This window comes from Acinetobacter sp. YH12208 (assembly GCF_013418055.1).
GTDB lineage: Bacteria > Pseudomonadota > Gammaproteobacteria > Pseudomonadales > Moraxellaceae > Acinetobacter > Acinetobacter pseudolwoffii.
In genome coordinates this window covers 173,015-403,700 of record NZ_VPCT01000001.1, presented here as the reverse complement: position 1 = coordinate 403,700, position 230,686 = coordinate 173,015, and the positions used below count along the sequence as shown (strand labels likewise).

202 protein-coding genes, 18 tRNA genes, 1 other RNA gene and 8 pseudogenes (1 of these 229 only partly in view) are annotated in these 230,686 nt (G+C 43.6%); 104 read left to right on the top strand and 125 right to left on the bottom strand.

Going from position 1 to position 230,686, the window contains the following annotated elements; all coding sequences use genetic code 11:
• Window positions 1–9: 9 nt before the first annotated feature.
• The 3 genes from hemL to FTU95_RS01885 form a co-directional block, all read right to left on the bottom strand.
• A complete protein-coding gene (gene hemL, locus FTU95_RS01895; protein ID WP_180077355.1) occupies window positions 10–1,311 on the bottom strand; it encodes a glutamate-1-semialdehyde 2,1-aminomutase in 1,302 nt (433 codons plus the stop codon).
• A gap of 38 nt (window positions 1,312–1,349) precedes the next feature.
• Window positions 1,350–1,970: a thiamine phosphate synthase gene (thiE, locus tag FTU95_RS01890; RefSeq protein WP_179999552.1), complete on the bottom strand. Its 621-nt coding sequence runs from the start codon at window positions 1,968–1,970 to the stop codon at window positions 1,350–1,352.
• Window positions 1,971–2,766: 796 nt separating this feature from the next.
• The gene (locus FTU95_RS01885) at window positions 2,767–3,150 is read right to left on the bottom strand and encodes a DUF962 domain-containing protein (RefSeq protein WP_180077353.1); all 384 of its coding nucleotides are present in this window, start codon (window positions 3,148–3,150) and stop codon (window positions 2,767–2,769) included.
• A 335-nt stretch (window positions 3,151–3,485) separates the two neighbouring features.
• On the opposite strand from FTU95_RS01885, the gene FTU95_RS01880 reads away from it, so the two are divergent.
• The gene (locus FTU95_RS01880; RefSeq protein ID WP_180077351.1) at window positions 3,486–4,943 is read left to right on the top strand and encodes a CYTH domain-containing protein; all 1,458 of its coding nucleotides are present in this window, start codon (window positions 3,486–3,488) and stop codon (window positions 4,941–4,943) included.
• A 130-nt stretch (window positions 4,944–5,073) separates the two neighbouring features.
• Window positions 5,074–6,528: a CYTH and CHAD domain-containing protein gene (locus tag FTU95_RS01875; RefSeq protein WP_180077349.1), complete on the top strand. Its 1,455-nt coding sequence runs from the start codon at window positions 5,074–5,076 to the stop codon at window positions 6,526–6,528.
• A 7-nt stretch (window positions 6,529–6,535) separates the two neighbouring features.
• Here FTU95_RS01875 and FTU95_RS01870 read toward each other — a convergent pair whose 3' ends face one another.
• Window positions 6,536–7,168: a hypothetical protein gene (locus FTU95_RS01870; protein ID WP_100329818.1), complete on the bottom strand. Its 633-nt coding sequence runs from the start codon at window positions 7,166–7,168 to the stop codon at window positions 6,536–6,538.
• 112 nt (window positions 7,169–7,280) lie between these two features.
• Between FTU95_RS01870 and FTU95_RS01865 the strand changes: the two genes are divergently transcribed.
• Window positions 7,281–7,682 (top strand): DUF3144 domain-containing protein, encoded by a 402-nt coding sequence (locus tag FTU95_RS01865; protein WP_005096603.1) that lies wholly within the window; start codon window positions 7,281–7,283, stop codon window positions 7,680–7,682.
• Window positions 7,683–7,799: 117 nt separating this feature from the next.
• On the top strand, window positions 7,800–8,864 hold the full coding sequence (locus tag FTU95_RS01860; protein ID WP_180077347.1) for an amidohydrolase: 1,065 nt from the start codon (window positions 7,800–7,802) through the stop codon (window positions 8,862–8,864).
• A gap of 373 nt (window positions 8,865–9,237) precedes the next feature.
• On the opposite strand, the gene FTU95_RS01855 is transcribed toward FTU95_RS01860, so the two are convergent.
• Window positions 9,238–12,009: a pitrilysin family protein gene (locus FTU95_RS01855; protein WP_180077345.1), complete on the bottom strand. Its 2,772-nt coding sequence runs from the start codon at window positions 12,007–12,009 to the stop codon at window positions 9,238–9,240.
• Window positions 12,010–12,151: 142 nt separating this feature from the next.
• The gene (locus tag FTU95_RS01850; protein WP_005096600.1) at window positions 12,152–12,973 is read right to left on the bottom strand and encodes a PhzF family phenazine biosynthesis protein; all 822 of its coding nucleotides are present in this window, start codon (window positions 12,971–12,973) and stop codon (window positions 12,152–12,154) included.
• Between the two features lie 153 nt (window positions 12,974–13,126).
• Between FTU95_RS01850 and FTU95_RS14965 the strand changes: the two are divergent.
• Together FTU95_RS14965 and gloB are read left to right on the top strand one after the other, a co-directional pair.
• Window positions 13,127–13,470: pseudogene (locus FTU95_RS14965) on the top strand (flavin reductase); the annotation flags it as partial.
• A gap of 115 nt (window positions 13,471–13,585) precedes the next feature.
• On the top strand, window positions 13,586–14,320 hold the full coding sequence (gloB, locus tag FTU95_RS01845; RefSeq protein WP_005096598.1) for a hydroxyacylglutathione hydrolase: 735 nt from the start codon (window positions 13,586–13,588) through the stop codon (window positions 14,318–14,320).
• Between the two features lie 15 nt (window positions 14,321–14,335).
• On the opposite strand, the gene FTU95_RS01840 is transcribed toward gloB, so the two are convergent.
• The gene (locus tag FTU95_RS01840; RefSeq protein ID WP_074383176.1) at window positions 14,336–14,608 is read right to left on the bottom strand and encodes a hypothetical protein; all 273 of its coding nucleotides are present in this window, start codon (window positions 14,606–14,608) and stop codon (window positions 14,336–14,338) included.
• Window positions 14,609–15,045: 437 nt separating this feature from the next.
• Between FTU95_RS01840 and FTU95_RS01835 the strand changes: the two genes are divergently transcribed.
• Window positions 15,046–15,249, top strand: a complete 204-nt coding sequence (locus tag FTU95_RS01835; protein WP_005096596.1) for a hypothetical protein — start codon at window positions 15,046–15,048, stop codon at window positions 15,247–15,249.
• 159 nt (window positions 15,250–15,408) lie between these two features.
• Here the strand turns inward: FTU95_RS01835 and FTU95_RS01830 are convergent.
• The 9 genes from FTU95_RS01830 to FTU95_RS01790 all read right to left on the bottom strand — a co-directional run bounded on the left by FTU95_RS01830 (window position 15,409) and on the right by FTU95_RS01790 (window position 19,359).
• Window positions 15,409–15,493: transfer RNA gene (locus FTU95_RS01830), tRNA-Leu, on the bottom strand.
• 37 nt (window positions 15,494–15,530) lie between these two features.
• Window positions 15,531–15,604 (bottom strand) — tRNA-Trp (locus FTU95_RS01825).
• Window positions 15,605–15,637: 33 nt separating this feature from the next.
• A tRNA-Leu gene (locus FTU95_RS01820) sits at window positions 15,638–15,722 on the bottom strand.
• A gap of 405 nt (window positions 15,723–16,127) precedes the next feature.
• Window positions 16,128–16,213 (bottom strand) — tRNA-Leu (locus tag FTU95_RS01815).
• Between the two features lie 402 nt (window positions 16,214–16,615).
• Window positions 16,616–16,700, bottom strand: a tRNA-Leu gene (locus FTU95_RS01810).
• Window positions 16,701–16,737: 37 nt separating this feature from the next.
• A tRNA-Trp gene (locus tag FTU95_RS01805) sits at window positions 16,738–16,811 on the bottom strand.
• Between the two features lie 33 nt (window positions 16,812–16,844).
• Window positions 16,845–16,929: transfer RNA gene (locus tag FTU95_RS01800), tRNA-Leu, on the bottom strand.
• Between the two features lie 107 nt (window positions 16,930–17,036).
• The gene (locus FTU95_RS01795) at window positions 17,037–17,861 is read right to left on the bottom strand and encodes a protein kinase (protein WP_100329776.1); all 825 of its coding nucleotides are present in this window, start codon (window positions 17,859–17,861) and stop codon (window positions 17,037–17,039) included.
• Entirely contained in the window at window positions 17,848–19,359 is a 1,512-nt protein-coding gene (locus FTU95_RS01790) for a DUF3336 domain-containing protein (protein WP_180077343.1), read from the bottom strand. The genes FTU95_RS01795 and FTU95_RS01790 overlap by 14 nt, the downstream gene beginning before the upstream one ends.
• Window positions 19,360–19,547: 188 nt before the next feature.
• Between FTU95_RS01790 and FTU95_RS01785 the strand changes: the two genes are divergently transcribed.
• Window positions 19,548–20,420 (top strand): ATP-binding protein, encoded by an 873-nt coding sequence (locus FTU95_RS01785; RefSeq protein WP_180077341.1) that lies wholly within the window; start codon window positions 19,548–19,550, stop codon window positions 20,418–20,420.
• 61 nt (window positions 20,421–20,481) lie between these two features.
• Here FTU95_RS01785 and FTU95_RS01780 read toward each other — a convergent pair whose 3' ends face one another.
• Window positions 20,482–21,528: a hypothetical protein gene (locus FTU95_RS01780; RefSeq protein WP_180077339.1), complete on the bottom strand. Its 1,047-nt coding sequence runs from the start codon at window positions 21,526–21,528 to the stop codon at window positions 20,482–20,484.
• A 544-nt stretch (window positions 21,529–22,072) separates the two neighbouring features.
• Between FTU95_RS01780 and FTU95_RS01775 the strand changes: the two genes are divergently transcribed.
• Complete coding sequence (locus FTU95_RS01775) at window positions 22,073–22,318, top strand: EexN family lipoprotein (RefSeq protein ID WP_180072088.1); 246 nt, start codon at window positions 22,073–22,075, stop codon at window positions 22,316–22,318.
• Between the two features lie 147 nt (window positions 22,319–22,465).
• Here the strand turns inward: FTU95_RS01775 and FTU95_RS01770 are convergent, their stop codons facing one another.
• Window positions 22,466–23,404, bottom strand: a complete 939-nt coding sequence (locus FTU95_RS01770; protein ID WP_180072089.1) for a sensor domain-containing diguanylate cyclase — start codon at window positions 23,402–23,404, stop codon at window positions 22,466–22,468.
• A gap of 200 nt (window positions 23,405–23,604) precedes the next feature.
• Window positions 23,605–24,621, bottom strand: coding sequence for a tRNA (adenosine(37)-N6)-threonylcarbamoyltransferase complex transferase subunit TsaD (gene tsaD, locus FTU95_RS01765; protein ID WP_005171546.1), 1,017 nt, complete (start codon window positions 24,619–24,621; stop codon window positions 23,605–23,607).
• A 146-nt stretch (window positions 24,622–24,767) separates the two neighbouring features.
• On the opposite strand from tsaD, the gene rpsU reads away from it, so the two are divergent.
• A complete protein-coding gene (gene rpsU, locus FTU95_RS01760) occupies window positions 24,768–24,983 on the top strand; it encodes a 30S ribosomal protein S21 (protein WP_001136722.1) in 216 nt (71 codons plus the stop codon).
• 33 nt (window positions 24,984–25,016) lie between these two features.
• Window positions 25,017–25,463 carry a GatB/YqeY domain-containing protein gene (locus FTU95_RS01755; protein ID WP_180077337.1) on the top strand — a complete coding sequence of 149 codons (447 nt, stop codon included), beginning with the start codon at window positions 25,017–25,019 and terminating at the stop codon, window positions 25,461–25,463.
• Window positions 25,464–25,533: 70 nt separating this feature from the next.
• Here the strand turns inward: FTU95_RS01755 and FTU95_RS01750 are convergent, their stop codons facing one another.
• From FTU95_RS01750 to FTU95_RS01690, 13 genes are all read right to left on the bottom strand, one after another.
• Complete coding sequence (locus FTU95_RS01750) at window positions 25,534–25,893, bottom strand: hypothetical protein (protein ID WP_004729945.1); 360 nt, start codon at window positions 25,891–25,893, stop codon at window positions 25,534–25,536.
• A gap of 109 nt (window positions 25,894–26,002) precedes the next feature.
• Complete coding sequence (locus tag FTU95_RS01745; protein WP_218944592.1) at window positions 26,003–27,445, bottom strand: M48 family metalloprotease; 1,443 nt, start codon at window positions 27,443–27,445, stop codon at window positions 26,003–26,005.
• Window positions 27,446–27,531: 86 nt separating this feature from the next.
• On the bottom strand, window positions 27,532–28,500 hold the full coding sequence (locus FTU95_RS01740) for a D-glycerate dehydrogenase (protein WP_005096586.1): 969 nt from the start codon (window positions 28,498–28,500) through the stop codon (window positions 27,532–27,534).
• A gap of 21 nt (window positions 28,501–28,521) precedes the next feature.
• Window positions 28,522–29,163 (bottom strand): hypothetical protein, encoded by a 642-nt coding sequence (locus FTU95_RS01735; RefSeq protein WP_100329781.1) that lies wholly within the window; start codon window positions 29,161–29,163, stop codon window positions 28,522–28,524.
• 205 nt (window positions 29,164–29,368) lie between these two features.
• Entirely contained in the window at window positions 29,369–31,258 is a 1,890-nt protein-coding gene (locus FTU95_RS01730) for a M48 family metalloprotease (RefSeq protein ID WP_100329782.1), read from the bottom strand.
• Window positions 31,259–31,348: 90 nt separating this feature from the next.
• A complete protein-coding gene (purF, locus tag FTU95_RS01725) occupies window positions 31,349–32,884 on the bottom strand; it encodes an amidophosphoribosyltransferase (protein ID WP_005096582.1) in 1,536 nt (511 codons plus the stop codon).
• 24 nt (window positions 32,885–32,908) lie between these two features.
• A complete protein-coding gene (locus tag FTU95_RS01720) occupies window positions 32,909–33,490 on the bottom strand; it encodes a CvpA family protein (protein ID WP_005096581.1) in 582 nt (193 codons plus the stop codon).
• A 5-nt stretch (window positions 33,491–33,495) separates the two neighbouring features.
• Window positions 33,496–34,497, bottom strand: coding sequence for a quinone-dependent dihydroorotate dehydrogenase (locus tag FTU95_RS01715; protein WP_159137930.1), 1,002 nt, complete (start codon window positions 34,495–34,497; stop codon window positions 33,496–33,498).
• Between the two features lie 90 nt (window positions 34,498–34,587).
• Entirely contained in the window at window positions 34,588–35,067 is a 480-nt protein-coding gene (gene gspM / locus FTU95_RS01710) for a type II secretion system protein GspM (protein WP_100329785.1), read from the bottom strand.
• Window positions 35,067–36,206, bottom strand: coding sequence for a type II secretion system protein GspL (gene gspL, locus FTU95_RS01705; protein ID WP_100329786.1), 1,140 nt, complete (start codon window positions 36,204–36,206; stop codon window positions 35,067–35,069). Before gspL ends, gspM begins: the two co-directional genes overlap by 1 nt.
• Before the next feature lie 29 nt (window positions 36,207–36,235).
• Window positions 36,236–36,691, bottom strand: a complete 456-nt coding sequence (gene sixA, locus FTU95_RS01700) for a phosphohistidine phosphatase SixA (RefSeq protein ID WP_180077335.1) — start codon at window positions 36,689–36,691, stop codon at window positions 36,236–36,238.
• A gap of 78 nt (window positions 36,692–36,769) precedes the next feature.
• Window positions 36,770–37,843: an NAD(P)H-dependent glycerol-3-phosphate dehydrogenase gene (locus FTU95_RS01695; RefSeq protein WP_074382969.1), complete on the bottom strand. Its 1,074-nt coding sequence runs from the start codon at window positions 37,841–37,843 to the stop codon at window positions 36,770–36,772.
• A 33-nt stretch (window positions 37,844–37,876) separates the two neighbouring features.
• Entirely contained in the window at window positions 37,877–38,458 is a 582-nt protein-coding gene (locus FTU95_RS01690) for a nitroreductase family protein (RefSeq protein ID WP_005096574.1), read from the bottom strand.
• A gap of 264 nt (window positions 38,459–38,722) precedes the next feature.
• Here FTU95_RS01690 and FTU95_RS01685 point away from each other — a divergent pair, with 264 nt between their 5' ends.
• The gene (locus tag FTU95_RS01685; RefSeq protein WP_005171568.1) at window positions 38,723–39,100 is read left to right on the top strand and encodes a hypothetical protein; all 378 of its coding nucleotides are present in this window, start codon (window positions 38,723–38,725) and stop codon (window positions 39,098–39,100) included.
• A gap of 59 nt (window positions 39,101–39,159) precedes the next feature.
• Here the strand turns inward: FTU95_RS01685 and rhlB are convergent, their stop codons facing one another.
• Together rhlB and FTU95_RS01675 are read right to left on the bottom strand one after the other, a co-directional pair.
• The gene (gene rhlB, locus FTU95_RS01680) at window positions 39,160–40,311 is read right to left on the bottom strand and encodes an ATP-dependent RNA helicase RhlB (protein ID WP_005096570.1); all 1,152 of its coding nucleotides are present in this window, start codon (window positions 40,309–40,311) and stop codon (window positions 39,160–39,162) included.
• Window positions 40,312–40,412: 101 nt separating this feature from the next.
• Entirely contained in the window at window positions 40,413–40,628 is a 216-nt protein-coding gene (locus FTU95_RS01675; protein WP_004280099.1) for a cold-shock protein, read from the bottom strand.
• A gap of 385 nt (window positions 40,629–41,013) precedes the next feature.
• Between FTU95_RS01675 and FTU95_RS01670 the strand changes: the two genes are divergently transcribed.
• From FTU95_RS01670 to FTU95_RS01650, 5 genes are all read left to right on the top strand, one after another.
• Entirely contained in the window at window positions 41,014–41,247 is a 234-nt protein-coding gene (locus FTU95_RS01670; RefSeq protein WP_227523618.1) for a sulfurtransferase TusA family protein, read from the top strand.
• A 136-nt stretch (window positions 41,248–41,383) separates the two neighbouring features.
• Window positions 41,384–42,253, top strand: a complete 870-nt coding sequence (gene rpoH / locus FTU95_RS01665) for an RNA polymerase sigma factor RpoH (protein ID WP_005096567.1) — start codon at window positions 41,384–41,386, stop codon at window positions 42,251–42,253.
• 119 nt (window positions 42,254–42,372) lie between these two features.
• Complete coding sequence (locus tag FTU95_RS01660; RefSeq protein ID WP_005096565.1) at window positions 42,373–42,738, top strand: DUF423 domain-containing protein; 366 nt, start codon at window positions 42,373–42,375, stop codon at window positions 42,736–42,738.
• A gap of 35 nt (window positions 42,739–42,773) precedes the next feature.
• Window positions 42,774–42,971, top strand: a complete 198-nt coding sequence (gene thiS / locus FTU95_RS01655; protein ID WP_100329788.1) for a sulfur carrier protein ThiS — start codon at window positions 42,774–42,776, stop codon at window positions 42,969–42,971.
• Window positions 42,972–42,985: 14 nt separating this feature from the next.
• Window positions 42,986–43,768, top strand: coding sequence for a thiazole synthase (locus FTU95_RS01650; RefSeq protein ID WP_100329789.1), 783 nt, complete (start codon window positions 42,986–42,988; stop codon window positions 43,766–43,768).
• A 64-nt stretch (window positions 43,769–43,832) separates the two neighbouring features.
• Here FTU95_RS01650 and FTU95_RS01645 read toward each other — a convergent pair whose 3' ends face one another.
• The 3 genes from FTU95_RS01645 to FTU95_RS01635 form a co-directional block, all read right to left on the bottom strand.
• Complete coding sequence (locus FTU95_RS01645) at window positions 43,833–44,339, bottom strand: YiiX/YebB-like N1pC/P60 family cysteine hydrolase (protein ID WP_157797502.1); 507 nt, start codon at window positions 44,337–44,339, stop codon at window positions 43,833–43,835.
• A gap of 97 nt (window positions 44,340–44,436) precedes the next feature.
• The gene (locus tag FTU95_RS01640) at window positions 44,437–44,847 is read right to left on the bottom strand and encodes a DUF4878 domain-containing protein (RefSeq protein WP_100329791.1); all 411 of its coding nucleotides are present in this window, start codon (window positions 44,845–44,847) and stop codon (window positions 44,437–44,439) included.
• Window positions 44,848–44,920: 73 nt separating this feature from the next.
• On the bottom strand, window positions 44,921–45,532 hold the full coding sequence (locus FTU95_RS01635; protein ID WP_005171574.1) for a glutathione binding-like protein: 612 nt from the start codon (window positions 45,530–45,532) through the stop codon (window positions 44,921–44,923).
• Window positions 45,533–45,747: 215 nt separating this feature from the next.
• Between FTU95_RS01635 and FTU95_RS01630 the strand changes: the two genes are divergently transcribed.
• On the top strand, window positions 45,748–47,193 hold the full coding sequence (locus FTU95_RS01630) for a SulP family inorganic anion transporter (RefSeq protein ID WP_180077333.1): 1,446 nt from the start codon (window positions 45,748–45,750) through the stop codon (window positions 47,191–47,193).
• Between the two features lie 151 nt (window positions 47,194–47,344).
• Window positions 47,345–48,061, top strand: coding sequence for a tRNA (guanosine(46)-N7)-methyltransferase TrmB (trmB, locus tag FTU95_RS01625; RefSeq protein ID WP_100355085.1), 717 nt, complete (start codon window positions 47,345–47,347; stop codon window positions 48,059–48,061).
• Window positions 48,062–48,153: 92 nt separating this feature from the next.
• On the opposite strand, the gene FTU95_RS01620 is transcribed toward trmB, so the two are convergent.
• The 5 genes from FTU95_RS01620 to FTU95_RS01600 all read right to left on the bottom strand — a co-directional run bounded on the left by FTU95_RS01620 (window position 48,154) and on the right by FTU95_RS01600 (window position 53,333).
• Entirely contained in the window at window positions 48,154–48,930 is a 777-nt protein-coding gene (locus FTU95_RS01620; protein WP_180077463.1) for a Rossmann-like and DUF2520 domain-containing protein, read from the bottom strand.
• 82 nt (window positions 48,931–49,012) lie between these two features.
• Window positions 49,013–49,810, bottom strand: a complete 798-nt coding sequence (locus FTU95_RS01615; protein WP_005096553.1) for a thioesterase family protein — start codon at window positions 49,808–49,810, stop codon at window positions 49,013–49,015.
• Between the two features lie 63 nt (window positions 49,811–49,873).
• Window positions 49,874–50,545 (bottom strand): class I SAM-dependent methyltransferase, encoded by a 672-nt coding sequence (locus tag FTU95_RS01610; protein ID WP_180077331.1) that lies wholly within the window; start codon window positions 50,543–50,545, stop codon window positions 49,874–49,876.
• A 367-nt stretch (window positions 50,546–50,912) separates the two neighbouring features.
• Window positions 50,913–52,601, bottom strand: a complete 1,689-nt coding sequence (locus tag FTU95_RS01605; protein WP_180077329.1) for an AMP-binding protein — start codon at window positions 52,599–52,601, stop codon at window positions 50,913–50,915.
• A 96-nt stretch (window positions 52,602–52,697) separates the two neighbouring features.
• Window positions 52,698–53,333 (bottom strand): TetR/AcrR family transcriptional regulator, encoded by a 636-nt coding sequence (locus FTU95_RS01600; protein WP_035337915.1) that lies wholly within the window; start codon window positions 53,331–53,333, stop codon window positions 52,698–52,700.
• A 147-nt stretch (window positions 53,334–53,480) separates the two neighbouring features.
• On the opposite strand from FTU95_RS01600, the gene FTU95_RS01595 reads away from it, so the two are divergent.
• From FTU95_RS01595 to FTU95_RS01560, 8 genes and pseudogenes are all read left to right on the top strand, one after another.
• Window positions 53,481–54,653 carry an isovaleryl-CoA dehydrogenase gene (locus FTU95_RS01595; RefSeq protein WP_005096545.1) on the top strand — a complete coding sequence of 391 codons (1,173 nt, stop codon included), beginning with the start codon at window positions 53,481–53,483 and terminating at the stop codon, window positions 54,651–54,653.
• Between the two features lie 35 nt (window positions 54,654–54,688).
• The gene (locus FTU95_RS01590; RefSeq protein ID WP_100535526.1) at window positions 54,689–56,290 is read left to right on the top strand and encodes a carboxyl transferase domain-containing protein; all 1,602 of its coding nucleotides are present in this window, start codon (window positions 54,689–54,691) and stop codon (window positions 56,288–56,290) included.
• A gap of 12 nt (window positions 56,291–56,302) precedes the next feature.
• Window positions 56,303–57,097 (top strand): enoyl-CoA hydratase/isomerase family protein, encoded by a 795-nt coding sequence (locus FTU95_RS01585; RefSeq protein ID WP_180077327.1) that lies wholly within the window; start codon window positions 56,303–56,305, stop codon window positions 57,095–57,097.
• A 19-nt stretch (window positions 57,098–57,116) separates the two neighbouring features.
• On the top strand, window positions 57,117–59,111 hold the full coding sequence (locus tag FTU95_RS01580) for an acetyl/propionyl/methylcrotonyl-CoA carboxylase subunit alpha (RefSeq protein WP_180077325.1): 1,995 nt from the start codon (window positions 57,117–57,119) through the stop codon (window positions 59,109–59,111).
• Window positions 59,108–60,010, top strand: coding sequence for a hydroxymethylglutaryl-CoA lyase (locus FTU95_RS01575; RefSeq protein WP_180077323.1), 903 nt, complete (start codon window positions 59,108–59,110; stop codon window positions 60,008–60,010). The genes FTU95_RS01580 and FTU95_RS01575 overlap by 4 nt, the downstream gene beginning before the upstream one ends.
• 93 nt (window positions 60,011–60,103) lie before the next feature.
• Window positions 60,104–60,808 (top strand): CoA transferase subunit A, encoded by a 705-nt coding sequence (locus FTU95_RS01570; RefSeq protein ID WP_180077321.1) that lies wholly within the window; start codon window positions 60,104–60,106, stop codon window positions 60,806–60,808.
• A gap of 2 nt (window positions 60,809–60,810) precedes the next feature.
• On the top strand, window positions 60,811–61,449 hold the full coding sequence (locus tag FTU95_RS01565) for a CoA transferase subunit B (RefSeq protein WP_180077319.1): 639 nt from the start codon (window positions 60,811–60,813) through the stop codon (window positions 61,447–61,449).
• A gap of 96 nt (window positions 61,450–61,545) precedes the next feature.
• Window positions 61,546–62,957 (top strand): annotated as a pseudogene (locus FTU95_RS01560) (short-chain fatty acid transporter).
• Between the two features lie 55 nt (window positions 62,958–63,012).
• Here FTU95_RS01560 and FTU95_RS01555 read toward each other — a convergent pair.
• From FTU95_RS01555 to FTU95_RS01540, 4 genes are all read right to left on the bottom strand, one after another.
• The gene (locus tag FTU95_RS01555) at window positions 63,013–64,497 is read right to left on the bottom strand and encodes an OmpA family protein (protein WP_180077317.1); all 1,485 of its coding nucleotides are present in this window, start codon (window positions 64,495–64,497) and stop codon (window positions 63,013–63,015) included.
• 192 nt (window positions 64,498–64,689) lie between these two features.
• Entirely contained in the window at window positions 64,690–65,925 is a 1,236-nt protein-coding gene (locus tag FTU95_RS01550; RefSeq protein ID WP_180077315.1) for a dihydroorotase, read from the bottom strand.
• Between the two features lie 10 nt (window positions 65,926–65,935).
• Complete coding sequence (locus tag FTU95_RS01545; RefSeq protein WP_100355094.1) at window positions 65,936–66,952, bottom strand: aspartate carbamoyltransferase catalytic subunit; 1,017 nt, start codon at window positions 66,950–66,952, stop codon at window positions 65,936–65,938.
• A 222-nt stretch (window positions 66,953–67,174) separates the two neighbouring features.
• Complete coding sequence (locus FTU95_RS01540; RefSeq protein WP_159137940.1) at window positions 67,175–67,519, bottom strand: hypothetical protein; 345 nt, start codon at window positions 67,517–67,519, stop codon at window positions 67,175–67,177.
• A 232-nt stretch (window positions 67,520–67,751) separates the two neighbouring features.
• Here FTU95_RS01540 and rlmKL point away from each other — a divergent pair, with 232 nt between their 5' ends.
• Window positions 67,752–69,956: a bifunctional 23S rRNA (guanine(2069)-N(7))-methyltransferase RlmK/23S rRNA (guanine(2445)-N(2))-methyltransferase RlmL gene (gene rlmKL, locus FTU95_RS01535; RefSeq protein WP_005096529.1), complete on the top strand. Its 2,205-nt coding sequence runs from the start codon at window positions 67,752–67,754 to the stop codon at window positions 69,954–69,956.
• 90 nt (window positions 69,957–70,046) lie between these two features.
• Here the strand turns inward: rlmKL and FTU95_RS01530 are convergent, their stop codons facing one another.
• The 4 genes from FTU95_RS01530 to crp all read right to left on the bottom strand — a co-directional run bounded on the left by FTU95_RS01530 (window position 70,047) and on the right by crp (window position 76,665).
• Complete coding sequence (locus tag FTU95_RS01530; protein WP_180077313.1) at window positions 70,047–71,330, bottom strand: DUF945 family protein; 1,284 nt, start codon at window positions 71,328–71,330, stop codon at window positions 70,047–70,049.
• 228 nt (window positions 71,331–71,558) lie between these two features.
• Window positions 71,559–74,138: an ATP-dependent chaperone ClpB gene (gene clpB, locus FTU95_RS01525; protein ID WP_180077311.1), complete on the bottom strand. Its 2,580-nt coding sequence runs from the start codon at window positions 74,136–74,138 to the stop codon at window positions 71,559–71,561.
• Window positions 74,139–74,716: 578 nt separating this feature from the next.
• The gene (locus tag FTU95_RS01520) at window positions 74,717–75,766 is read right to left on the bottom strand and encodes an NADP(H)-dependent aldo-keto reductase (RefSeq protein ID WP_180050001.1); all 1,050 of its coding nucleotides are present in this window, start codon (window positions 75,764–75,766) and stop codon (window positions 74,717–74,719) included.
• A 191-nt stretch (window positions 75,767–75,957) separates the two neighbouring features.
• Window positions 75,958–76,665 carry a cAMP-activated global transcriptional regulator CRP gene (gene crp, locus FTU95_RS01515; RefSeq protein WP_005171629.1) on the bottom strand — a complete coding sequence of 236 codons (708 nt, stop codon included), beginning with the start codon at window positions 76,663–76,665 and terminating at the stop codon, window positions 75,958–75,960.
• A 147-nt stretch (window positions 76,666–76,812) separates the two neighbouring features.
• On the opposite strand from crp, the gene FTU95_RS01510 reads away from it, so the two are divergent.
• On the top strand, window positions 76,813–77,235 hold the full coding sequence (locus FTU95_RS01510; RefSeq protein ID WP_005171632.1) for an OsmC family protein: 423 nt from the start codon (window positions 76,813–76,815) through the stop codon (window positions 77,233–77,235).
• A gap of 88 nt (window positions 77,236–77,323) precedes the next feature.
• Here the strand turns inward: FTU95_RS01510 and FTU95_RS01505 are convergent, their stop codons facing one another.
• From FTU95_RS01505 to efp, 8 genes are all read right to left on the bottom strand, one after another.
• Entirely contained in the window at window positions 77,324–78,361 is a 1,038-nt protein-coding gene (locus tag FTU95_RS01505; protein ID WP_100329807.1) for a metallophosphoesterase, read from the bottom strand.
• Between the two features lie 328 nt (window positions 78,362–78,689).
• Window positions 78,690–78,766 (bottom strand) — tRNA-Val (locus FTU95_RS01500).
• 47 nt (window positions 78,767–78,813) lie between these two features.
• Window positions 78,814–80,805, bottom strand: coding sequence for a DUF3488 and transglutaminase-like domain-containing protein (locus FTU95_RS01495; protein WP_180077309.1), 1,992 nt, complete (start codon window positions 80,803–80,805; stop codon window positions 78,814–78,816).
• A 13-nt stretch (window positions 80,806–80,818) separates the two neighbouring features.
• Window positions 80,819–81,724 (bottom strand): DUF58 domain-containing protein, encoded by a 906-nt coding sequence (locus FTU95_RS01490; RefSeq protein ID WP_005171639.1) that lies wholly within the window; start codon window positions 81,722–81,724, stop codon window positions 80,819–80,821.
• Window positions 81,725–81,736: 12 nt separating this feature from the next.
• Window positions 81,737–82,699, bottom strand: coding sequence for a MoxR family ATPase (locus FTU95_RS01485; RefSeq protein WP_005096506.1), 963 nt, complete (start codon window positions 82,697–82,699; stop codon window positions 81,737–81,739).
• 431 nt (window positions 82,700–83,130) lie between these two features.
• Window positions 83,131–83,433 carry a YbdD/YjiX family protein gene (locus FTU95_RS01480; protein WP_005096505.1) on the bottom strand — a complete coding sequence of 101 codons (303 nt, stop codon included), beginning with the start codon at window positions 83,431–83,433 and terminating at the stop codon, window positions 83,131–83,133.
• Between the two features lie 10 nt (window positions 83,434–83,443).
• The gene (locus FTU95_RS01475) at window positions 83,444–85,543 is read right to left on the bottom strand and encodes a carbon starvation CstA family protein (protein WP_005171642.1); all 2,100 of its coding nucleotides are present in this window, start codon (window positions 85,541–85,543) and stop codon (window positions 83,444–83,446) included.
• 171 nt (window positions 85,544–85,714) lie between these two features.
• Window positions 85,715–86,284 carry an elongation factor P gene (efp, locus tag FTU95_RS01470; RefSeq protein WP_005171644.1) on the bottom strand — a complete coding sequence of 190 codons (570 nt, stop codon included), beginning with the start codon at window positions 86,282–86,284 and terminating at the stop codon, window positions 85,715–85,717.
• Between the two features lie 381 nt (window positions 86,285–86,665).
• On the opposite strand from efp, the gene epmB reads away from it, so the two are divergent.
• From epmB to FTU95_RS01455, 3 genes are read left to right on the top strand one after another with little or no spacing between them, the layout of a single operon-like run.
• Window positions 86,666–87,688, top strand: a complete 1,023-nt coding sequence (gene epmB / locus FTU95_RS01465; RefSeq protein ID WP_180077307.1) for an EF-P beta-lysylation protein EpmB — start codon at window positions 86,666–86,668, stop codon at window positions 87,686–87,688.
• A 9-nt stretch (window positions 87,689–87,697) separates the two neighbouring features.
• On the top strand, window positions 87,698–89,443 hold the full coding sequence (locus FTU95_RS01460) for a hypothetical protein (protein ID WP_005096498.1): 1,746 nt from the start codon (window positions 87,698–87,700) through the stop codon (window positions 89,441–89,443).
• The gene (locus FTU95_RS01455; RefSeq protein WP_005171650.1) at window positions 89,425–91,590 is read left to right on the top strand and encodes an EAL domain-containing protein; all 2,166 of its coding nucleotides are present in this window, start codon (window positions 89,425–89,427) and stop codon (window positions 91,588–91,590) included. The genes FTU95_RS01460 and FTU95_RS01455 overlap by 19 nt, the downstream gene beginning before the upstream one ends.
• Window positions 91,591–91,674: 84 nt before the next feature.
• Here the strand turns inward: FTU95_RS01455 and rpmE are convergent, their stop codons facing one another.
• From rpmE to FTU95_RS01435, 4 genes are all read right to left on the bottom strand, one after another.
• Window positions 91,675–91,899 carry a 50S ribosomal protein L31 gene (rpmE, locus tag FTU95_RS01450; protein WP_005096496.1) on the bottom strand — a complete coding sequence of 75 codons (225 nt, stop codon included), beginning with the start codon at window positions 91,897–91,899 and terminating at the stop codon, window positions 91,675–91,677.
• Window positions 91,900–92,094: 195 nt separating this feature from the next.
• The gene (locus FTU95_RS01445) at window positions 92,095–93,075 is read right to left on the bottom strand and encodes a bile acid:sodium symporter family protein (RefSeq protein WP_180077305.1); all 981 of its coding nucleotides are present in this window, start codon (window positions 93,073–93,075) and stop codon (window positions 92,095–92,097) included.
• A gap of 144 nt (window positions 93,076–93,219) precedes the next feature.
• A complete protein-coding gene (gene gloA, locus FTU95_RS01440; protein ID WP_004279741.1) occupies window positions 93,220–93,621 on the bottom strand; it encodes a lactoylglutathione lyase in 402 nt (133 codons plus the stop codon).
• Window position 93,622: 1 nt separating this feature from the next.
• A complete protein-coding gene (locus tag FTU95_RS01435; protein WP_180077303.1) occupies window positions 93,623–95,788 on the bottom strand; it encodes an MFS transporter in 2,166 nt (721 codons plus the stop codon).
• Between the two features lie 197 nt (window positions 95,789–95,985).
• On the opposite strand from FTU95_RS01435, the gene FTU95_RS01430 reads away from it, so the two are divergent.
• Window positions 95,986–98,613, top strand: coding sequence for a Lon protease family protein (locus FTU95_RS01430; RefSeq protein WP_100329816.1), 2,628 nt, complete (start codon window positions 95,986–95,988; stop codon window positions 98,611–98,613).
• 94 nt (window positions 98,614–98,707) lie between these two features.
• Here the strand turns inward: FTU95_RS01430 and grxD are convergent, their stop codons facing one another.
• The gene (gene grxD / locus FTU95_RS01425; RefSeq protein WP_004279738.1) at window positions 98,708–99,049 is read right to left on the bottom strand and encodes a Grx4 family monothiol glutaredoxin; all 342 of its coding nucleotides are present in this window, start codon (window positions 99,047–99,049) and stop codon (window positions 98,708–98,710) included.
• A gap of 160 nt (window positions 99,050–99,209) precedes the next feature.
• Here grxD and FTU95_RS01420 point away from each other — a divergent pair, with 160 nt between their 5' ends.
• On the top strand, window positions 99,210–100,421 hold the full coding sequence (locus FTU95_RS01420; RefSeq protein ID WP_005171669.1) for an aspartate aminotransferase family protein: 1,212 nt from the start codon (window positions 99,210–99,212) through the stop codon (window positions 100,419–100,421).
• A 57-nt stretch (window positions 100,422–100,478) separates the two neighbouring features.
• On the opposite strand, the gene FTU95_RS01415 is transcribed toward FTU95_RS01420, so the two are convergent.
• From FTU95_RS01415 to surE, 3 genes are all read right to left on the bottom strand, one after another.
• Window positions 100,479–101,408 (bottom strand): LysR family transcriptional regulator, encoded by a 930-nt coding sequence (locus FTU95_RS01415; protein ID WP_005096486.1) that lies wholly within the window; start codon window positions 101,406–101,408, stop codon window positions 100,479–100,481.
• Window positions 101,409–101,499: 91 nt separating this feature from the next.
• Window positions 101,500–102,330 carry a peptidoglycan DD-metalloendopeptidase family protein gene (locus FTU95_RS01410; protein WP_005171673.1) on the bottom strand — a complete coding sequence of 277 codons (831 nt, stop codon included), beginning with the start codon at window positions 102,328–102,330 and terminating at the stop codon, window positions 101,500–101,502.
• A 95-nt stretch (window positions 102,331–102,425) separates the two neighbouring features.
• Window positions 102,426–103,214: a 5'/3'-nucleotidase SurE gene (gene surE, locus FTU95_RS01405; RefSeq protein ID WP_005096484.1), complete on the bottom strand. Its 789-nt coding sequence runs from the start codon at window positions 103,212–103,214 to the stop codon at window positions 102,426–102,428.
• Between the two features lie 111 nt (window positions 103,215–103,325).
• On the opposite strand from surE, the gene FTU95_RS01400 reads away from it, so the two are divergent.
• The 11 genes and pseudogenes from FTU95_RS01400 (at window position 103,326) to FTU95_RS01350 (ending at window position 112,432) form a co-directional block, all read left to right on the top strand.
• A complete protein-coding gene (locus FTU95_RS01400) occupies window positions 103,326–103,697 on the top strand; it encodes an MCR_0457 family protein (protein WP_005096482.1) in 372 nt (123 codons plus the stop codon).
• A gap of 162 nt (window positions 103,698–103,859) precedes the next feature.
• Window positions 103,860–104,240, top strand: coding sequence for an MCR_0457 family protein (locus tag FTU95_RS01395; RefSeq protein ID WP_005096480.1), 381 nt, complete (start codon window positions 103,860–103,862; stop codon window positions 104,238–104,240).
• Window positions 104,241–104,368: 128 nt separating this feature from the next.
• On the top strand, window positions 104,369–105,517 hold the full coding sequence (dacC, locus tag FTU95_RS01390; RefSeq protein ID WP_005096478.1) for a D-alanyl-D-alanine carboxypeptidase PBP5/6: 1,149 nt from the start codon (window positions 104,369–104,371) through the stop codon (window positions 105,515–105,517).
• A 111-nt stretch (window positions 105,518–105,628) separates the two neighbouring features.
• Window positions 105,629–106,159, top strand: a complete 531-nt coding sequence (locus tag FTU95_RS01385; protein WP_005096476.1) for a gamma carbonic anhydrase family protein — start codon at window positions 105,629–105,631, stop codon at window positions 106,157–106,159.
• 586 nt (window positions 106,160–106,745) lie between these two features.
• Window positions 106,746–107,177: pseudogene (locus FTU95_RS01380) on the top strand (transposase); the annotation flags it as partial.
• Window positions 107,178–107,286: 109 nt separating this feature from the next.
• Window positions 107,287–107,576: pseudogene (locus FTU95_RS01375) on the top strand (transposase); the annotation flags it as partial.
• A gap of 307 nt (window positions 107,577–107,883) precedes the next feature.
• Window positions 107,884–108,369, top strand: coding sequence for an NUDIX hydrolase (locus tag FTU95_RS01370; protein WP_100328733.1), 486 nt, complete (start codon window positions 107,884–107,886; stop codon window positions 108,367–108,369).
• 4 nt (window positions 108,370–108,373) lie between these two features.
• Window positions 108,374–109,513: a tRNA 2-thiouridine(34) synthase MnmA gene (gene mnmA / locus FTU95_RS01365; protein WP_180077301.1), complete on the top strand. Its 1,140-nt coding sequence runs from the start codon at window positions 108,374–108,376 to the stop codon at window positions 109,511–109,513.
• A 7-nt stretch (window positions 109,514–109,520) separates the two neighbouring features.
• Complete coding sequence (gene hflD, locus FTU95_RS01360) at window positions 109,521–110,252, top strand: high frequency lysogenization protein HflD (protein ID WP_005096468.1); 732 nt, start codon at window positions 109,521–109,523, stop codon at window positions 110,250–110,252.
• Window positions 110,253–110,306: 54 nt separating this feature from the next.
• A complete protein-coding gene (gene purB, locus FTU95_RS01355; RefSeq protein ID WP_180077299.1) occupies window positions 110,307–111,695 on the top strand; it encodes an adenylosuccinate lyase in 1,389 nt (462 codons plus the stop codon).
• 89 nt (window positions 111,696–111,784) lie between these two features.
• Entirely contained in the window at window positions 111,785–112,432 is a 648-nt protein-coding gene (locus FTU95_RS01350) for a DUF2238 domain-containing protein (protein WP_180077297.1), read from the top strand.
• A 65-nt stretch (window positions 112,433–112,497) separates the two neighbouring features.
• On the opposite strand, the gene FTU95_RS01345 is transcribed toward FTU95_RS01350, so the two are convergent.
• The 9 genes from FTU95_RS01345 to FTU95_RS01305 all read right to left on the bottom strand — a co-directional run bounded on the left by FTU95_RS01345 (window position 112,498) and on the right by FTU95_RS01305 (window position 122,623).
• The gene (locus tag FTU95_RS01345; RefSeq protein ID WP_180072123.1) at window positions 112,498–112,737 is read right to left on the bottom strand and encodes a hypothetical protein; all 240 of its coding nucleotides are present in this window, start codon (window positions 112,735–112,737) and stop codon (window positions 112,498–112,500) included.
• 57 nt (window positions 112,738–112,794) lie between these two features.
• Entirely contained in the window at window positions 112,795–113,226 is a 432-nt protein-coding gene (locus FTU95_RS01340; RefSeq protein ID WP_153566484.1) for a hypothetical protein, read from the bottom strand.
• A gap of 109 nt (window positions 113,227–113,335) precedes the next feature.
• Window positions 113,336–114,298, bottom strand: coding sequence for a protease SohB (gene sohB / locus FTU95_RS01335; RefSeq protein ID WP_004730096.1), 963 nt, complete (start codon window positions 114,296–114,298; stop codon window positions 113,336–113,338).
• 150 nt (window positions 114,299–114,448) lie between these two features.
• A complete protein-coding gene (pstB, locus tag FTU95_RS01330) occupies window positions 114,449–115,363 on the bottom strand; it encodes a phosphate ABC transporter ATP-binding protein PstB (RefSeq protein WP_005171697.1) in 915 nt (304 codons plus the stop codon).
• A gap of 13 nt (window positions 115,364–115,376) precedes the next feature.
• Window positions 115,377–116,768: a phosphate ABC transporter permease PstA gene (gene pstA / locus FTU95_RS01325; RefSeq protein WP_005096458.1), complete on the bottom strand. Its 1,392-nt coding sequence runs from the start codon at window positions 116,766–116,768 to the stop codon at window positions 115,377–115,379.
• Window positions 116,768–118,147: a phosphate ABC transporter permease subunit PstC gene (pstC, locus tag FTU95_RS01320; RefSeq protein WP_180077295.1), complete on the bottom strand. Its 1,380-nt coding sequence runs from the start codon at window positions 118,145–118,147 to the stop codon at window positions 116,768–116,770. Before pstC ends, pstA begins: the two co-directional genes overlap by 1 nt.
• Window positions 118,148–118,251: 104 nt before the next feature.
• Window positions 118,252–119,283 (bottom strand): substrate-binding domain-containing protein, encoded by a 1,032-nt coding sequence (locus tag FTU95_RS01315; protein ID WP_159515939.1) that lies wholly within the window; start codon window positions 119,281–119,283, stop codon window positions 118,252–118,254.
• A gap of 430 nt (window positions 119,284–119,713) precedes the next feature.
• Window positions 119,714–121,246 (bottom strand): aspartate aminotransferase family protein, encoded by a 1,533-nt coding sequence (locus FTU95_RS01310; protein WP_159515940.1) that lies wholly within the window; start codon window positions 121,244–121,246, stop codon window positions 119,714–119,716.
• Window positions 121,247–121,249: 3 nt separating this feature from the next.
• A complete protein-coding gene (locus FTU95_RS01305) occupies window positions 121,250–122,623 on the bottom strand; it encodes a diaminobutyrate--2-oxoglutarate transaminase (protein WP_005096454.1) in 1,374 nt (457 codons plus the stop codon).
• A 476-nt stretch (window positions 122,624–123,099) separates the two neighbouring features.
• Here FTU95_RS01305 and FTU95_RS01300 point away from each other — a divergent pair, with 476 nt between their 5' ends.
• On the top strand, window positions 123,100–123,804 hold the full coding sequence (locus FTU95_RS01300; RefSeq protein WP_005096452.1) for an SIMPL domain-containing protein: 705 nt from the start codon (window positions 123,100–123,102) through the stop codon (window positions 123,802–123,804).
• Between the two features lie 164 nt (window positions 123,805–123,968).
• Window positions 123,969–124,565 carry a phosphatase PAP2 family protein gene (locus FTU95_RS01295; RefSeq protein WP_005171704.1) on the top strand — a complete coding sequence of 199 codons (597 nt, stop codon included), beginning with the start codon at window positions 123,969–123,971 and terminating at the stop codon, window positions 124,563–124,565.
• Window positions 124,566–124,639: 74 nt separating this feature from the next.
• Here the strand turns inward: FTU95_RS01295 and proB are convergent, their stop codons facing one another.
• Both proB and cgtA read right to left on the bottom strand, forming a co-directional pair.
• Entirely contained in the window at window positions 124,640–125,773 is a 1,134-nt protein-coding gene (gene proB, locus FTU95_RS01290; RefSeq protein WP_074383013.1) for a glutamate 5-kinase, read from the bottom strand.
• A 27-nt stretch (window positions 125,774–125,800) separates the two neighbouring features.
• Window positions 125,801–127,018, bottom strand: coding sequence for an Obg family GTPase CgtA (gene cgtA, locus FTU95_RS01285; RefSeq protein ID WP_180000441.1), 1,218 nt, complete (start codon window positions 127,016–127,018; stop codon window positions 125,801–125,803).
• Window positions 127,019–127,283: 265 nt separating this feature from the next.
• Between cgtA and FTU95_RS01280 the strand changes: the two genes are divergently transcribed.
• A complete protein-coding gene (locus tag FTU95_RS01280) occupies window positions 127,284–128,477 on the top strand; it encodes an MFS transporter (protein ID WP_074383014.1) in 1,194 nt (397 codons plus the stop codon).
• A 122-nt stretch (window positions 128,478–128,599) separates the two neighbouring features.
• Here the strand turns inward: FTU95_RS01280 and FTU95_RS01275 are convergent, their stop codons facing one another.
• The 7 genes from FTU95_RS01275 to uvrB all read right to left on the bottom strand — a co-directional run bounded on the left by FTU95_RS01275 (window position 128,600) and on the right by uvrB (window position 135,266).
• On the bottom strand, window positions 128,600–128,806 hold the full coding sequence (locus FTU95_RS01275; RefSeq protein WP_180077293.1) for a hypothetical protein: 207 nt from the start codon (window positions 128,804–128,806) through the stop codon (window positions 128,600–128,602).
• 120 nt (window positions 128,807–128,926) lie between these two features.
• Complete coding sequence (locus FTU95_RS01270) at window positions 128,927–129,115, bottom strand: hypothetical protein (protein ID WP_228730814.1); 189 nt, start codon at window positions 129,113–129,115, stop codon at window positions 128,927–128,929.
• Window positions 129,116–129,144: 29 nt separating this feature from the next.
• A complete protein-coding gene (locus FTU95_RS01265; protein ID WP_005171768.1) occupies window positions 129,145–129,519 on the bottom strand; it encodes a helix-turn-helix domain-containing protein in 375 nt (124 codons plus the stop codon).
• Between the two features lie 187 nt (window positions 129,520–129,706).
• Window positions 129,707–131,164 carry a glyceraldehyde-3-phosphate dehydrogenase gene (locus FTU95_RS01260; RefSeq protein ID WP_005096443.1) on the bottom strand — a complete coding sequence of 486 codons (1,458 nt, stop codon included), beginning with the start codon at window positions 131,162–131,164 and terminating at the stop codon, window positions 129,707–129,709.
• Between the two features lie 251 nt (window positions 131,165–131,415).
• On the bottom strand, window positions 131,416–132,348 hold the full coding sequence (rarD, locus tag FTU95_RS01255; protein WP_180077291.1) for an EamA family transporter RarD: 933 nt from the start codon (window positions 132,346–132,348) through the stop codon (window positions 131,416–131,418).
• A 163-nt stretch (window positions 132,349–132,511) separates the two neighbouring features.
• Complete coding sequence (locus FTU95_RS01250) at window positions 132,512–133,099, bottom strand: lipocalin family protein (protein ID WP_180077289.1); 588 nt, start codon at window positions 133,097–133,099, stop codon at window positions 132,512–132,514.
• A gap of 145 nt (window positions 133,100–133,244) precedes the next feature.
• Complete coding sequence (gene uvrB, locus FTU95_RS01245; protein ID WP_005096439.1) at window positions 133,245–135,266, bottom strand: excinuclease ABC subunit UvrB; 2,022 nt, start codon at window positions 135,264–135,266, stop codon at window positions 133,245–133,247.
• Between the two features lie 233 nt (window positions 135,267–135,499).
• On the opposite strand from uvrB, the gene FTU95_RS01240 reads away from it, so the two are divergent.
• On the top strand, window positions 135,500–136,288 hold the full coding sequence (locus tag FTU95_RS01240; RefSeq protein WP_005171774.1) for a hypothetical protein: 789 nt from the start codon (window positions 135,500–135,502) through the stop codon (window positions 136,286–136,288).
• A 302-nt stretch (window positions 136,289–136,590) separates the two neighbouring features.
• On the opposite strand, the gene FTU95_RS01235 is transcribed toward FTU95_RS01240, so the two are convergent.
• Window positions 136,591–136,770, bottom strand: a complete 180-nt coding sequence (locus tag FTU95_RS01235) for a hypothetical protein (protein ID WP_004646507.1) — start codon at window positions 136,768–136,770, stop codon at window positions 136,591–136,593.
• Window positions 136,771–137,217: 447 nt separating this feature from the next.
• Between FTU95_RS01235 and FTU95_RS01230 the strand changes: the two genes are divergently transcribed.
• From FTU95_RS01230 to FTU95_RS01220, 5 genes and pseudogenes are all read left to right on the top strand, one after another.
• Window positions 137,218–138,270, top strand: a complete 1,053-nt coding sequence (locus FTU95_RS01230; protein WP_159138013.1) for an OmpW family protein — start codon at window positions 137,218–137,220, stop codon at window positions 138,268–138,270.
• A 154-nt stretch (window positions 138,271–138,424) separates the two neighbouring features.
• Window positions 138,425–139,639 (top strand): MFS transporter, encoded by a 1,215-nt coding sequence (locus tag FTU95_RS01225; protein WP_159515947.1) that lies wholly within the window; start codon window positions 138,425–138,427, stop codon window positions 139,637–139,639.
• On the top strand, window positions 139,632–139,766 hold the full coding sequence (locus tag FTU95_RS14960; protein ID WP_005096435.1) for a hypothetical protein: 135 nt from the start codon (window positions 139,632–139,634) through the stop codon (window positions 139,764–139,766). Before FTU95_RS01225 ends, FTU95_RS14960 begins: the two co-directional genes overlap by 8 nt.
• 163 nt (window positions 139,767–139,929) lie before the next feature.
• Window positions 139,930–140,025: pseudogene (locus FTU95_RS14955) on the top strand (TauD/TfdA family dioxygenase); the annotation flags it as partial.
• A 300-nt stretch (window positions 140,026–140,325) separates the two neighbouring features.
• The gene (locus tag FTU95_RS01220) at window positions 140,326–140,655 is read left to right on the top strand and encodes a four-helix bundle copper-binding protein (protein ID WP_180077287.1); all 330 of its coding nucleotides are present in this window, start codon (window positions 140,326–140,328) and stop codon (window positions 140,653–140,655) included.
• Window positions 140,656–140,793: 138 nt separating this feature from the next.
• Here the strand turns inward: FTU95_RS01220 and sthA are convergent, their stop codons facing one another.
• A complete protein-coding gene (gene sthA / locus FTU95_RS01215; RefSeq protein ID WP_005096431.1) occupies window positions 140,794–142,209 on the bottom strand; it encodes a Si-specific NAD(P)(+) transhydrogenase in 1,416 nt (471 codons plus the stop codon).
• Window positions 142,210–142,422: 213 nt separating this feature from the next.
• Between sthA and lipA the strand changes: the two genes are divergently transcribed.
• The 3 genes from lipA (at window position 142,423) to FTU95_RS01200 (ending at window position 147,217) form a co-directional block, all read left to right on the top strand.
• Entirely contained in the window at window positions 142,423–143,436 is a 1,014-nt protein-coding gene (gene lipA, locus FTU95_RS01210; protein WP_180077285.1) for a lipoyl synthase, read from the top strand.
• A 717-nt stretch (window positions 143,437–144,153) separates the two neighbouring features.
• Window positions 144,154–146,658: an acyl-CoA dehydrogenase gene (locus FTU95_RS01205; protein ID WP_180077282.1), complete on the top strand. Its 2,505-nt coding sequence runs from the start codon at window positions 144,154–144,156 to the stop codon at window positions 146,656–146,658.
• 169 nt (window positions 146,659–146,827) lie between these two features.
• On the top strand, window positions 146,828–147,217 hold the full coding sequence (locus tag FTU95_RS01200) for a carboxymuconolactone decarboxylase family protein (RefSeq protein WP_100357211.1): 390 nt from the start codon (window positions 146,828–146,830) through the stop codon (window positions 147,215–147,217).
• A gap of 341 nt (window positions 147,218–147,558) precedes the next feature.
• On the opposite strand, the gene FTU95_RS01195 is transcribed toward FTU95_RS01200, so the two are convergent.
• Together FTU95_RS01195 and FTU95_RS01190 are read right to left on the bottom strand one after the other, a co-directional pair.
• The gene (locus FTU95_RS01195; protein ID WP_005096427.1) at window positions 147,559–147,816 is read right to left on the bottom strand and encodes a hypothetical protein; all 258 of its coding nucleotides are present in this window, start codon (window positions 147,814–147,816) and stop codon (window positions 147,559–147,561) included.
• Between the two features lie 137 nt (window positions 147,817–147,953).
• Entirely contained in the window at window positions 147,954–149,135 is a 1,182-nt protein-coding gene (locus tag FTU95_RS01190; protein WP_005096426.1) for a trypsin-like peptidase domain-containing protein, read from the bottom strand.
• A gap of 170 nt (window positions 149,136–149,305) precedes the next feature.
• Between FTU95_RS01190 and FTU95_RS01185 the strand changes: the two genes are divergently transcribed.
• From FTU95_RS01185 to FTU95_RS01155, 7 genes are all read left to right on the top strand, one after another.
• Window positions 149,306–150,064, top strand: coding sequence for a Nif3-like dinuclear metal center hexameric protein (locus FTU95_RS01185; RefSeq protein ID WP_180077280.1), 759 nt, complete (start codon window positions 149,306–149,308; stop codon window positions 150,062–150,064).
• Between the two features lie 153 nt (window positions 150,065–150,217).
• The gene (locus FTU95_RS01180; protein ID WP_005096423.1) at window positions 150,218–150,844 is read left to right on the top strand and encodes a superoxide dismutase; all 627 of its coding nucleotides are present in this window, start codon (window positions 150,218–150,220) and stop codon (window positions 150,842–150,844) included.
• Window positions 150,845–150,991: 147 nt separating this feature from the next.
• Window positions 150,992–151,067 (top strand) — tRNA-Asn (locus FTU95_RS01175).
• 5 nt (window positions 151,068–151,072) lie between these two features.
• Window positions 151,073–151,148 (top strand) — tRNA-Asn (locus FTU95_RS01170).
• 293 nt (window positions 151,149–151,441) lie between these two features.
• Window positions 151,442–151,517: transfer RNA gene (locus FTU95_RS01165), tRNA-Asn, on the top strand.
• Window positions 151,518–151,523: 6 nt separating this feature from the next.
• A tRNA-Asn gene (locus tag FTU95_RS01160) sits at window positions 151,524–151,599 on the top strand.
• A gap of 63 nt (window positions 151,600–151,662) precedes the next feature.
• Entirely contained in the window at window positions 151,663–152,106 is a 444-nt protein-coding gene (locus tag FTU95_RS01155) for a DUF2726 domain-containing protein (RefSeq protein ID WP_005096422.1), read from the top strand.
• 1 nt (window position 152,107) lies between these two features.
• On the opposite strand, the gene FTU95_RS01150 is transcribed toward FTU95_RS01155, so the two are convergent.
• From FTU95_RS01150 to glnA, 6 genes are all read right to left on the bottom strand, one after another.
• Window positions 152,108–152,365: a hypothetical protein gene (locus tag FTU95_RS01150; protein WP_005096421.1), complete on the bottom strand. Its 258-nt coding sequence runs from the start codon at window positions 152,363–152,365 to the stop codon at window positions 152,108–152,110.
• A 132-nt stretch (window positions 152,366–152,497) separates the two neighbouring features.
• Window positions 152,498–153,703 (bottom strand): S9 family peptidase, encoded by a 1,206-nt coding sequence (locus FTU95_RS01145; RefSeq protein ID WP_180077278.1) that lies wholly within the window; start codon window positions 153,701–153,703, stop codon window positions 152,498–152,500.
• Between the two features lie 112 nt (window positions 153,704–153,815).
• The gene (gene ubiA, locus FTU95_RS01140) at window positions 153,816–154,694 is read right to left on the bottom strand and encodes a 4-hydroxybenzoate octaprenyltransferase (RefSeq protein WP_005096418.1); all 879 of its coding nucleotides are present in this window, start codon (window positions 154,692–154,694) and stop codon (window positions 153,816–153,818) included.
• Between the two features lie 6 nt (window positions 154,695–154,700).
• Complete coding sequence (locus FTU95_RS01135) at window positions 154,701–155,168, bottom strand: chorismate lyase (protein WP_159515955.1); 468 nt, start codon at window positions 155,166–155,168, stop codon at window positions 154,701–154,703.
• A 35-nt stretch (window positions 155,169–155,203) separates the two neighbouring features.
• Window positions 155,204–155,482 (bottom strand): hypothetical protein, encoded by a 279-nt coding sequence (locus FTU95_RS01130; RefSeq protein ID WP_074383029.1) that lies wholly within the window; start codon window positions 155,480–155,482, stop codon window positions 155,204–155,206.
• Between the two features lie 95 nt (window positions 155,483–155,577).
• Window positions 155,578–156,993 carry a type I glutamate--ammonia ligase gene (gene glnA / locus FTU95_RS01125; protein WP_171063330.1) on the bottom strand — a complete coding sequence of 472 codons (1,416 nt, stop codon included), beginning with the start codon at window positions 156,991–156,993 and terminating at the stop codon, window positions 155,578–155,580.
• Window positions 156,994–157,802: 809 nt separating this feature from the next.
• Here glnA and FTU95_RS01120 point away from each other — a divergent pair.
• The 7 genes from FTU95_RS01120 (at window position 157,803) to FTU95_RS01090 (ending at window position 163,204) form a co-directional block, all read left to right on the top strand.
• Complete coding sequence (locus tag FTU95_RS01120; RefSeq protein WP_005096412.1) at window positions 157,803–158,387, top strand: aminodeoxychorismate/anthranilate synthase component II; 585 nt, start codon at window positions 157,803–157,805, stop codon at window positions 158,385–158,387.
• Window positions 158,388–158,396: 9 nt separating this feature from the next.
• A complete protein-coding gene (gene trpD / locus FTU95_RS01115; protein ID WP_180077275.1) occupies window positions 158,397–159,443 on the top strand; it encodes an anthranilate phosphoribosyltransferase in 1,047 nt (348 codons plus the stop codon).
• A 20-nt stretch (window positions 159,444–159,463) separates the two neighbouring features.
• Window positions 159,464–160,270: an indole-3-glycerol phosphate synthase TrpC gene (gene trpC / locus FTU95_RS01110; protein WP_180039442.1), complete on the top strand. Its 807-nt coding sequence runs from the start codon at window positions 159,464–159,466 to the stop codon at window positions 160,268–160,270.
• 197 nt (window positions 160,271–160,467) lie between these two features.
• Window positions 160,468–161,151 carry a Smr/MutS family protein gene (locus FTU95_RS01105; protein WP_180039444.1) on the top strand — a complete coding sequence of 228 codons (684 nt, stop codon included), beginning with the start codon at window positions 160,468–160,470 and terminating at the stop codon, window positions 161,149–161,151.
• A 93-nt stretch (window positions 161,152–161,244) separates the two neighbouring features.
• Window positions 161,245–161,793 (top strand): GTP cyclohydrolase I FolE, encoded by a 549-nt coding sequence (folE, locus tag FTU95_RS01100; protein ID WP_005096407.1) that lies wholly within the window; start codon window positions 161,245–161,247, stop codon window positions 161,791–161,793.
• 283 nt (window positions 161,794–162,076) lie between these two features.
• The gene (locus tag FTU95_RS01095; protein WP_005096405.1) at window positions 162,077–162,514 is read left to right on the top strand and encodes a hypothetical protein; all 438 of its coding nucleotides are present in this window, start codon (window positions 162,077–162,079) and stop codon (window positions 162,512–162,514) included.
• 129 nt (window positions 162,515–162,643) lie between these two features.
• A complete protein-coding gene (locus FTU95_RS01090; protein ID WP_005096404.1) occupies window positions 162,644–163,204 on the top strand; it encodes a DUF4385 domain-containing protein in 561 nt (186 codons plus the stop codon).
• Window positions 163,205–163,223: 19 nt separating this feature from the next.
• On the opposite strand, the gene FTU95_RS01085 is transcribed toward FTU95_RS01090, so the two are convergent.
• The 5 genes from FTU95_RS01085 to hemE form a co-directional block, all read right to left on the bottom strand.
• Window positions 163,224–164,612, bottom strand: coding sequence for a diguanylate cyclase (locus tag FTU95_RS01085; protein WP_005096402.1), 1,389 nt, complete (start codon window positions 164,610–164,612; stop codon window positions 163,224–163,226).
• 185 nt (window positions 164,613–164,797) lie between these two features.
• Window positions 164,798–166,684 carry a DUF4105 domain-containing protein gene (locus FTU95_RS01080; RefSeq protein WP_180077273.1) on the bottom strand — a complete coding sequence of 629 codons (1,887 nt, stop codon included), beginning with the start codon at window positions 166,682–166,684 and terminating at the stop codon, window positions 164,798–164,800.
• A 78-nt stretch (window positions 166,685–166,762) separates the two neighbouring features.
• Complete coding sequence (locus FTU95_RS01075; protein ID WP_005096400.1) at window positions 166,763–167,233, bottom strand: DUF3015 family protein; 471 nt, start codon at window positions 167,231–167,233, stop codon at window positions 166,763–166,765.
• A gap of 146 nt (window positions 167,234–167,379) precedes the next feature.
• Window positions 167,380–168,180, bottom strand: a complete 801-nt coding sequence (locus tag FTU95_RS01070; protein ID WP_005096399.1) for a DUF817 family protein — start codon at window positions 168,178–168,180, stop codon at window positions 167,380–167,382.
• Window positions 168,181–168,190: 10 nt separating this feature from the next.
• On the bottom strand, window positions 168,191–169,261 hold the full coding sequence (gene hemE / locus FTU95_RS01065; RefSeq protein ID WP_005096398.1) for a uroporphyrinogen decarboxylase: 1,071 nt from the start codon (window positions 169,259–169,261) through the stop codon (window positions 168,191–168,193).
• 206 nt (window positions 169,262–169,467) lie between these two features.
• Here hemE and FTU95_RS01060 point away from each other — a divergent pair, with 206 nt between their 5' ends.
• The 3 genes from FTU95_RS01060 to FTU95_RS01050 all read left to right on the top strand — a co-directional run bounded on the left by FTU95_RS01060 (window position 169,468) and on the right by FTU95_RS01050 (window position 172,869).
• A complete protein-coding gene (locus FTU95_RS01060; protein WP_005171817.1) occupies window positions 169,468–170,688 on the top strand; it encodes a L,D-transpeptidase family protein in 1,221 nt (406 codons plus the stop codon).
• 209 nt (window positions 170,689–170,897) lie between these two features.
• A complete protein-coding gene (locus FTU95_RS01055) occupies window positions 170,898–171,596 on the top strand; it encodes a pirin-like bicupin family protein (RefSeq protein ID WP_180077271.1) in 699 nt (232 codons plus the stop codon).
• Window positions 171,597–171,897: 301 nt separating this feature from the next.
• Window positions 171,898–172,869 carry a class I SAM-dependent methyltransferase gene (locus tag FTU95_RS01050; protein WP_005096395.1) on the top strand — a complete coding sequence of 324 codons (972 nt, stop codon included), beginning with the start codon at window positions 171,898–171,900 and terminating at the stop codon, window positions 172,867–172,869.
• A 130-nt stretch (window positions 172,870–172,999) separates the two neighbouring features.
• Here FTU95_RS01050 and FTU95_RS01045 read toward each other — a convergent pair.
• The 3 genes from FTU95_RS01045 to FTU95_RS01035 form a co-directional block, all read right to left on the bottom strand.
• Window positions 173,000–173,089: transfer RNA gene (locus FTU95_RS01045), tRNA-Ser, on the bottom strand.
• Between the two features lie 87 nt (window positions 173,090–173,176).
• Window positions 173,177–175,213 carry an NADPH-dependent 2,4-dienoyl-CoA reductase gene (locus FTU95_RS01040; RefSeq protein WP_005096393.1) on the bottom strand — a complete coding sequence of 679 codons (2,037 nt, stop codon included), beginning with the start codon at window positions 175,211–175,213 and terminating at the stop codon, window positions 173,177–173,179.
• Between the two features lie 140 nt (window positions 175,214–175,353).
• A complete protein-coding gene (locus tag FTU95_RS01035; protein ID WP_100534377.1) occupies window positions 175,354–175,707 on the bottom strand; it encodes a hypothetical protein in 354 nt (117 codons plus the stop codon).
• A 248-nt stretch (window positions 175,708–175,955) separates the two neighbouring features.
• Between FTU95_RS01035 and argG the strand changes: the two genes are divergently transcribed.
• The gene (gene argG / locus FTU95_RS01030) at window positions 175,956–177,296 is read left to right on the top strand and encodes an argininosuccinate synthase (protein WP_100328771.1); all 1,341 of its coding nucleotides are present in this window, start codon (window positions 175,956–175,958) and stop codon (window positions 177,294–177,296) included.
• Between the two features lie 65 nt (window positions 177,297–177,361).
• On the opposite strand, the gene FTU95_RS01025 is transcribed toward argG, so the two are convergent.
• Window positions 177,362–178,642 (bottom strand): diguanylate cyclase, encoded by a 1,281-nt coding sequence (locus tag FTU95_RS01025; protein ID WP_180077269.1) that lies wholly within the window; start codon window positions 178,640–178,642, stop codon window positions 177,362–177,364.
• 151 nt (window positions 178,643–178,793) lie between these two features.
• Between FTU95_RS01025 and pyrC the strand changes: the two genes are divergently transcribed.
• The 12 genes and pseudogenes from pyrC (at window position 178,794) to FTU95_RS00965 (ending at window position 188,432) form a co-directional block, all read left to right on the top strand.
• Complete coding sequence (gene pyrC, locus FTU95_RS01020) at window positions 178,794–179,828, top strand: dihydroorotase (RefSeq protein WP_180077267.1); 1,035 nt, start codon at window positions 178,794–178,796, stop codon at window positions 179,826–179,828.
• Window positions 179,813–180,472 (top strand): ribonuclease T, encoded by a 660-nt coding sequence (gene rnt, locus FTU95_RS01015; RefSeq protein ID WP_180077265.1) that lies wholly within the window; start codon window positions 179,813–179,815, stop codon window positions 180,470–180,472. The genes pyrC and rnt overlap by 16 nt, the downstream gene beginning before the upstream one ends.
• A gap of 20 nt (window positions 180,473–180,492) precedes the next feature.
• Window positions 180,493–180,568 (top strand) — tRNA-Glu (locus FTU95_RS01010).
• Between the two features lie 163 nt (window positions 180,569–180,731).
• Window positions 180,732–183,260, top strand: coding sequence for a TonB-dependent siderophore receptor (locus FTU95_RS01005; protein ID WP_180077263.1), 2,529 nt, complete (start codon window positions 180,732–180,734; stop codon window positions 183,258–183,260).
• 80 nt (window positions 183,261–183,340) lie between these two features.
• Entirely contained in the window at window positions 183,341–183,490 is a 150-nt protein-coding gene (locus FTU95_RS01000) for a hypothetical protein (protein WP_167381251.1), read from the top strand.
• A gap of 209 nt (window positions 183,491–183,699) precedes the next feature.
• A tRNA-Glu gene (locus tag FTU95_RS00995) sits at window positions 183,700–183,775 on the top strand.
• 112 nt (window positions 183,776–183,887) lie between these two features.
• Window positions 183,888–185,300 carry an amino acid permease gene (locus FTU95_RS00990; protein WP_005096383.1) on the top strand — a complete coding sequence of 471 codons (1,413 nt, stop codon included), beginning with the start codon at window positions 183,888–183,890 and terminating at the stop codon, window positions 185,298–185,300.
• A gap of 81 nt (window positions 185,301–185,381) precedes the next feature.
• Window positions 185,382–186,287: an alpha/beta fold hydrolase gene (locus tag FTU95_RS00985; RefSeq protein ID WP_180077261.1), complete on the top strand. Its 906-nt coding sequence runs from the start codon at window positions 185,382–185,384 to the stop codon at window positions 186,285–186,287.
• Window positions 186,288–186,418: 131 nt separating this feature from the next.
• Window positions 186,419–186,494 (top strand) — tRNA-Glu (locus FTU95_RS00980).
• Window positions 186,495–186,518: 24 nt separating this feature from the next.
• A tRNA-Glu gene (locus FTU95_RS00975) sits at window positions 186,519–186,594 on the top strand.
• Between the two features lie 46 nt (window positions 186,595–186,640).
• A tRNA-Glu gene (locus tag FTU95_RS00970) sits at window positions 186,641–186,716 on the top strand.
• A 293-nt stretch (window positions 186,717–187,009) separates the two neighbouring features.
• Window positions 187,010–188,432, top strand: a pseudogene (locus tag FTU95_RS00965) (iron-containing redox enzyme family protein).
• A gap of 63 nt (window positions 188,433–188,495) precedes the next feature.
• Here the strand turns inward: FTU95_RS00965 and FTU95_RS00960 are convergent.
• From FTU95_RS00960 to FTU95_RS00940, 5 genes are all read right to left on the bottom strand, one after another.
• On the bottom strand, window positions 188,496–189,740 hold the full coding sequence (locus tag FTU95_RS00960) for an NADH:flavin oxidoreductase/NADH oxidase family protein (RefSeq protein WP_180077259.1): 1,245 nt from the start codon (window positions 189,738–189,740) through the stop codon (window positions 188,496–188,498).
• 129 nt (window positions 189,741–189,869) lie between these two features.
• Window positions 189,870–190,880: an ABC transporter permease gene (locus tag FTU95_RS00955; RefSeq protein WP_180077257.1), complete on the bottom strand. Its 1,011-nt coding sequence runs from the start codon at window positions 190,878–190,880 to the stop codon at window positions 189,870–189,872.
• Window positions 190,880–191,926, bottom strand: coding sequence for an ABC transporter permease subunit (locus FTU95_RS00950; RefSeq protein ID WP_180077255.1), 1,047 nt, complete (start codon window positions 191,924–191,926; stop codon window positions 190,880–190,882). The genes FTU95_RS00955 and FTU95_RS00950 overlap by 1 nt, the downstream gene beginning before the upstream one ends.
• Before the next feature lie 24 nt (window positions 191,927–191,950).
• On the bottom strand, window positions 191,951–193,753 hold the full coding sequence (locus tag FTU95_RS00945) for an extracellular solute-binding protein (RefSeq protein WP_180077253.1): 1,803 nt from the start codon (window positions 193,751–193,753) through the stop codon (window positions 191,951–191,953).
• 40 nt (window positions 193,754–193,793) lie between these two features.
• Window positions 193,794–197,027, bottom strand: a complete 3,234-nt coding sequence (locus FTU95_RS00940; RefSeq protein ID WP_180077251.1) for a LysM peptidoglycan-binding domain-containing protein — start codon at window positions 197,025–197,027, stop codon at window positions 193,794–193,796.
• Between the two features lie 208 nt (window positions 197,028–197,235).
• Here FTU95_RS00940 and rnhA point away from each other — a divergent pair.
• The 4 genes and pseudogenes from rnhA to nudC form a co-directional block, all read left to right on the top strand.
• Window positions 197,236–197,763, top strand: a pseudogene (rnhA, locus tag FTU95_RS15130) (ribonuclease HI); the annotation flags it as partial.
• 114 nt (window positions 197,764–197,877) lie between these two features.
• Window positions 197,878–198,618, top strand: a pseudogene (gene dnaQ, locus FTU95_RS15125) (DNA polymerase III subunit epsilon); the annotation flags it as partial.
• A gap of 126 nt (window positions 198,619–198,744) precedes the next feature.
• Window positions 198,745–200,388, top strand: a complete 1,644-nt coding sequence (locus FTU95_RS00930; RefSeq protein WP_180077247.1) for a chemotaxis protein — start codon at window positions 198,745–198,747, stop codon at window positions 200,386–200,388.
• Window positions 200,388–201,164: an NAD(+) diphosphatase gene (nudC, locus tag FTU95_RS00925; protein WP_100328782.1), complete on the top strand. Its 777-nt coding sequence runs from the start codon at window positions 200,388–200,390 to the stop codon at window positions 201,162–201,164. Before FTU95_RS00930 ends, nudC begins: the two co-directional genes overlap by 1 nt.
• Before the next feature lie 103 nt (window positions 201,165–201,267).
• Here the strand turns inward: nudC and FTU95_RS00920 are convergent, their stop codons facing one another.
• The 4 genes from FTU95_RS00920 to FTU95_RS00905 form a co-directional block, all read right to left on the bottom strand.
• Window positions 201,268–202,155, bottom strand: a complete 888-nt coding sequence (locus tag FTU95_RS00920; RefSeq protein ID WP_180077245.1) for an alpha/beta hydrolase — start codon at window positions 202,153–202,155, stop codon at window positions 201,268–201,270.
• Window positions 202,145–202,831: a BON domain-containing protein gene (locus FTU95_RS00915; protein WP_005096366.1), complete on the bottom strand. Its 687-nt coding sequence runs from the start codon at window positions 202,829–202,831 to the stop codon at window positions 202,145–202,147. The genes FTU95_RS00920 and FTU95_RS00915 overlap by 11 nt, the downstream gene beginning before the upstream one ends.
• A 133-nt stretch (window positions 202,832–202,964) precedes the next feature.
• Entirely contained in the window at window positions 202,965–203,378 is a 414-nt protein-coding gene (locus FTU95_RS00910) for a YraN family protein (protein ID WP_005096365.1), read from the bottom strand.
• A 15-nt stretch (window positions 203,379–203,393) separates the two neighbouring features.
• Window positions 203,394–204,353 (bottom strand): penicillin-binding protein activator, encoded by a 960-nt coding sequence (locus FTU95_RS00905; protein ID WP_005096363.1) that lies wholly within the window; start codon window positions 204,351–204,353, stop codon window positions 203,394–203,396.
• Window positions 204,354–204,363: 10 nt separating this feature from the next.
• Between FTU95_RS00905 and rsmI the strand changes: the two genes are divergently transcribed.
• Window positions 204,364–205,206, top strand: coding sequence for a 16S rRNA (cytidine(1402)-2'-O)-methyltransferase (rsmI, locus tag FTU95_RS00900; RefSeq protein WP_005096362.1), 843 nt, complete (start codon window positions 204,364–204,366; stop codon window positions 205,204–205,206).
• Between the two features lie 87 nt (window positions 205,207–205,293).
• On the opposite strand, the gene FTU95_RS00895 is transcribed toward rsmI, so the two are convergent.
• The 7 genes from FTU95_RS00895 to FTU95_RS00865 form a co-directional block, all read right to left on the bottom strand.
• A complete protein-coding gene (locus FTU95_RS00895; protein ID WP_005171865.1) occupies window positions 205,294–205,548 on the bottom strand; it encodes a hypothetical protein in 255 nt (84 codons plus the stop codon).
• 175 nt (window positions 205,549–205,723) lie between these two features.
• Window positions 205,724–206,971: an FAD-dependent monooxygenase gene (locus tag FTU95_RS00890; protein ID WP_180077243.1), complete on the bottom strand. Its 1,248-nt coding sequence runs from the start codon at window positions 206,969–206,971 to the stop codon at window positions 205,724–205,726.
• Window positions 206,968–208,176, bottom strand: a complete 1,209-nt coding sequence (ubiH, locus tag FTU95_RS00885) for a 2-octaprenyl-6-methoxyphenyl hydroxylase (protein WP_180077241.1) — start codon at window positions 208,174–208,176, stop codon at window positions 206,968–206,970. Before ubiH ends, FTU95_RS00890 begins: the two co-directional genes overlap by 4 nt.
• Window positions 208,177–208,293: 117 nt before the next feature.
• On the bottom strand, window positions 208,294–209,199 hold the full coding sequence (yddG, locus tag FTU95_RS00880; RefSeq protein WP_074383056.1) for an aromatic amino acid DMT transporter YddG: 906 nt from the start codon (window positions 209,197–209,199) through the stop codon (window positions 208,294–208,296).
• Between the two features lie 478 nt (window positions 209,200–209,677).
• Window positions 209,678–209,917, bottom strand: coding sequence for a DUF378 domain-containing protein (locus FTU95_RS00875; RefSeq protein ID WP_005096354.1), 240 nt, complete (start codon window positions 209,915–209,917; stop codon window positions 209,678–209,680).
• Window positions 209,918–210,209: 292 nt separating this feature from the next.
• Entirely contained in the window at window positions 210,210–211,544 is a 1,335-nt protein-coding gene (pepP, locus tag FTU95_RS00870) for a Xaa-Pro aminopeptidase (protein WP_180077239.1), read from the bottom strand.
• Between the two features lie 128 nt (window positions 211,545–211,672).
• Window positions 211,673–212,305: a UPF0149 family protein gene (locus FTU95_RS00865; RefSeq protein WP_005096352.1), complete on the bottom strand. Its 633-nt coding sequence runs from the start codon at window positions 212,303–212,305 to the stop codon at window positions 211,673–211,675.
• A gap of 64 nt (window positions 212,306–212,369) precedes the next feature.
• Here FTU95_RS00865 and FTU95_RS00860 point away from each other — a divergent pair, with 64 nt between their 5' ends.
• The 7 genes from FTU95_RS00860 (at window position 212,370) to FTU95_RS00830 (ending at window position 220,364) form a co-directional block, all read left to right on the top strand.
• Window positions 212,370–212,927, top strand: a complete 558-nt coding sequence (locus tag FTU95_RS00860; protein WP_100328787.1) for a hypothetical protein — start codon at window positions 212,370–212,372, stop codon at window positions 212,925–212,927.
• Window positions 212,924–213,211, top strand: a complete 288-nt coding sequence (locus FTU95_RS00855) for a cell division protein ZapA (RefSeq protein WP_004279505.1) — start codon at window positions 212,924–212,926, stop codon at window positions 213,209–213,211. The genes FTU95_RS00860 and FTU95_RS00855 overlap by 4 nt, the downstream gene beginning before the upstream one ends.
• A gap of 97 nt (window positions 213,212–213,308) precedes the next feature.
• A non-coding RNA gene (gene ssrS, locus FTU95_RS00850) (6S RNA) lies at window positions 213,309–213,489 on the top strand.
• A 469-nt stretch (window positions 213,490–213,958) separates the two neighbouring features.
• Entirely contained in the window at window positions 213,959–216,058 is a 2,100-nt protein-coding gene (gene ppk1 / locus FTU95_RS00845; RefSeq protein ID WP_180077461.1) for a polyphosphate kinase 1, read from the top strand.
• 611 nt (window positions 216,059–216,669) lie between these two features.
• Window positions 216,670–218,361 (top strand): phosphoethanolamine transferase, encoded by a 1,692-nt coding sequence (locus tag FTU95_RS00840; protein WP_035337408.1) that lies wholly within the window; start codon window positions 216,670–216,672, stop codon window positions 218,359–218,361.
• Window positions 218,362–218,363: 2 nt separating this feature from the next.
• The gene (locus FTU95_RS00835) at window positions 218,364–219,041 is read left to right on the top strand and encodes a DNA-binding response regulator PmrA (RefSeq protein WP_005093611.1); all 678 of its coding nucleotides are present in this window, start codon (window positions 218,364–218,366) and stop codon (window positions 219,039–219,041) included.
• Window positions 219,042–220,364: an ATP-binding protein gene (locus FTU95_RS00830; protein ID WP_005093613.1), complete on the top strand. Its 1,323-nt coding sequence runs from the start codon at window positions 219,042–219,044 to the stop codon at window positions 220,362–220,364. It begins immediately after the preceding gene.
• On the opposite strand, the gene FTU95_RS00825 is transcribed toward FTU95_RS00830, so the two are convergent.
• From FTU95_RS00825 to FTU95_RS00805, 5 genes are all read right to left on the bottom strand, one after another.
• Complete coding sequence (locus FTU95_RS00825) at window positions 220,331–221,041, bottom strand: phosphatase PAP2 family protein (RefSeq protein ID WP_180077459.1); 711 nt, start codon at window positions 221,039–221,041, stop codon at window positions 220,331–220,333. The two genes, FTU95_RS00830 and FTU95_RS00825, sit on opposite strands and share 34 nt — an antisense overlap.
• 30 nt (window positions 221,042–221,071) lie before the next feature.
• Window positions 221,072–221,443: a diacylglycerol kinase gene (locus FTU95_RS00820; protein ID WP_005093618.1), complete on the bottom strand. Its 372-nt coding sequence runs from the start codon at window positions 221,441–221,443 to the stop codon at window positions 221,072–221,074.
• A gap of 142 nt (window positions 221,444–221,585) precedes the next feature.
• Window positions 221,586–221,747, bottom strand: coding sequence for a YqaE/Pmp3 family membrane protein (locus tag FTU95_RS00815; RefSeq protein ID WP_180077457.1), 162 nt, complete (start codon window positions 221,745–221,747; stop codon window positions 221,586–221,588).
• Window positions 221,748–222,103: 356 nt separating this feature from the next.
• Entirely contained in the window at window positions 222,104–223,399 is a 1,296-nt protein-coding gene (locus FTU95_RS00810) for a sorbosone dehydrogenase family protein (RefSeq protein WP_257220088.1), read from the bottom strand.
• 499 nt (window positions 223,400–223,898) lie between these two features.
• A complete protein-coding gene (locus FTU95_RS00805) occupies window positions 223,899–224,381 on the bottom strand; it encodes a VOC family protein (protein ID WP_171063357.1) in 483 nt (160 codons plus the stop codon).
• A 419-nt stretch (window positions 224,382–224,800) separates the two neighbouring features.
• Between FTU95_RS00805 and FTU95_RS00800 the strand changes: the two genes are divergently transcribed.
• Window positions 224,801–225,382 (top strand): 5-formyltetrahydrofolate cyclo-ligase, encoded by a 582-nt coding sequence (locus tag FTU95_RS00800; RefSeq protein WP_005171883.1) that lies wholly within the window; start codon window positions 224,801–224,803, stop codon window positions 225,380–225,382.
• A 146-nt stretch (window positions 225,383–225,528) separates the two neighbouring features.
• Window positions 225,529–227,955 carry an endopeptidase La gene (gene lon / locus FTU95_RS00795; protein WP_100328791.1) on the top strand — a complete coding sequence of 809 codons (2,427 nt, stop codon included), beginning with the start codon at window positions 225,529–225,531 and terminating at the stop codon, window positions 227,953–227,955.
• A 60-nt stretch (window positions 227,956–228,015) separates the two neighbouring features.
• Here the strand turns inward: lon and FTU95_RS00790 are convergent, their stop codons facing one another.
• Window positions 228,016–228,963 carry a M28 family peptidase gene (locus FTU95_RS00790; RefSeq protein WP_180077235.1) on the bottom strand — a complete coding sequence of 316 codons (948 nt, stop codon included), beginning with the start codon at window positions 228,961–228,963 and terminating at the stop codon, window positions 228,016–228,018.
• Window positions 228,964–229,114: 151 nt separating this feature from the next.
• Between FTU95_RS00790 and rlmH the strand changes: the two genes are divergently transcribed.
• The 3 genes from rlmH to FTU95_RS00775 all read left to right on the top strand — a co-directional run.
• The gene (gene rlmH / locus FTU95_RS00785) at window positions 229,115–229,597 is read left to right on the top strand and encodes a 23S rRNA (pseudouridine(1915)-N(3))-methyltransferase RlmH (protein WP_005096341.1); all 483 of its coding nucleotides are present in this window, start codon (window positions 229,115–229,117) and stop codon (window positions 229,595–229,597) included.
• A gap of 110 nt (window positions 229,598–229,707) precedes the next feature.
• Entirely contained in the window at window positions 229,708–230,484 is a 777-nt protein-coding gene (locus tag FTU95_RS00780; RefSeq protein ID WP_005096339.1) for a class III extradiol ring-cleavage dioxygenase, read from the top strand.
• 132 nt (window positions 230,485–230,616) lie between these two features.
• Window positions 230,617–230,686 carry the start of an META and DUF4377 domain-containing protein gene (locus FTU95_RS00775; protein ID WP_218944588.1) on the top strand. 704 nt of this gene lie beyond the right edge of the window, so the window shows 70 of its 774 coding nt (coding positions 1–70); the start codon lies at window positions 230,617–230,619; its stop codon lies beyond the right edge, outside the window.

Genomic DNA, 230,686 nt, shown 5'->3' with positions numbered 1-230,686 from the left:
AATTAAAATTTAAGCGTTCATCTCAGCAAAAGTCTCGATCGCAGCCTGAATGGTAAATTCAATATCTTCATCGCTGTGTGCAGCCGAGAAGAAGCCAGCTTCGAATGCAGAAGGTGCTAAATTCACCCCCCGATTCAACATGCCATGGAAAAATTTACGAAAAGCATCGATATCACATTTCAACATCGAATCAAAGCTGGTGATGTCTTCCTGATCGGTGAAGTACAGACCAAACATCCCACCGACCTGTTGGGTTTTAAAGGGTACGCCTGCCTCGTCTGCTGCTGCTTGTAAACCTGCAAGAAGTTTTGACAACTGCGCAGATAGGTTTTCATAGAAACCTTCAGCACGAAGATGCTTGAACATCTCAATCCCGGCACGCATTGCCAATGGATTACCCGACAATGTTCCTGCTTGATACACTTTACCCAGTGGCGCAATGCATTCCATCACTTCACGTTTACCGCCAAAGGCACCGACTGGCAGACCTGCACCAATAATTTTACCCAATGTGGTTAAATCCGGAGTTACGCCATAATGTGCCTGCGCACCGCCTAAGCCAACACGGAAACCGGTCATCACTTCATCGATGATAAAGACTGAACCATGCTCATTACAAACATCACGAATCGCTTGCAGAAAACCGTCAATTGGTTTCACCAGATTCATGTTGCCAGCTACAGGCTCCACAATCACGCCGGCAATTTCAGCACCAAACTTGGCAAAGCATTCTTTTAAAGTCGCAATGTCATTGTATGGAAGCGTGATGGTATGCTTGGCAAAATCAGCTGGAACACCCGCAGACGTTGCTTCGCCCTCACCTTTAGTTAACAAGCCCGAACCTGCTTTTACAAGAAGCGAGTCTGAGTGACCGTGATAACAGCCTTCAAATTTTACAATCTTGTCACGGCCGGTATAACCGCGCGCTAAACGAATCGCTGTCATGGTGGCTTCCGTGCCCGAGTTGGTCATACGTACCAATTCAATCGACGGCATGATCTCGCAAATAATATCGGCAAGCGTGGTTTCATGAACTGTTGGCGCACCAAAACTTAAACCATCTACTGCGGCCTGTTGAACGGCTTGAATAATTGCAGGATGGGCGTGACCCAGAATCATCGGTCCCCATGAACCGACATAGTCCACATAACGTTTTCCGTCTACATCATACAAATATGCGCCTTGGGCTTTTTCGATAAAGACCGGTGTACCACCGACGCCGTTAAATGCGCGTACAGGTGAGTTGACGCCACCCGGAATATGTTTATTGGCTTGTTTGAACAATTGTTCTTGCTTTGGAGATAAGCTCATGAAGGCACTCGACTCAAAATTAAATCAATCAAAAAATTTTATGCTGTAGCTTGAAAAAGCGCAGACCATTCATCTAAACGTTCAGGAATGGCATTCATCGGTAAGCCCAATATATCACTAATCACGGCGCAATAATCCGCACCTGACTCAATGACTTCTTTGGAATTTTCAACCGTTAAACCGCCAATGGCACATAAAGGCACGTTCAATTTCTCTTTGGCCAGTTTTAAGGTTTCCAAGCCAATATTACCGGCTTCAGGTTTACTGTCGGTGGCATAGATGGCACCAAATGCCACATAGTTTGCACCATCGGCAATGGCCCGTTCAGCCAGCTCAAGCGAGTTATTACAGCTACGACCAATCAAGACATTTTTCGGCAAGCGTGCAACTGCCTCGACAATAGACCCGTCATCCTGACCCAAATGCACACCCACCCCGTATTTAACGGCCATTTCAAGATCATCATTAATCACAAAAAGCACACCATATTCAGCACACATGGCTTTCATATACTCGATTTCGTAAATTTGATCTTGTTTGGCGACTTTTTTACGGCGATATTGCAATACTGCAATGCCGCCATTGGCCATTGCGCCTTCCAGTTTTGCCAATAAAAGTTCTACGGGATCATCATTGGTAATTAAATATAAACCGCGCATCTTGCTCGCCACTTGCTAGGATGGCTCTATTATAGGCATAACTCGGTTTAATTGCCGCAGTCCTGCTGTTTCCGCGACCGGGTAGCAACAGATTTGCAGTTTTTTAGCGCAATTTTCCAGTTAAATCTAAAATATCACCATTTTCAGGGATATACCGACTATAAAATATGGGTTTTAATCGCTTTATAACAAAAATAATAAAGTGTTAATGCTTACGCCCTCCGACAAACGCTTTTAGGATTTTGCAGATAACTTGGTGGAGAAGTTGCAAAATTCTAAGAGCGGTTTTTTTTGCCTTTAAATTTTCAATATTGTTAAGCCTCTTTAAGATTAAACTCAAAAAGATTAAAAAATACCCAATTTCAGGGATGGCCCAATTAGCGCGAAAAGACTTAAATAGCGTTAGACACAGAAAATAACCAGAAGAATAAATACCTGTGTTGGTGACACCCGATCCTTTCTAGTTTTGAATAATACGTTTGTGGGGAGACGTTTCAAAGCTAGAAAGGATCATTTTCTTTATGTATGATCCGCATGACTTGTTCTATGAATATTTACGCAATAATGGCAACGAAGTCAGTAAATTTATTTAAAAAATAGAGATATAAAAAAAGCCCGGAGAAGGTCGCTCCAGGCTTGGAAAACTGTTTTATTCAGTAAACTATAACTTTTGATCAAATTCCATCAAACTGAATAAGCAATAACACAATTAATAGAATAATAAATGGCGACTTGCAAGTCTTTTATCGAAAGATCATGTTCCCTAGCCACACAATCCGATGAAAGTTACCTGAGTTTAACTTGAAATCTTATCGTATTTGCGATCAAGCAGACTGAGACGACCACGCAGGACATCCGCAAACATACGCCAGTCTGAAATAAAGCTATACACCGGCTGTTTAAAACTGGCCGGTTTATTGCGTTCAAAGATAAAATGGCCAATCCAGGCACAGGCATAACCCGAAAGCAAACCATAAGCAAAATATCGTGGTTTGCCTTGACGAATGGCTTGAGTAAAACAATATAGGCCCATACTGCTACCTGCGACATGTAAACGGCGACTGACCATATGCCGGTGTTCGGTCAAATAAAAGCGGTAAAACTCATGATAATTGCCAATCGGCATCTGGGGTTGATGCGCGATCACATGGGTATTCTCTGGCTGTACTTGTACATTCATTTCTCATCGTCCTGATGTTTTCTTTTACCTTAGCGTATATTTTGGCCAATTAACAGTCTCTTGATTTGCTCGAATATTCTTAGATATTTTCCAAGCAAAGCCGCAATTCCTCTCGCTTTGCAACCCTATTAACAGCTCAAAGCCAATATTTAAATTCCTGTTCAATATTTTTATATGCAGGTCAAGTCTTACATGCATTTTGATTTTGGTTACAATCTGCCACGCATACATCTAAAAATATAATTGCGGCGATTGCCCGCCGAATTTTCAGCATCTCATTAAAGCGAAAAATATCAGTACATGCTGGCGTGTACTAAACAGATAGGAAAATCATTATGGTTGAAGTTGAACTCAAGTTCCAGATTCCTGCGGCACGACGCACTGCGCTGCTCAAGGCACTTGATCCGAAAAAGTCTCAACAGATCCAGCTTCAAGCCAAATATTATGATACTGCCGACCGTCAACTGGCCCAGCACGGGGTAGCACTACGTCAGCGTCTGGAAGGTACACGCTGGGTGCAAACCCTGAAAGCTGCCGGTAAAAGCCATATTGAACGCTTTGAACATAATCATGATCTGGGGGAATTAACTGAATCTCCTGAACTGGATTTAAGTATTTATACCCAGTCCTCAGAAGCACAGGCGATTCTGAGCCATGCGCTCGGCAATCAGTCTGATCAGCTACAACTGCAATTCGAAACCGATATTGCCCGCACCTTGCGTGTAATTGAATACCAAGACACACAAATCGAAGTCAGTCTGGATATTGGGCAGATCCGTACCCGAGATGCTGAACAAGAGGTACATGAAGTCGAGTTTGAGCTAAAAAGTGGGTTGATACACAATTTATTGGCGTTCAGTTTTGAATGGGTCAAGAAATATCAGCTCTGGCTCGATGTACGCAGCAAGGCAGAAATCGGTAATTTATTGGCCACCTCACAACGCGTGAGCCCGGCCACCTTCGCCAAAGAGTTCCAGATCAGTAAAAAAGACAGCGCTGGTAAAACCCTATGCAGTCTGATTGCGCAGCAGATGCAACATTTATTGCCAAATATCGCCGCGATTTCAGCTCAGGTTGCACAGCAGGAACATATTCAGCAGGCTCAACTGGCACTGGATCAGCTATATCTCACTTTGCTGCTGTTTAAAGACTGGCATCCGCAGCTTTCGGACAAATGGGCACATCAAATGGCTGCCTTTAAGCAGCAGTTCGAGCATTTACAACATTTGCAGCATATGCAAAACAGCTTGGCCAGCTTCCTGCAAAATCCGACCACTGCGGAAAATCTGAGTAAAGATATTCTGTATGCTCAGGAAAAACTGGGCAATCTAGTCAAATCAACGCAAAATGTGCATCATTATCTGGAGTTATTGACTTTTAGTTTAACTGAAGATGAACATGCTGCTCTGGATTTAAAAACTGCTGCACAAACCACGCTGCAACAACAGTATAAAGTGCTGCAAGAACAGATGAACCAGACTGAAATTAACAATTTTGAAAGTCTGGATCAATTAGCAAGCCGGATTCAGGAACTCAAATTCAGCTTCCCGATTTTAACCACAATCTATGACGTCAAAAACTTGCAGAAGTACAGCAAAGCGCTGAATGATGCACAACTTGCAGCCGGTGAATATCAAACCTTGGCCTCTTCGGCAGTGTATATTCAGCAAACTGAACTGGAAGCGAGTGACTGGTTTGTATTAGGCTGGCTGACTGCTAAACAGGAAGTCTATGCCCAGAAACTGCTTGAGGCGACAGAACAGTTCCTGGTGAGCCGTAAATTCCTCAAATAAATATCTTTAAGAACATTTCAAAGCACGCTCCCTCTACGGCGTGCTTTTTTTGTTGCAGAAGCACATCACACTGTGGCTAATCTTTGAGCTATATTGATCTGTATAACCTACATCGAGAAGGAATGACCCGATGGCAGAAATAGAGCTTAAATTCCAGATTCCGTCACAGTCACGTGCACAATTTGAACAGGACTTCCAGAAGCTTCAGCCGACTCGGCATCGTTTATGTGCGCGTTACTTCGATACTGAAGCACAACAACTCCAACAACATCAAATCGCCTTGCGACAACGTCTAGAAGACCAGCAATGGGTACAAACCCTGAAATCACCTACTGAGCAGCAATTTGAACGTTTTGAACTTGAACATACATTAAAAAGCCCACCTGAAAGCTGTGATTTTCAGTTATATCGCAAACACAAACCGGCAAAAAAGATTCTGAAACAGGCGCTTGGCGATTTGGATATACCGCTTATTCTGCAATTTGAAACAGATGTCGCGCGTTATGTGCTGACCGAAACACATCAAAATAGCCAGATTGAGATTGCCTTTGATGTAGGGGAAATTCGCCATAAGGATCAAGCCATTGATATTTATGAAGTCGAATTTGAGCTTAAATCCGGTCAATTGAATGAGTTAATTGATTTCATTCAGCCTTGGGTACAACATTATGCTTTATGGCTAGATACCCGGAGCAAATCGGAACGCGGTTATGCCCTATTACAGGGTGAAGAAAGTCTGCCTGTGCAGCATCAGCTGCCATTAGAACTTGAGCAGAAAGATCAGATTGCTACTATTTTAAAGAAAATCGTAGCCAACTGTCTGGCTCATCTTTTTCCGAATGCAACTGCGATTGCCGCTAATCATTATAACAGCGATCATGTGCATCAGGTACGTGTCGCGATCCGGCGCTTACGCAGTGCCTTTAAAATTTTTCAGTCCGTGACCGAGCATGTGCAGCCTGAATGGCAGGAACAGCTGCGGGACATTTTCCAGCAACTCGGTTCTACCCGAGATCGCGATGCCCTTGCAGAAAGTCTGATTCCGCAACTGGAAAAAGCCGGCTCACCCTTATTAAAATTACCACCACATCGACAAAAACAGCCAGATATTAGCGCGCTGTTCAGACATTCAGCTACAGTGGACTTGATACTGCAACTACTCAGCTTTAGTCAGGAAAAAACGCATAGCAAAGCCAAATCTTCGCATAAAATTTTGTGTAAAGGTTTGAGCAAGTTACATCAGCAAATTTGTCAGGATGCCGAAAACTATCAGGAACTGGATATTGAATCGCGGCATCGCACGCGTAAACGGGTGAAACGCTTGCGCTATAACGTAGAATTTTTACAGAGCTTATTTCCTGAAAAGGATGTAAAAACTTATCTGAAAGCCCTAAAACCCTTACAGGAAAGCTTGGGGCATTATAACGACCTGTTTGTGGCAGACGAACTGTTTAGACCGTATGTCAAGCAAAATAGCAAAGCCTGGTTTGTGCTAGGCTGGCTGACTGCTGAACAAGAACGTTTATCTGCCGAGGCAGCTGTTCGCTTACAACAGTTTGCTGAAAATACCAAACCCTTCTGGTAAAACCGGGCTAGCGATATTTACCAAACACTTTCCAGGTATTATTATCGGCCAGAGGGTCATTATAACTATCACTGCGTTGCTTACGTGGTTTATCACGGGCATCGATCAGTTCAAAATGTGGCTCGACACTCAGCACGATACCATTCACATAAAAACGGGTGCGTGTATATTCACTTTGACCATGCTGAAACACATAAGTACGTAAGTCTACAAATTCGCGGTGTGCCACCAAAGCCGCGGTATCGTCACTGTCGAGCCAGTGTCGCATGGCTGCAACCTGCTCAGGTTCAAACTGCCCGCATTTTTCAATCAGGCTGGCCACCCCACGGAAAGTTTTAGATTCTTTGGCCCGGGTTTTATTTAGCCTGATGCGGTCAACATGAAAATAAAACAGCGGCAAGTTTAAATGACTGGGAAGATGGATAGCATCCAGGGTTTCATCGTCCATGAAAGGTTGAAACAGATCCTGCGCCCTTTCAATCAGACCAAGCCACTGGGTGTAATATTCTTCGACCTGCGATTTGGTTCCATAATAAATCGGCAGACCTTCGACATTGGCCAGATTTGCCGGTGGCCAGATATTCTGGCGCAATAAGGCAATATCACTTTTCAGACTTTGTACTGCAATCGCATCCTGCATGGCATTCACTTTTATATGCTTAGGCTATTTTTAGATTAAGGCAAAGGTTTAGTTTCTGCAAGGCTTTGCCTATAATTAGCCATTAAGATTTTATGATGGTCAGGAAAAATTCATGGTTCAAAAGATTGAAGCAACCGATGTAACCGAAGAAGAAGCGTTAAATGCGGCATTCTTTGAACGTGCTGATGAATTTATTCAACAAGCCAACGAGTTTTGTCGTGTAGAAAAAGGCTCGCAGGAAAAACCGAGTGATAAGCGCGGTCAAGTCAGTGCAGCCATGTTATTTGGTACTGCCCGTTTCAATACCTGGGTGGCAGCGAATAACTTTAAAGATGGCAACGAAATGCGCGATGCCAAAGATCAGGTGATGTCTTATATTATGCAGCAATTCCAAATGATGCTGGAAGATAACTATGATGAATACTGTGAACAGTTCGAAAACTATTTGCGTTTCCGTCACAATGAAGAGTTTCATGCCAACAAGCATAACCATGATCACAAGCACGATCATTGATTAAAATACGAAAAGCCCCTCGGGGCTTTTTTATTTGCTGTAATTTATCATCTTGACTTCGAACTGATTTTAGCCCCATATAAATTGAATAATAAATACACTAAAACAAGACATCCTATGCAGCAGCTTCCCTTTCCCATCATTGACCCACATATTCACCAATGGGATCCGTACAACACCCCACACGCAGCAGCATTTGCCGTAAAACTGTTTGGCAAATATCCTAAATTACTGGACAAAATGGTGCGGCTGCTCAAACCTAAAGATGTGATTGAGACCATTGGCCTGACCGAGCATCTGACCGCCCCTTATCTGCCTGCGAACTACAACAAAGATCTAGGGCATTATGAAGTCGAACAAATTGTGCATGTTGAAGCCAGCTGGCATGATCAGAAAGGTACAGGCGTGGTGGATGAAACCCGTTTTGTGGCCGGACTTCCTTTTGATCAGCATAATATCCAGCTCGGTGGCATTGTCGCTACGGCGGATCCGCGGCAGAAAAACTTTAAACAGTTGATTGAATTGCATCGCGAAGCTTCTCCCAAATTTCGCGGGATTCGTAAAATGGCTGCGGTACATCCAGACAAAGGGATTCATGCCTGGACCGATGAGCCACATCTCTACCGTAATAAAAACTTCCTGAAAGGATTTGAAGAACTGGCCAAGCAAGACTTAAGTTTTGATGCCTGGGTCTATTCGAGCCAGATTGCGGATGTGACTGCACTGGCCAAAGCCTTTCCTAAAACACCCATCGCACTAGATCACCTCGGTACGCCTGCCGGCTTATTTGGCAAGGTGGGCAAAGCTACAGGCAAGACTGAACAAGAACGCGCCCAGATATTTTCAAGTTGGCAAGATCAACTGGCTGAACTGTCCGAGTGCAAAAATGTATCGACTAAAATGTCTGGCCTGTTTATGCCCGTTTTAGGTCATGATTTTCATCAGCAGAAACGGCTGGCAACTAAACAGGAATTATTGGAACATGCAGCTCCCCTGATTCAGCATGCCTTAGATTGCTTTGGTTCTGAACGCCTGATGTTTGCTTCCAACTTTCCAATGGACAGTGTCAGCAGCTCACTCGTGAATATCATTGATGCTTTTAGCGATATTGTGCAGGACTATGATGAAAACGCGTTAAAGCCAGTTTTTTATGAGAATGCGAAAGCATTTTATAAATTATAAGAAGCGTCTGGATTTTTAAAGAAAGAAGAAAAATACATATGTTCTGGAAGGAAATAATCACGAGTCCTGGGTCAGATAGGCTTTTCTATACTTGCTGAGCAATCTTTTCTAGTTTAATCCCATCATATTATTACCAACATATTATTCACTTCGCTTTTAAGAAAGATATCGCTGTTGGAGCAATATTAGTATCAGTTGGGATTTTCCTGTTTCTTTTTGCCACTTTCTGGTGGAGCTTACCCAATGCTGTGCTATCTGGCGTTTTAGGTGGAATCCTGTTTACCAGAAAAGCGACTTAAATTAGAGCTTCTAATAACAATGAGAAGTAAAAAGTCCCCCTATTAGAGGAGGACTTTTTTAATTTAGATCAATTCTATGATTTTTTGATTTCTTTCCCATATTGATCGGCCATCACTTCAACCAACTGATCCAGCTTGATGTATTTTTTAATCACGGCATCAATGTCGGCTTTCGTCAGTTGGGCAATCGCCTGATCACGTTTTTCACGGTAAATCAGCTTACGATCTTTTTCCAGTTGAGGAACCAACATACTGTGAATACGGCGATCATCTTCCAGTGCATTGACACGTTTTTTCAGAATGCTGGCTTTGGCCGCTTCCACTTCCTGTTCAGTTACGCCACGTGTTAGCAGCTCATTGAGTACCTGATGCACCGTTTGAGAAACCTGTGCAGATTTACCTGCGGTATAATTGGCACCCAGTGCCAAAGCACCTGAATCGGCCCATTCATTAAACTGAACATGGGCACTAAAACCGTAGACCAGCGCATTTTTTTCACGTAATTCCTGAGCCAAACGGGAAGACAGTTGAGAGTCACCCAGAATATGACGGAAGACTTGTAAAGCAGGTACATCTGCATGGTCTGCCCCCACCGGGAAGGTTAGCAATGCCTGATAACTACCGAACTCACGTTGTTCAGACAAGGCATGAATTTTTTGGGCTGGATAGCTTCGATATTCTGATTTCAGGCGTTCATAAGGCTGTGCCGCTTTCCAGTCCGCGAAACTATTTTTCAGCATTTTCTGTATAGATTTTGGCTGAAATTCCCCAGTCACTGCAATGTGTGCATGATGCGTTTTAAAGAATTGCTGATACAAAGCGACCACTTGCTCACGAGTGGCTGCTTTAAACTGCCTGGTGGCCAGTTCAGGTTCAAAATGGAAACGAATGTCACCGGGTTGATACACTTCAATGGTTCGCGCCATAGTCAGGCTCGACACTGTATCTGGCTCGGTATAAGGACGATCCAGACTGGATAAGGTCTGACCCTTGATCAAGTCAAACTGGCTTTGCTCAAATGCAGGTTTTTTCAGTACATCAACCACATATTGGAAAAACTCTGCAAACTTCTCTTTTTTGGCACTGATCTGTATGTTCAGGCCATTACTCGATGGGCTGGCAGTCGCTGAACCGCCTACTTCGATAATTTTGTCAGCAATCTGCTGCAAGCTCTGGCTTTCCGATGAGCGCAGCATTAAATACGCGGTCAGATCCAGAATCTCGCCTTTATTCATCAGGCTTTGCGCAGTCCCAAAATCCAGAGAAATTGTGGCATACACCTTGTCATCGCGAATATTGGTTGGGAATAGCGCGTATTTAATGCCATTTTTTAACTTACCACGCTGAATCTGCTTGTCCTTGGCAGATAAATACTGCTTGGATTGCGCTACATACTGCTTCACTTCCGCCTGATAAACACTGACATCCTTTAAAGGCTCTTCTGTCTCAGCCTGTTGGTCCAGTGTTTTTTTCGGTGCTTCCGTCTGTGTCACTTCCTGCGCTTTTTTCTGATCTTCCGGTGTTGGCAGGATATTGCCAGAAATACGATATTCAGGTTTTAGAAAGCCTTTATAGACCTGATTAACCTGACTCACATTCAGGTTTTCAATCGCATTCAGATCTTTAAAATACTGGCTCCAGTCACCCGAATAAGCCACGGCATAATCACTTAAACTTGAACCTAAAGCAGTCGCGCTATTTTTAATATTATCAGCCTGATTGCGGGTCAGATTTTTAACTCGGTTTAATTCGGCCTCGGTAAATGGCTGGCTTTGCTCTACGCCTTGAATCAAACTTTGTTCCACAGTTTTTGGCTGATGATTGGGTGCATAGATCGCGCCCATAAACACCAGATTAAAGTCTTTATCTAACCAGGTGCTAGATTGCACCATGGTCGACTTTCCACTTTCCACCATGCTCTGATATAAATGCCCGCTCGGTTGCAAGGTATAGAGCGTCGGTGAAACAGCCAAAGCAGTCTTGATCTTTTCATCCGGGCCATTCAGGTAAATATTGAATTTGGCCAGATCACTGCCCTTTTGCACAGTAAATTCACGCTGTTGAATCTGCTCAGGTTTTAAAGCCGGAACTTTCACTTGCGCCGGTACACTTCGCGATTGAATCGGACTGAAATGGCTATCAATCTGCTTTAATACTTCTGCCTTATCAAACTTGCCTGAAATCACCATAAAGGCATTATTCGGTGCATACCAGCTCCGGTAAAACTGGTTCAATTCCTGCATATTGATGGATTGCAGCTCATTCAGATCACCAATCGGTAAACGGCCCAAATACTGATTGCCATAAGCCGACTTAAACACCTGATCCATGAGTACTGAAAATGGCTGATCCAGACGAATTTCGCGTTCGCGCTTTACAATATCAATTTCGGTCGGTACATATTTTTCCTGAAGAACCAGCTGATCCATACGCTCAGCTTCAAGAAAAATCACTTCACTGAGCGCCGTTTTTTCAGGACGAATGACATTGGTATATTTGGTTGAATAATAATCGGTACTGGCATTGGTCATTAAGGTATATTGATCGAGCCGACGCTGAAATTCATCACCTTTGACATTTTTAGTGCCTTTAAAAGCCAAGTGTTCCAGCAGATGCGCCAGACCACCTTTTCCTTTAGGATCATTCAGTGAACCGGTCAAATACACCGTATTCATAAAAATTTTATTTTCTTTATCATTCGGTGCCAGGATAATTCGTAAACCATTATCAAGACGATATTCCTCCACATTCTGTTCAGTTTTCACCAAAACAGGTTGTGCAAAACTCAGCGCACTACAACCCGACAACAAAATCGCCAAGCTTAAATTCTTATAACGTACCAACATTATTCATCCAGATTTTCAATGTAAATTTTTATTCGCGCTCATTTTAGAGAATGATTCTTATTCTGAATAGTCTTTTCTAAATTGAATCATTAAAATAACATGCCGCCTTGCCTGACGACATGCATATCTATGTAATCAGAGATTAAAGATAAAGTTCAGCCTGCATATATAATTTGCCATAACCCGAAATTTCAATTCGTTCCTGATCTTGCAAGGCACAATAAAGTACACCACCGCGCGCTGATGCCTGATAAGCGACCAGTTCATTTTTACCCAGTTTGTCTGCCCAAAGTGGCGCAATTCCGGTGTGAATAGACCCTGTGACCGGGTCTTCATTGATTCCGTTACTCGGTGCAAAATAACGTGAAATACAATCATATTGTGTATCTTGCGAGGTAATCGCGACATCTAAAAAGCTATTCTGAGCAGTAATCGCGGTACGCTTGCCATTTAATTGTTTTAATAATTCAAAATCAGGTGATTCATCTAGCACATCCTGTACTGACTCATATTCGACAATATAACCTTGTGCATTCAGATAAACCTGCTTAAACGGTTTGCTCAATGCCTGTCTTAAGGCTTCAGGATATTCTGTGACGGCTACTGCGCGGCGAATTGGAAAGTTCATTCTGATCTTGCCATCTGTATCCTGATCAACCACAAAGATCCCCAGATCTTTCACATGAAACTGGATCGTTTTTGCCGTACCAAATTGATTGAATAATACAAAGCTGCTGGCCAAGGTTGCATGACCACAAAAATCCACCTCCTTGGTCGGGGTAAACCAGCGAATAGCATAATTTTCTGCATCAATTATTTTCACAAAAGCTGTTTCAGACAGATTATTTTCCAAGGCGATATTTTGCATCAGTTCATCTTCGAGCCAGTCCTCCAGCACAATCACCGCAGCTGGATTTCCTTTAAACAGTTCCGTGGTAAACGCATCGACCTGGTACATTTTCATTTTCTGAAGTCCTCAATATCACAATCTCTAGTTTAAAAGCTTTTTTGCAAGAGTGAACTTGAATATGCTAATAATCTAACTAATCTAGCCACTTAAATACACCAATATAGTGAATGATGCGGTATGACCAACCCCCATCTTCAAAGTATTCTCCTAGAAAAATCCTATCGGCTAGGTAGGCTGAGCCTACATGATGTACCTGAAAAATTGGCACCATCTGGCCTAAGGTTATTTAAATTCTCTGGTTTTGATATTTCTCTGGGCAAGGCTGTGCTGCATGGATACTCTGCGAGCTGATTCCCGGGCCGCATAACCAGCAAATGCATGATCTGTTTATTGGCAAGATGATTGCTGCCTATGCCGATGATCAGATCTTCCGCGACAGTCACTGACATTATCATGTAGTGAGTGAAGAATGGAAAAGTACTCATCATGTGACTGGTGGACAATTTTATAGCATTGGCAAGGCGGTAAGCGTTGATGATTCGGACGTATAATTTTTTAAATGGGACATAAACAAAAATTATCCCGGATGAGCAGATAATATCTGCAAGCCCAGAGCATCTGAAATTATGCTACTTTATTCTCAATCTTCATTTGGTCTAATGCGCTATGATGCCTTTTAAAATTCACTGTATTGATGTCCAGAACTCGCTGCAAAATTATATCTGGTTGCTGGAACATACGGCTTCTCATCAGGTCGCAGTCATTGACCCGACCGAAGCAGGATTGGTGCAAGATTATTGTGCCGAACACGGTTTAATCTTAAGTCAAATCTGGTTAACGCACTGGCATAAAGACCATATTGGCGGTGTGCCCGGCTTAATTCAGGGACAAAATCTGCCTGTTTATGGCCCGCGTGCAGAACTCAGTAAAATTCCGTTTATCACGCATCCACTTGAGCATGAAGAACAGTTCAGCTTTCATGGGGCAGATGTTCAAGTGATCGCAGTACCAGGCCATACATTAGGCCATATCGTTTACTTCATTGATGCGATTGATGTGCTGTTCTGTGGCGATACTTTATTTGCCATGGGCTGTGGCCGGGTTTTTGAAGGTACTTATTCACAGATGTATCATTCACTGTCACGTCTGGCAGCCTTACCGCCGCGTACGCAGGTCTATTGCACACATGAATACACCCTCTCGAATGCCCAGTTTGCCAAACATGTCGAACCGGACAATCAGGCAATTCTGGAACGCTTCGAGCATATCGAACGCTTGCGTATGTTAGGCCAGTGCACGCTGCCAAGCAGCATTGAAGATGAATTACAAACCAATCCTTTCCTGCGTGCGGATAGTGTGGAAGAGTTTCAGCGCTTGAGAACCCTGAAGGATCAGTTCTAGAGTTAAAGATCCATATTAAAGAATCTGGTGACTTTGCGCATAAGCATCCAGTTCGTCTTGAGTGACGACACGCACTGCCTGCATTTCGTCAACACGTACCAGCAGCAAACCAGCTAAGGCCGGTTGATAACGACGTGCACTACCAAACGGCGTATAGGCTACTTTCGATTGCACTGTAAAATTCAACCAGTCCTCATGTCCCAGCATCACAGCAACCGGATCTAAGCCCTGTTGCTGCATCCATTCAATTTTCTGATTCACATTGTGTTCAATCGTCAGCTCAGTCATGGCAATCGTATTTAATTCAAGAATTACATTTTTGATAGTATAGGGCATGCATCTCAAACGATAGCTCAGAAAACCAGCAGCTGCTAATGATCCGATTAAATAATCAATGCAAGCTTAATATGCCGATGCTTCGGCATTCCCTTATTCTTACATTTTATGGCGTTGATAAAGTTCAAATTTAGATCAATAGCAAAATAAGCCTTTGAAATTAAAGTATAATTAAGTTTATTTACATGCTATAAAAACTTAATATTTAGTTACAACCTATTCAATATGATAAAAATCATTTACTTAAGTCATAAACTGCTTCTTTAGCGAGCATACGATGTTCACTAAACATTCAAATTAGATTAAATTAATTAAATATGGGAATTTGCCCTTTAAAACAAAATTTCTCACCCTTATTTAAGATAGAACAATGATGAAGGAGTGATCTCGTGAAAAAAGTGGTTAAAGCTAAAAATCTGATTGCATTTCGACTATGGTTAGAAAAATTAGGATATTCCGTACGCACCCTGGCTGATGATCGTGGTTTCAGTTTCAGTTTCAAAAAAGAATACGGTCTGGTCACCTGTGATCTGGCCGGCAATGCACTCGCGATCCAGCTGGGTGAGGAATTTGAAGATCATTTAAAAGCCTGATGCAGGTTATTTTCAATCAAAAAAATAAATAAATTATTCCACTGATTCAGCAACTCTATTCTCCAATCTTTAGCCCGTTTCGACGGGCTTTTCTTTTTATCTTGATTAAATAAATTTCAGGCAATAAAAAAGCAAGGCATCAGCCTTGCTTTAATATGATGGTGGGGACGGAGAGACTCGAACTCTCACACCTCGCGGCGCTGGAACCTAAATCCAGTGCGTCTACCAATTTCGCCACGTCCCCATCAGGGTACCAACTTAGCGTTGGATTTTTCAAACTTTGGCAGAGGATCAAGGACTCGAACCTTGACGAACGGTTTTGGAGACCGTCATGCTACCATTACACCAATCCTCTACTCGGCCAGTTTACTCAATTGCTCAAGTAAATTGGTGGGGACGGAGAGACTCGAACTCTCACACCTCGCGGCGCTGGAACCTAAATCCAGTGCGTCTACCAATTTCGCCACGTCCCCAATGGCTGTGTATATTATAGAGATAGACCGTCATTGACAAGCGATTTTACAAGCAATCACATTCTATTCCGCTAGAAATTAAACAGTTAATTATATTTTTTTACTTTTGATAAAATTTATCAAGACAATTTGACTTTTTGAAGACGAAACCACAAATTCAGTATTTTAAAAGGTCTGAGCTTTATTTTGTGTCATAAAAACCAAAATGTATAAAAAACAAACTACAGATCAAGCCTTATATTTTATGGCCTCGGCATTCAAAATAATGCAACCATGCTTTTTATATAACTTCCGTCACACACGTTCTATCAAGCAAAATAAGGATTTAAGAATAAGATCAATGAAAATTGCTGTATAAAATTTCAGGCAATAAAAAAGCAAGGCATTAGCCTTGCTTCAATATAATGGTGGGGATAGAGAGACTCGAACTCTCACGCCCAGAAGGCGCTGCGACCTGAACACAGTGCGTCTACCAATTCCGCCATATCCCCATGGCTGTGTATATTATAGCGATCAGACCCGATTCACAAGCAATTCTGTAGCAGGAAAATACTTTTATATCAAAATTTAAGCAATTAATTCAGTATTGCGTAAATACTGACCTATTTGCACTGTTGTCGCCTAGTTTCATCGAGACAGATCAGATCAATACGCACCACAGGAGAATCACATATTCAAATTTAGACTTTAGCTGACTTGGATAATATCAATTATTGCATCTAATAAAACAAAGTTTCCTGAAGCTCTGCCCTTTCCTGAGCATTGACCCGTTTTCTAACGCTCTTCAACAGACTAAACCTATGCGTAAAAGACAGCAAAATTTTACAGCTTAAAAAATCTGGTATAAATTTCAGGCAATAAAAAAGCAAGGCATCAGCCTTGCTTTAATATGATGGTGGGGACGGAGAGACTCGAACTCTCACACCTCGCGGCGCTGGAACCTAAATCCAGTGCGTCTACCAATTTCGCCACGTCCCCATCAGGGTACCAACTTAGCGTTGGATTTTTCAAACTTTGGCAGAGGATCAAGGACTCGAACCTTGACGAACGGTTTTGGAGACCGTCATGCTACCATTACACCAATCCTCTACTCGGCCAGTTTACTCAATTGCTCAAGTAAATTGGTGGGGACGGAGAGACTCGAACTCTCACACCTCGCGGCGCTGGAACCTAAATCCAGTGCGTCTACCAATTTCGCCACGTCCCCAATGGCTGTGTATATTATAGAGATCATTTCCAGCTGACAAGCCGTTTATAAGAAAAAAACACTCGTTTGATTAAATAAGAAACAATCCCGATTTTATTGTATTTTTCTCATTCGATTTCAGTCACTAAGTAGTGTTTAACCGCTTTAAAATCTGCCAACCGATGCTGTTTTTGCTTGCCTAGCATCAACGCTAACAACTTTTCAAAAATCTGAATTTGTTCAGGCAACTCAACTTTTAGGCGCTGACAATGTAAAAACGCCCAATCCAGATAGTCAGTTGCCTGCAAGCGCTGTCCACTCAGCCATTCATAAAAAATCACGCCCAAAGCATAAACTTCGCTCTGCAAGCTTTTGGCTTTTCCTTGGAATAATTCCGGTGCCATATAACGTGGTGTCGCATTAAGCTTATGAACTTCAAGCTGATCCAGAGGCTGGACGTGTTCAAAATCAAGTAGACATACCCTACCCTGATCATCAACAAAATGCTCCCGCTTTAAATCCGCATGCAAATAACCCAGCTGTTGCAGGCAGATTAAAGGTTCTACCGCTTGCAGCAAATGTTGTCGAATCTGCGTTACAGAAAGTTGATCTGGCATGATCTGAAAATGTGCTGGTGCATCGACCAGAATCAAAGCCTGTTCAAATTGTTCATGTTGAATGGTGAATGGCTGTTGAATAATTTGATGGGGAAGGAAAAAGTTCAGATCACTCGAACGGCTATGCGTTTGATAAAAATTCAGCTCCTGCTGCCAGCCCAGCTCTGCATGCGGAGATGATATTGAGCTGTCAGATTTAGTCGACACTTGAGTTTTTAGCCAGAATGCGGGCTGACCCGCAGCATAATACAGGCGTCGGCCAAAACCCAGACTGCGGGTTTTGGTTCTTGGTTGAAAATCGAAAGTATCAAGATGATCTAAATTAAGTGGTTGCAATATATTCAGGCTTTGGATCAGCAGTATATTGATAATTTAGCAGCTCCAGACAATGCTGAATAGTTTTCCCCACCCGTTCCTGAGTCTCGATTAAGGAAATTTTTGGCCAAGTGGCCCGTTCGCCTTCGCGCTGCAAGATTTTAAAGAGATAGGGCCGTGGATTTTGCAGCATATAGCTATAGTGGCGCAGGCTATATTTACCGACAATATTCACATCGCCATAATAACGCTGATCGACCACCCCATAGCCGTGATCGAGTATACGGCGTACAGGTGGCAAGCTTCCGGCATGTTCCCGGGCAAAATCCATCATTCCTTTGGTAATCACCGCACCCTGACGGCGTACAATCCGTTGTGGCCAGCTTAAGGTACCTTTGCGGAAACGTGCAACATCATCTTGCATAAATGGCACGATATGCGGATTGACCTGGCTGGCAATGGTGTAATTGATATTGTATAACCGGGCCATTTTTTCCTGCGGGAAATCACTGCGTACACTGCCATCGACCCAACGTGTTGCTCCCATATAAGGGGTATATTCACCATCATAACGCTTACTGGTCAGGCGTACTGGCGGAAACAGAATAGGGACTGCACAAGAGGCCAATACCGCACTCCAGACCAGCACATCCGGAGAAGTATAGGCATTTAAAATACGGGCATCCTGCGCCGAATCATAGGGGGCAACAGCAATATTGATATGCAGACCTGAGGTTTTGAGTGCTTCTTCAAAGGTCAGATCGCCTAAATTTTCGACCAGAAATTTTTTCAGGTATTTGACATCTGCCAGACCTCCATTGCCTTTCAGCAATTCACCCATGGTTCGGAAATGAAAAGCCTCATGAAAAAAATTATGCCCCTTCAAAAGATCGACATACTGCGAGGGTTTGGATACACCCAACATTGCCGTCATGATGGCACCTGCACTAGAACCTGACATGACCTTTGGCAATAAATCCTGCTCCATCAAAGCCTTACAAACGCCGGCATGAAACAGACCCAAGGTCGAGCCACCGGAAAACATCAGGGCCGGCTGACCATAGGCACGCTGACAGCCTTTAAAAAATTCAATTTTTTCTTCAATATTTAAACAGCTACAGTCTGTTGAAGCGATATGTGCCAGCCCCTGACTAACCTGCTCCACATAATCTTCAATAATTCTTTTGGTGCCGACATAGGCTTCGGTGAACAATAAAGGATGGGCAATATTGGCGATATCGTAGCTTAGACCTTCGCGCAGAATATACATCAGGTCGTGGGTACGTTTCTGTTGTCTATAGCGTCTTAATTTACCCAAACGATGCGCAATAACTTCTGCATCAAAATAGGGAGAACTATTGTCGAATTTCCATTCTTGCGCCCCGGATTCTTCATCTATTTTTAGCGCAATATATTTCCATTCCTCATAGGACTCAGCTTGTTGCAGCTGCTGCTTGAGTTTTTTAATACGATAGGCCTGATGTGGATTAATGTCCTGAGTAAAATCTTTAAACAGCATCTGCCTTCTTCCCTATATTGTATTTTTCATTCATCTTGCACTGCGTAGAAAATATGCACCGATCTGTTCATAACAACAATAGCGAAAATTCTCTGCTTTAAGCAAATTATCACACTTTTCAGGCTTTGACTGTGAATTTTAGGGTGATAGTATCCTAGACATAATTTTAAATCTGTAATGCTGAGATCATGGCGAAAATTGAGTTACCTGACAATATCTTGAATACCCTTTCGACTGTTCTGCTGCAACTTCAGCAAAGCCTGCCCGAGCTGAAACATGCTCCTGATTTTTCTGCACATGCCTATAAATGGCAACAGGGTGAACTCAAGCCCATTCATCAGCTTAGACAGATGGAACTGGCCGATTTAAAAGGGATTGAGCGACAAAAAGAAAAAGTCATTCAGAATACTTTGCAGTTCTTAAATGGGTTGCCTGCCAATGATGTCTTGTTGACTGGTTCGCGTGGCACCGGTAAATCCTCTATCGTTCGTGCCCTGCTGACCGAATACGCAGCGCAAGGTTTACGCCTGATTGAGATTGAACGCGATGACTTGTCAGAACTTCCGGAAATTCAAAAACTGATTGTAGACCGCCCTGAAAAGTTTATTGTCTATTGCGATGATCTGGCCTTTAACGCAGAAGATGAAAATTATCGCAGTTTAAAAAGTGTATTAGATGGTTCATTGCAATCGGGTTCGAGTAATTTTGTGATTTATGCAACCAGTAACCGCCGCCATTTACTGCCAGAATTTATGCATGAAAATACGCCTGTCACCCGGGTCGATGTTCCGCAATATACTGAGCTACATCCTCAGGAAGCAATTGAAGAGAAGATTTCGCTATCTGACCGTTTCGGCTTATGGCTGTCTTTTTATCCAATGGATCAGAATTTATATCTGGAAATTGTAGAGCATTATCTTAAAAAGGCTGAGATGGAATTGACCCCGGAAACCCGAGCCGAAGCCTTGCGCTGGTGTCAGGCACGCGGTCAACGTTCGGGACGTGCCGCGTATCAGTTTTCCAAGCACTGGGTTGGGTCGCAGCAGTTAAACTCTTTGTAAATTATTACTACTCAAAAAATAAAAAGCTCCGCCAGTACAGAGCTTTTTACTCACCTCAATCTTAGTTTTTATCACCAATAATCGTAGACCAGAACAAGTCATCAATCTCGCTACCATTAAAATAAACGGTGGCCTTTAACGATTCAGGCTGATTCTGTTTCACTTCAATCACCTGATCATAACGGTCAGTAATTTTCAGTACACCCTCTTTTGGCAAATGCTTATAATTATTTAATACAGTTTCATCCATCTTGAATGGTGTGGTGGTATCAAAGTCAAAACTGTAACGATAATCTGCCAGAGCAGGCTGACCGATAATCGTGCCACGACTGCTTAAGGTACGGATACCTTTGCTCTCACGACCATAATCATCGACTAGGCTATAACGATAATTTCTTACCTGCAAATACTCCTTACTCTTGCTGTTAAATTCCGCACCCGAAGCGCCGGCCTGATCCGTCTCTGCTATACGCTGAAATTCTAATTGATCGATTTGATAAAACTCGGATTGCCCTAATGCATCTTTACTTTTACGATGCACAATCGTGCCAGAAATCAGATAATCATCCTTGAGATTAAAATCTACATTTGAGCCATAGCGGACATTGGTGAAAGTTAAAGTGGTAGTGTCGCCATTTACGGTCTGAGTGATGCTCGAACCTTTACGATAGGTTTTATCCAGAACCACACAATTGTCTTTATTGTCTTTTAATTTCAGCGTCTTAACCGCACTATTGGTATTTACTTCCGAACAGATCAGATTTGGATATTTAATACTGTTTATACCCAGATTATAGATCTTGATGATACGGCCAGTGCGGCCATAGGGATAATCTCCAAATACCTCACCAATCATGTGACCCAAGGCAACGTTATAGTCGGTATCATTACTGCTATTTCCAGAAATTTTATCGCGAATTTTATCTAAGATTTTCTGATTTTCAAAAGGGATAAACTCTTTTGAAAGTTCAGGGGAAATGCTTTCCTTAGGAACATTTGGAGGCGTGGTCACTGCAGCACGATCTGAATCACTGCCGCTTGCGCCGCCACAGGCACTAAGTAAACCCGAGACAACAGCGAATCCGAATAGAGAAATCGGCTTTTTCATAAAATTTATTCCCTAAATTTCTATGCATTTTTATTTGATTATTACTAAAGATTAACCATCTCAAAAGTGAACAGCCAAACGCTATAACTGCCGATTGATATTTTTTCTTGGCACTGCTTCTGTTTGGCACGTTTCATCATTCATTAAAGGAACTGTTATTTCTGTAAATTTAATGTAAATATTAAATGACATAGATCATGAAAAAATGAGCGGCTAGCCTGCTGTTCTTGCTGATCAGTCTTAGGCTTGAGTAATTTTTTAGTCGAATAAATAAGAAACATTATCTGTAATAAAATGCATCATATTTGTAAACTAAGCGTTAAAATCAGCTCTATATGGCAAACCATTAAAATGTATCATCCTCCTAGAAAAGCGATTTTCCGAAAAAAGTAATTGTGTTGTTAAATATATAAAAAAACAATGTATTACAATTATTTAAATATACTTAAAAAGCTAGACTTTAGTGTAAAGGATTGTTTTTTTTAAGCAACTTTTACTTTAGACTAGCTTTTCATTTTTTATATTTAAATTAACGGTTTAGGCAATGAAAATCCAAACAACATTATTAATCACTTGCGTAATAACACTAATGACAGCATGCAGCCAAGTTAAGACACAAGAATATTATGCTGAACATCTTGAAGAAGCACAAAAAGTCGTACAAAAGTGTGAGATTGAAGCCCGCAAAAACAAAGAACTAAAAGATAAGTTTGTAGAAAACTGTACCAATGCCAGCATGGCAGTCATGAATGGCATGCTTAACAATTTAAGCCAAGGCCTATTCAAATAAATACTTATAGCCTAACAACAAAGAGAACAATAATTTTGATGTTGGGCTATTTATATAGCCATAAATGGCTGTGTTTTTATTACTCTATTTAACCCGTTTACAATCTAAAAAATAATTTTACCCATTATATTTCAATATCTTGAAAAATTATGTTGCTTTATTCAGACGTTTATACTCAAACATATTCCTATCCGCTTGTGCGAGTGCTTCAAATAAACCATGCGCTGGATGGCGCATTGCCATACCAATTGCTGCTCCGATGTTTGCCGTGCTAAACGCTTCGATCAAACGTTCAAGCAGACTCACATTACTAGACTCATCATTTTCAATGCTCAGAATTACGAACTCATCTCCACCCAGACGGGCGATAATATCATTAATCCGTACATTTTCCCGGAGCACCTGAGCCGCTTTCTGAAGCAGCTTATCCCCTTCATCATGCCCTAGGCTGTCATTAACTTTTTTGAGGTCATTCAGGTCAATAAATAATACAGCAGCAGGATGACCATACCGTTTGCAGCGCTCTTCTTCTGCCCGTAACAGTTTTTTCCAGGCACGCCGGTTATATAATCCAGTTAACTCATCTTTACTGGCTTCTTCCTGCAATAATTCATGTTGTCTGATCTGCTCGCTTTGACGCAGTTCCGCCTGCAAAATCGAACTCAGTAGTTGACCAAATAACTCGACCATTCCCATATCCTGAAGAATCGCTTCGGATTTGATTTCCGGATCAATCGCACACAGTGTTCCAAACAGACTACCATCTTCATTGATTAAAGGCTGACCAATATAAGCCTTGATACTCACCTGCTGGTTAATCGGTGCAGTCGCATAAAGCGGAATATCTTCAGAACGAGGGGCAATTTTAGGTGCTTTACCTGCCACCATATGAGAACAGAAAGAGTCGGCCCATTGAAAAACCTGTCCAGCTTGTACATTGTAGCCATGATCTTCACTTTGCAGCACAATCCAGTCCTTAGCTTCTACTCGGGTGATCATCCATAAATTAAAGCCAAAATGCTGATGCAGAAACTGTAATACTGCCTGCCCAGCATCCTGAAAACTTTTAAAATTTATATTCTCCATCCGAAGTAACCCCTGTCCACATTTGCCAAAATATGAGTAATATAAAATTGGAAGTATTAAACTATTTTTCTGTATTTAATAGCGTGTATTTATCTTATAACAGCTATAAAAATAAATATTCACAACACATCGTTTCATAAGTTTTCATTAAAGAATTAATAATAAAAAAGAGGCCTAAGCCTCTTTCTGTCAAGCTGAATTTATACTTCCGCAGGATTGGTTAATTCCGTCATTGGCCAACGTGGTGTCGTCGTCACCGCCAAGCCATCCTGTTGCCCTGCTTTTAAACGCTGATAACCGGCAAAGGCAATCATCGCGCCATTATCAGTACAGAGTGCCGGTTCTGCATAATAAACAGTCGCTTTAATTTTGGCTAAATCTGCTTCTAAACGCTCACGTAAGCGTTTGTTGGCACTGACACCACCGGCAATCACTAAACGCTTCAAGCCCGTCTGTTTCAATGCTTTAACTGACTTTTTCACCAAGGTATCGACAATGGCTTCCTGAAAACTTGCTGCAATATCTGCATCACGGTTTTCATCACCCAGTTTTTTCATTTGTACAGATACAGCAGTTTTTAAACCGCTAAATGAGAATTCCAGCCCTTGATGGAGCATTGGACGTGGGAAAGCAAAAGCAGCAGGATTGCCTTGTTCAGCCAGTTTGGAAATGTTTGGCCCACCTGGATAGGGCAGACCCATCATTTTCGCCACTTTATCGAATGCTTCTCCGGCTGCATCATCAATCGATTCACCCAGCAATTCATACTGGCCAATGCCATAGGCTGCCATCAGTTGTGAATGCCCACCAGAGACCAACAGCGCCACAAATGGAAATTCTGGCGCTGTTTCAGACAACAATGGTGCGAGCATATGCCCCTCCATATGATGAACACCAATTGCCGGTTTGTTCAATGCAAAGGCCAAAGTTCGACCAAACAACGCACCTGTCATTAATGCGCCCATTAAACCTGGCCCACGTGTATAGGCAATGGCATCAATTTCCGATTTTTTGACGTCAGTTTGCTCCAATAATTCATTCATTAATGGAATCAGTTTACGCACATGATCACGTGACGCCAGCTCTGGAACCACACCGCCATATTCTGCATGCAGTTTAATCTGGCTATAAAGCACCTGCCCGCGTAAACCCAACTCGCTGTCATACAGCGCAAGTCCTGTTTCATCACACGACGTTTCCAAGCCTAAAACGATCATTAAACTGCCTATAACCTGTATCAATTCTATTGCAGTCACTATTATATGCTTGTGGTATGAGATGTAAATGAGTAAAATACTGACCTTCACTTGTGATCACAGGCATTCGGCCTGCGATCTTATCCATAACTTTATGAGGATTCTTCATGCCACAAGTTAAATTGAAAGAAGGCGAACCAGTAGACGTAGCTATCCGTCGTTTCAAACGTTCATGCGAAAAAGCGGGTGTTCTAGCTGACGTACGTAAGCGTGAATTCTACGAGAAACCAACTCAAGAACGTAAGCGCAAAAAAGCTGCTGCTGTTAAACGCTACCAAAAGAAATTGGCACGTGAATCAGTACGTACGACTCGCCTTTACTAAGATTAATTTGTGATTGACTGCCTGGATTAAATAATGACGACTTTAAAAGACCACATCACGGATGTTTTGAAAGCAACAATGCGTGCAAAAGAAATGTCCAAGCTGACGGTCATACGTGGTCTACAGGCGGCAATTAAGCAAATAGAAGTCGATGAGCGCAAAGAACTTGACGACGCTCAAGTTCTTGCGGTCATTGAAAAACAAATTAAACAACGTAAAGAATCGATCAAGGCCTTTGATGGTGCTGGTCGAGAAGATTTAGCTAGTAAGGAACAAGCCGAGGTTGAGGTGTTATCTCAATTTCTACCAGAAGCTATGACTGAGGAAGAACTTGATTCCATCATTGCGCAAACGATCGCAGCGCAAGAAGCTACTAGCATGAAAGATATGGGTAAGGTGATGAATTCTCTGCGTCCGCTCATAGCCGGGCGCGCCGATCCTGCACAAGTTTCAGCTAAAATTAAAGCGAAACTTGCTTAATCCCACTTCTCTAATATTCGATCTTTAACGTTGAACTGACTTTTTATAAAAGACAGTTCTTAACGTATTCTTATTGCAAATAACAGTCAACCTGATAACGTTTCAGCAATTGCATCTCTTTTGAAGATTTCACTTCTATAATCACATCCTGTTTAGTTATCTTCTGAAACTGACGATCCAGATAAGCACGATTTTGGTCAGCCGCCTGATATAAGCGATCGGCATAACGTTGCACAATACTACAAAAATGTGAATTCTGTGCTGCGCTAAAACCTTGTTGCTGCGGATTCAAACCACCCAAGAATTGACGCGATTCCTTTTTATAGTCAGTATTAATACGCTCTACCGCATCTACATACTCAACAGCACTCGCAGCAAATACCGCATAATTCCACCCCAATAGACAGATGCCCAATAATATTTTCTTCATAGCATGCTTCAGATTTAATCGCACTGATCATTAAAAAAAGATTGTAGCCCGATTCAGTATATCCTGACCATATCATCCTGATATAAAAAGCTTAAAACCTGACTAAGGCTTAAATTTTATATTGACGTGCCTGCTGCATCTGTTTCAGGCGTTGGTTAATGGTTGCAGATAAAGATTGATTATTTTTCGCTGTACGCTGTGCATGTAATAATGACTTGATGGCAGTTTCCTCATAACCGGACCAGTATTCTACTTCTGCACGATAACGCAGCACATTGGCGGCCTTGATTGCCGATGCAGGCTCTGCATTGGTCGCCAGTTGCATCAGTCGCCAGCCGCTCACATCGCGGGAATTGGCATTCAAAAATTTTTGTACAATCTGTTTAGCTTGATCTGGTTGCTGGGCACGAATCAAGACTTCTGCATATTTATAATTGAGCGCGCGGTTTTCCGGCATGATTCGCGCTGCTGAAGCCACACTTTTCAGCGCTGCATTCAACTGGTTCTGACCTAAGTAAATATCAGTCTGAAACAAGACCAATAAAGGATGCATCTGGTTATGCTTTTTCGCCTGATCTAAAGCAGCCTGTGCGGCCTGAAAATCACTTTGCTGTATCTGGTAGGCAGCCAAAGCAAGCTGACCGGCAAAATTATTCTGCCGATTCATCAAACTGAGCTGCTCCTCACTGGTCTGGCGAGACAGCACCCTGCTATACCATTTGATAATCTCAAAGTCCTGATCATTCAGCTTAGGTTTGACCGCAGGCAGCTGATTGGCACGCAAACGTGCTTCACTCATACGCTCAGTCGTCAGTGGATGGGTGAACCAGAAATCCGGCAGGAAGCTTAAGCGACTGGTCGAGCGATGCATGACTTCGAAGAAGTCAGCCATACTATGCGGGTTATAGCCCGAACGATACATATATTGCATGCCAATTCGGTCTGCTTCACGCTCCTGATTACGACTATAAGTCAGCTGTTTATCCATCAACGCGGCTTGCGAACCCATCATCACCGCAGCACCCGCATCACCATCCGCCTGAGAGGCCACCAACGCCCCGACCAAAATTCCGGCCAATGCCAGCAAACCCTGCCCTTTAAAAGCATCTTGAGAGCGACTGTAATGACGTTGTGTGACATGTGCAATTTCATGCGCCATCACCCCCGCCACTTCATCCATATTTCGGGCTGAATTGATTAAACCAGCATTAAGAGCAAACAGCCCTCCCGGCACAGCAAAAGCATTAATTTGTGGATCATTAATCACCAGTAAACCAATGGGCTGTTGTAACTGAGTCTGACTGAGAATATGAGAAAATACCGACAGCAGCTGGTCTTCCAGCCATGGATTCTGCATGACTGGCATTTGCTTATGCACTTCGCGATAGACTTTTTCACCGATCATTCTTTCTTTTTGCTGATCGAGTAAACCCACGCCTGTACCAATATCAGGCACAGAAAAGTGTGCAGTCGCTTGATTAAAATCATGGCTAGAGCTATGCCCTGTCACCATGCACATCGTTAAGCCACACGCCAACGCCAATCGTTTCAATGAAAAATCTCTAAATCTATTGTTCTAAGCTGCCTTGAATATAGCATTGAAAAATGGGCATATACGCAAGAAAATGTTATTTAATATTATTGAAACTCAGGATTAACCACATAGCGTGGCACTCGCCCTTCTAAAGCATCCACCAGATTCTGATAGGCCAATTCGGCCATTTTTTTACGGGTTGCAGCCGTCGCAGAACCCACATGTGGCAATGTAACCACATTGTCCAACTGAAATAATTCAGATTCTTTTAAAGGTTCTTTCTGATAGACATCGAGACCGGCAGCAAAAATCTGCTTGGCTTTTAAAGCGTCAATTAAAGCCTGCTCATCAATGACTGAGCCACGTGAAATATTCACCAATACCGCATGTGGTTGCATTTTTTCCAACTCAGCCGCTGCAATCAGCGCTTTAGAATCAGCATTTAAGTCAACCGCAATAACGACAAAGTCGGAACGCTGTAATAGTTCATCTAAGTCAGAATACTGTGCATTCAGGCCTTGGGCCAATTCTGGTTTTTCACGGCGATTATGGTACAGAATATTCATATTGAAACCATAAAAACCACGACGTGCAACTGCAGCTCCAATATGACCCAGACCGATAATACCTAAAGTTTTTCCAAAAATATCCAGACCAAATTGTGCTTCACCGACAGTACGCTGCCATTGTCCTTGTTTGGTCCAGTGATCCAGATAAGCCACTTTACGTGCCGCAGACATCAACAATGTAAAAGCCAGATCTGCCGTGGTTTCAGTCAGTACATGCGGGGTATGGCTGAGATAGATATTTTTTTCATTTAAATAATCAAGTTCATAGTTGTCATAACCGACACTGACACTAGAAATGACTTTAAGCCGGGTGGCAGTCGCCAGATTGTCACGATTCAGCAATCGACCTGCACCAATCATGCCATCGGCATCCTGAACCTCCTGCAAAAGCTGCCGGTTCACATCGCCTAACTTGGGTTGTATATAAGCGACATCATAATGTTGTTCAAGTTTATTTTGAATATCAGCATCGATCTGACTAAATACAACCACTTTTTGTTTCATATTTTTTATTCCAAACTCATATTATTTCAAGCTGGCAGACCTATTTTGCATAAACTGCCATAAACGTTTTTTCAGAATTGGCTGATCTAGCATTTCCTGTAAAGAAGCCAACTGGATTATTTTACTATTTGAAATATAAGGTACAGTTCCCAAAAAAATAATATTTTTCTCGGCACTCATCCCATCGAGAAAACCCTGAATATAAGAGTCCACACCGCGCCCATCCTGAACATTGGCCCAAGGAAATGGCCAGTTCAGCTCACAAAACTCGCTGACCACTGCACGCTGGATATTCGTCCATAAATTCTGGGTTTCTTCAGTCATTGCAGTCGCATCAATCACAATACTGCAATGGGCCAGACTTAAAATCTGCAAACTAAATGGCAGAATTTGTATGATTTCACGCTGTTCCTGAACCAGTACTGGCGTGGGCACTGATACCACAGGCATGACTTCAGCTTCGGGCTGAATAACCGGCTCAGGAATTGATAGATCTGTAAATACCTCGGGCTGCTTGGACTGAGGCAAGACAATGTCACTGTGAAATTCTGGTGCAGCCTGATCACGCCAGATCGAGACCTGATGTGGCTGACATGCGCTGTCCCTAGGAATCCAGAGATCAATTCCTAATGTTGCCAGTATGTCACGCTGATGCCCTATCATCTTTTCATCATCACCAATTTCAGGCTGAACATTTTAGCCGGATTGCCTCTACTTTGCCGAACTTTTTCCGCTTTTCTTTTTTATCCTGATGGATTCTAATACAAAGTCGATCTGCCTGCTAAAAACTGTACTTTTAATACTCAATTAAATCACTACCTCTGTTATAACAGATGCAGTTTCAAACTGTGAATTGTTGTCTTCTTTTTTACATAATGGTTAAACTGTTTTTCTTCAACATTTGTTGAATAATCTGCTCTGCCTCAAAACCCAAGCGCCAATAAAGCAGTTCCATCACATCCAGTTCGTCCTGAGTCACAATACGGTCGCTCCACAAACAGGCTTCTGCGATACCCAAAATCCCGAGACGTTCACGCAGTAAAAGTCCCGCAATATCATTCAGAATTTCCGCCAGATCAATCGGCTCATCAGAAATTTCATTGTATAAGTCCAATTCTCGAGCCGACAAAATCCGGTTTAAAATGCGTTCGCGAACCTCAAGCTGGTTTCCGCTATTAATCTGCTGCACATGCAACAAGGCATCAATCAGACGCACAATCTGGGGCTTAACTTCATCCAAAGCTGTTGGAATATGTGCGGGCAATAGATTCAGTTCATATTTGACACATTCCAGCAATAAGGCATCGAGCAAGCCAATTTCACCATCTTCCTGAATAATTCGTGCCAGTTTCATCAAAAACTGACGTGCAACTGTGGTGGGCATCCCGCCAATATTCTTACAAGCTTGCTGGAAAATCGAAATATGCACCCGCCCATCCAGATTCAGCAGTGAATCTACAATGGCGCGGCTCACCTCAGCCTCAGTCGGAATAAATTCACGATATTGACGAATCATCAAAATGGCAACCATGACTTCACGCGAGCCGGTCGCCGTCTGCAATGCACGTTCAAGCAACTCCGGACGCGGCATACTCAGCCGCAGCTCTGGATTCAGTGGCTTGATCGCATCTTTAATTGCAAAGCTGATTGGAGATAGACGCAACAACGGCAGAGGCTGTGGCGAACTCCAGCTCATCGCAGTCTCGGGCACCACTTCTTCCAGAGAACGAAATAAACTGAATAAAGGCTGATTCTTGAGTTTCTTCAAGTTCTCGAGCTGCAAATCCTGAATCAGGGCAGGATTTAATTCATAAATTCGTTGATTAATATTTGGGTGAATATTCAACCAGTTTTGCGGACTCAAGGAATTGGCAAAACACATATGGGAAATGGATTCGGCATATTCACTATAGATTTGCGAACCGGAATGATGCACATGAATTCTGAGTAAAGTCTGGATATTGGCATCATTTTGAATCAGGCGGCGAGTTTTCTGGTCATTCTTAAAAGTGCGTCCACCCAGTGAAATATATTTAATAAAGCGTGTGATCAATACCCCCAAACTGCCAATCAGCCAGATTACTGCGCCAATTGCGACATAAAAGGTTTCAAACTTATTTTCACGTCGAATACCAGTTCGATAGAAACCAGATTTGGCAATTTTGCTGCCCCACTGGCTAAAGGTGGTTAAACTGCTATACAAAATTTTTAAGCGGGTATTTTCCGCAGTTTCACCCGACAGAATTTTATTAAATTCGTGACTGAGTAAACCATACAGCTCGACTTTATCCAGAGTTTGTACCGCACCCCAAGTCAGAATAATCGCGGTATCTCGCGGGCTAAAACCCGCCGTCAGCGTATTAACTCCAACTTCATCGGGCAGTACATACACCGCCGGAGGTTCAATTAAAAAGGTATCGGCCAGCTGCTGGGTAATTTGCAGTGCCACACTTTCCTCAGGAATACTTTCCATCGGGCTGAGACGGCGCGCACCCATCTGTTTTGCCAGCGAATAACCGCCATTCCGGAAAAGATAAAATTCATAGATGACCGAGATCATCATGGCACATAACAGCAAAGCAATCAGATAAGGACTGAGCATATGCCAGAAAATAGACTGGGTAGAATCAACATAAAAAACGAATAGACCAACAACGGTATTGATAATAAAAATAGTTAACAGCACAGCAATCAAGCAGAAGCTTACAGGCAATACGATATTCTTGTTTTTTATAAAATCATATCCTACGTTGCGCAATGTAGAACCCTAGTTAAGATTATTTTCAATGGGTTCATCATAAAACAAAAAAGCGGGAAATTCCCGCTTTTTCATGATGATTTTAAGCGCTTAGACTTCACGTACGCCAGTTAAATCCACAGAAGCTGCATCGATATTCACATCGATGTAATTCCCTTCTTTCATGGCACTGTCACTACGTTTTTGCTGTAGATCATCCAGATACTGCGCATCAATACCACCCGCGACATAAACGCCGTCAAATACCGAACAGTCAAAATCTTTCAGATCTGGCACTTTGGTGGTTCGAACTGCATCTTTTAAATCTTCCAGATCCTGGAACACCAAACGGTCTGCACCAATAATTTCACGAATTTCTTCGACGCTACGATCTGAGGCAATTAGCTCTGATTTTGCCGGCATATCGATACCGTACACGTTTGGATATTTCACCATCGGTGCTGCGGAAGCAAAGAAGACTTTTTTCGCACCAGAATCACGTGCCATCTGGATAATTTCATTACAGGTCGTACCACGCACAATCGAGTCATCGACCAATAGTACGTTTTTACCCTTAAATTCAAGCTCAACCGGGTTCAGTTTTTGACGTACCGATTTTTTACGTAGTTGCTGACCTGGCATAATAAAAGTACGACCGATATAACGGTTTTTCATGAAACCTTCACGGAATTTCACACCCAGCATATTGGCAAGTTCCAATGCAGAAGTACGTGAAGTATCCGGAATCGGAATCACCACATCGATATCATGCTCTTCACCCCACTCGCGCAGAATTTTTTGCGCCAGCTTCTCACCCATTTTCAGACGTGCTTTATACACCGAGATTCCATCAATAATGGCATCCGGACGGGCAAAATACACATATTCAAAAATACATGGACGATATTCAGGATTGCTCGCACATTGCTTGGTAAAGAAATTACCTTGTAAATCGATAAATACCGCTTCACCTGGCTGAATATCACGCTCAACTTTGAAGCCCAGCGCAGTAATCGCAACCGATTCAGAAGCTATGATATATTCCATGCCCTGTTCAGTTTCACGTGAACCGTAAATCAGTGGACGGATACCATTCGGATCACGGAAGCCCACCAGACCTTGTCCGGTAATCATTGCTACCACACCATAAGCGCCTTTACAACGCTCATGCACACGTGTTACCGCATGGAAAATATCTTCCGAAGTCGGCACCAATTTGCCATGTTTTTGCAATTCATGCGCTAGCACGTTTAGCAGCACTTCTGAATCAGAATCCGTGTTCATATGACGCAAGTCAGTTTTGAACAGGTCATCGTGAATTTCTTCGGCATTGGTCAAATTACCGTTATGCGCCAAGGTAATTCCATACGGCGAGTTCACATAAAATGGCTGTGCTTCTGCACTGCTCGATGAACCGGCTGTTGGATAACGCACATGACCAATCCCGTAATTTCCTTTCAAGGCACGCATATGACGGGTATGAAATACATCACGCACCATGCCATTGTCTTTGCGCAGGAATAAACGCCCTTCATCACATGTCACGATCCCAGCTGCATCTTGTCCACGATGTTGTAACATCGTTAATGCATCAAACAACATTTGGTTAACGGGTGATTTACCAGCTATACCAACTACTCCACACATAGCAACCTCGCAGACAAGCTAGGATTAATAAAAAGGATTATTTGTAGACTCATCTGCAGCTCCAGATTTGGACGATGTTTCAGATGATACAGCTGAAGGTTTCGATGTCCCTTCAGGCTTGATATGTTGTAGTGCGCCATTCGCGGCGTCTTTCGACATTTGAGTCGCCCAAGGCGCATAAGGCAATAAGGCTTGAATAAACTTGGACTGTTTCCAGTGCGGTGAGCTTTCTACCCATGGGCCAATGCCTTGCATGGTAATCAGTACAATCAGCAAGCCTTTCAGGCTACCAAAGACACCACCTGCCAGACGGTTAAGCGGACCCAGTTTAAGACTCTTTAAAATACGGTTTAAAAGCGCAGTGACGATCCAGGTCAGAACCACAATTAACAGGACGATAAAGGCGAAGGCTGCTATCTTTTGTACGACTGGATCTGTACTCAGAGCAACCATAGACGGCGCAAGTAGCGTTGAATATTTTGCCGCAACAATCAGGGCAAAGATCCATCCCACTAAGTTCGCAAAGGCTTTAATAAATCCTTGACGCAAACCGTTGAGCCCTCCAATGAGCAAGATAATCAGCAGAAAGATATCAATGGCATTCATAGGATTTAAAGTGCGTCTACACAATCTTTTACAAGTTCAGGTCCAGTATAGATGAGGCCACTATAAACTTGTACAAGGCTGGCACCTGCCTGTTTCTTGGCAACAGCATCTGCGCCTGAAAGAATACCACCCACACCAATCAAGGGAATTTGTCCTTTTAACACCTGAGCAAATGCAGCCAGACATGCGGTACTTTTCTCAAAGACTGGCGCGCCAGATAGACCACCTGCCTCCTCTGCATGCGCCAGACCTTCCACCCCTTCACGTGACAGTGTGGTATTGGTCACGATCAGACCATCAATCTTGAATTGCAGTAACTGCTTGGCAATAAAGGCAATATCGGTTTCGTCCAGATCAGGCGCTACTTTAAGGACCAAAGGTACATAATGCTGGTATTCCTGCGCCAATTCAAGCTGACGGTTTTTCAATGTTTCAAGCAGTTCGGTCAGTGCATCACCACTTTGTAAACTGCGCAGATTTTTGGTATTGGGAGAAGAAATATTGACGGTAATGTAAGACGCATAATTATAGACTTTTTCTAAACAGATAAGGTAATCATCTACTGCTTTTTCTACCGGAGTATCAGCGTTTTTACCGATATTGATGCCGAGAATGCCTTTAAATTTGGCAGCTTTGACATTTTCCACCAGCTGATCTACACCCTCATTATTAAAACCCATACGGTTAATAATAGCTTTGGCCTGCGGCAGACGGAACAAACGCGGATGAGGGTTGCCGGCTTGCGGTCGCGGCGTAATGGTACCAATTTCAATAAAACCAAAACCTTGACCAGCAAGGGCATCAATATAAGCACCATTTTTGTCTAAACCTGCCGCAAGCCCTACTGGATTGGGAAATTCGATTCCCATACAGGTTACAGGTTTTGCAGTAACATTTTGACGCATCAAGCCCATTTTATGGGATGATTTTAATAGTGATAGTGTCAGCTCATGTGCACGCTCTGGTGCTAAAGAAAACAACAAAGGGCGGGCTAGAGAATACAACATATCTAGAAAAGTCTACTGCTTTTTAAGTCGGCATATTATAGGCATAGGCTGACAAAAAAACCATGCTTTGCAAATCTTTATTTTTACCGTTTATTGCACGGTCGCGGTTAATTTAATCTGTCCTGCTTCATTATTTAGTTCCATTTTCTCAACACTTAGACCCATTTGTGCCAGTTGAGTCAGGAAGTTTGCCAAAACTGCATAATTTTCATGCATGACCGCCAATTGAATTTTTCCATCTATTTGCTGGGATGCAACCGAAAGACCTTGTTGCTGTGCCACCCGCTGTACTTTCTCTGCGGCATCCAGCTGCATGTCTCCAGCAGGTTTTATGGTGACTGCATTACTTTGCATCCAGACAATGGTATCTTTCAGCTGATTTAAACGTTTCTGCTGGGTGTCTGCTGCCTGATGCATATACCAGAGTGCTGAACTGACCGCAGCCACAACTACAAAAATAGTGGTAAAAATCACCAATACCCGTTCACGTGCCGAGAGACTGTCCAGATAATCACTCATTTTTTCAAAAGACTGATCCATGCGATTTTGTAGCGCTTCGATGGCTTTCATTATTGCACCCTCACCAGCCCAATGGCACCTGTTCCGCTGGCCTGAATATTCCCCAGCTCCACTTTAAAGCCTTGCTGACCCAATTGCTTGGTCAATGCATTTAGCGTATCTGATGAATTGGCCTTGAGCTCCATACTCAACACAGACGCATCATAATTGATCCGTTGTGCCACAATCTGGTTCTGCATCAAGACTGGTCCAATCCGACTAATCAGCTGTAATGCCTGTGTATCGGCGATCTGGCTTTGACGCAACTGCCCTTCAAACTGGCTTTTGATATTCTGCTCAGTGACCGGATAATTTTGCCCAAACCAGTACTTGAACTGATCAACGGCCTGTGCAGCGGTCTGATTTGCCACTTTTTTATATTGATACCAGCGCACCGCATCATAACTAAACTGTAAGACTAATATGCCCAGAAATACAGCTGCACATGCTTTCCAGTAACCGGAAATGGCACCTTCAGATTTAGCTTTGGGCAATACATTAAACGCATGTTGTTTGGGTTTTTTCAATACAGGAAGGACATACTGAAAAGATTCTAACTGCTCCTGTGTGACCAGTGCTTCTAGGCTACTTAACTGATCCTGATTCAGATTACTAACTTTATAATGCAAATCTTTGGGCTGATAATCCAGATACAGACTCAGATCATCCAGCGACTGGCCGATATATTCTGCCTCTCGTACCAACAAGCGCCCACCAATTTGGGTAATCACCCGCTGATTGGCTTCAGGAACTGGCAGTACCAAAAAGTCTGGCAGCAAAGCCGCCAGCTTGACGGGAATCAGGTTGAGAGAATACTGCAAGGTCTCGAGGGTCGAATTCGCAATCCCCATAATACTGACCTGATCAGGCTGCTGAAAATGATGCAGCACTTTCATGGCATCGACGGGCAGCACCACATATTCTTCAAGCAGATACTTGATGCCCTCATTGCCCATTTTTTTATATTGGCTCTTGGGCAAAGTCTGCTGCAAAATTTGCACATGACGGCTCGGGAAAAACACTACTGCTTCTTCGCCATGATGAGCCTGGATCTCCTGAATCAACTGCTCAAGTGTTTCCGCAGTATTCCAGAATTCCCCAGTTGACCATTGCCAAACCCCATTGGCCTCAGGCATCCATAAATACAACATCGATTGTGTACTACCGTTTTAATTGGTTTTTATAATGTAGGAATAAAACTTTTAACTGTTGTCGACAAACCCGCGGCAATGACTGGCTGCGCATAGATACGTGCTTCTGCCAATGCATAGGGATGAAAAGACTCCGCCAGCAAAATAGAAGAAATGTGCGCCACCACATTCATATGACACACCACGGCAATCGATTCATAAGGCAGTTGCGACAACCATTCAACCGCGACCTTGGCATCATCATCGGGTTTAATCGCATTACAGATCACCACCGGCACATCTTGAAAATACTGCTGCAGATGGGCCAGGGTTTCCTGCGCACGCAATAAGGGACTGACCACAAATACTTCAGGTTTAATCATATTTTTTAAGAACTGTGCAGTTTGCTCAGCCTGCTGATGACCACGCTCCGTCAATGGACGCTTGCTATCATTGCCATTGACTGGTGCAGCAGCCTCACCATGTCGCACTAAAGTCAGTTGCATTGGGTTTCCTTATTTTCTTTTGCCTGCATGATAACTGGCCAATATGACAATTCACATACAGTCCCTTTGTGTTATAGATCAGACTTGATGATGTGGCAAGACAAATTCCACATCACTGCGATGACCGTTTTTCATCAATGACAATGCAATGCTGAGTGGTGGTGCACCTTCAAAAATCACATCATACAAGGCAGAAGTAATTGGCATATAGACATCCAGTTCTTCGGAACGCGCCTTGACCTGTACGATGGTATTGATCCCTTCTGCAGTTTGACCCAGTTCAGTAGTAGCCTGCTCCAAAGTCTTGCCTTTGCCCAAGGCAAAACCAACCTGATAATTACGACTCAGCGGACTGCTACAAGTCGCAAATAAATCACCCACACCGGAAAGCCCGAGGAAAGTCAGCGGATTCGCGCCCAATTTTACCGCAAAACGGCTCATTTCGGCCAGTGCACGGGTCAGGATCATACTCTTGGTATTTTCACCCACGTTATACGCGGCTGCCATCCCCATCGCGACGGCATAGATATTTTTCAAGGCACCACCGAGTTCTACACCATGTACATCATCACTGGCAAAAACACGGAACAAGGCACTATGTAAGGCTTGCTGTACGGCATAACGTACCAGCTCAGATTCGCTGGCAATCACGGTTCCTGCCGGCTGACCTGCCACAATTTCCTTGGCGAGATTCGGCCCGGACAACACTCCATAAGGCACTTCTGGCAATACTTCCCGAATAATATCACTCATGAAGCTAAAAGTTTTGGCTTCAATCCCTTTGGTGAGTGAAATCACGGCTTGTGAGGTGATAAAAGGCTTGATTTGTTGCAGGACATCCCGAAAAGAATGACTTGGAATCGCGACTAAAATAATATCACGATCACGCACAGCCAGTTCCAGATCCGACACAGCCAGTAAGTTTTCTTCCAGCTGGAAATCGGGCAAATAACGTTTATTGATATGCGTGGCATTGATATCTGCCGCAACAGCTTCATCACGAATCCAGATCATGGTATTACAACCATTACGCACTGCGGTATTGGCCATTGCGGTACCAAAACTGCCCCCACCCAACACGGTGACTCTTAAAGCGGTCTTATGATCGACTGCAACCGGCTCGACCAGTGCTGAAAAATTTAATTCTGACATGTTATTTTTTAATACCCTGTTATACCGTGCAAATTAACCGTTCTGATTCCAATAACTTACAAAATTACTGGTCTGAATCTCTGCGCGTGCTGGAATTGCTTTTGCTGCAGTGCCAATATAAATAATACCCGAGACCAAATCATCTTTTGAAATTCCTAATGCCTGCTTAAACAGGCCAGACTCGACTACAGCACCACTGCGCCACATGGTCGAGAAACCCTGAATCTGGAGTGATAACAGAAAATTCTGTATGGCGGCGCCTGAACTGAGAATCTGTTCAAAATGTGGAACTTTAGGATGATCCTGCAAACGCGTTAAAGCCAACACCAATAGTGGCGCACGGAATGGATGATTCTTGACCCGTTCAATCTGTGCCGTTTCAGTTTCACCCAGATCGACCAGTGCCTGAGACAACAGCTCCCCAAATGCTTCACGCTGTGCATCAGGTATCACCACAAAGGTGGTGGGTTTCAACCGATGATGATCCGGTGCTGTCAATGCCGCCTGAAAAGCCAGCTCCAGCTGTTCTGCATTCGGTGCCGGTGCCAGCAAATGTCCTATTGATTGACGTTGGTGAATATTTTGATGAACGATGTCGACCACGGATTCCGTCATTGCTTTGTAGATCTATACTTAAAAACTGTTTTCAAGATTAGCATATTCCAGCTGTAATACTCTATAAACTTCACCGCGACTTAGCCGCAAAAATCACTAAAGAACATTACAATATTTTTATTTTAATCAATGAAATGCTTAGCTGAATTACTTTTTTAGCATAGAGTCACACTAAAAATTTCCAAACTTATACAACAGCTCCAAATTCTGTGCGCTTTACTATGCTCAAATAAGCTTAATTCTGTTTTCACCCGAGATTTTATCATGAAAAAAACAATTGCGATCAGCGGATTAGCAGCTTCAGCTCTACTTTTAACTGCCTGTGCTTCCAACCCAACCTCACTGGCAATTCAGAAAGAAAATAATCAGTTTGAGGTCACCGGATTAGGTAAAAATCAATTAACTGCCAAAAATAATGCCATTAATGCTGCCAGCAAAACCTGTGGTTCGAAAGCTACTGCGATTATTATCGATGAAAAGACGGGTTATAACGGGGCATTAAAAGGTGTCGTTGATGATCAGACTGGACAGATGATTCAGGCAGCAGCGACTGTTTTAGGTAATATCGCAGGCACCAATACTGGTTTAAACCAGAATGATGACTATCAAACCATTTTGACTTTCCGTTGTCAGGCCAAATAAGTCCAGATCACATGGTCATAAAAAAAACCGCTCTTGAAGAGCGGTTTTTTTAATCTGGATTAGCAATAACCTTCCAGACGAGTTAAAGGCAATTTCTGTCCAATCGCCTTCTCAATTTCTGGTAGATAGAACGCATCATCTTCGGCAAGGAAACTAATACTCACACCACGTGTTCCCGCACGGCCAGTACGTCCAATACGATGTACATAATCATCTGACTGTTCAGGTAAAGTGAAGTTCACCACATGTGAAACACCATCCACATGAATACCACGACCCGCAACATCTGTTGCAATCATAATGTTGTGCTTACCATTTTTGAACTGGTCTAGCATTTTTAGACGCTTGTCTTGAGCAATCTCACCAGACAGCATGACCACCTTATAACCATCACGTTTTAAATGATCATAAAGCTTACGCACCTGATCACGACGGTTGGCGAAAATCATCACCTTTTCAATCGGCTCATCACGCAAGATTTCTTGCAACAGTTTATATTTATCGGCCTTAGCCACCATATACACCCGTTGCTCGACATCGGCATTGGTTTTCTTTTCCGGTTCAATTTCAACTGTGACCGGTTCAAATAACCATTGCTGGGCCAAATTTAGTACATCATAGCTGAATGTTGCAGAGAACATTAAAGTCTGACGTTGCTCCTTACGCGGCGAAAAACGCACAATGCGTTTCACTGAAGGAATAAAGCCCATATCGAGTAGACGATCCGCTTCATCAATGACCAGAAATTCAATCTGATCCAGCCAGACTTCTTTTTGCTCGACAAAATCGATCAAACGACCGGGTGTCGCGACCATAATATCGACAGGTGCTTTATTTAGTTGATTCTTTTGCTTGTCAAAATCTACACCACCCAGCAAAGTCACGACATTGAGACCGGCATATTTGGCCAGATCCTGTGCATCGCTTTCAATTTGCAGTGCCAGTTCACGGGTCGGTGCCAAAATCAGGGCGCGCGGTTCACCACGATAACGCTGTTCCTGAATCGGATTATTTAATAGATCATTCATGATACTAATTAAAAAGGCCGCAGTTTTACCGGTACCTGTCTGTGCACGGCCAATGGCATCATGTCCTGCCAGCGTGAATTTTAAAACCTTCTGCTGGATAGGCGTCATGGTGGTAAAGCCTAAAGCATCAATCGCTTTTTTTAGATTGGGATGTAAATTTAAGGTTTCAAAACCAGATGACATAAAGCGGTGCTCTACTTGGGTAATCACTAAGATGGGGATAGTATAAACAAAAAACGCCCCAAGTTATATTGGAGCGTTTTCTTTTTAGCTTAATCCGAAGATTAGTCTAATGGTTGAACTTCTTCAGCTTGAAAGCCTTTTTGACCTTTAACAACACTGAATTCAACGCGTTGACCATCACGAAGTGAACGGTGGCCGTCACCTTGGATAGCACGGAAATGAACAAATACGTCATCACCGCCGTTACGTTGAATAAAGCCGAAGCCTTTAGTATCGTTAAACCACTTAACTACGCCTTGTTCGCGAGCAGCTGTCATAAGTTAATCCTCATTGAAACTAAAAGAAGGACCACCCGGTGTTGCAAACAGCAGAGCAAACAAGTTTGAAAATATTATTTTTAAGCTTGTAATCATTCTGTAAAACTATCAACAAAATCCCGGTTACATCCATTTATGTAATAGGGTGAAAAACAATCACTTTGTTTATTCAAAGTCCCAAATACGCAACGAGCTTAACATGGGTTTATCACAATTAATAGATTTTTTTTAGCATGTTCTGTTTGATTTAGTTATTTTTTTCATGAAAATTGTCAAAAGACTTTATATCTTCTTTTAGATCCTGATTTTTATTAAAGCAGTTTGGTTCTATACGCTTCTTTGTTACTATTTATTGTCATTTTTTTGCTATATGAATGAAACCCTAATGTCGCAAAATCCAGAGCAGTATTGTCTTATCGATGCCATGGGAAAACCCTGCCCGATGCCGCTTTTAATGTTAAAACGGGCACTAAAGGCCGGTAATCAGAAAACTTTCTTGCTCAAATCCTCTGATCCACATAGTCAGACGGATGTCAGCCGTTATTGCCAGATTCATCAACTCAAGCTTGAATCAAGAAAAGTTTCTGATTCAGAATTTCACTACTTGATTGAATCTTAAAAATTTTCAATTAAACTGTTTATCTTAGTTTCGTATACTTTTTTACATTTCTCTACCCAAATATCCATTATTTGCGGAGAGATTGGATTAAGATAAAACCTATGTTTAGGGTTATCCCGCACTTCAAGGAGAACACATGAGTGACAGCCGCAATCAGTTGATGCCCCTGTCATTATCGGCGCCAGGGGTCAACCTCGGTGCTTATATCAGCACTGTCAATCAGATTCCGATTTTAACGGCCGAACAAGAAAAAGAGTTGGCTGAACGCTATTACTATGACCAGGATTTAGATGCAGCAAAAATGCTGGTCATGTCACATTTGCGTTTTGTGGTGCATATTGCACGCAGTTATGCAGGTTATGGTCTGCCACAAGGCGACCTGATTCAGGAAGGCAACCTGGGTCTGATGAAAGCTGTAAAACGTTTTGACCCGAATATGGGCGTACGTTTGGTGTCATTTGCTGTGCACTGGATTAAGGCGGAAATTCATGAATATGTGATCCGTAACTGGCGTATTGTTAAAATCGCCACCACCAAAGCGCAACGTAAACTGTTTTTTAATCTGCGTAGCCTGAAAAAATCATCGAAAAAGTTGACCCTCGCAGAAGCACAGTCGATTGCCAATGATTTAAATGTCACACCAGAACAAGTTCTGGAGATGGAAGGCCGTTTGACGGCATATGATGCTGCTTTTGATGCTTCCGGCGATGACGATGATGAAGGTTCAACTTATGTTGCACCGGCTTTATATCTTGAAGATAACCGTTATGATCCGGCCCGTCTGATTGAAAATGAGGATTATGAGGAACAAAGTACTTCTGCTCTGCACGAAGCCATGGATCAGCTCGATGATCGTTCACGTAATATCTTGCAGCGCCGCTGGCTAGATGACGAGAAATCAACCCTGCATGAGCTGGCCGCCGAATATAACGTTTCCGCGGAACGTATTCGTCAGCTGGAAAAAAATGCCATGGAAAAAATTAAAGTGGCGATGTCCTCCAATTAATACCAAATTCTGTTATTGATTTAATCTGAAAAAGCCTTCTTTGATGAAGGCTTTTTTATGTCCGAATTTTGAATTTATGCTAAGGTTGAGCGCAAACTTTATCAGGAAGATCAATTCAAATGTGGATTGCGATTTCAGCACTCAACTTGGCGCTTGCCGTGATGCTCGGTGCCTTTGGTGCACATGGTTTAAAAGCGCGCGCGACTGAAGCCCAGCTCGGCTGGTGGCAAACGGCAACGGATTATTTTTTCTATCATGCCTTAGGTTTGCTTATTCTGGCCTTGCTCGCGAAAGTCATTCCGACACTCCCGATTCAATGGAGTTTTTGGCTAATTCAGGTCGGTATTTTATTATTTTCTGGTTCACTGTATATCATGGCCTTGGGTTTACCACGTGGATTAGGCGCAATTACGCCAATTGGTGGTGCTTTAATGATTGCAGGATGGTTAATTCTGGCTTGGAATGCTTTAAAATACGCCAGATAAGTCTGAAAATCACTTAATCATGGAGGGTAGCTAGAATGATGATTTATATCAATGGCGAACAACAGGAAACTCACTGCAAGAATCTGCTGGAACTGATTCAGAGTATGGCGCTTGAGGGTAAGCGTTTTGCAGTTGAAGTCAATGAAATGATTATTCCTAAAAGCAAATTAGGCGATACGCCGATTTGCGATACAGACAAAATAGAAATTATTCACGCGGTCGGTGGCGGCTAATACTCGGGACAATTATGCAAGATTTATTACAGATTGGTTCACGCCAATTCCAGTCTCGCCTTTTGGTAGGCACAGGCAAATATAAAGATTTAAATGAAACTCAGCAAGCCATTCAAACCAGTGGCGCAGAGATTGTTACTGTCGCGATTCGTCGGGTCAATATTGGACAGCATCCAGATCAGCCGAATCTGCTGTCAGTCATTCCTCCGGAAAAATATACCATTTTGCCAAATACCGCAGGTTGTTTCGATGCCAATAGTGCCGTTCGCACCTGTATGCTGGCACGCGAACTCCTTGATGGCCATAATCTGGTCAAGCTTGAAGTTTTAGGCGATGAAAAGACCTTATATCCGAATGTGACCGAAACCCTGAAAGCTGCACGTACCTTGATTGACGATGGCTTTGAGATCATGGTCTATACTTCGGATGATCCAATCGTGGCGCAAGAACTGGAAAGCATGGGCTGTGTGGCAATTATGCCTTTGGGCAGCCTGATTGGTTCGGGCTTGGGAATTCTCAATCCACATACCCTGTCGATTATTAAAGAAAATGCCAAAGTGCCTGTACTGGTCGATGCCGGTGTTGGTACTGCAAGTGATGCCGCAATTGCGATGGAACTGGGCTGTGATGGTGTACTGATGAATACGGCGATTGCGGCTGCACAGAATCCGGTACTCATGGCCTCAGCCATGAAAAAAGCAGTCGAAGCTGGCCGTGAAGCTTTTCTGGCCGGCCGTATGCCACGCAAACGTATGGCCAATGCCAGCTCGCCGGAAACTGGTTATTTCTTTAAATAAATCTCATCGTAGTCAAAGGATTGTATGATTCTTTGACTATCATTTAGCTTTTACTCATCCTAAATTATCTATTTTTATAAATCAGCTCGACGGATTCAAGCTTTAATAAAGCATCAGGAAAAAGCAGCTCCCCCTGCAAGCCTGGCAATTCAATCTTGCTCCAGACCAGTTTATTACGTAAAGACAATGGAAGTTTCTCTGCAATAATCGTAGTGCAATAACGATGCGTCTCACCTCTTGATCCTAAAATAAATTGCTCTCCTACCTGCCTTGTCACGGCCCTAGCAATATCTTTTCTTTTATATGGCTCTAAACTGCTTTCTCTATAAACTGCCCACTTTTTTGCTCGTTTTGAGTCAATAAAATCACTGATATCTGATTGAATCACTTGATTTACATGTGAGGGATCATCATCTGTGGTCGCATGCACCACCAAAATATTCGGTTGAGTTTCTGCAATCACGCCAATATGTGAGTATTCACTCCCACTCAGTTTTTTGATTAAAAAACTTTCGTAACCCACCCCTTCCCGAACAATCCAATCACCCACTTGAAATGCGTGCTCGGGCATATAAATCTGTTTATCTTGCTTTATAGTATCTTGGGGGGGAAACCCAATAAAAAGGCAGATTAGAATAACTAATCTGCCCAAAATCAAACTAAACCGATTATAAATCAACTTTCCATTTATCTTCATTTTTGATAAGTTTTACTCGATCTGTTACAGAATTAGAGCCTTCATTTTTAAAGCTGACTCCGATAGTCACCCGTCCTTTTCCATTTGCTTCATCGATATTTTTGTCTACCACACTAATTTCTTTGACTCCGCCTTTACGTTCAGCTTGCTCTTTAGCCTTTGCCGCGCCAGCTTTTATTTTGCCTTGAATCATTTCTTCAGAACCTGCTTGGGCTTTAACATTTTCAGGTATATAAATATAAGAGAGCATTTTTTCTGAATCGCCTTTATAGGCTGCTGTAACATATTCTTGAGCTACATTTTCTGGATTTTTAACACTACTACATGCAACCAGCATTCCCGTTAAACCGAAACTTAATACTAAATTCAGTATTCTCTTCATCTTATTTATTCCAATAGCAATTATTAAATGAAAGTCAAAAAAAAAGCATAATAATTATGCTTTTTTTTAAATTTTATGGAATTAGACCTTCATCTCGCATTGCAATCTGTACAGACTGACGCTCTGCGACTTTATTGCGGATATGAATAATATTCTTATACGGACTTAAATCATGCTCAATATGATTCGACCAATTGGTCAACACAAACAGATAAGCATCGGCTGGGCCAAAGTTATCATCAACCAGATAGTCATTGTCTGATTCAGCAATCGCTTTGTCGATATAACTTAATAGACGATCGACTTCTGCATAGGCTTTTTTCTTTTCATCATCGGATAACTTGCCACCAAAGAACACCGCATAAGCATCATGCAATTCTGAATTGAGATAACCCAGCCATTCCAGAACTTTGGCACGTCCCATACCAGATGGCGGAATCAGATCTTGTTTTGGATCGTGTTGAGCCAGAAAAGGTAAAATGGCTACGTTTTCTGTCAGGATCAGACCAGGATTAATTTCTAAGGCTGGTACATAGCCTTTAGGATTAATTTCGTAATAATCCGTACCTTTCTCTGTTTTATGTGTTTTTAAATCAACACGTTCCAAATCAAAATCGACATTAATTTCATTTAAAATAATATGAGCTGCCAGTGAGCATGCACCCGGCGAATAGTAAAGCTTCATTTCTGATCCTTGTTATACACTTCTCTATGTTTTAAATCGCTTCTGTCAAACTTTCAAGTGATCAAACCTGTAAATTGCAAAAAAGCGTAACTGCCCCTCAGGACATTTACTCATTCAATATTCAGGAAATTAACGGCTTTTTCAAGCCCATCTCTGTAGATTTTTGACCGCATCTGTTTAAGATACCCAGGTTTTCCAAATTTAGATGATATTTCGTGATTAGCCTTAAAAAAGAAGAATGGTTTTCCAATGTCCGGACTGATGTACTCGCAGGTTTGGTGGTTGGACTGGCCTTAATTCCCGAGTCGATCGCCTTCTCTGCAATTGCTGGCGTCGATCCGCAGGTCGGTCTCTATGCTTCGTTTTGTATTGCTGTGACGATTGCTTTTTTTGGCGGCCGCCCTGCCATGATCTCAGCGGCTACGGGTGCGATGGCACTGCTGATGATTACGCTGGTAAAAGACCATGGACTGCAATATCTGCTGGTAGCGACTATTCTGACCGGAATTATTCAGGTCATTGCCGGTTATTTTAAAGTGGCCAAGTTGATGCGCTTTGTTTCGCAAGCTGTGGTGTATGGATTTTTGAATGCATTGGCAATTCTGATTTTTGTCGCACAGCTTCCCGAGATGCAAAAAATGGATGGGATGGGCTATCTGTTTATTGCCATGGGTCTGACGATTATCTATCTATTTCCTTATCTGCCTAAAATTGGTAAAGCCATTCCTTCTCCGCTAATTTGCATCATCGTGCTGAGTGGACTGGCGCTGTTCTTGGGTGCAGATATGCGAACCGTGAGTGATCTGGGGCAATTTCCGGACACCTTACCAGTGTTCCTGCTGCCGGAGATTCCGCTCAACCTGGAAACCCTACAAATTGTACTGCCTTATTCATTGACGCTGGCGACTGTCGGTTTGCTGGAAAGCATGATGACCACGACTGTAATTGATGAAGTCACCGGAACTGAAGGTGACCGCCATCAGGAATGTCGTGGTCAGGGTATGGCCAATATTGTCAGTGGTTTTATGGGTGGCATGGCCGGTTGTGCCATGATCGGTCAATCGATTATTAATGTGTCTTCCGGTGCACGAACCCGTTTATCAACGCTGATTGCCGGTGTATTTTTGCTGTGCCTGGTGGTGTTTCTGAAAGACTGGCTGGCTTATATTCCGATGGCGGCTTTGGTGGCGATTATGGTGATGGTCGCCTTTACCACTTTCCAGTGGGGTTCAGTCAAACAATTCAATAAACATCCGCTGGAATTTAATGTGGTTATGATTGCGGTGGTGCTGGTGGTTTTAGCCACCCATAATCTGGCACTGGGTGTATTTGTTGGCGTGCTGCTTTCTGCTCTGTTCTTTATCAATAAACTGGAAAGAACCGTACATGTCTATACGCATTTGAATTCGGCTCATTCACGCAGCTACTTTATTTCTGGACAGATTTTCTTTAGCAGTTCAGAGAAGTTCTATCAGTTCTTTGATTTTAAAGAAAAGCTTGCACATGTCGAGCTGGATCTGACCCATGCGCATATTTGGGATGTGACCTCAGTCAATATGCTGAATAACGTGATTCAGAAGTTCAAAGCCCAAGGTATAGAGGTGACCGTGATTGGTTTAAATGAAGCCAGCAGCACCTTGATTGACCGTTTTAGTAGCTGAGGCATGATGATTAATAAAAGAGCCTCGCTTGGCTCTTTTATTGTATCTGGAAGATCTTGCCGATTTTTATGGAGAAATACCGAGAAAAGTTTGACTTGCTCGGCTCAGGACTTAAAATACCGCATTCTGAATTTTTAGATTTGCCAAAGTTATGTCGAACGATCAATTAGACCAGCAAGTCGTGGAGCTGGACAATTTAAGCGAGCACCGTGAAATCGTGACGTTTATGCGCCGCTCAATGCCGCTGAACACCTCTCAACGTACTGCGCTTGAACAATATGGTCACTTAATTTTGGAATATCCGGTGGGCGATTTACGTCAACACTTTGAACATCCGGAGCGTCCTTTAACGGTAGAAATCGGTTTTGGTATGGGTCGTTCTCTGGTGCTGATGGCCAAGGCCAATCCCGAGCGTAATTTTGTCGGGATTGAAGTTCATGTACCAGGCATTGCGCAGTGTGTCTATGAAGCAGGTATGGCCGGCGTAACCAACTTACGTGTACTGGATGCTGATGCGATTCAAGTGCTGCGTGAAATGCCGGACAATAGTATCAATACGGTTCAGCTTTACTTCCCTGATCCATGGCAGAAAAAACGTCATTTTAAACGCCGTTTTGTTTCACATGAACGTATGCCACTGGTTGAGCAAAAGCTGGAGCTGGGCGGCACCTTCCATGCTGCAACGGATTGGGAACCATATGCAGAATGGATGCTTGAAGTTCTGGAAGAACGTCCACGTCTGGAAAACCTCGCAGGTAAAGGCAACAGCTATCCTCGTCCTGACTGGCGTCCACAAACCAAGTTTGAGCGTCGCGGCATTGAAGCCGGTCACAAGATTAATGACTTTATCTTTAAGAAAATTTCTTAATCTAAGACTCAAAAAAGCGCTGATTATTCAGCGCTTTTTTATAGAGAAAATTTGTCTTTGAACCCTGCTCTGTAGATAAATCATTAGCTTCTTCATTTTTGATGACACGTGAGAATCTGCTGGCTCAACAACTGATAGACATTTTGCAAATCTTCCCGCTGCATATGAACGAGCATCTGCTGATGCATATTCAGGATATTTTGATCACCACGCATGGCGGGGCCAGTCTGCATCTGCCTTGGATCATTTTCTGTGGCTTTATGGGCAGTTTCTAGTATTAAGGGATACAGCAGACTGAAATCGACCTGCTCGGCCTCGACAATCTGTTTGGCCATATCATAACAATAATTACTGAAATTACAGGCAAATACTGCGGCCAGATGCAAACTTAAGCGTTGTTCAGAGCTATAGTGATAGACTCTATTGCTTAGGCTATTTGCTAGATCATGCAGTTTTTCTTGATCTTCAGCATTATCCGCTTCAATAAATAAAGGCGTATTTGACCAGTCGATGTCACGCTCCAGACTAAAAGTCTGTAAAGGATAAAATACGCCTGAACGTGGGTGAACATCCTGCAAAACGTTTAAGTGGGTACTGCCAGAAGTATGTACGATCAACACATCAGGAAGATAGGCATGTACCTGCTCGATGACAGATCGAATGAATTGGTCACTGACGGCAATGATTAAAAGATCAATTTCGGAATGCAGTAATTCAGGAGCGTTGATCGCCTGAGCCTTAAATTTAGATGCCAGCTGTTCTGCCTTGGCAAAACTGCGGCTATAGATTTGTACAAGCTCATGCTGTCCATTTAAGCCTTGGGCAAGATGAAAGGCAACTCGACCTGCCCCAATAATACTAATCCGCATCTGCTGATCTTCCTGAATAATTGCGCACAGCATGCCAATAAAAAAAGGACGAAGCAATTCGTCCTTTTGTGTAAATCAGATTTTAAAATTTACGTAAGGTTAAAATCTGCTCACTGCGACCAAAAGGCCCATGAAGATCATGTAAAATTCCACTGGTTAAACCAATGCCATCTTCACCATATTGCTGTAGCACTTCTAGTCCTAGCCATGTGCCTTTAGGTAAACGATGCAAATGAATCTGCAAGTCCAGATTTGGAAAGCCCCATCCCGCATTTGGATCCTGACGCGGCACCACGCCATTGGCTGTATCCACCATTCCCATCAAGCGGCTAAAGTCGCTGGTCGTCTGACCTTCTACCATTTCCAGGGCATTCGATAACCAGACAATACCTTTGCCCGCACGATGATCGACATGGGCACGGGTATTAATACTTTGAATATAACCACCTGGCCAGCAGCGCATCCCTTCCCACACCGGCAGGTCTTCAGGGTGCTGAACCGGAAAATCTTCCAGACCAGCGATCGCACGGGTATCCGAAGTCATCATTTTCCAGGCACGTGCCACAATACAGGTTTTCCCGTTGGCACACATTTCTGCTTCAATAAGTTCGATGGTTTTACCCGGACGAATCATGCGCGTAGTAATGGAAAATTCACCAAAAGCAATCAGTCCAAAGATATCCAGACTCACCCGGCCAATGCGCATCTCTGCACGTGGCTGAAACTGTTCCAGTTCTGCACAAATAATGCCAGTCGCGGGCGCCATATGCTGCTCATGCGGATTCCATGCACCTTGCGCATGAATATTAGATTCATAATAAGCAGTGCTGCTGCCATCGGCATGCTGTTCGCGGTTGATGAAACGATAGTAGGCTGACATTGTTTTTACACTTCCTTGAATCTTATATTTAAATTTCTAGTTAACTGTTTCAGTTAGCTATGCTTATTTCTGTATAAAAAAACCATAATAATTCATGATTTGACAGTAAATTTTGCTATGTTTAAATCCGACTTTGGTTAAAAGCGCTGCTAAATCTTGGGCAGAGATTAAATGAAAATCCTGCTGTAATCGTTCAATCATTTTTTCGCTTTGTTGAATACTGAGTCCTGTCTGCTGTGCCATTTTTTGCAAGATTTTTAATTCAGTTTCATTTTCAGGTTGCATCAAGTCATAGGTTAACAGGATTCCATCAGTCTTAAGACTATCGGATATATCCTGAAAAAATTCAGTTTTATTTTCTGATGGAATAAAATGTGCCACCAAAATTGCTAGAGCCGCATCAAACTGATTATCTTGATTTAAGCTTTGTGTATCTGTCTGAATAAAACGAATCCGCTGCGATCCCAGGCCTAACCCAATATTTTTCTGCGCCTGTTCCAGCATAGTCGCCGATGGATCAATTGCAGTAAATGTCCAGTTTGGGTGGCGTTGCAACAGATAAGATAGCTCATAGCCTGTCCCGCAACCAACGACCAATATATGGGCAATTTCGGGTAAATGAGTGGTTAGGATGGCATCAATTTGCTGATGTACCAGTTCATAGCCGGGAATCAGTTTACGGATGTGCTCATCATAATTAGCGACGACGAGTTCACTATGAAAGTTTTTTGCCATATTTTCACTTTACCTCACACCATTCAACAGACTAAAGAGCATTCGGTTTATCAGTTATTACAATATTGATAAAGATTCCATCTAAAGGTTTTAAATTTTCGACCATTATCCTAAATCTAATCACATGACAGGCGACATGAATGTCGCCATTTTGCTGAAGGGACATGGATGTCCCTTCAGCAAAATAAAGGGCTTTTGTTTACTTTTAGCCCATCGAAAGTCAAAGCATGGCCTACACGTTAAAATTAAAATCTTTCTTTCTAAGTGAGGCTGTGCAGATCTTTCGCTTTTTCTTAATAGTTTCTCTTCAACTTTTTTAATGATAAAAAAGTTGAAGAATTCACCAATCTCAAAAACTAAACAATACTTAAGCTATTTCCTTTAAGTTCAACTCTTCACGCATAAATTCACGTAATTTAAACTTCTGCGCCTTACCGGAAGCTGTCATCGGGAACTCATGGAAGAAACGCACATAGCGCGGCACTTTATTGTGTGAGATATGCTCGGCACAATACTGGCGAATAGTTTCTTCAGTACACGGATCGTTTTCATGCAAAATGATGCAGGCACAGAGTTCTTCACCATACTTATGATCTGGCACACCAATCACCTGAACATCTGAAACCGCAGGATGGGTATAAAGGAAGTCTTCAATTTCTTTGGGGAACAGGTTTTCACCGCCACGAATGACGACATCCTTGATTCGCCCCTTGATTTTGACAAAGCCTTCATCATCCATTTCAGCAATATCACCCGTATGCATCCAGCGCGCATTATCAATTACTTCTGCAGTTTTATCCTGATCTTCCCAATAACCGAGCATCACCGAATAACCACGCACACAGAGTTCACCGAGTTGTCCGCGCGGCACCACCTTGCCATCTTCATCGACAATTTTCACTTCCAGATGCGGATGTACCCGGCCGACTGTCGTAACACGCTGTTCAATGGAGTCTGCGGTAGAGCTTTGCGCACTGACCGGTGCGGTTTCAGTCATGCCATAGCAAATGGTGATATCTGACATATGCATCCGCTCAATCACACGCTGCATGATTTCCTGTGGACATGGACTGCCGGCCATAATGCCGGTACGTAAACTGCTCAGATCAAATTCATCAAACTGTTCATGCTCAAGAATGGCAATAAACATGGTCGGCACCCCATAAGCCGCGGTACATTTTTCCTGCTGAATGGCTTTCAAGGTTTCCAGCGGATTAAATACAGCTGATGGATAGATCATGGCAGAACCATGCGTAATACAGGCCAGATTACCCATCACCATACCAAAGCAGTGAAATAAAGGAACTGAAATACAGACGCGGTCTTCTGGACCTAAATGAATCGCTTCACCGACAAAGTACCCGTTATTTAAAATATTATTATGGGTCAGCATGGTGCCTTTCGGATTACCCGTAGTGCCCGAAGTAAACTGGATATTAATCGTTTCATCGAACTGCAATTCACTGGAGATCTGTTGCAGTTGTTCCAGCTCTTGGGCGCTTGGCGAGCTTAGTAAATCCTGAAAACGGTGGATACCGGTATGCTGCTGATCATCAATTTTAATCACATGCTTTAAATGCGGCAAGCGCTCTGCATTGAGGAATTTACTTTCAGTCTGCATCAGCTCAGGTGCAATTTTAGTCAGAATTTCCTGATAGTCAGTGGTTTTAAACTGCGCTGCAATCACCAGTCCCTTACAGGAGACCTTGTTTAAGACATATTCCAGTTCATTACTTTTATAAGCTGGATTCAAGTTCACCAGAATAATTCCCGCCTTAAATGCAGCAAACTGGGTAATGGTCCATTCCACACAGTTCGGCGACCAGATGGCCAGACGGTCACCTTTTTTCAGGCCCAGTTTTTGCAAACTACAGGCAAAAGCATTCACTTGCTGCTGCAACTGCTGATAGCTCAGACGCACATTCTGGTGCAAGCTGACGATTGCATCAGAATGTGCATACTGTTCGCATGCCTGATCAAATTTTTCGCCAATTGTCATGCCCAATAAGGGTTGGCTGCTTGTTCCGTAGGCATAGCTTAACCGTACTTGTGTCATTGAATCGATCTCCTTGATTCTTTGTAATTCTGATTTTCAACTCTATTAATTGTTTTTGACCACGACAACCCTGTCTTCCTGCCTGTTTTTTGTGTTTTATGCTCCTGCTACTCCCTCCTGTCGACGTACTGCGTTGACACAAAAATCGGCAATCTGTTTGACAAAGTGATCCTTATAATTTTGATCAAACCTGATATTCCGAGATGGATTCAAAGGTTCAATTACCACAAAGGTCATGGAACCAACCACACCCAGCGCTGCGGTATTTAAATCTTCAAATTCAAACTCGCCATTGACTTTTCCTTCAGCCAAAATTTCCTTAATGCTTTGCTTGATTAGCTGTTTACTGTGAAAACGCTCATGTTCCATTTCCGGATCGACCGGTTCGAACATCAGCGAATACGCCAACTGTGGGCTGTTCATGGCTCGCTTCACAAAAGTTGTAACAGATTTTTGCAATTTCTGTTTTGGCGATAAATCCGAGGCAGCAATGTGATTTAAAATCTCAATCTCAAGCCGAATTGCTTCTGACAAAACCTGAATCAAAATCTGATTCTTGTTTTCGAAATATCGATATACCAAGCCTGTAGAAACGCCTGCACGTTCTGCAATCGCCTGAATCGACGCCTCTTTAAAGCCCCCTTGAGTAATCAGCTCACGAGCAGATTGCAAGATCGCCAAGCGATTTTGCTCCATTCGTTCCTGCATCAATGATGATCTTTTATAACTCATAAAATTAATCTCAACAAGATAAAATGAATTGTAAATCATTTTGTGAATATTGATTCACTTTTTTAAATTTTCGATGTATGTTAAATAACAAGCACAACAAAAATGCTTTTTTGGATACAACAAATAGAACCACAGGATGGATGAAGAATGAATTTACAAAGCTTGGATTTCGGTTTGGACGAAACACTTATTGCACTTCGTGATTCAGTGGCTGCATTTTGCGCCAAGGAAATTGCTCCAATTGCTCAACAAGTGGACCGTGACAATGAATTCCCTGCTCACCTTTGGAAAAAATTTGGCGAGATGGGCCTGCTCGGTCTGACGGTCAGTGAGGAATATGGCGGTTCAAATTTCGGTTATCTGGCGCACATCATTGCCATGCAGGAAATTTCCCGTGCTTCAGCATCGATTGGTTTGTCCTATGGCGCACATTCTAACCTATGTGTAAACCAGATTAAGCGTAATGGCAGCGAAGAACAAAAGCAGCGCTATCTGCCCAAACTGGTATCTGGTGATTATGTCGGTGCCTTGGCCATGTCCGAACCCAATGCCGGATCCGATGTGGTCAGCATGAAACTCAAAGCGGAAGACAAAGGTGATCATTACCTGCTGAATGGTTCGAAAATGTGGATCACCAATGGCGGCGATGCCGATGTACTGGTGGTCTACGCAAAAACCGATTTACAAGCCGGTGCCAAAGGCATGACCGCTTTTCTGGTTGAAAAAAATATGCCGGGGTTTAGTCACGGTACGCACCTAGACAAACTCGGCATGCGTGGCTCAAACACTTATCCACTATTTTTTGACAATGTCGCAGTGCCAAAAGAAAACGTGCTCGGCGGTGTCGGCAATGGCACCAAAGTGCTGATGAGCGGTCTGGACTATGAACGTGCTGTTTTAAGTGCAGGCCCACTCGGCATTATGGATGCCTGTATGGATACCGTGATTCCGTATATTCATGATCGTAAACAGTTTGGTCAGGCGCTGGGTGAATTCCAGTTGATGCAGGGCAAAATTGCTGACATGTATTCCACCTGGCTGGCCTGTAAAGCCCTGGTCTATGCAGTTGGCGCAGAATGTGACAAGGCAGAGCATAGCCGTAGCCTGCGTAAAGATGCCGCCAGTGCGATTTTATATGCAGCTGAAAAAGCCACCTGGATGGCGGGCGAAACCATTCAAACCTTGGGTGGCAACGGTTATATCAACGAGTTTGCTGCGGGACGTCTATGGCGCGATGCCAAACTGTATGAAATTGGCGCAGGCACCTCAGAAATTCGCCGCATGCTGATTGGCCGCGAACTGTTTAATGAAACTGCCTAAAAAATAAATCACAAGAATAGACAAGGATGTTCGGCATGAATCAATTAAAGAGCAAAATTAATATTCGCAGCGACGAATTTAAAAACAACCAGACGGCGATGCAAAATCTGGTCGAAGACCTGAAACAGAAAGTCCAAAAAATTGCCTTGGGTGGGGGTGAAACTGCCCGTCAAAAACATTTGGATCGCGGTAAATTACTAGCCAGAGAACGTATTGATCATCTGATTGATCCTGGCACGGCATTTATTGAAATTGGACAACTGGCTGCCTATCAGGTCTATCAGGACGATGTGCCTGCTGCGGGCGTGGTCGCTGGCGTTGGTCAGGTCAATGGCGTAACCTGCATGATCATTGCCAATGATGCGACTGTTAAAGGGGGCACTTATTATCCACTGACCGTAAAAAAACATTTGCGTGCTCAGGAAATTGCCGAGCAGAATCATTTGACCTGTATTTATCTGGTCGATTCTGGCGGTGCCTATTTGCCGCTACAAGATGAAGTCTTCCCGGATCGTGATCACTTCGGACGTATTTTCTATAATCAGGCGCGTATGTCGAGCCAAGGCATTGCCCAGATTGCCGTGGTAATGGGCAGTTGTACGGCGGGTGGTGCCTATGTGCCTGCCATGTCGGATGAAACTATTATTGTACGCAATCAGGGAACCATTTTCCTCGGTGGCCCGCCACTGGTCAAAGCTGCAACCGGTGAAGTTGTTTCCAGTGAAGACCTTGGTGGTGGTGATGTGCATACCCGCCTCTCCGGTGTAGCCGATCATCTGGCTGAAAATGACCAGCATGCCCTGGAAATTGCCCGCAATATTGTGGCCAATTTAAATAAAAAACCAAATCCGTTGCCTGAACATGTGGAAGCGCCTTTGTTTGATGCTTCAGAGCTATACGGTATCGTGCCAACAGATTCGCGTAAACCTTTTGATGTCCGTGAAGTGATTGCCCGGATTGTCGATGGTTCGCGTTTTGATGAATTCAAGGCTCGATTTGGTACTACCTTGATTACCGGATTTGCCAGCCTATACGGTATGCCAGTCGGGATTATTGCCAATAACGGCATTCTGTTTTCCGAGTCAGCACAAAAAGGTGCACATTTTATTGAGCTGTGCTGTCAGCGCAATATTCCCCTGCTATTTATCCAGAATATCACTGGCTTTATGGTTGGCCGCCAGTATGAAAATGAAGGCATTGCCAAAAATGGCGCCAAACTGGTGATGGCTGTGGCCAATGCCAATGTGCCTAAACTGACCATGGTGATTGGCGGCTCATTTGGTGCCGGCAACTATGGTATGTGTGGCCGCGCGTATTCACCACGCTTTATGTGGACTTGGCCAAACTCACGTATTTCAGTGATGGGCGGTGAACAGGCCTCCAGCGTATTGTCGACCTTAAAACGTGATCAGATTGAAGTCAAAGGCGCTAACTGGTCTGCGGAAGAAGAAGATCAGTTTAAACAGCCAATTCGTGATCAGTACGAACGCCAAGGTCATCCTTATTATGCCTCTGCACGTTTATGGGATGACGGTGTCATTGACCCTGCCCAATCTCGTGAAGTGTTAGGTCTTAGTTTAGCTGCGGCACTGAATGCGCCAATCCAGCCGACCAAGTTTGGCGTGTTCCGCATGTAAGAGGTGAAAAAAATGACATATCAATTTTTACAGCTCGAACAGCAAAATCAAGTGGCAACTGTCTGGATTAATCGCGCTGAACTGCACAATGCCTTTAATACTCAGGTCATTGAAGAATTGTATCGCTGCTTCCAATCTTTAAATAGCCGTGATGATGTACGTGTGGTGATTCTGGCAGGGCGCGGCAAAAGCTTTTCGGCTGGTGCCGATCTGAACTGGATGAAACAGGCCGGTCAGGCTTCTCAAGCAGACAACGAAGCAGATGCATTAAAACTGGCGAAAATGCTGCAAAGCCTAGCGACTTTAAAGCAGCCAACCATCGCCCGGGTGCATGGCATTGCTTTTGGCGGTGGTATGGGTCTGGCATCAGCTTGTGATATTTGCGTGGCCAGTACCGATGCCAAGTTTGCGACGTCGGAAGTACGCCTAGGTCTGGCGCCTTCGACCATCAGCCCGTATGTGATTCGTGCGATTGGTGCGCGTCAGGCTTCACGTTACTTCCTGACTGCCGAGCGAATTTCTGCGGAACAGGCCAAAACCATTGGACTGGCGCATGAAGTCACTCCACCGGAACATTTAGATAGCAAAATTGATGAAATTGTGGAAGCCCTGTTACTCGGTGGCCCTGCTGCACAAAATTCCTCAAAACAACTGATTCAACTGGTCGACCAACAGGTTTTGACCGAAGATTTACTGCTCAAGACTGCACAGCATATTGCCTATATTCGCCAGGGAGATGAGGCGAAAAATGGACTAAATGCATTTTTAAACAAACAAAGCCCGGCCTGGATCAAGACCACGGCATAACAACAAGAAGGATGCTACGATGTTTGAAAAGATTTTAATTGCCAACCGTGGTGAAATTGCCTGCCGTGTGATTCGTACAGCAAAAAAACTCGGTATTGCCACCGTTGCCGTATACTCCGATGCCGATGCACAGGCACAGCATGTCAAACTGGCGGATGAAGCGATCTATATTGGTGAATCTCCAGCAGCACAAAGCTATTTACAGATCGAACGTATTATTCAGGCGGCCAAAAAAACCGGTGCGCAAGCAATTCACCCAGGTTATGGCTTTTTGTCGGAAAATGACCAGTTTGCCCTGGCCTGTCAGGACAATAATATTGTCTTTATTGGCCCGCCTGTCGATGCCATTTTGGCGATGGGTCTCAAAGCCACCTCTAAAGCGTTGATGGAAAAAGCTGGTGTGCCTTTAACCCCGGGCTATCACGGTAGCAATCAGGATGCCGACTTCCTGAAACAGCAGGCTGACAGCATCGGCTATCCGGTGCTAATCAAAGCCAGTGCTGGCGGTGGCGGTAAAGGCATGCGTCTGGTCGAGCGCAGTGAAGATTTTCTGAGTTCGCTGGCTTCATGTAAAAGCGAAGCGCGTTCCAGTTTTGGCAATGAAGATGTGCTAATTGAACGCTATGTGATTCAGCCACGTCATATTGAAGTACAGGTTTTTGGCGATACCCACGGCAATTATGTGCATTTATTTGAACGTGATTGCTCGGTACAACGTCGTCATCAAAAAGTCCTTGAAGAAGCGCCTGCACCAAAAATGCCAGAAGACAAACTTGAAGCGATGCGCCAGGCCGCGATTGATGCCGCACGTGCGGTCGATTATGTCGGTGCCGGTACAGTAGAGTTTATCGTCGAGCAAGATGGTACTGCCTATTTCATGGAAATGAATACCCGTTTGCAGGTTGAGCACCCGGTCACTGAAATGATTACCGGACAGGATCTGGTGGAATGGCAACTGCGCGTGGCCTTTGGTGAACCTTTACCGAAGCAGCAGCATGAATTGCAGATTCATGGACATGCACTCGAAGCCCGTGTTTATGCCGAAGAACCGGAAAAAGGCTTTATTCCTGCGATTGGTCAGATCAGCTACCTGCATTATCCGGAGCAAAATGACCATGTCCGCGTTGATAGTGGCATTGTCGAAGGCGATGAAATCAGCACCTATTATGATCCGATGATTGCCAAACTGATTGTCTGGGGTAAAAATCGTGAAGCAGCCTTGACCCAAATGCATCATGCACTGGGTCAGTTCCATGTCGATGGTCTGGGTAACAATATCGCTTTTCTAGATCGCTTGGTGCTGTGTGACTCTTTTAAAAATGCACATTTAGATACTGGCCTGATTCAGCGTGAAGAAGAATCTCTGCTCAAACCTTCTGCGGATATCAGTGTCGAACTGGTAGTTAGTGCCGCACTGATTGAACTTCTGTCACGTCAGGCACAGAATCCCGTTCCAAGCAATCCGGTATGGCAGCAAAAAGCATTCTGGCGCCTAAACCAGCAAAATAGCCATACAGTGCAATTACAACGCAATGGCATCAGCCTGAAAATTCAGTTCAGTACCCAGGATCAAGGTTTTGTTGCCAGCTATAACGGTCAGCAGATTGAGATTCAAGGAAAACTCGTCGAGGCCCATACTTTAGCGTTACAACTGGCGGGCAAACAGCAAAAGCTGGCTTTTAGCCAGACTGAGCAAGGCATTACCCTGTTCCAGAATGGTCAAAGTTATAAGTTCAATTACCTGAAGTCTGATTTTAATAATCAGGATGAGCAAGGCACGGAAAATAATCTGATCGCACCAATGCCAGGTGTCATTACCCAGGTGCTGGTCGCAGCCAATGACAAAGTCAAGAAAGATGATGTGCTGATGACGCTGGAAGCCATGAAAATCGAATATTCGATTCGTGCACCGCATGACGGCATCATCGCCAGTTCCTATTTCCAGAAAGGTGATCAGGTCAAGGCCGGTGATGAGCTGGTCGAGTTCCAGCCGCTGGCGGAGGAAGTGGCATGACGGATTTCGTTAAAATTGTCGAAGTCGGGCCACGCGATGGCCTGCAAAATGAAAAAACACCACTGACAATGGATGACCGGAAAAACCTGATTCTGGACCTGATGAAAACCGGTTTACAGGCGATTGAAGTCGGCTCCTGCGTTTCCGCGAAATGGGTCCCGCAAATGGCCGACAGCGATGTGCTGTTTGCCGGATTGCCCAAAGACCCAAAGATTCAGTTCAGTTTGCTGACGCCGAACCTGAAAGGTTTTGAATCTGCCTTGGCCGTGGGTTGCAAGGAAGTGGCGGTGTTTACCGCTGCGTCTGAAAGCTTTACCCGCAAAAACATCAACTGCTCGATTGATGAAAGCCTGGAAAAGTTTGCCGATGTCATGGCCGCTGCCCAAGCCCATGATATCAAGGTACGTGGTTATGTCTCCTGCATGGTGGACTGCCCCTATGAAGGTGCGATTGATCCGAAGCAGGTGGTCAAAGTCACCCAGCGTTTGCTGGAGATGGGCTGCTACGAAGTGTCATTGGGTGAAACCATTGGTACAGCAACACCGGATCGGGTGAAAAATGTCTGGGAGGCCTGCTTGGCTGAAATCGATACCAAGGTTCTGGCGGGACATTTTCATAATACCTATGGCATGGCCATCGCCAATATTTATCAGTCTTTACTGCAAGGCATTCGCGTATTTGATTCATCCATTGCTGGCCTAGGTGGCTGCCCTTATGCCAAAGGCGCTTCAGGCAATGTTTCAACTGAAGACCTGTATTACCTGCTCTCCAAGATGGGCTTTGAAACCGGTATTCAGCTGGATGCCTTGATGCAGGCCAGCCGTAATATCAGTGACGTCTTGCAGCGCAACAATCCATCCAATTATGCCAATGCCTATTGGCAAAAAGCCTGTGCTTGAAAATAAACTTGCTTGAGCAAAATGACCTTAAGCAAGCCATAAGGATATAAGCAGCAGATTGAAGTCTGCTACAACAATAATAGAGGTGACAAGATGTCAAACAAGGTTTATGACAGCGCTCAATCCGCCTTAAAGGATGTGGTGCAAGATGGTCATACTCTGGCCGTTGGTGGTTTTGGTTTATGCGGTATCCCGGAAGCTTTGATCGCAGCTTTAAAAGAAACAGGTACTAAGCAACTAACCTGTATTTCCAACAATGCCGGCGTAGACGGCTTCGGTCTCGGACTCTTGCTGGAAACAAAACAGATTAAAAAAATGATTTCATCTTATGTCGGTGAAAACAAGGAATTTGAACGTCAATATTTAAATGGCGAACTGGAAGTTGAACTGACCCCACAGGGTACACTGGCAGAAAAATTACGTGCTGGCGGTGCCGGTATTCCGGCTTTCTATACGGCGACGGGTGTCGGAACCGTGATCGCTGAAGGTAAGGATGTCCGTGAATTTAATGGCAAGTCTTACATTCTGGAAGAATCTTTAACTGCCGATGTCGCCTTGGTTAAAGCCTATAAGGCCGATAAAGCCGGCAATCTGATTTTCCGCAAAACTGCGCAGAACTTTAATCCGGTCTGTGCCATGGCGGGTAAAGTTACCATTGCTGAAGTTGAAGAAATTGTCGAGATCGGTGCGCTGGATCCGGATGACATCCATCTTCCGGGCATTTATGTGAACCGGATAGTCCTGAATACTCAACCGGAAAAACGTATTGAACAGATGACCTTAAAGGCGGAGGCTTGATCATGGCTTGGACACGTAATGAAATGGCGCAGCGCGCGGCACAAGAGCTTGAAGATGGTTTCTATGTCAATTTAGGAATTGGCTTGCCGACGCTAGTCGCAAATTATATTCCGGAAAATATCAATGTCTGGCTGCAGTCTGAAAATGGCCTGCTGGGGATTGGCGAGTTTCCAACCGAGGAGACAGTCGATGCCGACCTGATCAATGCCGGTAAACAGACGGTTACCGCGCGTAAAGGTGCTTCATTTTTCTCAAGTGCCGACTCCTTTGCCATGATCCGTGGCGGTCATGTCAATATTGCTATTCTGGGTGCTATGGAAGTGTCTGAAACTGGTGATCTGGCCAACTGGATGATTCCGGGCAAAAAGGTCAAAGGCATGGGCGGTGCCATGGATCTGGTCGCGGGTGTACAAAAAGTCGTGGTCTTGATGGAACACTGTGCCAAAGATGGTACACCGAAGATTGTACAGCAGTGTAGCCTGCCGCTGACTGGTCAAGCGGTGGTGAACCGGATTATTACCGATCTCGGTGTACTGGATGTTAGTCCTGATGGAATTCGATTGGTTGAACTGGCACCAGAAGTAAGTTTTGAAGAGATTCAAAAAGTCACTGGGGTAGCGCTACTACGTAACGCTGCCTGATCCAGCCAGCCCTTAAGATGCTTCATTCTTAAGGGCTTTTTTATATATAGCCGTTTCATTTCAAAATAATAATCGTAGAATAAATGGATTTTAATCATGCAAACTCAACAAAATACTTTGCAGCGCTTCGCCATGCGCGTCAGCGACTGGTCTGAAAAATAGTTTCCGGATTCTTATATTTTTGCGCTACTCGGCGTCATCATTGTGGCGATTGCCGCCATCGGAATTGGTGCACCGGCACAGGATGTCGCGATTTCCTTTGGAGACGGCTTCTGGAGCCTGATCCCCTTTACCTTGCAGATGTGCATGCTGATCGTGGTCGGTTATGTGGTTTCCGTATCCAAGCCTGTCCAGCTGCTGATTCAAAAAATGGCACGCCTGCCGCATTCCGGTCGTGGTGCGATTGTCCTGGTCGCCACGGTCAGCCTGTCAATTTCCCTGATTAACTGGGCCATGAGTACTGTACTGTACTGACTGCACTTCTAGTGATTGCACTGGCACAGCGTAAAGAACTCAATATGGATTATCGCGCTGCTGCGGCTGCCGCGATTATCGGGATGGGTGCGACTTGGGCACTGGGGATCAGTTCTTCAGCTGCACAGTTACAGGCCAATAAAAGCAGTCTGCCTGAACCAATTTATAATCTGACGGGCGTGATTCCGTTTACTGAGACTATTTTCTTGCCGCAGTCTATGATCATGACGGCGGTACTGATTGTGGCTTCAATTGCTTACTGGTCAGCACCTAAAGGTTCAGCCATTAAAACCATTGAGCACTTCCCGATTCAGATTGAAGAAGAAAAACCGGAAATATCTGCTGAAAAAAGACCGGGTGACTGGCTGGAAAATTCACCCATTTTAAGCATTCTAATTGTGATTCTAGGTACAGTCTGGATGTTTAACGAATTTTCCAAAAGTAATCCGATTCTGGCCATTTCCAGCTTAAATACCTATAACTTTATCTTCCTGATTTTGGGCGTGGCCTTGCACGGTACACCACGAAATTTTCTGAATGCAGTTTCAAAGGCTGTTCCGGCTATTTCAGGGGTACTGATCCAGTTTCCGCTGTATGGCAGTATTGCCTTTATGATGACCAATGCGCTAAACCCGGCCAATCTGTCGCTGTCACATTATATTGCCGAGTTCTTTGTTTCCATTGCCTCGCAGGAAACCTTTGCCATCGTGATGGGCTTATACTCGGCGATTCTGGGTTTCTTTACTCCATCCGGTGGAGGTAAATGGATTATTGAAGCCCCTTATGTAATGCAGGCTGCGCATGATCTGAAAGTTCATCTGGGCTGGTCAGTGCAGATTTATAATGCTGCCGAAGCCTTACCTAATCTGATCAATCCTTTCTTTATGTTGCCGATGCTGGGCATCCTGAAGTTAAAGGCCAAAGATGTGATCGGTTTTACCGTGACCCAACTGGTTTTTCATATCCCACTGGTGCTGTTTTTACTCTGGTTCCTCGGCCGAACTTTGACCTATAGTCCACCGGTCTTTTCTTAATTTAAGCCATATAAAAAGGACGAATCATTCGTCCTTTTTCATCTGGAAAATTATTTCAGCTGGCTTTCTTTTCTACAACACCCTCGCTATCCACTTCACGCACAATACCTGTTTCAGTATTAACCACTTCAAAAGCTACGCGGCGGTTCTGAAACTGTCCCGCAGATGTTGCATTTGGTTCAACAGGCTGGTCCTCTCCCACGCCTACAGCCTGCAATTGCGCAGGATCAACCCCCTTTTCAATCAGATAGCCCACAATTGCTTGCGCGCGTTGCACAGACAGCACTTTATTCTCGGCCTCACTGCCCTGTGCATCGGTATGTCCTTTGACTTTAAGAATGACATGCGGTGCGCGCTGCAATAATGCGGCAGCCTGATCCAGTACCGATTTATTCACTTCCGGTACGGCAGTCGATGCGCTATCAAAATTAATAATCTGCAAATTCAGTGCAGTCGCAACATCTAAGGCCTGAACATGATCAGTTTTGATACTCGCCAATGCTTGTTCTGCATCGCTATTGGCAGCCTGAATCGCCTCACTCCTATTGACCGGCTGTTGAGCCACAACAGTGACATTTTTGGCCAGATTACGAATTTGTGTTGCCAGACGTTCTGCTTCTGCATTACTCGCTGCACGTATAGCAACCTGATTACCAATCCAGTCCAGTGAGACATTTGGCATGCCTTGAATCAGTTTCAAAACGGAAGGAATGCTATCCTGATCAATAAATTCCGAATGATAAACCTCACTGCTGAGCGCCCCACAACCAATATTATAATTAAAGATCTGTTTAATCTCGGTTTGCAAAATTTGCATATATTGGGGATTATTCAGCTGTAACTGACAACTGATAATTTCACCATTAGTGCCGGTACTCAACTGTAAAGAAGCCGGTTGGGCTGCGGCAATTTCACGGGTCGTTTGGGTGTTTGCCGAATCCTCAGCATCATCCTGCATACAGCTACGAACAAAAAACAGGATTAAAGCTGCCAGAATCAGAAAAATAATAAACGGCCATAAAAAACCGCTTTTTTTCTGTTGCTGTACCACAACAGTATATTCTGGTTCTAGTTCAGGCGCCTGATTCAAATGCTGCCCTGCCAATGGAGAAACACCTAATGCCGCTAAAATTGATCCGGCCCAAACAGGTAATGCACGCTGGATCGATTCGGCGTGGGTTTCCAGCAAATGACTAATCGCTTCTGGACTTGAAGCACCGGCTTCGGTCTGTAAAAAATTGAGGGTCGGTACAATGGCCCGATTCAGGGTTTGCTCTATTTGATCTTGTGGTGCGCTCTGATCAAGTTGATCCAGAAACTGCTGCTTGAGTGCCGAATTTCCATTAAACAGTTCATGGATTTTTGGATTGAGTTGCTGGCTTAAACTTTCAATCCATGCAGGACGTGCACGCAATATACTTAAGAATATGGGATAGAACTGACTCAGTGCCTGATCTTTGGCAAATAGATGTTCGGTTTCGCCTTGTAGCACAATCGCTGTAACATCGCTTTTTAAGCGTTCCATCAGATCTACATTCATATTGTCACCATTCTTTTGATTTTTCTAATGTTTAATATTCAATCAGTGTAACGATGCCAGTTTTTTGAAAATGTAAATAATTGTATGAATATCATAAAGTTTCACTGTTTTTGTTGAGTACTCATTTTACTGACACAGAATTCAAAAACAAAAAAAGCCAGCCGAAGCTGACTTTTATAAAAGCTGGATCTATTAAGCGAGGAACGTTTTTAAAACTTTAGCTCGCACTTTTTGATTGATCAGCGGTGTATTTTTACCTTGCGACACGATGCTTTCTTTGTTCAGCGTCCATTCTAGCTCTGGATCTACCAGCACCCAACCCGCCTCTTTTGTCCAGCGATCTGCCATTTGTGCAACACGTGCCGGAGCCAAAGTCACTTTTTCTACCCATTCCAGTGGTGTAAACAAACCTTCATTGACCAGTTGAATCCCAAAAGGTACATAAGTATCAAAAGCGCTAAAGCCAGGCTGGGTTTCAGCAAATGGCGCCATTTTCGCAGAGCTGCTCAGCGGTTCATGATGGGTACAAATCGCATCAATCACCCCAGATTTTACTCCTTGGCGTAGCAATTCTTTGTCTTGTTCAGCACGCAGTGGCGGACGTACATGTGCCAGCGAATTAAAACCATCAATTAAGGCATCAGTCAGATGTAATTGGTGCATGGCCACATCACAGGTGACAGGCAAGCCTTTTTCTTTGGCAATCCGGATTAGCTCTACTGACGCACCACAAGATAATAAACCGAAATGCGCGCGAACTTTAGTCACTTCAATCATTAACAGGTATTTGGCAATTGCCACGGTTTCCGCCAGTGCTGGAATCATCGGCAAGCCCTGACGTGAGGCAATAAAGCCTTCATGCACACAGCCATCTTTGGCAATTTGCGGCTCTTCTGCATAGAACACCACAGTCAGATCTAAACCTGCAGCATATTCCAGGGTACGTAATACCACGTCATCATTGGCAAAAGGCGCACTGGCATTGGACACCGCAGTACATCCGCCTTTTTTCAAGCCGGCCATATTGGCAGGTTGCTGGCCTTGCAAGCCTTGGGTTTGAGCACCAATCACTTCAAGATAGATACCACCGTCCAGTATGGCTTTTTCAACCAGACCATGAATCAGTGCGCCATTGTCCTGCACGATCGGCTTTGAATCTGGTGGCGTAAACACGTGCAAAATCCCATTTTCACGTGCTGCTTTACCTTCAGATTTTAAGGTGCCATGTTGCTGCTGACCCGGTTCACGTAAACGTGCACACAGATCGACCATGGTGGGCATCAACCATTTGCCCTGACCATCAATGGTTTCAGAGACAGCAGCCGTTTCCGCAACGAACTTACCATTTTCCAGATACACGGTCTGAACAGAATCAGTGTTTTGGATTGGATCGAGCACACGAACATTTTCAATTTTTACAATAGTCATGACTTATTCCTTAACCCGCAATCGCTGCAATCAAACCCTGTTCCTGAAGCTGGCCCTGCATTGACAAAGCCAATACCGCCATACGTACCGCAATACCATTGGTCACCTGATTCAGAATCACCGACTGCGGTCCATCGGCAATACTGGAGTCAATCTCCACCCCACGGTTCATTGGACCCGGATGCATCACGATACAATCCGGTTTGGCCATCGCTAAACGTTCTTTGTTCAGGCCATACATCTTGTAGAATTCAGCTTGCGATGCCAGTGCCGGAGAATCAATCCGCTCATTTTGAATACGCAGGGTAATGATCACGTCGCAATCTTTGATGCCATCTTCCATGTTATTAAATAGACGAACACCATCACCATATTCTTCAAAACCGTATGGCAGCAAGGTATTTGGTGCAATCACCCGAATATCTTCGCAGCCTAAGGTTTGCAAGGCAGCTACATCTGAACGCGCGACACGTGAATGTTTGATATCACCAATAATGGCAATCGACATCTCTTCAAATTTTTTATGGGTTTCCCGGCGAATGGTGAGCATGTCCAGCATCGCCTGGGTTGGATGGGCATGACGGCCATCACCGGCATTAATAATCGCCACCGTCGGACAGACATCTTTGGCAATAAAATGCGCCGCACCTGAAGATGAATGACGCACCACGAAAATATCGGCGGCCATCGCTTCAAGGTTCCATAAGGTGTCACGCAGGGTTTCACCTTTAGAGGTACTCGAACGGGCAATATCGATATTCAGAACGTTGGCAGAAAGGCGCTTGGCAGCGGCTTCAAAAGTAGTGCGGGTACGGGTAGAGTTCTCAAAAAACAGGTTCATCACCGTTTTGCCTTCCAGCAAATTATTGGTAATGAGCTGATTTTGGTCATTAAAAAAGGACTGCGCAGTGTCCAATATTTTTGTCAGGGTTTCTTTGGAAAGACCTTCGATGGTCAAGAAGTGTTTTAGATTACCTTCTTTATTGAGTTGAATCTGGCTCGGTGTATGCAATGCCGCCAAGTGCATGAGAGATTCCTTATGCGTTAAGTCAACATATTATACAGAGATTGGCCAGTCTGAGTAGTTGGCAATGTGACTACTTGTACAAAAACCACCTCGATAATAAAAATAGAAATTGAAATTCCTATGTATTTTTTCAATAAGATAATTTAACCATTTTTCCATCCTGCTGACTTTTAGTACAAAATTATGGGGCTTCAGTCTGGCACATTCACACCCATCTCAGGTTTAACGCAGTGCACCGATATAATGATGTGCAACCTGTGCACGGTAGATATCGTCCTGATCGGGTTCAACCGAGACCAATACCTCCTGCTGTGGCAGATGTGCAGATTTTTCAAACTGTTGCTGCCGAACCACAGGCAGATCCCAAACCTGTTTTAAACGCTCGATTAAACGCTGCAACTCTGGATCTTGGGTCTGTTCTACCAGTTCAATCACATGCCGTGCATAGTCCAGATTTTCTGCCAGATAAAGCGCATCCACGACCCGGCCTGACACACGTCTCAAACGTGTATAAATTAAAGTGGCCACTGAAAAAGCGTCATGGTTGCGTAACTGATTCTCTAACATTTTAACCCCCATTATAAAATTGAAAAATCAGGCAGCCATCGCTCTCCTCCGACTGACTGCCTGATTTGCTGTGTATAGAGCAAAATGCGTACCAGTTCATCAATTTATCATGTGAATATTATTTTTCACTCGTACACGGCAAGGCCTTTCAGAGAATTTAAAAAGCTTTCAATATAAAAATACGGTAAACTTGGCGCAGTTTTTTATTTATCTTTTTTGGTCTCTCTATTATATGAATACCTCTCCACGTTTAAGCAATTATTGGGTCACCTGTGCCGATGGTCTGGAAACCTTATTAGAAGAAGAACTACAAGGCTTAGGTGTTCAGAATATTGAGCGTTTTCCCGGTCGTTTAATCTTTAAAGGCAGTCTGGAAAATGCTTATCGGATTTGCATGTGGTCACGTCTGGCTTCACGTGTGCTCATGCCGATCCATACCCATGAAATTGAATTTTCTCACGATGCCCGTGATGTGGCAGAAGAGCTATATGAAGGTGCAATCAGCTTTGACTGGTCGCTCATTTTTGCACCACAAAGTACCTTTGCGATTCGCTTGCATGTCGAGCGTGACATCAAGGTCAATACCCAGTTCGCAACTTTGCGTGCCAAAGATGGTGTCGTAGATTCCTTCATGGAAGCTGTGGGTAAACGCCCAAGTATCGATACCAAACAGCCAGAAATTACCATGTATATTCTGGCTGGGAAGAAAGAGCATACCTATTGTCTGGACTTGTCCGGCGATTCATTACATAAACGTGGTTATCGCCACTTTATGACCGATGCACCAATCAAGGAAAATCTGGCTGCTGCAATTTTGCAAAAAGGTCAGCTTAAACAGATTAATCCGGACATCATTGTCGATCCAATGTGTGGTTCAGGTACCTTTATCATTGAATCACTGATGATCCTGACCGACCGTGCGCCGGGTCTGGTGCGTCGTTTCGGTTTTAATGGCTGGAATGGCCATGACCATGAACTCTGGATGGGCATTAAAGCTGAAGCAGCTGAACGCCACCAAGCGGCAATGGAAAATCCATTACCGCAATTCTATGCCTTCGATGCAGACTGGGAAGCTGTAAAAGCGACACGTCAAAATATCATCGCGGCAGGTTTTGAAGCTGCTCTCGACAATATCATGATCGAAGAGCGTACTTTAAATGACTGGCCGGATTTTCAGGCTGAAGGCAAGAAAGTCTTCTTCGTAACCAACCCGCCTTATGGTGAGCGTCTCGGTGATAAAGCGCAGAACCGTTCTTTATACCTTGGTTTATCGGCTTTACTGCAAAAGAATTTCCCGAATCAAAAAGCGGCGGTGATTGCCTCCCAAGTTGAACAGGCTGACGTGCTGGCCTTTAATGATCCGCAAATCCTGCGTTTGATGAATGGTAAATTGCCGATCTATATCCGCTTTGGTACGGTTAAACCTGCGGCTGTGGTGCGTCCGTTTCTGGAAGGTTGGCAGCCGCAACAATTCGAACCAATCGAAGGTGCGATGGAGTTTGCCAACCGTCTGACCAAAAATATGCAAGCCCTGAAAAAATGGGCAGTCAAAGAAGGCGTACACTGTTTACGTCTGTATGATGCCGATTTACCAGACTTTAATGTCGCGGTGGATCTGTATGGTGAGCGCCTGCATGTGCAAGAATATGCTCCACCTAAAACGATTGACCCTGAAAAAGCCAAGAAACGCTTTAACCTGGCACTGCAAGCCATTCGCGCTGTGACCGGTCTGGGCCGTGATGCGATCTTTATCAAGACCCGCGCACGTCAGGAAGGTAAAAACCAGTACACCAAACAAAGTACCGCATCGAAGCGTTTTATCGTACAGGAAGGTAAGGCCAAGATTCTGGTTAACCTGACCGATTATCTGGATACCGGTCTGTTCCTGGATCATCGTCAAATGCGTTTGCGTATTGCCCGTGAGGCCAAAGGCAAACACTTCCTGAACCTCTACAGCTATACCTCTACGGCGAGCCTACATGCTGCCTTGGGTGGTGCTGCAAGTACCACCAGTGTCGATCTTTCCAATACCTATTTGAACTGGTCGAAGGAAAACTTCGTGCTGAACGGTTTAACCGTAGATCACGCCGATGAACAACATCAGTTCTTTGCATCTGACTGTTTTGAATGGCTCAAAGAAGGTCATGAGCAATATGAGCTGATCTTTATTGATCCACCCACTTTCTCAAACTCGAAAAAATTCTACGGGACGTTTGACGTACAGCGCGACCATCTATCCTTGCTTAAACGCGCCATGAACCGTTTAACCAGCGATGGTACCCTGTACTTCTCGAACAACTATCGTGGTTTCGAGATGGATGAAGAAATTCTGGCGTTCTATGATGTCGAAGAAATTACTCAAGAAACCATTGGGCCTGATTTCAAGCGTAACCAGAAGATTCACCGTGCCTGGAAAATCGGCCATCCTAAAGTGTAATCACTGGTATTAGATTGTGATAAAACAAAAGCCTGTTCAGTTGAACAGGCTTTTTCTTCTTAGATTCGCTGTTAAAAAGCGACTTACAACTTATTGTGCAGTTAAGAACTTCTTTTCACCATACAGATAATGCATGGATAGTTTAAACACATCACCATTTCGCTGAATTTGCTGATTAGCTTGCATCGCACTCAGCATTTGCTCCAGCTCTTGATCGGACATATTTTTACCTGCGGCACGCATATAATGATGAGTGAAGGTTTTTACTACCTGTTTATTGAAACTGATATTGGTTTGCACTTCTAACAGATTTGGGAACATTTTTGCCAAGCTTTCCAAGGTGGTTTGATGGCCTGGCATTACTTTTCCGACTAAATCTGCCTGAATACTGCCTGTGCCTAACTTTAACTGATTCTGCTTCGATTCAAACTTGAAGCCATCATTAATCACCGCCAGCATGGCTTGTATCGCATCTTTTTCAAAATTTCCTGCTTCCAGACAAGAGTTATTTTGCTTTTGCAGAATATCAAATAATATCTGCATTTTTTGACGCTGTAAGTCTTTGAGCTCCCAATTGAGTTCTAAGTCTTGCATCGCAGGGACATTATTTAAGCCCATTTCGGCAATTTTAAATTTTGATTGAACATCTACTGTACGCTCATGCAGTTGGGTATCCATACGCCAGCTCAGGTCTTTCAGTTGTCCTGAGCCTTCTGCCTTAGCATCCTGGCGCTGCATTTTAACAATATTGAACTCGAAATAACCCGGTTCTAAATACTGCGCATTCAGAGCCTGATTGGTTTTAAAATGCACACCCTTGAGTTGTGTATTTCCAGACTGATCACGAATAGACAATTCTGGCACATCAAAACTCATATTTAAAATTTTATGTTGTCCCTGACTCTGTTTTGCCTGAAACTTGATCTGTATAGGGTCAATTCTGGTATATAAACCTGCTTCTTTTTTTTCGATGACAGGGGTTTGTAATTGTGTGGTCGATACACCCAACCAGTTGACTTGCGTCGTCACTTTTAAAGGTTGCTGAAAAAATTCAGCATATGCGCCCTGTCCTTGTGCTAAATCGAGTTGAGAATGAATGGTATAGCCTTTCCAGGTACGCTGAATTTGGTCTTGACCATTAAATACTAATTTTTCTTTGGCATTACACGCGTCTGGCACAATGCTCATGCTCCACTTGGCCGTGCCTTGTAGAGCCCCCATAGCGTAGTCAGTATATTGCACACTAATGTTCGGCGCTGGTTTTAAATTTTGTTGATAATGCGCTTTCAAGCTCTTATCTGCATATAAATTACCCGTGCTCACAGCCCCCGCCAACACCACGACACCAATTCCACCCCATACTATTTTCGACATAGTTTTTGCTCAGAATTTATCTATTTTTATTGAACATAAATTATAGTTAATCTTAAAAAATAAAGATAATTGTTTTGCAAATAAATCACTTAAACATAATATTCATCACAAAATATTAAAAATAGCTGTCACTTTTAAGCAATTTTTTTACTGATATGACCTGAATTGTCAGCCATCAAAAAACCTAGCCGAAGCTAGGTTTTCTGAAAATTAAAAGGACAGGCAATATTAGCTAACTTTCATTTTCTCGAAGATTAAATCACCCGCTTCGGCCTGGACCAGAATCGTATCACCCGGCTGGAATTCCCCTGCAAGGATTTTTTGAGCCAGGCCATTTTCAATACGTTGCTGGATCGCACGTTTTAACGGACGCGCACCATACAGCGGATCGAAACCGGCATCAATTAACTGATCGAAAGCACTATCATCTACCGACAGACGCATATCACGCTCTGCCAGGCGCTGACGCAAGCGATTCAACTGGATATCGGCAATACCGCGAATCTGGTCTTTTTCCAGCGCATGGAAGACCACCAGTTCATCAATACGGTTAATAAACTCCGGACGGAAATGTTCCGAGACCGCATTCATTACTACTGTACGAACTTCATCACGTGTTGCATTAGCGCCCAGTTCACGTACATCCTGCGAACCCAGGTTCGACGTCATGACGATCACGCTGTTTTTAAAGTCCACTACCCGGCCTTGCGAGTCAGTCAAACGTCCATCATCCAGCACCTGTAGCAAGATGTTAAACACATCCGGATGCGCTTTTTCGACTTCATCGAACAAGATCACGCTATAGGGTTTACGACGTACCGCTTCCGTCAGCACCCCGCCTTCTTCATAACCCACATAGCCCGGAGGCGCACCGACCAAACGGCTCACCGAATGTTTTTCCATGAATTCAGACATATCAATACGAATCATGGCATCGTCACTATCAAACAAGAAGTTGGCTAATGCTTTGGTCAATTCTGTTTTACCCACACCCGTTGGACCCAGGAACAGGAACGAGCCACTTGGACGGTTCGGGTCTGACAGACCTGCACGTGAACGGCGTACCGCATTCGACACCGCAACCACAGCTTCTTCTTGCCCCACCACACGGTTATGCAGGAACTCTTCCATATGCAGCAGTTTGTCACGCTCACCTTGCAACATTTTCGCCACAGGAATACCGGTGGCCGCACTGACCACCTCGGCAATTTCATTGTCCGTGACTTTGTCACGCAGCAGTTTCGGTGCCTCACTTTCTTCAGCTGCTTCAATACGTTCCAGCTGTTTTTGTAACTCTGGAATGACGCCATATTGATACCGTGCTGCTTCAGCCAGATCACCTTCACGTTGCGCCTTGTCCAGTGCAATACGGGCCTGATCCAGTTTGATCTGTACATCCTTATTGCCTTCGACCAGCGCCTTGTCGGCACGCCAGATTTCTTCTAGGTCCTGATATTCTTTTTCAACCGTGGCGATCTGGTCAGACAGATGTTGAATCTCAGCTTTGGCACCCGAGTCTTCATCTTTTTTCACCGCTTCCAGCTGCATTTTTAACTGAATCAGACGGCGTTCCAGTTTATCCAGAGCTTCTGGTTTGGAGTCGAGTTCCATTTTAATGCGTGATGCTGCTTCATCAATCAGGTCGATGGCTTTATCCGGCAACTGGCGATCGGTGATATAACGATGTGACATTTTCGCTGCAGCAATAATCGCAGAGTCCAGAATCTGTACCCCGTGATGCGTTGCATAGCGGTCTTTCAGACCACGCAGAATCGCAATGGTGTCTTCCACACTCGGTTCATCCACCAAGACTTTCTGGAAACGACGCTCGAGCGCTGCATCTTTTTCAATATACTGACGATATTCATCCAGCGTAGTCGCACCGACACAGCGCAGCTCGCCACGTGCCAGCGCCGGTTTCAGCATGTTACCGGCGTCCATCGCACCATCACCCTTACCGGCACCCACCAAGGTATGCAGCTCATCGATGAATAAGATGATTTCGCCTTCGTGTTTGGCAATATCTTTCAGAACGGCTTTTAAGCGTTCTTCAAACTCACCACGGTATTTGGCACCGGCCAGTAAAGATCCCAGGTCCAGCGATAAAACACGTTTACCTTTCAGTCCTTCAGGTACTTCACCATTAATAATCCGCTGTGCCAGACCTTCGACGATTGCCGTTTTACCCACACCCGGCTCACCAATCAGTACCGGGTTATTTTTGGTGCGGCGTGACAGAACCTGAATGGTACGGCGGATTTCATCATCACGGCCAATCACAGGATCAAGCTTGCCTGCCAAAGCACGTTCAGTTAAATCAATGGTGTACTTATTCAGTGAATCACGCTGATCTTCATGATTATTGCTCATGACTTTTTCATCGCCTCGAAATTGATTAATGATCTGGCCTAAGGTTTCTGCCTTTAGGCCAACACTGTTTAATAAGGTTTTTGTGTTACCTGTTTCTGCCAGCGCCAACAGTACCCAATCTGTAGATAGAAACTCATCTCCGGCTTTTTGCGCGAAGCTGTCTGCCAAATGTAATACTTTTGCCGCTTCAGGGCTGAGATTGATATCCGCGGAGGGATTGCTCAGGGTTGCTGCATTACTTAGGGCCGTTTGCAGCTTGGTTTGCAATTCACGCAGATTGGCGCCGGCCTGCTGCAGCAAGCTGACATTGGATGCTTCATCCATCAAGGTGGCCAGAATATGAATCCCATCAATCGAGCTATGGTCTTTAGTCATGGCCAATGATTGTGCATCGGAAAGGGTTTGCTGCAGGCGATTGGTAAATTTCTCAAAACGCATTTTTGTTATTCCTCACAACAAATTTTCTACTTGATGGATATATGGGTGCGATTAATCAGATTTCAAATTATTTTTGTATATTTTTCAAAAACTTATTATCAAAAAATATACAGATTTCAATTATAATATTGGTGTAGTCAAATCATATTTCAAGTAAGCGAAAGAGAATTTTTAATGAGACCCCAAGACTAGCGCTAACTCATCATCTTGATTAAGCTATTTAGTTGTATCGGGATAATTTAAAACAAAATTGGCTTACATATGCTGTCCTAACCCTTCTACCAAATGAAGAACTTCAGAGAGTTTCTGTTCAGTTTGAATCAATACTCGAGGTGATTAATGGCCTTATCACTGATAAAGAAAAATTAGTTCAGCAACTTCCGTATGGCTTTCGCTCATACTTTTGTTTGGGACAAAGTAGTTTCATGATTCATTTTTATAAGAGCATCTTTTATGGATGATGTTTTAATTATGCGGATTTGACGATCCTTTCCCATACTCTTTTTCATTAAAATAAGCGTGTAATCAACAATAAAAAAACACCCTCAATCAAGGGTGCGTCTAAATAACGATAAAAATTATGGAGCCGGATTTGGCTGCTGACAGTGAATCGCTTCAATACCTTTCAGTACGTCTTCAGATAAATCGATTTCAAAGGCCTGAATATTTTCTTTTAACTGATCCAGATTGGTGGCCCCAATAATAGTACTGGTTACAAAGAACTGCTGTTTGATAAAGGCCAAAGCCAATTGCGTCAAAGTCAGACCATGCTGCTCGGCCAGTTGTGCATATTGTTCGGTCGCCCATTCACTTTCAGGATTGCTATAGCGGCTAAAGCGCGAATATAAAGTAACCCGAGCATTGGCAGGACGCGCACCATGACGGAATTTACCGGTCAGATAACCGAATGCCAAAGGTGAATAAGCCAACAGGCCTACACCTTCGTATTTGGCAATTTCTGACATGCCCATTTCATAAGTACGATTCAATAAGCTATAGGGATTTTGCACACTGACAAACTTAGATAAACCGAGTTTTTCAGCCAAATGTAAAAATTTCATGGTGCCCCATGGGGTTTCATTGGACAGGCCGATATAACGAATGCGGCCTTTTTGAATCTCTTGATGTAAAGCGGTTAAGGTTTCTTCCAGATCTGTTACTGCACGATCTTCTGCCGCTTCTGCATTACCATAGCCCAGCTTGCCAAAGAAATTGGTTGGACGTTGCGGCCAGTGCAGCTGATATAAATCGATATAATCGGTTTGCAGACGTGCCAAGGACTGGTCAATCGCTGATGCAATTTCATCTGCAACGAAACGGGTTCTGCCATCCCGGATATGACTGCCGCCTTGTGAAGGACCGGCAATTTTTGAGGCCAGAAAAAGTTGGTCACGGCCACCGCGAGAGGCAATCCAGTTACCAATCATACGCTCGGTTGCACCTTGCGTTTCAGGTTTTGGCGGTACCGGGTACATTTCAGCAGTATCCCAGAAATACAGTCCCTGATCCAAAGCATAATCCAGTTGCTGAAAAGCCTCTTCCTGTGTGTTTTGCTCACCAAATGTCATGGTGCCCAAACAAATTTCCGGCAAAAGAATGCCTGTATCTGCCAATGGTCTGAACTGCATAAAAAAATATCCTTAAAATTTATCGGTCGTTTATTGCGATCACATGCGCTATAGCCTATCGGAATGATAAGGGGACTTAAATTATCTTTTCTAAAAAGCTTGTGCCAAATTGTTATGTTCGAATGAATTTGTGCTTTTAAAGTAGGGATAAAAAAAGCAAATCAGAAGATTTGCTTTTTTTTATTTTTGACTTATTCGTCTTCGAGCTCACCGGCACTGACCGTTTCTGGCTCCTCCAGAGAAACATCGAAAATCAGAATGGCTTTACCATCAGTTTCAATCATACCCTGTTCTTCAAGTGTCTTCAGTACACGGCCGACCATTTCGCGGGAACAACCGACAATACGGCCAATTTCCTGACGGGTAATACGAATCTGACGGCCATTTGGTAAAATCATCGCCTCAGGCTGAGAAGACAAGTCGATCAGGCAACGTGCAATACGGCCTGAAACATCAATGAATGCCAGATCAGTCACTTTACGTGTGGTATTTTTCAGACGGCGTACCAGCTGAGCAAATACCGCATAGCTCAGATCAGGATATTGCTTGCTGATTTCATGAAAATTTTCATAGGTGATTTCAGCAATTTCACACACATCACGTGTACGAACTTCTGCAGTACGTTGTGGATTTACCTCAAATAAACCCATTTCCCCAAAAAAGTCACCTGGATTTAAATATGCCACGACAATCTCACGATCATCATCTTCACGAAGAATGATGGATACAGACCCCTTCAAAATCAAATACAAAGATTTAGATTCTGATCCTGCATCAATGATCGTAGTACGTTTTGGATAACGATTAATATATGCACGTTTTAACAGTGCTTTCACGGATTCTGGTAATTGCCCCGGAGAAAGCGCATCTGTGCTCAATTGTGAAAAGTTTGAAGTCATGCTTACGGTTCCGAATATGGATAATGTATAGATCGCACAAGACCTAATGTGAACTTGTCACACAGTGGGATTGAAATTCCGTATCAACCCAATTTATGTTAGTGTACAGTTACTTGACAAATTTATAGCTTTTTTTAGGTAGTTGCAATGCAAACAAGCGTTCATTGGTTAGAGAATGTTGCTTTTGAAGCAAAAACTCAAAGTGGTCATACCATCATTATGGATGGTTCAGCGGAATATGGCGGTGAAAACCGTGGTCCCCGTCCAATGGAACTCCTTTTAACCGGTCTGGGTGGCTGTGCATCTTTTGATATTGTGACCATTTTAAAGAAAGCCCGTCAGGATATTAGCGATGTACGTTGTGAGTTAAAGGCTGAACGTGCGGATACAATTCCGGCAGTTTTCACGAAAATTCACTTACATTTTGTCGTGACAGGCAAAGCCATTAAAGAGAAACAGGTGGCAAAAGCCGTAGAACTTTCTGCAGAAAAGTATTGCTCTGCCAGCAAAATGCTTTCGGATGGCGGCGTTGAAATTACCCATGATTATGAAATTATCGAAGCAGAATAAACTTGCAATCTTCTAAAAATAGCAGCCTGAATGGCTGCTTTTTTATCCCAACAAATTGCCGGGAAAAATTTCTGAAGACTCTATCTGATTAAGTCCCTTGAACCAGGTAATGGGTGCCATCTTCAAAGATCAGAATATTGTCTGGAAATCTTAAAGCGCCAAGTCGATGTCTGAACGCGACGCCCTGCTGACGATCGAGATAGCGTTTGCCCACTGAATAGTCTACACAAAATACGTTTTGCTGTTGTCCATACCATTGCAGTGCATCGATCGATTTGAGTAAACCGGTTTTTTCTTCAGTGGGTTTAAAATTCCGCCAATAATGTCCGGTAATCACTGGAATTTGATCGGTATAACTGTCCCACCATGGCAACCGATCGATCATACGCCATCGGCCACCGGCGTAAATGGGTTGCACCGCGATCTGTTCTGCACCTGAAGTGATGACCCGAATTGGATTATGCATCTGCTCACGCAGCTCTTTTTCTGCGAGGTGTTGCAATAAAGGTAAAGTTGCAGCTGGGTCTTTGAACTGGTGTTGGTATTGTTGCTGTTCATTCTGTATTAATTCATTAATACCTAAGGCTTGCAAATCCAGCGCTGTATGCTCAACGAATTTAGCATAGGCTTCTCTGAGCGAATTGAAATGAGAATCACGTAATCGATCAATGGATTGCTGATGCCAGCAGGCATGTACCACACGCAGCTGCTCAGACTCGAGCGCCACCGGCAAGCGATTTAAAAAATCCAGAATCCACTTACGGTCTGTGGCTGAAGCCTGTATGGAATCAAAAGGTTTCAGATCATCCTGATGCGGTGAACCAAAAAACCAGCCATTGCCTTCCCGAAAAGTATCGGTCAACAGGTTCAATTCATGATTGCCAATGACACATTGTGCATAGCCTTCATCTACTAGCTGTTTGACCCGCTTGATCACCGCGACACTATCCTGCCCCCGATCACACAGATCACCAACAAAAATCAGTTTACGCTGTTCAGGATGACGACCGTGCCGGTCATAACCCAATACATGAATCAGTTGTTCCAGTGCTGCAATCTCGCCATGAATATCCCCAACGATATCCACGGGGCCAGTGAAAGCCTGTTGTATAAATGAATATTTCACTTATGCATCCTGAGTTAAAATGAAGCCAGATGAACATCCTTGGAGTATGCTTTAAATTTTTTTAGATCGGAATACAGAACACTAGATACTTTAAATAGTTCAGTTAAAATATGTCAGGTTTAAATAAAGATTTTTTATAAAATATATTTTATCTTGATTTTAAAATGACCTAAAAAATACCAGACATAATCCTTATATGCTTTAAGAGTTTAGTCTTGCTATTTTTTGTATTTTTGAGTGCAGGCTGGACTTTATGAAACAATTAAATTTATTACATTAAAATTAAGTCATAAAAAAGCCCATTCTTTGAATGGGCTTTTTTGAATCTTGGTAGGTATATCCAGACTCGAACTGGAGACCTCTACGATGTCAACGTAGCGCTCTAACCAACTGAGCTATACACCTAGAATGCATGGCATATTATAAATTTTTCTGACTGAAGACAAGTCTTTTCATTTGATTTTTAAACTATCAGCACAAGTTTTAAGCAAATACTTGAATTTTTTCAATTCTTGATCAGTAAGTTCTGCTCCTGAATAAAGATATTTTTCAAAAATCCGGATTGCCTCTATAAATGCAGACTGATTTTCGACCTTAACCTGTTGGGATAAACGCTGCATCCAGTGATGAAAAGTTTCAGCAGGCTGTTTTTTGAGATCGTCAGCTAAAGATTGATTCAACTGTTGGATAGCACGATCAAATGGGGATTGAGCCTGTCGGGCTTTTAGATAAATTCTGAGTCCATAGGCTAGAATCAGTAGTGCAATACTGCCGAGCAAAACGATAATACTCGAATAAGCCGAACTCAGACCTAATTTTGATAGCCAGTTCTGTTGCGATTCTGCATTATAACCCACCACCTTGCTTTGCCACTGGTAGCTGGCATAATCGCTCCAGACCCGCATCTTGGTCATCCACTGATTATTCTGCGATGTCCAGGTCGAATTATTTGACCAAACTCTTTCATCTTGAGACATCAGGTTTTGCATTCCGCCATCTATACGTTGTGGCGCAATCATGGCAGTCGGATCAAAGCGCTGCCATTTCTGATCTAACCAGACTTCTGTCCAGGCATGAGCATCCAGTTGCCGGACCTCCCAACTCTTACGATCCGGTGCCAGTTCTCCACCCTGATAACCAGTCACCACACGTGCAGGAATCCCGACATAACGCATCAGCATGACGAAACTCGATGCATAATGCTCACAAAACCCTTGCCGGGAGTTAAATAGAAATTCATCAATCCGGTTTTGTCCCAACTGGCCCGGTTTCAGGGTATAAACAAAGTTATTCTGCTGATACCAGTTGAGAACGTTCTGCACATAACGGCGTGGATCTTCAGCACTTTGCATATATAGGCGTTGTGCCAGCTGCTGCGCTTGAGGATCCAATCTGCGCTGTACCTGGCTATTGATTCGCGCAAGATATTGACCTACAGCCTGAGGATCATATTGTGTCCCAATCCACTGCAGCGGAATCGGTTCAACACGTTGCGTGAGTCGTCGCGGCACAATACTCCAGTCCTGACGGTTATAATAACGGCGCTCCACAGGTATTGATTTTTCCAGCCCCATGATCCAGAACACCGAAGGATCCGCAGCCAGATATTGATAGTTCCATCCAACCGGCACTGGCGAGCTATCCATGGGCTGTCGCATTAAAGGTTGCTGATTGACGAAACTGCTGGTCCAGCGTTGACCATCATATTCATCCAGTACCAAGGCGCGCCAATACAGCTCTGAACGCGGTGGGAGTTTACTGACATCACCGATAATCCGGAAAGCCAATGCACTAGACTGCGATAATTCAGCAATATCACCGGGCGACATGCTGTCGCTAATACCGGTCACACCTTTATTTTCTGGGATGGGAATATGCCAAAGTGGTGGCAAACGCGGGAAGAAAATAAACAGCAGGATAAAAAATGGAATGGCGTACAGGATAAACTTCGCTACATGCTTGGCATCCTGTTGTAAGGCGGCACGCTGGGTGGTCGGCTCCTGCTCAAACTCGCTGGTCTGAATCCGGTACAGGCCAATCAGACAGCTGATTAAACACAGCACAATCACGATCGCCATGCCAAATGACTGACTGTATAAAAATGAACTGGCAGCGACAAATAAGGCAAAATTAAACAAAATAATTAAGTCACGCCTGTTTTTACTTTCCAGTGATTTGGCAAATAAAAATGTCGATAAAACTGCCACTCCAGCTTCAACACCAATAAAGCTCTGATAACTTAAATAAATACTGCCCAGTGCCAAAACTGTGAGCAAGAAGGTGCCAATTTTAGGAAATGGCTGCTGACGTTTCAGATAAATCCAGATACACAGAATACTGATGGCGAAAATAATGCTGAGTAAAACCGGAATAAATGCCATTTGGGCGATGAGAATCAGGCTCAAGGTCAGTACAATCGAAGTACGGATTTTTGCATTGATCATTGCTTTATCTGCCTTAGGCCTGTGCCAATAACTGTTTGGCTTTACGCAGTTGCGCTTCACCTGCACCCTGTGGCAATTCGGCTTGGGGCAAATGCAGTGCATAAGCACATTGTTGTTGCTCGCATTGCTCGATCAGTCCCATCATAAATTCAAGTTTTTCTTCATGTGATTGCGTCGGCATATGTTCATAATGAATCTCGATACTGTGTTCATCCTGATACTGCTCAAAAACCTTGACATATAAGCCCTGTCCTCGGGCAAACTGCTTCCAGGATACCGACTGCAAGGAATCGCCAGTCTGGTAATTTCGCAGTTCGCGAAATTCATCCATATCTGGTTCAAAGCGGTTCAGATGGTATCTATTTTCTGCGCTAAAAACTTCTGCTTTGGGCGCAACCCAGGCAGTATGCTGATGATAAAGATAAGTCCAGGCCCGAACCAATCCAAAAGGATAAACCGAATATATTTGAATGACGGGATAATCAAATTTACCGCGTTGCTCTGCATAAAATGGCAGGATAAACTGCTGCTTCTGTGCATTCAGATAAACTTTGTGTAGCTGATTTCCAGCTTTAATATACAAATAATGTGGTCGAACTTGCTGCTGCTGAAAATACATTTGCAGATTCAGACTGTGTCCGACCTGCCCCACTTCATCCGCGATTAATTCAATCTTCAAGCCATGCAGCTGCTTAAACGTCAGATAAAAACTGATACACAGCACAGCACTGATTAAAAAGCAGAAACCTAAAATCAGATTGTTGGCATAATTCACCCCTGCCACAAAGGTGATCAAGATCAAGACTAGATACAGATAGCCCTGCTGATAAATAAATACCAAGACGTCTTTCTGCGAGAGCTGTTTCTGCTGTGAAAATTGAAAGCGTTTGGCCAGCCATTCTTGCCAGGTTTTATCCAAGAGAGGACTCCTTTAGCTGACCGCAACCTGTTGCATGACATTCAAAGTTTCAGCTTCACTCAAACCCAGACGATGTGAAGTCACCGCCACAAATACGGCCTGTACGTCATCCGCTGTGACAAAGGCACGTTGCTGAATCAGCGCATGCGCTTGTGCTGCACGCTTGAGTGCCAATAAACCACGGGTGGACAGGCCATGACGGTTCTTGCGGGTTTCTTCCGCCAGATCCAGCAGATATTCCTGAATCGCTTCACTCATAAAGACCTGATGCGCCAGACTTTGCAGATCCAGAATTTCATCTTCAGTAAAAATATGCGCCAGACTGGCAATCAGGGCAAAACGGGATTCCTGCTGTAATAACAGCTTCTCGGCATGACGCGATGGATAACCCAAAGACAAACGCATCAGAAAACGATCCAGCTGCGATTCCGGCAAGGCATAAGTGCCGCTTTGAAACAGCGGGTTCTGTGTGGCAATCACCCAGAACGGTTTTGGCAAGGCATAGCGTACGCCATCGATGGTGGCATAGCCCTCTTCCATGGCTTCAAGTAAGGCACTCTGGGTTTTGGGGCTACAACGGTTAATTTCATCTGCCAGTAAAATCTGGGTAAAAATAGGGCCCTGTTTAAACTCGAACTGATGCTCTTTCTGGTTAAACATGTTAATGCCGATGACATCGCTGGCCAGCATATCGTTGGTAAATTGAATCCGCTGGAACTTCAACCCTGCCAGATGTGCCAGACTACTCGCCAATGTGGTTTTCCCCAGACCCGGTAAATCCTCAAATAGAACATGACCACCTGCAATCAGACAGCACAGCGCCAACTTGGTCTGGGCCTGCTTGTCCAGTACGATGGCATTGACCTCTTCAAAAAAATGCTGGATCTTGGGCGCATAACTTGCAATCTTTTGTTCAAGCACAGTATTGAGATGTGCAGTATCGTTATTTTCCTTTTGTTTCATGCCCCAGATCACACTAATTTTCCTAATAAAACACGGTCTAGGATTAACATACACTGAAATTTTAATTTCCCCAAAAGATCAATTCTCTATCTGTGTAACTGAATGAGAATACCCGCGACAAAATGGCAAAAATTCAAATAAAAATAGGTGGGTTTTATCAAGTACGGAGAAAATGGCAACATAGAAAACAGGCAAAAAAACCGGTTCAAGAAGAAATCATTTTTTCTTCGAGTGCGAGTATTAATACCTCGTATACATTTTATTTATGATAGTTAAAACACCATACTTAAAAGGTATGCAGATTTATTTTTATCCTGGATTTGAATCAAGAATATTCTGAAACAACTGAGTGAATGAAATGAGAGGTCATTCGCTCGGCCATTTTTAAGACCGATATTTAGGCATAAAAAAGCGCCCCGAAAGGCGCTTGTTTTACTCAATGATTAACACGGACACTTTTTCATCCCGCCGCCTGCCGATGGATAACGCGAATCCACACAGTGACGATAAAATGTTTTCGGGTCCATCGCTTCCAGGTCTGGATGATGCTTGCGCATATGCTCCACATAGGTCTGGTAATCTGGCACCCCAACCATCAGGCGGAAACTTTGCTGCAAGCGTTGCCACAAGGTCGCAATACGTGACCAGTTTTTCGGATTCAGAATCAAATCCTTTTGTGACATCACGGTCATTTTGATGATTTTATAAATCATGGTTTTTCCGCTTTTGGCAAATTTCAGATTCATAAGACTCTCCTTAATGACCTTTCGCTGGCTGAATGTCTTCAGGATCGCGATAGATGGCTTCCGCTTCATGCACAGAAGGATTCGGATCTGCTAAAGCACGACGAATCACGCGAATCGCGGCGAACAGCATCACAAAAGCAACGATCATAAAAAAGGCACAAAGTGCGGCATTAATCTGATTCGACATGGCCACAGTCTGCATTTCTGCAATACTTTTAGCCGGCGCCAGGATTTCATTATTGGCGATGGCCGTATTGAAACGATCAGCTTGTGCCAGGAAACCAATCTTCGGATTTTCGTGGAAAATCTTCTGCCAGCCGGCAGTCATGGAAGTAATGAACAGGAAAACGGTCGGGATAATGGTGACCCAGACATATTTCTGTTTTTTCATTTTGAACAGAATGACTGTACCGAGAATGAGCGCCATCGCAGCCAGAATCTGGTTACCAATACCAAATAGCGGCCATAAGCTGTTAATGCCGCCGAGTGGATCGACCACGCCCTGATAGACGAAGAAGCCCCAACCTGCGACTGCAACCGCAGTACCCAGCAAGTTACCAAAGAAATTATGCGAGTTTTTCACCGCAGGAATCACGATGCCGACTGTATCCTGCACCATAAAGCGACAGGCACGCGTACCGGCATCTACCGCTGTCAGAATGAATAGAGCTTCAAACAGAATCGCAAAGTGATACCAGAACGCCATCATTTCACGGCTATTAAAAATTTCCGTGATGATATGCGCCATACCAATCGCAAAAGTCGGTGCACCACCTGTACGTGACAGAATCGAGTTTTCACCGACTTCTTGAGCCAATAAAGTCAAGGCTTCAGGAGTTACCACAAAACCAAGGGTACGCACTGCTTCTGCCGCACTTTCTGCGGTAGTCCCGAGTAAGGCGGCTGGCGAGTTAATCGCAAAATAAATTCCCGGATCCAGAACTGCGGCACAGATCAAAGCCATGATCGCCACAAAAGATTCCATCAACATACCGCCATAACCGATCACACGGATATCGCGTTCGTTATTGACCAGTTTCGGTGTCGTTCCCGAAGAGACCAGGGCATGGAAACCGGAAATCGCACCACAGGCAATGGTAATGAACAGGAATGGGAACATGGAGCCTGCAAATACCGGGCCTGTACCATCAATAAACTTGGTCACCGCTGGCAGTTTCATTTCAGGCATGGCAAACAGAATACCAATCGCCAGACCGGCAATTACACCAATTTTCAAGAAAGTGGATAGATAATCACGTGGCGCAAGCAACAGCCACACCGGCAATACTGATGCAATAAATCCATAGATGATCAATGCCCAGGTCAGCTCAGTTCCCGATAGTGTGAAGAACGGCCCCCAGTAAGGATGTTGCGCGATGTTTTCACCGTAGATGATCCCGAGCATCATCAATACAAAACCAATAATCGACACTTCTGCAATTTTACCCGGACGGATAAAACGCATATACACGCCCATAAAGATCGCAATCGGAATCGTGGCAGCAATACTGAACACGCCCCACGGACTATTGGTCAAGGCTTTGACGACCACCAGTGCCAACACCGCCAGGATGATAATCATCACACCCAAGGCACCCAGCATGACGATAATACCGGCAAAGGTGCCGAGTTCCTGCTTGGCCATTTCACCGAGTGAACGACCGTCACGACGGGTCGAAATAAACAGCACCAGAAAATCCTGTACCGCACCGGCCAGTACTACACCGACCAAGAGCCAGATGGTTCCGGGCAAATAACCCATTTGCGCGGCCAGGATCGGACCGACCAGCGGGCCTGCACCGGCAATTGCAGCAAAGTGATGGCCAAACAAAACACTTTTATTGGTTGGCACATAGTCCAGACCATCGGCCAGACGATGCGCAGGGGTTAAACGGCGCTCATTCAGCTCGAATACTTTGGTGGCAATAAACAAGCTATAGAAACGGTAAGCAATGCTATAGACACAGGCAGCTGCCAGTACCAGCCAGACTGCATTGACATGCTCACCCCGACTCAGGGCCAGCACTCCAAAGGAGACTGCACCCACTATGGCTACCAAAAGCCAAATTATTTTCGAAGTCAGCGTGGACTTCTTTTGTAAAGTTTCCATTCAATCCCTCATATTGTGATGCATACAAATCAGCGCGGTTGTTGTTGTTCGAAGTACTGCTGTTTTCCCTTGCGACTTTACGCCTGTTCTTTTCACTTTCCTCTAAGACTTTGGCATAAAAAAAGGGATGATCTAGATCATCCCTCTCGATAATAGTCTATTTTAAAACCATTATGCACGTTCTAAATAATCACCAGTACGGGTATCTACACGAACGCTTTCTTCTTGCTGTACGAATAATGGAACACGTACCACAGCACCTGTTTCAAGTTTCGCCGGCTTACCGCCACCGCCAGAAGTATCACCACGAACGCCTGGATCAGTTTCAACGATTTTAAGTACCACGAAGTTCGGTGGAGTCACGTTTAACGGCACGCCATTGAACAGCATAATGGTACATTTTTCATTTGAATCGTCTTTTAACCATTTTGCAGCATCGCTCATCGCTGTTTTATCAGCTGCGATCTGTTCAAACGATACAGGATCCATAAAGTTCCACATTTCGCCATCGTTGTACAAGTATTCCATTTCTACTTCAACGATATCAGCCGCTTCTAGGTTCTCGCCTGATTTGAATGTTTTTTCCAGAACTTTACCTGATTTAAGGTTACGTAATTTTACGCGGTTGAAGGCTTGGCCTTTACCTGGTTTTACGTATTCGTTTTCCATGATTGAACATGGGTTACCATCAAGCATAACCTTAAGGCCTGACTTGAAATCATTCGTAGAATAATAGGCCATGACTGGCGCACTCCAAACTTACTAACTTTAATCTATCGATGCTAAGGGCTGTTGCAATGTCATTTAGCAAGTCTGACACGAACATTAAGTTGCCACATGCACATTCATTTAATGTTACGTATTCTAAATGAGCAATGGCGCTCGCCGCAATGAAAAATTCCGCTTTCAGCCCTTCACACTGCCTAAGTTAGCATCAGGCATGAAAATCCTTTGTTTATTCATGTCTTGCTGGACGCTAAAATGCCATCCGGCTGTCATCATTTTTGACATATAGTCATGACGACAAATTTTATCGCACAGCAGATTATTCTGGTTCTCGACAAACTGTTAAACTGCAACCCTCTGGCCTTGCCCTCCCACTTCTACTGTTAATCTTCCAGCATGACGAATTATTTATATCAAGAACAAAACTGGCAATCACAGCTTAGCGACCTGATTACCGATCCGCACGAACTGCTTGAACTGCTACAACTCGCCCCAGCGCAGCTGCTCTCAGGTGCCATTTTGGCCAGTGAACAGTTCAAATTACGCGTGCCACGTGCTTTTGTCGGCAAAATACAGTCAGGCAATCCTTTAGACCCGCTACTGTTACAAGTCCTGCCGCATCATCTGGAGCTGGAAGATCATCCGGGATTTGTTACCGATCCCTTGGGCGAAGAGCAGGCCAATCAGCAGCCCGGCGTATTACATAAATATAAATCACGTTTCTTGCTGACGCTGACCGGTGCCTGTGCCGTGCATTGTCGTTACTGTTTCCGCCGGCATTTTCCTTATCAGGACAACCTGCCTAAAAATGAAGACTGGATCAATATCAAGCAATATCTGCAAAGCCAGCCTGATATTAATGAAGTGATTCTGAGCGGTGGTGATCCACTGACCTTATCCAACCGGAAATTGCAACTCTGGATCGAGCGGCTAGAATCTCTACCACAGCTCAAATTTTTAAGAATACATTCACGAGTTCCCATTGTGATCCCTAACCGGGTGGACGAAGAGCTACTTAGCATGTTAAAAAACAGTAGGCTACGTATTATTCTGGTGGTACACTCCAACCATGCATCGGAGCTGGATGACTTCACCTGCAAGCGTTTGAACCAGTTGGTTCAACAACAGATTACTGTGCTGAATCAGACAGTTTTATTAAAAGGTGTGAATGATTCTGCTCAGGTTTTGACAGATTTAAGCTATCGCTTGTTTGATGCCGGGGTGATGCCGTATTATTTACATGTACTTGATAAAGTAAAAGGTGCACATCATTTTGATTTACCACCTGATGACATTTATGAGATTTATACTGAAGTTTTAGCGAACCTTCCGGGGTATTTGGTTCCTAAACTGGTTCGAGAAATAGCGGGCGAGAACAATAAGACACCGCTTTTTGGGGTTTCAACATTTTTGAGTTAAATAATAAAGATGAGCAAGCATACGTCCGACATTTTTCAGACACCGACGGAACTCACACGGGATCAGCTGAGCTTTTGCCCGACGACTGCCAAAGCTTTGCAAGAGTGGGTTTCCGGTATTTCAATTTTGCAACTGGGAAATTCATCCAAATCCCTGTTTAATGCCTTATTAGAAATTTCTGAGCTGAAATGCACAGAAACCCTGCGCTTTGACCTGATTCAGGTCTTGCATCCGACCCTTGAAAATGTTCTGACCAGTCTGGAAAAGCATTTTGTCAATCAGGGGCTGATTACTTCGGATCGTAACGATCAAATCATTGAACTGGCCATGCTGCTGCGTAGCCATTTTGCCAAAATTTATATTGATATCGTCAAACGCTGTAATCATCAACTAACCCATCAAAAATTTTCCCTGTTTTCTCTGGGTAAAAAGAAAAGCATTCAAACCGCGCGTATGGTGTCGATTTATTATGCTTTGCAACAGCTCAGCCTGCTGTTATATCAACAACATATGTTATATAGCACACCGGGTATGGGACAATGGTTGGCTGCACATCAACTGCTTGAATGTGCAATCGAAAATAATTTCTACCAAAGCAATATCAATCAGGTTTTAGGCACCCAGCACGAGATCCAGAATATTGCACATGCTTATGCTCAACTGATTTTACTGGATATTTTTAATACCCATCAGATTCGCCCTGCAGAAATTCAGGGGCTGTACCTATGCAGTTTTGACTGGGCCAAACTGGTGCAGATTCTGCCGAAAGAAACCACACTTTCGCGCTATGTAGTCGACGCCAGCAAAGATCACCCCCCGATCTTTAATTCGCATCAGGGTGAACATTTTCAGCCAAGCTTCTATATTTCCACCCAGAATCTGATGGAACATTTGACCCATACTCAAAGCAAAAATGCCCAGTATCTGTCGCGTAATGAAAAACTGTTCCTGACCCCTGCACTACATTTTCATATCTATAATCTGCTCTCGAATAATATCGAACGCCGTCACGAACGTTATGAATATTCAGCCCAGATCAATATCTGCTTTGGCTTGACGGTGGCACATTTTTATCTATCCAAAGGTAAAAACTTTAACGAGACCCTGGAACTTGAGGCCAATTATAATTTCCAGAGTGAAAGCAGTTTTGTCAGCTCAATGGAAAATGCCATTCCAAGTGGTTTTAGCAGCATCAAGGCCCTCGATCGCGAAACCAAACAGATTCATAGTGCTGAAGTTCTGGATATTAGTGTCAATGGTTACCGGATTAAATGGACTGGTATTACCCCTGCCAATCTGAAAACCGGTGAATTTATTCTGGTTCAGGAAAAATCACAGCGTCAGTGGCGTGGTGGTGTGATTCGCTGGATCAAGCAATCGACCGACAAGAGTCTGGAAATTGGCCTGGAAGTTCTGGCTCAGGAATTATTCCCTTGCGCGGCTTATAGCCGTACCGAACGCCATCATGTCAATTATCAGCCTGCACTGCTGGTAAAAATGACGCAACTGGATCAGGTCACGACCAGTGTGATTGTCTCTGGTTCACAGATGTTTAGGGAAAAACAAACCATTCATTTACGCCTCGGTCAGAAAGAATTAAAAATCTATCTGACCAAAGCACAACTGATTACGCAGAGTTTTATCCGTTTTGATTATGAATTATTGAATGATCAAGAAGAAGAAATGATAGAAAACTTTATCGGTCAGCACATGAATGAAAGCAGAAATCATGATTTATGGGAAGCATTGAAGTGAGAAATCCATTATTGTCTAAAAAGTTAAAACGTACCGAAACACGTTTACTGATTATTGATGATAATCAAATTAGATATAACCAAATCCGTGATCTTCTGACCAGCAATGACTATCAGGTTGATGCTGTCCTGCTTGATGATTTGCAATCTTTTGAAAAACAGTTAAATTTTAACTGGGATCTGATTATCTTTGGCCGTGCTTATGATCTGAAATATGAACAGGCCTTAAGTCTGGTGCGTCTTTCCCAGCAGCCTCATCTGCCGATGATTTTGCTTAAACCGGATGACTATCAGGCTGAACACTATGCCCAGTATATTCATAAAGGAATTTATGACATTCTCAATTTTGACTACCTGGAACGCTTTTATGTGGGACTGGTTCGGGCATTGTCATTTAGCCGTGTATCGCAGACTCAGCAACATTTGCTCAATGAACTGGAAGCAGCACAAAGTCAGACACAATCCTTAGTCGAAGATAGTAACCGTGCCATCGCAACCATTCAAGAAGGGATTCATATTCAGGCCAATGCAGACTATCTGAAACTGTTTGGCTTACAAAGTGAAGACGAGATTATTGGCCTGCCGCTGCTAGATCTATTACAACCTTCTGATCTAAACGACTTTAAAACACGTTTCAAAAAGATTTCTCAAGGCCAGGTCGATTTAGGCCGGGTTGAAATCCACTCTCTTAATCCGCGTGTCGCCGCATCTAAGCCATTAAAACTGGAATTCTTGCCATCCAGCGCTGAAGAAGATGCACTACAAATTACTATTGATACTCAGGCTCAAGCAGGCAATACCGAGAAGCCGGCCGGAAAACCGAGTACTTTCCAGCTCCTTAAACGTGAAATAACCAAACAGTCCGCACCTGTAAATGCCATGGTAACTTTCTCTTTAAGTTCCTATGAACCAGAAGTTCTACAGTCTGAGTGGACGACGTTTAGTGGATATTTCAAAGCTGTTAAAGAATTCCTCAAAGAACAAACCCATGTTCCATTATTTAAGCTGGAATATGACGTCCTTGTCGGTCTGTTCCAGGCAGATTCCAAAGCAATTCTTGAATCCAAACTGATCGGATTAAATGCGCTCAGCAAGCCGCAATTAGTGACAGTGGGACAAAATTCGTTCCCGCTCAATTTACGCATGGGTTATGTGGTTCTGGAACAGGGTTTAAATGATGAAGCGCACTGCAATGAACTGATTGCACGAGCCTTCTCTACGTCTTTACCTCAAGCAGAAGTAGCACCTGAATTTGTACTAGATATTCCTGCTTCACTGAGCAACCAGCCATCTCTAGAAATGCCGCAGATCGATTTTAGTGTGGCTGAAACACCAATCGAAAGCCCAACAGTTGCGGCGATCAGTCCAGCAGTCAGCTCTATTCCTGCGGCGACACCTCATATCCTGAAAGCTTTGAGTGAATGTCTGGATCGTGGTGAAATCCATTTAAAATATCAGCAGTTGTATGATAAAGAAGATACCCGCCTTTATACTTATGAAGTGACCAGCGGCTTCATTTATGAGAATAAATGGCAGGATATTTCTACACTCCTTGAACTGCATGAAGATGATGAGCTGTCGATTAAACTGGATCGCTGGATTCTGGTTGAAGCCAGTAAACAGTTGCACAACTTTATTACCCAGTATCCGGATGCGACCTTAATCGTGAATTTGAACCGTGCGGTACTCTTTAAAGACCGTAGCTTCCCGGAATTTATTTCCAAGCTGATTACGATTATTCGCAGCAAAGTCCGACATCCGCTGATCCTGCAATTCTCTGAAGAAGATATTCTGCTGAATCAACAGGATGCGCAGAAATATCTACGTGTTCTGCATGAACATGGCGCGCTGATTGCGCTGCGTGATTTTGGTCAATCGATGTATGGTCCGAATTTGCTGCGTGAGCTGGAAATAGATGGTGTCAGCTTGCATTCCAGCTTGACCCAGATGCTGAATAACGAGACTGGAGTCGAGCAGCTGCAGGAAAAAATCACCAGCTATAATGATATCAAACCGCTGAATATTCTGGTCCGCGAATTAAATGATATGACCCTGTTCGCCAATGCCTGGAATGTTGATGCCCGCTTTATTCAAGGGGATTATTTCCAGAAAAAACTCGATCACCTGATTGATGTACAAGAGCATTAAATAGTTATATGCCTGCCATGCGGTTATTTTCCAAATGGCAGGCACAAAAAAACGGGCTTGAGGCCCGTTTTTTCATTTTGGGTATTAACGTTTAACAGAACGTGACATACCAGCAAAACGTTGTTTGAACTTGTCGATACGACCGCCAGTGTCAACGTTCTTTTGCTTACCAGTGTAGAATGGGTGGCAAGCTGAACATACGTCTAGGTAAAGTGTTTCTTTACCAGCAGCTGAACGAGTTTCGATTACGTTACCACATGAACAAGTCGCAACTAAAGTTTCATATTTTGGGTGAATATCGGCGCGCATGGTCGATTACTCCATTAGATTCAAGAAGGTTTAGCTGTCATCGCTATTGATCACTCTCAAATGAGGAAGCAGGAACAAAGTTCATGCAGATCAACACCACAACAGACCATTCTTTTGGCCCACCGAGACGGATACCGTCAGAGCTAAGCACAACAAGTGGGCATTATTATACGTGAAAAAAATTCAATATGCGAATTATTCTTCTGCTTCTGACTCAGCCTCTTTGGCCCACACATTGGCAATAATCCCGCAAACCATCAATTGAATCTGATGAAAAATCATGATCGGCAAAACAATCATGCCCAGTGGCTGGCCAATAAATAGAATTTGTGCCATCGGCACGCCACTGGCCAGGGTTTTTTTAGAACCGCAGAAAAATACCGTCTTCTGGTCAGCGCGACTAAAACCCAGCCAGCGTGGGATATACAGCGACAACAGCATCACCAGGGTCAAAAGCACCGAACAGGCTAGCAATAACAGCAATAATGTACTGAGACTGACTTCATTCCAAAGTCCCGCTACTACGGCGCTACTAAAAGCACCATAGACCACCAGTAAAATTGAGCCTTGATCGAAGACCTTGACGATTTTTGGCATTTTCATCATTTTTGGATAAATCCAGGGACGTAAAATTTGCCCCAAGATAAAAGGTACCAATAACAACAGCGTAATCTGGATAATCGAAGCGGTTGGGTCAAACCCGTGCTCAGATTGACCTAAAATGAAAAATGCGACCAATACCGGGGTGATAAACATGCCGATAATATTGGAAAAAGATGCACTACAGACAGCACCGGCCACATTCCCATGTGCGACGGAAGTAAAAGCAATCGAAGACTGAACGGTAGATGGCAGGAAGCACATAAACAGGAAGCCCCAGTACAGCTCCTGCCCGAGCATTGGCAATAAAATCGGCTTGGCTAGCAAACCTAGAATAGGAAACAAGGCAAAAGTCAGTGCAAAGACCAAAGTATGTAATTTCCAGTGCATGATCCCCTCCATCACCGCTTCGCGGGACAGCTTGGCACCGTGCAGGAAAAATAGAATGGCAATCGCACCTGTCGTGATCCAGCCAAAGACTTCAGCCGCCTGCCCCGAAACTGGCAGCACACTGGCCAGCAAAACCATCACAAACAACAGTATCGTAAACCGATCCAATGCCAAGAACTTAAGCATATCCCTATAATCCCTCAGATTTTATTGTTTGATATAAAAATGCCCGGCTATCTTAACAGATGCCGGGCCCATGCTATGCACTCAGATTGATGTAATATTTTCATCTATACATGAATGCATTTCATATATCTCGCTACGTCACACTTAGTTATTACGTGCATTGTTGTCTTGCTGGATCAGCTCGATCTTGTAGCCATCTGGATCTTCAACAAATGCAATTACAGTCACGCCACCTTTCATTGGGCCAGCTTCACGCACCACATTACCGCCACGCGCTTTAATCTCTTCACACGCCTTGTAAGCATCATCGACTGCAATTGCGATATGACCATAGGCATTACCCAGTTCATAGCTGTCTGTATCCCAGTTATGCGTCAGTTCAAGTACGGTGTGATTCTCTTCATCGCCATAACCGACAAAAGCCAGGGTAAAACGGCCCTCTTCGTAATCACGCTTACGAAGCAAAGTCATGCCCAGTACTTCAGTATAGAACTTGAGAGATTGTTCTAAATTGCCTACACGTAACATGGTATGCAGCATGCGCATATTAATCATCCTTCTGTACAGATTGTTGTTGGTGTTCACCGAGCAATTTTGCCACCCAAACCACCAGAATCAGAATGGGAATTCCAATTAAAGTGGTCATCAGGAAGAAATTCGGATAACCGATATTGGTCACTATAGTACCCGAATATCCGCCTAAAATCTTAGGGGTCAGGGTCATGAGTGAGCTAAAAATCGCATATTGAACTGCGGTAAATGACACACTGGTCAGGCTCGACAAGAATGCAATAAATGCAGCACCCGCAAGTCCGGCAGCCAGATTATCGACAATAATGGCAAAATAAAGCCACTTGTCGCTATAAGGTTTGATGACCTTACCACTGACTTCGATCATGTCGGAACTACTGCCATCTATCACCGCCAAAGGCTGAATATCGACATCCAGATTCTGGCCAGGGATGAGCTGATCATTGACCTGATAAACATGTGTGGTTTGCTGAAGCGCCTGGCTATCTTGCATCAGGACTGCACTGACAATATGTGCGGGTGACTGAATCAGTTGCTGCGCAGGAATCGCGGCAGTAAATACGCCTTCACTTTCTAATTTTGCCTCAAGATTCTGATCATTGATTTGTAAAACAATCTTTTGATTCGGTTGCAGCGCTGCACCGACATATTGACCACGTACCACAATGGTCTTGTCCTGTTCAGCGACATTGAGGGTATTGTCACTGGTGATCGGCAGGATCTGTAACTGGGTGCTGCCCTGTTGTGCAGTCAAATACGGCATGCTGACCTGTACAGGCTGAGTAGCATGATCTGAATTTAGATAGCTGGCTGTCACTTGCAGTTGCTTACTCTGCGCTAAAACATCACTGGGTACATTCAGCTTCCAGTAACCGACTTCATCGGTATCGGCCTGATAAACCTGATTAGCGACCCTAACTTCGACAGCTGCCAGTTTTTCACCAGATTTGACCAGTCCAATAAAAATCAGGTTGGTGGAACAGGCCAGCACGGCACCGACAAACATCAGTTTCATGATGTTCATTTTCTGGGCCAGTAAACCACCGAGAAAACCACCAATTAAAGAGAAAATCACCCCATAGACTTTGACCGCTTCGGCAATCTGCTCTTTACTGAAATTCAGGTCTTGATAGAAGACGTTGGAAATGACCCCGGCGATGATATCGGAAACCCGATAAAAACCGATCAATAACAACAGCACCAATGCCAGTTTTAAGCCATAGCGCCTAAAGAAGTCTGCAACCGGATTAACCCAGGTTTCATAGGCCATCTGCTTGTTGACTGCACCCATTTTAACCAAGCTTGCACCAATGGCAAAGGCAATCGCACCAGAACCAATAAAGCGTAAGGCTTCAAAGCAGAACAAGGCAAAAGTATCTTGAATGGTGAACTGTTCGGTAATACTGGCGACCAGATTGCCTGAATAGATATAGCTCAGTACAAAGCTGATCACTGCGACAAAAAACACTGCGACTAAACGGAAATAATCACTGCGCAGATAATGTTTAGGCACACGGTCAACCTGCGGTTCCCGAATGCAAAGCGTGGTGACAATCCCGACCAGCATTACCGCGGCCATGGCCAGATAGGTCCATTTCCAGGCATCGTAGATATAGTTGCCTTTGGCTGTGCCCAAATAAGCGGCCAGAAACAAGGCGCCAGCACCCGCCACGATCATTCCGATCCGGTAACCGGCATTATAGGTCGCGGCCAAGACGGTCTGCATCTGGGTTTCCGCCAGTTCAATCCGGTAGGCATCAATCACAATATCCTGCGTTGCAGCAGAAAAGCCAAGCAGGACTGCACCCAGCGCCATTTGCTGTAAATGAGTTACGCCCAAAGCCGGATCAGAAAAAGCCATAATGGAAATGGCGCAGACAATCAGAATCTGTGCAATCAGCAACCAGGCTCGACGGCGTCCCAGAGCCTTGGTCAGAAAAGGCACTGGCAGTTCATCAATGAGCGGCGCCCAGACGAATTTAAACGAGTAGCCCAATGCTGCCCAGCTAAAAAAAGTGACTGCACTTTTGCTGATTCCGGCCTCACCTAACCATAAAGACAGACTGGAAAAAATCAGAAGAATCGGGACACCGGCCGAAAATCCCAAGAACAGCATGATCAAGGCACGTCGATCTAAAAATGCTGTAAATGCGGATTTCCAACCCGTCGTTTGTGTTGTCATTGCTTTATTATTTTCCGCGGAAAAACCAATTGCTGCTATTCAATCCTGTAATAGCGCATCTTTCAACAAGATTTATATATTTATCACATTTCCGGTTTTTTATTTTCTGGCAAAAGCCACATGTTCGCTTGAATTTTCCAAGCAAATCTGTATACCTTAACGCTTATCAACGTAATATTTCGTTTTGGATTTCAACAGTGACCCAGAGACTCGATCAAATTAATTCTTCTATCGCCAGCAACAATACGACAACACCAGAAAATATCCGCTCAGATTTACTTATCTCGGCATTTGAACAAAGCGAAATTCATAACACCCTTGAGCATACCCGCTTAAAATCCACCCAACTGACGCACATTCCAAACCTAGAAAAAATTCCGGCGTCGACCAAACGGATCAAGCCCCTGAATAATTTCTTGGGGCAAGACCGCGCACGGGCTTCGGTAGAGGCCGGGATTGCCTTACCTTATTCAGGCTATAATATTTTTGCCGTGGGTACGGCTGGCCTGGGCAAACGCACCATGGTGAAGCGTCTGCTGCAACAGCATGCCAAAACCATGGAAACCCCAAACGACTGGGTCTACGTCAACAACTTTCAAAACCAGCGCCAGCCAATAGCATTGGAGCTGCCTGCCGGTCAGGGTCCAAAATTTCAGGCCATGTTAAACCAAAGCTGGCAAACCATTCTGAAACAGCTTGAACGCCGTTTTACCGCGGAAACCTATCACAACCGCATTGAAATGATTCGTCAGGAAACTGGCGATGAACAGCAACAGGCGCTGATCGAACTCACCAAAGAAGGTGCAGAACTCGATCTGAAACTGATCTCGCGACACGATGAACACTGTTTTGTTCCCGTACATCTGATTGATGACAAATTACAGGAAATGACTCAGGAAGATCTGAATGCGCTGAACAATCAGGATCGGGCCGAATTGGCGACCAATATGCGCTATATGGACAAAAAACTGGAGCGTCTGGGTTTGCATCTGGGTGATCTGGAAGATGATGCACGCGACCGAGTTCAGATTCTGAATCGTGATATTGCCAAACAGGTGGTGGTGCCACGTGTAGAACAGATTTTATCCAAGTTCAAACATGTGCAAGGCTTGGAACATTATCTAAAATATTATGCCGAAGATATTATCAATAATGTCGAAATCGTGCTGGAACAGGAAGAAGATGATTTCACCCCGGCACTATTCAGCCGCGTACCGGCACGTTATCAGGCCAACGTGATTATTACCCACAAGCCGAATAGCGGTGCGCCAGTCATCTTTGAAGATTTTCCAACACATTACAATTTACTCGGCCATGTGGAACAGCTAACCCAAAATGGCACGATCACCACGGACTTCACCCTGATTCGTCCGGGAACGTTGCATAAAGCCAATGGCGGCTTTCTGATGCTGGAAGCGGAACAATTGCTGGAACAGCCTTATGCATGGCAAGGTTTGAAGCGTGCGCTTAAATCCGGGCATTTAAAACTGTCTTCGCTTGAGCATATGATCACGCTGACCGGCAGTATTTCAATTGAACCGGCATCGATTCCATTGAACATTAAAGTGATCTTGCTGGCCGAGCCTGAAATTTATTATGAAATTTTAGAGCTTGAACCGGAGCTGGGCAGCATCTTTAAAATCCGTGCTGATTTTACCGATACATTACAACGTAATGACGACAACGAGCAGGCCTATATGCAGCTGATTGCCGACTATGTGCAATCGGATAAATTATTGCCTTTTGACCGTTCTGCTTTGGCTGCACTGCTCACAGATTCCAGCCGTCAGGCCGAAGACCAAAGTTCATTATCATTGCATGCCCTGACCTTGGGTGACCTGATTCGTGAAGCGCATCATCATGCCTTTCAGGCCGGTGACAAGATGGTCTCGGAAAAACATATCAATACCGCACTCGATCATCGCAAATATCGCTTAGGCTATTTACGTGAGTTGTACTGGCAGGATCTGACCCGTGGTACACAGCTAATCGAAACCCGTGGCCATCGTCTGGGACAGATTAATGCTTTATCGGTAATTCATTATGCCGATGTCGAATTTGGCCTTCCTTCACGCCTGACTGCTTCGGTGTATCAAGGGGGTGGTGACATTCTCGACATTGAGCGCAGTGTGGAACTCGGTGGCTCCTTGCATGCCAAAGGCGTGTTATTGATGTCGTCTTTCCTGAAAGCACATTTTGGTCGTGAACAGACCCTGCACTTCTCTGCGGCGTTGGCCTTTGAACAAAGCTATGGTCAGGTCGATGGTGACAGTGCCACAGTCGCGGAACTTTCGGCCCTGCTCTCGGCGATTAGCCAGTTACCGATTGATCAATCCTGGGCCATTACCGGCTCTATGAACCAGTTGGGACAAGTACAGCCAGTGGGCGGTGTCAATGCCAAAATTGAAGGTTTCTTTGATGCCTGCAAGCTGCAAGGTCTGACCGGCAAACAAGGCGTGATTATTCCACGTCAGAATATGCAGCATCTGATGCTGCGTAAAGATGTCACCATTGCTGTCGAAGAAGGTCAGTTCCATATTCATGCGATTGATACCATTGATCAGGCGCTGGAAATCCTGATGGCGCGTCCGGTCGGCACCTTGGATAAAAAAGGTCGCTATAGCAAAAATTCAATCTATGCCGCGGTGATGGCACAGCTGGATTACTGGCAAGCGATTGAAGATGGTGGTGAGCTGGTCGAATTACCGAAGAAAAAGAAAAAAAAGAAGAAGAAAAAAGACAAGAAGCAAATTGTTGAGCCACACACTGAACTTGAAGCAGGTCATGCAATAGCTCAAAAGGCAAATGCAGCAACAGAAGATTAATCCGGTCGTTGCTCTATCTTTAAAATAGCAATAAAAAAGCGCTTCTCAATGAAGCGCTTTTTTAACATCTGGCTTGATTTAAATCTTAATTTAATTAAGCATCAGCTGCCGGGCTGTACTGTTCAACCAAAGGCTTTAATTCGCCTTTTTGGAACATGTCGAGCATGATATCGCTACCACCGATCAATTCACCATTGATCCAAAGCTGTGGAAATGTCGGCCAGTTGGCGATTTGTGGTAACATCGCACGAATGTCCTGGTTTTCCAGAATGTTTACATAAGCAAACGGACGACCAATTTGACTGAGTGCTTCTACTGCACGTGCAGAAAAACCACATTGTGGAAATTGCGGTGTGCCTTTCATGTAAAGAAGTACTGCGTGTTTTGCAATTTGGTCACGAATTAACGCTTCGGTATCGCGTGCTTGTTCAGTCATTGATAAATCCTCAACTCATCTGTCTGGCATTATACCCAAATCCAGACAAAACAGTATGTCTAAAGCAATAATTCCAATTTTATTTACAATTACCCTTTAAATCTGAGCGGGTTTTTGCTTATATAAGTTTTTCTTTCCACCTAACAGTTAAGAGTTAGTCATGAATAATATTACCCTCGCACCGGTACAAACTGATCAACCTTCTCACTTGATGCCTGTATTTGGCCGTCAACCGATCAGCTTTGTCCGAGGACGAGGTGCATATCTTTATACCGAAGATGGTACAGAGTATTTAGATGCATTAACCGGAATTGCAGTATGTGGTCTGGGTCATGCGCATCCAGTCATTGCCGAAGCAATTGCTGATCAGGCTGCGACCTTGATTCATACCAGCAACCTGTTTGAAGTGCCTTGGCAAACTGCGGCAGCACAAAAACTGGCCGAAGTCGCGGGTATGGAAGAAGTATTCTTCTCCAACAGTGGCGCAGAATCAAATGAGGGTGCAATCAAAATTGCACGTAAATTCGGTCATATGCAAGGCATTGCTTCACCCAAAATTATTGTGGCGGATCGTTCTTTCCATGGCCGTACCATGGCCACCCTTTCTGCAACAGGCAATAAAAAAGTTCAGGAAGGCTTTGGCCCGCTGGTCGAAGGTTTTATTCGTGTACCTTTTGGTGATCTCGAAGCGATTGAAGAGGCAGCGCTTCATCATCCGGATATCGTAGCCATTTTAGTTGAGCCCATTCAGGGTGAAGGTGGTGTAAATACCGCACCTCAAGGTTTCAGCTATCTTGAAGAGATTCGTCAAATCTGTAACCAGCACAACTGGTTGATGATGCTAGACGAAGTGCAAACCGGGAATGGCCGTACGGGCAAATATTTTGCTTATCAGCACACCAGCATTATTCCTGATGTACTGACCACAGCCAAAGGCTTGGGTAATGGTTTCCCGATTGGCGCCGTCATGACTCAAGGTCGTGGTGTAGGTGTACTAACTGCCGGTAATCATGGTTCGACTTATAGTGGTACAGCTTTGGGTTCACGTGTGGTCTACACCATTCTCGATATTATGCAAAAAGAAAATATCGTCGCCAATGCTGCGGAAAAAGGCGCTTATATCGTGGATCAGTTACGCAACAAACTGGCCGATCAAAATGTGAGCGTGCGTGGTTTCGGTCTGATGATCGGAATTGAATTACCGAAAGAATGTACTGAGCTGGTCGCAATTGCACGTGATGAATACAAAACCATCATCAATGTGACTGCCGGTAATGTGGTTCGCCTGTTGCCTACCCTGAACATTACTCAGGAACAGGCTGATCAGCTGATTGAGCGTTTAGTGAAAATGATCAACGCTTTTTTGGCCTAAACCCTGCGCTTAAAAACAAAAAAGCCGCTTGAAAGCGGCTTTTTTATATTCTGTATCTTATGATGCGGCTTGTAAAATACGCCCACCAGAAATCTGGTCAAAATATTGTTTCAATGTATCTAGGCAACGAAGAATTTTTGTCGGTTGTTGCTCACGTTTCGGCATGACTGCATATAGTGTAATCGGTGGAAGTCGCCATTCAGGCAAAACTTCAACCAAAGTGCCATTCAGTAAGTCTTTTTTCGCATCGAGATATAAAATCTTGGCAATCCCATTGCCCTGCAAGCACATCGATTTTGCCACCAGACCATTATTGGTACTGAAACGGGATTTCAATTCAAAATCGGCTTTTTCTGCAGTATTGACATTTTGAAACTGGAAATACTGATGATTTTTGATATGGGTCAAAGGCAGCACATCATGATTTTTAAGATCATCAGGACGTGAAATAATGGTGCTCTGATTAATATAACTCGGTGTCGCCACCAGAATTTGCTCAATCTGCATCAATGGCACCACCTGAAGATTGTGCTCATCATTTTTCTGTTCAAATCTTAAGGCGATATCGATACGCCCATCGAACAAATCAACCTCATGATTATTGGTTTCCAGATGTACTGCCAGGCCACGATGTGCGGACATCCAGTGAGAAAGTGCAGGAATCACATGATTCGCGCACAATTCTGGCAAAGCGACAATGCGCAGTTCACCCACAAGATCATCGCGTAATTCATTGATTCGGACTTTACCGCGCTCTGCAGCAGATAGCATTTCCTGGCAACTGTAGAAAAAAGCTTGTCCCGCTTCCGTCAAACTTAACTTTCTCGTTGAACGATTTAAAAGTACCACTTCCATATCATGTTCTAATGAGCGAATTTGTTGACTCACGGCGCTGGTCGTAATCCCTAATTCACGGGCAGCACCGCTAAACGAGTTTTTTTCTACAACACAAGCAAAAACACCCATTGCTCGAAGTTGATCTAACATAAATTTCCCTCTAAACTTATGAGATGCCTCATCATTTGATAAAAGCAACTTATTGTATTATACGGCGAAATTCACGTTTTGCATTATTTATTTAATTGTTTGGTAAAACTGTAGTTGGATTAATCGGTTTGCCGTCTAAGCGCACCTGAAATTCAAGCATGGTTCGCGTTGTACCAGTTGAACCCATTTCTGCAATTTTTTGCCCCGCTTTTACATTCTGTCCGCTTTTTACATCCAGTTTGCTGTTATGGGCATAAGCCGTAATATAGCCATTAATATGCTTCACCAACACCAGATTGCCATATTCTTTCAGGCCATCTGCAGCATAAACAACCTGCCCGTCTGCTGCTGCAAACACCGGATCACCGACATTGCCGTTATAGCGTGTGCCTTTGATATTAGATGCCAGATTATACTGCTGCAAAACTGGGCCATTAGACGGTTTTACCCAACCTAAACCCGCGGCAGTAGAGACGGGTGTCATTGGCGCCGGCGTGCTCACACGCGGTGTAGTCTGCACGGTGGTCGCTGGTGTAACTGGTGCCGGTGTTGGTACTGCAATCGTTTGACGCTGGATAGGGGCTGCCTGAGTCACTGCCTGCGTGCTGGTACTGCGACGTACGGTATTATTTTTCAGGCGGATCGACTGTCCCACATAAATCCGGTAAGGTGCAGCAATATCATTCATCTCGGCAACACTGATATAGTTCAGTCCATAACGTGCTGCGATCCCACTCAATGTATCTCCTGAACGTACCGTATAGAAATCAGGAGCTGTCGCATAACGCGTCGCATTATTTACTTGAGGTTTGGTGGCACAACCGGTGATTACTCCTGTAGAAATAACAACGGTTGATAAAACTAGGGTTTTAATCAGGGCTGCAGGCGAAGCAACAACACATTTCGGTAACACCAAGAACATTATCTTCCTCTCTAAGATCTATACGGTTGCAAAATCCCGTTAAGATTAGCAAAGTTTTACTGCAATATACTTGCAATCGCGAGTTTTTCACAAAGTTATAACACTGAGAACGCATTTTCTGCCAATTGTGTTTGAAGATTCCGCAAAACCTCATAGTTGGTGGCATCCATCTGAATCGGAGTAATGCTGACATAGCCATTGGCCACAGCAAAGAAGTCCGAGTCAATCTCGCTCAACCCTTGCTTGGGTTCTGCTACTGCTTCTCCAGACAGTCCAATCCAGTACACCTGACGACCACGTGGGTCAACATGACTGGTGATGGGCTTCGACTGACGGCGGCGGCCTTGATAAGTCACTTTTTCACCCTGTAATTCAGCCATATCCGGAATATTGATATTGAAAATATGACGCTCAGGAAGAACCGGCAAACCGCGTGCAATAAAATCATGCACCCAGTTGGCAGCCAGCTGATAATCCTGAGGGTGTTGATAGCTGCGTACATTCGGCCCACTCAATGACACCGCAATAGCAGGATGTTTACTTAAGCGACCTTCAAAGGCTGCCCCGACTGTACCGGAATACAAGACATCATCCCCCAGATTGGCACCACTATTAATACCGCTGACCACCAGATCAAATTCAAAGTCAAACAGGCCGTTCATAGCCAGATAAACACAATCTGCCGGAGTACCATTGACAGCCCAGACATCGGGAGAAATCTGAATCGGGCGTAAAGGTCGGTCCAGAGTCAAAGCACTGGAGTAACCACTGCGCTCACTTTCTGGCGCTACAATAACAATTCTCCCTAAAGGTTTTAGAGCCTGTGCCAATGCCTGAATACCCGGTGCAAACACACCATCATCATTTGAAACTAAAATATTCACTGAAAAATCTCGTCGCGCTAAAAAATGACTGGTTAGGACATTTAATTGTATTAGTGCTGGAATTATATATATTTACTGCTCGACATCCATCTTTAAAATATGTGGCTCAAGATGATTAAAAAATTCTCTTTATTTAGTGCTTTCGCTTTAAGCCTGGCAGTATCTGTCTCTCCTTCAGTTATGGCGAGCGAGCTGACTGTTGACGAAAACAATACCATTGTGAAAGAAGACATCGCATCGGCACAAGTCATGGCTGAGGTTTGCCCGGCTATGATTGGCCAAAATGCAAAATTAGACAGCATTATTCAGACTCTCATCCAGTCTTATCTTGCAGACTACTCAGATAAAGGCATGAGCTATCAAAAACTACAGGCAGATAGCGAATATAAATCTTTACTGGAAGAAGCGCGTCAGGGTGCCAAACAAACCAGTACTGACGAACAAAAAACCGTATGCGAAGAGATTCTGGATTACCAGGGCTAAGCTAGATAAATCTTCAAATAAGACGGTGTAAACATCGTCTTATTTTCTCTTACAGATTTCTTCATAATTCTACAGCTTCGCTACATTTTCCCACTTTTCAATTTCAAAAATAAGTTTAAGCTAGGCAAATTATTGTTCTAAATCTATTTTTTGAGTTTTTTAATGAAATATCCATTACTTCAAGCCATGACACTTTGTGCAGCTTCTGCCGCGACTCTTTTAGGCACCTCTGCATTTGCAGCCAATGAAAATATCAATGTCACACCAACCCAGCAAGTGACCAAGCAGGAACTGGCTGCGATTTATGTTCTTTCAGAAATCTGCCCGAGCATGGTTAAAGACAAGTCACAGTTCAATCAGGGCTATACCAAGCTGGTGACTGAATATATGCCAGGTCAGCGCAATCCGGTTGCAAGCTTAAACCAGATGGTTCAACAGAACGATTTCCGCAGTATTCTGGCTGAAGCACAATCTGATGCCAAGAAAGCTGGCAAGAAAAAAAATCAGGTGATTTGTAATGAATTAACCACCTATAACAATTAACCTGCTTTTCTGCCGATTACTTACAATACTTTTGAAATAAGACCGGGTTTCCCATAGAAGTCCGCCTAGCTTTATCCTAAAATGCTAGGCTCTTCGTGCTTACATCAAGATATAGGAACCCACTAGAAATGACCCAAAAAACTGCCCTTGCTGCATTATTATTAGTTCCTAGTTTTAGCTTTGCAGCAACTGTCCTATCTGCACCACCAGAATTGAATAATAAATCCTACGTGCTAATGGACTATGAGACAGGGCAACTTCTCGCTTCAAAAAATGAAAATGAAAAATTAGCCCCTGCTTCAATGACCAAGATGATGACCAGCTACATCATCGAACAAAAACTATTGAGCGGTGAACTCACTGAAGATGAACAGGTTCGCATGAATGAGTCAGCATGGTGTCGCGGTAGTAGCGCGGAATCATGTATGTATGTGCCTTTAAACGGTACGGCCACTGCACTTGAAATGCTGCGCGGAATTATTATTCAATCGGGTAATGATGCATCTAAGGCCATGGCTGAACATATTGCAGGGAACGAGGGTACCTTTGCACATATGATGAATCAGGAAGCCAAACGTATTGGCATGACCAATACCAGCTTTATCAATTCAACCGGTATGCCTGCTGAAGGTCATTATTCGACTGCCAAAGATATGGCAACGCTGGCACAGCACATCATTAAAGACAGTTCCAAGTATTATCCGATTTATGCTGAAAAAGAATTTACCTTTAATGGCATCAAGCAAGGTAACCGTAATGCCCTGCTGTATACCGACCCAAGTGTAGATGGCTTAAAAACAGGTCATACCAATGAAGCAGGGTATTGCTTGACCACGTCGTCTAAACGTGGCCCTACTCGCTTGATTTCAGTTATTTTTGGTGCACCTACCATGCAGGAACGTGCAACGCAGACACGTGAATTGCTGGCTTGGGGTTATGCGAACTTCGAAACCAAAAATGTTCAACCAGCTAAACAGGTACTTGCTAAAGCCAAAGTCTGGTTTGGTAAGGAAGATGAAGTTCAAATCGGACTTGCTGAAAACTTTAATGTGACCATGCCTAAAGGTCAGGCCAATGCGATTAAAACCCAGCTGGTGGTTCAACCGAAACTGACTGCACCATTACAACCGGGGCAAGTTGTCGGTAAATATGTTGCGACTCTGGATGGTAAAGTCATTTCAGAAAAACCTCTTGTGGCTTTGAATGCAGTGGAAGAAGCGGGTTTCTTCGCGCGTATGCTCGACCATATCAAACAGTTCTTTAGCAACTTGTTCTAAGTCTAAATAGACCATTTCAGTCTTGGACTAAGACCAAAGCACTCATTCAGATGGGTGCTTTTTATTTTATACTATGCACATGATCCTTCATCATTTATCGGACAGATCGTTATGAGCCAAAATATTCGTTCTTATTTAGATATGACCCCACAGATTGATGCTTCCTGTTATGTCGATCCGATGGGAATTGTGGTCGGCGATGTGGTTTTGGCTGAAAATGTCTCTGTCTGGCCTTTTGCCGTAATTCGGGGTGATGTGAATCATATTCGAATTGGTAAAAACTCAAATGTACAAGATCACTCGATGTTGCATGTCAGCCATAAGAAAGCCGATAAGCCTGAAGGTTCGCCTTTAATTATTGGTGAAGATGTCACCATTGGCCATCATGTCAAACTACATGGTTGTACCATTGGCAATCGTGTTTTGGTCGGTATTGGTACGATTATTCTGGATGATGTGATTGTTGAAGATGATGTAATGATTGGTGCAGGTTCGCTTGTTCCACCGAATAAGGTTTTGGAAAGTGGTTATTTGTATGTGGGCAGCCCTGTGAAAAAAGTGCGTCCGCTGACAGATAAAGAAAAAGCATTTTTGCCTTATTCAGCGCAGAATTATGTGAAGGTTTCGGGGAATTACAAGTAAAATAAGAGTTAAAAGCTAAGTTTCGGTTTAAGTCGATGTGTCTAATTCACAACATCGACTTAAATAAAATTGATCAATTCGGCTATTTCAAAGCTTTCTAAATGGGTCAACATTCCTATTCCTGTATTCAAGGAAAGTAAGACCTCCAGCAATAAAAAATAAACAAGATACTCCGAAAAAAAATTTATCATTAAAATTAATCCCCAGACCTATAAGTCCCGCACTTATAAGTGCAAATAAACAGATTAAAAAGCGATAGAAATTTAAAAGCATATAAAAGTCTCAAATAGATAAATTCAAAGCCGCTTATTAAGTAGCTACAAACTCATAAATCAAATTAGAAGAGAATGAATTACGTTAAAATCACATAAATAATACAATAAAAGTTAATTAATTAGTATTTTTTATTATAATTCTTGAAAAGTGTGTTCTATTTGTTATTTTTATTCTCATACTGCTAGGTTACCCAAACCTGTCTGTAAAAAGTTTATCTAACCTGATTTTGATATAAAAAAAGAGTAGAAAAAAAGCCCTAAATTTATAACATGTTGGTTTTAAAGAAAAAATTGTAAAAAAAAGCTTTTCAATGGCCCATATTACCGAATTATTTTGTATATTGGACGATTTTTGCAAAAAATTTAATGAGTCTTTAGAGAAATTTTTAATTTCTGATCAAAAATCTAGGTTGAAAAAGTCAGCCTTAAGCTTGTCTGAAGCAATGACGATTGTCATTTTATTTCATCAATCCGGGTTTAGATTCTTCAAATATTTTTATTGCCAAATGATCGTTCCATTCTGGAAATCCGCTTTTTCTCAACTTCTTAGCTACAACCGCTTTATTGAAAGCATGCCTCGTTGTTTACAAGCTTTGAATAGTTTCTTCCATCAAGTTAAAAGAAAAGATACAAGGATCAGCATTATTGATTCCACTAAATTGGTTGTTTGCCATAATCTTCGAATTCAAAGACATCGTGTATTTAAAGGCTTAGCGGGTCGTGGGAAAAGTAGTACCGGGTGGTTTTATGGTTTTATGGTTTTATGGTTTTATGGTTTTATGGTTTTATGGTTTTATGGTTTTATGGTTTTATGGTTTTATGGTTTTATGGTTTTATGGTTTTATGGTTTTATGGTTTTATGGTTTTAAATTACATCTGATTATCAACAATTTAGGTGAAATTATTAATCCCAAACTTAGATCGGGAAATGTTCACGATGTTGCTGTACTGGAATCTTCAACTCAAGAATTAAAAGGAGTTTTACTCGGAGATAAGGCTATTTGAGCAAAGCTGAAGCTTTAGCAGCCAGAAGACTAAAAATATTGCCCCCATCACGCAGGAATATGAAAAACAAACCCGTTCATACTGAAGAAGAAAAACAATTGCCTTGTAAAAGAGAATTGATTGAAACAGTGAATGATCTGTATTAGCTCAAACCTGAGCTGACAGTTATACATTTTTTTATTGGATCTTTCAGGTTAAATTTGAGCTTTTAATTGATAATTCCCTGCCCCCCACTTCCTTTCTAGTACACTTTTTAAACTCATCCACTTTCTGATAAGCGAAGATCAAAACACATTAATAGCACTGATTCCTACATGGTAGAATCCCATTCATCTTAAAACCTCTAATCACAATCATTTAAACAATCAAAGAAACCCCCTCTCATCATAGCCACACACCACAAAATTTTATACAATAGTGCATCTTTATCCATGGTGCTGTTCTATGACCGCTTGGACTGCTCACGTCACTGTCGCAACCGTCATCGAAAAAGACGGAAAATTCCTGTTTGTCGAAGAACATACAGAAGCTGTGACACACCCAGTATTTAATCAGCCAGCAGGTCATGTGGAATGCGGTGAAACCATTATCGAAGCCGCAATTCGTGAAACCATGGAAGAGACCGGACATACGGTTGAAGTGACCCATCTTTTAGGGATGTATACCTATACCCCGCCCATGTTTCCGGATCGTACTTATTTTCGTTTCTGCTTTTTAGCCAAATCCACTGACTACGACCCAAATGCCGCTTTAGATACGGATATTGTCGGCGCAGTCTGGATGACATTGGACGAACTGAAAGAATCGGCGCGTGCCCGTAGTCCCCTGGTGATTAAAGCCGTGCAAGATGCCCTGTCAGGTCAAAAATACCCTTTATCGCTCATTTACGAGCACCAAAACTCTCCCTTAATTTCAAATTTGGATGCCTAATCCTATGCAACAACGTGTCATCGTCGGTATGTCGGGTGGTGTAGATTCATCTGTTTCTGCTGCGCTTTTAATTCAACAGGGTTATCAGGTTGAAGGTCTTTTCATGAAGAACTGGGAAGAAGATGACGGCACAGAATATTGCACGGCGATGGATGACCTTGCCGATGCTCAGGCCGTCTGCGACAAAATCGGGATTAAACTGCATACCGCAAACTTTGCCATGGAATATTGGGATCGTGTATTCGAGCATTTTTTAGCAGAATATGCGGCTGGCCGTACCCCAAACCCAGACATTTTATGTAATAAAGAAATTAAATTCCGTGCCTTTCTAGATCATGCGGTGAACTTGGGTGCAGACTTTATTGCCACAGGTCATTACTGTCGTCGCGGTGCAACCATGACCAATTCACGCGGTGAAGAATACGCACCACTCTTACGTGGTGTTGATCAGAATAAGGATCAAACCTATTTCCTGCATGCCGTACATGGTCGTGAAATTAACAAGACATTATTCCCTGTCGGTGAAATTGAAAAGCCGCAAGTCCGCAAAATCGCTGAAGAATTAGATCTTGCTACGGCAAAGAAAAAAGACTCGACCGGGATCTGCTTTATTGGCGAACGCCGATTTAATGACTTCTTGAAGCAATATTTACCGGCACAACCCGGAAAAATCGTGCTGGAAGACGGTAAAGAGGTTGGTGATCATCACGGCTTAATGTACTATACGCTCGGTCAACGCGGCGGCATCGGTATTGGCGGAATGAAAGGCGTCGCGGAAGGTGCCTGGTTCGTATTACATAAAGATATCGAAGGCAATCGTCTGGTGGTGGGTCAAGGCCATGAGCACCCACTGATGCAAAGCACCATGCTTTGGAGTGAAGCAATTGACTGGGTGGCCGGCGAGCAGGATATTCCTGAAACAGGTTTTCGTTGCACGGCCAAAACCCGTTACCGTCAGACTGATCAAGCATGTACGGTGTACCAAGATTCAGAATCACCCAATGGTGTACGTGTGGAGTTTGATGAACCACAACGTGCAGTGACCCCAGGTCAAAGTGTGGTGTTTTATTCAGGTGAAGTTTGTTTAGGCGGTGGTGTGATTCATCATACCAATGCACCTAAACCTGATTTTATAAAAGGATGAATTCGGCATGACGGAGTTACCATTTCAACCAGCCACAACGTTGAATACTCGTCAAAATCGCGCTTTGGCGTTAGCGGGTGTGTTTCAGGCCACCCAGCTGACCCATATGACCGCATTGAGTGGTCAGCAAAGTATTGGTGAAAACGGTAACTTTTATTTTGAACAGTTGATTAAAGCCAGTCTCAATATCCGTCCCGGCAATAACGAAAATGCCCAGACCCTAGACTTTTTTAATCAACTGGCCGATATTTCCTTAGGCTTAAAAACATTAGAAAGCAGCATTATTCAGCCCTTCAATACTTCACCAAAATCCAGAATTCCAAAACTTTCCAGCACCAAACTTCCAATGAGCTATGCCATGGCACTTCTTCAATTAGAAAAGAAGGTCTATAGCAATCCCAAATTTGTTGAAATTATTGAACAGTCCCAACAGAAAATTCTCAGACAGCTTTCCTTCTTCGATAACAATTACCTGCACCCCAGCATCATTGCCAATCTGGCTCAAACCTATGTCGATACTGCGGGATCAATCAATCCGCGCATCATGGTTCGTGGCAATGCCGAAGCCTTTAAAGATGCCGGACATACCAACCGCATCCGTGCTTCCCTCTTTACCGGTTTGCAAATGGCGCACCTGTGGCGTCAGCTTGGTGGCAGCTCCTGGGGCATGGTATTTGGCAAACGCAAGTTGCTAAAAGATATTCAGAATCTGGCGCGTTTACAGTTTCAGGTGGTTTAACTGATACTGCACGTGTTTCGTTTTACGTTTAATTCCAAAATCTAAGGAATCGATATGAACGCTTTAACTGCACTTTCTCCACTAGATGGACGTTACGCGAGCAAATGTGATGCTCTACGTCCCTTTCTTTCTGAGTTTGGTTTAATCCATGCTCGTGTGACTGTTGAAGTGCGTTGGTTACAGGCGCTTGCGAACCATCCGGAAATTACTGAAGTTCCGGCGTTTTCAGGCGAAACTAATGCAGCGCTTGATGCGATTGTAAGCAATTTCTCTGAAGATGATGCCAATCGTATCAAAGAAATTGAACGCACCACCAACCACGACGTTAAAGCGGTTGAATATTTCCTGAAAGAAAAAATTGCCAATATCGACGAATTGAAAAATGCCGGTGAATTCATTCACTTTGCATGTACGTCTGAAGATATTAACAACCTGTCACATGCTTTAATGCTGAAAAGCGGTCGTGATGTACTGATTGCATCTATGCAGCAAATCATTGATTCAATTGTTGCACTTTCTGAAAAGCATGCTGACCAGCCAATGTTGTCTCGTACGCATGGTCAAACTGCAAGCCCAACGACGTTGGGTAAAGAAATGGCGAACGTGGCTTACCGCCTTGCACGTCAAATCAAACAGTTCAAAAATGTTGAACTTCTAGGCAAAATCAATGGTGCAGTAGGTAACTACAATGCGCACTATTCTGTTTATCCAGACATCAACTGGCCTGCGCATTCACAAGCATTTGTGGAATCTTTGGGTCTAGATTTCAACCCGTACACCACACAAATCGAGCCACATGATTATATGGCTGAACTGTTTGATGCCCTGCGTCGTTTCAACACTATTCTGATCGATTTTAACCGTGATGTTTGGGGTTATATCTCGCTTGGTTTCTTCAAGCAAAAGCTAAAAGATGGCGAAGTCGGTTCTTCAACCATGCCGCATAAAGTAAACCCGATTGACTTCGAAAACTCTGAAGGTAACTTGGGTCTTGCCAATGCTGTACTTGCACACTTGGGTGAAAAACTGCCAATTTCTCGCTGGCAGCGTGACCTGACTGACTCTACTGTACTACGTAACATGGGTGTTGGTTTTGCACAAAGCTTAATTGCTTTCGAAGCATGTGCTAAAGGGATCGGCAAACTTGAACTCAATGCTGCACGTATCAATGAAGATTTAGACAATGCGCAAGAAGTGTTGGCTGAACCGATTCAAACTGTAATGCGTCGTTACAACGTTGAAAAACCATACGAAAAATTAAAAGCCCTGACTCGTGGTCAGGCCATGACACGCGACATGATGGTTGATTTCGTAAACGGTAACGAGTTAGAAGCGGTTCCTGCTGCTGATCGTGCACGTTTAGCTGAAATGACACCTGCTTCTTATACAGGTAATGCTGCTGAACAGGCCAAACAAGTGGCTGAGCTGATTGCTAAAATCTAATTTAAAATAAGACCAAAAGGCGAAGCTCAGGCTTCGCCTTTTTATTTATAATGTATTTTATTCTAAAAAAGATATTTCACAATAACGACATGATTGATCATCGACTTTCCGCCAAACATTACACAAGCCTAGGCATTTTAATTCTGGCGATTTTGCTTGCCAGTATTCGTCCTTTAGAACTGGAAGCTTATCTCTTGCATCAGGCAGGCACAGTTTTCATGATCATCATGCTGCTCATCTGCCTGTATAAAATCGGCCTGAATTTTTTAAGTTTTAATTTATATATTCTTTTTTTGATTATTCATGTGATTGCTGCACACTATCTGTATTCTTATGTGCCTTATAACCAGTGGATCGAGCAGATTTTTGGCTTTCATCTGAATGAAGTGATGCACTGGTCACGCAATATGTTCGACCGATTTGTCCATCTGGCCTACGGATTATTACTTTATCCAATTTTCTATCGTCTGTTTCAGGTCTGGTTGCCGCAGCAAAAACCCGTGGTCATTTTCCTGCTGGTAATTCAGTTTGTGGTGGCCAGCAGCATGCTCTATGAATGGCTGGAATGGCTGATTGCCATTGGTTTATCTCCTGAGGAAGCTGAAAACTATAATGGACAACAAGGTGATATGTGGGATGCGCACAAAGACGTCTTGCTTGCTACGATTGGCGCGGCGATAACAGGCGGTCTGCAGTTGATATCGACCAATAAAAAAGCTCACCAAAGTGAGCTTTGAAATTCATTCAAGATCAATTGAATTAAAGTTTTGGATCACGGATTTAATTACATTCATATCTTCAATTATGAATGTGGGCAATATCGCATCCAATCATCCTTCATTTTTTGCAGTTCATTCCCCGTCAACATCTCACTGTAATAAATGAAATAGGTTGCATCAGGATATTGAATCTCATGACGGAACATCATGCCACGCAGTGACACAGATAACTCCTCAGGAAAATCATCCTCTAAATAGAGTTCTTCAAATTCATAATTAAAATAACAATTTTGCGTTGCAATAAATGCTTCAGCTATAGCCATGTTTCTGCTCTAACAATAAAATATGCTTTATTTTATCTGATTAGTTTCAGTGCTGGTTTACATTTCATTCGGTTCAATCCATTGAACAAACTTAGATTCTGACAAATGTGGATATTTGAACTTATCTAGATATTCAAAGCAGGCCTTTTGGCCTTGAGGAATTTTATCCAGATGCTTATCGAAGAATAAATGCCGACTATATTGAGCGCCATCAAAGCGAATACTCACACGTTCAAATTCGTTACCACCTCGAACTTTATGCATCTGATAAAACTGCACAACACCACATTCCTTCGATGGAATAACAGGTGGATCATTGGGCTTTAGAAAGCTATACAGCAGAAAGATACAAACGCCGGGTAGAAAACTCAGCCAAAACAAAACCTTCTTAGAATCATCCTGAGTTAATTTTGCTTCAGAACAAAGCATACATAACATCGGAATAAATACGATACTAAAAAACCCAAGCAACAAAATAAACGTGAGCATATGAGCCTAGACTCAATCAGAGTACTCCACTTATATCATAACAATATGATTTCAAAAAATAAAAAAGCCCACCGAAGTGAGCTTTGAAATTCATTCAAGATCAACTGAATTAAAGTTTTGGATCACGCATTTGCACCAGATTTGCATTGGCTTTGCTTAAGCTTTCTATGACTTTATTCATGACAGTTGGTACCAGTGAATCAGCAATTTGCGCTGCTTGTAGGCCCAGCTTTTCACCCAAAGTTGGTTTCTTGCGGGTCTGGATGGAATAGATATCATGCTGGGTTAATAAGTTGAGCAGGTATTCATCTGAGGTTTGCAGTTTATCCACCAGATTCAGATCCAGCGCATCCCGGCCATACCAATGCTCACCAGTGGCCACTTTTTCAATATTCAGCTGCGGGCGATACTTTTCAACGAAATGTTTGAATAAAGCATGGGTTTGCTGTAGTTCTTCTTCAAACTTAGCCTTACCCTCTTCGGTATTTTCACCAAACATAGTCACGGTACGTTTGTACTGTCCAGCGGTATAGAGTTCAAAGTCGATTTTATTGTCTTTTAGCAGACGGTTAAAATTGGGTACTTGAGCAACTACACCAATTGAACCAACAATCGCGAATGGTGCAGAAATAATTTCATTGGCGATACACGCCATCATATAACCGCCACTAGCCGCCACTTTATCGACACAGATGGTCAAATGAAAACCTGCCTCACGTAACCGCACCAGTTGAGCTGCTGCAAGTCCATAACCATGTACCATGCCCCCCGGACTTTCCAGACGCACTACAACGCGGTCACGACCTGCTTTGGCTGTGGCCAGAATCAAGGTGATTTCTTCACGTAAGCCTTCTACCGCAGAAGCCGCCATATCACCTTTAAAATCGAGTACATAGATTTTTTGATTGGTTTTCTTACGTGCACGCGCTTCTTTTGACAGTTGTTGCGATAACTGTAAAAGTTCCAGTTTAGACCCAGTAGTTTGCGCTATTTTTTTTCGTTGTTCATTGATGCGCGCATTGAGATGACTAATACGGATTTCAGCGGACAGTTTCGGAGTATGAAATAACATAAAAAATCTATTCTCTATTTAATTCGGATTTATCCCTTTAGATTAGGTCAATTTCGGTTTTTTTCAACTTTATTTCGAGAATTATTACGATTATCACCATCTATTTCACCTATAAAAAAGAGCCTTACGGCTCTTTTTTTATATATCGTATTAACCAAAACGCCCTGTAATATAAGCTTCAGTCAATTGATGGTCTGGTTGGGTAAAGACTTTCTCGGTCGCATTCACCTCAATTAAATCACCCAGATGGAAATACGCAGTACGGTCAGATACACGCGCTGCCTGTTGCATGGAGTGGGTTACAATCGCAATGGTATATTGAGTTGAAAGCTCAGAAATCAGCTCTTCTACTTTTGCTGTTGCAATTGGATCCAGCGCAGAACATGGTTCATCCATCAGAATCACTTCAGGCGAAACTGCGATGGTACGCGCGATACATAAACGTTGCTGCTGACCACCTGACAAACCTGTTCCCGGCTGATTCAAACGGTCTTTTACTTCTTCCCACAAACCGGCTTTACGCAAACTGCCTTCGACAATTTCTTCAAGATCGTATTTATCACGTGCAAGACCATGTAATTTCGGGCCGTAAGAAACGTTGTCAAAAATAGACTTTGGAAACGGGTTGGGCTTCTGGAATACCATACCGACTTGAGCACGTAGCAAGACCACATCCAGGTTTGGATCATAAATGTCCTGATTGTCCAGCATGACTTTACCGGTCACACGACAACTGTCAATGGTGTCATTCATGCGGTTTAGGGTACGCAGAAAGGTTGACTTACCACAGCCTGATGGCCCAATAAAAGCAATCACTTCATTTTCATAAATGTTCAGGTCAATGCCTTTAATCGCTTCCGCTTCACCATAGTACACATGCACATCAGATGTACTCAGTTTCACATTTGTCGACTTTTCATCTTTTTTGCTGCTACTTTGCGTATCGAATTGGGAGACAAACGATGTTGCTGGCTTTTGTGTAGCCTCATCATTAGTGAATTGTGTCTGTTGTGGATTCACGGATTGATCCTTTTTTAAGGAGTTTTGAATAACAGTTGTGTTCATGATTCTGCCCCTATTACCAACGGACTTCAAACTTTTTACGTAACCAGATGGCCAGACTGTTCAAGCTGATCATCATGGCCAGAAGTACAATAATTGCTGCTGCGGTACGCCCTTCAAAGAAGTTACGTAACTCATTGCCCTGCCATAAGAAAATCTGCACAGGTAACGCTGTAGACTGATCAAATGGTGTGGCTGGAACACTGGCAACAAAAGCACTCATCCCGATTAATAACAATGGTGCGGTTTCACCTAATGCCTGCGCGACCCCGATAATGGCACCAGTTAAAATACCCGGCAAAGCCAATGGCAAGACATGATGGAAAACCGTTTGCAGTCGTGAAGCACCCAAGCCCAACGCTGCCTGACGAATCGAAGGTGGAACCGCTTTAAGCGATGCACGTGTGGTGATGATTACAGTTGGCAAAGTCATCAGACTCAGCACCAGACCACCGACCAGAGGGGCCGATAGCGGTAAATGCATCCAGCCAATAAAGATCGCGGCACCCAGCAAACCAAACACAATCGATGGCACTGCTGCCAGGTTGTTGATGTTGACTTCGACAATATCGGTAATCCAGTTTTTCGGCGCAAACTCTTCCAGATAGATCGCAGATGCTACCCCAATTGGAATCGAGATAAAAATCACGATCATCATCATGAACAGCGAGCCCATGAAAGCGCCTGCCAGACCTGACGTTGCCGGTGAACTACGCGAGTCAGGGCTGGTAAAAATATTAGTATTGAAACTGTTTTCGATTACACCTGAGGCTTTCATCTCGTCCGCCACCTGGCGTACTTCAGGACTGAGTTGTTGCTGTTCTGCTGGTAACGAACGATCAATATTACCCGCCAGCCAGACATCGACATTGGCATCTGCCAGAATTTTAACCTCTGTGCTTTGACCGACCAGACTTGGATCATTCATGACCATGTCACGTAAGCGATAAGCCTCAGAACTGGTATATAAATAACCCAGTTCATCACGCTGACTTTCCAGCTTGCTGTCTCTGGCGATCATGCCGTTGATGATCAGTGCATCCCAGTCCACCATGCCGACATCCATTTGCCAGGCAATCATACGCTCTTCAAACTGCGCCGGAGACTCTCCCGCAGCTGGCTTGGGTTTTGGACCAATCTCTACAATGGCCGGATCGAAATGAATCGGCAAACTCATGCTGCTTTGCCAGAAGGCAGGCAAACCTTTGGATAAAATACTGCCGAAGAGCAATACCACAAAGAACAGACCGGCCAATACCGCAGAGAAACCAAATAGACGGAATGTTTTTTCTTTACGATGACGTCGCCCCAAAGAGCTTTGAATGGTCTTCTTACGCTTTTCACGCAGCTCGGCAGCGACGGATGGATCAACACGCTGATCCACAGGCGTTGTATTTGAAGTACTCATTAGTCGTATTGCTCACGATATTTACGCACGATGATCAGTGCAACAATGTTCAAACCTAGGGTAATCACAAATAAGGTCAGTCCCAGGGCAAAGGCCACCAGTGCTTGCGGACTGGCAAAGTCGGTATCACCTGTTAATTGATTGACGATGGTAATGGTGACCGTAGATACGGCTTCAAGTGGATTGGCATGCAGCTGCGGACTGTTCCCCGCTGCAAGTACCACGATCATGGTTTCACCAATCGCACGGGATGCTGCCAACAGGAAAGCACCAATAATACCCGGCAAAGCTGCAGGTAAAACCACCTGACGGATCGTTTCAGATTTGGTTGCACCTAGCCCCAGAGAACCATCACGTAAGGCACGTGGCACCTGGGTAATAATGTCATCGGATAGAGAAGATACGAATGGAATAATCATGATGCCCATCACCAGACCCGCGGTCAGCGCACTGGTGGCATTAATTTCGAGTCCGACCATGGCACCCATGGCTTTAAGAAATGGACCGATGATCATCAAGGCAAAGACACCATAAACAATCGTAGGAATACCCGCCAACACTTCAATGGTCGGTTTTGCCCAAGAACGGAAGCGCGGTGATGCATATTCTGCCAGATAGATCGCAATCATCAGGCCGACCGGTACCGCGACCAAAAGTGCGATCGCACTGACCATGAGCGTACCCCACAGCAGTGGCAATAAACCGTAACTGCCCTCGGCACTGCCAGAAGTACTAAAACCCGGGTTCCATTCGGTACCAAAGAAGAAATCCAGTGGACTGACGAAGCTGAAGAAGCGCATCGCCTCACCAAACATCGACATGACAATCCCGAGCGTGGTCAGAATTGCCACACCCGAACACAATGCCAAGCCGATATTAATCATTTTCTCGACTTGGTTACGTGCGCGGAATTCCTGGCTAATATGTTTCTTGGCCCAGACCAGACCAGCCAGTGCAGCCGAAATCACCACTGCCAATTTGGCAAACGTACCAATGGTCGAAAATTTAGCTAACTGTTCTGCTGCGGCCAGTTCATAGGCTGCAGGTGTATCACTGACACCGAAACCTGAGGCAAGTGCCTGAACGCGATCAACAACAACGCCCAGACTTGCCGGATCCAGATTGGCCGAAATATCCTGCGGCAAATGGTTGAGTACCACTTGCTCCAGAAAACTTGGCTCAACCATATTCCAAACAATCAAAATTAAAAACGCAGGGATACCACACCACAGTGCAACCAGTGCACCATAATATCCGGGACGCGAGTGTAAGTTTGCAGAATTGCTTCCCTTACCTGCTAAATTACGGCTTTTACTTAATCCGATTTGATAGGCTATGGCCATAATGGCCAATAACACACCTATAAGTAGCAGATTCATGTATTCTCCACTGTTTTCTCAATTTTCATGGTTTGAAAAAACTTGTTTATCGCAAAAAGCCGATGGTAGGTTGACCCTACCACCAGCGATTTCAAAATCATCGATTATTTTACAATGACCGCTTTACCAGCCTTGAAATTTGCAAGGACTGCTGCGCGTTCTTTATCAGACATTGAAATCAGACCTGCTTTTTCCAGCTTAGAGCCCTTACCTGATACCTTCTTGTTCAGGAAGTATTCAGTGAACTGTGGTAAGCCTTTGATCGATTTCAAGTGTTCGCCTTTCACGTAGAAGAACAATGGACGTGATACCGGATAAGCACCATTCAAAATTGTTTTTTCAGAAGGTGCTACATTGTTCACAGTTGCAACACGTAAGCGGTCACGGTTCTGGTCATAGAAGCCTAGGCCAAACACCCCGACTGCACTTGGAGAAGTTTTCAAACGCGCCAGTGTTTCGGTATAGTCGCCTGCAATTTCAACTACACGGCCATCTTTACGGAATGTGGTACAGGCTTTTTTCTTGGCATCTTTGTCTAGAGACTTAATTGCAGCATACGATTCACAACCTGCATCCACCATTTTCTCCTGGAACACTTCGCGCGTGCCATGATTCGAAGCAGGAATCACCAGCGTGATCGGCTCATTCGGAAGTGCTTTGTCAATTTGGTTCCAGCGTGTATACGGATTGGCGACCATTTTGCCATTTGATGGAAGTTGTGCAGCAAGTGCAGCGAAGACATGTTGTGGACGCAGTTTATAAGCCGCTTTGTTGGCATTTGAAGCAAATACAATACCGTCATAACCAATTTTGATTTCTAATACTTGGTTAACGCCATTCTTTTTACATTCAGCCAGCTCTGTAGATTTGATTTGACGAGAAGAGTTAGCGATATCAATGGTGTTATCACCCACGCCATTACAGAACTGCTTTAAACCACCTGAAGAACCGCCAGAACCGACAACTGGTGTTTTAAACTGTGGAAAAGTATTACCGAATTCTTCCGCCACGATACTGGCATATGGAAGTACAGTTGAAGAACCTGCAATTTGAATGGTGTCACGAGCTGCGTGTGCAGTCGTTACAGCAGCTGCCCCGGTTACTGCTAATGCTAAAGCTATATTTGTAAAGCGCATTCTAGTATCTCTCTCATTTATACAATTTGGAGTACGCCACTTTTTATTCAGTTTTGTACTTATTTCGATACATGCATTTTGATTTTAGAATATGACAAATAAGTTACAGCTTTATTACGATTTAATGATTTTTAATCTAGCAGTTTTTTCTTGATTAAATTTTTATGGATTTCAATGATTAAGTTCTTTTTGTCATTCACTTCAATAAAAAATTTTAGACCAATGACATGTAACAATTTTTATAAACCTGAACTCAGGATAAATCCTGCTCCCTAGCCTTACATAATTAGATGACGATTTTATAACAGCTTAAAATGAGTACAGATATTCGGTATTTTTCTGATGAATCTACCTATAGAATTGATCATTCTATGACTCAAAAATAAAAAAAGGAGATCATTTCGATCTCCTTTTTTCACACCACCATCACTTATGCAATAGGTGGCGTATAAGTACCATCAGCGATTGAATCTTTGATACGATCCGCTTCTGCAAGCACCAGTGCCAGCAAGTTCTTCACGTTATCCAGCGTTGCAACCGGGCTTAAAGTGGTCATTTTCAGAGACTGAACCTGACCGACTTTCGTCACACCAATATTCGCTTCACCACGTGCAAACAGCTCATCTGCCACGTTCTGGTTTAGTGTATCTAACAGTTCAACCGGATAGCCCGCTGGAACCACACGGAACAGCACAGAGGCAAATTGCGGCTCAAGCAGAAGCTCCAGACCGTCAGTCACTTTAATATAATCTGCCACATCACGCGTCAAACCAACACCGTGATCGATCATTGAACCATAAAGCTCTTCGCCTAATGCTTCCACCGTCATCCACAATTTCAACGCATCAAAACGACGCGTGGTTTGCAGTGACTTCGATACCAGGTTCGGCACACCATGTTCTTCATCATAGGCAGAGTTTAGGTACTCCGCTTCATAATGCATGAAACGGTAGTTTGCTTCGTCTTTCAGCAAGAACGCGCCACACGAAATGGTCTGGAAATAATGCTTATGGAAATCGAGCGTAATCGAATCAGACAGCTCGATACCATCTAACATATCGCGATGATCGTTAGACAGAATTAAAGCACCACCCCAAGCTGCATCGATGTGCATCCACGCGCCATATTGGTTGGTGATTTCACGGACTTTCTTCAGTGGATCGATTGCACCTGCATCGGTTGTACCTGCAGTTGCCACCACACATGCCACGATTTTGCCTTCGTTTTGAAGGTGCGCCATGGTTTTCTCAAGTGCGTCCATGTCCATGCGCGCATTTTCGTCCACAGGAACAGTCACTACAGACTGGAAACCCATGCCCATCATCGCCATGTTCTTTTGCACAGAGAAATGTGCATTTTCAGAACAGATGACTTTGACATTACGCATCGCATCCGCAGGAATACCATCACGCTGAACCGACCACGGCTTACCGTTTTCGTCTTTCCAGTTTTTCGCGATGCAAGCATCACGTGCCAGCAGTACGCCCATCAGGTTAGACTGTGTACCACCAGAGGTAAATACGCCTGCCTGGCCTGCGCCATAGCCTACTTTTTGACGTAACCAATCGATTAACTGAACTTCCATCAGTGAACCGGCCGGGCTTTGATCCCATGAGTCCATTGACTGGTTGGTTGCATTAATCAGTACTTCCGCAATCTGGCTGGTCACCATGGTTGGGCAGTGAAGATGCGCAAGTGAATGCGGATGATGTACTTTTAAGCTCTTGTTGAGGAATAACTCAACCATACGCTCTAAAGATTTCTCTACACCCAACCCCTGTTTAGAAGGATTAAACGTAATCGCGCTGCGCAGCTCGTTAATGCTACCACCCGTGTACATTTTGTCATTTTGCAACCATGCTGCAACCGCTTTGGTCGCTTGATCCATGGCTGACTGGTAGTCAGCGATGGATGCAGCATCATTACAAAGTAAAGCTTTACGATGTTCTGCAAAATCTACCATGAATTATGCGCCTCGAACTGCAACAAGAGCTTCAGCAACTGCTTTCTTAAAGCGAGCAATCACTTCAACACATTCGTCATGCGTGATGATCAATGGGCAAAGTAAACGAATCACTGTACCGTTACGACCACCTTTCTCAAGCAATAATTTATTGTTGAAACATGCCGTCTGGATCGCTGCTGCCAATTGACCATCAGCAGGTAAAGAACCCATGTGATCTGCCTTTTGGCGCTCGTCCACAATTTCAACACCAATCATCAAACCGCGACCGCGCACGTTACCAATACATGGGAATTCGGCAGCTAATTTTTTAATCTCAGCTTGCAGGAAATCACCGCGTTCTTGGGCATTTTGCGCCAGGTTTTGTTCTTTAATGGTATTGATCGTTGCAAGACCTGTACCCATTGCCAACTGGTTACCACGGAACGTACCGGTATGACCTGCTGGCTGCCAAGCATCAAACTTACGTTTAATACCGAGTACTGCGAGCGGTAAGCTACCACCAACAGCTTTAGACATCACCACCACATCCGGTTCGATGCCCGCATGTTCAAAGGCAAACATTTTGCCTGAACGTGCAAAGCCCGCTTGAACTTCATCAAGAATCAACACGATGTTGTGCTTTTCAGTCACTTCACGGATTTTCTTCAACCATTTCACAGGTGCAGTTACCACACCGCCTTCTCCTTGAATCGCTTCAAGAATCACAGCTGCCGGTTTAGTCACACCGCTTTCTACATCTTCAATGAAGTTTTCAAAGAAATACGTTAAAGCATCTACACCCGCTTCACCGCCAAGACCCAATGGGCAACGGTATTCATGCGGATACGGCATGAATTGAACGCCTGGCATCAAACCGTTAACTGCGTTTTTCGCAGACAGGTTACCGGTCATGGCCAATGCACCATGCGTCATACCGTGATAGCCACCAGAGAAGCTGATCACCGAGCTACGACCGGTAAAGGTTTTCGCAAGTTTGATGGCTGCTTCTGTTGCATCTGCACCGGATGGGCCACAGAACTGCAAGCAGTATTCTTCTTGACCACCTGGAAGATAAGAAAGAAGTGCTTCAGTAAAAGCATCTTTTAAAGGCGTAGTTAAATCCAGTGTATGCAATGGCAAGCCGCTTGCAATTGTATCCTGGATACTTTGAATGACTGCAGGATGATTATGGCCCAATGCCAACGTCCCTGCCCCAGCTAAACAATCAAGGTACTCAGTACCTTCAACATCGGTAACCCAGCAACCTTGTGCTTTCGCTATCGCTAACGGTAATTTACGTGGATAACTACGCACATTCGATTCCATCTGACTTTGGCGAGTCAAGTAGTATTCGTTTGTGGAATTGGTGGCAGGGTTTACAGAAGTAACGCTCATATCGAATTACCATCTCTGATATGGGTGAAAGAAATAAGTCTGGTGACGTTTGGTCCTTTGACTCGGCGCTTTATAAAGAGGTTCTAGCTAGCAGTTTGTATTTAAATAACTAGGAGGCGGATGATACCGAATTTTTCAGGAAAATAAACAACTTTCAGTTGCATTTTGTCCTAATCTTTATCGAAAAAAAACATCACACCAACCTATAACCTGAATGATCATCTTACAGTGTGACAGCAGAAAGAAAAGCGGGTTCTTTTATGCTTTTTTGTAGCACAGCTAACATTCAGGCAAAAAAGCTTAAAATCCACCATTAAGCACTTAATTATTAACGATAAACATAAATCAAGTAAGAGTGTAAAATGAAAGAAAATTTAACACTCTTACCACAAATATTTCGTAAAAAGATCACAATTGAGATTTAATATTTTAACAACGGCTTAGATGGCCAATTTTAAGAAAAACAGGACAATTTCATGCGTCTCTTAGCACTTACCAGTTTTATCCTTGCATCTACCTTGGCCACAGGCGCATTTGCAGCTCCGGCTGAATCGCTGAATTACAATGTTGTGAATCTTTCAGCAGAGGCCAGTCGTGAAATCTCAAATGATGAAATGCATGCCGTGCTTTATATTGAAAAATCCAACAAACAGCCAGCTGAATTGGCTACACAAATTAACCAGCTAATGAATCAGGCCATTACCACAGCGCGCAAATATCCAACTGTGAAAATCGAGACGGGCGCACAAAGCACTTACCCTATTTATGACAATGATAACCGCAAATTGAAAGAATGGCGTGGACGTGCCCAGATTCGTCTGGAATCGAAAGATTTTAAAGCGGCGTCTCAACTGATTGCTGAATTACAACAGCACTTCCAGACCCAGTCAATTAACTTCAAAGTTTCAGACGAAAAGCGCAAAAAAGTTGAAAATGAGCTGATGATTGAAGCCTCTAAAAACTTCCAGCAACGCGCACAGGCCCTGACTCAAGCTTGGAACAAACCGAGTTATCAACTGGTAAACTTAAATCTGAATACCAATAACTATTCACCACAACCTGTACCGCGTATGGCCATGATGAAAGCTGCATCGGCGGATATGGCTGTTCCAGAGCAGGAAGTTGCTGCGGGTGAATCGCAAATGACGGTGAGTGCCAATGGTGCGATTCAGTTTAAATAAGATTTCATCATATTATTCGGATTTTTAAGAACCACCCTTTTGGGTGGTTTTCTATCATTTGAATATTCTTTAATAATCAAGGCTACAAATTCATACAAACTCAGGTAGGAATTGAGGTTTGACCGGTTTAGAGTAACGGACATTTGTACCAATCCTCTCTGCTCATGTCTCTTGACCAACTGAATCTTTACCTGTTTCATATCCTAAATGTACCTGAACACGCCTCGATCTGGATGATCCACTATGCCTCCCTGATTGCGCATGATCTGGTTTATCTCTTTCTGCTGATTTTTACTATTGCCTGGTTCCGTGGCAGTTATGAAGTAAAAACTGGCATTATCAGGGCATTTATTTTTACAGCAATTACCTTGTCGATCAGCGAGGTATTGTCTGCGATCCTGAATACCCCACGTCCGTTTGTAATAGATATTGGTCGCACCCTGATCGAACATGCACCTACAGGTTCTTTTCCCAGCAATCATATGAGTATTTTTAGTGGGATTGCCCTATCTTGTTATTTTTCATCACAACGTGATTTGGGAAGAATTCTAATCTGGACAGCTTGGCTAGTAGCTTGGTCACGTGTTTATGTCGGTGTGCATTTTCCGATGGATATGCTGGGTGCATTCCTGATTGCAATAACAGTAAATTTAGCTGGATTACCATTGTGGTGGAAATATCAGGATAAACTCATGCAGTTTATTTTAACTATTCATCAGTCACTGTTTGCGCCATTAATCCGGATGGGCTGGATTAAATAAATCGCATTAAGATGTCATAAAAAATCCCGCTCGAAAGCGGGATTTTTTATGATTGAAATTTAAATCTGAATGACTTAGTAGATCGCCATATGATTGCGGTGAATCATCTCGAGTGAACGCGCTTCACCTAAAACCTGATGCACTTTATCAGAAGCCAGACCACGTACAATATCTGCCGAACGCGAACTAAAGTTAACACGACCGACTGCAATTCGGTGACCTTGTGTATCCACACATTCCACCACATCACCGCGCTCAAAATGTCCTTCAACCGCTTTGACGCCGACAGGCAACAAGCTACGATGATTGTCTTTAATGGCCTTTACCGCACCATCATCAATCACCAAACGACCTGCCGTTTGCAGGTGTGCTGCCAACCATTGCTGATGCGCGGTCATCCGATCTTTGTCAGTCACAAACAAGGTTCCTAACAATTCACCAGACATCAGACGAGATAGCACAGCATCACTATCACCGCTTGCAATTAAGGTCGGACAACCGGACTTTGCCGCCAGTCGTGCAGCACGAACTTTGGTCAGCATGCCGCCGCGACCAAATTTACCACCACCACCGGCCATATCAAACAGGCTCTCATCCATCGCACGTACCGTATGGAACAGTTTGGCATCTGGATTCGAGCGTGGATCTGAGTCAAACATACCTTCCTGATCCGTTAAGATAATCAGAAGATCGGCATGCACCTGACCTGCCACCATGGCAGCCAGCGTGTCGTTATCACCAAAGCGGATTTCATCGGTAGAAACGGTATCATTTTCATTAATCACTGGAATCACGCGCCAGTCAATCAGGTTCTGCAAAGCATCACATGAATTGAGATAGCGGCGACGATCTGCCAGATCATCATGGGTCAACAATACCTGCGCCGTTCGAATCTGGTGTTTCTCCAGTACGCTTGACCAGGTATGAATCAGGCCCATCTGACCAATGGCAGCACAAGCCTGAAGACTGGGTAGATCGGTGGGTCGATTCTCAAGTTTCATTCGCACCATACCTTCAGCCACAGCACCGGAAGACACCAGAATAATCTCGTGTCCTGCATTGTGTAGATCTGCGATTTGTCCCGCCCAGTGCGAGATGGCATCTAAATCTAAACCTTGTCCGTTTGCTGTGAGTAAAGATGATCCGATTTTAACAACGATTCGTTTACAACCCTTGAGCTGACGCTGCCCATCTACCACTTCTATCATCTTGTCCTCAGACTCTTCTCTCAGAGATTAGCGTACGTAGTACACTTCCACATCACTATCATCATCGCCATCTTCATCATCTTCGTCGTCGCCCAGAATACCGGCAAGACGTTGCTGACGACGCATCTCACGATACGCTTCTTTTGCAGCGATGGTTTGTTCACGTGTTTCAGCTTCAAGCTGATCACGGAATGCTTTCATTTCTGCTGCATATTCTTGATCTTCAGCTTCGCGTTCACGCTGCTCTTCGATCTGATCCATCAGGTAGTAAACCACGTCTTTGGTACCTTCAGCGGTTAAGCCAGAAGTTTCAAAAACCGGGCCTTCCCACTGCAATTCTTCAAGAATATGAGTACACCATTCTTCACGTGTTTCTTCAGCCAATTGGTCGACTTTATTCAGCACCAATACGATCGGCAGTTTTGAAAGTGTTGGGGAGAAATTTTCTAACTCTTTCAAAATTGCTTTGGCATTATGCGCCGGATCTGAACCATCAATCGGTTGTACATCAACGATGTGTAACAAGATACGGGTACGTGCCAGATGCTTCAGGAAGCGAATCCCCAGACCTGCACCTTCAGATGCGCCTTCAATCAGACCCGGAATATCGGCCATCACGAATGAACGGTGACTGTCGGCATCGACCACACCCAGGTTTGGCACCATGGTGGTAAATGGATAATCTGCCACTTTTGGTTTTGCCGCCGATACTGCACGAATGAAGGTTGATTTACCCGCATTTGGCATACCCAGCAAGCCCACATCTGCCAGAACTTTAAGCTCCAGACGGATTTCACGGAATTCGCCTTTTTGACCATGCGTACACTTACGTGGTGAACGGTTGGTCGATGATTTAAAGTGCGTATTTCCTAAACCACCGTCACCGCCTGCTGCCACTTTCACGCGTTGACCATCTTCGATCAAATCGCCAATAATGTCGCCAGACTCAACATCTACAATTGTTGTTCCGACTGGAACTTTTAATACGGTGTCTTCACCGCCACGACCAGCACAGTTCGCCCCACGGCCATTTTTTGCTCGTTCTGCACGGAATTTACGTGTATAACGATAATCAACTAGCGTACTGGTGTTGTCGTCAGCCTGTATATAAATACTGCCACCACGACCACCATCACCACCATCTGGACCACCAAATGGCACGAATTTTTCACGGCGAAAACTGGCTACGCCATTGCCACCGTCGCCAGCCTCTACGGTAATGACTGCTTCATCAACAAAGCGCATATTGCCAATCCTCTAAAAACTTTAAAACCCCATATTCTGCCATATTTTAAAGAATTTCTCGACTATATTTATATGCTATTCCATGAAGATCGCTTATTTAATCCTGTCATGTTATTGAACAGCCATTAATTTTTGATAAGTTTCAAAACTAAGCTCTATGCTTTTGTTTTAATATACTTTTTAATGATCACTTGATTGTTTTTAATTATTTCTGCTTTGTCGTGCAACTGCCTATAGTGTAGGCAATGTTAAAAGAGTCGGGCCTATGAGCAATTCAGAAAGGAAATCTGTCAGTCCATTGTCATCACAATTTGTATTATTGATGGCAATGGCATGTGGCTTATGTGCAGGCTCTGCCTATTTTAACCAGCCTCTGATCTATTCAATCGAGAAAAGTCTGGGCATTAGTACCAGTCAGGCCGGTTTTGCCGTGGTGATTGCACAGATTGGTTATGTCCTCGGCTTAATGCTTTTGGTTCCTTTGGGAGACTTTCTGAATAAACGCAAACTGATCGTTAACCTGATGGTCTTTGCAGCCATTTCGCAGATATTGCTTTCATTCAGTACGACTTTATCAATGTTATATCTGTTTACCTTGTGTGCCACCTTTGGCGCAATCTCGGCGCAGATCTTAATTCCTTTTGCATCGACCATTAGCCCACCTGAATCCAGCGCTGCTACAGTGGGTAAGCTGATGAGTGGGTTGGTGATGGGAATTATTCTGTCACGTACCTTTGCCGGCTTTGTTTCCACTTACTGGTCTTGGGAAGGTGTGTATTTATCCAGCGGTGTGATCACCTTGCTCTTTGCAGCACTCATGTGGAAAAAACTACCCGATACTCAAGCTCAGGCAGGCTTAACTATTGGTGACATTTACCGCTCTTTGTTTAGCCTTGCAGGTCAGAATCCACATTTAATCCGGCGTGCCTGTGCGGGTGCCTTGGGTTTTGGAATTTTATCGATGATCTTTACCTCGATGACTTTTGTATTAGGCAATGCACCTTATTATTTCACCGATTTCGAAATTGGGTTATTTGGCTTACTGGGCGTGATCGGGATTTATTCATCAAGCTGGTCAGGCAAAACCGTAGGACAAGGTAGAGAAAATCTGGTCGCCAAGCTATGCATTGTCCTGATGTTCGGCTCTACACTGCCCTTATATTTTGCCCAGCACAATATTGTAATCTATGCGATTGGTGTGCTGATGGCCTACTTTGGTCTGACAGCCTTCCATGTTTTGAATCAGAATCTGGTTTATCGGATTGATCTTAAATCGCGTTCACGTATTAATGCAGTCTATATGACGATTTACTTTAGTGGTGCCGCTTTAGGTTCGCTTGGTGCAGTCTATGCCTGGGAGCAGTTTGAATGGATCGGTTGCGTGATCCTTGGCTTTATTTTCTCGATTGGAATTTTACTGATTGATCGCTTGGATTTTAAGAAAATGCAAAATGCTTGATTCACAAAGGAATAAATCGATCGGTTTATTCCTTTTGTTATTCAGCTATTATGAAATATTATTTTTACTAAATCATTATTAATTTGTTTAAGTATCTGTGTAGCCCCAACTGAATATATAGGCTATTCATTTGAATACTCACACCATTTTTCCAAATCCTCCTCTTCATCAATAGCTTCCATTACTTGCAATAGATCATAATGCACTCTCTCAAATCGTAGAGTTTTTTCCACTAATTCATACTTATTTAACTCTCTAAGAAAATCAAAATATAGAATTAATATTGGATAAATATCCTCAAAATAATTTTCAAGTTCTTTCGTAACCATTGCTGTATCTTTTCGCTTTGGCCATGTTAAGGAATAGTTTTCTAGAACTCTGCAATAATGAATAAATTTTTTATATATCTCATTACTATACTCTGCAATTGTTTCAGCACTTTTTTGCTCTCACCAACTCGTATATGTCATCAACACGGCAATCGGTGCAAATATCCCTGCTGACCAAAGCAAGAGATTGGTCGCTAAAGCAATATCAACATCTAAAAGTTTGAAGATTGCATAAATCGCAATGCATAAAACTAAAATGATTGCATACACTGCCAGTAAAGTAGCCAACAGATTTTCTGACTTTTTCATCTCTTGCTACCCCAAAAGCAATTTAGCTTCTATTTGGCAACACGTTGTTTATTTTCCAAAATTTCCGGTAAACCACGTTCAATCCAGTGAATCATTTGCATCACTTTATCCGCAGCTTGTGAACCGGTAATGGTCAACTGATATTCCACTTTTGGTGGCACAACCGGATAAACCGTTCTGAGCACAAAACCATCTTGTTCCAGCACTTTTAAAGTCTGGGAGAGCATCTTTTCACTCACCCCTTCAATCCGTTGTTTCAGTTCACTAAAACGATGCACACCTTCACTCAGGCAACGCAACACCAAGACCGACCATTTATTGGCAAGATGTTCCAATATTTCACGTGATGGACATTCAGTTGATAAAACCTGCCCTAGTAACGGACTAATTGCATAATTTGTCATAAATCTATCTCGGGATTTTATTACTTACTGATTTTAATATACTTACTCTTTGTAAGCTAACAGATTAATATTTCGTCAGCAAGCTGATTTACATTTCGTGATTGAATCGAATCCACCCGACTTCAATAAAAAATAAGTATAAAAAAAGAGCCTCCATAGAGACTCTTTTTTAAACTACATCAACAAATTATGCATTTGTTTCTGCAGGAACTTTAGGATAGCTTACGCCGCCCATTTGTTCAGCAATACGTAATACCTGGCAGCTATAACCCACTTCGTTATCGTACCAAACATAAGCAGTTAAACGGTTGCCTGAAGTGATTGTTGCTTGCGCGTCAAATACACCTGCAGTGCGTGAACCAATAAAGTCAGAAGAGACCACTTCAGTCGAGTTGGTATAACCGATTTGACCTTGAAGGATCGAACCGATTGAAATCTGACGAATATATTCGTTTACTTCATCACGATCAACGTCTTGACCTAAAGTCAGGTTAAGAATTGCAAGTGATACATTTGGCGTAGGAACACGTACAGAATTACCTGTCAATTTACCTTGAAGTGCTGGCAGCGCTTTAGCAACTGCTTTCGCTGCGCCAGTTTCAGTAATAACCATGTTCAATGTTGCAGCACGGCCACGACGGTCCGCTTTATGGTAGTTATCGATCAAGTTCTGGTCGTTTGTGAACGAGTGAACTGTTTCAACATGACCATTTAACACGGTGTATTTATCATGCAATACTTTCAGTGTTGGAGTAATTGCGTTAGTCGTACAGCTTGCAGCAGAGATGATGCTATCTTCAGCAAGGATGTCCGCCTGGTTCACACCGTAAACCACATTCTTCATGTCACCTTTACCAGGTGCAGTCAAAATAACACGAGCAGCGCCCGGGCATTTCAGGTGTTGAGCAAGACCTTCAGCATCACGCCATTTACCAGTGTTGTCGATTACAAGTGCATTGTTAATACCATATGCTGTGTAATCCACTTCAGAAGGATTAGACGCATAGATCACTTTAATGAAGTTACCGTTTGCAATAATTGCTTCGTTTTCTTCATCTACAGAAATCGTGCCTGCAAATGGGCCATGAATCGAGTCACGACGCAGTAGAGATGCACGTTTTTCCAAATCACCATCAGATGATTTACGAACCACGATTGCTTTCAGGCTAAGACCGCGACCCAGACCTGATTGACCAATCATCAAACGTGCCAGGATACGACCGATACGACCGAAACCATAAAGAACTACGTCTTTATGTTCTACAGCAGCAGCATTACCTTCTAGAGATTTAACAGCGTCTGCAACAAATGCATCGATGTCGCCGCCTTTTTCTTTAAATTCAACAGCAAGTTTACCTAGATCAACTTCAGCAGAACCGATGTTCTCAACTTTCGCCAATGCTTCAAGAATTGGGAATGTATTTACAACCGAAAGTTCAACATCGAGTACGCGAGTACGGCGGTGTGCTTTCAAGATCTGAATCACAGAACGGTTAATTAAAGAGCGACCATAAACTGTAGCTACAATATTTTTTTCACGATATAACTGACCAACAAGGGCAATCATGCGTTCCGCAAGTTCTTCACGGTTTTTCCAGCGACCTTGGTGCTCTGCATGTAGGGCAACGATAGTGTCTTTGCTCACAGATACGTCCTCTAATTAATTGTAAATCTAGGCATAAATTTCAAAACCCCATAATTGTAATGGAATTGGAGGCAACTTTGAATCAAAAGCTCACCGAGACGAGTGGTTTTTAACGTATATTCACTATAAATCTAGGAAATAGTTGCAATTAGCTAAATGATTTTGCATTCAAAAATTTTAAAAACATGCGTTTTCCCGTACGGAGCAGAAATTTGTTAAATGTTGTTTATTCATTCGATCTCTTTTTAATTTTAAGAGTCTAGTCGATCCTGATAGTTTGCCAGATTTTTTTTAAGCGCTAATTGCTGTTTACGCTGCTTAAATAGATGCAGAATTCCTTCAATCACCAGCACCAATACGGCAAGCCAAATTGGAATATAAGTCAGCCACTCGCCAGCTTCGACACGCTCCCCCAAAGCCATCGAGGCAAAGGCCAACAGCACAGGTTCCAGATAACTCAACAATCCAAAGATCACAAAGGGTAAATATCGGCTGGCGAGAATATAGCTACCGAGTCCCAGTGCGCTCAAAAAACCCAATACCAATACTGCCCAGATTAAATGAGAATGATTTAACATGAGCTGCATCGAGTCGCTATAAATAAAACCCAGATAAAATGCAGCGGGCAAAATCAGAAATAGATCCCACCAGAATCCACCAAGATGATCGGTCGCAAATTTACGCCGCATAAAAAAATAAAGTGGATAAGCTAAAGCGACATAAACCGTTTCCCATGCGATTGAACCGATCCGCCAGATTTCATGTCCTACTCCCAACACTGCCAGAGCAACAGCAACCATCTGAAAGGATGATAATTTTTCTTTATAAAGCACACAGCCGACCAGCACCATCACCAGAGGCAGGAGAAAATAACCGAGTGAAACTTCGAGACCACGCCCATTAATGGGACCCCACAAAAACAGCCATAACTGCGTGGTACATAACAAGGAGCTGATCAGCAGCCAGATCAACAAGGCAGGTTGCTGCAAAACCCGCTTAAAGATACTGCTGATATGTTGCAGATCACCCGACCACCACATAAAGGCAGTTAAAAACGGAATCGTGGCCAGCATGCGCCAGGCAAAGGTCTGTTCACTATCTAAAGGCTGCAAGAAAGGCGTAAATACATAGAGCACCCCGAAAACCACCGAGGCCAATACAGATAACGCAATGCCTTTATACATAGTCAAACTCTACTTTCATTCGCCGGCATTATAACGATTAGTACACTAGAAAGCTTGATGCTTCATCTATTTAAAGTGAAATCACTACCCTACTTTGAAATATATTTTTGCTCATAAAAATAAAAAACCATGCCTAAGCATGGTTTCGATTAAGAAGATATTTCTATCTTTGCGTTTGTTTGGTATGAATCACATCACTCAGGTCATAACCCACAGACTGTGCATATTGCAAATATTCGTTTACAACATTTTTATCTAATTGCGGATTACGTGACAGTATCCACATGTATTTACGTTTAGGCTCACCGACCAGAACGGTTTGATAATTCTCATCCAGTTTTAAGACCCAATAATCGCCACGCCCGACCGGAATCCAGCGAATAAAGTCGGGCAGGAAACTGACTTTTAATTTGGTATTTTGCGGTGGATCTTGCACAAATGCCTCACCCAAGGATTGGGTTGGCTGACCATCTTTTTTAGTACAGCGGTTATCGACCACAATATTGCTATTTTCATTCAAGGTATAGGTTGCAGTGACATCACGATCACATTTATTTTGAAAAGACAAAGGCTTGCGCGCCACTTCATACCAAGTCCCCAAATAACGGTCCAGTTCAACTTTTTCAACGGTCGGTAATGGCTCATTTTGCGCATAGGCCATCGTCGCCGCGCCCAAACCAAGAAGAACCGCACTACCCACAGCAATTTTTGCCAGCTTCAATCCATTACCTGAAGAATTTTGAGTTGTCATAAAAATACCTATTATATGTTCACAAAATATTTATTTAAAAATTTTCTGTTCTTACAATAGCCTTATCCAAGCACATGATTTGTTACATTATGTTTGGTTTATGATTGACTTTAGGTCATCGAAATAAAACTTCATGTAAAAAAAATCAATCAAACATCTGGGCTTTTAAGCGCAAAATTTCATCACGCAGACGTGCAGCCTGCTCAAACTGTAACTCTTTAGAGGCTTTCAGCATTTCCTTTTCAAGCTTGTTAATATGCTTCGCAAACATTTTCGGGTCTGCCATGATATGTCGTTCATCTGCACTGATCGCGCGCGCCTGATCAGAAGCTTTCAATTCAATTGAATCATCATCCAATATTTCACCGGTATCGATTTCCTTGATTACCTGACGGACTGCGCTACGCGGAGTAATACCATGCTCTTCATTAAACTGAATCTGCTTGGCACGACGTCGATCTGTCTCATCAATGGCTTTTTGCATTGAGTCAGTTATTCGATCTGCATACAAAATCGCCCTCCCTTTCAGGTTACGCGCAGCACGCCCGATAGTCTGAATGAGAGAACGCTCAGAACGCAGGAAACCTTCTTTATCGGCATCCAGAATCGCAACCAGCGACACTTCCGGCATATCCAGACCTTCACGCAGCAGGTTAATCCCGACCAGCACATCGTGTACGCCAGTACGCAGCTCATGAATGATCTTGACGCGCTCAACAGTATCGATATCCGAGTGTAAATAAGCGACCTTAATCCCGTACTCTTTCAAATAAGAGGTCAGGTCTTCTGCCATGCGCTTGGTCAAGGTAGTGACCAATACCCGCTCATTGATATCTTTGCGCAGATTAATTTCTGAAAGTACATCATCGACTTGCGTCAGTACCGGACGAATTTCAATTTCAGGATCGATCAGACCGGTCGGACGCACCACCTGCTCGACAATCTGCTGCGATTTTTCCAGTTCATAACGTGCTGGCGTTGCGCTGACATAAACGGTGGTCGGGACAATGCGTTCCCATTCTTCAAATTTCATCGGGCGGTTATCTAGCGCGCTTGGCAAACGGAAGCCGTAATTCACCAGATTTTCTTTGCGCGAACGGTCGCCTTTATACATGGCACCAATTTGTGGCACAGTCACATGCGATTCATCAATAATCAGCAAGGCATCATCGGGAATATAATCGAACAAGGTTGGCGGCGCCTCGCCTGAAGGACGTCCAGACAAATGCCGCGAGTAGTTTTCGATGCCATTGGTATAGCCCAACTGCTGCATCATTTCCAGATCATAACGGGTACGCTGTTCAATCCGCTGCGCTTCCAGCAATTTGTCATTTTCACGAAAGAACACCAGTCGTTCTTTGAGTTCTTCCCGAATGGTTTCAATCGCGCGGGATAAATTGTCTTTGGGCGTGACATAGTGACTTTTGGGATAAATCGTTACACGTGGTACTTTGCGCACCATTTTCCCAGTCAAGGGATCAAACCAGCGAATCGAGTCGACTTCATCATCAAACAGTTCAATCCGGATGGCATCCTGATCCGATTCTGCCGGAAAAATATCGATAATTTCGCCACGAATACGATAAGTACCGCGCAGGAATTCCAGTTCATTACGCGAATACTGCATTTCGACCAGACGGCGGATAATATCATCACGACCAATGCGGTCGCCTTCCACCACATGCAGCAACATGCTCATATAGGCATTCGGATCACCCAAACCATAAATTGCAGAAACTGATGCGACAATAATTGCATCACGACGTTCTAATAATGATCGGGTCGCGGAAAGACGCATCTGGTCAATATGGTCATTAATTGCGGCATCTTTCTCGATAAAAGTATCTGAAGATGGCACATAAGCTTCCGGCTGATAATAATCATAATAACTGACAAAATACTCGACGGCGTTATTCGGAAAAAATGCTTTAAATTCGCCATAAAGCTGTGCAGCCAGCGTTTTGTTATGTGCCATGACAATGGTCGGACGCTGGGTCTGTGCAATCACATTGGCCATGGTATAAGTCTTACCCGACCCGGTAACGCCCAGTAAAAGCTGATCATGAAAGCCCTGTTCAATACCCTTGACCAGCTTTTCAATGGCCTGTGGCTGATCACCTGCGGGTTGATAACTGGTTACTAATTCAAAGGGTTGCTTATCAGTCACAGCTACATGTCTCAACTCGAATGCGGATCAGGAATTTTAGCAGATTTCAGACTTGCCGGAGCAGATTCCATAGCCAAAATACCGAAATCCAACAGATGATGACAGTCGAGAAATATGTTGAGAATTCTCATATTTAGTCAGTCTTTCAACATTCAGGCCATCCCTGCTTTTTACTTGACCCCAACCCCGATCAAAGGCAACATGAAGATCAGGATGGCCTCGAATAGACAATTATGACTTACCACTATCACGATGAAAGTATTGTTAAATCCCTTCCGGAAAATACCGTGTTTGTTTTTGGCAGCAATCTGGCGGGGCAGCATGGCGCAGGTGCAGCAAGAACAGCGCTTGAGCATTTTGGTGCAGTCATGGGCGTCGGTCGTGGCTGGTCGGGTCAAAGCTATGCGATTCCTACCATGAACGAGCATTTGCAACAAATGCCGCTGTCACAAATCCAGCACTATATTGATGACTTCAAGATTTACACCAAAAACCATTCTAAAAATAAATATTTTATTACGTCTTTAGGATGCGGGATCGCAGGTTATAAAGTCGAAGAAATTGCACCGATGTTTAAAGGTATTTCACGCAATGTCATTTTCCCGCAATCTTTTCGCCCTTTTGTGGAAAAGCCTCTACCCAAATTAAGCGCAAACTTCTTACATACGATTTTTCGCGATTCAGTCATTTTAAATCCTGCGACTGATGAGCTGATTGAAGAATTGCCATTGACCGAAAATGAAAAAAGTCTGGCGAGGATTATTTTAAATACCCAGATCTATCCGACCGACAGCAATGGGCGGGAACGGGTCTTCGAAATTGAAGATATCCTGCATAATCTAAATACCAAACTGGTCGATTTTCAGAGTCATTCGGAAGGTGCCATGCTGTTTGGGGGTGTAATTTTAGCGCTACTTGAGCTGTATAATATTAATGAAAAAGACTTTATTGATGTCTGGCAAGAACAGCGAGAAATTGCCCCACCAAAACCGGAAAATAAAGCACGTAAAAGCATTCGCTAATAACTTATCTCTCTAAAAGCCAATTTCTGAATTGGCTTTTTTTATGGACATAAGATATGCAAGATCAATAGATCAACTAATTATTTTATTCTGCTTAGCGATGAGCTTTTTGAGATGCTGCATGTATTCGATCAAGATCATGCAAATGAGAAATGAGAAATGAGAAATGAGAAATGAGAAAAATCTGGCCAGGGTTTTATCTGCTCGAGAAATAAGGAAATAGATGAAATATTAATTGCTGAATATCTAAAAATTTACACAAAAAAAGCCATGACTCATCATAGCTTTTTGAGTTCGACCAATTAACGTTTACCCATTGAACGACGCGTACCGCGTGGCGGCATCCAGGTACGGTCAGCATAACGCTGCGGTCTTGGTCTTAAATCTTCCAGAACTTCTTCCGCAGCATTTTGCTCCGCTTGTTTGATCGGGAAAGGTAAATTAACCAGAGGCTTTTTTTTGGGAGGTGTTTGGGTGCTCATATGATTCACTCAATAATATATGCGCCTATTGTACAAAAAAACTCAAGCAACTGGGTAGCAGGATCTTGGATAAATTCTGTTAGTGCTATTTGGAGCTCAAGCACGGAAAGCAAAAAATCAATTCATTCCTAAACGACTTGCTGCAAAAATCGGCCTCATTCAGGAACAAAAACCTATATTGAGGACTTAAAAAATCAAAATTTTGCTGAGATAAAAACCAGATTTTTCTCTACTTAAACTAACTGTCTACATTTTAAAAGACTTATTTTACAGATGTTTCTTTGTTAACAGCTCAAACCTTGAATACAAAAAACACACAAAAGCTACCAATCTTAACCGATGGTTAACCTTTGATCTATTGTTCTATAACTGAATTTTTTAATGAAGTTCACATAATTAGTGAACTAGAAAAACGAATAAATACACTGGACATGGAGTTCCAAATCAATGAAAACAATGCTGGCATGTATGGCAGGCCTTGTCACTTTACCTATGGTCGCCCACGCAGATTCGCCTTATTTTAGTCTACAGGATGGAGATGGCTTTAAACGCTTTTCTGTGTCTGTGGGTGCACTACATGTGATGCCACAAGGTAAGGCCCAAGCTTTTGCAGTCAATACTGCGGTCAAAAATGGTGAAGTAAGTGATGTCGGGGCAGTCAAGTCAAGTACTGTACGCGACAATATTCGTGAAGGTTATAAAATCCCGCCTTTACTCGATTTAGCTTTAAACCTACCCGAAATCTCGGCTCCCCTCAGTGGGCAAGCCACCATTCAAGGTTTAGAACAATGGAATAATCCAGGGACTGGTCTGGAAGCCGATGATGTCACGACTTTAGGCATCATGACCAATTACTATTTTACTGATCATATTTCCTTTGAAGTGAAAGCTGGTATTCCACCCAAAGTGGATTTACAAGGCAGTGGTAAAATCTATGCCCCATTTTCGGCCATCGCAACCCCCCTGGGGGGTGCCTTAGGCAACCTTGAATTGGCCAATGATCTTCTGATTACAGACTTGGAAGCCTATGGCCCTGCTGCCTCGGCCCGTGCCTGGACACCTGCCGTTGAATTCCAGTATCACTTTGGTAAAACCGGAGTGAATAAATTTCGTCCTTATGTCGGCTTAGGTGTGATGTATGCCTATTTTAATGAACTGGAAATCAACTCGCGTACCGAGCAGGACCTGATTGCTGCTGGACATATGATTGCCAATATTAAACAAGGCAATGCTGGTGCTTCCCTTGAAGGTAAGCTAAGTGAAGCCGATCCTAAAGTAAAACTTGAAGCCTCAGATGTCTTTGCCCCTGTCGCTACGGTTGGCTTCAGTTATGACTTTAATGATACCTGGTTTGCGGTCGGCTCAGTCTCCTACGCACATCTGAAAAATGATACAACCATTACCGTCACTGATAGTACGTTGGGCGAACTGATTCGTTCCAAGGCAGATATTGAGATTAATCCGATTCTGGCCTATGCAGGTATTGGCATGCGTTTCTAAGTTCAATATCAGGTTTCAGAAAAACGGCTTCGGCCGTTTTTTTAGGCTTAAAATATTGATAAAAAAAATTTATCTTTCGATCAATTTTTATTTTATCGCCTCCTTTACCTGAATCGAATACTATAAGCGCTGACTTTATCTGCCTGCCTGCCCTATGTCCGATACTCCATTTTCCAAAGCGCTTATTTTTATGCTGATTGGCTCCGCTATCATTCTGGCATTGTCATTGGGCGTACGTCATGCATTTGGTCTTTATCTGGTGCCGATGAGTGATGAATTTGGTTGGGGACATAATGTTTTTAGCTTGGCGATTGCCATGCAAAACCTGATCTGGGGAGCAGTACAACCCATTACTGGAGCCTTCGCAGATAAATATGGCAGCAAGATTGTCGTTGCCGTAGGTGGGGCACTCTATGCCGTGGGCTTGCTACTCATGGCGATCAGTTCTACTGGACTGCTGTTAAATCTGAGTGTGGGCCTGATTTTAGGTCTGGCCCTGTCTGCAACATCTTTCCCGGTTTTACTGTCTGCTGTAGGACGTGCTGCACCACCAGAAAAACGCAGTCTGGCGATGGGTATTGCCAGTGCTGCCGGATCTTTTGGCCAGTTTATCATGCTGCCTTCGACCCTGTTGCTGTTACAGAATGTCGGTTGGTCAGGAGCATTGGTGGTCAGTGCGATTTTGATTGCCCTGATTGTACCACTGGCCTGGATGCTGAAAGCACCAATGTATATTCATCCAAATGCAGCATCTACACCCAATAAAGTGTCCCTCAGTTTTAAACAGATTCTGCTGGTAGTGAAAAATCATAAACCCTTCTGGTTTCTGTCTATGGGCTTTTTTGTCTGCGGTTTCCAGGTGGTATTTATTGGCATTCACCTGCCGGGTTATCTGATTGATCACGGTTTTAATGCCACCACAGGGACTATTTTTCTGGCATTGGTGGGTCTATTTAATGTGGTCGGCACCTATACTGCAGGCTGGCTCGGGGGTAAATATTCCAAACCGCATTTGTTGATGGGTCTCTATGGCTTACGCGGGATCGCAATTACTGCCTTTCTCATGCTGCCACTGAGCACATGGACAGTCTATGCCTTTGGTGTCATTATGGGATTACTCTGGCTATCGACCGTTCCGCTCACCAACGGCATTGTGGCGAATATGTTCGGGGTGAAATACCTGACCATGCTCAGCGGTATCGTGTTTTTTACCCATCAGGTCGGCTCGTTTTTCGGTGGTTATCTTGGTGGAGTCAATCATGACTTGAGTGGTAATTATAATGCTGTCTGGATGCTGTCGATTGCCTTAAGCATTTTTGGCGTATTGGTACATTTCTGGGTCAATGAGGAGCAAATTGTGCATGACTGATTCTATGCTCATACTCAAAATCTCGATTGCTGTGGCGCTCTTGCTTTTATTTGCTCTGTCGGTGGCATTATGGATCCAGACACCGCAGCTGTTTGAATACTTTAATCAGGCCTTTTGTGCGCATTAAACTGCTGAAATTTACTCAGCTAAATAAACACAATTCACAGCACAATACCTTAAATGATTCATAATCAATAGAATAATAAAAACACAAGGTTATTTATAAACTTTCGATCATTACTTTTTTAATTTTGTTTCAATCGGCAATTTTCTTAGATGCTCATGAACAAGAAAATTCCGAGACTTTACATTCCAGTCGTCCTTTTCCAGTCGATCAGCACCATTTACTCAAACGGATCAGTCTTGCCGGTAGTCGCCTGTATTAATGAGAAACATCATAATAAAAAAAGGACGATCCAGCCTTCCAGAATAATTAGATCAGCGAGGTATACACTTTCAGCATTGAGGAACTAACCACCTCAATGGTGTTTTATTTTTGGGATATTGCCAGTTCTGCTCGAGTGAATTTTATTTTTCAAGCTTGATGAATATAAGATTCTTTCGTATATCCTTTTACATAACCAAGTTATTCTTTACTTTTTCTCACCTAATTAACCTAGTGTGTTTTCCTTTTTCTGCTTAGCGTATTCAGTCATAAATATGTTTATCGCCTTAAGGAGAAAAAGATGAATACCCGTCATTTGTCAGATTGTGTTCAAACCTGTATGAGCTGCTCCCTCACCTGTATTGCTTGTGCAGCTGCCTGCTTAAAAGAAGAACATGTAGAAATAATGCGTGAATGCATCCAGCGTTGTCTGGATTGTGCCGATATTTGTCAGCTCTGCGCGCGTATGGAGCAGAAGCAATCGCCTTTTATGCAGGAAATCTGCGAGCTGTGTGCCAAGGCTTGTGATTATTGCGCAGAGGAATGCAGTCAGCACCAACATGAACATTGTCAGCAATGTGCAGAAGCCTGTCGCCGTTGTGCAGAAGAATGCCGAAAAATGGCTGCTTAAAAACCAAGTTAATCAACTTTATCTTCATCCGAATTGAATTGGTCAATGCTTTATCTTCTAGCTGATTTAAAGCATTTAAAACAAAAAACCCGCAAGCCTTCACTTACGGGTTTTTTAAATCCAAGGCAAACATCTCGCTTAGAATAAACGATTCATACCATTGAGTGTCGCTACACGGTAGGCTTCCGCCATGGTCGGATAGTTAAACGTGGTTTCCACAAAATACTTGATCGTATTGTTTGGACTGTTCATCACCGCCTGACCAATGTGGATAATTTCAGATGCATTATTACCGAAGCAATGTACACCCAAAACTTCCAGCGTTTCACGATGGAACAAAATCTTTAATTCGCCCATAGTGTCACCGGTAATTTGCGCACGCGCCAAATGACGGAACGAGGCCTGACCGACTTCATACGGAATTTTTTCTTCAGTCAACTGCTGTTCAGTTTTACCAATCGAAGAAATCTCGGGAATGGTATAGATTCCGGTTGGAATATCAGTGACGGGGGCAACATCTGGCTCACCGCTCATATTGGCACCCGCGCAACGACCTTGGTCATAAGCAGCAGATGCAAGCGACGGCCAACCGATTACATCACCGGCAGCATAGATATTTTCAACTTCAGTCTGATATTGATCATTTACCGTCAACTGACCACGGCTGTTTGGTTTCAGGCCGACATTTTCCAGCCCCAAACCATCGGTATTGCCTGAACGGCCGTTACACCACAAAATTGCATCGGCTTTAATTTTTTTGCCGCTTTGCGTGTGCATCACCACGTGATCATCAAATGTTTCCAGGAAGTCGATCTGTTCATTGTGACGAATCAGCACACCTTGCTCACGCAAGTGATAAGACAGCGCATCGGAAATTTCATCATCCAGATAGCTTAACAGTTTGTGCTGGGTATTGATCAAATCAACTTTATGCCCAAGACCAATGAAAATCGATGCATATTCACAGCCAATTACACCTGCGCCATAAATAATGATTTTCTGGATAGAAAAGTCCAGATCCAGAATTTTATCTGAATCAAATACACGTGGATGATTAAAATCAAGAATTTCTGGGCGATACGGACGCGAACCGCTAGCAATGACCAGTTGCTTAAACATCAAGGTTTCTTTAATGCCATCTGGACTAAATACAAAAATAGTATTTTGATCCTGAACATAGGCTCGACCATGATAGATATCGATCTTGTTACGGTCATAGAACCGTGAATGTGTATCTACTTGTTGTTGAATCACTTTATGCGCATGACGCAATACTTGCTTCATGGTGAACTGTTTCCAGTCCCCAACTTTCTGAAACAGTGGATCACGTTGATAACGGATAATACTGGATACCGTTTGACGCAATGCTTTACTTGGAATGGTACCCACATGGGTACAATTACCACCTAGCTGTTCACGCATCTCAACGATTGCAACACGCTTACCAGATTTGGCAAGTTTCATTGCCGCGCCTTCGCCCGCAGGGCCCGAACCTAGAACTACCGCATCATATTTAACGAAAGTCCCACTAACGACCTCTTTTTTACGTGGCATTCAACGCTCCTCAAAATTAAAAAATTCACTTTAATCTACCTGCTTATTATGACGTAAATCCTGTTGATTTTGTGTATTTAACTCACATATATTGGTTGATGAGAACATTTTTTAAATGAATACCCCTTTTTGCCCTATTTATAGCTAAGTTCGTTATAATAAACGCGCTAGCTTTGATCATCTCCCCCTTCAAAAACAGTGGAAAAGTTGAATATGTCTGAAAACCGTAAACCTGAACAGGGTGTCAAACTTCGTGGCGCAGAGAAAGTCGCTCGTATTCCTGTAAAAGTGATCCCTACGGTTGAAACACCACGTAAGCCGGACTGGATTCGCGTAAAGATGGCAGCGCCGGAAGAAGTACAACGGATTAAAACAACGCTTCGCGAGCAAAAACTACATACTGTCTGTGAAGAAGCAGCCTGTCCAAACCTGCCTGAATGTTTTAGTGGCGGTACCGCAACCTTTATGATTATGGGTGATATCTGTACCCGTCGCTGTCCATTTTGCGATGTAGCACATGGTCGACCAAATGCATTGGATGCAGATGAACCGCGCCACATGGCCGAAACCATTGCTAATCTTGGGTTGAAATATGCCGTGATTACCTCTGTAGACCGTGATGACTTACTCGATGGTGGTGCGCAGCATTTTGTCGATTGTATTAAAGAAGCACGTGCTTTAAGTCCAAAAACTTTGCTTGAAATTCTGGTACCGGACTTCCGTGGCCGTATGGATATTGCACTGCGCATCATGACCGAATGTCCACCCGATGTGTTTAATCATAATATTGAAACAGTGCCGCGTTTATATAAAGCGATGCGTCCAGGTTCTGATTATCAGCACTCTTTAAACCTGTTAAAAATGTTTAAAGAATATTGCCCGAATATTCCAACCAAATGTGGCCTGATGGTCGGTATTGGTGAGACTGAAGAAGAAGTGCTTGCCTTACTTGACGATTTACATGCACACGGCGTGGACTATGTGACGATTGGTCAGTATCTACAGCCTTCTAAAGAACATGCAGCGATTGATCGCTTTGTGACCCCTGAAGAATTCGAACGTTATACCGAACATGGCCAAAAACTGGGCTTCCGCAATATCTGGGCAGCACCCATGGTTCGTTCAAGCTACTTTGCCGATCGTCAATACTACGGCGAACCGGTTCCAGCAGTGCGTCGTAAAACTGACCCTGCCAAGAAAATTGCTGTTCAGGCCATTGAAGCTTAGTCCTGTTTAAACCAATGAAATAAAAGCCCTCTCAAGTAGAGTAATGCCAGTCAGTTAAGCAATTGACTGGCATTTTATTTTTTAAATTCAGTATTATATTTGATAGATAGCAAAGTTATCCGCAACTGTTTGAAGCATGAGGTATATTGCACGGCAATATTAAAAAAATGATGGTTTCCATGACAAATTTACTAGTGGATGGTGGCTGACGAGTTTTGCGGTGAGGGATCACAAGATGCCTTCCTTGCGAAGTTTCGCTTCTCATTTGGGCGAAACCAAAGTAACAAATGATTTACAAATATTTGATTTAAAAAGTTAAGACTCCATCTTGAACGACCTTGAACGACTAAGCAGTTAAAGAGTCTATTTCTAAATTCTTTAACTGATCAGCTTTACTCTCCAGTAGAGGGCTTTTTAATATCCATATTAAAATTTTACTGAGCGTTAAACCCCATTTTTTATTTTAGATAAAGATTAAGTCATTACTTATCTTCACATTTCTTTGCGCGTTCTCACTTGAAGATTGATCATTTTTCCAACAACCTCAAAATAGATGCAAGACTTAAACATATCGTTGCCATACTTAAAAAGATCATTCTCACAAATCCAATGCTAAACCTGTCTGATTCTCGAACGACTAAAAATGAATGAACGGTGGTGAAATATCCGAGAAATCCAGACAAAGCCAGTGTTGTATAAATCTGGAGAAATATAACAATGTCATTTATTTTCGCTGTGCTACTGCTATTACTGAGTTTATGGGCAGTTTTCTATTTTCAGCTCTCGCGTAGTGCAGGTGCAATCGTGCTGATGGTCGTGTCAGTGGTCTGTGCCTTTCTTAGTCCGTGGTCACTGATTCTTGGTATCCCGCTCATCCTGATCAGCCTCGTGGTGATAATCGACCCTTTGCGCATGTCGTTTATTTCCAGACCGGCCTATAAAGCACTGGCCAATGCCATGCCGAGCATCAGTCCGACAGAGCGTGAAGCACTCGACTCTGGAACCAGCTGGTGGGAAAAAGAACTGTTTATGGGTGCACCGAACTGGGAAACCTTTAATAGCTATCCTTATCCAAAACTCTCGCTAGAAGAACAGGCCTTTCTGGACAATGAAGTTGAAACCTTGTGCAGCATGCTGGATGAATGGGAAATTCACGAGCAGAAAGCGCTGCCTGATCATGTCTGGCAATATATTAAGGAGCATGGTTTTTTGGGCCTGATTATTCCCAAAGAATATGGTGGTCGCGCATTTAGTTCTTTTGCTCAAAGCCGGGTGATGAGCAAGATTTCCTCTCGCTCCCTCACCACGGCCGTGAGTTGCATGGTACCGAACTCTCTCGGCCCGGGTGAACTATTGCTGCATTATGGTACTGAGGAACAGAAAAACCGTTACCTGCCGGGCCTGGCGCGAGGTGAAGAAATTCCCTGTTTCGGCCTGACCAGTCCTGAAGCCGGCTCTGATGCAGGCGCTATTCCCGATACTGGCGTGGTCTGCTATGGCCAGTTTGAAGGTCAGGAAGTCCTAGGCTTGCGAATGAATTTTTCCAAACGCTGGATTACGCTGGCACCCATTGCAACCGTGGTAGGTCTGGCCTTTAAAATGTATGACCCGGATCATCTTTTGGGCGAACAGACTGAATATGGCATTACCTGTGCCCTGCTACCTGCCAGTCATGAAGGGGTCCAAGTAGGTCCTCGTCATAATCCCGGCCCACCATTCATGAATGGTACAGTTGAAGGTAAAGATGTATTTATTCCTCTGGACTGGATTATTGGTGGCGTAAAAAATGCCGGTAAGGGCTGGCGCATGCTGATGGAATGTCTGGCTGTGGGTCGTGGCATTTCCCTACCGGCACTGTCTACTTCTGCGGCAGAAATGACTTATTTAAATGTCGGGGCTTTTTCCCGAATCCGTCAACAATTTAAAATTTCAGTCGGCAAGTTTGAAGGTGTTCAGGAAGCCAATAGTGAAATTGCCAGTGATACCTATATGCTGGAAGCTTTCCGTTATCTGGTGACTTGTGGCCTTAATCAGGGCGGCAAGCCTGCTGTAATGACAGCGATTGCCAAATACTATGCCACAGAGGGAATGCGTAAGGTGGTGAATCACGGGATGGATGTGGTCGGTGGCCGCGCCATTCAGATGGGGCCACGTAATTTTCTGGCACCTTATTATCAGGCGATTCCAGTCTCCATTACCGTTGAAGGTGCAAATATTCTCAGTCGTTCCCTGATGATTTTCGGTCAGGGTTCAATGCGCTGTCATCCTTATCTCTATGAAGAATTACAACTCTTACAGGCTGAAGACCCGGCAGCAGCACTCAACCCTTTTGATCATTTGCTGTTTAAACATCTGGGTTATACCTTTAACCGTACCGCCCGTTCCTTTGCCTACGCATTTACGGGTGGTTCAAGTACAGCACCTCAAAGTGCAGTTGAGTTTACCCGACCTTATTACAAGGTCATTAACCGGCTGAGCGCCAACTTTGCCTTAACCGCAGACATGTGTCTGGGTTTGCTGGCAGGCGATATCAAACGCAAAGAAATGCTGTCCGGACGTCTCGCCGATATTCATGCTCACCTGTTTATTGCCTCCTCTATTCTGAAGTATTTTGAGCATAGCAAAAAGACTGAAGCTGAACGTTTGCATGCACAGCTTGCAATAGAAAAGTCACTCTATACAGCGCAGGAAGCATTTTATGATCTGTTTGCTAACTTCCCGGCCGGTGCAGCAGCAGGCATGGTCAAGCTGTTATGTTTCCCATTTGGCCGTCCCGTACACAAACCCTCAGACCAGCTTAAACAGCAGGTTGCAAATAGCATGATGGAAGATAACGCATTCCGTCAGGTATTGAAAAAGCATGTCTATTACAATACCCATGAAACTGATGTCACTGGACGCATGGAATCGACTTTCGCTTTGCTACTGGATATTGAACAGCTTTGGGATCGCTTTAAAAAAGCTGAAAACAAAGGTCAGTTTAAAGGTTTAAGCTTTGCCGAGCATGTGACAGATGCACAGCAACATGGCTTTATTAATGATAGAGAAGCAGAAAAACTGCTTCTCTATAATGCACGTCGTTATGACAGCATGCTCACAGATGTCTTTGATCTGCATTTACAGGAAGTATTGGAGTTGGAGAACCCCCATATTCGTAAAGCAGATGCGACAGGAACCGATACTTCTGTTCAAACCGATCCTTTACACTCAACTTCGCCTTAAATCAAACTTTGACCAAAGGTGTCATAAATTCCAAAGTGGGATCGTAGTTGAATATTTCACTTTAGAACCTTTCCAAGTGGCTTTTTAGCCACTTTTTTACGACTATGGCACGATGGTATTTCGCATAAAAAGCACTAAGCTAGAGCTATAAGAAAATTGAGGGTAAACCATGTCACAACAAGATTATGAAAATGGCCTGAAAGTGCGTACTGATGTCATGGGCGAAAGCTTTGTCAAACGTGCACAGGAAAATACCGTGCCTTTTACCCAGCCTCTACAAGACTGGATTAATGAACATGCCTGGGGTTCAACCTGGCAACGTGAAGGTGTATTGCCACGTAAATATCGTTCTTTAATTACCATTGCTTTCCTTACGGCTCAAAAAAGCCCCACTGAACTAAAAGGCCATGTTCGGGGCGCTCTTAACAACGGTGCGACGGTTGAGGAAATTCAGGAAGTGTTACTCCATAGCCTGCCATATTGCGGTGCACCAGCAACTCAGGAAGCATTTCGGGCGGCACTTGAAGTGATCCAGGAATATCAGGTGAATCAGGAATAATTTGGTTGCAGATGAAATTGAGCCGTTTTAGAAATAAGCTCAAAATTTAATTTTGCAGATGATTCATAAGTTACTTAGGCTAAATAAGGCTCAGCTGATTTTAGTTGCTTACCCTGATCTCAGCCTATCCGTCAAATGAATATGTACCGAGAAATTGTAGATTCTCGGTACATTACACTAATGATTCTAAAATAAAACTGATAGATTTTTTAGAGTTGAGCACCTACTTATAAAAACTCGCGTCTTTGATCACATACAACCCGATCACTCATAAGATCAAGATCAGACAGATCCAGTAAAATAGTGGCTCAAAATAAGCCTTAGTTCAATGAAGATTCACACTAGAGCCAGTACACATTAAAGCTATAATAAAACTCCAGCACTTCAAAACGTACGTTATAGCCCAGTTCAGTCAACTCGGCTGATAAAGCCCGAATATCTTCCAAAGGCAAATGTTTGGGAAATACAGTAATGACTGCGGTATTGCCCTGTTTCGCATTTTCTTCAATTAGCTTGGCTAGACGCGGCTTATAGACCTCAATATTTAAATTAGCCACATCTGATAAAACCTTGGCCTGATCCGCCGTCATAAAAGTCATTTTTTATTTTCTCTTTTGATGTAATTTCATCAAGTTAAATGATTTAAACCAAAAGCCGTATTTCATTTTTGTATCAGGTAACTAAAAAATAACAGGCAAAAAAAATCCCTCTGCAGAGGGATTTTTTAAATAGAAACTTACTGACCGGGCAGTGGAATATATTGGGAAGAACTGTTTTGTGCTTTACGCTCAGTCACTACTACATCCAGCATCATGGTTTTTCCGGCACGCTCTACTTCAATCTGAATGGTACTATTCGGCTTTTGCAGGGCAACAAAATTAATCAAATGCGAAGCCGAACTGATCTCTTCCTCATTCACTTTCATAATTTTGTCGCCACGCTGGATGCCCGCTTTCGCTGCCGGTCCATCTGCCAGCACTTCTGCGACGGTCACCCCTTTCTCTTTAGGTTGCAGTACATCATCACGTTCTGTCGGTAATAAACTGATTCCTAACCAGCCACGAACGACACGGCCATCTTTCAGAATAGCATTCATCACCTGCTGACAGATTTTGGCTGGAATGGCGAAACCAATCCCCAGTGAACCACCAGTTTGCGAGAAAATTGCCGTATTCACCCCAATCAAGTTGCCGGCGACATCGATCAAGGCTCCGCCTGAATTTCCCGGGTTAATTGCAGCATCGGTTTGCACAAAGTCTTCATAGGTATTAATGCCCAGATCTGAACGCCCTGTTGCTGAAATAATCCCTTGCGTTACGGTTTGACCCACACCAAATGGGTTACCAATGGCCAAAACGACGTCACCGACTTCATTGCCACTCAATTTAAAAGGCAACACGGGTAATTGATCCAGTTCAATTTTAATCACTGCCAGATCGGTATCTGGATCCATTCCCACAACTTTTGCTTCAGCACGTCGTCCATCCTGCAATGCCACCACAATCTGGTCTGCCTGTGCAATCACATGATTATTGGTCAGGATATAACCATCAGGACGTACAATCACCCCGGAACCTAAACTGTTCTCATTCGGACTTTGTCCATACTGGTCAGGCAACTGATCGCCAAAAAACTCACGAAAGACCGGATCGGTCAACAAAGGATGAGCCTGCTGTTTGACTTTTTGAGTGGTAAAGATATTGACTACAGCCGGCGCTGCTACTCTCACCGCAGCACTATAGGAGACCACGCCTCCTGAGCGCGACGTATCAATCAACGGCTCTACTTTTTCAGCAGGCATCTTGACACCATCTGGTGCAACCGGTGCTTTTGGTTTTTGTAGTTGTTGCCACCCCAAAAAACCGATAATGACCAAAATCAGTAACACCCAGGGTAACCATGTAAAGGTGCGGCGCACGTTGTTATCCTCTAAAATATTTTAATTCGTTGATGACTAAGTAATTTGTGTTCTATTGTAATGCGAAATACATAACTAAACACAAAAAATTCCACAGAGTTTTGTGCAGCTTTAGTTACAATTAAATATAAAGATAAATATTGGCAAGTTTTTAAACGAACAGGAATTTTATGGCGAATTTAAATGATATTATTCAGTGGTGTGAACAGACTTTGGCAGCACGTGAATTTAAGGACTATGCACCGAATGGCTTGCAGATCGAAGGTAAATCCGAGGTCAATAAAATCCTGTGTGCCGTGAGTGCTTCGCAAAGTGCGATCGAAGCGGCAATTGAGCAAGGCGCAGATTTACTGCTGGTTCATCATGGCTATTTCTGGAAAGGTGAAGCCTATCCGATCACTGGTATGCGCGGTAAACGAATTAAAGCCTTAATTCAAAATGATATCTCTCTGGTTGGCTATCATCTGCCTTTAGACAGTCATCCAACTTTAGGCAATAATGCGGCGATTGCAGATTTATTAGAACTGGAAAATATCGAACAGTTGGATCCGAGTGAACGCCATCCGATTGGCAATATTGGCTATTTAAAACAACCGATGCGTCCTGAATATTTTAAAAACCATGTTTCAGAAAAACTTGGCTTTGATGCAATTCATCTTCCTGCGGACAAAACTCAAATCCATAAAGTCGGTTTCTGTACCGGTGGTGCGCAGGATTATATTCATAAAGCAGCGCTACAAGAGTGTGATGCTTATATTTCTGGTGAAGTGAGCGAACGCACCTTCTATGAAGCCCAGGAACTGAATGTACATTATTATGCCTGTGGCCATCATGCCACTGAAAAATATGGTGTACAGCGCCTGGCCAAAGCGATTTCAGAACAGTTTAATATTGAGTATGCTTATTACGAATTAGACAATCCGATTTAATTCTCGCTGACAGCATTTTCCACGAGCTTTATTTATATATTTTCAGGATTTATTGTGTATTGTTATTTATACGTAATGCCCATTTGGTCCGATTATCTATTACAATAAAGCCACTTATTGTTAAAACCCAGCTAAATGCAAGGAATTGAGAACATGACAACCATTACTTTACCAGCATTACCTTATGGCTACGAAGATCTTGCTCCACACATCAGCAAAGAAACTTTAGAATACCATCACGACAAACACCACAATACTTATGTGGTTAACCTGAACAACCTGATCGCTGGTACTGAGCTTGAAGGCAAAACTCTAGAAGAAATCATTACAGCAACTGCTGGTGATGCGTCTAAAGCAGGTATTTTCAATAACGCTGCTCAAGTTTGGAACCACACGTTCTACTGGAACTGTATGGCTAAAAACGGTGGCGGTAAAGCAACGGGTACTTTGGCTGCAAAAATTGATGAAGCTTTCGGTTCTTACGAAAAATTTGCTGAAGAATTTGCTGCTGCTGCAACCACTCAGTTCGGTTCAGGTTGGGCTTGGTTAGTGGCTGACCAAGTAAACGGTCAACTGTCAATCATGAAAACTTCAAATGCTGATACGCCAATGGCGCACGGTAAAGTTGCAGTATTGACGATTGACGTTTGGGAACATGCTTATTACATCGACTTCCGTAATGCACGTCCTAAATACATCTCTACTTTCCTGGAAAGCCTAGTAAACTGGGATTATGCAAATGCGAAATATGCAGGTCAGCCTGCAGGTGTTGAGAAATAATTCTTTATTTCTTTGCTAAAAAATCACCCATTTCGGGTGATTTTTTTATTTTTAAGCCCCAAATGAATATTTATAAAGCAAACAATTCATTTCTTTACATTAATTGATTGACGACCTTGGGTTTCCTGCCTAAAATGCCGATCAGATTCTCCAATAGCTCAGTCGGTAGAGCGACGGACTGTTAATCCGCAGGTCCCTGGTTCGAGCCCAGGTTGGAGAGCCATCTATTCTTCCATAGCTCAGTCGGTAGAGCGACGGACTGTTAATCCGCAGGTCCCTGGTTCGAACCCAGGTGGAAGAGCCAAGATTCTAAAAAACCCACTCATTGCGAAGTGGGTTTTTTTATATCTGCTTTTTTTAAATTGAGATCGGTAGTGATATCTGTATGTACAATCAGCTACCTTATATTCTCTGATCCAGATCACTTACAAAAATTAAGGCTGATAACAATCTGACTGCTCAGACTGTTTACATAAACATAACAGTTTGAACTCCAAGCCTTTTCGACTATTTTTAAAACACTTGATTCAATTTCTTCGGCTTTTTTCTAAAAGTGCCTTGACCCCTTTTCAAATCTCTCTATAATCGCTGTCAGATTCTCCAATAGCTCAGTCGGTAGAGCGACGGACTGTTAATCCGCAGGTCCCTGGTTCGAGCCCAGGTTGGAGAGCCAATCTATTCTCCCATAGCTCAGTCGGTAGAGCGACGGACTGTTAATCCGCAGGTCCCTGGTTCGAGCCCAGGTGGGAGAGCCAAGATTCTGAAAAAACCCACTCATTGCGAAGTGGGTTTTTTTTATTCTTCCCTATTTGTGATCTGTGTTTAATTTGAGTCAGTTTATATTTTTTGTGATTGGCTGCCTGGCAACTTTTGCGTTAGTTTGCCTGCTCTTCCCGCATCTGTTCACCCGTCAAAAAAAATTCTATCCGAAGCGTGTGATTACTGCTTTTGAAAGCAGGATGTTTACACGCCTAAAAGAAGCCTTTCCTCATCATCATATTCTGGCTCAGGTTGCCTTTAGCGCCTTGATTACGCATGACCAGATGAACATGCGTAATCAGTTCAATCGTAAAGTTACAGATTTTGTGGTGCTTGATCGTGACTATAATGTACTGGCCATTATTGAACTGGATGATCCCAGCCACATTGGCAAAGAGCAGGAAGATGCTGAACGGGATGCTATGCTGATTGCAGCAGGCTATACCGTGATTCGATACACTCAGATTCCAAGCATCAGACAACTGCAAAGAGATTTGAGATAATTTAAGGTAAGGTTACTGCGCTTTCGGATGCAGCTTGGGTTGAATTTGTATCTTGCTCTGCTTTGAGCTTTTCCGCAGCTTCTCGCGCTTCGATGCGCGCAATCATTTCTGCCTGCTGCTGTTTATATTTTTCCTGATTTTTAGCATCACTATTTACCGCAAGAAAAGCCATACTCACCAAAAATATCGGTATACATAATACCAGCGCACCTAAAATTACCAGCTTTTTAACACTGCGGGGCTGCGGCTGCTCAGACATAACAAACCTACTTTAATTTCGTCATTTAATTGCACTGCTCAATATAACAAAATAAAGTCATAGCTCAAGGCCGAAAAACATTTAAATCCACGCCGACCTCAAGCCAACATGGATTTATTATTCTTGTTTTAATTAAGACACTGGGGTATTCATGACCGCTTCTACCGTATTGAGTAATGCTGGAATATTTTCAGTGACCACTGTGGCATGCGTTGCATTCAGTATTGGAATTAACTCCACATCAGTTCCATCTGCCAGCATATCTTTATATAACATCTCGGTAATAGTATAAGGTACAGTGGTATCTGCTGTGCCTTGAAAAATATAAACTGGGCGATCAAGTCTAGTTTGTGCAGGCTGATTATCGATCAGATAATCCATAATATCAAGATCACTCAGAAAGTTTCTCTGCAACGCTTGGTATTGCGAGAAATTCACACCACTTTGTAATGTCGTTTGAATATCTGCACCAAAACGTTGTGCAAGCTCAGGGGAACATAAACTTTCAGCCTGCCTGGCCAGATCAACCTTGGCATTGACAAAGGCCTGATTGTAATTAAAGCTGGTTTTTTCTGCCTTAATTCCTGAACTGACGATGGCTGCATACGTATACAAAGTCGCAGCAATTGGAACTGCTTGTGCCACATTCCCTGACTCAGCCAGATCTTGAGCAAATAAAAGCCCCTCTTCTAAGGTATCGTTAAGATAGGAAGCCGGGGCAATCGCCACTGCTCCACGATAGGTATTATTTGGTAAAGCCTTATAAAATTCTGCAGCAGCCAAGGCAGCATGACCACCCTGAGACCAACCAATCACTCCCCAATCTTTAGCCAGCAGTCCACCATACTGTTTTTGAGCTTCACTAATCGCTGACAATATTGACTTGGCAGCACTCTCCAGATGTAAATATGGATGAGGCACATTGTCATTACCCAAACCCTCATAATCCGGTGCAATCACTGCATAACCACGTTCTACTAATCCCATAACCAAGGCCTTTTCAGGCCCATCCAGAGCAAGGCGTGAAGGAGCACATTTATCTGCTGCACCTGTAGTACCATGCGCCCAGACGACGATCGGCCAACCACCTACAGGTGGAGTACCTTTCGGGGTAAATACCAATGTGGTCGCACGAATTTCTCGACCTTGTACACCTTCCATTCTATAAGTAAAAATATCATGACGTTCGACCACTGTTTTTACTTGCTCATCGACTGCATAAGTTCGAACCGGATTAAACCCTATAAAATTGTCGTCATCATCATCGTTACACGCAGATAAAAATAGTACCGAGGAACACAGCACACCTAACATCAATTTCTTATAACTGTTCTGCATATTTCTATCCTTTTAATTGTTATTCCCTATCTCTTAATCGAGATCACTCAAAATTAATCATAAAAAAAGCATCCTTTATAGGATGCTTTTGTTGTTATCCGACATACGGTAATTATCTTAGAGCAAACAATATTCCCACAAAAATAATGAGGCCAATCCAACGGTTATGACGGAATGCCCAAAAACATAGCTGTGGATTTTTATCGCGAGTTTTAAACCATTGGTAAATAAAATCAGCAGCAACCAGCAAAAGTGCTAACAAGCCAAATGGAATCAATAAATTTTCCAGCCAAAGTGCAGCACCTATCAATAAAATACTGCTCGCCTGCAAGGTGCTAATGATTGGAATATCATAGCGACCAAACAGAATTGCGGTTGATTTTACTCCAATCTTTAAATCATATTCACGGTCTGCAATCGCATATTGAGTATCGTAGGCCACAGTCCAGGCCAGATTACCAAAATACAATAACCAGCAAGTCAGATCAGGTGTTTGCCCAACAGCGGTATAGGCCATGGGTATGGCCCAGGAAAATGCTGCACCCAAAAATACCTGAGGCAAATGGGTATAACGTTTCATAAAAGGATAAATAAACGCTAACAGCAAAGCCCCAAATGACCAGTAAAAAGTTTCGATCGGCAAGAAAAATAGCAGACAGGCGCTGGCAGCCACCAAAACCAGAAATACCATCACCGCTTCTTTGGCGCTGATGACTCCGGTCGCTAGTGGTCGGTTTTTAGTACGCTCCACATGCGCATCGACTTTACGGTCAGCAAAATCATTGATGGCACAACCCGCCGCCCGCATAAAAATCACACCCAAAATCATGGGAATTAAAATTTCAATGCGTGGCATCCCCTGAGCCGCGATCCATAACGCCCACAAGGTTGGCCAAAAGACCAGTTCAGTACCAATCGGTTTATCAAAACGACAAAGATAATAATAGGCGCCAAGACGCTCACGCCAGGTTATTGCTTGTGCAGTTGCCATATAAAGTCAAGCCCTTGAATTTTGTATAAAGTGTTCAAATGCCGGTAAAAATGTTTCTTGTACGATAAATTTACAGCCGTGCCAAGTATAGCAGCTCTGACGCGTCCAACCCTCTTCTAAAAGAATGACCCGACGCTGGCAGAGTGGATTCGTCCGTTGAAACAGGAACCAGCCAATTGGCTTAGTCCCAATATGCTGAAAGATTCGGGCTTTTTTTTGCAGGCTTAAAATTGGAAAAATACTCTTTGCTTTCACCCAGGGCGACTGTTCTGAACCATAGAGATAGCTTTCCCGCACCCAGGAAGTATGCTGATGTGACATGTGCATCCATTTGGCATTGGCGAAGCTTAAACGCTGAAAATGCTCTTGAATAGGCTCAACATGAAATTGTCCCTGCGCCAAGCCGGTCAATTGCTGTGTCAGAGAACCTGATGCATACAGCCATGGTTTTAGCTCAGCAGACATAGTGGGCATCAAGGCATGCTGATTTTTAGAAAAATACGTCATGTTTAACAGTTATCTGCTTTAGCAATCACTTCAAATTTGCCTTGGGGTGTTTTAATTAAAATTAAGCCTTCAGCGCTTAAATAAAACTCTTTTGGATAGTCAAATGTAAGTGCCAGTTCAGGATTTTTCAGTTCAACAAACTGTGCTTGTTTATAACCTTCAATGGTACGCCCTACTTCCAAATACGTAACTTCAGAAAAATTTAACTTAAAACCTTGCGCATGGTCTTTAGGATCATTCCAAGGAAAAAATCCGGTATGTTTTTTACGTGGTTTAGTCATAACAATCTAATTCAACATTCTTTGCTTTATATTAACCCAGTATAGAAAAAACCCGCGACATGCGCGGGTTTTTTACAGTGAAATTCTTGAAAGAATTACAGGCTGTAGTACATCTCGAATTCAACTGGGTGAGTGGTCGTGTTTAAACGACGCACTTCTTCAGTTTTAAGTTCGATATAGGCATCAAGCATGTCTTTCGTGAACACGCCACCTTTCAGCAGGTAATCATGATCTGCTTCAAGTGCTTCAAGCGCCATATCCAGACTATGCGCCACAGTCGGGATTTTCGCTTCTTCTTCAGGAGGAAGATCGTACAGGTTTTTGTCAGCCGCTTCACCTGGATGAATCTTGTTTTGGATACCGTCGATACCTGCCATCAACAATGCCGCGAAACCGAGGTACGGGTTCATCATTGGATCTGGGAAGCGAGCTTCAATACGCTTGCCTTTCGGGCTTGACACGTAAGGAATACGGATAGATGCAGAACGGTTACGCGCTGAGTAAGCCAGCATAATCGGTGCTTCGAAATGCGGAACCAGACGCTTGTACGAGTTTGTAGAAGGGTTGGTTAATGCATTCAATGAACGCGCATGTTTGATAATACCGCCAATGAAGTACAATGCCATTTCTGAAAGGCCTGCATATTCATCACCAGCAAACAAGTTCTTGCCATCTTTAGAGATCGACATGTGAACGTGCATACCAGAACCGTTATCGCCAACCATTGGTTTAGGCATAAAGGTTGCTGTTTTCGCATATTGATGCGCAACGTTCCAAACCGCATATTTAAACTGTTGAACTTCGTCCGCTTTACGAACCATGGTGTTGAAGCTTACACCAATTTCCAACTGGCAAGATGCAACTTCATGGTGATGTACTTCTACACGACCTGGGCCCATGATGTCTTCAATTTTGGCACACATATCTGCACGCATATCATGTGAAGAATCAACTGGAGGAACCGGGAAGTAACCACCTTTTACGCGTGGACGGTGACCAGAGTTACCACCTTCGTAGTCATTGTTGGTTGACCAGGCCGCTTCTTCAGCGATCAATGTATGGCGCGCGCCAGACATATCGATTTCCCATTTCACTTCGTCAAATACGAAGAATTCTGGTTCTGGGCCAAAGAATGCTGTATCACCAATACCTGTCGATTTTAGGTATTCTTCAGCACGGCGAGCAATCGAACGTGGGTCACGGTCATAACCCTGACCTGTAGAAGGCTCAATCACATCACAAGTCACAACAACTGTAGGCTCGGCAAAGAACGGGTCGATGAAACCGGTTTCTGCATCTGGGCGTAAAATCATGTCAGATGCTTCGATGCCCTTCCAACCAGCAATTGAAGAACCGTCGAACATTTTACCGTCTTCAAAAGTATCTTCGTCGATTGTATCTGCTGGGTAAGTCACATGTTGCTCTTTACCTTTAGTATCCGTAAAACGGAAATCGACCCATTTCGCGCCACTTTCTTGGATGAGTTGAAGGACTTTGTTCGCCATGCTCATTTTGCTCCGATGAATTTTTGTTGCACTCGTTACGTGCGTGTTAGTAGTTGGTAGTCATTAAGCAATTACCGTACCAACTATTCAAAGTATAGATAAAATCTTGAAATCTATATAAGAAATCATGAAGTGACAAAAATACTTTGCGACTATTATACTAGTTGAGAAACTAAATGCACTATATTCAGGCATTCTTCATTTATTTTATTTCTGCTTTATTTTTTAGCGCACCTAAATAGTGCAATCACCTATAGAAGTGTATTAAAAACATAGTTTTTTATATAAAATTTGCTACTTTTTCGTGTATTTGTTTAAAAAACACCCATATGTTGCTAAAAAATTGACTGTTTTCTTATGGTCTGAGACAAACAGAGATCTGCAACATGCAGTTGCTCAGTGAATATTTTGAGGCATTTTCTTTAAATATACTTTCTACACCATAGTCTATATAAATTTCTATTATTCAAGTGATGCTTTTTTCAACAAACTTTAGATCAATATTGCTGATTATTTTTAACTTATCAATTTTTCCCTAAAAAATACACAGCCTAAAGTTTCTTTAAGTAAGTCTATTACTTTAAATCATGATTAAAATTTTATTTCAGTTGATACAGATGCTTTTAAAGCAAATAAATTGAGCAAAATTGTTGCGCCGAATACGGCTATTTTTTGCTATGATGAATAGTGCTTTATTTTCACACAATGAAATCAATGATTTAGTCGTGTCACACCCGTGCTTGCAATAAGCGCAAATAAAGTACGATCTGGACAACTTTAGCACAGTTAAGTGCATTAATTTCAATAGGTTACTCATGCTTTTAATGGTCGACAACTATGACTCCTTTACTTACAACATCGTTCAATATTTTGGCGAACTGAATCAAGAAGTAAAAGTAGTCCGTAATGATGCCGTGACATTGGAAGATATAGAGCGATGGCAACCCAAGTATTTAGTGATTGGCCCCGGCCCATGCTCGCCGAGTGAAGCAGGCATTTCGATTCCTGCGATTCAGCATTTTGCTGGAAAAATTCCGTTATTGGGCGTTTGTCTCGGCCATCAGAGTATTGGTCAGGCATTTGGCGGTGACATCATACGTGCCAAACGTGTCATGCACGGCCGTCTGTCGGATATGTACCACAGCGATACCGGGATTTTCAGCAATCTTCCGTCGCCATTTCCTGCAACGCGCTATCATTCCCTGGTGATTGATCAAGCCACCTTGCCTGAATGTCTGGAAGTGACCTGCTGGACCAATGAAGCCGATGGCTCTATGGAAGAAATTATGGGGGTAAAACATAAGACATTGCCGGTCGAAGGCGTGCAGTTCCATCCTGAATCGATCCTGAGCCAGCATGGCCATCAAATCTTTAAAAACTTTCTCGAAATTTATGCCTAAGAACATCTTATGAATATTCAACAAGCTTTAAACAATATTACCAAAAACATTCACCTGACTCAGGATCAAATGCAAGACGTGATGCGTGCCATCATGTCAGGTGAAACCACTGATGCCCAGATTGGTGCCCTGCTGATGGGTTTACGCCTTAAAGGTGAAAGCATTGATGAAATTACCGCAGCCGCACGGGTCATGCGTGAACTGGCTACCAAAATTGATGTCAGTGATATTCCCTATCTGGTCGATATCGTCGGTACAGGCGGTGATGGCCAGAACCTGTTTAATGTCTCTACTGCTTCCGCATTTGTAATTGCAGCAGCGGGCGCAACCATTGCCAAACATGGTAACCGCGGCGTTTCGACCAAATCAGGGTCGTCAGATTTACTGGAACAGGCCGGGATTAATCTGGACCTGAATATGCAGCAGACCGAGCGCTGTATCCGTGATGTCGGTGTCGGTTTCCTGTTTGCACCCAATCATCATCAAGCCATGAAATATGCAATCGGCCCACGCAAAGAATTAGGGATTCGCAGCATTTTCAACTTACTTGGCCCGCTTACGAATCCGGCCGGAGTAAATCGTTTAGTGATTGGTGTATTTTCCAATGAACTCTGCCGTCCAATTGCTGAAGTCATGAAACAGCTCGGTGCTGAACATGTGATGGTGGTACATTCACGTGATGGTCTGGATGAAATCAGTATTGCCTCTTCAACTCATGTCGCTGAACTGAAAAATGGCGAAGTCACGGAATGGGAAATTATTCCTGAATCGGTCGATATTGAATCGCAAACCCTGACCGGACTGATTGTGGAAGATTCTGCGCAAAGTCTGGCTTTAATCAAAGATGCACTGGGCAAGAAAAAATCAGACATCGGTGATAAAGCCGCCAATATGATCGCGCTGAATGCCGGCGCGGGTATTTATGTCTCCGGTTTAACCAGCAGCTATAAGCAAGGTGTTGCGCTGGCACATGACATTATTTACGGCGGTCAGGCACTTGAAAAAATGAGTGTGCTGTCTGAATTTACCAAAACCATTAAACAATACGAAGCTTAATTCGGTCAGGAATTTTGATCATGGTGGATATCGCAAATACAATTTTAGGCAAGATTGTTGACCGTAAAACGGAAGAATTTGCTCTACGTTTAAAGCAGAAAAGCTATAAAGATCTGGAAGAGCTGGCTCAAGGTGCATCAGCTGTGCGTGGTTTTGCCCAGTCTTTAATGTCAAAACGTCCGGGTGTAATTGCTGAAATCAAGAAAGCCTCACCATCTAAGGGGATTATTCGTGAGAATTTTAATCCTGCAGAAATTGCAGCACAGTATCAGGATGCAGGCGCAGCCTGTTTATCGGTGCTGACCGATGTAGACTTTTTTCAGGGTGCAGATGAAAATATTCAGATTGCCCGTTCGCATTGTGACCTGCCGGCGCTGCGTAAAGATTTCCTGATCGATCCTTATGGAGTCATTGAAGCACGTGCCTTAGATGCAGATTGTATTTTACTGATTGTGGCATGTCTGTCAGATCAGCAACTGGAAGAAATGTCGAAGACTGCTTTTGAGCATAATTTAGATGTTTTAGTTGAAGTACATGATGAAGCTGAACTGGAACGTGCGCTGAAACTTTCAGATCGCTGCTTGCTGGGTGTGAATAACCGTAATTTAAAAACCTTCGATGTCGATTTAGATACCTCGATTCGTTTAAAGAACTTACTCGATCCCTCTCGCCTGTTAGTCACTGAAAGTGGTATTGCTACTCCTGCCGATGTGGCGATGATGCAACAGCATGATATTCACGCTTTCTTGGTCGGTGAAAGCTTTATGAAACAGTCTCGTCCGGATCATGCTTTCCGTGATTTGTTTGGTGAGCCTGAAGCGGTTTAAAATGTAAATACTCACCTAAGCATTAAAAAAGCCTAATCATGAGATTGGGCTTTTTTATTTTCAATATTGAAAAGTAGATCATAGAATCTCGAGCGTATTTAAAATCCTCAGCAATGTCATGAACGCAATTCAGTTCTCCTTTGTCTATTTTCAGACTATAATTCTTGTAAATTCCGCATCTCCCTTGTTTTTACATTATGAGTAAACACGATTCTTCATTATCTAAAGATCAGTACAACCTGCTGAAATCTTTTAAGAAGCAAATTACACAGCCACAAACGCCTGCGGTCGTTGCTGCACCTGTTGAAAAGACTGTCGAGCAAGAGGCTTTAGAAGAACTGGAATTATTCCGCAAGCAAATGCAGGGCGTGCAAAAAATTGAATCAGGCAATACGGTTCAACTGGACAAACCACGCAAGAAAAAACCGGATGCACAAGTTCTGGCAAAGCGTGCAGCGGCGACTGGCCCGATGGAAACAGATGCCATGGCATTATCGGACACGCAGGCCATGCTCAATCCTGTCGGGAGTCAGGCCAACTTGAGCTATCGCATTGCCACCTTGCAGCATAAAGTGTTTGAAGACTTAAAAGCCGGCAATTTACGCTGGTTTGAAGCTGTGGATCTGCATGGCTGTACCGTGGAAGAAGCGCGTCAGGCGGTGCTACAAATTATCCAGATCGCCAAAGATGAAAACCAGAACGTGATTAAGATCGTACACGGTAAAGGCCCGGAAGCGATTTTAAAAACCTATGTGAATGGTTGGCTGCGTCAGCATCGCGATGTTTTGGCTTTTGTCAGTGCGCCTGAAAAACAAGGCGGTACTGGTGCAGTTCTGGTTCTGCTAAAACGTGCAGAAAAGAATCCAAAGTTTAAACAGTAACCGGTTTTCGCCTCAAAACAAGGCATTGTAAAAGTTTTCTGCTACAATGCCGTCCTTGTTCATTCTCAGTTTAAGTGAATACGTCATATGACTATGCAGCAATCCTACGCAAACATTCTTACTGCCGTTGGCGAAGATCTCAATCGCCCTGGTCTCAAAGATACGCCTGTGCGTGCTGCCAAAGCATTTTCATATTTAACCTCGGGTTATAGTCAGACACTTGAAGAAGTCACCAACAAAGCGGTCTTTCCTTCCGACAACCGTGAAATGGTGCTGGTCAAAAACATCGAATTCTATTCCTTATGTGAACATCATTTATTACCATTTTATGGCCGTGTCCATATCGCCTATTTACCAGAAGGTCATGTCTTGGGCCTGTCCAAATTTGCCCGTATTACTGAAATGTTTGCGCGTCGTTTGCAAATCCAGGAAAACTTGACCCAGCAAATTGCAGAAGCAGTGGCGGAAATCACCAAAGCACGTGGTGTCGCCGTGATGATTGATTCTGCACATATGTGCATGATGATGCGTGGTGTGGGCAAACAGGAATCGACCACACGTACAGTCTCTTTTATTGGTGATTTTAAAACTGATAAAGAAACCCGCCGTGAGTTTTTAAGTGCAGTGCCAGAAAGCTACTAAGCCTTAAAAGCCAATTATTTAAAGCCTCGATCATTCGGGGTTTTTTTAATTTCTTATAAACTGCTCTGGTCAGAGAATATCGATATCACAGCTGCTGTTGACCAAATTTGCATTCGTTATACTTGCAGCTAAACAATTGCTGCTTATCTTTGCAACAAGCCTACATTTAGATACATGATAAAGTTTTAATCCAGTTAGTCCTCGCTTAAAGTAAATTGACGTTGATATACAGCAAACAGCTTTATATCTTTCTGCTTGATTTTTAATGACAAGGAAAATGACCATGGCGAATAGCAAAAACAATCAGGACAAAGACAGCAAGAAATCTGCAAAAACTGCTAAAAAGACGCAAGATGAAAAACTGAAGAAGTCGAACAAAAGCAGTGACAAGGACAGCGATCGCAAAGTCAGCAAAAAAGCTGAAAGTGCTAAATCTAAAGCAGCATCTTCTAAAAAAGAGAATGCCAGTAAAGATGAAAAAGTAAAGGCGAAGAAAAGTGCGAGTTCTAAAGGCAGCGATAAAGCCAAAGACCTGAAAACATCTTCAGCGAAAAAACCGGCTAAAGCGAAAAGCAGCAATAAGAGCAAAGATGAAGACAGCAAGACGAAAAAATCTTCTTCAAAAAAATCAGCACCGGCCAAAAAGCAGTCAAGCACTTCGTCCAAGAGCAAGTCTGATAAAGCCAAAACCTCGAAGACCAGTTCGAAAAAGTCAAAGTAAAATCCAAGCCCCATGACTGGGGCTTTTCTTGATCCTGATCTCGGGTGAGTAGATCAGTAGAATTATTTTATATTTTTTAGTGTGTTCTTTATTGAGTGATACCGACCCTTCTAAATATAAGGCAAAGATATGAGTCCAGCAGCCAAAAATCCGCCGCCAAAACGTCAGTCACGGGTGGTGTCGAATAGTTTTGATTATTCTCTGGACTTCGAAAAGATTAATTTTCGCAAACGGCCCGAGTTGTACCGAATTGGCCGAGGAGAACAAGGCGTATTATTGGTGGAGCCTTATAAATCTGAAATTCTGCCGCACTGGCGCTTTGCGGATGAAGAAAAAGCCCAAGCCAGCAGTGACAAAATTTATCAGCTATTCCTAGCTTATTTAAAACAAGATGATTTTATCGGTGCGGACATGGCACGCAAGTTTTTACAGATGGGTTATACCCGTGCCCGCCGTTACGCCAACCATAAAGGTGGTAAAAAATATGATGGGCCGGTTCCGGAAGATAAGAAAGGCTTAAGCGGCGCACATGGCCGTTCAGAATTGCCACGCAGCCACGAAGATCCGGTCAAAGCAGCGGCCGCCAACATTTTTAAACAAAAATGGAATGATGCGAAAAACCATCCAGACTATATTCAGCAAAAGCGAAAATTTCAGGAATTTATCCAGCAACACATGGCAGATGAATAGAACTTTTAAGCTAGCTGGATCATTGCTGCCCTACCGGATTTGAGGGCGACTGTGCCATATAGACCCGGTTACGACCGGTATTTTTCGCCATATACAGTGCGGCATCCGCAGCATCCAAAAATCGCTGATAATCCGGATGCCCGTCATAGAGCGTACATCCAATACTGATCGTGATTTTAAACTGTTGTCCTTGCGCGGTTTTAATCATGCCATTTTCAACATATTTACGAATACTTTCGGCAATACTTAAGGCACGTTGTTTATCTGTATCGACCAGCAACAATAAGAATTCTTCCCCACCGACCCGGAAGGCATAATCACTGCCCTGACTGTATTTTTGCAGCGCTTCGGCAATAAATTTAAGTGCCAGATCACCTGCGGCATGTCCAAATTTATCATTGATACTTTTAAAGAAATCGGCATCCATCGCAAGTAAAGACAAAGGTGTATGATTTTTACGGGAAAAAGTGATTTCACGGGAAATCACCGTATTTAAATAACGGCGATTTAACAACTGGGTCAATGAATCATTGCCTGATTCAATATATTCCGCAACCTGAAATAACTGATCGACCAGCAGTTGAATTTCACGGTTTAAGTCACGGATTTGTTGAATCAGCCCCAAGACATTATTTTTATCCGTACAATCCATGATGGTCTGATTAATTGCATCAATCTGATAAATCCGCTCAATGATTAAATCGACCTGGTCCGAACCGGTAAAAGCATAAGAGGCTTTATGGATAAACCATAAACCGAACTCGGATTTGGACAACATCGGATGCTTTAAATTGTCAGGGCTCGAAAAGACCTTAAACATCAGTTCATTTTCCCAGTCCAGCAATGAGCTGCGCTGTTTGTCTTTTTGTACCGCTACATCCTGCATGGCTGAAAAAACACGGTAACTGTGTTTGATTTCCTGATTCATGGCTGTTTTGGCTTCATAAGAACGGCACATGATTTCTGTGGCAAAGCCCATGATTTGCACAATATAACTGCAGGCGGTCAACATGCTGTTTTGAGAAGATGCTTGCAACAGTTCAAAAACCTTGCGTTCAATTTCGCGAACACCACGCATGATTAACCAAGAAGGTATACCGACCCGGGCATGTACATGTCCAACCATCGCCTGCTTTTGTACGGCTTGCACATAACTCTTGTTGATTGGCACACTAAAACTTTCTGATAACCATTGAATCAGGGTGTTGCGTAAACGTTTTTGCACCAGTTCATCGGTTAAAAAATGTGCCGATTCTTGTTCGAGCAGCATATTTTTATAGAATTCTTCAACCAGTACCTGAGAATGGTCTTGAATGAACTGGAAGGCATGTAACAGGTCATCTGATGAATAATTCTGACAAATCTGCTTCCATTGTTCGGCCAGCATTGCCATGCATTCATTATTCATACAGCCTATTCCCCAAATATTGCAATTTGTATTAACATTATGTGACAAATATAACAAAATTAAAAAAAATTAACTGATATATCGCTAAGATTATTTTGATCAGGCTGATCGATTTTTCACACAAAAAGCGGGATGAGCAGATCATTAAAGTACTGATATGGAGCGCATCTTTAGTCTGAATGACATTAAAAATAACGGATCAGGCCCAGACTCCATTGATCCCAGTCTTGATCCTGTTGCTGCTGATATTCCCAAGACAATCGAACTGCATTCTGTGCAGTAAAGGCATATTGCAATTGGGTATTTAGCTTCAGATGCCAGTGATGCGAATCTTCCCAATAAGGCAGTTCCACTTGCACCAGACTGTTGATCTGATCAGTCCAGATATTTTGACAGCCCAAAGTTGGCCCTGCTCCTACGCGCCAGCCCTGATCGAGTGCCTTTCCCGCCTGAAGGTGAGTTTGCATTTGTGCATAGCACAAATGTTCGCGGCTCGCATTTGCCCAACTATAGCCCGCTTGGGTCTTAAAACCGGCGATGCCATGCTGTTGCTCTTCGCTAAACTGGCCATGACGGTCTAAGGCTTCCTGTGTCCAGCCCAGATTAAAACCCCAAGATAAGGGCGTATTAAATGGATTAATCGGGTTATAGGAATTGACGGCCAGTAAATCCAGATGTTCCAGTTTGAGTTCACTATTACGATATTGTAATGCCCCATCCAGAAACAGCAGTTGTGTGCCGGTACGCAAACCACCCTGTGGATCGATTAAATCATGATAGGCCTGACGATGCCCAAGCTGAACAAAGGATTCACCCTGAACCTGTCCGGCCTCAAAACTGATATTTCGTGCATGATGACTTTGTACTGGATCTGTTTTCGGACGCTCAGGTGCTTGACGCTGTTTCTCGATAGCCAGCTGACTTCTTAAGCCCAATAACTTGCGAAAACGTGGCTGGGCAAAGGACTCATCTACTTTCTGTCTGAGAAAATCCAGATATAGATGATCATAGGCCATTTCCAGCACTTTGGCCTGATTCTCTGCCGGATAAGTTTGCAACATTGAAGGCATGGTACCTGTTTCTGCATAAGCCAGCTGATGAGCCTTTTTTGCCAAAGCTTTGCCATGCTGTCTGGACTGAGCCAGCAATTGCGTTTCTAGGGCGGGACGATAAACTTTCTGTTTGATCAAGCCCTGCTGTTCTACCACTTTCAAGGTTTCGATCGGAATGGCAGTCGAATTAAACTGTTTTTGTAAATTTAACTCAGGACGCACCAGATCGAATAGCCCCAGCAGGCGATAAGCACAATTATCATTGATAAAATAATAAGGGAAACTCACCTTTTGCATTTCCCAAAGATGCTGCACCAGAAACCGGGTCTCTTGCGGCGTTAAATTTAATTCATATTCCCATAAATCCCGGCTTTCAAAGTCGCCATATTCTTTGACCTTGCGATAATACGGCATCAAGGAATATTCACCCGGATATTGTCCGGTCAGCCCTTTCCAGGCAAATGACCAGTTGTCATTGCCGTCGACGGTTGCAGCATAGTTGACGGCATAGGAAATCAGGTTGAGCTGCTGTTGATCTTTGGGATCTAGACGCAACAAGGTATGCCCGAACATCGAACTGGGATTACCCATAAAATCTGTGGCATAAATCAGCGTGGCCTGATAGGGCTTGACCTCAGCAATCCATTGATCAAAATCCGGACAACTCACTTCAGGCAATTGCTGTTCGGAAATATCCAGCTGCTGCATTAACCAGCTGCTTCGGGCCGGAAACTTACAACGGATGGACTGATTCGGTTCTGCACTGCCAAATAAGGCCTGAATATTATGCTGTATTTCTTTTTTGAGATCAGTCTTTCCCTGCTCTGTCAGAAAATAGCCTGAATAATCGACCTCGCTGTGGCCTTTAGAATTGGCATACATCAGACGCTGCCAGGTGGTGCTCTGATCCAGACGTTTGCTTTTGGCCTGATCGAGATAATGCTGGATATCCGGATTAATTTCGTTTGCAAAACTTAAGGGACTGAAGGCCAGACCCAACATGAAGAACGCATATTTCATTCAGTTAACTTATTCTCGTCAATTTCTTTGAGTCATAAGAAAAACCCTGCCAGAGCAGCAGGGTTTTCAAAGTGCGGATCAGATATAAGATTTCAATACTTCATCTTTGGCCATCACTGTTTGTAATGAACTCAGAACTTGAAGGGTATTCTGGTTTTGTTCGGAATAGATTTCAGAAAAATTCTGCTTGGAAATGTTAAAAAAATGGCCTTTGTCTTCAGATTTTATATTCAGAAGTTCAGCCAGAACATTCAGGCTTTCACCTTCACCCACTGCCATATCACGCGCCAGTGCTTCAGCATTTTCATTGGTAAAAGTCACCACTTGAGCGGTGACTGTGCCACCCTGGCTACAACCTAAAGTACCAAACGTGATCCCGAGCCATTGATTCGTGAAAAGAACGTTGGTGGTACCTGCTAAAAGTTTAGGAATAATACCAGTCTGACCGGCCCACACCTGACTTCCGATACCACAGCCGACATCTCGGTCAGCCATTGCCATACTTGAACCAGTCGCTAATACTGCCGCCAGCATAATTTTTTTCAACATACTTATTCTCCAGTTATTCTCATGCAATCTTTGTTATTACTCTCATTATGTAATTTGACTTACACACTCAGCAGAGTAGCGATAAGTCAGGTTTGGCGCAATCGAAAAAATGCATGCTTTACATAAACATAACCTGAATAATTCCATTACTCTTTCAGCGTCCAGTCGCCATGTAAATTGCGCTGCCCTAAAATCTTCAGTACCAAGACCAGACTCAGCAATAACAACAAATACCAGGACCCGAGTTTGCCCCAGCCCACCATATGCCATTGTTCAATCTGACTTGGATAGAGCCAGATCTGATAAAAGGTACTGATGTTCTCGGCAATCCAGATGATAAAGGCCAGCAGCAGCAAGATCGGTAACATTGGCAACTGAAAAGCGTGCTGATTCAACTGAAAACGAATTTTAGTTTTCCAGAACATCAGCACGCTCCAGACAAATAAAAGCATGCGATAGTCAGGAATAAAAAACTTGCTCATAAAGTTGATATAAGACAACACCGCCAGCAGCAACATATGGCGAAAGCCTGGCAACTTTTCAAATGAGACCTGATATAAACGCAAGGAACGCGCAAAAAAACTGCCGACCGCAGAATACATAAAACCGGCAAATAAAGGCACGGTCATAATTTTAAAGATTGCCGGTTGTGGATAATACCAGGAGGCAATCGCAGGATGGGTCAGAAAGATTTCCATCACCATGGCCATGAGATGAAACAGCGCAATCACTTTGGCTTCGGCCCAGGATTCCAGTTTGGTATAAAGCAGCAGCACCTGAATGAGCAGGGCAAAAAATAACAGATAGTCATAACGGTAAAAACCGTAAAACAGATCACTGCCCATGGCAGCAGTGAGTGCAAACGCCAGCAGGAGTAGAATCCCAAATAAGGCAGCCGAAGCTGCCTTATAGGTAAATTCAAACCCTGATTTGAATAGATCGATCAAGGTTTAAATCCTAAAGATATTTAGCACTATACTCATGTACGGTATCAATAAAGGCTTTTGGATTGGCTGGATCGACCCACTGGGTAATGCCGTGGCCGAGGTTTGCTACATAACCGGTTTTTTCACCATTGGCATAAGCATCATCCAGCATGGCTTTGGTCGCCTTAATAATAGTTTCCGATGAACCATATAAGGTCGCAGGGTCGAGGTTACCCTGAAGCGCAGCACGACCCGCAACGGTTTGACGTGCTACATCCAGTGGTGTGGTCCAGTCCAGACCAAAGGCATCTGCGCCTGTAGCGATCATCGGTTCCAACCACTGACCGCCACCTTTGGTAAACAGAATTACTGGAATCTTGCGGCCATCTTTTTCACGGTGCAAGCCAGTAACAATCTTCTTCATATAGTTGAGCGAGAATTCAATATATTCACGATGTGCCAGTGCGCCGCCCCAACTATCAAAAATCTGTACCGCTTGTGCACCTGCATCAATCTGCGCATTCAGATAATCAATCACGGCATCGGCTAGACGTTCCAGCAAAGCATGCAGCACTTCAGGCTGTGCATACATCATATTTTTGGTGAAACGGAAATCCTTGCTTGAACCACCTTCCACCATATAAGTCGCCAAGGTCCACGGACTGCCAGAGAAACCGATCAGAGGAACCTGGCCACCCAAGGCCGAACGAATGGTCGACACTGCATTCATCACATAATCCAGATCCGATTTTGCATTAAAGGCCGGCAGATTTGCGACATCCTGCTCGGTACGGACAGTTTTATGAAATTTAGGCCCTTCACCCACTTCAAAATACAATCCTAAACCTAAAGCATCAGGCACTGTCAAAATGTCAGAGAACAAAATCGCGGCGTCCAGATCATAACGGCGTAAAGGCTGTAAGGTCACTTCACAGGCCAGTTCAGTATTTTTGCAAAGAGAAAGGAAATCTCCTGCCTGAGCACGCGTTGCGCGATATTCTGGTAAATAACGGCCCGCCTGACGCATCATCCATACCGGAGTGGCATCTACAGGTTCACGCAACAAGGCGCGCAGAAAACGATCATTTTTTAAGGTCGTCATTTACTTTCCTATCTATCTTTGATATTCGCCATATCATAACAAAAAGGTTGTATTTTTAATAACTTCTGCTGACTTTAAAAACCGATCAGCTTAAGCGACCAAATGTGATGTTTTACACAAAACAACTACTGCATCTCCACATTTTTTCTGTAATACTTATAGTGTTTTTTCACATTTTTAAAGAAATAATTTTAAGGTTGATTTACATGTTCGTTCGCACAATGCTCGCTGTGAGTTTAGGTTGCATTTTCGCAGGTACTGTTTTTGCTGCGTCTACTGCTGAACAACCATTGAACCCGCAAGTTGTTACCGATGTTTCAGTCCAGGATCCAATTGATCCACTCGCGACTGAAGCTTCAGCCGCCCAAGCACCGGCTGAAGCCAAAATTACGGCGCAAGAACAACAAGACTTAAATCAGGCCTCTGAAGCACTGAATGAGCTACAAGATACCGAAGACCAATCTGCTGATATTGGTGCAGCGCCAAATACCAAGGCCCCGACGAACTCTGCTGCGACCAAAGCTTCGTGGACTTTAGACGGCTTAAACAATGCCCAGTGGTATGAAAACATTGGTGCAGGTCAATTTCCGGTCTACGCACGTGCACATGTCATGCTCAACAATGCCCACGCTTCACCGGGTGCGATTGATGGTACCAGCGGCAAGAACACACTGAAAGCAATTGCCTCTTTCCAGCAAATGAATGGCATCAAGCCAAATGGCGTACTGACGCAGGAAACCTGGGACAAACTGGTGGCACGTCAGGGTTCCAAGCCGACCTTTGTAGAGTACACCATTACTGAAAAAGATCTGGCAGGACCATTTGCCAAATCGATTCCTTCAGATTATGCGCTACAGGCGAAAATGAAAGGTTTGTACTACACCAGCGCATCTGAAATGCTCAGTGAAAAGTTCCATATGGATGAAAACTTCCTGAAGAAGTTGAATCCAGGTGCTAATTTTAACAAAGTCGGCCAAAAGATTCTGGTGACCAATGTTCGTAATGAGCTACCAGAAGGTATTCACTTGATTGTTGCACATAAAGGTGCCAAACAACTGTACTTATTTAACAGTAAAAATCAAATGATCGGCTCATTCCCTGCCAGTATCGGCAATACTAGTACGCCTTCACCAACGGGTACTTATAAAATCACCGGCGTTGCACCAAATCCTTGGTATAGCTACTCGCCAAGTAACTTTGTTCAAGGTAAAAACACCAAACCACTGTCTCTACCACCAGGTCCAAACGGCCCGGTCGGTAATGTCTGGATTGGTCTCAACAAAAAATCATTTGGTATTCACGGCACACCGAATCCGTCCATGATTTCTAAATCCTATTCACACGGTTGTATCCGTCTGACCAACTGGGATGCCAATGATCTTGGCCGTAAAGTCAAATCTGGCGTAACTGTTCGTTTCTTAGAATAATGATCCGTAAAATGCTTTGAATAAAATGGCCCGCTTTTCAGTGGGCTTTTTTATGACTTGATTTTAAGCTGATATATCGTTTTTATGACTTGATTTTAAGCTGATATATCGTTGCAAAAATGCAATGATATGTCGCCTATTTGAGATTTTTTTGAGCTTAAAACAACAGTATGATGATCTCAAGTCGAAAATAAGATCGAGATGAAATCATGAAGGCTTTTCTACATCCTAGCGAAAATCGTGGTCATGTAAAAATGGGCTGGCTGGAGTCTAAGCACAGCTTCTCATTTGGTAACTGGTATGATCCCAAGTATATGGGGATCAGTGCCTTACGTGTTATTAATGATGATTTAATCGATGGGCATCAGGGTTTTGGAACCCATCCCCATGACAATATGGAAATCCTGACCTGCGTACTGAAAGGCACCATTACTCATCAGGACAGCATGGGCAATCATGGCGGCATTGCTGCCGGTGAATGGCAGCTCATGAGTGCCGGAACAGGTATTCGTCATAGTGAAATGAATCAGGGCAATGAGCGGGTACATTTACTGCAAATCTGGATTATTCCCAATGAACAGGATGCCAAACCGAATTATCAGCAAATTCGTCTGGATCCGCATGAGCAGCCTAACCATTGGCATTTAATTTGTGGACCGAATGACAATGCGCCGATGCATATTCGTCAGAATGCTGAAGTCAAAACTGCGGTAATTCAGCAAGGTCAAAGTTTGCAAGTGCAGGCCACCCAGCAGATCAATTATATTCATGTAGTTTCTGGCACTGTGCAGGTTGCAGAACATAGAGTTGAGGCGGGTGGTGCAATTGCTTTTCTGGATGACTCAGAGATTCAAGCCATCGATGATGCGCAAGTGATCTGGTTTGATTTACCAGAAGTGCCTCACTAAGTTTTAAGGCTCTCACCCATCATGGCTATTAATCACTTTGATGAATAGCCATTTTTTATGAATCGAGAATAAAAGCAGACAGAAGCTTTATCAGAAGATAATTTTTTAAAAACAGCTATAAAAATCACACCAATTCACATCAGTTTTTTACTTAAAATTCTGGCATTTCAGGCGAAGATGAAGCTGATTCATTTCTATTGAATGAACGCATCGCGAATGGCTGATCTGGTCATGGTCTTATATGGGATTCAACGTCTATCCAGCTTTGTATTGATTTTAAATAAACCAAAGAGCAACGCTTATGAACCAGATTTTAGAAATTCAGAATCACCAGCAACATGCTCTGCATTTTTTACTAGCGTTTTTAAAACAACAAAACTATCAGTTCACAGCCATTACCCCGTTGTCGCATCAACGGATTTTAGATCGTAAAAGAAACGAAAAAAATCAGGAAATAACCCTGCAGGATATATTTGGCTGGAATCTGGAATTTAGCAAAACCGATCTTGATCCGGTTCTTTTTTCCTTGCTGGCAAAACAGCAACTTCTACAGGTTCAGGATGAGCAATACACCAGTCTGGTCAGAGTCGCTTCACTGGAAGGTGAACTCTTTATTCACTCTTCCTTTCCGACCACACAACAGGATGCTGTTTTTTTTGGTCCCGATACTTATCGCTTTGTCTATCATCTCAAGCAATATCTAGCCACCGAACCTCGCCCTTTCAAACGGGCTGCTGAAATATGCTGTGGCACCTCTGCTGCTGCCATCAGTATCGCCAAATACTTTCCGGATCATGAGGAAATCTTTGTAGCAGATCTAAACCCCAAAGCCTTGCTCTATAGTCAGCTCAACATTGATTTTTCGGGTTTTGCTTCAATCTCTCCTGTACAGAGCAATTTATTTTCCAATCTTGAAGGTCAGTTTGACCTGATTTTTGCCAATCCACCTTATTTAATTGATCCTGAGCAACGGCAATATCGACACGGAGGTAATGAGCTCGATGGCAATGAATTATCTTTTAAAATTATAAAACAAGGCCTGCAAAGGCTAAATTCAGGCGGCCGTTTATTTTTATATACCGGCGCTACCATCACACGAAATGGCAATCGATTTTTACAGTATCTGCAAGACCTGATGCAGCAGCATCAAAATATTCACTGGTCTTATGAGGAAATTGATCCGGATATTTTTGGTGAAGAATTAGAGCAACCTGCTTATCAGCATGTGGAAAGAATTGCTCTGGCTCTGATTAAGATTGAAGTATGCGATTGAAGAATATCTGTTTATAAATTATCGACTTTTTAAATATCGAACCTCTTTAAGATCCGTTTATTTTAAATCATTCTGTAAAATTCATCAGCAATAAAAAAACCCCAATCTTTCGATTGGGGTTTTTAAAATTTGGCGGAAGCGGTGAGATTCGAACTCACGGAGGACTCACACCCTCGTCGGTTTTCAAGACCGGTGCATTAAACCGCTCTGCCACGCTTCCATGGGCGCAATAATACGGCGCTTTTATGTAACTGACAAGTGAAAGTTACAGTGAATCTGATTAACTGCATATAGTTTCATCAAATCCCTACAATTTGGCGGCCAATTCGGCTCCTTCACGAATGGCACGCTTGGCATCCAGCTCGGCAGCCAGTTTAGCCCCACCAATAATATGATATTGTGCCAAGGTATTTTCCCCGGCAAGTGGCATCAAATCTTTTACCGACTCCTGTCCTGCACACACCACAATACTATCCACACGCAATAATTGAGCGTGGCCATCCACCTCAATCCATAAGCCTTCATCGGTAACAGATTTATATTGCACACCGCGCAACATGCGCACCGCGTGTTTTTTTAATTGGGCACGATGTACCCAGCCTGAAGTCTTGCCTAGGCCTGCGCCAAGCGGTGTCTTTTTACGTTGTAATAAATAAATTTCACGAATAGGTGCTTCAATTTCTGCACCTTGCATGCCGCCTTCACTGACATAATTTGGATTCGGGTCTACACCCCATTCACGTTTCCATTCATTCACAGGTTGCGGCTGTACCTGATGAGGCGGCTTTAACAAAAACTCGGACACATCAAAACCAATACCGCCTGCACCAATGACCGCAACACGATCTCCGACTGGCGCACCGCGTAGTACTTGTGCATAAGACAAGACTTGCGGTGCCTGACTGCCTTCGATCTTAAGCGCTCGCGGCACGACACCAGTCGCGACAATGACTTCATCAAAACCTTCACGTTCCAGCTGTTCACGGTTCACTTGGGTATTTAATCGCACATCAACGCCGGTTTTTTCCAATTGGACTTTAAAATAACGAATCGTTTCGTGAAACTCTTCTTTCCCCGGAATGACTTTAGCCAGATTAAACTGTCCACCCACTTCATGACTGGCCTCAAACAGCGTCACATCATGCCCGCGACTGGCTGCGACTGTGGCCGCAGACAGCCCTGCAACACCACCACCGACCACTGCAATACTTTTGGCTTTTTTGGTTTTGACATAGACCAGTTCGGTTTCATAGCCGGCACGTGGATTGACCAGACAGGTTGCGCGCTGGTTTTTAAAGGTATGATCCAGACAGGCCTGATTACAGGCAATACAGGTATTGATTTCATCAACACGATTGGTCGCGGTTTTATTGACCCAGAAGGCATCTGCCAAGAATGGACGTGCCATCTGCACCATGTCTGCCTGGCCGGAAGCCAGAATTTCTTCAGCAGTATCTGGCATATTGATCCGGTTCGATGCAATGACCGGCACCGCCACGTGCTTTTTCACTTCAGCGGTATAATCGACAAAAGCTGCACGCGGTACAGAAGTCACAATGGTGGGAATACGTGCTTCATGCCAGCCAATACCGGTATTGAGTAAAGTAATCCCCGCCTTTTCCAAAGCTTTAGCCACGGTAATCACATCTTGCATGGTATTGCCATCATGTACCAGATCCAGAAGCGACAAACGGAAACAGATAATAAATTTTTCGCCAATTTCCTCACGAATCGCTTTGACAATTTCTACGGCAAAACGCATCCGGTTTTCGATCGGGCCACCCCAACGGTCAGCACGCTGATTGACATGCCGGCTTAAAAACTGATTCAGCAAATAGCCTTCAGAACCCATGATTTCTACGCCATCATAGCCGGCTTTTTTGGCAATACTGGCCGTTCTGACATAATCCTGAATGGTATTCAGAATCTGTTTATCTGACATTTCACGTGGTTTAAAGGGAGAAATCGGCGACTTGATCGGGCTGGCCGAGACCACAAAAGGCTGATAGCCATAACGTCCGGCATGCAGAATCTGCAACAGAATTTTGGCACCATGCTTATGCACTGCATGCGTCACCAAACGATGCGGCGCAATGTCCCCCAAAGTATTCATGGTACCGCCCGCCGGTAACAACCAGCCTTGACGGTTGGGCGATATTCCACCCGTAATCAGCAGACCTGCGCCACCCTTTGCACGCTCACCAAAATACGCAGCCAGTTTGGGATAATTATAAAAACGATCTTCTAGGCCAGTATGCATCGACCCCATCACCACCCGGTTCTTAATGGTGGTAAAACCCAAATGCAGTGGCTTTAAAATGTTGGCATAGCGCGTCGTAGTCATAACAAATCCCTGATTATATTTGGCTGAGCAAGTCATTCCCTTACTTTAACTGATTTTCAGTGGCTTTTTATGACCCGGAGTTCAGCATTTTCAGGCACAAATATCAATCTTTAGAAGAGGATCACTTTCTATTTGGCGGATTAATCCTGCCATTGTCGCGCGCTAGATTTCCATAATGCAATCACGCCCAATACTGTACCAATCGGAAAACTCAGGAGCATCAGGATGGCCATAATTCTGGATAAAGTCCGTCCTGAACCATTGCCCTGTTTGACCTTGATACTGGCCTGTATATTAAAAAATACCAGGCCGCCTAAAAGCAGCAGCACCATACCTAAACTCAGCGTAGAAATACTGGCTTGCTGATATTCCAGATATAAAAATACCAGTGTACTAAAACCAATCAGACCGGCATAAATCCCATGCAACAGTGCCAGCGTTTCATTCTTGGTTTTAGGATTTAAATTAGGTAAGGGTGGGATATGAGTCGCCATGCATTTATTCCTGTTTTATCTGAGTTTTTAACTTTATTCGGCTGAATATAGCGAATTTTTACTTTTTTAGCAGGATTCTGCTCAAAATCGTGCGATTTATGATTATTTAAGCCTATTGAATATAGATTTTAAAACGAGTTTTTCTTTTCTAAAGCAAACCTAAATAAATTAATGATACAATTGAGAGAATATGTATTTTTTCAGGCCACCAATTCTGGCGTGCCTATTTCATATCATTAGGATGAACAATGTCTGATAATGCAACTATCTTGCAGAATGTCCCAGTAGGTAAAAAAGTTGGTATTGCCTTCTCTGGTGGTCTAGATACTTCTGCTGCTCTTTTGTGGATGAAACAAAAAGGCGCTGAACCTTATGCTTACACAGCGAACTTGGGTCAGCCAGACGAAGACGATTACGATGCGATTCCAAAAAAAGCTGAAGCTTATGGCGCAGTAAAAGCACGCTTAATCGACTGCCGTTTACAGCTTGCATTAGAAGGTATTGCTGCAATTCAATGTGGCGCGTTCCACATTTCAACTGGCGGTGTTCCTTACTTTAATACGACTCCTCTTGGTCGTGCTGTTACAGGTACCATGCTTGTCACTGCCATGAAAGAAGATGACGTCAATATTTGGGGTGACGGTTCTACTTACAAAGGTAACGACATTGAACGTTTTTACCGTTATGGTTTGTTGACCAACCCTGCGCTTAAAATTTACAAGCCTTGGCTAGACCAAACCTTTATCGATGAGCTTGGCGGCCGTGCAGAAATGTCGCAGTTCCTGATCGACAACGGTTTTGACTATAAAATGTCAAAAGAAAAAGCCTACTCAACAGATTCAAACATGTTGGGTGCGACCCATGAAGCCAAAGATCTTGAATACCTGAATGCGGGCATCAAAATCGTGGATCCAATCATGGGCGTTGCCTTCTGGAAAGATGACGTAGAAGTTAAAGCTGAAGAAGTATCGATTACTTTTGAAGAAGGTTTCCCGGTTGCGATCAACGGTCAACGTATCGAAGATCCAGTTGAATTCATTCTTGAAGCAAACCGTATCGGTGGCCGTCATGGTCTAGGTATGTCGGATCAAATCGAAAACCGTATTATCGAAGCAAAATCTCGCGGTATTTATGAAGCTCCGGGTATGGCGCTGCTTCATATTGCTTACGAGCGTCTTGTGACCGGTATTCATAACGAAGATACCATCGAACAATACCGCATCAACGGTTTACGTTTAGGCCGTTTGTTGTACCAAGGCCGCTGGTTCGATTCTCAAGCGCTGATGTTGCGTGAAACTTCACAGCGTTGGGTGGCTAAAGCCGTGACCGGTACTGTGACTTTAGAACTGCGTCGTGGTAATGATTACACCATCATGAACACTGAGTCGCCTAATCTCACTTATGAAGCTGAGCGTTTGACTATGGAGAAAGGTGATTCTATGTTCTCTCCAATGGATCGTATTGGTCAGTTGACCATGCGTAATCTGGACATTACCGATACCCGCGCAAAACTTGGCATCTATACAGAAACTGGTTTGCTTGCAGTGGGTACAGCCTCTGCAGTGCCACAACTGAAAGACAAAAACTAAGTTTTGTTTTTGTTAAAAAACCGCTCTTGATGAGCGGTTTTTTTATGGATAGTTGTTCTTGATGTTTAAAGCATCGAGCCATTGGCGGTATCTGAGTTGACGGAACGAAGTGATTGATAATAAATCTGATTGCGCCCAAGCTGCTTGGCACGATACAACGCCTGATCTGCAATTCCCAATAATATATCTTTATCAGTATCTGTTTCACCACGATAGACGGTAATGCCTAAACTGATGGTAATATGTTTCGCAACCAAAGATTTTTCATGGGGAATTTCCAGACGGTCAATCGCCTTGAAAATATTTGAAGCTACGGCATAAGCACCATGTGCATCTGTTTCTGGCAATAACACAACAAACTCTTCCCCGCCATAACGCGCCACAAAGTCCATATGACGGATCGCATTCTTGATGGTTCTGGCAATGGTTGAAATAACATCATCGCCTTTCTGATGCCCATAAAAATCATTATAGTTTTTAAAAAAGTCCACATCGATAAACAGAATCGCCAAGGCAGTGTCTTCACGACGGGCCCGTTCAAAATACACTTCAAGCGTTTCATCGAAGGTTCTCCGATTGGAAATCTTGGTCAGTTCATCATACTGGCTTAAATGTAATAATTCAGTGGTATGAATACGCTGGATCTGCTCACTGATTCTGGCCCGGATACTATATAAAAAAATCACACGCTCACGCGCGAAAATCATATGACTAATTACATAACCCAGTAAGCAACTCCCAATCAGAATTCGCCCAAAAACCAGCGGATTAAAGTCTATGGCCATGATTGATAATACAATAATGGTCGTTGCTGCAGCGACCAGTCCGGTGACCAGCATCTGTACAGGCTTAATACCGGTCAGGATATAACCCAGAATATAAATAATGGTGACGATTGCCATCGACTGGTGTTGTAACGCTGGGGTTTTAACCAACATCGTGATACAGGAAATCGACACCAGCATCCAGAATACCAGCAGCATTGAAGCTTGCGGAAAAAAGCGCTTGATCTTGGGTAAACAGGAAAACATATAAAAGAGAATTAATGACATACCGCCATTCAGTAGCCCGAACATAGACAGCACAAAATCATGCACGAAATATTCTTTACTGATAATCCAGTAATCTGTGGGGATCATCACCACCAGAAAAATAAAATAAGCCAATACCCCACCCCAAACATATTTTTCGACATGTTTGCGGGCACGTTCCAGATTTTTTGTCCAGAATTCCTGTTCCAGATGTTGAGGGAAGACCGGGCCTACACGCTGACTTTGGCGTGTAATTAATTCTTCTATGTTTTCCTTGTCATCTTGTAATTTCGCTAAACTGTACTTGTATTCCATTGCAAGTATTTATGTAATTTTTTTAGTAATTTTAAAATAACATACTTTTTCAAATTAATTTATAGATATCCCTTATTTTGTAGCCCTTTCTCATTACCATTTTTGCTATAGATGGATTATCATTTGTTTTATTTGTTCGACTGAATTTGCCTTGAATACGATTACGATTCTCCAGCCAGATGATTGGCACGTTCACCTGCGTGATGGTTTAGCACTTCAACGTACTGTTCCCGATTTAGCCAGACAGTTTTCTCGCGCAATCTGTATGCCGAATCTGGTACCACCCGTTAAAACCGTTGAAGAGGCCAATGCCTATCGTGAACGCATCATGGCGCACGTACCTGAAGGGATAAATTTCGACCCGCGTATGGTGCTGTATTTCACAGACAACACCCCGGCAAGTGAAGTTAAAAAGATCAAAGAATCTGCGCATGTCAATGCCATCAAGCTCTATCCTGCGGGTGCAACCACCAATTCTGATAGTGGTGTCAGCGACATGAGCAAAGTGTATGGCGTAATTGAGCAGCTTGAAGAGCATCAGGTACCTTTATTGCTGCACGGTGAAGTGACACATAATCATGTCGATATTTTTGACCGTGAAAAGCGCTTCCTGGACGAAGTCCTCGCACCCTTGCTCAGACAGTTCCCTAAGCTGAAACTGGTGTTAGAACACATTACTACCAGCGAAGCAGCAAACTTTGTGCTTGAGCAAGACCGTAATGTCGCTGCAACCATTACGCCGCAACATTTATTGTTCAACCGCAATGACATGCTGGTGGGTGGCATCAAGCCGCATTTCTACTGCTTGCCAATATTAAAACGTCAAACCCATCAGCAAACCTTGCTGGAAGTGGCGACTAGTGGCAATCCTAAATTTTTCCTAGGCACCGACAGCGCACCACATTCAAAAAATGCAAAAGAAAATGCGTGTGGCTGTGCAGGATGTTATAGTGCGCCGACTGCCATTGAGCTGTATGCTCAGGCATTTGATCAGGTGGGTAAAATTGAACGCCTGGAAGGTTTTGCCAGCCATTTTGGTGCAGACTTCTATGGCCTGCCACGTAATACCAATACCATTACCCTAGTTAAAGAAGATCAAGTAATCCCTGAAAGTTTAGACTATTTGGATGGTGAACAGATTATTCCGCTCTATGCGGGTAAAACCATTCAATGGAGAAAAGTGTGACAAATGAAACCCTCCCAATCATTGGTCAACGTTTTCGTGGATTCTTACCTGTAGTTGTCGATGTCGAGACGGCAGGTTTTAATGCACAGACTGATGCATTGCTGGAAATTGCGGCCATTCCGATTGTTTATAATGAGGATGGCCAATTTGTGCCGGGCCAAGCTTACCATGCACATATCAATCCTTTTGAAGGGGCCAACCTCGATCGCAGGTCACTGGAATTCATCGGCATTGATCCGTCAAATCCGATGCGGATTGCCATGGCTGAAGATGAAAAAACCGCATTAAAGCGTATTTTCAAATCGGTCAATGACGTGCGCCGTCAGCAAAACTGTACCCATGCGGTTTTGGTGGGTCACAATGCACATTTCGATTTAGGTTTTGTTCAGGCAGCAATTGCCCGTACCGGCACCAAAAACCAGAACCCGTTCCATAGTTTTTCTGTGTTTGACACGGTGACCTTGAGTGCGGTGATGTTTGGTCAAACCGTACTGGCGAAATCCTGTATTCAGGCCGGGATCGATTTTGATGGCAAAGAAGCTCACTCTGCGTTATATGACACACAGAAGACGGCTGAACTGTTTTGCTATATTTTAAACAAACTCGCGCCTCACCTGCTTGACACTCTGATGGCGGATCAATAAGATACCGCCATCTTCTAAACGTCCCTATCGTCTAGAGGCCTAGGACATCGCCCTTTCACGGCGGTAACCGGGGTTCGAATCCCCGTAGGGACGCCATATATTTTCCTCCCTTTTCATATTTTTATTTTTCAGCGACTTAAGCTGCTTAAATCTTACACATTTAAAGCCCAGTTAATGCAAATAATTCTCATTACTATTGATTATAGCAATCAAGTTAATGATAATCGCTTTCATTATCTTTCAAAGATTTAACCTTCTCATGCGTTTTGCCTACTCTTCACTTTCACTTGCTATATTGGCAGCTTTATCAACCTCTAGTTTCGCAGAAGAATCCAGTTATCAAGAATCTGTCCCCAATGAGGCAACACTTAAGTTCAACACGATTATTGTCGAAGCTCAGCAAGGAAATGAAGTTGGGAAAACGGTTTATAGCAAAAAAGATTTAGCAAAAACGCCGAATAGCTCAAAGAATATAACTGATTTTTTAAAGGTGAATCCGAATGTGCAGTTTAGCCAATCACAGTTAGCAGCAGGCTCACAAGGTGAACTTAAACCCTCTGAAATTTCTATCAATGGTGCTCAAACCTTCCAAAATAATTTTATTGTGAATGGCGTATCCAATAACCTATTAATTAACCCTGCTGATGGTCCAAGTAACTACAATACATTTAGCACTGGCTCTCAAGCGATGGCTGTCAATACAGACTTACTGTGTGATTTGGAAGTACTCGACAGCAATGTTTCTGCTGAATATGGTCAGTTTACCGGTGGCGTGGTCAATGCAAAGACCTGTGCACCACAAACTGAAATTAGAAAAATTCATGGTACTGTCACATATGATTACACAGAAAGTGACTGGGCTCGCTTTAATGCTGTTAGCCCATTAGAAGAAGAGCTCTTTGAAGAGCCGACTGAAGCCTATCAAAAGGAATATACCAAACAAGGTTTAAGTGCCAATATTTATGGCAAGCTTTCAGAGCAATGGGGGTTTAATAGTTATGCATCAAAACGTAAATCTATTATTCCTGTAATGAGTGGTTTTGATGACCCGAAAAAAATCGATCAAGAACGCAGTAATACCAACATTGGTTCAACCTTCTTCTATAACCCAAGCGAGACAGTGAAAGCTAAATTTGGATTTGATTATGCTTTACTTGACAGCTTGAATTATGCTGAAAGCCGTCGCAACTCAGCCAGTACGCTTGACACAGAAACGACAACAATGTTTTCAGAGTTAGAACACCACATAGGATCTGTAACATTAACGCATAAACTCAACTTCCAAAGTGCTGATAATGTCCGAAACTCAGAAAACAACTATGGTTTTATTTGGCATTATGCTGAAGGCAGTAAAGATTGGACCGACTCAAAAACCGTATCTGAAGGTACGCTTTTTGGTCAGCTAGAACAAAATCAAACTGCGCTCAACTACGACTTAAAAGCAGCCTTTGATCCATTCAAAATTGGTACGACTCAGCATAAGATTACAGCGGGTACAGGATACACTCATGCAGAAGTGGATTGGAAACGTGCCTCTGATGTATATATGTCAAATGTTTCAGCTGTCAATATGAAAAATTTAGCTAACAATACCTGTTTAGCTGATGATGCTTTATGCGATGCGACACCCACGATTCAAGGTTGGACAGGACAATATGTCGCTGCAGGTTCATTGTATAAAGCTGGACAATTCTCTGCTCAACAAGACCGCTTCAATGCTTTCCTTGAAGACAACATTCAATGGAACGATCAATTATCGACCCGAGTAGGTGTCCGTGCCGACTACGACTCTTTAAGCGGTAATTTCAATATTTCTCCACGTAGTTCCGTGTCTTATAAGCCCTTTGCGAATGACAAACTGCAATTTTTAGCAGGCTGGAATCGTTACTATGGTCAGCAAACATTAGGCACCGAACTCAACGATGGTATTGGTGAGTTGATGTATAAATTCTCACGTGAGAATCCGCAGGCGGACTGGGTCACATCTGCAACGAACTCAGCAAATGCCACGCGTCGCTCTGACCTAGACACACCATTTAGTGATGAAACTGTTTTGGGTATCAACACCCAATTACATTCTTGGGATTTAGGTCTTAAGTGGGTGAATCGCAAATACCAAGATGAAATTTCACGTACCCACACCGATATCCCAAAAGATGGTTTCAACTTCTCTTATGAATATAGCAATGATGGTCATGGTGAAGCCGACATCTACACACTCACATTAAAAAATCGTGAAGCTTTGAAATTCGCTAGTACACAGCATTTCATTGCTTTTGGTTTTGACTATAGCGATGTATTCCGCAGTTATACCGATTATACCGACAAATTCATAACCGCAGATCAAGATGAACTCGTGTCCTATAACGGTAAAATTATGCATTGGTCAGAGCGTCCTGCACAAAACTTCAACCAACCATGGACTGCCCGTGTAAATTGGGATATTGCTTTCGATCACGCACCAGTAAAACTTTCAAACTTCTTTAGCTATAAAGACAGTTACGACGATATGATCACAGTGACCAGTAAAGATGACAAAGTAGAATATGAAGGTAATCTTCTTGATACTTATATTGCTTCTGAAATTAAACCTAAATTTATCTGGGATATGCGTACAACTTATGATTGGAAACTTTCAAAAGATTTACATGCAATCTTTGGTTTAACTATTAACAATGTAACTAACCGCACCAACACGTATACCACCAAATCAACAATCGCAAGCAAACCAAGAGTTATGACTGAAATCGGCCGCCAGTTTATCGCCGATGTCACTTTCAAATTCTAAGTTTTATAGAGAGCACTCCGGTGCTCTTTTTAATTTGCTTAGGCTATAATTAATGCAATTTCGTACTTTGTCTATGTGCCATGTTAAAAAAGATCTTACTGGTTTTACTGATTTTAGCTCCTTCACTGCTTTATCTTTATATCGTGAACCGTGAAGAGAAAGTAGAAACACCTGTCGAGCAGACTGCTCCTGCGCATAACTCGACAGAATACCAAACACCCGATCATTAAAATCTGGCTGTTTTAAACTCCTGCCAGCCGCGGGAGTTTCATTTTCCGCCTAAATGACGAGCAAATAAGCCCAATCATTCGACTTATTTAAGCCCTCAATAAAATTAATGCATTACTCCTGTTTAATGTTTGAACTTTTAGCGCTTTTTTATATAAAAGCCTTTTGACAAAAACCAATTGAGTCCTTAATATACGCATCACCTCGCAACGTCCCTATCGTCTAGAGGCCTAGGACATCGCCCTTTCACGGCGGTAACCGGGGTTCGAATCCCCGTAGGGACGCCATCTATTGATCGCATACGATCAAGCCTTATTCAAAATTATTATTAATACATTGCAGATTTGTAGTTTTTCACTACAATAACTCGCTTCATTCTTCTGATTTTTTTCAACTCCTATGCACTCATCTCCGAATGATGCTACGCATCAGGGCAATTCTGCGCCTTTAAAACGCGCTATGAGTACTCGACATCTGGTCATGATTTCGCTTGGTGGCGCAATCGGAACAGGCCTATTTTTAGGGTCGGGTGAAGTCATTGCACAAACGGGGCCTGTAGGTGCCATTATTGCTTATCTCCTGGGCGGCATTATCGCTTACATGGTTATGCTCTGTCTGGGCGAACTTGCTGTTCATATGCCAGAATCTGGTTCATTTGGTGCTTATGCCAAACGTTATATTGGACCGGGTACAGGCTATACCATCACTTGGTTATACTGGCTGACCTGGTCTGTCACTCTGGGAACCGAATTTACTGCAGCCGCCTTGCTGATGCAGGAATGGTTCCCGGATATTTCCATGTGGTTATGGACCATTATTTTTGGTGTCTTTGTATTTAGCTTAAATATGATTTCGACCAAATGGTTTGCCGAATCCGAATTCTGGTTGGCACTGGTGAAAGTAGTCACTGTTGTTGCCTTTATTGTTTTGGGCTTACTGGCCATCTTTGGTGTTTTGGGCTATCAGGGCTACGAAGCTGCGCCTCTATTTACCAACCTGACGGCCCAGGGCTGGTTCCCTGAAGGTCTATTCCCAATTTTTGCGACCATGCTGATCGTGAACTTTGCCTTTTCGGGTACAGAGCTGATTGGTGTTGCGGCGGGTGAAACTGAAGATCCTGCGAAAAATGTCCCTAAAGCCATTAATACTGCAATTTTCCGCTTATTAATTTTCTTTGTGGGGACGATTATCGTGGTGACGGCCTTACTCCCACATCAGGAAGCTGGCTTGGCAGCTGAAGGTGTCAGTAGCAGTCCATTCGTAACAGTATTCCAGCACATCGGTATTCCTTATGCTGAAGACATCATCCGCTTTGTGATTATCACTGCGTTACTTTCTGCTGCCAACTCGGGCTTATTTGCCGCTTCTCGTATGATGTGGTCATTGTCCTACAGCAAACAGTTACCTGCCGTATTCTCAAGACTCAATGCTCGCGGTGTACCGTATATTGCAGTCATGGTGACCATGCTCGGTGCATTGCCAGGCCTGCTGTCTGAACAGTTTGCGCCAGAAACCATCTTTACCAACCTACTGGGCATTGCGGCGTTTACCATGGTGGTGGTCTGGATGAGTATTTGTTTAAGTCAGTTCAACTTCCGCCGGCAGTGGTATAAACAGGGTCGCACGGTCAAAGAACTGGGCTTTGCAGCACCATTGTTTCCGATTGTGCCGATTTTAGGCTTCGTGTTCTGTTTTATTACCTGTGTCAGTATGGTCTTTGATCCATCAATGCGCATCAGCTTCTTTGGCTGTCTGCTTTTTATTGCAGCCTGCTATGCCAGTTATTATACGTTCTACCATAACAAGTCTTAAGCATCAGCTTTAAAAGAGCGACTTCGGTCGCTCTTTTTTGTCTATACTGATTGTATATTGGGCAGCTTCAATGGTGCGTCGATGAAAATTGTGTTTATTCACGGCATGAACAAACAACAGTATACGGCGCCTTCATTACGCCAACATTGGCTGCATCTTCTCAAAAGAGGCCTCAGAAATAACCCGCAACAGCAAGCCCGTTTTAGCTATTTAAAACGGCATATCCGTATCCCTTTTTATGGTGATTTACTCTCTCGACATCATTTGCATAATCTACTCAATGCCAGCACCTTAATGCCGCAGCAATGGCCGCATTTCCCTTTTCTACATCCGGCACAGCGGCAAGCCGTACCACCAACCAATCAGTGCAAATATCAAGTTTGTGATGTGCCCCAGTTAAATCCAGATAAGACATTCAACTTTGATCAAAAGCTGAATTTTATTACAGCATTAAGCAAAGATATTGCCTTGCGGGATTTTGCGGTACTCATTAATTATTTCCCCAGTTTACACGCCAGTTTTTTGCATAAGTTCCTGCTGGAAACCTATCTTTATTTGGCCAATCCGACTTTTATGCAGGAAGTTCATCGGCGCATTCATCATCAACTGCATAGCAGCAAACCACAGATTCTGGTGGCACATTCGCTGGGTAGCGTGATCGCCTATAACTATTTGCTTCAACATCCAGAACTGAATATCCAGCGTTTTATTACCCTCGGATCACAGCTGGAATTTCGTGTCATTCAGGCGCATCTTCCGCAACCGATGATAAGACCTGCTGCAATTTCAGGCGATTGGATAAATTTCTATTCACATGATGATTTTCTCACCGCATTTCCACTCTCAGCAGCTTCATTTAATTTTCAGCCTGCCATTATCAATCAGGAAATTCGTACCTTTGTACAACGTCCACATTATATTGCGGGCTATTTACAGCATCCCCAAGTGTTAGCTGCCATGCTGGAATTGCTTAAAAATTCAGCTTAATTTAAATCATTTTCCATTATTTCAACAATATTGTTTTAAATTTACGCACTCAATCCAGAAAATAAAAATTTTTATAGAAATGCGTTTGACACCCCCCTATTTTCACCCTATTATACGCCCACCTCTGAAACGTCCCTATCGTCTAGAGGCCTAGGACATCGCCCTTTCACGGCGGTAACCGGGGTTCGAATCCCCGTAGGGACGCCAATTTTCAGAAGTACATTTTATTAAGTCCCTATCGTCTAGAGGCCTAGGACATCGCCCTTTCACGGCGGTAACCGGGGTTCGAATCCCCGTAGGGACGCCATTACTTCAAGTTAAAAGTAAAGGTTTTAAAATTTATCTTCTGTACTGTCCCTATCGTCTAGAGGCCTAGGACATCGCCCTTTCACGGCGGTAACCGGGGTTCGAATCCCCGTAGGGACGCCATATTCGAGATGGCAACATCTCAACAAAAAAGCCCGGGCATTGCGACTTGGGCTTTTTTGCATTCTGAATATTTAAATATAATTTTTTACCACTCATTAAAATATGCTCTTCGTTACATAGGCTGCCATGTAATTCATATTTTACAATTTGCATTCTTTTAACATTTCTATTCATATAAATATCCGTTCATTTTCATTTAAAGCAATACACCAATAAATTAGAACAAAAATTCAACATCTAGACGTCAAGTCGCACGTTAAGGTAACTGAAGAGATATCTGCAAGGATCAGATTATGTTCGTCAGCACAGAGTTAAGTTTGCCTTTATCGCCAAATAATAATCATAATTATCAATTTAAAAGCTTTAAGGATTGGGTCGACTTTTTTCAAGATACTGAAATCTCGACGAATACCAAAACCGAACAAGCTGAATCTTATTTGAGTGATCTGATTAAAAAACTGAATATAGAAACACTTGAATGGCTGGATCAACCGGCACAAGTTGAACAGCATCTTTTAGAACAACATCATCAAATTTGTGCCAAGTTTCAGGCTTATCTGGGACGGCGTAAACAACATCAGGCCCGGGAGTATTTCCCAACGGTTTCACATGCTTTCGAATTTCTGTCCAAGGTTGCACCGGTTAAACTGGTCGATGGTTCTTGGTTATATTCCACCGTACATAACTGCAATCAACCCAAGCTGAAAGATTTGATCTATATCTATCTGGAAGAACTGGGTCTGGGACATCCACGTGCCAATCATGTCACCATGTATCAGCACCTGTTAAGTCACTATGAGCTGAACAGTTATGCCGAACAACTGGATGCCAGTTATTATGAGCAGGCCGCGGTACAGTTAGCACTGGCTTATGCGCCGGCCAAATACTTGCCTCTGGTGATTGGTTTTAATCTCGGCTATGAACAGTTGCCGCTGCATCTGCTCATTACCAATTACGAATTGGCTGAACTCGGGATTGATCCCCATTATTTCAATGTGCATATTACGATTGATAATGCCCACAATGGCCATGCACAAAAATCCCTGCAAGCCTTTATCCAGCATTATGAGAATGCGGAAGATCCGGAGACTTATCTTGATTTGATCAAGCAAGGCTATCTGCTCAATGACATCGGTAAAAGTTCTTCCCAGATTGTGAAAGAGCTGGATATTGAGCGCATGGCCTTAAAAGTATTCCAGAACAAGGCACTGATTGGCCAATATATTCATAATCAGAAATGTCAGTTTAGTGGCAAGACTATCAATGACTGGTTATCAGATCCGGTACAAATTTTCAAGTTCCTGAACGTGCTGATTGAGAAAGGCTGGATTATTAAAGATGCTCCTGTTGAACAGAGCCGTTTCTGGAAAATGATTGATCATCCTGAAGGTAAAATGTTTGGTGTGTTTAATGCGACTGAAAAACAGATCATTAAAGACTGGATTCAGGGGGGCAACTTTAGCAACTCGGCTGTCTTCACGTAGCGCAGCGCCGTCTCAGGCGAAAGTTGAACCTGCTTTAAGCCGTATGGATCAACAGCGTTTAAATCAGTTAAAAAATCGCTTTATGCGCTGTGAAGGTGCGGAACAGAAAATTGACTTGCTGATTCCCTATACTTCACCGCATATGCATCATACTGAAGTGGGTTTATGGGCAACCCGTCAACTGGGACAGTTATTATTTCCTTTCCAGACCCAGGCGATGCATTATTCTTAACTATGTGATGAATAAAAAACCGGGCATTCTAATTGCCCGGTTTTTTATACTTAGATGATAAATTTAAGCCGATTTACGCGAATTCAACTGCCCTTTAATTACGGCTTTAACATTGCCTTTAAGGTAGTTCAAAAAGACTTTTAACGGTGACAGTTTTGGATTCGGCTGTTTACCTTTGGCAATTTCCTTAAACTGCGCGGCATACCAGATAATTTCCATAATCGCCATTTTGTCAACCAGCGGAATACCGGTTTTAATTTTCTCAACCGCATAACGTACATCTTGCCCTGCAATCAAACGATCACCCAGATCCGGCTCTACCGCAAAAGGTCGGGCGATGCCAACAAAATCACATGCACCACTGTCGAGTGCAGCATTCATGCCGTCGACGGTTCTAAAGCCACCAGTCACCATGATATGGCAATTGACTTCCTGACGGATCTTTTCGGCAAAATCGAGGAAATAGGCTTCACGGGCAATGGTTGAAGCTTTGCGTTTGTCTTCTTTTACACCAGCCATGGCAGGCGCTTCATAACTACCGCCGGATACTTCAATGATATCAATCCCGGCTGCATCCATCGCCTTAAAGACATAGATCACATCTTCTTCACTCATACCACCGCGCTGAAAGTCAGCGGAATTCAGTTTGACTGAAATAATGAAATTTTCTGAGCTTGCAGCACGGACAGCCTGATAGGTTTCCAGCAGAAAACGGGTACGGTTTTCAATACTGCCACCCCATTGATCCTGACGCTTATTGGTCAGCGGTGACAGAAACTGGCTAATCAGATAACCATGTGCCCCATGCAACTGGACGCCTTCAAAACCGGCCTTTTCACAAATTTGCGCTGAAGTGGCAAAGCGCTGGATAATCTCCAGAATTTCAGTTTCAGTCAGCGCACGCGGTGTGCCGAAGCTGACGGCCAATGCCGAACTAAAAGGCACGGCCGACGGCGCAACTGTTTCTTTATTTAAGCCTTTGGGACACTGACGACCCGGATGTGACAACTGCACCAGTTGTACCATACCCTGCTGCTTGCCCACTTCCGCCCAGACTTTAAGCTGCTCCAGATCACGCTCGGTTTCTACCACCACCACGCCCGGCTCATTCTTGGCACGAAAGTCCACCATGACATTGCCGGTAATGGCACAGCCCAGTCCACCTTTGGCCCAGGCTTCATACAACTTGAAATGTGCCTGATTGGGCTGGCCGGCATCATTGGCCAGCGCCTCACTCATAGCGCCTTTAATAATACGGTTTTTGAAATTGGTATGACGAATTTGAATGGAATCGGCCAATTGGGTCATGATCTGTCCTGATATTACTTTTATTTTGTACTCGTTTATAACGCAAGTCAGGATAATTGACAATTCAACTTGTCAAATTTACACAATTTTCATCTGCTTATTTTTACGATGATTAAAAAGTTCCGTGATTTATTGTCTTGGATCAAAAGCATCACGTACTGCTTCGCCAATATACATCAGCAAACTCAGCACAATGGCCAGACTAAAAAAACCTGATAAAGCCAGCCACGGCGCATTTAAATTATTTTTGGCTTGCAGCAACAGCTCTCCTAAAGAGGCTGTTTCCGGTGGTAGCCCATAGCCTAAAAAATCCAGAGCCGTCAGTGCGGTAATATTGGCAGTCAGCATAAAGGGAAGTTGTGACAGACTTGAACCGATGACATTCGGCAATATATGCCTGAACATGATTCGCCCATCTCCTGCGCCCATACTTCGTGCCGCCCAGACGTATTCCAGATTGCGTGCACGCAGAAATTCAGCCCGTACCATGCCCACCAGAGTGGTCCAGCCAAACAACAGCATGATCAGAAATAGGCAGTAAATATTGGGACTAAACAGACTGACCAGCACCATGACCATAAATAGCATCGGCAAACTGCTCCAGACTTCAAGCAGGCGTTGCCCGATCAGGTCGATCCAGCCGCCATAATAGCCCTGCACAGCCCCCAGCAAAACTCCAATCGCCGCCGACAATAAAGTCAGTGCAAAACTAAATAAGAGTGAAACCCTCAAGCCATACAGAATCCGCGCCAGCACATCACGACCCTGATCATCTGTCCCGAGCCAGTTTTGTGTACTTGGTGGCGAAGGCACCGGAACAGCCAGTTCCAGATTCGGGCTTTGATATGAAAATGGAATGATTGGCCAGATCGCCCAGCCTTTTTCTGCAATTAACTGTTGAACGGCAGGATCTTTATACTCGGCTTCGGTTTCAAATACACCGCCAAACGCCGTTTCCGGATAAGATTTTAAGATAGGCAAATACACTGCATGATCATATTTCACCAGCAAGGGCTTATCATTGGCAATCAGTTCTGCGCCCAAGGACATGATAAAAATAAGGCCAAACATAATAAAACAGCCAAATCCCAGCTTGTGCTGCTTAAAGCGTTGCCAGCCTAATTGCATCAAGGACGACATTAGGAGGATCCCCGACGTGAACTGAAATGAATCCGTGGGTCGATCAGTTGATACAGCAAATCGCTTAATAATCGCAATATCAGACCAAGCAAAGTAAAGATAAACAGAGTACCGAAAATCACCGGATAGTCGCGCTGGATGATCGCCTCAAAACCCAAAACACCTAAACCATCGAGATTAAATATAATCTCAATAAACAGGTTGCCGACGAAAAACACCCCAATTAATACTTCTGGCAAACCTGCGATCAACACTAACATCGCATTTCGGAACACATGCCGATACAGCACTGCGTTTTCATTTAAACCTTTGGCCCGCGCAGCCAGAACATATTGCTTACTCAACTCTTCCACAAAGGAAAATTTCACCAGATAAGTCAAACTGGCAAATCCGCCCAGCACCATGGCCAACAATGGCAATGCCATATACCAAAAATAATCCTGAATTTTCCCAAAAAATGAGAGTTCGGCAAAATTTTCAGAGCTGAGTCCCTGTAACGGAAACCATTGCAGAAAAGATCCACCGGCAAAAAATACAATCAGTAAAATCGCAAAAATAAAGGCTGGAATGGCATAGCTCACCGCCAGCATTAAAGAGGTGATCTGATCAAAAACACTGCCATGTTTTCTGGCTTTGCCGATGCCTAAAGGGATAGACACCAGATAGATGATTAAGGTACTCCACAGACCTAAAGACAGCGATACCGGTAGTTTTTCCCAGATCAGCTCAGTCACAGCCTTGTCTTTAAAAAAACTAGTGCCCAGATCAAACTGGGCATAGCGCCTTAGCATGTCCCAAAAGCGGATATGGGCAGGCTGATCAAAACCGTATTGAATATTGATCTGCTCGATCATCTCAGGGGTGAGGCCTTGCTGCCCCTGATACTGTAATCCGGTATGTGTCAAGCCATTGACCTGTTGTGCCTGATAAATCGCTTGTTCCACCGGCCCACCCGGTGCCAGCTGGATCACCATAAAGTTAATCAGCAAAATGATCAGCAAGGTTGGAATCATTAGCAACAGACGCTTGAGTATATAAGTGCTCATGGCACTCCCTGATAGGCTTGGAGCTTAATGCTGTTTGAAATAATTGGCCACACGTTGAGCCTTTGCCGCATCGACCCACCAGTAGTCAATGCCCGCGGAGAGCTTAGGTTTAAGCTTGGGCTGCTGATACATGTTCCAGTAAGCATACCAGTATTCACCCGTACCATAAGTCGGAATATGATAATAACCTGCCCGCAGCAAACGGTCTAAGGCTCGGGTACTGTCAATCACCTGCTCCCGGTTCTGCGCCTGAATTACTTGCTTAATCACCGCATCAATAACAGGATTCTGAATACCGGCATAATTATAGTTGCCGACCTGCTTGGCAGCCTGACTGCTCCAGAACTGTTTTTGTTCCTGCCCCGGTGTCAGGGACTGTGGCATGCTGTCGACAATCATATCAAACTGGTAATTTCGTAGCCGTTCATAATACTGCGCGGTTTCGACCATACGAATATTCGCCTGAATCCCCAAACGTTTTAAATGACGTAAATAAGGCATCAGATCACGTTGCTGTTCCACCTGATGCAGCAAAAATTCAATCTTGACCGCTTGACCGGAAGCATTGACCAACTGTCCCTGTTGATAACGATAACCGGCTTTTAACAGCAATTGACGGGCTTTTAATAAATTCTGCCGGTTAAACCCTGAGGCATCGGATTGAGGATATTGCCAGTCCTGAAGTACAGCCTGACGCTGAACCGGATGAAGCTTCTGCAAATGAGGCTTTAAAATTTGCAGCTCTTGGGCACTCGGCCGTCCACGAGAAGCCAGATCACTGTTGGAAAAAAAGCTGTTCAGGCGTTGATATTCACCATAGAACATGGCTTTATTCAGCCATTCAAAATCGTAAGCGAAACTTAAGGCCTGACGGAAGCGAATATCGGCAAAGGGCTGACGCCGGGTATTAAAGACCAGACTCTGGGTCGGGACCGGATTTTGATGCCGAAAACGATAACGTTTGACTTGTCCTTGCCGAACCGCAGGAAATTGATAATCCCTGATCCAGCGATTGACCTGTTTTTCCTCATGCAAAGTAAATTGGCCCGATTTAAAGGCTTCGAACTTGATTTCCGGACTACGATAATAACGATACTGGATCCGGTCAAAATTATAACGACCGCGATTCACCAATAGATCTTTGCCCCAGTATTGAGGATTACGCTGATACGAAATACTGCGGCCGGGATCTATGCGTTCAATCACATAGGGCCCTGAACCCAGAATCGGTTTCAGCGTCAGGTCTTTAAAATCACGCTGTTGCCATTGCCGTTTAGAATAAATGGGCATCTGCGCGACAATCATGGCCATTTCCGGATTATGCCCGGATTTAAAATGTATTTTGATTTTTAAAGCTGACAGCACTTCCAGCTGATGTATATCTGCCAGATACATTTGCAGACCGAAATTAGACTGGGTCTGATAAAGCTCAAAGCTATATTTGACATCTTCCGCAGTTACGGGCTGACCATTGCTAAAGCGCGCTTTCGGATTTAAATGGAAAATGATAAAGGCGGTTTTCTTGGGGTCAAAACTGACTTTTTCCGCCAGCAAGGGATAATACACCCCGGGCTCATCCAGTGATTTCGACAACAAACTGTCAAAAATATAGTTGATCCCTTCAGTGACATTGCCTTTGCCATTCATGCTATTTAAATTATCAAAGCTGCCATCGGCCGCCAAAATCAGTGCACCGCCTTTGGGGGCTTGCGGATTGGCATAAGGTAAGGATTGCAGATGGCTATATTTCGGTTGGCTATGTAGCGCAATATAAGGTGTGGTGATCAGGGCTGCCCAACTGGTATTCATTACCAGCGGGACAACCATACTTAAAACAAATAAACTAAAAAATCTCACGATAAATGAATTAGTTTGGCACTTTAATCACATCACCAATACGTAATTGTGTATTCGGTTTGAGATCATTCATTTCCGCCAGTTGATTGCTGTTCATGCCGTAACGTGAGGCCAGACCGATCAAGGTATCGCCGCGTTTGACTTTATAATCAGTCACCAGTTTTGGAATCTGGATGGTTTGACTGACACGCAATCCGGCACGTGGACTGAGATTATTTAACTCGGCCAGTTCGGTGACCATAATTCCTAAACGGCTGGCAATCGCATTCAGGGATTCGCCTGACTTGACGGTATAAGATTCAGTTGCTCTAGAAGCCACAGGCTTAGCTGCCACTTTCACGTCTTCTGCTTTTTTATCCGTCGGAACATCACCCACAATTTTTAAACGCTGACCAATACGGACGTTGCCATTGGCATTCAGGCCATTTAAATCGGCCAGATACTTGACCTGAAGATGATACTGACGCGCAATAGAACTTAAGGTTTCACCCGATTTCACCACATGCGAATCGGATTTCACATGTTTCGACACCGTTTCCGCCACAGACTCACGCACGGGTTCAGCTGCCTCACCCGTCAGCTTTAAACGCTGACCGACGCGCAGGCCGGCATTACGAGAAATACCATTCAGGCTCGCCACCTGATCCATCGACAGATTGTATTTTGCGGCAATGCCGGTCAAGGTATCGCCCGATTGAGCTATATAAGTTTCAGGCACCTGACTGCCGGCTGGAATCTTGATGGTCTGGCCTATACGTAAACCACTATTGGCTGCAAAACCATTTAAAGCTGCCAGCTCAGACACACTGAGCTTGCTTTGACTGGCAATGCTATACAGGGTTTCACCGCGTTTGACCTGATAATTTTCAGTTGCTGTCTGATCAACTTTAACATTTTCAAATGTCTGTTCAGTCTTTTGGGTCGATGCGGTCAGTGCTTCAACTTCCTGAAGTGGCACATTGATTTTCTGTCCCACCATTAAACTGCTACCCGCAGTTAAACCTGAGGTGAATGACGCCAGTTCAGCATTTGACAGCCCATAACGATCGGCAATCAGTTTCAGATATTCACCGCGCTTGACGGTATAGGATTTGGTTTGAACTTTGGCAGCTTCAGCTTTTTTAGCATCTTCTACTTTGGCTTTAGATGCAGCCGTTTCTTTCAGCGACAGCTTCTGACCGACAAATAAACCACTGTTGGTACTTAAACCATTAAAGTCAGCCAGCTGTTTGAGACTTAAACCAAACTGATTTGCCACACTGGTCAGAGAATCATTGGCCTGAACCACATAAGATTCCGGCTTTTCTTTGGCTTTGGTTTGTTCCTGCACCGGCTTGGCATCATACAGATAAATCGTGGTGCCTACATATAGCGTAGAATTTGGATCGATCTGGTTCCATTTCGCCACATCACGCCAGTTCACCCCATTTTTTGCTGCAATCAGCGCCAGATTATCCCCCGGTAAAACCTTATAGGTACTACGCTTGCCCTTAGGCGCGACCACCACCACTTCAGAATCAGTCTTGACGTAATTTTTACCCTGGTTCAACTGGGCTTCGACCGAAGTCGCTGTGGTATTGTCAGCAACTTCTTTCGGATAAGAGAAGCCTTTGGTAAGTTCCTTGCCTTGCTGCTCAGCCACAGACAGGCTGGTTTGAATAGCCGTCAGCTTGATTTTACCATCATAAGGATCGACAATTTCTGTGCCTGCCGGCGCCAATGCTTTCAGCTCTTCAACTACCTGAGCCTGTTCTGCCGGTGTTGCAACAGGCTGCAGAACTTCATCCACAGTTTTGTTACTTTCCTGCGCGGTGACGACCTGCTGAACTTGCTGACGCTCGGCTGCAGAAATCGGTGGTTCGACCTGAATCTGTTTCGCTGGCGCTGCCGGTGTCACTGCGACCGGAATACGTGGCGCACTTGGAATCGGCAAATCACTTTGGGCAGCAAAACTGGCCAAGGCAGATGAGCCTCTAGGCGTTGAAATCTTTTTCGTGGTCTGTACCACTGTATTTGCCGTTGTCACCACAGGTGCAGTCGTTGCAGGCCGAGTACTGGCAAGAACGGGTGGAGTCTGTTTTGCCGGTGTAATCGTTTTCGCATTTAACACGGGAGGCGCAGCTTTGGTCGGCACCACTGGGGTGGTGTTTTTCGGCAGATTGCTGGCACTACTCGCAGATAATCCGCCGGAACCAGATAGTTTTTTCAGCTTTTCATCAACTGAAGGACTGAGGTCAGCAGGAATCAAAATACGACGCGGACTGGTAGGGTCAATATGATCACCACGATGCCCCGGGTTCAATTGATACAGCTCCGCACGGCTCAAACCGGTGATGGCTGCAATTTCATTTAAATTGGCCACGCCTACAGGCACTTCACGGAAATGCGGACGGTTGGCAATTGGTGGCAGGCTCACCCCATACTGACCTGGAGTTTTAATAATTTGTGCAACTGCCAGGAAACGTGGCACATAGCTCATGGTTTCTTGTGGCAATTTGAGTGACCAATAGTCGGTCGGCAGACCTGCTGCCTTATTGCGGTTAATCGCCTGCTGAATACGTCCCGGGCCAGCATTATAAGACGCCAGCGCCAGCTCCCAAGAACCAAACTGGTTATATAAACTGCCTAAAAACTCATAGGCTGCACGAGTCGATTCCACCACATCACGACGACCGTCGTATAAAGGGGTCTGCTTTAAACCATAAATACGGCCTGTGCTTGGAATAAACTGCCATAAACCTGCCGCTGCCGCACTACTGGTCGCTGCCGGGTCATAGGAACTTTCAATAATCGGTAATAGCGCCAGCTCGGTCGGCATACCACGGCGTTCTGCTTCTTTTACCGTGTAATATAAATAACGTGAGGCACGCGCACTTAAACGATCCAGATAAGGCTGACGTGAAATAAACCAGCCGCGCTGCGCATCAATCCGCGGATTCCAGACACTTAAATCCATCTTGAAACCCACAGTCATGCGTTTCCAGACATCACCATGCTTCAGAACCAGTAAACGGTCGCCTTCTACTGCACGCATATCGGTTGCAGAGAGTAAATCTTCCAGTCCATCCAGACTGCTGGCATCCAGATATTGTGATCCAACTTGCTTGCTTTTCGCTGTTTGGGTCGCACTTTGTGTAGATGAACAGCCCGTCAGTCCCAAGGAAGCAAGTGCAGTTCCCAGTACAGAAAATTTTAGAAATGTAGGTAATGTCGGCTGCCACAAGATTGCGGTTGGTTTATACATAAAAAAATCCAAACAACTCGTATATAAATTTATTTTTTAGATATGCCATTGTAGTGAAGCAGGTCGAAGACACAAGGCAATAATTTACCGTGATTTCACGTTAAATGTTACAAGAAATTAAAAAATCCGGGACATATAGATTGATCGACTGCATTTGCGCTATACAATAAGCCTTCCAGCTTGTTCTATTTCGATCGGATTTCAATTTATGTCACACACTATCACACTTTATGTTGATGGCGCTTGTCGCGGCAACCCGGGTTTAGGCGGTTGGGGTGCATATATTATTCATGGACAGCAAGAACACAAGATCTGCGGGGGCGAAGACCATACCACCAATAACCGTATGGAACTGACCGCCGCCATCGAAGGCATTCTGTTTTGTGACAAACAGGACAAGCTGGTGATCTATACCGATTCCAACTATGTCAAACAAGGCATTACCGAATGGATTCACGGCTGGAAAAAGAAAAACTGGAAAGACGTCAAAAATCCGGACCTGTGGCAAAAGCTGGATGCCGTCTGTCAGGGACGCGAGATTGAATGGCACTGGGTCAAGGGTCATTCTGGACATCCGGGCAATGAAATGGCCGATCAGCTGGCCAATCAGGGTGCCGATGAAACCCTGAAAAAATCTAAACAGACCGCTTCAATTTCCGAAGATAAAAAAAAATCTGAACCCGACTGGCTGCTAGATGATCCTTTCGGTCTGGATCTGGCCGAGAGTGAAGAAGAGCTGGACGCGATGCAGGAAGAAGAAAATATCGTATTGGATGAAGTTGCCGAGAGTGAACACAGTGACCCAGCGCATCAAGATGCTGATGCAGCTGCAGCTGCTGCCAATACCTCACAATTACATCCCCAGATTGTGATTACCCCCGCAACCTTACAATTGCATGGCCCGCGACAATTGATTCTGGATACCGAAACCACCGGTTTTTATTATCAGGATGGTGACCGGATTATTGAAGTTGGCGCGCTGGAAATGATCAACCGCAAACTGACCGGCAGCTCGATTCATATCTATATCAATCCGAAAACACCGGTCGGCGACTCGGTCAATGTCCACGGCATTACCGATGAGTTCCTGCAAGACAAACCGTTATTTGAGGAAATCTCTCAAGTATTGTTTGACTATTTGCACGGTGCCGAAATTATCGCGCATAACGCCAGCTTCGATATGAACTTCCTGGATATGGAATTCAAACGGGCAGGTTTTAAAGCCCTGTCCGAAGTTTGTGAAGTAACCGATACCCTGGCAATGGCCAAGTCCAAGCATCCGGGGCAGAAAAACTCGCTGGATGCCTTAGTGCGCCGCTACGAGATTCCAAAGCGTGACCGTACCTTCCACGGTGCCTTGCTCGATGCGGAAATCCTGTCTGATGTTTATCTGGCGATGACCGGTGGACAGGTGTCTTTTGATATCGATGCTTTGTCTCATTCTGACGATCAGAACAACCGTTCAGGCATGGCCAGAGTTGAAATTGAACTGCCGGTGATTCTTCCCTCAGAACAAGAGTTGCAGGAACATGAGAAATGGATCAAACAATTCGAAGAAAAACATGGAACTGCTTGCCTTTTCTCGAAATAAAATCTACATTTCCGAGCATGCTTTAGGTTAAAAACTACAGTTCTTCAGTTATAGTAAATACAAAGAGGTTCCGCAGCTTTAAGCGGAGCTCATATATAGATAATACTTCAGGAAAGGTGCAGATCCATGTCTTACCAAACCTCTATACATTTTGATCCAACAGCCTTACTGATAATAAAAAATGAGGTTGATAACTCGATCAAGTTAGTCGAATCAGCAGTAAGCACCTTGGTAGAAGATCAGACTTTACCTTTTGGCATTGATGATGCATTAAATCAGTTCGAACAATGCGCCCAGGTTCTGGCACTCATCGACATGTCCAGCCTGGCAAAAGTCGCTCATTATTCAGCAGAACTGATGCGCAAGATTATGGGGAACCCGGCACAGGTCAATACGCAGGACGTCATTGCCCTGAGTGAAGGCACCACCATGCTGAAACGCTATATCGAATTTATCTGCCTGCGTGAAGTAAAAATTCCACAGTTCCTGCTCGACACCCTGAACCGTCTGGAAATTGCGCTGGGTAAACCGCTCACCAGTGAAGGTCAGCATATTGAATCCCTGCTCGATCTGATCACGCCTGACTTTCAGTTACCACAAGCACCCGGTCTGGAAAAATCCAAATATGTTCAGCGCCTGTACAAGCTGTCCCTGAACAAGCTGCTTAAGCAGGAAGAAAGTGAACTGGATCTGCAGGCGATTAAACTGGTGGGGGCTTATCTGGCTGGGCTCGCTCAATCGCACACCAGCAAACAGTACTGGAATCTGGTTTTCGTTGCATTCAGCAATATTGATCACTTGCTGATTAATGAGCCACGTCTGCGCACTCTGGTGAGTATCGAGCGCAACATGGCACAATATTTTGGCTCGCCGGACAGCTTCAAGGCTTCACTTGCAGACCTGGCCAATGTCCTGAGTCTGTGTATTAGCCAGGAAGATGATACTGCACAACATATCCGCAGTCAGCTCAATATTGGTGAAGACCTGCTGACCGATATGCAGTTACAGGTCTTTAGTCGCCACCTGTATGGTCCAGACTTTGAAACCATGCATACCATTAGCGAACTGGTGACCACAGAAATGGCGCAGATTCGTAATGACATCGAGTTTAACTATCAGAACATGAGTCCTGAAAAAACTCAGGAATTGCAGGCACAGCTCAATAATCTGGCCAACATCTTCAAAGTATTGAACCTGAATGAAGCCTATCATGACCTGAACCGTCAAGCTACTTCACTGAGCCAGACTGAAATCCTGAAAGATCCGGGTTTTGCCCAGCAGTTGATGAATGTGATCCTGTCTGCCATGAACTCGATTGGGGTACTGGAACGTCATCACACCTCGAGCCGTTTGCAGCTGCGCGTCAACAACATGAATATTTCTCTGGACCGCCTGGATGAAGCACATGCGGCTTTACTCACTGAAACCAAGGCCCTGATCGAGCTTTCCAGCCAGATTCTGAGCAACTATCTGCAAGATCAGGACTTGGCTGCACTCGAACCTGTGCCAGTACAATTCTGTGAAATTGGCGGGGCGATGCTGTTCCTGAATGCAGAACATGTTCGTACTGCATTCACCACCACTGCAGCATTCATCAAGAACCGTATTGATCTATCAATGGCATTAACGCCGGAAGAGATTCATCGTGCTCTGGATACTCTGGCGAGTGCCGACATGATGATTGATAACTTAAAGGACAAACAGCCTGTTTTACAGGCTATGTTTAAGGTAGCATTGGACAGTAGTGAAAAACTCAAAATAGTTGCCTAATGTCCAAATTATCACTTGCTTATATTTTTCAGCAGCAGCAACTGCTGGTCGATCAACATTTTCAGCTTCCACAGGTTGAAGCCCTCGCAAGTGATTTGTTACTCCACACGGGTGATCAAGTGATTGCCCGTGACCTGCTTCCCGATGAGCCGATTCCTGCAGGCTTGCAACTGGTACCCATCCGCCAGTTATTACAGTTCTGGAATACCCAGCAATTCGAACAGGCCAGCCGTGCGGTACAGCTTTTAGAATGGCGCCGGAATCACAAATTTTGTAGTCATTGCGGTACAGCCACCGAAGCACATCCGCTTGAACATGCGATGCTCTGCCCATCCTGCAACTATCGTCAGTATCCACGGGTTCAGCCTTGTGTCATTACCGTCATTACCAAAAACGAAGACGAAATTTTGCTGGCCAAAAACGCGCGCAACACCAAAAGCCAGATGTATGGCCTGATTGCCGGTTTTGTTGAGGTAGGCGAAACGCTGGAAGAGGCAGTACGTCGTGAAACGCTGGAAGAAGTCGGTTTAGAACTCAAGAATATCCAGTATCTGGCCAGCCAGCCCTGGCCGTTTCCAAGCAATCTGATGATTGCCTTCAAGGCTGAATATGCCGCGGGTGAAATCGAATTACAGCAAGAAGAAATTAGCGATGCGCAATTCTTTAAATTCGATCAGCTGCCCGAAATTCCGTTCAAGGGCAGTATTGCCCATGCCATGATTATGCATGTGACTCAAGGTACGGCAGTCGCAGACGATACCAAGACCTGGCTCTAGCTCTTATTGAGCTCAAGTTTGGCTGAACCAATAAAAAAAGAATCCAAGGGAGATAATCTCTTGGATTATTTTTTATGCCTTACTACTGGGTTAAATCCCGCTATCAGTCTCGAGATCTAAATGCATCCTCGAGTGCCCAAAGCACCTGCGCTTTGGTCTGGAAATAGCGACTGAACAAACTGGAGAGCGAACCCACGATCGTAATATGGCCAAGTTTCGGAATATGAATCAAATGGCTATGATTGCCCTTTTCTCGCAATACCCGATCTAGATCCTGACTATTAAAATGGCCAACGATGTTGTCCTTTTCGGCAATAAACAGATAATGTCGGGTTGGGCTATTTTTAACAAAATAATAAGGCATGACCTGCTGATATGGCACCGTCTGATCAAAAGCATCAGCACAAATCGGATCATTTTTATAATCAAAATGATAAGGCCCCGCCAGACCAATAATCGCACGGATTAGACTGTGGTCAATGCTGGCAGATTGCGGATGATACAGTGCAGACATGACATTGAATGCCCCAGCCGAATGTCCCATCAAAACCAGGTTTTCAGCACAGATATCTAACCGGCCGGCAGACTGCTGCAAGTGGTTCAATAATAAATGCAGATCATGAATATAGGCTGGGAAAATATGTTGTGGTGCCAGATGATAATTCATCACCACCACATCATAGCCTTCTTTGGCAAAGGCCTCACCAATGAACTGATAATCCTTTTTATCCCCATGCAACCACGCGCCGCCATGTACAAAAACAATCAGGGGGCGATGGGGCAAAGGCTGCTGGCTACGGAACAGATCAAAGCGTTGCCGTGATTTTAGACCATAAGCCAGCTGAGTTTCGATCGTGTAACCCTGTTTAGGCGTTAAACGATTCAACGCATAACTGCCAAAATCATAGAGTCTAAATGCTTTATAGCGTTGCTGGACTTCCAGAATCTGACTCGACAATTGGTTTTTAAAATGACCGACCTTATGGAGCATCGGTTGGTTCAACCGTATCAGGATCTATCGCAACCGGCGTCTGTTCAATACCGGGCTGTGCATAAGCAGGTGCTGCAAAGTTCTGACTGCTCAGATTTGAAGACTGTTCAACATTGTCAATCAGGGTCACAATTTTGGTGACATTGCCCACTTGCTGCAATACCTGATTCAGGTCAGCAATTTCTGCGCTGTTCAAACGTCCCATCACATACAGCACGCCATCTTCAGTATGCACATGTACTTTACTGTCCGCAACCACAGTGGCTTTCATGATCAGGCCACGGGTATTAGCTGTGACCGCAGTATCCTGCATGATGGTGCTATAGCTGATCTGGTTGCCTACAGTAATAAAATTATGTACCGCTTTGACATCGCTCATGGATTTGACATTGTCTTCTGCCAGCTGCTTGAGATGTGCATCGGGCACCTGACCGGTCAGCAAGACATTGCCATGAAAACTTTCAATATTGACCCGAGCCTGTTTGAAGCGCGAATCTAGTTTATAAAGATTAATTTTTGCAGTACGGACAATCGAGGAATCAATAAACACCTGCCCCAAGGTACGCGCCCCACTCTCAGTTCCTACAGGAGCCGTACCTGTGCCGCTAGAAATAAAACTGGCACAACCTGATAAACTTGCGACACACAGCATTGTTATTGCAATACGCTTAACCACTCAGCAAGACTCCTTCATTTTATTACGTCTTTTTCAATCTAATAATCTGTCTTTAAGCTCAGATCATGGCAACTCTGCTTGAACTTTACAATGATCTTGAGGCAAATATAAGCATCTTTAGACCTTATTTTATTCACAGATTAATAAACTCTTGATCAAAAGTAAAAGCATTTTCAATCCATTCCAGATCATAAGGGTATTGCGAAAAGTCATGCTGTAGGGTTTTTGCAAATTGCTGTTTAAAATCAAAACAAATCACGTCAAAACGATAGTAATAGTGTGCAAATTGTGGATTTTTCTGAATAAAGCACATTGCCGTCTTGAGCATCTTGCCCTGTTTTGCTTTCGACACCGACTCGATCGCTTGCGCATATCCGGTGTGTGCACGAGCTTTGACTTCAACAAAGATCAGCTCCTGTTCACGTACCAGAATCAGATCCAGTTCACCATAACGGCTGTGATAATTGGCTGTAAGCAATTGAAATCCCTGCTGCTGCATCAGTTGGGCGGCTTGCTGTTCTGCCCATGTACCTAATTGCTGTCGCATTATTCTCTTTCCCTGTTAGAGCAGCTTTACACCTGTGCCACTGTACTGAAAACATTGCGGAGTACGCTGGACACCGTGTTCAGTGATCTGAATCCGGCCGGTTCTGCCCTGAAATTCAATCGTTTGCAGCCGCGGCTGAGATAAATACTGCTGGGTGATGTGCCAGGCATCGCCGCCAAAAGCAATCAGGCGCTGATAAGACAGATTAACCGGTTCCTTGGCATAAGCTTGCAGCACATCCGGCCAATCCGCTAAGTAAAGCACTGGAACATCACAAAACTTGATCCCTTGTGGCAGCTTGTGCTGTTCGCTCATGGCATTGGCTACGGTATACATCCGTGAACGATTTAATTCAGGCATGACAGCCATCCATTCTGCATTGCCCAGAAACAATAATCCCTGCTTGGGCATTAAAAATCGTGGTGGTTTATCTACGATTTTAAATTTCAGATCACTCTGGCTCAGCAAGGACATCAACAACAGTTCATGCTCCGCTTCACTGCCCGGCTGGCGTAAAATCAGCAGTTGCCGAATCCCGTCTTTGAATAAAAGTGCTTTTAAGGCAGCGGCATCATCTTTCTTGGATAGACTGAACTGCCAGACATTGGGAGAGACATCAGCCACTTCATTCAGGCTGAGGGTACGTACTTTGGGTTTGCTGTTCAGCAGTTGTTCCACGTCGCTACGTGCCAATGGCCCCACCACCATTCTGGTCTTTTTATTGACATGCTGTTTAAGTAGCTGGGAGATATTTTTCTGATTGGCATTGACCCATTTCAGCGGAATCTTGTGTCCTGAAGCGGTATAGGCACTGAGAAAACCCTGTTTGATACTCGATGCAGCTCGCGCCAAAGGCCCGGATTCGGGTAGAATGATCAACACTTCTGCTTGAACGCTGCTGATGCAGCTGACTAAACACAAGCCTAATATTTTATTTTTCATCTTCCATTTTTTATTATTCAATTTATTCCACATGGAGAAACCTATGAGTGCTCAGTTATTTGTTGTTGCGACTCCAATCGGGCACTTAGATGATATTAGTTATCGTGCAATTCAGGTGTTGAAGTCGGTGAGTCTGATTGCTGCTGAGGATACACGAACTTCGGCACAGTTGCTTAAACACTTTAATATTCAAACACCTTTGACTGCATGTCATGAACATAATGAAAGCAACAAAATTGAGCAGCTGATCCAGCGTCTGCTCAATGGCGAAGATATGGCCCTGATCAGTGATGCTGGCACGCCCCTGATTAGCGATCCTGGTTTTAAATTTGTTCGGGCTGCTCAAGCGCATAATATCCGTGTTATTCCTGTGCCCGGTGCTTGTGCTGCGATTGCGGCCTTAAGTGCGGTCGGCTTGCCGAGTGACCGTTTCAGTTTTGAAGGCTTTCTGCCATCCAGACAAAGTCAGCGCCTGCTGAATCTGGAAAAACTCAAAGATGAAACCCAGACCTTAATTTTCTATGAAGCACCGCACCGGATTCTGGAATGCGTTAAAGATATGGCGAGCATATTTGGAGCAGACCGTCCTGTTGGCTTCGCGCGTGAAATTACCAAGACTTTTGAAACCATCAAGAAAATGACTTTAGGTGAACTGGTCGAATTCATTGCTAATGATCATAATCAGCAAAAAGGTGAAATTGTTCTGGTGATTGGCGGAGCAACCGAAGAAAAAGATCTGGATCAGGAAAAGCTGGATAAATTATTGAATCGCTTATTACAGGATCTGTCAGTCAAAGCAGCTTCACAACTGGCAGCAGATTTAACCGGTATCAAAAAGAAAGTGGCTTATCAACGTGCTTTAGAACTGACATCAGCCAACGATTAATATTCTAGCTATCTATCACTTTTATTTTTGCAAAAAAACACCACAACTGATGTGGTGTTTTTTTATAAGTCCAAGTCAAGGAATGACTTATTCTTTAGCTACTGACTCATCTGCCGGTACTTCAACGATACGGCCGCCACTTGCGAGAAAAGCCGCAATTTCGTCTTCAAGTGCCTGACGCTTCTTTAACTTTGCAGTCACGGTCAAAGTTTCAGCTTCTGCAAGATCGTTATCATTGACGACCTCTGTACTCTCTGTTGCGCCTTTTTCAGCTGCTTTTGCTTCATCATCGTCAACGATTGAATCTTCAACGTCGTCATCATAATCATTCATGTCTGTCATTTGCATCTCCCCCAAAATGAGCGCTCGCTTTGTATTTAAAGCCAGGTGTCGAATTAAGTGAAATTTAGCAATCTATGTGGCATTCGCCTAGTACCAAATATTAAAAAATCGTATTTTTTTTAAACAAAATCGTTACTCTTTATGGATGTTTGTTTAAAAAATTTACATTTCAACGTTAAGCTGCATAGCGTGTGTCTTTAAGTAAACTCAGACCATTGGCCTGTGCCATAAATGCATCTTTTAACATTGGCTGATTTTCTACCTGTTTCAGACCGAAATTACGTGCCCAAACCATCGGGAAAAATGAAGTCGTTTCCATCCAGCCAATCGCAGACATGCTGTGCATCATGGCATCGTTTTGTCCTTTACGGCGGTGCTCATAACGCTTCAGGCTTTGCTCATGTGCCCAAACACCACGTGACTGATCATGCAGCAATACATCACAGAGCACGGCAGCATCCAGACAGCCAATATTCACCCCTTGACCTGCCAGCGGATGAATCACATGGGCAGCATCACCAATCAAAGCCAGACCATCTTGAACATAGTGTTGGGCGGCACGTGCTTTTAATGGAAAAGTCGCACGTGGTGTCGCTTGTACGACCTCACCGAGCATATGATGACTTTCACGGGTCAATAGCTGTGTAAAGTCAGCATCTGACAACCCTGCATATTCTTCAGCATAATCATCCGGCAAAGTCCAGACGATGGATTGCCAATGTCCCTGCTCTTCTTTTTTTAAGCTGGCCATCGGTAAAAAAGCCAGAGGGCCGGTTTCCAGAAAAATCTGGCGCGCCATATGCTGATGGGGCTGTACAGTTTGAATCGCACAGCTGATCCCGGCCTGTTGGTAATCCAGCACATCAATATCAATGAAAGCTTGCTCACGGACAAAGGAGTTGGCACCATCTGCACCAATCACCAGTTTGGTTTTAAGCTGTGTGCCATCGGCCAGATGAATGATCCAGACACCGACTCCTCGTTCTACCCGGCTGACTTTAACCTGAGTACGGTAATCCTGTATATCGTCAAGCATCTTTTGCTGAATAGCCAGATTCAGGATACTCGGTTCCACCATCGAACCTAAGGCCTGTTCTACTGAGGGTGTTTTTTCTGAAGACTGGCCGAAATTAATGTCACCATAGCCATTTTTATTCCAGACCTGCATACCGGTATAAGGTTGCTGACGTGCCAGTTTGTTCCATACGCCGACTATTTTTAATAGATGAATGGTTGCCTGACTCAGTGCCAAAACACGTGGATTTGCCACATCTAATGTCTTATCTGCGTCTAAAATTGGGGCAGCGTCTAAAACTGTAGGCTGCACACCACCTTGCGCCAGCAGAAGTGCAGTCAGTCCACCAACCAGTCCACCGCCAATAATGACCACATCCAAGATTTCGTTATTTTGATTTAAGCTCATGCTTTTAATCCCATGGCATAATTCGCAACCAAAGGTTTAATGCTTGGAATATTTTCAAAGCAGATTAAGCCTGTGTTACGCATCAGTTTGAGGAATGGATTCTGGTTACTAAAACCGCGTACCACTGAATCACAGAATTTAATGACCCGCTGCTGATCTTTCAGGCGTGATTTTTCGTAGTCCTGTAGCATGGCTGCATTGCCTAAATCAGCACCCTGCTCAAGCTGCTCTGCCAAATAGCGATTAAGCACATAAGCATCGCGCATACACAGGTTAAAGCCCTGTCCGGCGACAGGATGGATGGTATGGGCAGCATTGCCCATCAATACCACACGGCCAACGGCCTGTTTTTCTGCCAGGACTTGAGAGAGTGGGAAGCTAAAACGGCGACCGGTTTTCTGGAATTTTCCGGCACGATCACCATAAGTGTCCTGCAAGGCATCAAGAAAATGCTGATCATTTTCATCGCCCAACCATTCACCTTCTGTGCCTTTTTTTACCGGCCAGACAACGGAACGGCGATATTCACCCGGCAATGGCAATAACGCCAAAGGGCCTAAATGACTGAAACGCTCAAAACCAACATGACCATGGGGCTTCGAGGTTTGTACTGTGGTCACGATCGCGACCTGATTATAATCGTGTTCTGAAGTACCAATGCCCAATGCTTTACGGCAGAAAGAATCACGACCGTCTGCGGCAATGACCAGTTTAGATTGTAAAGTCAGCTCAGATTCACCACGCTGCGCCTGAATATAAGCACAATCGGCATCTTGAGTCAGCGATGTGACTTGTACACCATCAATCAGTTCAATCAGCGGCTGTTTTTTCACTTGGGTCAGCAGCACACGGCCGAGCCAGGCATTTTCAATCACCTGACCGAAACTTTCGACTTTTTCCTGTTCTGCTTTTAGGCGTGCCTTACCAAAGCTGCCTTGTTCGGTAATATTGACTTCCAGAATTGGTGTGGCATGTTGCTGTAGTGCATCCCAAAGGCCGAGTTCCTGATAGATCTGTACACTACGGCGCGACAAGGCACTGTTACGTGCATCAAAACTGGAATGATACGGGGCAAGATGTTCATCATCATAATCTGGATATTTGATGGCTTCCAAAAGTTTGACTGCAATATTGGTTTTCGCCAACATCAGTGCGAGGCTTAAGCCCACCATACCACCACCGACAATGATGACTTCTTGTTGCATGCTGTAATCCTTTCAATGTCGTATCTAAGTCAATAGATACTTATAATCATGATGGATTTTATATTAGCTCAAAAAAATTCTTTTTTATAATGAAATAGCGTGTCTCGCCTCTGATGTTTATTGTTTCCGGGTGGCCAACCAGCACAGAATTGCTCCAGCCGTAACCATTGCCACACCCTGCCAAAAACCAAAAGACAAAGACGTACTCAGCAATAATGCTGCAAATAAAGCAGATAACACCGGAGTAAAATAGGAAGCACCCGCCATTAATGTCATGTTTCCAGAAATAATTCCAATATTCCAGGCACCATATCCCAAACCTAAAGCTCCGGCTGCCATAATCAAAGTGACGGTATTATCATAAGTAAAATTAAGCGCTGCTCCATTCATCAGGAAATATTTGATCCAGAGCACAACCGCAGCAAGGGCAAAGAATATCGTGACCAAGTTTTTACCTTGAGAGGTTTTTACGGTCACGGAACAATATGCAGCCCACAAAACCGCTGCAGCAAAAGCTAAACCATAACTAAGAGGATTAGCTTTCAAATTGCTCCATATTTGTAAGAGATCAAAGCCGGTATCTCCGCCTAAAACCCAACAAATCCCAACCAAGGCCAATAGGCAACCAGGAAGAATTAAGAGATTGGCTTTAACGTTGTTAAAAATGATTGCAAATAATAAGGTAAAAGTCGGCCATAGATAATTAATCATGCCGACTTCAATGGCTTGCCGACTATTTTGAGCATAACCAATAGAAAGGGCAAAACATAATTCATAAGCAACAAATAAAAGACTTCCCCACCATAAATAAGGCTTTGGAATAGTAGAAAGCTTGGGTAGACCGATGGTAAAAAATAAAATAATGGATGCCACACTGTAAATCAGGGCAGCACCTGCGACCGCTCCAAAACTCTCACTGACACTACGAATTAAGCCAACATTCGTACTCCAGAAGATGACCGCAGAAAGACCAATTAAAGTCGCGACATTTCGATTAAATACCGGTAGAGCGTTTAAGAGCATGGGCTATTTACTCAGAATCAAAGATATTCAGATATATGCTTTTGTAGTTTTAAAGATTAATTTTTCGACTTACTCAGATCATGCAATGAATCAGAATGATAGTAAATAATGCAGACTTAAATTTTAGATAAGAACTGTAACTTTCAGCTAAATTTATAGTTTTGTATGACTAAAATTGGCACAACATTTATTTTTTTAAATCGTCGCTTAGCTTTTAAGGAGAACTAAGATCTACAGCTTGGAGGTAAAAAAATCATTTGTTTATGGACGTTTTTTCCTCATAACTCCGCTATTTTATGGCTATCCAAACACCCAAAATGCCGTCTCTGTCAGCCAGTCATCTAGCTCAAATCACCATAATAAAAACGGAGCCTCAGCTCCGTTTTATTGATAACTATTCCATCCACTCAAGCCGAATTTTAATTATTTAAAATCAACCTTGTAGGGATGTAAGTCATATAGATTAATCGTTGGCGTATTAACGCACCACTCGGCTATGCGGCTCAGTGTGATGCACTGTTTTTCCTAATTTCGTACCGGTATAGATCAGGTACAATGCCGACAAACCAACCAGTACATAAACAATTCGAGAAAGCGCAGTCATATCACCAAAGATTGCAGCAACCAAATTAAAGTCGAATGCACCAATTAAACCCCAATTGATGCCACCAATAATTGTTAAAGCGTAAGCAATCCAGTCAATCGTATTTAGTCTCATAAGTCTTCTCCTGCTGTTCTTTAAGTTTATTTAAGGATCAGAGAAAGTATGAGAAGCAAAGCGCATTTAATATGTAGCTTTGATGCTAAAAACCGATTTTCTGTGTTGAATTCCTGTCAATTTTTAAGCTGCAAATTTTAACTGGGTGAGTTTTATTTGACTTGTTCGTGATAAATGTAATTGAAATCTTTTTTACTATCGTTGCGCAATCTCTCAAAAGATCTGGCTTCAAATCTATTAGAGCAGTCATAAAAAAAGCCGATCTAAGGATCGGCTTTTCATGTCTCTAAAATTAAGCAGCCTGTACTTTCGCCATTAATGCTTCAATGTCTTCTACCGTTTTCACGACTTTCGCGGTTAACACCAACGGGCCATTTGCAGTGGCCACGACATCATCTTCAATCCGGATGCCAATGCCACGCCATTTTGCATCCACAGTTTCATCATCAGGTGCAATATATACACCCGGCTCAACGGTGACCACCATGCCTTCTTCATACGGACGCCATTCACCATCGACCTTATACGCGCCAACATCATGCACATCCATACCAAGCCAGTGACCCGTGCCATGCATGTAGAACTGGCGGAAAGCTTCTTTTTCTATAATGTCGTCGATATCACCTTGCATCAAGCCAAGATCAAGCAGACCTTGCACCAGGATGCGCACAGCAACATTGTGCGGTTCTTTATAGGAGTTGCCAATTTGCACGGCATTGATCGCAGCGATTTGGGCATCCAGTACCACGTTATACAAGGCTTTCTGTTCCGGACTGAATTTACCATTCACTGGAAAGGTACGGGTAATATCTGAAGCATAAAGCTGATATTCAGCCGCGGCATCAATCAACACCAAATCACCATCTTTCAGCGCTTTATCATTTTCTACGTAGTGCAGGATGCAGGCATTTTCACCGCCACCGATAATACTGTTATAGGCCGGAACACCGCCATTCTTGCCGAAAATATAATTCAGCTCGGCTTCGAGTACATATTCCATCATGCCCGGACGTACTGCTCGCATCGCTTGAGTATGTGCATCTGCCGAAATATCTGAAGCAATTTGCATCAGTTCAATTTCATTGTCATCTTTATGCAGACGCATTTCGTCAATAATACGATCCAGCTGAATCACTTGAGCAGGTGCAGACGTACCACGCCGGCTTTCACCACTTGCAGTCGCAATCCATTTCGCTACACGTGCATCAAAATCCGCGTTGTGGCCAATGCGATAAAATAACTGGTCTTTATTTTGTAATTTTTCCAGAATTCCTTCATCTAGCAGATCAATCGGATAGGCTTCATCTGCATCATAATCCTGCATCGCCCCATCAATCCCTGCACGATAGCCATTCCAGATTTCCATTTCCCGGTTACGTTCCCGGCAGAATAAACTATAGCTATAGCCTTCTTCTTCAGTGTCAAAGGTTTCAATCACAGCCACAGCTTCAGGTTCTGAAAATCCGGTTAAATAGAAGAAACTACTGTCTGCACGGTATTTATAATCTGCATCACGGTTACGCATCGCCACCGGACTGGTCGCGATAATCGCAATACTGCGTAAACCAATTTCCCCTGCGAGAATACTGCGACGTTCCTGAAAATCAGCTTGTGTTAATTTCTTCATTACACCTTACTTCTTGTCAATTCATGCTTTTATTGAAATATTCTCTTGAAAACAGAACATATATTCTAATGAAACAGCAAAATATATGCCTGATTTCAAGCAGTGTGATGACATAGCTAACTATTTAGTTAGCTTGGACGTTTAGGCGAGAAAATTTCGACCACGCTTTGCGCCTCTGTAGCAGAAACCTGAGGCTGCACTTTTTGTGTCAATTGCTGCAAGAGTGGCGTTTCCTCAACCTCCACTTTCTTACGTCCCAAAGACAGGCTCACTGGAATCAGGCGCACAAATTCATACAATTCCTGATAGCTTTCTTCACCTTCGGCATCATCGTCTGAGTCTTCAAATTCAACCGCTGCAACATCTTGTAAATGTTCAATCAGTTCTACTTCGTCCTGACGAATATGACCAGAAGCCAGACCAAAACCTAACACCACGCCTGCGCACCAGTCCGCCAATGCCTGCACACGTTCTGAGAGCACATGCTCATCATCTGGAAGCAAAGGTAAATAATCCAGTTCATCTTCAGACAATGCATGGAAAACATCTTCAGCTTCGCCAGTCAACAGTTCTAATGCTTCGGCATCCAGTTCAGGCACATCCAGTGTTTCTAAAATCTGTAACCATTCTTCACTGCTCGGTGCCTGGGTGACACAAACAATCCCGGTCAGCAAACCATGCAGTTCACTCGGGCTAGAAATTTCCTCAATTGAAGAAAAATTGCGGTGCCATTCGGTCCAACCTGAAATATCGTCTTGCATTCGTTTATCCAATCTCTATACTGCTTATATATTACCTCTGTTTGCAACACTGTGCGACCTCGATATGTTAGAAGAATTACAGCGTCTACAAGTGCAGATTGGCGTGTTAAAAACGCGACTCGCACGGCTTGAAAGTGAGAATTCCAGTTTGCGCGAAGAGCAAGACTCTTCCATGGTGCAACATCAACAGCAAATTGAACAAAAGAACAGCGTGATTGCGCAAAAACAACAAGAAAATGAACACCTGACCGAACAGCTGACAGATTCTCGTGCCCAGTTTCAACTGCTCAATAATGATGCAACTGCACTGGCAGACCGTTATGGCCGTCTGGAAAAAAGCTGTACCGATCTGAAAAACCGTTTTCAGGAAATTCTGGCTGAACGAAATGAACTGCGGGTTTTGAAGGAAAAGATGCTGATCGAGCAGCGTCATGCCCAACAGGAAATTCAGCGCCTCAATCAGGAATCTGAGCGTTTAACCCAGAAAAATGAAAATGCCAAAGCCAAAGTTGAGGCGATTATTCAACGTCTGGCAATTCTCGGTACTGCGCAGGATCATCATGCACAAGAAATCCAACAACTGGCCCATCCGACTGAAGTGACTGAGGAAGCCTCATCATGAGTGAACAAATTGCAATTGATCTCAGAGTATTGGGGCATAGTTTCCGTCTGGCCTCTACTCCTGACAAGCAGGAAGAATTAGAGCGCGCGGCACAGTTATTGAATGATAAATACGATGAATTTCGTCGTAAAGCACCACGCATGGAACCCAGCAAGCTGATTATCATGGTGGCACTTGAGCTGATGCAGGAAGTCTTGAACATGAACAGATCACTGCAACAATATGCGCATTGCGAGCGTTTGTTACAAACCATTTTAGAAGAAGTTGAGGAACTAACAGAATAATCTCATATTCTGTTTAAACTTCGGCCATTTGGCTGAACTGTTTACAGTTCATGAACAGCATAGAGTTGCCACACCGACATTATCGTTTATAATTAACTTATCTCTGAGGTGTTCGCCAGCGGGTCTATATCCCTGCCGATACTTATATCTCCGGATGCGTTCTGCATATTTAGAGTGTATGCCTGCCTTCGTGCAGGAAACCCAGCAAGTATGCGTCGCGTCCACCTTGAACTCATCGGGTTCAGGGTAACGACATGCAGCGGCATCTTCGGAGTACTTTAGTTTTTATAATAATTTTAAAGATAAATTTCTCAAATTTTCGACGCTTCCTTTCAGTTTTTATTTCTATTTTATCTTTCTTCTTATCCAGTATGACTCAAGTTTGCTCATCTCATATAGCTATAGCCAGCAAGTGGAAAAATTGCTGCCAATCTTATTGCTTTATTGACAACCATAAACAGGCCTTGGCAATCCAATCACTGTCATGGCCAGCATATGTTGCTTAAATATTTTATTATTTCTATGATTTTCAATGTGCTGTTCCGGCTTAAGTATACAGCTCATACTCCTATAACTTATCGCGATCTGCTTATATAATAGACACTTTATGAAAATAGAATTTAATTAAAATATATCTTAATTACAGTCATTTAATTTTAACTCATAGTCCAGGCTAAAGTGATTTTCATATTTCTGTCACAATTTCTTTCTAATATCGCTGCCAAGTCAAATCAGGCTTGTTCTAAGATCGGTATTTATGACGTCGGCTGCAAAAAAAACTTACATAACTCTCATACCTATATCAACCGTGAACTTTCTTTGCTGGAATTTCATAAACGGGTGCTGGCACAGGCTAAAGATAGCTGCCATCCTTTACTGGAAAGATTGAATTTTTTAATCATCTTTTCGAGTAATTTAGATGAATTTTTTGAGATTCGAGTTGCAGGCTTAATGAAGCAGCTTGATCTAAAGCTGATTACCTCAGCACCAGATAGCATTCCCAATGAAGTGATTTTGCAGCAAATCTCAGACACAGCACATCATGCAGTCGAAGAACAATACAAGATATTAAATCAGACGCTATTACCGAAACTGAAAAACTACGGAATCCGCTTTATTCAGTTTAACGACATTCTGGAACGGCACCATGAATGGATTAAAAACTATTTTTTCAAACAAATTCAGCCAGTTGTAACCCCGATCAGTTTGGACCCTGCACATCCATTTCCACGTCTGGTCAATAAAAGTCTGAATTTTATCGTTTCATTAGAAGGCAAAGATGCTTTTGGCCGTCATATCGATCTCGCCATTGTGCCTGCGCCCCGATCTTTGCCGCGTGTGGTTCGCTTGCCAGAAGAACTATGCCCCAAAGGCGAGCAACATTACATTTTACTGTCGGCCATGATTCAATATCATGTCAACGATCTGTTTCCTGGAATGACCGCTACAGGTTGTTATCAATTTCGCGTGACAAGAAATGCAGATTTGACTTTAGCTGCAGATGTAGATGATCTGGCAATTGCCTTAAAGGATGAACTTTCATCTCGGCGCTTTGGTCGTGCCGTACGACTCGAAGTTGCTCAGAGCTGTCCGGAAAAACTGAATAACTATCTGTTGGAACAGTTTAATCTGACCCAGCAAGAACTGTATCGTATCAATGGACCGGTAAATTTGACCCGCTTCTTTACCAACTTCGATATTGCTGAATTACGCTTTAAACCCTTCCAGCCGGTCATTCCCAAAGCATTGCGCAATCAGAGTCTCATTTTTGATGTCTTAAAAAAAGGCGATGTGCTTTTGCATCATCCTTTTGATTCTTTTCAGCCTGTGATCAATCTGCTCAGGGAAGCGGCCAAGGATCCTGATGTTTTAGCAATTAAACAGACTTTATATCGAAGTGGCCCCGATTCTGAAATTGTCCAGGCACTGGTAGAAGCAGCGCGAAATGGTAAAGAAGTCACTGCAATCATTGAGTTGCGTGCACGTTTTGATGAAGAGTCCAACATTATCGTGGCCAATCTGTTACAGGAAGCAGGCGCTGTGGTGGTCTACGGCATTGTGGGCTATAAAACCCATGCAAAAATGATCCTGATTGTACGTAGAGAGGGAGAAAATCTGCGTCGATATGTACATCTGGGCACTGGCAACTATCATGCCGGCAATGCAAAAATGTATACAGATTACGGCCTTCTGACCACTGATAATGATATGGCAGAAGATGTACACAAGATTTTCCAGGAGCTCACCGGTATGGGCCGGATGGCGAAACTGAAAAAACTGTTTCATGCGCCATTTACCCTGCATGACCAGCTTTTGCACTATATTGAACAGGAAACCCAGTTTGCTCTTGCTGGTCAGACTGCGCGTATTATTATTAAGGTCAATGCCTTGACCGAGCCGCAACTGATTTCGGCTTTATATCAGGCCTCACAGGCCGGGGTGAAAATTGACCTGATTATTCGTTCAATTTGCTGCTTACGGCCGCAAGTTGAAGGACTGTCTGAAAATATTACGGTACGTTCTATAGTCGGGCGTTATCTGGAACATACCCGGGTTTATTATTTTCATCATAATGGTGCAGAAAAATTATATTGTGCCAGCGCCGACTGGATGGGCAGAAATTTATTTTCCCGAGTTGAAAGCTGCTTTCCTATCGAGGATAAAAAGATTAAGAAACAGATTATTCAAGATGGGCTGCTTAACTATTTAAAGGACAATACCCGTGCCTGGGAACTGGATAAAAACGACCAGTGGAGCTTAACCCGCCCGAAAGAAAATGAAGAAGTTTTTATGGCACAACAATATTTGACCGATCAACGGGAAAAGAATCTGATAAAGAAAGTTTAGCAACCTGGTCATTCTGCCTGATGAAGTGGTAGTCAATCATTAAGGCGGATTTCTGCACAAGTTCATCCAGAGATAGAATTAAAATCTAAAATTGAAGAAGTTTATTTAAACTGGGCTTCTTCAATACGCCACTCCTGTCTGATCGCTCACTATATAAATACACCTGGTACCCATCACCGCCACAGCACATCTATAGATATCTTTCATAAATCAAAAAATGATCGTTACACTCATATTTAATGAAGTTTGGAAGTTCCTTCTCCCTCTGGGATGAGAAGCATAGCTTCGCAAGAGGATGAGGGTAATTCTTAGAAACAACCTCTCCCTTGCGCAGCAGTGCTGCTCATCTCCTACAAGGAGAGGGAATTTCTTTTTAATGATTAAAAAATGATTTATGAAAGAACTCTTATAATTTCAAAAAATAAAAACTGTGCTGCTATTGTACCCTTCTGGCTTTTGGATCAAGATAAAATCAGGCTAAAAATTAGCCTCTCTCCTGTTCGATTCACACGTTGTTATTTTTAATCTGAGACTGATTTATGGATATTTTAAGCCACTTTTAAGCTTGCCGTTTTAGGCTAAATCATCTCAAAATCTTTGATTGATCCATGATGGCCAAGCTCTTCATAAAAAACTTATTTGCCCAATTCCGTATCAGCAAGCAAAAATCTATTTCTCTTCTATATTTCAACCTGTTATTGGCAATATGGCTGGGTTTGATCCTGAATTACAGCTTTTATGAAAAAATCCAGCAATTTACTCCCTATCAAAACCTGAAGTCCGGGCTGCTTTTGGTCGCTACAGCGCTGGTGATTATTGCTGCCTATAATCTGGTGATTCAATGCCTGAGCTGGAAATGGAATGCCAAATTCGTTGCGAGTTTGCTGATTATTATCGGCGGCTTGAGTGCCTATTTTGTCAACAGTCTGGGCGTCGTGATTACCCCCGATCAAATCCAGAATATGCTGCAAACAGATGTACGAGAAGTTCGAGATCTCTGGTCGATCCGCCTGCTGGTCTGGATGGCTGTTTTTGTAGTTTTGCCTTTATCGCTCATGCTGTTTTTAAAGATTGAAACAACCTCATTGGGACAGCAGCTCCTGCAAAAATCACTCAGTAGCATATTTTCCGCTTTGATCATCGTCAGTTTACTGTTTTGCTTCTATGTCGATTATGCGGCGATCTTTCGTGAACATCGTGATTTAAAAGGCATGATTTCACCTCAGAATACGATTGCCTCTAGCCTGTCTTATTATCGGGAAAAAGCCCCTCAACAAAATTTACCCCTGGTCCCTTTTGCTGAGGATGCGCATCGGATTCAACAGATTCAAGCAGGCCAGAAGCCGCGGGTCATGGTTCTGGTGGTCGGAGAAACCGCCCGTGCGGAAAGTTTTGCCCTGAATGGTTATGCGAAAAATACCAATCCTGAATTATCTCAACTCAATATTATTAACTTTTCCCAGGTCAGCTCTTGCGGCACGGCCACTGCGGTATCGGTTCCCTGCATGTTTTCTGGGATGCCACGAAAAAGTTATGATGAACAACTGGCCAGCCATCGCGAAGGCTTACTCGATATAGCCCAACGTGCAGGCTATCAAGTGACATGGATCGATAATAATTCTGGCTGTAAAGGTGCCTGTGACCGGGTACAGCAGTATCAGATTCCTGCCAGCTTGAAACAGAAATGGTGTGATGCCAGTGGTGAATGTCTGGATGAAATTCTGGTCGACAGCTTGCAGGACTATTTAAGCCGCCTTAAACCGGAGGATAACCAGTCGCATTTGATTGTATTACATCAGATGGGCAGTCACGGACCTGCCTATTTCAAACGCTCGACAGCAGCCTATCAGCCTTTCCAGCCGATGTGTAATAGCAATGCCATTCAGGGATGCAGCGCTACAGAATTACGCAACAGTTATGATAATTCGATTGTATATACGGATCATGTCCTGAGCCAGCTGATTAAAACCCTGCAACAGCAAAGCCACTACCAAACCGGCTTCTGGTATGTGTCCGATCATGGTGAATCCACAGGCGAGCATGGGCTGTATTTACATGGTGCACCTTATGCCATGGCACCGACCCAGCAAACCCATGTACCGATGCTGATGTGGTTTTCAAATGACTGGCAGCAGCAACAGGCCTCGCAACTTGCCTGTTTAAAAGCTCAGAAAAATTCTGCCTTGAGTCATGACCATCTGTTTCCCACTTTGTTAAGCCTGCTGGATATAAAAACCCGAGTGATTGACCCTAAAAATGATATGCTCGATCAATGTCCACCACTGACCCAAACTCGAGCCTAGCCATGCATAAAATACTCATTATTGAAGATGACTTTATGATTGCAGAGTCTACGCAAACGCTGCTAAAGCTGCATCAGTTTGAGGTGAGCTGGGTCAACAATGGTCTGGATGGATTAAAGCTGCTCCAGCAGACTCCCTGTGAGCTGGTACTGCTTGATCTGGGTTTGCCCAGAATGGATGGCATGCAAGTATTGAAAAATATCCGTCAAGCCTATCCGCATTTACCGGTCCTGATCATTTCGGCCCGTGATCAGTTACAAAATCGGGTCGATGGCTTGAATCAGGGTGCAGATGATTATTTGGTTAAACCTTACGAATTTGACGAACTGCTGGCGCGTATCCAGGCCTTATTAAGACGCAGTGGCCAACTTGCTGCTGCCCCTGAACCTTGTCAAATTTTGCATTACGGCGATTTAGTTCTAAATCTGGAGCAACACGCTGCCACATTTAAAGGACAGGCGCTGGATTTATCCAATCGCGAATGGGCCATTCTGACCCCCTTAGTGACACATCCCAATAAAATTTTTTCCAAGGCCAATCTGGAAGATAAATTGTATGATTTTGACAGTGAAGTGAGCAGCAATACAATTGAAGTTTATATTCATCATTTACGTGCCAAACTGGGCAAGGACTTTATTCGTACCATTCGCGGTCTCGGTTACCGTTTAGGACCGATTTAAATGCAAGCCAGCTATTCCCTGCAAAAACGCCTGATTCTGTATGTCTCTGCTTTTAGTATTATCCTTGGCTGCGTGTTGATTTTTGCGGCTTACCGGATTGCGCTGGAGGAAATTAATGAGATTCTGGATGCCCAGATGCAAAGTTTGGCAGAGCGTATTGCACAAAATCGGCCCCAGCCCGTACAAAGTCAGATCAATCTTGATCATCGCTATAGCGAAGAAGATTTGTTTGTAGATATCTGGGCCTATGCCGATAGCCAGCAACAGGCTCATCCGCAGGATCTACGGGTGAATGCTGTGCAAACACCCGGTTTTTATACCCAGCAGACTGAACATGGCATTTGGCATACCTATATTCTGCCCCAGCAGGATTTTCAGATTCAAATCAGCCAGCAAAAATCGGTACGCCAATATCTGGCTCTGGAGTTGGCAGCCAATATGTTTATTCCTTATGTGCTGTTTCTCCCCTTTGCTTTATGGGCATTGAGCTGGCTGATCCGACATAATTTCCGGCCTTTAAATGATTTTAGAACCGAATTGGCGAGTCGAAAAGCACAGCAACTCAGTCCGATTCAAAGCCAGCATTATCCTGTCGAACTCATGCCGACCATTCGAGAAATGAACCAGTTATTTGAGCGTATTTCTCTGGCACAACAGGAACAGCGCCAGTTTGTGGCCGATTCGGCACATGAATTAAGAACACCGCTTACTGCACTGAATTTACAACTGCAAATTTTACTGGAACAATTTCCACATAATGATGCGCTGAAAAATTTAAGTCAGGGTTTTTTGCGAATGCAGCATCTGGTCAATCAGCTGCTGAGTCTGGCCAAACAGGATGCCGTGCTGAGCGCTGCAGAACCGGTGCAGATCTTGTCTTTAAATCAGCTGACCATTCAGTGTATTGAGCAAGTGATTCAACTGGCAATTCAGAAAGATATTGATCTAGGCGTGGTTCAACAACAGGATCTGCTGATTCAGGGACACGAAGCAGCCCTGAATTCGATTATTTATAATTTAATCGATAATGCAATTAAATACACGCCTAGCCAAGGCATCATCAATGTTTCCATCTTCAAGCAACACGACCAGGCCATTTTACAAGTTGAAGACAGTGGCAGCGGCATAGAGCCAGCGCAATTTAACCAGATTCGCAAACGTTTTTACCGGATTCATCATCATGCTGAGATAGGCAGCGGTCTGGGTCTGTCGATTGTAGATAAAGCCGCAGAACGTTTAGGCGGACAACTGGAATTTTCCAGAAGTACCAGTTTGGGCGGCTTGTGTGTTCAGGTTAAATTTCCACTCTTTACGCTGGAATAGCGCCTTGCTTGGGGCAGCTTATGATAAAAAAGCGCATAGGCAATCACATTGAGACACCAGATGATCCAGCCGGTCCAAAGGTTATGACTGAAAAAATGTGCGCCGCGCATCATTTGTGCCCAGCCCATGGCCAGTCCTAAAATGCTGGCAGAAAACAGCAAAAAATAGGCACGAGGCTGGTTCGAGCCTCGATAAATAAAATAGCCGGCCATTAAGGCAAATCCACTTGAAGCATGGCCGCCAGGAAAACAGTGGCCCGCTGTGGCACTGAAATTCCAAGACATTCCCTGAGGACCTGCAATAGCCATATTCCATGGGCAGGCATGCGCAGATTGTGACTTTAAAATGCCAATCAGTACGGTCGAAATCACCACCATGCCAAAATAATAGCCAAATTCCCAGCGTCTGGTCTGCCATGCCTGAAACTTAAAGGAAGCCAGCCAGCCCAATAAAAATGATAGATAGACTAAAATTAAAATATTTTTAACATAACGATGATTCAGCTGTGCCAAGGCCCAGTGATTTTTCAGTGGGAAATGCCCAGTCAGATCAACAAAAGGAGCAATCAGCTTTAAATCGAGCCTGCCACCGATGCTGAAAAAACTGCAAAGTATTACCAAAGCTAATGCAAGGAGCAGGCTTTGCTTTAACAGAAACTGTGAACGATCTTGCATAATAAGCTGCTCAAGAGGAGACAGGATTGCGCATTAAATCAGAATAATGCCCCAGGTCAGCACAATCAGGGTTAATGCCACAAATTGAGCCGCGCTTCCCATATCTTTGGCATTTTTAGACAGTTCATGGCGTTCCAGCGAAATACGGTCTACTGTGGCTTCAATAGCAGAATTAATCAGTTCAATGATGAGTGCCAACAGACAGACTGCGATCAGCATCGCCTGTTCAACCCGGCTGACGGGTACAAAAAAACTGAGCGGAATTAAGATCATATTCAGCAATACAATTTGCCTGAATGCGGCTTCATTTTTAAAAGCCGATCTGAATCCTGAAAGTGAATAAGCAGTGGCTGCCAAAATCCGTTTCAGACCTGTTTTACCTTTATCAGCAGAATACAAACTCATTATCTTCAACCATTAAATACAGACCTAAAGCATAGTCAAGCCAGCTTAAAGAAAGATTAAAAATACTGTCATTCAGGTTAAATTCCTGTATTTCTATCTGAACAAACTGGTATTGCTGGAATCTTAATCAAGCATGGGTTTATTAAGCTATTTGATCTCGATCTAAAATATGCATGGCCCAGATGGCAGCAGGAATCCAGCCTAAAATCGAAACCTGCAACAAAAGACATACGATGGCTTCAAAGGGTTTATGAATGGTCATAAATAACGACCAGGGGAAAATAAATGCAATCACTAGCTTCATTTTAAAAATCCTCTCTTTCCAAGGGTTAAATGGATCGAGTAAAAAGGATAAAACGTAAAAATCACTTATATTTTGGATGACCTGCTGTTGTTGATTTTTAATCTCTGGCTCAGGTGGCACGCCGCTTTATGGGATATTTTCTGGCATGATCAAAACAATGGGTATTCATGAAGAATCACTCTAAACAATATTTTTAAAGCCTAATGCAGTGAGCTTAAATCAAGCTTAAAAATATATTGAATCATTTTCACGCACTGATATTTTCAAGCAAAATATTGACGTTTTAATGAAATACCCTTCACTTTCATCAGTGTTATGCAACAAGTTTTGAATCGAAGCTTAGAGCCTCAAGCTTCTTAGTGTAAAACTGATGGCGACTGGGCAGGTTTCAGCTCGGGAGACACACGCCAAATGGTATCACCCACATCATCCGCCACTAAAATGGCACCCGAGGAATCTATAACAACACCGACAGACCGCCCAAATGCTTCGCCCTGATCACTTAAAAAGCCAGTCAAGACATCTTGAGGCTGGGCTGAAGGCTGGCCATTTTGAAAGGGAACAAAAATCACTTTATAGCCACTATGCGGCTTGCGGTTCCATGAGCCATGCTGGCCAATCAGTGCACCATTTCGATAATGAGGCATTAGATCTGCTGTATAAAAACTTAAGCCCAATGATGCTGTATGATTACCCAAAGCATAGTCTGGTGGAATTGCCCGTGCCACCCGTGCAGGGTTTTGCGGCTTGACCCGTGTATCTACATGTTGGCCATAATAACTATAGGGCCAGCCATAAAAAGCACCGTCTTTAACCGAGGTGAGATAATCTGGAACCAGATCATTGCCGAGCTCATCACGCTCATTGACTACCGTCCAGAGTTTGCCACTCTGTGGTTGCCAGTCCATACCATTCGGATTACGAAGTCCGGTTGCAAAAGGTCGTGCTTGAGTATTGGCCAGGTCAAATTCCATGATCAGTGCCCGACCTTCTTCTTGATCCAAGCCATTTTCAGCTACGTTACTGTTGGAACCTACCGTAATATAGAGTTTGCTGCCCGTAGGATTGGCAATGACATTTTTGGTCCAGTGATGGTTTAAACGACCCGCCGGTAAATCCAGTACTTTGGTGCCGGTTGCAGTAATTTGAGTAGCACCTGCTTGATAAGGAAAGCGCATCAGGGCATCTGTATTGGCCACATACAACATATTGCCGACCAGTACCATGCCAAATGGAGAGTTGAGATTCTGTAAAAATACAGTTTTTTGTTCAGCGACTCCATCACCATTATTGTCACGAAGCAGACTAATGCGGTTAGCACTCGGATGCGATGAGCCGGCTCGCTGCATTACCCATTTCATGATTTTGCCTTTAATTCCTTTGCTATCATCAGGCTTGGGTGGTGCATCAGTTTCGGCCACCAGCACATCACCATTTGGCAATACATAGATCCAGCGCGGATGCTGCAACCCTTTGGCAAATGCCTGAACTTTTAAACCTGTAGCGGGAGTGGGCATTTTACCCTCAGGCCAACCTTTGGCAGGTGCAATATTGACTGTAGGCAGCAAGCTGGATTTTGGTTTGGATAACTGTGGCTGGGAACCATAACTGTCAGCAATTGGCGACTTGGATGGCATAGTACAAGCCGTCATCGCCAGCAGAAGTGCCAAGCCTGCACCAGGCAAAAAAAAGTGAACCGGCTGAATAGGCATTTTTATCTCTTGTTATTTTTTATCGTCATCGAATTACTTTAAAAAACAATTGGAGATGCTACTAGTGGCTTGATGTTTTTTCTGGTTATGAATTGGTTATCAATTTTGAAGTAGATTTGTTTTTTTGTCGTAGCAGCATGATGCACAAGAGCTAAAAGAATTCTGATCAGCCATTCGATTCAGGGATTGTTGTAGTTCATCCAAGCAAAGCTCTGTTTTAAGGTTTCAGATACTGTTCAAAAGAAAAGCCCATCTTTTGATGAGCTTCTACGTGCAGATTAGACCTGAATGATCCTAAACCTAGAGAATCTATGAATAAGAGAGTCGGATATTCGTCTGAAATACTTCAAAAAACAATTAAGGGAAGTCCTCCAAACAGCTGGGTAAGATTGTGCTACACAGCCAGATCCACTGGAATGAAAGATAAGATCCGTGGCTCTCAACCACGAAATGCCGCTTCAATCGCGGAGATGTCAATTTTCTTCATGGTCATCATTGCATCAAAGGCGCGTTTGGCGGCGGCACGGTCAGAACTGGTCACTGCCTGAATAAGCACAATTGGCGTAATCTGCCAGGAAATGCCCCACTTGTCTTTACACCAGCCACACTCGCTTTCCTGACCGCCATTGCCAACAATTGCATTCCAGTATCGGTCGGTTTCTTCCTGATCTTCAGTTGCCACCTGAAATGAGAATGCTTCGTTATGCTGGAATGCCGGGCCACCATTTAGTCCAATGCAGCTAATACCCAGCACCCTAAAGTCAACGGTGATGACATCGCCTTCTTTTCCAGAAGGATAGTCTCCGGGTGCAAGGTTGATCGCGCCAATTGAGGAGTCAGGAAATGTCTCGGCATAAAATCGTGCAGCAGCTTCAGCGTCGTTATCATACCAGAGGCAGATGGTGTTCTTCGCAATATTCATCATGTTCAATCTCCATTGATTTAGGTCTTACGCGCTCTGCCTAGGCACAATGTGTTAGATCTATTGGGTTAATCAGAGATCTGATCCCTTATCTTTAATTCACTCAAAAACACAAAAAATCGATTTTAGATTTGTACCTTTATTAATCAAAATCTGTTTCATGATCATCAAAATGATGACTTAAAAACGCATGCTTCACAGAAAATAAAAAAATTATGACATTTTAAGCAGCCAATAATTCAATGCCTTTAATTGACCAATTTTAATCAAGTTTTTAGAAATGAGATTCATTATGAAATTTGCTGAACTTAACCAAGTTGCTACCTCGTCATATGAGAATCAAGATCACAATTATTTTTTACTTTTCCCGAATTCCCACTTAGACTAGAGCACACTTTTGTCAGATCTGCTTTTGCCCTATGACCATTCAAGAATTAAGAAGATACCTGCGTAAAACACGTCGTCATCTTTCTAAATTTGAGCAAAGGCAAGCTGCACAAAAAGTTTTAAATCGCCTTATACGTAGCCCGCAATTTATTCATGCCAAGCACATCGGCATTTATCTGCATGCTTTTGGTGAGATTCATACCCACACCATTATTGAACGCTGCTTTAAACTGGGCAAACAGGTCTATCTGCCTGCGATTTGCGACATGAATCAACAGCTGGTCTGGATCCGAATCAGCCAGCATCAATATCGCAACAAGCGCTTTGCCTATCATCGGCTGGGAATGCGGGAGCCCATGACGACACGTGGTACTCATGTTTCTAAGCTGGATTTATTGATCATGCCGCTGCTGGCCTGTGATCATTCAGGGACACGCATTGGGATGGGTGGCGGTTTTTATGATCGAACCCTGGCTTCTGCGCCCGGGCTTCCATTCCGTCTGGGACTGGCGCATGACTTTCAACTGCTTAGCCAGTCCTTAAAACGGGAAAAATGGGATCAACCCTTGGATGCTCTTATTACCCCGACAGTTTTTTTAGCTTTCAAACGCTAATTTTTCAATTTCCCTGTTGTGAACTACTTTAAAATCACATAATTAGTCATTTTTCATACAATTTAATCTTAACGCCCCTTGTATTTTTTAAATTACCCATCACTATTAAAACATGGCAACACCGTTGTCACTCATTAGGAGTGCTCATGTCTGAAATTATTATGAATCAAGAAACCTTAGAGCCTCAGGTTCCAAGTGTACTACCCCTTTTGGCGCTGCGTGATGTGGTGGTTTATCCGCATATGCAAATTGCGCTGTTTGTCGGTCGTGAAAAATCGATCAATGCAGTTGATGTGGCTCGTAACAGTGACAATCTAGTATTTGTAGTTGCGCAAAAAGATTCGCTTACAGAAGAAATTGATCACGACAATTTATATCAATACGGTACTGTCGCGAAGATTGTGCAAGTTGTGAATCACGAAAATGATGAAAACTGTATCAAAGTCCTGATTGAAGGACTGCACCGTGCCAAACTGAAAACCATCATTGACGAAAATGAGTATCTGACAGCAGAACATGAACTCAGCCCAATGACCGTTACGGTGGATGAAGACACTCAAGCCGTGCGCTTGCAAGAATTACGTGCGCTTTTTGCTCAATATGCAGAAGCGAAACTTCGTAATGCGCGTGAACTGATTACCGCAGCCAACAAAATTGAAGACCTGTTACAGTTATTATTCTTCGTGGCGACCCGTGTTCCATTGAATATTGATGTCAAACAAAAATTCCTGGAACATGATGAATTCGAAGCGCATTTAACTGAGCTGATGACTTATCTATTGCAACAATCTGAAGAACAGCAGATTGAGCAAACCCTGCATGACTCTGTTAAACGTCAGATGGAAAAGAACCAGCGCGAATACTTCCTGAATGAAAAAATGAAAGTCATTCAGCGCGAGCTTTCCGACATGAACGGCGGCGCGGAAGATGATGTCGCTGAAATTGAAAAACGTCTTGCTGAAGCAGATCTGCCTGAGCATGTACGCAAGAAAGCTGAAAACGAATTCCGTAAACTCAAAGCGATGCAGCCTGCCTCAAGTGAAGCAGCAGTTGTTCGCAACTATCTGGAAGTGATTCTGGATACACCGTGGAATAAAGCCAGCAAAGTCAGCATTAACCTGAACAAAGCACAGGAAATTCTGGATGCAGACCACTATGGTCTGGACGATGTCAAAGATCGTATTGTGGAATATCTTGCGGTTCAGTCGCGTGTGAAAAAATTGCGTGGCCCAATTCTATGTTTAGTCGGTCCTCCGGGTGTTGGTAAAACCTCACTGGGTGAGTCGATTGCTAAAGCAACTGGTCGTGAATTTGTGCGTATGGCGCTGGGTGGTGTACGTGACGAAGCCGAGATTCGTGGTCATCGTCGTACCTATATCGGTGCGATGCCAGGTAAAATCGTGCAGTCATTGACTAAAGTTGGGGTGAAAAACCCGTTGTTCCTGCTCGATGAAATCGACAAGATGGCGCAAGATTACCGTGGTGATCCGGCGTCTGCGATGCTCGAAGTCCTCGATCCATCACAGAACAACAAGTTCAGTGATCACTACCTGGATCTAGATCTGGATCTGTCTGAAGTAATGTTTATCTGTACCGCAAACAGCATGAACATTCCTGAAGCCTTGCTGGATCGTATGGAAGTGATCCGTCTTCCGGGTTATACCGAAGAAGAAAAAGTCAATATTGCAGATCGTTATCTGGTACCAAAAGCCATTAAAAATAATGGCCTGCGTGCTAAAGAGTTAACTGTGCATGAAGAAGCGATTCGTGACATCGTGCGCCGTTATACCCGTGAAGCCGGTGTACGTAGCCTTGAGCGTGAAGTATCCAAAATTGCACGTAAAGTGGTCAAAGAAGCGGTGAGCAAAAAAGCCAAAAACCTTCAGATTGAAGTGACAGCAGGCAATCTTCCAGATTACTTGGGCGCACATAAATTTGACTATGGTATGGCGGAAGAAGAAGCACAAATCGGCCGTGTCAATGGTCTGGCCTGGACTTCGGTGGGTGGCGAATTGCTGACCATTGAGGTTGCAGCCGTTCCAGGTAAAGGCAAGTTCATTACCACCGGTTCTCTTGGCGATGTCATGAAAGAATCAATTACCGCTGCCATGACTGTGGTGCGTACCCGTGCAGATGAGCTTGGCATCGAAGCGTCCCGCTTTGAAGAAACCGATGTGCACGTGCATTTACCGGAAGGTGCGACACCGAAAGATGGTCCATCCGCAGGTTTGGCATTGACCACTGCATTGGTATCTGCATTTACCGGGATTCCGATTCGTCCGGATATCGCGATGACAGGTGAAACCAGTCTGGGTGGTCGTGCATTACGTATTGGCGGTTTGAAAGAGAAACTTCTTGCAGCCCATCGTGGTGGCATCAAGCTGGTCTTCATTCCACAGGAAAACGTACGTGATTTGGCGGAAATTCCTGAAAATGTAAAAGATGGTTTAGAGATTAAAGCCGTGAAATCGATTGATGAGATTTTACCGCTGGCCCTCATCTCTTTGCCAAAAGCCTTGGTGAAAGCACCGATTGTAAAAACCAAAGAAGAAGCGAAAGCAGCCCGTCATTAAGATGAGCTGATTTGCCAAAACCCTGCTCCGGCAGGGTTTTTTATTGTGTAAAGAAATTGATTAAGGTTGCAAGGCCATCTCTACCAGCCCATCAATCACATAGGTCATCTTTTTCAGATCCAGTTTATCCAAGGTGTCCAGCTCAGTATTATAATAAGGGTTACGATAATGCGCCGTATCGGTAATTAACATGGTCGAATAATTGAATTTGGCATAATTCAGATAACCAGAAAAATTCATATCCTGAGCAAAAGTTGGACTGATAAAACGTTGACATTCCAGACGGTTAAGACTTTGCATGGCAGTACAATAATCTCCGGTCATGCCAGTCGAGGTCAAATGACCAATCGCGGCAATAAAGTTCCCATGATCTGGATAAATCCATTTCAACCCCACCGGATAAGTCTGCACCAGATTTTCATCAAAATAGCCAATTGAATCCAGAATCACCACACCTTTCAGCTTCTGCTTTTTTTTCTTGAGCGACTTGGCATGAATATAGCTGCCCATATGTTCTGTCTTGAAAAAAGGCGGCTCTTCCAAGGTATAAAAAGCAAATTCGATCTCATGTTTGAGCTTGGATTTTTGCAAGGCCAATAATCTTGCGGTTTCCAGTAAACCTGCCACTCCCGAGGCATTATTGTCAGCACCATATCGATCACTAAAGACATCATAATGCGTGCCCATGACCATTTTGGTTTTGGCCTGAGCATTTAAATGGCAAATGACATTTCGATAGCTTAGGCTATTGACCACATAGACCTGAAACTGACAGGGAATGCCAAAACGCTGCATCTGTCCTTTAATCCATGCAGACACTCGGTTCAGTTCTTTAACATTCTTGTAATTTCGAAATTCATCGACACTCATGATCTGGCTGAAAAACAATTCCAGATGAGGTATCTGGGCACGTGTGTTGCTATTGGCGGCACTGAGACTTGAGCCGATTAGACCGATGACCAACAGCAGCCAAGTACAACATCCTTTTATGATGACCTTAGTCCGCATTTATTATTATCCATTCCTTTATCAAGCGGAGACTTGAACTCAGGACATTAAAGCAGCACTAAATCCTTCATTTCAATTTCAATTTGTTTCCTGACTCAACTTCGTGTTGTTTGATCGTTATAATGAAGTATCCAATTATTGATCTGTCTGTATGAAAATCCGTATCCTGACCATTGGTCAAAAAATGCCAGCATGGGTGCTGACTGGTTTTGAAGACTATTTCAAGCGTATTCAGCCCTTTGTACAGACCCAGATTATTGAACTGCCCATGGCCAAGCGCGGCAAAAATGATTCTGAAGCGGATATCCTGAAATATCGAAATATTGAGGGTGACAGCATTTTAAATGCACTCAAGCAGAACGAAATCCTGATCGCGCTAGAAGTGGGTGGACGTGAGTTCAGTACCGAAAAACTGGCTGAAACCATGAAAGGCTGGATGCTGGAAGGCAATGATGTGGTACTGGCGATTGGCGGGCCAGATGGTCATTCGGAAGCAGTACGTAAAGCTGCTGCATGGCATTGGTCCCTGTCTAAGCTCACACTCCCCCATCCCATGGTTCGGGTGATGCTGATTGAACAACTGTACCGTGCAATGACCATTAACCATAATCATCCCTACCATCGTGCAGGTTAATGACGTTGCTGAAGCGTTCTGTTTATGCAACGTTTTGTTGAATAATTCCTCCTGCTTTTTTCGCTATTTTTAATGCATTATTGAGACATCTTCTAGATGTGGTTTGACTTATGAACTTACAAACGTTGCCCGGCTTATTTATTTCTCATGGCTCTCCTATGCTGGCGCTGAATCCTGAGCAAGTGGGTCCTGCCTTGCATCGTTTAAGCGAAAACCTGCCACGCCCGGAAGCGATTATTATCATGTCAGCGCACTGGGAAAGTGAGGCACTGGAAGTCAGTAGCGGTATTCGACCAGAGACTTGGCATGATTTCCGTGGTTTCCCGCCAGAGCTGTATCAATTACGCTATCCTGCACCGGGAAATCCTGAACTGGCCGAGCAGATCTTGGGTTTGCTGGCCAATGCCGGTTTTGCCGCACATGCCAATAGTACTCGTCCACGTGATCATGGCGTATGGATGCCGCTGCTGCATATGTATCCGGATGCGGATATTCCAGTGGTTGAAATTTCATTGCCCATGTCGATGAGTGCCGATGAAATCTATAAAATTGGTCAAAGTCTGGCACCGCTACGTGAGCAGCAAATCCTGCTGATTGGTTCAGGCAGTATCACGCATAACCTACGTGAACTGTCTTGGGATGGAACGGCGGCTGATGTACCGGTATGGGCATCAGATTTCCGCAATTTTGTCGTCCATAAACTGGCCCATAGCGATTATGATGCGATACTGGACTGGTCCAATATTCCACACATGGCGCGTAATCATCCAACACTGGAGCATTTTGCCCCGATCTTCTTTGCGATGGGGACCGGAAGCCGTTTTAGTCTGGTACATAGCAGTTTTAGCATGGGTTCTCTGGGCATGGATGTCTACCGCTTCGATTAATCTTGATTGAAAACTCAAAATTTTAACTTTTAAATTTGGATACATTTTGCAACCAAAATCTGCGATATGTATCCATATCTTTTAGAAATGCATCCGTTATCATTTCAATTCTTTGTTCTTTATTATAAATCCATGAAATTAAAATTTATTGTACTGGCATTATTACCTTTAACTTTTGCAGCCTGTCAGTCTGGTGATATTC

What these genes read in the sequence shown, in the direction of transcription:
- FTU95_RS01740 (WP_005096586.1), bottom strand. Translation starts at nt 28,500, where the DNA reads ATGAAACAAAAAGTGGTTGTATTTAGTCAGATCGATGCTGATATTCAA.
- FTU95_RS01305 (WP_005096454.1), bottom strand. Translation starts at nt 122,623, where the DNA reads ATGAGCGTTACTTCTGTAAACCCTGCCACCAATTCCACAAACGAATAC.
- FTU95_RS01840 (WP_074383176.1), bottom strand. Translation starts at nt 14,608, where the DNA reads ATGACTGAGCTGACGATTGAACACAATGTGAATCAGAAAATTGAATGG.
- FTU95_RS00840 (WP_035337408.1), top strand. Translation starts at nt 216,670, where the DNA reads ATGGCCAAGCTCTTCATAAAAAACTTATTTGCCCAATTCCGTATCAGC.
- FTU95_RS00905 (WP_005096363.1), bottom strand. Translation starts at nt 204,353, where the DNA reads ATGTGGAATAAATTGAATAATAAAAAATGGAAGATGAAAAATAAAATA.
- proB (WP_074383013.1), bottom strand. Translation starts at nt 125,773, where the DNA reads ATGATAGAAGTGGTAGATGGGCAGCGTCAGCTCAAGGGTTGTAAACGA.
- FTU95_RS01565 (WP_180077319.1), top strand. Translation starts at nt 60,811, where the DNA reads ATGGCTTGGACACGTAATGAAATGGCGCAGCGCGCGGCACAAGAGCTT.
- FTU95_RS01595 (WP_005096545.1), top strand. Translation starts at nt 53,481, where the DNA reads ATGAATTTACAAAGCTTGGATTTCGGTTTGGACGAAACACTTATTGCA.
- FTU95_RS00820 (WP_005093618.1), bottom strand. Translation starts at nt 221,443, where the DNA reads ATGAGTTTGTATTCTGCTGATAAAGGTAAAACAGGTCTGAAACGGATT.
- gloA (WP_004279741.1), bottom strand. Translation starts at nt 93,621, where the DNA reads ATGCGCATGCTGCATACCATGTTACGTGTAGGCAATTTAGAACAATCT.
- FTU95_RS01055 (WP_180077271.1), top strand. Translation starts at nt 170,898, where the DNA reads ATGAAGGCTTTTCTACATCCTAGCGAAAATCGTGGTCATGTAAAAATG.
- rsmI (WP_005096362.1), top strand. Translation starts at nt 204,364, where the DNA reads ATGAGTGCTCAGTTATTTGTTGTTGCGACTCCAATCGGGCACTTAGAT.
- FTU95_RS00875 (WP_005096354.1), bottom strand. Translation starts at nt 209,917, where the DNA reads ATGAGACTAAATACGATTGACTGGATTGCTTACGCTTTAACAATTATT.
- FTU95_RS00920 (WP_180077245.1), bottom strand. Translation starts at nt 202,155, where the DNA reads ATGCTCCATAAGGTCGGTCATTTTAAAAACCAATTGTCGAGTCAGATT.
- FTU95_RS01850 (WP_005096600.1), bottom strand. Translation starts at nt 12,973, where the DNA reads ATGAAAATGTACCAGGTCGATGCGTTTACCACGGAACTGTTTAAAGGA.
- lipA (WP_180077285.1), top strand. Translation starts at nt 142,423, where the DNA reads ATGTCTGAAAACCGTAAACCTGAACAGGGTGTCAAACTTCGTGGCGCA.
- FTU95_RS01415 (WP_005096486.1), bottom strand. Translation starts at nt 101,408, where the DNA reads ATGTTAGATCAACTTCGAGCAATGGGTGTTTTTGCTTGTGTTGTAGAA.
- FTU95_RS01685 (WP_005171568.1), top strand. Translation starts at nt 38,723, where the DNA reads ATGAAAAAAACAATTGCGATCAGCGGATTAGCAGCTTCAGCTCTACTT.
- FTU95_RS01080 (WP_180077273.1), bottom strand. Translation starts at nt 166,684, where the DNA reads ATGAAATATGCGTTCTTCATGTTGGGTCTGGCCTTCAGTCCCTTAAGT.
- FTU95_RS01315 (WP_159515939.1), bottom strand. Translation starts at nt 119,283, where the DNA reads ATGCGCTTTACAAATATAGCTTTAGCATTAGCAGTAACCGGGGCAGCT.
- FTU95_RS00950 (WP_180077255.1), bottom strand. Translation starts at nt 191,926, where the DNA reads ATGAGCACTTATATACTCAAGCGTCTGTTGCTAATGATTCCAACCTTG.
- FTU95_RS01520 (WP_180050001.1), bottom strand. Translation starts at nt 75,766, where the DNA reads ATGCAGTTCAGACCATTGGCAGATACAGGCATTCTTTTGCCGGAAATT.
- FTU95_RS01660 (WP_005096565.1), top strand. Translation starts at nt 42,373, where the DNA reads ATGTGGATTGCGATTTCAGCACTCAACTTGGCGCTTGCCGTGATGCTC.
- FTU95_RS01640 (WP_100329791.1), bottom strand. Translation starts at nt 44,847, where the DNA reads ATGAAGAGAATACTGAATTTAGTATTAAGTTTCGGTTTAACGGGAATG.
- FTU95_RS01460 (WP_005096498.1), top strand. Translation starts at nt 87,698, where the DNA reads ATGAGCAAGCATACGTCCGACATTTTTCAGACACCGACGGAACTCACA.
- FTU95_RS01385 (WP_005096476.1), top strand. Translation starts at nt 105,629, where the DNA reads ATGAGCCAAAATATTCGTTCTTATTTAGATATGACCCCACAGATTGAT.
- FTU95_RS01310 (WP_159515940.1), bottom strand. Translation starts at nt 121,246, where the DNA reads ATGGTAGATTTTGCAGAACATCGTAAAGCTTTACTTTGTAATGATGCT.
- FTU95_RS00895 (WP_005171865.1), bottom strand. Translation starts at nt 205,548, where the DNA reads ATGACAGACATGAATGATTATGATGACGACGTTGAAGATTCAATCGTT.
- FTU95_RS01105 (WP_180039444.1), top strand. Translation starts at nt 160,468, where the DNA reads ATGAGTAAACACGATTCTTCATTATCTAAAGATCAGTACAACCTGCTG.
- FTU95_RS00830 (WP_005093613.1), top strand. Translation starts at nt 219,042, where the DNA reads ATGCAAGCCAGCTATTCCCTGCAAAAACGCCTGATTCTGTATGTCTCT.
- FTU95_RS01530 (WP_180077313.1), bottom strand. Translation starts at nt 71,330, where the DNA reads ATGTCGAAAATAGTATGGGGTGGAATTGGTGTCGTGGTGTTGGCGGGG.
- FTU95_RS01495 (WP_180077309.1), bottom strand. Translation starts at nt 80,805, where the DNA reads ATGATCAATGCAAAAATCCGTACTTCGATTGTACTGACCTTGAGCCTG.
- FTU95_RS01780 (WP_180077339.1), bottom strand. Translation starts at nt 21,528, where the DNA reads ATGAAAAAGCCGATTTCTCTATTCGGATTCGCTGTTGTCTCGGGTTTA.
- FTU95_RS00835 (WP_005093611.1), top strand. Translation starts at nt 218,364, where the DNA reads ATGCATAAAATACTCATTATTGAAGATGACTTTATGATTGCAGAGTCT.
- purB (WP_180077299.1), top strand. Translation starts at nt 110,307, where the DNA reads ATGAACGCTTTAACTGCACTTTCTCCACTAGATGGACGTTACGCGAGC.
- FTU95_RS01075 (WP_005096400.1), bottom strand. Translation starts at nt 167,233, where the DNA reads ATGTTGAAAAAAATTATGCTGGCGGCAGTATTAGCGACTGGTTCAAGT.
- FTU95_RS01620 (WP_180077463.1), bottom strand. Translation starts at nt 48,930, where the DNA reads ATGCGGATTAGTATTATTGGGGCAGGTCGAGTTGCCTTTCATCTTGCC.
- FTU95_RS01095 (WP_005096405.1), top strand. Translation starts at nt 162,077, where the DNA reads ATGGCGAATAGCAAAAACAATCAGGACAAAGACAGCAAGAAATCTGCA.
- FTU95_RS01735 (WP_100329781.1), bottom strand. Translation starts at nt 29,163, where the DNA reads ATGATAGGGCATCAGCGTGACATACTGGCAACATTAGGAATTGATCTC.
- FTU95_RS01410 (WP_005171673.1), bottom strand. Translation starts at nt 102,330, where the DNA reads ATGTTCTTGGTGTTACCGAAATGTGTTGTTGCTTCGCCTGCAGCCCTG.
- FTU95_RS01755 (WP_180077337.1), top strand. Translation starts at nt 25,017, where the DNA reads ATGACGACTTTAAAAGACCACATCACGGATGTTTTGAAAGCAACAATG.
- FTU95_RS01880 (WP_180077351.1), top strand. Translation starts at nt 3,486, where the DNA reads ATGGTTGAAGTTGAACTCAAGTTCCAGATTCCTGCGGCACGACGCACT.
- ubiA (WP_005096418.1), bottom strand. Translation starts at nt 154,694, where the DNA reads ATGGCAACTGCACAAGCAATAACCTGGCGTGAGCGTCTTGGCGCCTAT.
- FTU95_RS01475 (WP_005171642.1), bottom strand. Translation starts at nt 85,543, where the DNA reads ATGGAAACTTTACAAAAGAAGTCCACGCTGACTTCGAAAATAATTTGG.
- FTU95_RS00800 (WP_005171883.1), top strand. Translation starts at nt 224,801, where the DNA reads ATGACCATTCAAGAATTAAGAAGATACCTGCGTAAAACACGTCGTCAT.
- FTU95_RS01395 (WP_005096480.1), top strand. Translation starts at nt 103,860, where the DNA reads ATGAAATATCCATTACTTCAAGCCATGACACTTTGTGCAGCTTCTGCC.
- FTU95_RS01400 (WP_005096482.1), top strand. Translation starts at nt 103,326, where the DNA reads ATGATTAAAAAATTCTCTTTATTTAGTGCTTTCGCTTTAAGCCTGGCA.
- FTU95_RS01240 (WP_005171774.1), top strand. Translation starts at nt 135,500, where the DNA reads ATGACTTACCACTATCACGATGAAAGTATTGTTAAATCCCTTCCGGAA.
- rpmE (WP_005096496.1), bottom strand. Translation starts at nt 91,899, where the DNA reads ATGCGCGCCGATATTCACCCAAAATATGAAACTTTAGTTGCGACTTGT.
- purF (WP_005096582.1), bottom strand. Translation starts at nt 32,884, where the DNA reads ATGTGTGGAGTAGTTGGTATAGCTGGTAAATCACCCGTTAACCAAATG.
- gloB (WP_005096598.1), top strand. Translation starts at nt 13,586, where the DNA reads ATGATGCCTTTTAAAATTCACTGTATTGATGTCCAGAACTCGCTGCAA.
- FTU95_RS01230 (WP_159138013.1), top strand. Translation starts at nt 137,218, where the DNA reads ATGAAAACAATGCTGGCATGTATGGCAGGCCTTGTCACTTTACCTATG.
- FTU95_RS01480 (WP_005096505.1), bottom strand. Translation starts at nt 83,433, where the DNA reads ATGAATCTGAAATTTGCCAAAAGCGGAAAAACCATGATTTATAAAATC.
- FTU95_RS01870 (WP_100329818.1), bottom strand. Translation starts at nt 7,168, where the DNA reads ATGCAGGATGCGATTGCAGTACAAAGTCTGAAAAGTGATATTGCCTTA.
- FTU95_RS01050 (WP_005096395.1), top strand. Translation starts at nt 171,898, where the DNA reads ATGAACCAGATTTTAGAAATTCAGAATCACCAGCAACATGCTCTGCAT.
- mnmA (WP_180077301.1), top strand. Translation starts at nt 108,374, where the DNA reads ATGCAACAACGTGTCATCGTCGGTATGTCGGGTGGTGTAGATTCATCT.
- FTU95_RS01670 (WP_227523618.1), top strand. Translation starts at nt 41,014, where the DNA reads ATGTCGCAAAATCCAGAGCAGTATTGTCTTATCGATGCCATGGGAAAA.
- FTU95_RS01585 (WP_180077327.1), top strand. Translation starts at nt 56,303, where the DNA reads ATGACATATCAATTTTTACAGCTCGAACAGCAAAATCAAGTGGCAACT.
- argG (WP_100328771.1), top strand. Translation starts at nt 175,956, where the DNA reads ATGTCTGATAATGCAACTATCTTGCAGAATGTCCCAGTAGGTAAAAAA.
- FTU95_RS00805 (WP_171063357.1), bottom strand. Translation starts at nt 224,381, where the DNA reads ATGAATATTGCGAAGAACACCATCTGCCTCTGGTATGATAACGACGCT.
- FTU95_RS01650 (WP_100329789.1), top strand. Translation starts at nt 42,986, where the DNA reads ATGCAAGATTTATTACAGATTGGTTCACGCCAATTCCAGTCTCGCCTT.
- FTU95_RS00790 (WP_180077235.1), bottom strand. Translation starts at nt 228,963, where the DNA reads ATGCGGACTAAGGTCATCATAAAAGGATGTTGTACTTGGCTGCTGTTG.
- FTU95_RS01025 (WP_180077269.1), bottom strand. Translation starts at nt 178,642, where the DNA reads ATGGAATACAAGTACAGTTTAGCGAAATTACAAGATGACAAGGAAAAC.
- FTU95_RS00815 (WP_180077457.1), bottom strand. Translation starts at nt 221,747, where the DNA reads ATGAAGCTAGTGATTGCATTTATTTTCCCCTGGTCGTTATTTATGACC.
- FTU95_RS01550 (WP_180077315.1), bottom strand. Translation starts at nt 65,925, where the DNA reads ATGACTATTGTAAAAATTGAAAATGTTCGTGTGCTCGATCCAATCCAA.
- nudC (WP_100328782.1), top strand. Translation starts at nt 200,388, where the DNA reads ATGTCCAAATTATCACTTGCTTATATTTTTCAGCAGCAGCAACTGCTG.
- rpoH (WP_005096567.1), top strand. Translation starts at nt 41,384, where the DNA reads ATGAGTGACAGCCGCAATCAGTTGATGCCCCTGTCATTATCGGCGCCA.
- pstC (WP_180077295.1), bottom strand. Translation starts at nt 118,147, where the DNA reads ATGAATCTGCTACTTATAGGTGTGTTATTGGCCATTATGGCCATAGCC.
- efp (WP_005171644.1), bottom strand. Translation starts at nt 86,284, where the DNA reads ATGGCCTATTATTCTACGAATGATTTCAAGTCAGGCCTTAAGGTTATG.
- gspL (WP_100329786.1), bottom strand. Translation starts at nt 36,206, where the DNA reads ATGTTGTATTTATGGATGCCTGAGGCCAATGGGGTTTGGCAATGGTCA.
- FTU95_RS01250 (WP_180077289.1), bottom strand. Translation starts at nt 133,099, where the DNA reads ATGACAACTCAAAATTCTTCAGGTAATGGATTGAAGCTGGCAAAAATT.
- FTU95_RS01200 (WP_100357211.1), top strand. Translation starts at nt 146,828, where the DNA reads ATGTCACAACAAGATTATGAAAATGGCCTGAAAGTGCGTACTGATGTC.
- rlmH (WP_005096341.1), top strand. Translation starts at nt 229,115, where the DNA reads ATGAAAATCCGTATCCTGACCATTGGTCAAAAAATGCCAGCATGGGTG.
- FTU95_RS01435 (WP_180077303.1), bottom strand. Translation starts at nt 95,788, where the DNA reads ATGACAACACAAACGACGGGTTGGAAATCCGCATTTACAGCATTTTTA.
- FTU95_RS01455 (WP_005171650.1), top strand. Translation starts at nt 89,425, where the DNA reads ATGGGAAGCATTGAAGTGAGAAATCCATTATTGTCTAAAAAGTTAAAA.
- FTU95_RS01615 (WP_005096553.1), bottom strand. Translation starts at nt 49,810, where the DNA reads ATGTCAGCCTACTATCGTTTCATCAACCGCGAACAGCATGCCGATGGC.
- FTU95_RS01775 (WP_180072088.1), top strand. Translation starts at nt 22,073, where the DNA reads ATGAAAATCCAAACAACATTATTAATCACTTGCGTAATAACACTAATG.
- FTU95_RS01370 (WP_100328733.1), top strand. Translation starts at nt 107,884, where the DNA reads ATGACCGCTTGGACTGCTCACGTCACTGTCGCAACCGTCATCGAAAAA.
- FTU95_RS01350 (WP_180077297.1), top strand. Translation starts at nt 111,785, where the DNA reads ATGATTGATCATCGACTTTCCGCCAAACATTACACAAGCCTAGGCATT.
- pstB (WP_005171697.1), bottom strand. Translation starts at nt 115,363, where the DNA reads ATGAACACAACTGTTATTCAAAACTCCTTAAAAAAGGATCAATCCGTG.
- FTU95_RS01275 (WP_180077293.1), bottom strand. Translation starts at nt 128,806, where the DNA reads ATGGTTACGAAAGAACTTGAAAATTATTTTGAGGATATTTATCCAATA.
- FTU95_RS00860 (WP_100328787.1), top strand. Translation starts at nt 212,370, where the DNA reads ATGTTAGAAGAATTACAGCGTCTACAAGTGCAGATTGGCGTGTTAAAA.
- FTU95_RS01675 (WP_004280099.1), bottom strand. Translation starts at nt 40,628, where the DNA reads ATGACAGCTGCTCGCGAACAAGGCGTAGTTAAGTGGTTTAACGATACT.
- FTU95_RS01265 (WP_005171768.1), bottom strand. Translation starts at nt 129,519, where the DNA reads ATGACAAATTATGCAATTAGTCCGTTACTAGGGCAGGTTTTATCAACT.
- FTU95_RS14960 (WP_005096435.1), top strand. Translation starts at nt 139,632, where the DNA reads ATGACTGATTCTATGCTCATACTCAAAATCTCGATTGCTGTGGCGCTC.
- FTU95_RS01000 (WP_167381251.1), top strand. Translation starts at nt 183,341, where the DNA reads ATGTTAAAAAAGATCTTACTGGTTTTACTGATTTTAGCTCCTTCACTG.
- FTU95_RS00865 (WP_005096352.1), bottom strand. Translation starts at nt 212,305, where the DNA reads ATGCAAGACGATATTTCAGGTTGGACCGAATGGCACCGCAATTTTTCT.
- dacC (WP_005096478.1), top strand. Translation starts at nt 104,369, where the DNA reads ATGACCCAAAAAACTGCCCTTGCTGCATTATTATTAGTTCCTAGTTTT.
- FTU95_RS01690 (WP_005096574.1), bottom strand. Translation starts at nt 38,458, where the DNA reads ATGACGGAATCCGTGGTCGACATCGTTCATCAAAATATTCACCAACGT.
- FTU95_RS01035 (WP_100534377.1), bottom strand. Translation starts at nt 175,707, where the DNA reads ATGGCGACTCATATCCCACCCTTACCTAATTTAAATCCTAAAACCAAG.
- FTU95_RS01005 (WP_180077263.1), top strand. Translation starts at nt 180,732, where the DNA reads ATGCGTTTTGCCTACTCTTCACTTTCACTTGCTATATTGGCAGCTTTA.
- FTU95_RS01750 (WP_004729945.1), bottom strand. Translation starts at nt 25,893, where the DNA reads ATGAAGAAAATATTATTGGGCATCTGTCTATTGGGGTGGAATTATGCG.
- FTU95_RS01295 (WP_005171704.1), top strand. Translation starts at nt 123,969, where the DNA reads ATGTCTCTTGACCAACTGAATCTTTACCTGTTTCATATCCTAAATGTA.
- FTU95_RS01195 (WP_005096427.1), bottom strand. Translation starts at nt 147,816, where the DNA reads ATGACTTTTATGACGGCGGATCAGGCCAAGGTTTTATCAGATGTGGCT.
- FTU95_RS01340 (WP_153566484.1), bottom strand. Translation starts at nt 113,226, where the DNA reads ATGCTCACGTTTATTTTGTTGCTTGGGTTTTTTAGTATCGTATTTATT.
- FTU95_RS00960 (WP_180077259.1), bottom strand. Translation starts at nt 189,740, where the DNA reads ATGACCCAATTGGCCGATTCCATTCAAATTCGTCATACCAATTTCAAA.
- thiE (WP_179999552.1), bottom strand. Translation starts at nt 1,970, where the DNA reads ATGCGCGGTTTATATTTAATTACCAATGATGATCCCGTAGAACTTTTA.
- rlmKL (WP_005096529.1), top strand. Translation starts at nt 67,752, where the DNA reads ATGAATACCTCTCCACGTTTAAGCAATTATTGGGTCACCTGTGCCGAT.
- FTU95_RS01545 (WP_100355094.1), bottom strand. Translation starts at nt 66,952, where the DNA reads ATGCACTTGGCGGCATTGCATACACCGAGCCAGATTCAACTCAATAAA.
- thiS (WP_100329788.1), top strand. Translation starts at nt 42,774, where the DNA reads ATGATGATTTATATCAATGGCGAACAACAGGAAACTCACTGCAAGAAT.
- FTU95_RS01345 (WP_180072123.1), bottom strand. Translation starts at nt 112,737, where the DNA reads ATGGCTATAGCTGAAGCATTTATTGCAACGCAAAATTGTTATTTTAAT.
- FTU95_RS01860 (WP_180077347.1), top strand. Translation starts at nt 7,800, where the DNA reads ATGCAGCAGCTTCCCTTTCCCATCATTGACCCACATATTCACCAATGG.
- FTU95_RS01150 (WP_005096421.1), bottom strand. Translation starts at nt 152,365, where the DNA reads ATGTCTGAGCAGCCGCAGCCCCGCAGTGTTAAAAAGCTGGTAATTTTA.
- lon (WP_100328791.1), top strand. Translation starts at nt 225,529, where the DNA reads ATGTCTGAAATTATTATGAATCAAGAAACCTTAGAGCCTCAGGTTCCA.
- clpB (WP_180077311.1), bottom strand. Translation starts at nt 74,138, where the DNA reads ATGCGTTTTGAGAAATTTACCAATCGCCTGCAGCAAACCCTTTCCGAT.
- FTU95_RS01770 (WP_180072089.1), bottom strand. Translation starts at nt 23,404, where the DNA reads ATGGAGAATATAAATTTTAAAAGTTTTCAGGATGCTGGGCAGGCAGTA.
- sohB (WP_004730096.1), bottom strand. Translation starts at nt 114,298, where the DNA reads ATGTTATTTCATACTCCGAAACTGTCCGCTGAAATCCGTATTAGTCAT.
- FTU95_RS00955 (WP_180077257.1), bottom strand. Translation starts at nt 190,880, where the DNA reads ATGTCGTCCTTGATGCAATTAGGCTGGCAACGCTTTAAGCAGCACAAG.
- FTU95_RS01635 (WP_005171574.1), bottom strand. Translation starts at nt 45,532, where the DNA reads ATGAAGCTTTACTATTCGCCGGGTGCATGCTCACTGGCAGCTCATATT.
- yddG (WP_074383056.1), bottom strand. Translation starts at nt 209,199, where the DNA reads ATGCTCTTAAACGCTCTACCGGTATTTAATCGAAATGTCGCGACTTTA.
- FTU95_RS01220 (WP_180077287.1), top strand. Translation starts at nt 140,326, where the DNA reads ATGAATACCCGTCATTTGTCAGATTGTGTTCAAACCTGTATGAGCTGC.
- cgtA (WP_180000441.1), bottom strand. Translation starts at nt 127,018, where the DNA reads ATGCGCTTTGTTGATGAAGCAGTCATTACCGTAGAGGCTGGCGACGGT.
- FTU95_RS01180 (WP_005096423.1), top strand. Translation starts at nt 150,218, where the DNA reads ATGACAACCATTACTTTACCAGCATTACCTTATGGCTACGAAGATCTT.
- FTU95_RS01790 (WP_180077343.1), bottom strand. Translation starts at nt 19,359, where the DNA reads ATGCTGTTTAAAGATTTTACTCAGGACATTAATCCACATCAGGCCTAT.
- FTU95_RS00780 (WP_005096339.1), top strand. Translation starts at nt 229,708, where the DNA reads ATGAACTTACAAACGTTGCCCGGCTTATTTATTTCTCATGGCTCTCCT.
- sixA (WP_180077335.1), bottom strand. Translation starts at nt 36,691, where the DNA reads ATGCAACTGACTTTAGTGCGACATGGTGAGGCTGCTGCACCAGTCAAT.
- FTU95_RS00985 (WP_180077261.1), top strand. Translation starts at nt 185,382, where the DNA reads ATGAAAATTGTGTTTATTCACGGCATGAACAAACAACAGTATACGGCG.
- FTU95_RS01300 (WP_005096452.1), top strand. Translation starts at nt 123,100, where the DNA reads ATGCGTCTCTTAGCACTTACCAGTTTTATCCTTGCATCTACCTTGGCC.
- FTU95_RS01580 (WP_180077325.1), top strand. Translation starts at nt 57,117, where the DNA reads ATGTTTGAAAAGATTTTAATTGCCAACCGTGGTGAAATTGCCTGCCGT.
- rarD (WP_180077291.1), bottom strand. Translation starts at nt 132,348, where the DNA reads ATGTATAAAGGCATTGCGTTATCTGTATTGGCCTCGGTGGTTTTCGGG.
- rpsU (WP_001136722.1), top strand. Translation starts at nt 24,768, where the DNA reads ATGCCACAAGTTAAATTGAAAGAAGGCGAACCAGTAGACGTAGCTATC.
- FTU95_RS01875 (WP_180077349.1), top strand. Translation starts at nt 5,074, where the DNA reads ATGGCAGAAATAGAGCTTAAATTCCAGATTCCGTCACAGTCACGTGCA.
- trmB (WP_100355085.1), top strand. Translation starts at nt 47,345, where the DNA reads ATGTCGAACGATCAATTAGACCAGCAAGTCGTGGAGCTGGACAATTTA.
- FTU95_RS00855 (WP_004279505.1), top strand. Translation starts at nt 212,924, where the DNA reads ATGAGTGAACAAATTGCAATTGATCTCAGAGTATTGGGGCATAGTTTC.
- FTU95_RS01715 (WP_159137930.1), bottom strand. Translation starts at nt 34,497, where the DNA reads ATGTTGTATTCTCTAGCCCGCCCTTTGTTGTTTTCTTTAGCACCAGAG.
- rnt (WP_180077265.1), top strand. Translation starts at nt 179,813, where the DNA reads ATGGAGAAAAGTGTGACAAATGAAACCCTCCCAATCATTGGTCAACGT.
- FTU95_RS01420 (WP_005171669.1), top strand. Translation starts at nt 99,210, where the DNA reads ATGAATAATATTACCCTCGCACCGGTACAAACTGATCAACCTTCTCAC.
- FTU95_RS01205 (WP_180077282.1), top strand. Translation starts at nt 144,154, where the DNA reads ATGTCATTTATTTTCGCTGTGCTACTGCTATTACTGAGTTTATGGGCA.
- FTU95_RS01885 (WP_180077353.1), bottom strand. Translation starts at nt 3,150, where the DNA reads ATGAATGTACAAGTACAGCCAGAGAATACCCATGTGATCGCGCATCAA.
- FTU95_RS01855 (WP_180077345.1), bottom strand. Translation starts at nt 12,009, where the DNA reads ATGTTGGTACGTTATAAGAATTTAAGCTTGGCGATTTTGTTGTCGGGT.
- FTU95_RS01235 (WP_004646507.1), bottom strand. Translation starts at nt 136,770, where the DNA reads ATGAGCACCCAAACACCTCCCAAAAAAAAGCCTCTGGTTAATTTACCT.
- FTU95_RS00940 (WP_180077251.1), bottom strand. Translation starts at nt 197,027, where the DNA reads ATGTATAAACCAACCGCAATCTTGTGGCAGCCGACATTACCTACATTT.
- crp (WP_005171629.1), bottom strand. Translation starts at nt 76,665, where the DNA reads ATGACTTCAAACTTTTCACAATTGAGCACAGATGCGCTTTCTCCGGGG.
- FTU95_RS01130 (WP_074383029.1), bottom strand. Translation starts at nt 155,482, where the DNA reads ATGACTAAACCACGTAAAAAACATACCGGATTTTTTCCTTGGAATGAT.
- FTU95_RS00890 (WP_180077243.1), bottom strand. Translation starts at nt 206,971, where the DNA reads ATGAGCTTAAATCAAAATAACGAAATCTTGGATGTGGTCATTATTGGC.
- rhlB (WP_005096570.1), bottom strand. Translation starts at nt 40,311, where the DNA reads ATGTCATCTGGTTTTGAAACCTTAAATTTACATCCCAATCTAAAAAAA.
- FTU95_RS01590 (WP_100535526.1), top strand. Translation starts at nt 54,689, where the DNA reads ATGAATCAATTAAAGAGCAAAATTAATATTCGCAGCGACGAATTTAAA.
- gspM (WP_100329785.1), bottom strand. Translation starts at nt 35,067, where the DNA reads ATGAAAGCCATCGAAGCGCTACAAAATCGCATGGATCAGTCTTTTGAA.
- FTU95_RS01270 (WP_228730814.1), bottom strand. Translation starts at nt 129,115, where the DNA reads ATGAAAAAGTCAGAAAATCTGTTGGCTACTTTACTGGCAGTGTATGCA.
- FTU95_RS01040 (WP_005096393.1), bottom strand. Translation starts at nt 175,213, where the DNA reads ATGACTACGACGCGCTATGCCAACATTTTAAAGCCACTGCATTTGGGT.
- trpC (WP_180039442.1), top strand. Translation starts at nt 159,464, where the DNA reads ATGGTGGATATCGCAAATACAATTTTAGGCAAGATTGTTGACCGTAAA.
- FTU95_RS01600 (WP_035337915.1), bottom strand. Translation starts at nt 53,333, where the DNA reads ATGAGTTATAAAAGATCATCATTGATGCAGGAACGAATGGAGCAAAAT.
- ubiH (WP_180077241.1), bottom strand. Translation starts at nt 208,176, where the DNA reads ATGCAACAAGAAGTCATCATTGTCGGTGGTGGTATGGTGGGCTTAAGC.
- epmB (WP_180077307.1), top strand. Translation starts at nt 86,666, where the DNA reads ATGACGAATTATTTATATCAAGAACAAAACTGGCAATCACAGCTTAGC.
- FTU95_RS01865 (WP_005096603.1), top strand. Translation starts at nt 7,281, where the DNA reads ATGGTTCAAAAGATTGAAGCAACCGATGTAACCGAAGAAGAAGCGTTA.
- tsaD (WP_005171546.1), bottom strand. Translation starts at nt 24,621, where the DNA reads ATGATCGTTTTAGGCTTGGAAACGTCGTGTGATGAAACAGGACTTGCG.
- FTU95_RS01695 (WP_074382969.1), bottom strand. Translation starts at nt 37,843, where the DNA reads ATGTCAGAATTAAATTTTTCAGCACTGGTCGAGCCGGTTGCAGTCGAT.
- FTU95_RS01785 (WP_180077341.1), top strand. Translation starts at nt 19,548, where the DNA reads ATGGCGAAAATTGAGTTACCTGACAATATCTTGAATACCCTTTCGACT.
- FTU95_RS00945 (WP_180077253.1), bottom strand. Translation starts at nt 193,753, where the DNA reads ATGGTTGTCCCGCTGGTAATGAATACCAGTTGGGCAGCCCTGATCACC.
- FTU95_RS01135 (WP_159515955.1), bottom strand. Translation starts at nt 155,168, where the DNA reads ATGCCCACTATGTCTGCTGAGCTAAAACCATGGCTGTATGCATCAGGT.
- trpD (WP_180077275.1), top strand. Translation starts at nt 158,397, where the DNA reads ATGAATATTCAACAAGCTTTAAACAATATTACCAAAAACATTCACCTG.
- hemE (WP_005096398.1), bottom strand. Translation starts at nt 169,261, where the DNA reads ATGACGACCTTAAAAAATGATCGTTTTCTGCGCGCCTTGTTGCGTGAA.
- FTU95_RS01090 (WP_005096404.1), top strand. Translation starts at nt 162,644, where the DNA reads ATGAGTCCAGCAGCCAAAAATCCGCCGCCAAAACGTCAGTCACGGGTG.
- FTU95_RS01060 (WP_005171817.1), top strand. Translation starts at nt 169,468, where the DNA reads ATGTTCGTTCGCACAATGCTCGCTGTGAGTTTAGGTTGCATTTTCGCA.
- FTU95_RS00810 (WP_257220088.1), bottom strand. Translation starts at nt 223,399, where the DNA reads ATGACGGCTTGTACTATGCCATCCAAGTCGCCAATTGCTGACAGTTAT.
- FTU95_RS01445 (WP_180077305.1), bottom strand. Translation starts at nt 93,075, where the DNA reads ATGCTTAAGTTCTTGGCATTGGATCGGTTTACGATACTGTTGTTTGTG.
- folE (WP_005096407.1), top strand. Translation starts at nt 161,245, where the DNA reads ATGCAGCAATCCTACGCAAACATTCTTACTGCCGTTGGCGAAGATCTC.
- sthA (WP_005096431.1), bottom strand. Translation starts at nt 142,209, where the DNA reads ATGCCACGTAAAAAAGAGGTCGTTAGTGGGACTTTCGTTAAATATGAT.
- pepP (WP_180077239.1), bottom strand. Translation starts at nt 211,544, where the DNA reads ATGAAGAAATTAACACAAGCTGATTTTCAGGAACGTCGCAGTATTCTC.
- FTU95_RS01280 (WP_074383014.1), top strand. Translation starts at nt 127,284, where the DNA reads ATGAGCAATTCAGAAAGGAAATCTGTCAGTCCATTGTCATCACAATTT.
- FTU95_RS00910 (WP_005096365.1), bottom strand. Translation starts at nt 203,378, where the DNA reads ATGCGACAGCAATTAGGTACATGGGCAGAACAGCAAGCCGCCCAACTG.
- FTU95_RS01610 (WP_180077331.1), bottom strand. Translation starts at nt 50,545, where the DNA reads ATGGCAAAAAACTTTCATAGTGAACTCGTCGTCGCTAATTATGATGAG.
- FTU95_RS01555 (WP_180077317.1), bottom strand. Translation starts at nt 64,497, where the DNA reads ATGAATGTAGATCTGATGGAACGCTTAAAAAGCGATGTTACAGCGATT.
- grxD (WP_004279738.1), bottom strand. Translation starts at nt 99,049, where the DNA reads ATGACTGAACAAGCACGCGATACCGAAGCGTTAATTCGTGACCAAATT.
- hemL (WP_180077355.1), bottom strand. Translation starts at nt 1,311, where the DNA reads ATGAGCTTATCTCCAAAGCAAGAACAATTGTTCAAACAAGCCAATAAA.
- FTU95_RS01605 (WP_180077329.1), bottom strand. Translation starts at nt 52,601, where the DNA reads ATGACACAAGTACGGTTAAGCTATGCCTACGGAACAAGCAGCCAACCC.
- hflD (WP_005096468.1), top strand. Translation starts at nt 109,521, where the DNA reads ATGACGGAGTTACCATTTCAACCAGCCACAACGTTGAATACTCGTCAA.
- FTU95_RS01085 (WP_005096402.1), bottom strand. Translation starts at nt 164,612, where the DNA reads ATGAATAATGAATGCATGGCAATGCTGGCCGAACAATGGAAGCAGATT.
- FTU95_RS00930 (WP_180077247.1), top strand. Translation starts at nt 198,745, where the DNA reads ATGTCTTACCAAACCTCTATACATTTTGATCCAACAGCCTTACTGATA.
- FTU95_RS01575 (WP_180077323.1), top strand. Translation starts at nt 59,108, where the DNA reads ATGACGGATTTCGTTAAAATTGTCGAAGTCGGGCCACGCGATGGCCTG.
- FTU95_RS01570 (WP_180077321.1), top strand. Translation starts at nt 60,104, where the DNA reads ATGTCAAACAAGGTTTATGACAGCGCTCAATCCGCCTTAAAGGATGTG.
- FTU95_RS01720 (WP_005096581.1), bottom strand. Translation starts at nt 33,490, where the DNA reads ATGAATGCCATTGATATCTTTCTGCTGATTATCTTGCTCATTGGAGGG.
- glnA (WP_171063330.1), bottom strand. Translation starts at nt 156,993, where the DNA reads ATGAGCATGGCGAACAAAGTCCTTCAACTCATCCAAGAAAGTGGCGCG.
- FTU95_RS01510 (WP_005171632.1), top strand. Translation starts at nt 76,813, where the DNA reads ATGCAAACAAGCGTTCATTGGTTAGAGAATGTTGCTTTTGAAGCAAAA.
- FTU95_RS01120 (WP_005096412.1), top strand. Translation starts at nt 157,803, where the DNA reads ATGCTTTTAATGGTCGACAACTATGACTCCTTTACTTACAACATCGTT.
- FTU95_RS01225 (WP_159515947.1), top strand. Translation starts at nt 138,425, where the DNA reads ATGTCCGATACTCCATTTTCCAAAGCGCTTATTTTTATGCTGATTGGC.
- pstA (WP_005096458.1), bottom strand. Translation starts at nt 116,768, where the DNA reads ATGAGTACTTCAAATACAACGCCTGTGGATCAGCGTGTTGATCCATCC.
- FTU95_RS01185 (WP_180077280.1), top strand. Translation starts at nt 149,306, where the DNA reads ATGGCGAATTTAAATGATATTATTCAGTGGTGTGAACAGACTTTGGCA.
- FTU95_RS01645 (WP_157797502.1), bottom strand. Translation starts at nt 44,339, where the DNA reads ATGCCCGAGCACGCATTTCAAGTGGGTGATTGGATTGTTCGGGAAGGG.
- FTU95_RS01145 (WP_180077278.1), bottom strand. Translation starts at nt 153,703, where the DNA reads ATGCAGAACAGTTATAAGAAATTGATGTTAGGTGTGCTGTGTTCCTCG.
- FTU95_RS01540 (WP_159137940.1), bottom strand. Translation starts at nt 67,519, where the DNA reads ATGTTAGAGAATCAGTTACGCAACCATGACGCTTTTTCAGTGGCCACT.
- FTU95_RS00990 (WP_005096383.1), top strand. Translation starts at nt 183,888, where the DNA reads ATGCACTCATCTCCGAATGATGCTACGCATCAGGGCAATTCTGCGCCT.